Source organism: Corynebacterium sp. ES2775-CONJ (assembly GCF_024814515.1).
Classification (GTDB): domain Bacteria; phylum Actinomycetota; class Actinomycetes; order Mycobacteriales; family Mycobacteriaceae; genus Corynebacterium.
In genome coordinates this window covers 1-230,686 of record NZ_JANUXT010000005.1, presented here as the reverse complement: position 1 = coordinate 230,686, position 230,686 = coordinate 1, and the positions used below count along the sequence as shown (strand labels likewise).

183 protein-coding genes, 12 tRNA genes, 1 other RNA gene and 4 pseudogenes (1 of these 200 cut by a window edge) are annotated in these 230,686 nt (G+C 52.7%); 111 read left to right on the top strand and 89 right to left on the bottom strand.

What is annotated here, in order from left to right; all coding sequences use genetic code 11:
- A protein-coding gene (trxA, locus tag NXT01_RS07880; protein ID WP_259079622.1) for a thioredoxin crosses the window boundary here: on the bottom strand, nucleotides 1-263 show its 5' portion. Its footprint begins 106 nt before the window's first position; the window shows 263 of its 369 coding nt (coding positions 1-263); the start codon lies at nucleotides 261-263; its stop codon lies beyond the left edge, outside the window.
- A 157-nt stretch (nucleotides 264-420) separates the two neighbouring features.
- On the opposite strand from trxA (NXT01_RS07880), the gene NXT01_RS07875 reads away from it, so the two are divergent.
- Together NXT01_RS07875 and NXT01_RS07870 are read left to right on the top strand one after the other, a co-directional pair.
- Complete coding sequence (locus NXT01_RS07875) at nucleotides 421-624, top strand: heavy-metal-associated domain-containing protein (protein ID WP_259079616.1); 204 nt, start codon at nucleotides 421-423, stop codon at nucleotides 622-624.
- A gap of 157 nt (nucleotides 625-781) precedes the next feature.
- Nucleotides 782-2,995 (top strand): cation-translocating P-type ATPase, encoded by a 2,214-nt coding sequence (locus NXT01_RS07870; RefSeq protein ID WP_259079666.1) that lies wholly within the window; start codon nucleotides 782-784, stop codon nucleotides 2,993-2,995.
- Here the strand turns inward: NXT01_RS07870 and dnaB are convergent, their stop codons facing one another.
- From dnaB to NXT01_RS07830, 8 genes are all read right to left on the bottom strand, one after another.
- Entirely contained in the window at nucleotides 2,996-4,459 is a 1,464-nt protein-coding gene (gene dnaB / locus NXT01_RS07865; protein ID WP_259079614.1) for a replicative DNA helicase, read from the bottom strand.
- A gap of 70 nt (nucleotides 4,460-4,529) precedes the next feature.
- Nucleotides 4,530-6,278: a glycoside hydrolase family 15 protein gene (locus NXT01_RS07860; protein WP_259079607.1), complete on the bottom strand. Its 1,749-nt coding sequence runs from the start codon at nucleotides 6,276-6,278 to the stop codon at nucleotides 4,530-4,532.
- 525 nt (nucleotides 6,279-6,803) lie between these two features.
- Entirely contained in the window at nucleotides 6,804-7,256 is a 453-nt protein-coding gene (gene rplI, locus NXT01_RS07855) for a 50S ribosomal protein L9 (RefSeq protein ID WP_259079606.1), read from the bottom strand.
- 107 nt (nucleotides 7,257-7,363) lie between these two features.
- Nucleotides 7,364-7,933 carry a single-stranded DNA-binding protein gene (locus tag NXT01_RS07850; RefSeq protein ID WP_259079601.1) on the bottom strand — a complete coding sequence of 190 codons (570 nt, stop codon included), beginning with the start codon at nucleotides 7,931-7,933 and terminating at the stop codon, nucleotides 7,364-7,366.
- 167 nt (nucleotides 7,934-8,100) lie between these two features.
- Complete coding sequence (gene rpsF, locus NXT01_RS07845) at nucleotides 8,101-8,388, bottom strand: 30S ribosomal protein S6 (RefSeq protein WP_259079599.1); 288 nt, start codon at nucleotides 8,386-8,388, stop codon at nucleotides 8,101-8,103.
- 150 nt (nucleotides 8,389-8,538) lie between these two features.
- Nucleotides 8,539-8,718, bottom strand: a complete 180-nt coding sequence (locus NXT01_RS07840) for a hypothetical protein (protein WP_259079668.1) — start codon at nucleotides 8,716-8,718, stop codon at nucleotides 8,539-8,541.
- 84 nt (nucleotides 8,719-8,802) lie between these two features.
- The gene (locus NXT01_RS07835) at nucleotides 8,803-10,950 is read right to left on the bottom strand and encodes a transglycosylase domain-containing protein (protein WP_396124765.1); all 2,148 of its coding nucleotides are present in this window, start codon (nucleotides 10,948-10,950) and stop codon (nucleotides 8,803-8,805) included.
- A gap of 89 nt (nucleotides 10,951-11,039) precedes the next feature.
- Complete coding sequence (locus NXT01_RS07830; RefSeq protein ID WP_259079592.1) at nucleotides 11,040-11,399, bottom strand: DUF5318 domain-containing protein; 360 nt, start codon at nucleotides 11,397-11,399, stop codon at nucleotides 11,040-11,042.
- 218 nt (nucleotides 11,400-11,617) lie between these two features.
- Here NXT01_RS07830 and NXT01_RS07825 point away from each other — a divergent pair, with 218 nt between their 5' ends.
- From NXT01_RS07825 to NXT01_RS07815, 3 genes are all read left to right on the top strand, one after another.
- On the top strand, nucleotides 11,618-12,082 hold the full coding sequence (locus NXT01_RS07825) for a MarR family winged helix-turn-helix transcriptional regulator (protein ID WP_259079590.1): 465 nt from the start codon (nucleotides 11,618-11,620) through the stop codon (nucleotides 12,080-12,082).
- 86 nt (nucleotides 12,083-12,168) lie between these two features.
- Nucleotides 12,169-12,837, top strand: a complete 669-nt coding sequence (locus NXT01_RS07820; protein ID WP_259079583.1) for an SDR family oxidoreductase — start codon at nucleotides 12,169-12,171, stop codon at nucleotides 12,835-12,837.
- Nucleotides 12,838-12,840: 3 nt separating this feature from the next.
- A complete protein-coding gene (locus NXT01_RS07815) occupies nucleotides 12,841-13,302 on the top strand; it encodes a hypothetical protein (RefSeq protein WP_259079581.1) in 462 nt (153 codons plus the stop codon).
- Nucleotides 13,303-13,373: 71 nt separating this feature from the next.
- Here the strand turns inward: NXT01_RS07815 and NXT01_RS07810 are convergent, their stop codons facing one another.
- Nucleotides 13,374-14,306, bottom strand: a complete 933-nt coding sequence (locus NXT01_RS07810; protein ID WP_259079579.1) for a rhodanese-related sulfurtransferase — start codon at nucleotides 14,304-14,306, stop codon at nucleotides 13,374-13,376.
- 77 nt (nucleotides 14,307-14,383) lie between these two features.
- Between NXT01_RS07810 and NXT01_RS07805 the strand changes: the two genes are divergently transcribed.
- Both NXT01_RS07805 and NXT01_RS07800 read left to right on the top strand, forming a co-directional pair.
- Nucleotides 14,384-15,841, top strand: a complete 1,458-nt coding sequence (locus tag NXT01_RS07805; RefSeq protein ID WP_259079577.1) for a bifunctional ADP-dependent NAD(P)H-hydrate dehydratase/NAD(P)H-hydrate epimerase — start codon at nucleotides 14,384-14,386, stop codon at nucleotides 15,839-15,841.
- Nucleotides 15,838-16,038, top strand: coding sequence for a hypothetical protein (locus NXT01_RS07800; RefSeq protein ID WP_259079576.1), 201 nt, complete (start codon nucleotides 15,838-15,840; stop codon nucleotides 16,036-16,038). Before NXT01_RS07805 ends, NXT01_RS07800 begins: the two co-directional genes overlap by 4 nt.
- Nucleotide 16,039: 1 nt before the next feature.
- Here the strand turns inward: NXT01_RS07800 and NXT01_RS07795 are convergent, their stop codons facing one another.
- The 3 genes from NXT01_RS07795 to NXT01_RS07785 form a co-directional block, all read right to left on the bottom strand.
- Nucleotides 16,040-16,435: a DUF2752 domain-containing protein gene (locus NXT01_RS07795; RefSeq protein WP_259079574.1), complete on the bottom strand. Its 396-nt coding sequence runs from the start codon at nucleotides 16,433-16,435 to the stop codon at nucleotides 16,040-16,042.
- 3 nt (nucleotides 16,436-16,438) lie between these two features.
- Entirely contained in the window at nucleotides 16,439-19,291 is a 2,853-nt protein-coding gene (gene leuS, locus NXT01_RS07790; RefSeq protein WP_259079569.1) for a leucine--tRNA ligase, read from the bottom strand.
- 606 nt (nucleotides 19,292-19,897) lie between these two features.
- Complete coding sequence (locus NXT01_RS07785; RefSeq protein WP_259079561.1) at nucleotides 19,898-20,917, bottom strand: HtaA protein; 1,020 nt, start codon at nucleotides 20,915-20,917, stop codon at nucleotides 19,898-19,900.
- 447 nt (nucleotides 20,918-21,364) lie between these two features.
- Between NXT01_RS07785 and NXT01_RS07780 the strand changes: the two genes are divergently transcribed.
- The 6 genes from NXT01_RS07780 to trpA are packed head-to-tail and all read left to right on the top strand — an operon-like array spanning nucleotide 21,365 to nucleotide 28,080.
- Nucleotides 21,365-22,930 (top strand): anthranilate synthase component 1, encoded by a 1,566-nt coding sequence (locus NXT01_RS07780; RefSeq protein ID WP_259079560.1) that lies wholly within the window; start codon nucleotides 21,365-21,367, stop codon nucleotides 22,928-22,930.
- On the top strand, nucleotides 22,927-23,553 hold the full coding sequence (locus NXT01_RS07775; RefSeq protein ID WP_259079555.1) for a glutamine amidotransferase-related protein: 627 nt from the start codon (nucleotides 22,927-22,929) through the stop codon (nucleotides 23,551-23,553). The genes NXT01_RS07780 and NXT01_RS07775 overlap by 4 nt, the downstream gene beginning before the upstream one ends.
- A gap of 16 nt (nucleotides 23,554-23,569) precedes the next feature.
- A complete protein-coding gene (gene trpD, locus NXT01_RS07770) occupies nucleotides 23,570-24,592 on the top strand; it encodes an anthranilate phosphoribosyltransferase (RefSeq protein ID WP_259079549.1) in 1,023 nt (340 codons plus the stop codon).
- Complete coding sequence (trpCF, locus tag NXT01_RS07765) at nucleotides 24,582-26,009, top strand: bifunctional indole-3-glycerol-phosphate synthase TrpC/phosphoribosylanthranilate isomerase TrpF (RefSeq protein WP_259079542.1); 1,428 nt, start codon at nucleotides 24,582-24,584, stop codon at nucleotides 26,007-26,009. Before trpD ends, trpCF begins: the two co-directional genes overlap by 11 nt.
- Nucleotides 26,010-26,038: 29 nt before the next feature.
- Nucleotides 26,039-27,277, top strand: a complete 1,239-nt coding sequence (gene trpB / locus NXT01_RS07760) for a tryptophan synthase subunit beta (RefSeq protein WP_259079533.1) — start codon at nucleotides 26,039-26,041, stop codon at nucleotides 27,275-27,277.
- Nucleotides 27,274-28,080, top strand: a complete 807-nt coding sequence (trpA, locus tag NXT01_RS07755; RefSeq protein WP_259079527.1) for a tryptophan synthase subunit alpha — start codon at nucleotides 27,274-27,276, stop codon at nucleotides 28,078-28,080. Before trpB ends, trpA begins: the two co-directional genes overlap by 4 nt.
- A 65-nt stretch (nucleotides 28,081-28,145) precedes the next feature.
- Here the strand turns inward: trpA and NXT01_RS07750 are convergent, their stop codons facing one another.
- Both NXT01_RS07750 and NXT01_RS07745 read right to left on the bottom strand, forming a co-directional pair.
- A complete protein-coding gene (locus NXT01_RS07750; protein WP_259079518.1) occupies nucleotides 28,146-29,639 on the bottom strand; it encodes a DUF1846 domain-containing protein in 1,494 nt (497 codons plus the stop codon).
- 143 nt (nucleotides 29,640-29,782) lie between these two features.
- On the bottom strand, nucleotides 29,783-31,030 hold the full coding sequence (locus tag NXT01_RS07745) for a dicarboxylate/amino acid:cation symporter (protein WP_259079517.1): 1,248 nt from the start codon (nucleotides 31,028-31,030) through the stop codon (nucleotides 29,783-29,785).
- A 284-nt stretch (nucleotides 31,031-31,314) separates the two neighbouring features.
- Here NXT01_RS07745 and NXT01_RS07740 point away from each other — a divergent pair, with 284 nt between their 5' ends.
- The 4 genes from NXT01_RS07740 to NXT01_RS07725 all read left to right on the top strand — a co-directional run bounded on the left by NXT01_RS07740 (nucleotide 31,315) and on the right by NXT01_RS07725 (nucleotide 33,737).
- The gene (locus NXT01_RS07740; protein ID WP_259079508.1) at nucleotides 31,315-31,752 is read left to right on the top strand and encodes an SdpI family protein; all 438 of its coding nucleotides are present in this window, start codon (nucleotides 31,315-31,317) and stop codon (nucleotides 31,750-31,752) included.
- A 304-nt stretch (nucleotides 31,753-32,056) separates the two neighbouring features.
- Nucleotides 32,057-32,401 carry a Rieske (2Fe-2S) protein gene (locus NXT01_RS07735; protein ID WP_396124771.1) on the top strand — a complete coding sequence of 115 codons (345 nt, stop codon included), beginning with the start codon at nucleotides 32,057-32,059 and terminating at the stop codon, nucleotides 32,399-32,401.
- Nucleotides 32,402-32,406: 5 nt separating this feature from the next.
- Nucleotides 32,407-33,369, top strand: coding sequence for a bile acid:sodium symporter family protein (locus NXT01_RS07730; RefSeq protein WP_259079505.1), 963 nt, complete (start codon nucleotides 32,407-32,409; stop codon nucleotides 33,367-33,369).
- Between the two features lie 47 nt (nucleotides 33,370-33,416).
- Nucleotides 33,417-33,737 carry a hypothetical protein gene (locus NXT01_RS07725; RefSeq protein WP_259079504.1) on the top strand — a complete coding sequence of 107 codons (321 nt, stop codon included), beginning with the start codon at nucleotides 33,417-33,419 and terminating at the stop codon, nucleotides 33,735-33,737.
- Between the two features lie 51 nt (nucleotides 33,738-33,788).
- On the opposite strand, the gene NXT01_RS07720 is transcribed toward NXT01_RS07725, so the two are convergent.
- Together NXT01_RS07720 and NXT01_RS07715 are read right to left on the bottom strand one after the other, a co-directional pair.
- Nucleotides 33,789-34,385 (bottom strand): YqgE/AlgH family protein, encoded by a 597-nt coding sequence (locus tag NXT01_RS07720; RefSeq protein ID WP_259079662.1) that lies wholly within the window; start codon nucleotides 34,383-34,385, stop codon nucleotides 33,789-33,791.
- 79 nt (nucleotides 34,386-34,464) lie between these two features.
- Nucleotides 34,465-35,877, bottom strand: a complete 1,413-nt coding sequence (locus NXT01_RS07715) for a CCA tRNA nucleotidyltransferase (protein ID WP_259079660.1) — start codon at nucleotides 35,875-35,877, stop codon at nucleotides 34,465-34,467.
- A gap of 234 nt (nucleotides 35,878-36,111) precedes the next feature.
- On the opposite strand from NXT01_RS07715, the gene NXT01_RS07710 reads away from it, so the two are divergent.
- The 7 genes from NXT01_RS07710 to NXT01_RS07680 all read left to right on the top strand — a co-directional run bounded on the left by NXT01_RS07710 (nucleotide 36,112) and on the right by NXT01_RS07680 (nucleotide 46,527).
- Nucleotides 36,112-36,903, top strand: coding sequence for an NUDIX hydrolase (locus NXT01_RS07710; protein WP_259079502.1), 792 nt, complete (start codon nucleotides 36,112-36,114; stop codon nucleotides 36,901-36,903).
- Entirely contained in the window at nucleotides 36,900-39,386 is a 2,487-nt protein-coding gene (locus NXT01_RS07705; RefSeq protein ID WP_259079500.1) for a DUF6049 family protein, read from the top strand. Before NXT01_RS07710 ends, NXT01_RS07705 begins: the two co-directional genes overlap by 4 nt.
- A gap of 259 nt (nucleotides 39,387-39,645) precedes the next feature.
- Nucleotides 39,646-42,816 (top strand): murein biosynthesis integral membrane protein MurJ, encoded by a 3,171-nt coding sequence (locus tag NXT01_RS07700; RefSeq protein WP_396124770.1) that lies wholly within the window; start codon nucleotides 39,646-39,648, stop codon nucleotides 42,814-42,816.
- Between the two features lie 414 nt (nucleotides 42,817-43,230).
- Nucleotides 43,231-43,857, top strand: a complete 627-nt coding sequence (locus NXT01_RS07695) for a sigma-70 family RNA polymerase sigma factor (protein ID WP_259079499.1) — start codon at nucleotides 43,231-43,233, stop codon at nucleotides 43,855-43,857.
- Between the two features lie 118 nt (nucleotides 43,858-43,975).
- Nucleotides 43,976-44,905, top strand: a complete 930-nt coding sequence (gene trxB, locus NXT01_RS07690) for a thioredoxin-disulfide reductase (RefSeq protein WP_259079493.1) — start codon at nucleotides 43,976-43,978, stop codon at nucleotides 44,903-44,905.
- 36 nt (nucleotides 44,906-44,941) lie between these two features.
- Complete coding sequence (trxA, locus tag NXT01_RS07685; RefSeq protein ID WP_259079491.1) at nucleotides 44,942-45,265, top strand: thioredoxin; 324 nt, start codon at nucleotides 44,942-44,944, stop codon at nucleotides 45,263-45,265.
- Nucleotides 45,266-45,345: 80 nt separating this feature from the next.
- Nucleotides 45,346-46,527: an N-acetylmuramoyl-L-alanine amidase gene (locus tag NXT01_RS07680; protein WP_259079485.1), complete on the top strand. Its 1,182-nt coding sequence runs from the start codon at nucleotides 45,346-45,348 to the stop codon at nucleotides 46,525-46,527.
- Here NXT01_RS07680 and NXT01_RS07675 read toward each other — a convergent pair.
- The 8 genes from NXT01_RS07675 to rpmH form a co-directional block, all read right to left on the bottom strand.
- The gene (locus tag NXT01_RS07675) at nucleotides 46,524-47,168 is read right to left on the bottom strand and encodes a hypothetical protein (RefSeq protein WP_259079484.1); all 645 of its coding nucleotides are present in this window, start codon (nucleotides 47,166-47,168) and stop codon (nucleotides 46,524-46,526) included. The genes NXT01_RS07680 and NXT01_RS07675 overlap by 4 nt on opposite strands.
- A 3-nt stretch (nucleotides 47,169-47,171) precedes the next feature.
- Entirely contained in the window at nucleotides 47,172-48,200 is a 1,029-nt protein-coding gene (locus NXT01_RS07670; protein WP_259079482.1) for a ParB/RepB/Spo0J family partition protein, read from the bottom strand.
- 61 nt (nucleotides 48,201-48,261) lie between these two features.
- Nucleotides 48,262-49,185: a ParA family protein gene (locus NXT01_RS07665; protein WP_259079475.1), complete on the bottom strand. Its 924-nt coding sequence runs from the start codon at nucleotides 49,183-49,185 to the stop codon at nucleotides 48,262-48,264.
- A gap of 121 nt (nucleotides 49,186-49,306) precedes the next feature.
- Complete coding sequence (gene rsmG, locus NXT01_RS07660; protein ID WP_259079651.1) at nucleotides 49,307-49,897, bottom strand: 16S rRNA (guanine(527)-N(7))-methyltransferase RsmG; 591 nt, start codon at nucleotides 49,895-49,897, stop codon at nucleotides 49,307-49,309.
- 202 nt (nucleotides 49,898-50,099) lie between these two features.
- Complete coding sequence (yidC, locus tag NXT01_RS07655) at nucleotides 50,100-51,059, bottom strand: membrane protein insertase YidC (protein WP_259079473.1); 960 nt, start codon at nucleotides 51,057-51,059, stop codon at nucleotides 50,100-50,102.
- Between the two features lie 309 nt (nucleotides 51,060-51,368).
- Nucleotides 51,369-51,593 (bottom strand): membrane protein insertion efficiency factor YidD, encoded by a 225-nt coding sequence (gene yidD, locus NXT01_RS07650; protein ID WP_259079462.1) that lies wholly within the window; start codon nucleotides 51,591-51,593, stop codon nucleotides 51,369-51,371.
- A 5-nt stretch (nucleotides 51,594-51,598) separates the two neighbouring features.
- Entirely contained in the window at nucleotides 51,599-52,009 is a 411-nt protein-coding gene (gene rnpA / locus NXT01_RS07645) for a ribonuclease P protein component (protein WP_259079454.1), read from the bottom strand.
- 34 nt (nucleotides 52,010-52,043) lie between these two features.
- Entirely contained in the window at nucleotides 52,044-52,187 is a 144-nt protein-coding gene (gene rpmH, locus NXT01_RS07640) for a 50S ribosomal protein L34 (protein ID WP_083987655.1), read from the bottom strand.
- Between the two features lie 1,096 nt (nucleotides 52,188-53,283).
- Here rpmH and dnaA point away from each other — a divergent pair.
- The 5 genes from dnaA to gyrB all read left to right on the top strand — a co-directional run bounded on the left by dnaA (nucleotide 53,284) and on the right by gyrB (nucleotide 60,782).
- Nucleotides 53,284-54,921, top strand: a complete 1,638-nt coding sequence (dnaA, locus tag NXT01_RS07635) for a chromosomal replication initiator protein DnaA (protein ID WP_259079446.1) — start codon at nucleotides 53,284-53,286, stop codon at nucleotides 54,919-54,921.
- A gap of 688 nt (nucleotides 54,922-55,609) precedes the next feature.
- The gene (gene dnaN, locus NXT01_RS07630) at nucleotides 55,610-56,797 is read left to right on the top strand and encodes a DNA polymerase III subunit beta (RefSeq protein ID WP_259079437.1); all 1,188 of its coding nucleotides are present in this window, start codon (nucleotides 55,610-55,612) and stop codon (nucleotides 56,795-56,797) included.
- A gap of 35 nt (nucleotides 56,798-56,832) precedes the next feature.
- Nucleotides 56,833-58,047, top strand: a complete 1,215-nt coding sequence (recF, locus tag NXT01_RS07625; RefSeq protein WP_259079430.1) for a DNA replication/repair protein RecF — start codon at nucleotides 56,833-56,835, stop codon at nucleotides 58,045-58,047.
- On the top strand, nucleotides 58,047-58,616 hold the full coding sequence (locus NXT01_RS07620; RefSeq protein ID WP_259079422.1) for a DciA family protein: 570 nt from the start codon (nucleotides 58,047-58,049) through the stop codon (nucleotides 58,614-58,616). The genes recF and NXT01_RS07620 overlap by 1 nt, the downstream gene beginning before the upstream one ends.
- Nucleotides 58,617-58,745: 129 nt before the next feature.
- Nucleotides 58,746-60,782 (top strand): DNA topoisomerase (ATP-hydrolyzing) subunit B, encoded by a 2,037-nt coding sequence (gene gyrB, locus NXT01_RS07615; protein ID WP_259079415.1) that lies wholly within the window; start codon nucleotides 58,746-58,748, stop codon nucleotides 60,780-60,782.
- Nucleotides 60,783-61,244: 462 nt separating this feature from the next.
- Here gyrB and NXT01_RS07610 read toward each other — a convergent pair whose 3' ends face one another.
- The 6 genes from NXT01_RS07610 to NXT01_RS07585 form a co-directional block, all read right to left on the bottom strand.
- Nucleotides 61,245-62,261 carry a hypothetical protein gene (locus NXT01_RS07610; protein ID WP_259079408.1) on the bottom strand — a complete coding sequence of 339 codons (1,017 nt, stop codon included), beginning with the start codon at nucleotides 62,259-62,261 and terminating at the stop codon, nucleotides 61,245-61,247.
- A 154-nt stretch (nucleotides 62,262-62,415) separates the two neighbouring features.
- Nucleotides 62,416-62,856 carry a DUF6918 family protein gene (locus tag NXT01_RS07605; RefSeq protein WP_259079406.1) on the bottom strand — a complete coding sequence of 147 codons (441 nt, stop codon included), beginning with the start codon at nucleotides 62,854-62,856 and terminating at the stop codon, nucleotides 62,416-62,418.
- Between the two features lie 901 nt (nucleotides 62,857-63,757).
- Nucleotides 63,758-65,383, bottom strand: coding sequence for a hypothetical protein (locus NXT01_RS07600; RefSeq protein ID WP_259079404.1), 1,626 nt, complete (start codon nucleotides 65,381-65,383; stop codon nucleotides 63,758-63,760).
- Entirely contained in the window at nucleotides 65,332-66,186 is an 855-nt protein-coding gene (locus tag NXT01_RS07595; protein WP_259079403.1) for an ABC transporter ATP-binding protein, read from the bottom strand. The genes NXT01_RS07600 and NXT01_RS07595 overlap by 52 nt, the downstream gene beginning before the upstream one ends.
- A 254-nt stretch (nucleotides 66,187-66,440) precedes the next feature.
- Complete coding sequence (locus NXT01_RS07590; RefSeq protein ID WP_259079401.1) at nucleotides 66,441-66,767, bottom strand: TetR family transcriptional regulator; 327 nt, start codon at nucleotides 66,765-66,767, stop codon at nucleotides 66,441-66,443.
- Nucleotides 66,754-66,972, bottom strand: coding sequence for a CopG family transcriptional regulator (locus NXT01_RS07585; protein ID WP_259079399.1), 219 nt, complete (start codon nucleotides 66,970-66,972; stop codon nucleotides 66,754-66,756). The genes NXT01_RS07590 and NXT01_RS07585 overlap by 14 nt, the downstream gene beginning before the upstream one ends.
- 132 nt (nucleotides 66,973-67,104) lie before the next feature.
- Between NXT01_RS07585 and gyrA the strand changes: the two genes are divergently transcribed.
- The 13 genes from gyrA to NXT01_RS07520 all read left to right on the top strand — a co-directional run bounded on the left by gyrA (nucleotide 67,105) and on the right by NXT01_RS07520 (nucleotide 83,588).
- Complete coding sequence (gene gyrA / locus NXT01_RS07580) at nucleotides 67,105-69,672, top strand: DNA gyrase subunit A (protein ID WP_259079397.1); 2,568 nt, start codon at nucleotides 67,105-67,107, stop codon at nucleotides 69,670-69,672.
- A complete protein-coding gene (locus tag NXT01_RS07575; RefSeq protein WP_259079390.1) occupies nucleotides 69,672-70,013 on the top strand; it encodes a DUF3566 domain-containing protein in 342 nt (113 codons plus the stop codon). Before gyrA ends, NXT01_RS07575 begins: the two co-directional genes overlap by 1 nt.
- A gap of 216 nt (nucleotides 70,014-70,229) precedes the next feature.
- Nucleotides 70,230-70,306 (top strand) — tRNA-Ile (locus tag NXT01_RS07570).
- An 8-nt stretch (nucleotides 70,307-70,314) separates the two neighbouring features.
- A tRNA-Ala gene (locus NXT01_RS07565) sits at nucleotides 70,315-70,387 on the top strand.
- 398 nt (nucleotides 70,388-70,785) lie between these two features.
- Nucleotides 70,786-71,229: a hypothetical protein gene (locus NXT01_RS07560; protein WP_259079389.1), complete on the top strand. Its 444-nt coding sequence runs from the start codon at nucleotides 70,786-70,788 to the stop codon at nucleotides 71,227-71,229.
- Nucleotides 71,230-71,644: 415 nt separating this feature from the next.
- Complete coding sequence (locus NXT01_RS07555) at nucleotides 71,645-73,189, top strand: type I restriction-modification system subunit M (protein ID WP_259079388.1); 1,545 nt, start codon at nucleotides 71,645-71,647, stop codon at nucleotides 73,187-73,189.
- Nucleotides 73,189-74,349 carry a restriction endonuclease subunit S gene (locus tag NXT01_RS07550; RefSeq protein ID WP_259079379.1) on the top strand — a complete coding sequence of 387 codons (1,161 nt, stop codon included), beginning with the start codon at nucleotides 73,189-73,191 and terminating at the stop codon, nucleotides 74,347-74,349. Before NXT01_RS07555 ends, NXT01_RS07550 begins: the two co-directional genes overlap by 1 nt.
- Nucleotides 74,349-77,525, top strand: a complete 3,177-nt coding sequence (locus NXT01_RS07545) for a type I restriction endonuclease subunit R (protein WP_259079373.1) — start codon at nucleotides 74,349-74,351, stop codon at nucleotides 77,523-77,525. The genes NXT01_RS07550 and NXT01_RS07545 overlap by 1 nt, the downstream gene beginning before the upstream one ends.
- Before the next feature lie 863 nt (nucleotides 77,526-78,388).
- Nucleotides 78,389-79,603: a dicarboxylate/amino acid:cation symporter gene (locus NXT01_RS07540; protein ID WP_259079371.1), complete on the top strand. Its 1,215-nt coding sequence runs from the start codon at nucleotides 78,389-78,391 to the stop codon at nucleotides 79,601-79,603.
- A gap of 383 nt (nucleotides 79,604-79,986) precedes the next feature.
- Nucleotides 79,987-81,660, top strand: coding sequence for an ABC transporter ATP-binding protein/permease (locus tag NXT01_RS07535; protein ID WP_259079369.1), 1,674 nt, complete (start codon nucleotides 79,987-79,989; stop codon nucleotides 81,658-81,660).
- Nucleotides 81,657-83,348, top strand: a complete 1,692-nt coding sequence (locus NXT01_RS07530; RefSeq protein ID WP_259079363.1) for an amino acid ABC transporter ATP-binding/permease protein — start codon at nucleotides 81,657-81,659, stop codon at nucleotides 83,346-83,348. The genes NXT01_RS07535 and NXT01_RS07530 overlap by 4 nt, the downstream gene beginning before the upstream one ends.
- A gap of 82 nt (nucleotides 83,349-83,430) precedes the next feature.
- Nucleotides 83,431-83,507 (top strand) — tRNA-Ile (locus tag NXT01_RS07525).
- Nucleotides 83,508-83,515: 8 nt separating this feature from the next.
- A tRNA-Ala gene (locus tag NXT01_RS07520) sits at nucleotides 83,516-83,588 on the top strand.
- A gap of 345 nt (nucleotides 83,589-83,933) precedes the next feature.
- Here NXT01_RS07520 and NXT01_RS07515 read toward each other — a convergent pair.
- Nucleotides 83,934-84,146, bottom strand: coding sequence for a hypothetical protein (locus tag NXT01_RS07515; protein ID WP_259079359.1), 213 nt, complete (start codon nucleotides 84,144-84,146; stop codon nucleotides 83,934-83,936).
- Nucleotides 84,147-85,643: 1,497 nt separating this feature from the next.
- Here NXT01_RS07515 and NXT01_RS07510 point away from each other — a divergent pair.
- Genes NXT01_RS07510 through NXT01_RS07500 form a run of 3 tightly spaced genes read left to right on the top strand, consistent with a single transcriptional unit; the run spans nucleotide 85,644 to nucleotide 88,422 of the window.
- Nucleotides 85,644-86,645 carry a substrate-binding domain-containing protein gene (locus NXT01_RS07510; RefSeq protein ID WP_259079642.1) on the top strand — a complete coding sequence of 334 codons (1,002 nt, stop codon included), beginning with the start codon at nucleotides 85,644-85,646 and terminating at the stop codon, nucleotides 86,643-86,645.
- A gap of 11 nt (nucleotides 86,646-86,656) precedes the next feature.
- On the top strand, nucleotides 86,657-87,658 hold the full coding sequence (locus NXT01_RS07505; RefSeq protein WP_259079357.1) for an ABC transporter permease: 1,002 nt from the start codon (nucleotides 86,657-86,659) through the stop codon (nucleotides 87,656-87,658).
- An 8-nt stretch (nucleotides 87,659-87,666) separates the two neighbouring features.
- Nucleotides 87,667-88,422 carry an ATP-binding cassette domain-containing protein gene (locus NXT01_RS07500; RefSeq protein ID WP_259079355.1) on the top strand — a complete coding sequence of 252 codons (756 nt, stop codon included), beginning with the start codon at nucleotides 87,667-87,669 and terminating at the stop codon, nucleotides 88,420-88,422.
- Nucleotides 88,423-88,470: 48 nt separating this feature from the next.
- Here the strand turns inward: NXT01_RS07500 and NXT01_RS07495 are convergent, their stop codons facing one another.
- Nucleotides 88,471-89,664, bottom strand: a complete 1,194-nt coding sequence (locus NXT01_RS07495; RefSeq protein ID WP_259079347.1) for a hypothetical protein — start codon at nucleotides 89,662-89,664, stop codon at nucleotides 88,471-88,473.
- An 88-nt stretch (nucleotides 89,665-89,752) separates the two neighbouring features.
- Between NXT01_RS07495 and NXT01_RS07490 the strand changes: the two genes are divergently transcribed.
- From NXT01_RS07490 to NXT01_RS07480, 3 genes are all read left to right on the top strand, one after another.
- The gene (locus tag NXT01_RS07490; protein WP_259079344.1) at nucleotides 89,753-90,277 is read left to right on the top strand and encodes a peptidylprolyl isomerase; all 525 of its coding nucleotides are present in this window, start codon (nucleotides 89,753-89,755) and stop codon (nucleotides 90,275-90,277) included.
- Nucleotides 90,278-90,377: 100 nt separating this feature from the next.
- Nucleotides 90,378-90,983, top strand: a complete 606-nt coding sequence (locus NXT01_RS07485; protein ID WP_259079342.1) for a rhomboid family intramembrane serine protease — start codon at nucleotides 90,378-90,380, stop codon at nucleotides 90,981-90,983.
- Nucleotides 90,984-91,291: 308 nt separating this feature from the next.
- The gene (locus NXT01_RS07480) at nucleotides 91,292-92,704 is read left to right on the top strand and encodes an NAD-dependent succinate-semialdehyde dehydrogenase (protein ID WP_259079340.1); all 1,413 of its coding nucleotides are present in this window, start codon (nucleotides 91,292-91,294) and stop codon (nucleotides 92,702-92,704) included.
- Between the two features lie 52 nt (nucleotides 92,705-92,756).
- Here NXT01_RS07480 and crgA read toward each other — a convergent pair whose 3' ends face one another.
- The 8 genes from crgA to NXT01_RS07440 are packed head-to-tail and all read right to left on the bottom strand — an operon-like array spanning nucleotide 92,757 to nucleotide 101,767.
- Nucleotides 92,757-93,026: a cell division protein CrgA gene (crgA, locus tag NXT01_RS07475; RefSeq protein ID WP_259079338.1), complete on the bottom strand. Its 270-nt coding sequence runs from the start codon at nucleotides 93,024-93,026 to the stop codon at nucleotides 92,757-92,759.
- Between the two features lie 39 nt (nucleotides 93,027-93,065).
- A complete protein-coding gene (pknB, locus tag NXT01_RS07470) occupies nucleotides 93,066-94,991 on the bottom strand; it encodes a Stk1 family PASTA domain-containing Ser/Thr kinase (RefSeq protein ID WP_396124769.1) in 1,926 nt (641 codons plus the stop codon).
- A gap of 5 nt (nucleotides 94,992-94,996) precedes the next feature.
- Entirely contained in the window at nucleotides 94,997-96,337 is a 1,341-nt protein-coding gene (locus NXT01_RS09440; protein WP_259079330.1) for a protein kinase domain-containing protein, read from the bottom strand.
- Nucleotides 96,337-97,776, bottom strand: coding sequence for a penicillin-binding transpeptidase domain-containing protein (locus NXT01_RS07460; protein WP_259079322.1), 1,440 nt, complete (start codon nucleotides 97,774-97,776; stop codon nucleotides 96,337-96,339). The genes NXT01_RS09440 and NXT01_RS07460 overlap by 1 nt, the downstream gene beginning before the upstream one ends.
- The gene (locus NXT01_RS07455) at nucleotides 97,773-99,086 is read right to left on the bottom strand and encodes an FtsW/RodA/SpoVE family cell cycle protein (protein WP_259079320.1); all 1,314 of its coding nucleotides are present in this window, start codon (nucleotides 99,084-99,086) and stop codon (nucleotides 97,773-97,775) included. The genes NXT01_RS07460 and NXT01_RS07455 overlap by 4 nt, the downstream gene beginning before the upstream one ends.
- The gene (locus tag NXT01_RS07450; protein ID WP_259079319.1) at nucleotides 99,083-100,588 is read right to left on the bottom strand and encodes a PP2C family serine/threonine-protein phosphatase; all 1,506 of its coding nucleotides are present in this window, start codon (nucleotides 100,586-100,588) and stop codon (nucleotides 99,083-99,085) included. Before NXT01_RS07450 ends, NXT01_RS07455 begins: the two co-directional genes overlap by 4 nt.
- Nucleotides 100,589-101,023: an FHA domain-containing protein gene (locus NXT01_RS07445; RefSeq protein ID WP_259079313.1), complete on the bottom strand. Its 435-nt coding sequence runs from the start codon at nucleotides 101,021-101,023 to the stop codon at nucleotides 100,589-100,591. It lies immediately after the preceding gene.
- Nucleotides 101,024-101,038: 15 nt separating this feature from the next.
- Nucleotides 101,039-101,767: a DUF3662 and FHA domain-containing protein gene (locus NXT01_RS07440; RefSeq protein WP_259079306.1), complete on the bottom strand. Its 729-nt coding sequence runs from the start codon at nucleotides 101,765-101,767 to the stop codon at nucleotides 101,039-101,041.
- Between the two features lie 203 nt (nucleotides 101,768-101,970).
- Between NXT01_RS07440 and NXT01_RS07435 the strand changes: the two genes are divergently transcribed.
- From NXT01_RS07435 to NXT01_RS07425, 3 genes are all read left to right on the top strand, one after another.
- A tRNA-Leu gene (locus NXT01_RS07435) sits at nucleotides 101,971-102,053 on the top strand.
- Nucleotides 102,054-102,329: 276 nt separating this feature from the next.
- On the top strand, nucleotides 102,330-103,322 hold the full coding sequence (gene bioB / locus NXT01_RS07430) for a biotin synthase BioB (protein ID WP_259079299.1): 993 nt from the start codon (nucleotides 102,330-102,332) through the stop codon (nucleotides 103,320-103,322).
- Entirely contained in the window at nucleotides 103,322-103,579 is a 258-nt protein-coding gene (locus NXT01_RS07425) for a hypothetical protein (protein ID WP_259079293.1), read from the top strand. Before bioB ends, NXT01_RS07425 begins: the two co-directional genes overlap by 1 nt.
- A gap of 176 nt (nucleotides 103,580-103,755) precedes the next feature.
- On the opposite strand, the gene NXT01_RS07420 is transcribed toward NXT01_RS07425, so the two are convergent.
- Together NXT01_RS07420 and NXT01_RS07415 are read right to left on the bottom strand one after the other, a co-directional pair.
- Nucleotides 103,756-104,214 (bottom strand): hypothetical protein, encoded by a 459-nt coding sequence (locus NXT01_RS07420; protein ID WP_259079291.1) that lies wholly within the window; start codon nucleotides 104,212-104,214, stop codon nucleotides 103,756-103,758.
- Nucleotides 104,211-104,888, bottom strand: a complete 678-nt coding sequence (locus tag NXT01_RS07415) for a hypothetical protein (protein ID WP_259079289.1) — start codon at nucleotides 104,886-104,888, stop codon at nucleotides 104,211-104,213. The genes NXT01_RS07420 and NXT01_RS07415 overlap by 4 nt, the downstream gene beginning before the upstream one ends.
- Nucleotides 104,889-105,059: 171 nt before the next feature.
- Between NXT01_RS07415 and NXT01_RS07410 the strand changes: the two genes are divergently transcribed.
- On the top strand, nucleotides 105,060-105,434 hold the full coding sequence (locus NXT01_RS07410) for a hypothetical protein (RefSeq protein ID WP_259079288.1): 375 nt from the start codon (nucleotides 105,060-105,062) through the stop codon (nucleotides 105,432-105,434).
- Between the two features lie 469 nt (nucleotides 105,435-105,903).
- Nucleotides 105,904-107,304 carry an AMP nucleosidase gene (gene amn, locus NXT01_RS07405; RefSeq protein WP_259079286.1) on the top strand — a complete coding sequence of 467 codons (1,401 nt, stop codon included), beginning with the start codon at nucleotides 105,904-105,906 and terminating at the stop codon, nucleotides 107,302-107,304.
- Nucleotides 107,305-108,075: 771 nt separating this feature from the next.
- On the opposite strand, the gene NXT01_RS07400 is transcribed toward amn, so the two are convergent.
- From NXT01_RS07400 to NXT01_RS07390, 3 genes are read right to left on the bottom strand one after another with little or no spacing between them, the layout of a single operon-like run.
- Nucleotides 108,076-109,419 carry a Y4yA family PLP-dependent enzyme gene (locus NXT01_RS07400; RefSeq protein WP_259079280.1) on the bottom strand — a complete coding sequence of 448 codons (1,344 nt, stop codon included), beginning with the start codon at nucleotides 109,417-109,419 and terminating at the stop codon, nucleotides 108,076-108,078.
- Nucleotides 109,416-110,708, bottom strand: coding sequence for an FAD/NAD(P)-binding protein (locus NXT01_RS07395; protein ID WP_259079278.1), 1,293 nt, complete (start codon nucleotides 110,706-110,708; stop codon nucleotides 109,416-109,418). The genes NXT01_RS07400 and NXT01_RS07395 overlap by 4 nt, the downstream gene beginning before the upstream one ends.
- Before the next feature lie 3 nt (nucleotides 110,709-110,711).
- Nucleotides 110,712-111,719, bottom strand: coding sequence for a pyridoxal-phosphate dependent enzyme (locus tag NXT01_RS07390; RefSeq protein ID WP_259079276.1), 1,008 nt, complete (start codon nucleotides 111,717-111,719; stop codon nucleotides 110,712-110,714).
- A 368-nt stretch (nucleotides 111,720-112,087) separates the two neighbouring features.
- Between NXT01_RS07390 and NXT01_RS07385 the strand changes: the two genes are divergently transcribed.
- Nucleotides 112,088-112,267, top strand: coding sequence for a hypothetical protein (locus NXT01_RS07385; RefSeq protein WP_259079273.1), 180 nt, complete (start codon nucleotides 112,088-112,090; stop codon nucleotides 112,265-112,267).
- Between the two features lie 356 nt (nucleotides 112,268-112,623).
- Here NXT01_RS07385 and NXT01_RS07380 read toward each other — a convergent pair whose 3' ends face one another.
- The gene (locus tag NXT01_RS07380) at nucleotides 112,624-113,982 is read right to left on the bottom strand and encodes a dicarboxylate/amino acid:cation symporter (RefSeq protein WP_259079271.1); all 1,359 of its coding nucleotides are present in this window, start codon (nucleotides 113,980-113,982) and stop codon (nucleotides 112,624-112,626) included.
- A gap of 192 nt (nucleotides 113,983-114,174) precedes the next feature.
- Nucleotides 114,175-115,041 (bottom strand): triacylglycerol lipase, encoded by an 867-nt coding sequence (locus NXT01_RS07375; protein WP_259079270.1) that lies wholly within the window; start codon nucleotides 115,039-115,041, stop codon nucleotides 114,175-114,177.
- A gap of 95 nt (nucleotides 115,042-115,136) precedes the next feature.
- Here NXT01_RS07375 and NXT01_RS07370 point away from each other — a divergent pair, with 95 nt between their 5' ends.
- The 4 genes from NXT01_RS07370 to NXT01_RS07355 all read left to right on the top strand — a co-directional run bounded on the left by NXT01_RS07370 (nucleotide 115,137) and on the right by NXT01_RS07355 (nucleotide 118,662).
- On the top strand, nucleotides 115,137-115,721 hold the full coding sequence (locus NXT01_RS07370) for a nitroreductase family protein (RefSeq protein WP_259079268.1): 585 nt from the start codon (nucleotides 115,137-115,139) through the stop codon (nucleotides 115,719-115,721).
- A gap of 88 nt (nucleotides 115,722-115,809) precedes the next feature.
- Entirely contained in the window at nucleotides 115,810-116,409 is a 600-nt protein-coding gene (locus tag NXT01_RS07365) for a nitroreductase family protein (protein WP_259079259.1), read from the top strand.
- 227 nt (nucleotides 116,410-116,636) lie between these two features.
- Nucleotides 116,637-118,043: a hexose-6-phosphate:phosphate antiporter gene (uhpT, locus tag NXT01_RS07360; protein ID WP_259079258.1), complete on the top strand. Its 1,407-nt coding sequence runs from the start codon at nucleotides 116,637-116,639 to the stop codon at nucleotides 118,041-118,043.
- Between the two features lie 61 nt (nucleotides 118,044-118,104).
- Nucleotides 118,105-118,662, top strand: a complete 558-nt coding sequence (locus NXT01_RS07355) for a gamma carbonic anhydrase family protein (protein ID WP_259079252.1) — start codon at nucleotides 118,105-118,107, stop codon at nucleotides 118,660-118,662.
- On the opposite strand, the gene NXT01_RS07350 is transcribed toward NXT01_RS07355, so the two are convergent.
- Complete coding sequence (locus tag NXT01_RS07350; RefSeq protein ID WP_259079249.1) at nucleotides 118,659-119,669, bottom strand: ROK family protein; 1,011 nt, start codon at nucleotides 119,667-119,669, stop codon at nucleotides 118,659-118,661. The two genes, NXT01_RS07355 and NXT01_RS07350, sit on opposite strands and share 4 nt — an antisense overlap.
- Nucleotides 119,670-119,822: 153 nt before the next feature.
- The gene (locus NXT01_RS07345; RefSeq protein WP_259079248.1) at nucleotides 119,823-119,966 is read right to left on the bottom strand and encodes a hypothetical protein; all 144 of its coding nucleotides are present in this window, start codon (nucleotides 119,964-119,966) and stop codon (nucleotides 119,823-119,825) included.
- Here NXT01_RS07345 and NXT01_RS07340 point away from each other — a divergent pair.
- Nucleotides 119,965-121,062, top strand: a complete 1,098-nt coding sequence (locus tag NXT01_RS07340; protein WP_259079247.1) for a TIGR00730 family Rossman fold protein — start codon at nucleotides 119,965-119,967, stop codon at nucleotides 121,060-121,062. The two genes, NXT01_RS07345 and NXT01_RS07340, sit on opposite strands and share 2 nt — an antisense overlap.
- 33 nt (nucleotides 121,063-121,095) lie before the next feature.
- Nucleotides 121,096-121,512, top strand: a complete 417-nt coding sequence (locus NXT01_RS07335; RefSeq protein ID WP_259079241.1) for a MarR family winged helix-turn-helix transcriptional regulator — start codon at nucleotides 121,096-121,098, stop codon at nucleotides 121,510-121,512.
- A gap of 45 nt (nucleotides 121,513-121,557) precedes the next feature.
- Here the strand turns inward: NXT01_RS07335 and hrpB are convergent, their stop codons facing one another.
- The gene (gene hrpB, locus NXT01_RS07330; protein ID WP_259079239.1) at nucleotides 121,558-123,924 is read right to left on the bottom strand and encodes an ATP-dependent helicase HrpB; all 2,367 of its coding nucleotides are present in this window, start codon (nucleotides 123,922-123,924) and stop codon (nucleotides 121,558-121,560) included.
- Nucleotides 123,925-124,013: 89 nt separating this feature from the next.
- Here hrpB and NXT01_RS07325 point away from each other — a divergent pair, with 89 nt between their 5' ends.
- The 5 genes from NXT01_RS07325 (at nucleotide 124,014) to NXT01_RS07305 (ending at nucleotide 128,228) form a co-directional block, all read left to right on the top strand.
- Nucleotides 124,014-124,595, top strand: a complete 582-nt coding sequence (locus NXT01_RS07325; RefSeq protein ID WP_259079641.1) for a DNA-3-methyladenine glycosylase I — start codon at nucleotides 124,014-124,016, stop codon at nucleotides 124,593-124,595.
- Nucleotides 124,596-124,609: 14 nt separating this feature from the next.
- Nucleotides 124,610-125,323: an SDR family oxidoreductase gene (locus NXT01_RS07320; RefSeq protein ID WP_259079237.1), complete on the top strand. Its 714-nt coding sequence runs from the start codon at nucleotides 124,610-124,612 to the stop codon at nucleotides 125,321-125,323.
- A 31-nt stretch (nucleotides 125,324-125,354) separates the two neighbouring features.
- Nucleotides 125,355-125,657, top strand: coding sequence for an RNA-binding S4 domain-containing protein (locus tag NXT01_RS07315; protein ID WP_259079235.1), 303 nt, complete (start codon nucleotides 125,355-125,357; stop codon nucleotides 125,655-125,657).
- 59 nt (nucleotides 125,658-125,716) lie between these two features.
- On the top strand, nucleotides 125,717-126,526 hold the full coding sequence (locus tag NXT01_RS07310) for a VOC family protein (RefSeq protein WP_259079233.1): 810 nt from the start codon (nucleotides 125,717-125,719) through the stop codon (nucleotides 126,524-126,526).
- A 799-nt stretch (nucleotides 126,527-127,325) separates the two neighbouring features.
- Nucleotides 127,326-128,228, top strand: a complete 903-nt coding sequence (locus NXT01_RS07305; RefSeq protein ID WP_259079231.1) for a CAP domain-containing protein — start codon at nucleotides 127,326-127,328, stop codon at nucleotides 128,226-128,228.
- A gap of 771 nt (nucleotides 128,229-128,999) precedes the next feature.
- Here NXT01_RS07305 and NXT01_RS09435 read toward each other — a convergent pair.
- The 4 genes from NXT01_RS09435 to NXT01_RS07290 form a co-directional block, all read right to left on the bottom strand.
- Nucleotides 129,000-129,527, bottom strand: a complete 528-nt coding sequence (locus tag NXT01_RS09435) for a hypothetical protein (RefSeq protein ID WP_396124768.1) — start codon at nucleotides 129,525-129,527, stop codon at nucleotides 129,000-129,002.
- Nucleotides 129,528-130,631: 1,104 nt separating this feature from the next.
- Complete coding sequence (locus NXT01_RS07300; RefSeq protein WP_259079229.1) at nucleotides 130,632-131,504, bottom strand: GIY-YIG nuclease family protein; 873 nt, start codon at nucleotides 131,502-131,504, stop codon at nucleotides 130,632-130,634.
- A 569-nt stretch (nucleotides 131,505-132,073) separates the two neighbouring features.
- Nucleotides 132,074-132,973, bottom strand: a complete 900-nt coding sequence (locus NXT01_RS07295) for an alpha/beta hydrolase (RefSeq protein WP_259079223.1) — start codon at nucleotides 132,971-132,973, stop codon at nucleotides 132,074-132,076.
- Between the two features lie 385 nt (nucleotides 132,974-133,358).
- Nucleotides 133,359-135,299: a M13 family metallopeptidase gene (locus tag NXT01_RS07290; protein ID WP_259079221.1), complete on the bottom strand. Its 1,941-nt coding sequence runs from the start codon at nucleotides 135,297-135,299 to the stop codon at nucleotides 133,359-133,361.
- Nucleotides 135,300-135,389: 90 nt separating this feature from the next.
- Here NXT01_RS07290 and NXT01_RS07285 point away from each other — a divergent pair, with 90 nt between their 5' ends.
- Both NXT01_RS07285 and NXT01_RS07280 read left to right on the top strand, forming a co-directional pair.
- Complete coding sequence (locus NXT01_RS07285) at nucleotides 135,390-135,947, top strand: hypothetical protein (RefSeq protein WP_259079219.1); 558 nt, start codon at nucleotides 135,390-135,392, stop codon at nucleotides 135,945-135,947.
- Nucleotides 135,944-136,906 (top strand): PrsW family intramembrane metalloprotease, encoded by a 963-nt coding sequence (locus tag NXT01_RS07280; RefSeq protein WP_259079216.1) that lies wholly within the window; start codon nucleotides 135,944-135,946, stop codon nucleotides 136,904-136,906. The genes NXT01_RS07285 and NXT01_RS07280 overlap by 4 nt, the downstream gene beginning before the upstream one ends.
- A gap of 64 nt (nucleotides 136,907-136,970) precedes the next feature.
- On the opposite strand, the gene NXT01_RS07275 is transcribed toward NXT01_RS07280, so the two are convergent.
- From NXT01_RS07275 to NXT01_RS07255, 5 genes are all read right to left on the bottom strand, one after another.
- Nucleotides 136,971-140,258, bottom strand: a complete 3,288-nt coding sequence (locus NXT01_RS07275; RefSeq protein ID WP_310472105.1) for an arabinosyltransferase domain-containing protein — start codon at nucleotides 140,256-140,258, stop codon at nucleotides 136,971-136,973.
- Between the two features lie 113 nt (nucleotides 140,259-140,371).
- Nucleotides 140,372-142,411, bottom strand: a complete 2,040-nt coding sequence (locus NXT01_RS07270) for a galactan 5-O-arabinofuranosyltransferase (RefSeq protein WP_259079205.1) — start codon at nucleotides 142,409-142,411, stop codon at nucleotides 140,372-140,374.
- A 150-nt stretch (nucleotides 142,412-142,561) separates the two neighbouring features.
- Complete coding sequence (locus NXT01_RS07265) at nucleotides 142,562-143,323, bottom strand: decaprenylphospho-beta-D-erythro-pentofuranosid-2-ulose 2-reductase (RefSeq protein ID WP_259079203.1); 762 nt, start codon at nucleotides 143,321-143,323, stop codon at nucleotides 142,562-142,564.
- Nucleotides 143,324-143,368: 45 nt separating this feature from the next.
- A complete protein-coding gene (locus NXT01_RS07260) occupies nucleotides 143,369-144,796 on the bottom strand; it encodes an FAD-binding oxidoreductase (RefSeq protein WP_259079196.1) in 1,428 nt (475 codons plus the stop codon).
- 170 nt (nucleotides 144,797-144,966) lie between these two features.
- Nucleotides 144,967-145,194, bottom strand: coding sequence for a hypothetical protein (locus tag NXT01_RS07255; RefSeq protein ID WP_259079640.1), 228 nt, complete (start codon nucleotides 145,192-145,194; stop codon nucleotides 144,967-144,969).
- A 135-nt stretch (nucleotides 145,195-145,329) separates the two neighbouring features.
- Here NXT01_RS07255 and NXT01_RS07250 point away from each other — a divergent pair, with 135 nt between their 5' ends.
- Together NXT01_RS07250 and NXT01_RS07245 are read left to right on the top strand one after the other, a co-directional pair.
- Nucleotides 145,330-146,223 carry a hypothetical protein gene (locus tag NXT01_RS07250; RefSeq protein ID WP_259079194.1) on the top strand — a complete coding sequence of 298 codons (894 nt, stop codon included), beginning with the start codon at nucleotides 145,330-145,332 and terminating at the stop codon, nucleotides 146,221-146,223.
- Between the two features lie 47 nt (nucleotides 146,224-146,270).
- Entirely contained in the window at nucleotides 146,271-146,696 is a 426-nt protein-coding gene (locus NXT01_RS07245; protein ID WP_259079192.1) for a GtrA family protein, read from the top strand.
- Here the strand turns inward: NXT01_RS07245 and NXT01_RS07240 are convergent.
- Nucleotides 146,677-147,609 carry a glycosyltransferase gene (locus tag NXT01_RS07240; protein WP_259079191.1) on the bottom strand — a complete coding sequence of 311 codons (933 nt, stop codon included), beginning with the start codon at nucleotides 147,607-147,609 and terminating at the stop codon, nucleotides 146,677-146,679. The two genes, NXT01_RS07245 and NXT01_RS07240, sit on opposite strands and share 20 nt — an antisense overlap.
- 148 nt (nucleotides 147,610-147,757) lie before the next feature.
- Here NXT01_RS07240 and NXT01_RS07235 point away from each other — a divergent pair, with 148 nt between their 5' ends.
- Entirely contained in the window at nucleotides 147,758-147,997 is a 240-nt protein-coding gene (locus tag NXT01_RS07235; protein WP_259079189.1) for a hypothetical protein, read from the top strand.
- On the opposite strand, the gene NXT01_RS07230 is transcribed toward NXT01_RS07235, so the two are convergent.
- From NXT01_RS07230 to NXT01_RS07220, 3 genes are read right to left on the bottom strand one after another with little or no spacing between them, the layout of a single operon-like run.
- Complete coding sequence (locus tag NXT01_RS07230; RefSeq protein WP_259079187.1) at nucleotides 147,994-148,731, bottom strand: cyclase family protein; 738 nt, start codon at nucleotides 148,729-148,731, stop codon at nucleotides 147,994-147,996. The genes NXT01_RS07235 and NXT01_RS07230 overlap by 4 nt on opposite strands.
- Before the next feature lies 1 nt (nucleotide 148,732).
- Complete coding sequence (locus NXT01_RS07225; RefSeq protein ID WP_259079185.1) at nucleotides 148,733-149,515, bottom strand: ABC transporter ATP-binding protein; 783 nt, start codon at nucleotides 149,513-149,515, stop codon at nucleotides 148,733-148,735.
- Nucleotides 149,516-149,572: 57 nt separating this feature from the next.
- On the bottom strand, nucleotides 149,573-150,445 hold the full coding sequence (locus NXT01_RS07220) for an ABC transporter permease (protein WP_396124767.1): 873 nt from the start codon (nucleotides 150,443-150,445) through the stop codon (nucleotides 149,573-149,575).
- 169 nt (nucleotides 150,446-150,614) lie between these two features.
- Here NXT01_RS07220 and NXT01_RS07215 point away from each other — a divergent pair, with 169 nt between their 5' ends.
- Both NXT01_RS07215 and NXT01_RS07210 read left to right on the top strand, forming a co-directional pair.
- On the top strand, nucleotides 150,615-151,814 hold the full coding sequence (locus tag NXT01_RS07215; protein ID WP_259079178.1) for an aminotransferase class V-fold PLP-dependent enzyme: 1,200 nt from the start codon (nucleotides 150,615-150,617) through the stop codon (nucleotides 151,812-151,814).
- Nucleotides 151,815-151,956: 142 nt separating this feature from the next.
- A complete protein-coding gene (locus NXT01_RS07210) occupies nucleotides 151,957-152,319 on the top strand; it encodes a hypothetical protein (RefSeq protein WP_259079176.1) in 363 nt (120 codons plus the stop codon).
- Between the two features lie 100 nt (nucleotides 152,320-152,419).
- Here the strand turns inward: NXT01_RS07210 and NXT01_RS07205 are convergent, their stop codons facing one another.
- A complete protein-coding gene (locus tag NXT01_RS07205; RefSeq protein WP_259079174.1) occupies nucleotides 152,420-153,370 on the bottom strand; it encodes an NAD(P)H-quinone oxidoreductase in 951 nt (316 codons plus the stop codon).
- Nucleotides 153,371-153,444: 74 nt separating this feature from the next.
- Here NXT01_RS07205 and NXT01_RS07200 point away from each other — a divergent pair.
- Nucleotides 153,445-153,529 (top strand) — tRNA-Ser (locus NXT01_RS07200).
- A gap of 862 nt (nucleotides 153,530-154,391) precedes the next feature.
- Nucleotides 154,392-154,889, top strand: a complete 498-nt coding sequence (locus NXT01_RS07195; RefSeq protein ID WP_259079172.1) for a DUF2127 domain-containing protein — start codon at nucleotides 154,392-154,394, stop codon at nucleotides 154,887-154,889.
- Here NXT01_RS07195 and hisC read toward each other — a convergent pair.
- Nucleotides 154,886-155,914: a histidinol-phosphate transaminase gene (hisC, locus tag NXT01_RS07190; protein WP_259079171.1), complete on the bottom strand. Its 1,029-nt coding sequence runs from the start codon at nucleotides 155,912-155,914 to the stop codon at nucleotides 154,886-154,888. The genes NXT01_RS07195 and hisC overlap by 4 nt on opposite strands.
- A 140-nt stretch (nucleotides 155,915-156,054) precedes the next feature.
- On the opposite strand from hisC, the gene NXT01_RS07185 reads away from it, so the two are divergent.
- The 4 genes from NXT01_RS07185 to NXT01_RS07170 all read left to right on the top strand — a co-directional run bounded on the left by NXT01_RS07185 (nucleotide 156,055) and on the right by NXT01_RS07170 (nucleotide 158,421).
- A tRNA-Ser gene (locus tag NXT01_RS07185) sits at nucleotides 156,055-156,146 on the top strand.
- 1 nt (nucleotide 156,147) lies between these two features.
- Nucleotides 156,148-156,223 (top strand) — tRNA-Arg (locus NXT01_RS07180).
- A 453-nt stretch (nucleotides 156,224-156,676) separates the two neighbouring features.
- The gene (locus tag NXT01_RS07175; RefSeq protein WP_259079164.1) at nucleotides 156,677-158,254 is read left to right on the top strand and encodes a DASS family sodium-coupled anion symporter; all 1,578 of its coding nucleotides are present in this window, start codon (nucleotides 156,677-156,679) and stop codon (nucleotides 158,252-158,254) included.
- 91 nt (nucleotides 158,255-158,345) lie between these two features.
- Nucleotides 158,346-158,421: transfer RNA gene (locus NXT01_RS07170), tRNA-Arg, on the top strand.
- A 111-nt stretch (nucleotides 158,422-158,532) separates the two neighbouring features.
- Here the strand turns inward: NXT01_RS07170 and NXT01_RS07165 are convergent.
- Nucleotides 158,533-159,552, bottom strand: coding sequence for a prephenate dehydrogenase (locus NXT01_RS07165; RefSeq protein WP_259079156.1), 1,020 nt, complete (start codon nucleotides 159,550-159,552; stop codon nucleotides 158,533-158,535).
- A gap of 38 nt (nucleotides 159,553-159,590) precedes the next feature.
- Here NXT01_RS07165 and NXT01_RS07160 point away from each other — a divergent pair, with 38 nt between their 5' ends.
- The 6 genes from NXT01_RS07160 (at nucleotide 159,591) to tgt (ending at nucleotide 165,070) form a co-directional block, all read left to right on the top strand.
- Complete coding sequence (locus tag NXT01_RS07160; protein WP_259079147.1) at nucleotides 159,591-160,079, top strand: tRNA adenosine deaminase-associated protein; 489 nt, start codon at nucleotides 159,591-159,593, stop codon at nucleotides 160,077-160,079.
- A 104-nt stretch (nucleotides 160,080-160,183) separates the two neighbouring features.
- Nucleotides 160,184-160,615, top strand: a complete 432-nt coding sequence (locus NXT01_RS07155; protein WP_259079638.1) for a nucleoside deaminase — start codon at nucleotides 160,184-160,186, stop codon at nucleotides 160,613-160,615.
- Nucleotides 160,616-160,794: 179 nt separating this feature from the next.
- Nucleotides 160,795-161,004, top strand: coding sequence for a CsbD family protein (locus NXT01_RS07150; RefSeq protein ID WP_259079146.1), 210 nt, complete (start codon nucleotides 160,795-160,797; stop codon nucleotides 161,002-161,004).
- Between the two features lie 97 nt (nucleotides 161,005-161,101).
- Nucleotides 161,102-161,192 (top strand) — tRNA-Ser (locus NXT01_RS07145).
- 195 nt (nucleotides 161,193-161,387) lie between these two features.
- The gene (locus NXT01_RS07140) at nucleotides 161,388-163,781 is read left to right on the top strand and encodes an MMPL family transporter (RefSeq protein ID WP_259079144.1); all 2,394 of its coding nucleotides are present in this window, start codon (nucleotides 161,388-161,390) and stop codon (nucleotides 163,779-163,781) included.
- Between the two features lie 26 nt (nucleotides 163,782-163,807).
- Complete coding sequence (tgt, locus tag NXT01_RS07135) at nucleotides 163,808-165,070, top strand: tRNA guanosine(34) transglycosylase Tgt (protein ID WP_259079142.1); 1,263 nt, start codon at nucleotides 163,808-163,810, stop codon at nucleotides 165,068-165,070.
- Here the strand turns inward: tgt and NXT01_RS07130 are convergent.
- Nucleotides 165,042-166,025 (bottom strand): hypothetical protein, encoded by a 984-nt coding sequence (locus tag NXT01_RS07130; protein WP_259079139.1) that lies wholly within the window; start codon nucleotides 166,023-166,025, stop codon nucleotides 165,042-165,044. The genes tgt and NXT01_RS07130 overlap by 29 nt on opposite strands.
- A gap of 230 nt (nucleotides 166,026-166,255) precedes the next feature.
- Here NXT01_RS07130 and NXT01_RS07125 point away from each other — a divergent pair, with 230 nt between their 5' ends.
- The 3 genes from NXT01_RS07125 to NXT01_RS07115 all read left to right on the top strand — a co-directional run bounded on the left by NXT01_RS07125 (nucleotide 166,256) and on the right by NXT01_RS07115 (nucleotide 169,792).
- Nucleotides 166,256-167,542 carry a threonine/serine exporter ThrE family protein gene (locus NXT01_RS07125; RefSeq protein WP_259079138.1) on the top strand — a complete coding sequence of 429 codons (1,287 nt, stop codon included), beginning with the start codon at nucleotides 166,256-166,258 and terminating at the stop codon, nucleotides 167,540-167,542.
- A gap of 138 nt (nucleotides 167,543-167,680) precedes the next feature.
- The gene (gene deoD / locus NXT01_RS07120; protein WP_259079136.1) at nucleotides 167,681-168,397 is read left to right on the top strand and encodes a purine-nucleoside phosphorylase; all 717 of its coding nucleotides are present in this window, start codon (nucleotides 167,681-167,683) and stop codon (nucleotides 168,395-168,397) included.
- Between the two features lie 42 nt (nucleotides 168,398-168,439).
- A complete protein-coding gene (locus NXT01_RS07115) occupies nucleotides 168,440-169,792 on the top strand; it encodes an MFS transporter (RefSeq protein WP_259079135.1) in 1,353 nt (450 codons plus the stop codon).
- A gap of 32 nt (nucleotides 169,793-169,824) precedes the next feature.
- Here the strand turns inward: NXT01_RS07115 and NXT01_RS07110 are convergent, their stop codons facing one another.
- Nucleotides 169,825-170,475: a queuosine precursor transporter gene (locus tag NXT01_RS07110; RefSeq protein WP_259079133.1), complete on the bottom strand. Its 651-nt coding sequence runs from the start codon at nucleotides 170,473-170,475 to the stop codon at nucleotides 169,825-169,827.
- 23 nt (nucleotides 170,476-170,498) lie between these two features.
- Here NXT01_RS07110 and gluQRS point away from each other — a divergent pair, with 23 nt between their 5' ends.
- Together gluQRS and NXT01_RS07100 are read left to right on the top strand one after the other, a co-directional pair.
- Entirely contained in the window at nucleotides 170,499-171,383 is an 885-nt protein-coding gene (gene gluQRS / locus NXT01_RS07105) for a tRNA glutamyl-Q(34) synthetase GluQRS (RefSeq protein ID WP_259079127.1), read from the top strand.
- A gap of 115 nt (nucleotides 171,384-171,498) precedes the next feature.
- Nucleotides 171,499-172,044: a hypothetical protein gene (locus NXT01_RS07100; RefSeq protein WP_259079118.1), complete on the top strand. Its 546-nt coding sequence runs from the start codon at nucleotides 171,499-171,501 to the stop codon at nucleotides 172,042-172,044.
- Nucleotides 172,045-172,334: 290 nt separating this feature from the next.
- On the opposite strand, the gene NXT01_RS07095 is transcribed toward NXT01_RS07100, so the two are convergent.
- A tRNA-Ser gene (locus NXT01_RS07095) sits at nucleotides 172,335-172,423 on the bottom strand.
- Between the two features lie 145 nt (nucleotides 172,424-172,568).
- Here NXT01_RS07095 and ffs point away from each other — a divergent pair.
- The 6 genes from ffs to recR all read left to right on the top strand — a co-directional run bounded on the left by ffs (nucleotide 172,569) and on the right by recR (nucleotide 177,743).
- Nucleotides 172,569-172,665: signal recognition particle sRNA small type (ffs, locus tag NXT01_RS07090), an RNA gene on the top strand.
- 66 nt (nucleotides 172,666-172,731) lie between these two features.
- Nucleotides 172,732-174,015, top strand: a complete 1,284-nt coding sequence (locus NXT01_RS07085) for an aminotransferase (protein ID WP_259079116.1) — start codon at nucleotides 172,732-172,734, stop codon at nucleotides 174,013-174,015.
- Nucleotides 174,008-174,544: a suppressor of fused domain protein gene (locus NXT01_RS07080; protein ID WP_259079114.1), complete on the top strand. Its 537-nt coding sequence runs from the start codon at nucleotides 174,008-174,010 to the stop codon at nucleotides 174,542-174,544. The genes NXT01_RS07085 and NXT01_RS07080 overlap by 8 nt, the downstream gene beginning before the upstream one ends.
- An 18-nt stretch (nucleotides 174,545-174,562) precedes the next feature.
- Nucleotides 174,563-176,680 carry a DNA polymerase III subunit gamma and tau gene (locus tag NXT01_RS07075; RefSeq protein ID WP_259079112.1) on the top strand — a complete coding sequence of 706 codons (2,118 nt, stop codon included), beginning with the start codon at nucleotides 174,563-174,565 and terminating at the stop codon, nucleotides 176,678-176,680.
- A 48-nt stretch (nucleotides 176,681-176,728) separates the two neighbouring features.
- Nucleotides 176,729-177,049, top strand: a complete 321-nt coding sequence (locus NXT01_RS07070) for a YbaB/EbfC family nucleoid-associated protein (protein ID WP_259079102.1) — start codon at nucleotides 176,729-176,731, stop codon at nucleotides 177,047-177,049.
- Between the two features lie 61 nt (nucleotides 177,050-177,110).
- A complete protein-coding gene (gene recR, locus NXT01_RS07065; RefSeq protein ID WP_259079095.1) occupies nucleotides 177,111-177,743 on the top strand; it encodes a recombination mediator RecR in 633 nt (210 codons plus the stop codon).
- Nucleotides 177,744-177,746: 3 nt separating this feature from the next.
- Here the strand turns inward: recR and NXT01_RS07060 are convergent, their stop codons facing one another.
- Genes NXT01_RS07060 through NXT01_RS07050 form a run of 3 tightly spaced genes read right to left on the bottom strand, consistent with a single transcriptional unit; the run spans nucleotide 177,747 to nucleotide 180,683 of the window.
- Nucleotides 177,747-178,439 (bottom strand): type 1 glutamine amidotransferase, encoded by a 693-nt coding sequence (locus NXT01_RS07060; protein ID WP_259079087.1) that lies wholly within the window; start codon nucleotides 178,437-178,439, stop codon nucleotides 177,747-177,749.
- On the bottom strand, nucleotides 178,432-179,691 hold the full coding sequence (locus NXT01_RS07055; protein WP_259079085.1) for a MurT ligase domain-containing protein: 1,260 nt from the start codon (nucleotides 179,689-179,691) through the stop codon (nucleotides 178,432-178,434). Before NXT01_RS07055 ends, NXT01_RS07060 begins: the two co-directional genes overlap by 8 nt.
- An 11-nt stretch (nucleotides 179,692-179,702) precedes the next feature.
- Nucleotides 179,703-180,683 carry an exonuclease domain-containing protein gene (locus NXT01_RS07050; protein ID WP_396124766.1) on the bottom strand — a complete coding sequence of 327 codons (981 nt, stop codon included), beginning with the start codon at nucleotides 180,681-180,683 and terminating at the stop codon, nucleotides 179,703-179,705.
- Between the two features lie 413 nt (nucleotides 180,684-181,096).
- Between NXT01_RS07050 and NXT01_RS07045 the strand changes: the two genes are divergently transcribed.
- Nucleotides 181,097-182,311, top strand: coding sequence for a hypothetical protein (locus NXT01_RS07045; RefSeq protein ID WP_259079075.1), 1,215 nt, complete (start codon nucleotides 181,097-181,099; stop codon nucleotides 182,309-182,311).
- Between the two features lie 51 nt (nucleotides 182,312-182,362).
- Here the strand turns inward: NXT01_RS07045 and NXT01_RS07040 are convergent, their stop codons facing one another.
- Complete coding sequence (locus NXT01_RS07040) at nucleotides 182,363-183,214, bottom strand: DMT family transporter (protein WP_259079074.1); 852 nt, start codon at nucleotides 183,212-183,214, stop codon at nucleotides 182,363-182,365.
- Between the two features lie 249 nt (nucleotides 183,215-183,463).
- Between NXT01_RS07040 and NXT01_RS07035 the strand changes: the two genes are divergently transcribed.
- The 3 genes from NXT01_RS07035 to NXT01_RS07025 all read left to right on the top strand — a co-directional run bounded on the left by NXT01_RS07035 (nucleotide 183,464) and on the right by NXT01_RS07025 (nucleotide 187,604).
- Entirely contained in the window at nucleotides 183,464-184,729 is a 1,266-nt protein-coding gene (locus tag NXT01_RS07035; protein WP_259079072.1) for an aspartate kinase, read from the top strand.
- 97 nt (nucleotides 184,730-184,826) lie between these two features.
- The gene (locus tag NXT01_RS07030) at nucleotides 184,827-185,861 is read left to right on the top strand and encodes an aspartate-semialdehyde dehydrogenase (protein WP_259079636.1); all 1,035 of its coding nucleotides are present in this window, start codon (nucleotides 184,827-184,829) and stop codon (nucleotides 185,859-185,861) included.
- Between the two features lie 210 nt (nucleotides 185,862-186,071).
- Nucleotides 186,072-187,604: a catalase gene (locus NXT01_RS07025; RefSeq protein ID WP_259079062.1), complete on the top strand. Its 1,533-nt coding sequence runs from the start codon at nucleotides 186,072-186,074 to the stop codon at nucleotides 187,602-187,604.
- 75 nt (nucleotides 187,605-187,679) lie between these two features.
- Here NXT01_RS07025 and NXT01_RS07020 read toward each other — a convergent pair whose 3' ends face one another.
- The 7 genes from NXT01_RS07020 to NXT01_RS06990 form a co-directional block, all read right to left on the bottom strand.
- A complete protein-coding gene (locus NXT01_RS07020) occupies nucleotides 187,680-188,237 on the bottom strand; it encodes an RNA polymerase sigma factor (RefSeq protein WP_259079057.1) in 558 nt (185 codons plus the stop codon).
- An 896-nt stretch (nucleotides 188,238-189,133) separates the two neighbouring features.
- Nucleotides 189,134-189,442 (bottom strand): Na+/H+ antiporter subunit G, encoded by a 309-nt coding sequence (locus tag NXT01_RS07015; RefSeq protein ID WP_259079055.1) that lies wholly within the window; start codon nucleotides 189,440-189,442, stop codon nucleotides 189,134-189,136.
- Between the two features lie 3 nt (nucleotides 189,443-189,445).
- Nucleotides 189,446-189,712 carry a cation:proton antiporter gene (locus NXT01_RS07010; RefSeq protein ID WP_259079053.1) on the bottom strand — a complete coding sequence of 89 codons (267 nt, stop codon included), beginning with the start codon at nucleotides 189,710-189,712 and terminating at the stop codon, nucleotides 189,446-189,448.
- Between the two features lie 7 nt (nucleotides 189,713-189,719).
- Complete coding sequence (locus NXT01_RS07005; protein WP_259079050.1) at nucleotides 189,720-190,118, bottom strand: monovalent cation/H+ antiporter subunit E; 399 nt, start codon at nucleotides 190,116-190,118, stop codon at nucleotides 189,720-189,722.
- Between the two features lie 4 nt (nucleotides 190,119-190,122).
- Entirely contained in the window at nucleotides 190,123-191,667 is a 1,545-nt protein-coding gene (locus NXT01_RS07000; protein ID WP_259079048.1) for a monovalent cation/H+ antiporter subunit D family protein, read from the bottom strand.
- A complete protein-coding gene (locus tag NXT01_RS06995; RefSeq protein ID WP_259079046.1) occupies nucleotides 191,667-192,113 on the bottom strand; it encodes a cation:proton antiporter subunit C in 447 nt (148 codons plus the stop codon). The genes NXT01_RS07000 and NXT01_RS06995 overlap by 1 nt, the downstream gene beginning before the upstream one ends.
- Nucleotides 192,113-195,121, bottom strand: a complete 3,009-nt coding sequence (locus NXT01_RS06990) for a DUF4040 family protein (protein ID WP_259079044.1) — start codon at nucleotides 195,119-195,121, stop codon at nucleotides 192,113-192,115. The genes NXT01_RS06995 and NXT01_RS06990 overlap by 1 nt, the downstream gene beginning before the upstream one ends.
- A 453-nt stretch (nucleotides 195,122-195,574) precedes the next feature.
- On the opposite strand from NXT01_RS06990, the gene NXT01_RS06985 reads away from it, so the two are divergent.
- Nucleotides 195,575-196,981 carry a hypothetical protein gene (locus tag NXT01_RS06985; RefSeq protein WP_259079042.1) on the top strand — a complete coding sequence of 469 codons (1,407 nt, stop codon included), beginning with the start codon at nucleotides 195,575-195,577 and terminating at the stop codon, nucleotides 196,979-196,981.
- 51 nt (nucleotides 196,982-197,032) lie between these two features.
- Here NXT01_RS06985 and NXT01_RS06980 read toward each other — a convergent pair whose 3' ends face one another.
- Entirely contained in the window at nucleotides 197,033-199,003 is a 1,971-nt protein-coding gene (locus NXT01_RS06980; RefSeq protein WP_259079040.1) for an OPT family oligopeptide transporter, read from the bottom strand.
- A 415-nt stretch (nucleotides 199,004-199,418) separates the two neighbouring features.
- The gene (locus NXT01_RS06975) at nucleotides 199,419-200,942 is read right to left on the bottom strand and encodes an adenylate/guanylate cyclase domain-containing protein (RefSeq protein WP_259079038.1); all 1,524 of its coding nucleotides are present in this window, start codon (nucleotides 200,940-200,942) and stop codon (nucleotides 199,419-199,421) included.
- 71 nt (nucleotides 200,943-201,013) lie between these two features.
- Here NXT01_RS06975 and NXT01_RS06970 point away from each other — a divergent pair, with 71 nt between their 5' ends.
- The 8 genes and pseudogenes from NXT01_RS06970 (at nucleotide 201,014) to NXT01_RS06930 (ending at nucleotide 208,205) form a co-directional block, all read left to right on the top strand.
- Nucleotides 201,014-202,210, top strand: a complete 1,197-nt coding sequence (locus NXT01_RS06970; RefSeq protein ID WP_259079036.1) for a DNA polymerase III subunit delta' — start codon at nucleotides 201,014-201,016, stop codon at nucleotides 202,208-202,210.
- Nucleotides 202,211-202,299: 89 nt separating this feature from the next.
- A tRNA-Thr gene (locus NXT01_RS06965) sits at nucleotides 202,300-202,375 on the top strand.
- 397 nt (nucleotides 202,376-202,772) lie between these two features.
- Nucleotides 202,773-203,835, top strand: a pseudogene (locus tag NXT01_RS09430) (terminase TerL endonuclease subunit); the annotation flags it as partial.
- A 225-nt stretch (nucleotides 203,836-204,060) separates the two neighbouring features.
- Nucleotides 204,061-204,561: a hypothetical protein gene (locus tag NXT01_RS06955; RefSeq protein ID WP_259079030.1), complete on the top strand. Its 501-nt coding sequence runs from the start codon at nucleotides 204,061-204,063 to the stop codon at nucleotides 204,559-204,561.
- Nucleotides 204,562-204,995: 434 nt separating this feature from the next.
- A pseudogene (locus NXT01_RS06950) lies at nucleotides 204,996-206,272 on the top strand (phage portal protein).
- Nucleotides 206,226-207,019, top strand: a pseudogene (locus tag NXT01_RS06940) (head maturation protease, ClpP-related). Before NXT01_RS06950 ends, NXT01_RS06940 begins: the two co-directional pseudogenes overlap by 47 nt.
- 57 nt (nucleotides 207,020-207,076) lie before the next feature.
- Nucleotides 207,077-207,250 carry a hypothetical protein gene (locus tag NXT01_RS06935; protein ID WP_259079025.1) on the top strand — a complete coding sequence of 58 codons (174 nt, stop codon included), beginning with the start codon at nucleotides 207,077-207,079 and terminating at the stop codon, nucleotides 207,248-207,250.
- Nucleotides 207,204-208,205 carry a phage major capsid protein gene (locus NXT01_RS06930; protein WP_259079023.1) on the top strand — a complete coding sequence of 334 codons (1,002 nt, stop codon included), beginning with the start codon at nucleotides 207,204-207,206 and terminating at the stop codon, nucleotides 208,203-208,205. Before NXT01_RS06935 ends, NXT01_RS06930 begins: the two co-directional genes overlap by 47 nt.
- Before the next feature lie 388 nt (nucleotides 208,206-208,593).
- Here NXT01_RS06930 and NXT01_RS06925 read toward each other — a convergent pair whose 3' ends face one another.
- Together NXT01_RS06925 and NXT01_RS06920 are read right to left on the bottom strand one after the other, a co-directional pair.
- Nucleotides 208,594-210,834, bottom strand: coding sequence for a 3'-5' exonuclease (locus tag NXT01_RS06925; RefSeq protein WP_259079017.1), 2,241 nt, complete (start codon nucleotides 210,832-210,834; stop codon nucleotides 208,594-208,596).
- Between the two features lie 2 nt (nucleotides 210,835-210,836).
- Nucleotides 210,837-217,040 (bottom strand): DEAD/DEAH box helicase, encoded by a 6,204-nt coding sequence (locus NXT01_RS06920; protein ID WP_259079012.1) that lies wholly within the window; start codon nucleotides 217,038-217,040, stop codon nucleotides 210,837-210,839.
- A 163-nt stretch (nucleotides 217,041-217,203) separates the two neighbouring features.
- Between NXT01_RS06920 and NXT01_RS06915 the strand changes: the two genes are divergently transcribed.
- Complete coding sequence (locus NXT01_RS06915) at nucleotides 217,204-217,905, top strand: hypothetical protein (protein WP_259079011.1); 702 nt, start codon at nucleotides 217,204-217,206, stop codon at nucleotides 217,903-217,905.
- A 782-nt stretch (nucleotides 217,906-218,687) separates the two neighbouring features.
- Here NXT01_RS06915 and NXT01_RS06910 read toward each other — a convergent pair.
- Together NXT01_RS06910 and NXT01_RS06905 are read right to left on the bottom strand one after the other, a co-directional pair.
- Entirely contained in the window at nucleotides 218,688-223,175 is a 4,488-nt protein-coding gene (locus NXT01_RS06910; RefSeq protein WP_259079010.1) for a class I SAM-dependent DNA methyltransferase, read from the bottom strand.
- 36 nt (nucleotides 223,176-223,211) lie between these two features.
- A complete protein-coding gene (locus tag NXT01_RS06905; protein ID WP_259079009.1) occupies nucleotides 223,212-226,064 on the bottom strand; it encodes a DEAD/DEAH box helicase in 2,853 nt (950 codons plus the stop codon).
- 339 nt (nucleotides 226,065-226,403) lie between these two features.
- Between NXT01_RS06905 and NXT01_RS06900 the strand changes: the two genes are divergently transcribed.
- Entirely contained in the window at nucleotides 226,404-227,234 is an 831-nt protein-coding gene (locus tag NXT01_RS06900) for a PTS sugar transporter subunit IIA (protein ID WP_259079008.1), read from the top strand.
- Between the two features lie 9 nt (nucleotides 227,235-227,243).
- Nucleotides 227,244-228,779 carry a PTS ascorbate transporter subunit IIC gene (locus NXT01_RS06895; RefSeq protein WP_259079007.1) on the top strand — a complete coding sequence of 512 codons (1,536 nt, stop codon included), beginning with the start codon at nucleotides 227,244-227,246 and terminating at the stop codon, nucleotides 228,777-228,779.
- A 241-nt stretch (nucleotides 228,780-229,020) separates the two neighbouring features.
- Here NXT01_RS06895 and NXT01_RS06890 read toward each other — a convergent pair whose 3' ends face one another.
- Entirely contained in the window at nucleotides 229,021-229,275 is a 255-nt protein-coding gene (locus NXT01_RS06890; protein ID WP_259079006.1) for a hypothetical protein, read from the bottom strand.
- Between the two features lie 504 nt (nucleotides 229,276-229,779).
- A pseudogene (locus NXT01_RS06885) lies at nucleotides 229,780-230,686 on the bottom strand (hypothetical protein); the annotation flags it as partial.

Sequence of the window (230,686 nt, the reverse complement as noted above, 5' to 3'; positions counted from 1 at the left end):
GCTTCACGGTAGACCATGATGCCATCCCGGAAAGCCATCAACGTAGGGATGGACATGATTTGCAAAGCAGCAGCCAATCCCTGATTTTCCTCAGTATTGAGCTTAGCGAAAGTAATATCCTCGTGCTTATCGGCAGCCTTGGTATAAACCGGCAGGAACTGTCGACACGGTCCGCACCACTCGGCCCAGCAGTCAACGAGAACAATACCGTCTGCGGTGACCGTTGATTCAAAAGTGTCTTCAGTTACATTAACGAGTGCCATTGTCTATTTATCTCCTACTATTGAGAATGATTGTTTCTTAATTGAGGGCGGAGTACTCCCACCGCCCCAGTGTATTCATGGTCAAACAATCGTGCACGAAACGCTTTCAGCAGGCGTATTCAAGAGAAGAAAATACCTAGTGAAAGGGATATTTACCGTGGTGAAAAACTACTATGTTTCCGGCATGACGTGTTCGCATTGCGTCGCCTCAGTCACCGAGGAAATCGATGAGATTCCCGGCACCGAGGGTGTCGAGGTAGATCTCGAGACCGGACGCGTCTGCGTTACTGGCCAAGGATTTAGCGACGAGGAAGTCGCCGCTGCTATTACCGAGGCTGGCTACACCCTCAAAGAGTCATAGCAACCCCATCACCTGATGGGGTGAGTTCTCATTAAACTAGGGCTCGTACCAGCATCCTACGACGGTGGTATGAGCCTTTAATATTTTCAACCCAAGGAGAAGTGTGAGTAGCGCCCCCGCTTTATCATCTAGCCATATCGAGCTCGGGATTACCGGCATGACCTGCACATCATGTTCGACTCGGGTGCAACGCAAACTAAATAAGGTCGATGGGGTTCAGGCCGCTGTTAATTACGCCACTGAAACCGCCTCTGTGGACTACGATCCCACGAGTACGAATCCAGAACATTTAGCCGAGGTTATCAGGGCTGCCGGTTACGACTCATTCATTCTCAATGATCCACCAAAGAGCCCGCAGGAACCGGGTTCAGAGGAAGAAACTGAGATCTCACCAATCGATAGAGCCCGCGACATGCATGCTCAGCAACTGCGCAACCGGTTGGCAATTTCAAGTATTTTGGCGCTACCCGTCTTTGTGCTCTCCATGTTTAGCGCCACCCAATTCGATAACTGGCAGTGGCTCTGTTTCGCTCTCACTGGTCCAGTATATTTTTATGGGGGCTGGCCTTTCCATCAGGCTACGGTTCGCAATCTTCGTCACGGTTCCTTCACTATGGACACCTTGATTTCTTTGGGCACCACCGCCGCCTTCGCGTGGAGTATCTATGCGCTCTTCCTCGGAGATGCCGGAGAGAACACAATGCGCATGGCCATGAGCTTCTCATCGCATAGTGACCACAGCGGAGATCATATTTACCTTGAATCCGTCGCGGTAGTGATCGTCTTTATTCTTCTCGGCCGATGGTTCGAAACCCGGGCAAAAGGGAGGAGTTCCCAAGCCCTGCAAGAAATTCTCAACCTCGGGGTAAAAACGGCAACCATTCTAGAAAACGGTTCGGAACATCGCCGCCGCACCGAATTAGTCGATGTGGGCTCGATCCTCGTCGTGCGGCCGGGGGAGAAGATTCCCACCGATGGGATCATCACCGCGGGGCACTCAGGGGTCGATGAATCCATGCTGACTGGCGAATCAGTACCCGTTGACAAAGCCGTGGGCGATAAGGTCTTCGGTGGAACTCTCAACACCTCCGGACGGCTTTTGGTCGAGGCCACCAAGGTAGGTAAAGATACCGCTTTAGCGCAACTTGCGGAATTGATGACCCAAGCCCAAGCAAAAAAAGCACCCGTGCAAAAGCTAGCGGACGCAATTTCCCAGGTATTCGTACCCATTGTGGTCGTCATTGCGGTTCTTACCGTCTTGGTGCACTTCTTCCTTTTGAATGCTAGCTCGTCAGACGCCTTTGCTACCGGAGTCGCCGTCCTTATCATCGCCTGTCCGTGCGCTCTCGGACTCGCTACTCCCACTGCGCTACTCGTGGGCGCGGGTCGTGGTGCACAACTCGGTCTTGTCATTAAAGGCCCAGAGATTTTGGAAAATACTCGTCGGATTACGGCGGTCGTGCTCGATAAGACAGGCACTATCACCAAGGGTGAAATGACAGTGGACACGGTATCATTGCTTCCGGAGAGCGAGCTAAACCGCGACGAAGCCCTCAGATATGCTGCTGCCGTGGAACAGGGCTCAGAGCACCCCCTTGCTCGCGCCTTGCTGCACACACAGGCTCATCCTCTGCCAGAGATTACGGATTTTTATTCGACCCCAGGCCGCGGAGTCGCAGCAACGGTAGCAGGGAAAAAAGTCGTTGTAGAAAAGCCGCACACGTCTGTTGATGCCAAGGTGGCGTCAGACATTCGGGACCTTGAAGCCAGTGGTGCCACAGTGCTATTACTCGGCATCGATGGTGTTTATCACGCCCTCATTGCGGTGCGCGATCAACTCAAAGACGGGGCTCCTGCGGCAGTTGATGAACTACGTTCTTTAGGGCTTGTACCCTATATGCTCACCGGCGATAATCGAGGCGCTGCCCAGTTCATGGCGCGTCAAGTAGGCATTGATGATAGTCATATCTTTGCCTCCGTCATGCCGGAACAAAAGGTAGAACGCGTGCAGGAATTGCAGCGTCGTGGTGAAACGGTGGCGATGGTCGGCGATGGCATTAATGATGCAGCCGCCCTTGCTCAGGCCGATCTCGGCTTGGCAATGGGCGCGGGCACCGATATTGCAATCGAAGCAAGCGATATCACGATCATGAATAACGATCCACAACATATACCGCTAGCCATTAAGCTGTCGCGGGCAACGCTTAGAACGATCAAATTAAATCTGTTCTGGGCTTTCGCCTATAACGTCATCTTGATCCCGGTAGCAGCCGTCGGCCTGTTAAATCCCATGTTTGCGGGTGCCGCAATGGCCTTAAGTTCAGTATTTGTAGTGAGCAATTCACTGCGCTTGAAGGCTTTCGGACGCTAATTAATGCGGCATATTGGCAAAGCGAGAAAAGTGTAGCTGGTGGGCCACGCGTACCGTGTCAATAGGCCCACCGCGGTGCTTTGCCAAAATAATATCGGCCTCGCCCGCGCGGCTATCTTCTTTGTCCTGTGAATCGGGGCGGTAGAGCAACATCACCATATCGGCGTCCTGCTCCAGAGATCCAGATTCACGCAGATCAGCCAATTGCGGGCGCTTATCCGTGCGCGATTCAGGGCCACGGTTGAGCTGGGAGATGGCCACCACCGGCACTTCCAGCTCCTTTGCCAAAAGCTTTAAGGAACGGGAAAATTCGGAAACTTCCTGCTGGCGTGATTCGGTTTTCTTGCCACTGCTCATGAGCTGTAAATAGTCGACGACGATTAGTTGCAGATCGTGCTTCTGCTTTAATTTACGTGCTTTTGAGCGGATTTCCATCATAGTGAGGTTCGCGGAATCATCGATAAAGATGGGGGCATCCTTAAGCTCGTCGGTGCGGCTGACGATTACCCGCCAGTCCTGGTCCGTCATGGTACCGCTGCGCATATCGGTTAACTTGATTTCTGTTTCCGCCGAGAGCAAGCGCATGACGATCTCGGATTTGCTCATCTCGAGAGAGAAGATTGCGGCTGCTTTATTGTTTTTAATGGCACATGAGCGGACAAAGTCGAGCGCTATCGTTGACTTTCCAACGCCCGGACGCGCCGCCACAATGATCATCTGACCTGCGTGTAAACCATTGGTGAGCCGGTCAAGATCCACAAAACCAGTAGGGACCCCTTGAGCTAGGCCGCCGCCGTCGGAAATGCTATCGAGTTCAGCGAGGGTTTCTTCCAAAATATCGCCTATCACCATATAGTCCTCGGTGGCGTTAGTGCGGGTAATGGAAAAGACTTCCTGTTGAGCTCGGTCAATAACGGCATCAACCTCGGCACCCTCGGTGCCCTCGTAACCTAATTGCACTACCCGAGTTCCAGCCTCGACGAGGCGCCTCAGAAGCGCCTTCTCCGCCACGATTTCAGCGTAATACTTAGCGTTAGCGGAGGTAGGAACCGAAGAGATAAGTTGCACGAGATAGGGGGCGCCGCCGATACGCTCTAAATCATTCGAGCGATCGAGGCGTCCACCCACGATCACCGGATCGATTTCGCGCGACTCAGAGAACAGTTCGATCATCGCGTTAAAAATAAGTTGATGGGCAACGCGATAAAAATCCTCTGCTCTGAGGATATCGATCATATCGATCACGGCGGAGCCGCTCAGCAGCATCGCTCCCAACACGCCTTGCTCGGCCGCTAGGTCAAAGGGAGGTTGCCGGTAATCGTCCACCGATGGGGCGGTCTCGCGTTGCTGATAGGAGCGAAACTGTCGGGGTTCAGCTACTGGGATATCCTCTTTCGGCACTGCCTGCGAGTAAATTGGGGCCTGCGCGTCGTCATCGAAATTGGTATCTGGAAAATTTGTCATATCGAGCGCTTTTCTCCATCTAGTTATATCCAGCGGCTCTCTGCCACCGTGGTCTGTCTACCATTATCGCCTACGCATGAGCGACGCTAAAAACGGTGCGCTTCTTAGATATCGGATCTAACAGTGCACCGGCTGCACCGATCACTCCCACATGCGAGAATCCCTGCGGGAAATTCCCCCATAGTCTGTGGTTGTGCGCATCGTATTCCTCCGCTAGCAACCCCACATCATTGGCTGCCTGAAGAAGCGATGAGAACAATTTGTGTGCTTGCGACATCTCACCGGTACGCGCATAGTATTCCACCAGCCAAAAATTACAGATGAGAAAGGGAAATTCCCCTCCCTCCACGCCGTCGATCCCGGATTCGGTAGCGTAGCGGTAGATCAAGCCAGAGGGGCTGGCTAGCGTCTCCGTGATGCGCTCAACGGTGCGCGCCAATAACGGATCGGCCCAGGAGATTAATCCCGAGTAGGGGAGTTGCAGAAGGGCTGCGTCAACATGTGGGGAATCATAGGTTTGGCAAAAATATTGACCCTCAGGCTCGATTCCGTTCTGAAAAATCTCTTGTCGAATATCCATCGCGGTGTGGTGCCAGAGTGAGCGCGTCTGGGTATCTACTTTATGGCTGTGTGCTTGGTGGAGCATCGCTCGCAGGCCTCCGTAGATCATGGCCCTCGAATGCGTGAAATGGTGAAGATCTCCGCGCATTTCCCAAATTCCGCGATCCTTGTCCGCTATCCGCTCAATCATGGCATCCGTAATGATCAGCTGTGCCTGCCATGATTCGTAAGTATCGGGGTAGCCTCGATCCCGCAATTCCTGGCAAGCGATAAGCACTTCACCGGCCACGTCGGCCTGGAATTGCTCGCTAGCACCGTTGCCGATGCGCACCGGCAGAGAGGATCGATACCCCGGTAGATGGGGCAATTCCTGTTCCAGCAGATCAGTGCTACCATCAGCGCGGTACATGATTTTATAATCGCGTACAACTAATGCAACCCATTGTCTCCACCGATCAATATATGAGATCGGATTGGGGCTGACACCCAAACTATATGCTCGCGCTAGAGCTTGGATGCTAAAGGCGCTATCGCGCAACCAAGCATAGCGATAATCCCAGTTTCTGCTCCCGCCTGGCCTCTCAGGTAAAGAGGTTGTGGGTGCAGCAATAACGGCTCCTGATGGATGGCACAATTGTCGTAGTACTTGAGCACTGCGCGAGGCCGCTCGCAGTATTTCATTCGATTCTTCTAGCGAATGCGTTTGTAGGGCATAGGCTGGGTGGGGGAGGACGTAGGGCCACGTCAAACGCACCCGAAAGATATCACCCTGCCTAATAGTTGGTGGAATGTCCGGACTATCGATACTGAGATCAACTCCATGGCACTGGTGAGTACTGATGCTTGGAGAATTATATTCAACCGCTGAGCGTCCATATTCGACTCCGATAATTAGCTCGTGATTGATATCGGCTTGACCGCGTATCCCTCGAATTTCACGATCAAAGATAACAGTTCCGTGTTCAATATTAAGGGTATCTGTGCGGCTAAACTCCGCTACAGCGGTACTGTAGACGCTCGTGAGTTGTCTTCCGTCGTAATGATATTCGCGGTGACAGTGCCAATCCTTGGGATTGTGTGGCCCCAAAAACCACCGACCATGGCGCTCATCGCCAAGTACGGCGGCGAAAATTGATGGAGAATCAACCTGAGGTAAGCATAACCAGTCCACACTGCCATGGCGTGATATGAGAGCGAGTTGACCGTTAGCGCCGAGCAGAGCGTACTCAGAGATGGCGGGCGGGAGGTAATGAGGCATGAGACCCCTTCGGCATTCCGTGATTGTGTGATTCTGTGATTCCGTGAATCCAGGCTCGGAGGTAGTTGGTATATCCCTTAAAACAGTAGCTAAAAGGGGGTGGCAGGGAGATGGATTTAGCCAGCGAATATAGCGGACCTGCATACCGGAGATCAATAGTTATCCACAGGGGGTGTTGATAAGTTGACCGGAGTTGTGGATAGCGCCTCGAAGACGCAGGTGCGAGTGTGGATAAGCGTGTGCGGATGCCCGTTTTGCCTTCTCCATACAAGCAAAAGTCCAGTTCGGAGGCATTTTGTGGGTACCACTAGGCGCCCTACCCCTTTCAAGGGGAAGCATTTGACATCACGAACTTCTTGACAGCACCACAAGGCTTATGGGTTTGAGCTGGACGAAGTTATCCACACCTTGTACACAGGATAAAAATCATTCGAGGCATCCCCCGCTAAAGGGATGCCTCGAATGTGCTGTTGTCATTGGGAGAGCTTTTAAAAATTCAAGCCCACCGTCGCGGTTGCCTATTCTCTAGGCAGCTGCGACCTGAAAGTTCACGGTAGCTACAATCGTGGAGTGTAGCTTCACGTCTACCTGGTACGAACCAGTGGTCTTAACAAGACCTTTTGGCAGTACAATTGCACGCTTGTCCAGGTTAGGTCCGCCGGCTGCCTTCACAGCTGCGGCAATATCTTCAGCGCTAACAGAGCCGAAGATTTTACCCTTCTCAGAAGTGCGCACAGAAACGGTGACGCCTTCAAGCGCCTCCAGCTCTGCCTTCACTTCGCGAGCATGGTCGAAGTCGCGAATCTCGCGAGCTTGTTGGGCACGTTTGATGCCCTCAATCTGCTTCTCTGCGCCGCGGGTGGCAACAATGGCCAGGCCGCGGGGAAGCAGCAAATTACGTCCGTAGCCGTCTTTAACCTCGACGATGTCGCCTGCGACACCGAGGTTCTCGACAGCGGCGGTGAGGATCAGTCTCATGATCCCTGCCTTTCGTGGTTTTCATATCTTCCCAGTTGAAGGGGAAGAAAAGGGTGATATCTGTGATGTGCTTACGGGTTCTGCGTTCTCTGCTGATCCGGCTAGGATCAGAAGGGAGGCTCTTCGTCGCCACCAAATCCGCCAGCTGCGGGGGCCGAACCCCAGGGGTCATTGCTCGGGGCCTCAGAACGGCCGCCGAAACTGCCTGATCCGCTATCGCTATAGCCACCGGATCGTCCTTGCGGAGCCGATCCCGTCTGGGGGCGGGAACCGTAGTTACCGCCGCCACCATAATTGCCGCCACCTTCACGAGGGTTGCGGACAATATCGGCAGTAGCATAGCGCAAAGATGGGCCTACTTCATCTACTTCGAGCTCCATAACGGTGCGTTTCTCACCCTCGCGGGTTTCGTAGGAACGCTGCCTGAGCCGACCGGTTACGATAACCCGCATACCCTTCTTGAGGGATTCTGCGACGTTTTCAGCGGCTTGGCGCCAGATATTGCAAGACAAAAACAGTGCCTCGCCGTCTACCCACTGGCCCGATTGGGAATCGTACCGGCGCGGGGTGGAGGCAACCCTAAAGGTTGCTACCGCTGCGCCCTGCTGGGTAAAACGGAGTTCGGGGTCGGCGACAATATTGCCGACAATCGTCATAGTGACGTCACCTTGTGCCATGATCGTGCCTCTCTTATCTGCGTAATGTAGATCGAATAGATGCTGCTAGGGATAAATGAGTAGATGGGAGCGAGAAGAATCGCTGTCCTAGTATTCCACCATTGCGGGGCGTTGAGCGCGAGGGCTCGTATAAGGATTGCCCGAATACTGTGGATTTTAGTAGGGACTTATTTATCTCCGCGCAGGACCTTGGTACGCAGAATGCTATCGCTCAGATTCAGCCTACGGTCAAGCTCTTGGACGGTAGCAGATTCGCAGTGAAGATTGACGACGGCATAAATGCCTTCCTCATTCTTCTCAATTGGGTAGGCCAAGCGGCGCTTACCCCAGATGTCAACCTTTTCCACGGTGCCGTTTTCCTTGCGGACAACCTCAAGGAATTTGTCTAGGGACGGGGCAACGGTGCGTTCATCCTGGGATGGTTCCAGAATGATCATAATTTCGTAGTGACGCACGGACCTCATCACCTCCTATGGTCTTAATAGTATTTTGAGTCGGCCGCACCCTGGGTGGGTGTGGCAGGAGGGTCTTGTTGCGTCAGCAACCTTTCTAAAATATCGCATTCCGTGCCGAAAGTCGATTCTTTTTCTAGTTGGGCCTGCCGGTTAGAGCGAGACCGCCACTCCTATGATGACAGGAATTACTGTGATAAATACCAGTGCGATGCTAAAGAGACTCCAGGTGAGCTGAGGTTTTTTGTCATAGTAGTGAGAGAGAAAAGAGCCGGTGAAAAGTGCAAAGCCCACCATCACGCTTATAATCGCCACCAAAGTATGTGCTGCCACCGCGGTCCTTTCTGTTCGTGTCCCTAATGTACCTTGCAACATAAAGAAAATCACCACCGCTCGTATAGGCGGTGGTGATGGTTGCTACTGGCCAAATAATTCGGCCGGGAGGTTGATACCCGGGAAAACCTCAACATACTCAGGTTCCGCTGGAGCAGGAGCGGGAGCAGGAGGGGCTACGGGTGGTGCTTCCTCCACAGCCTCAGGGGTTTGAGCGGCAGGCGCCTGCGGACTCTGATAGTAGAACTGTCCACTACTATTGGTCCCCATATCTCCGACAAAGTCGGTACGTCTTATTTGCCCGAGCGGCTCAGCAGCGGGGAATTCTTCAACGGCGCGCCCGGCTAGTGCACCATCAAGAACTCCCTTCCAGATAGTCGTGGGCAGGTTGGCGCCATAGATGGAGCCGCCTCCGGCATTGAGGATAGCCGAGGAATCATCCGTGCCCACCCATACGGCAGTGGCCAGCTGTGGGGTGGCACCGACCATCCACGCGTCCTTATTGAGCCCGGTATCACCGAGCTGCTGGGTGCCAGTCTTGGCAGCAGACTGGCGGCCATCGTTGAGGACATTGTAGTTCGACCAAGCTGCGATCGGGAGCATAGCATCGATGGTATTGGAGGCTACGTTGCGTGCTACTCGGCGCTCTCCTTCACCTACTTCGTGCTGGTAGAGAACTTCACCGTCGCCCGTCTCCACTCGCTCGACGAAGTACACCTCGTGCCAAATGCCCATATTGGCCAAGGTTGCTACGGCGTGCGCCATATCGAGAGGTCGGGAGCTATATTGTCCCAAAATTACGCCCTCATAGGGCTGTCCACCATTTTCAGTTAGTGTTTCCTCTGTTCCGGTAAACGATCGCGCAACTCCAAGAGCGTGCGCCATATCCGCCACATCTTGGGTGTTATTATCGAGCGATTTTTGCACCCGAAGGAAGGGAGTGTTCAAAGACTGCTTCAACGCCTCTTTCATGGTGCAGGCGCCACCACACCCTCCGCCTTGAACTTGGGCGTTATTGCCCAGGGTGAAGGGGGCGGTGGAGTAGAGGCGGTTCGGGGAGACACCCTGTTGGAGGGCCGCGGCATAGCCGAAGATCTTAAAGGTCGAGCCGGTCTGATAGCCGGCATTGGCATAGTCCCAACCATTGGGATCCTCGCCGCCATAATAGGCTCGCACTGCACCGGTAGCTGGTTCCACCGATACGGCAGCGGTTCTTAAATTCTCTGGCTGGCCCTCCAGGTTAGAGCGCACAGTGTTCACGGTAGCCTGCTGAGCCTGGGTATCAATGGTGGTGATGATGCGCAGACCTCGGGTTTCCACATCCTCCTGGCTGATACCGTGGGCAGCTAATTCTGCCATGGCCTGGTTTTTGATGTGGCCGTTCGTGCCTTCCGCCTCGGTATAGGCCTGATTGAAGGCCGGATCGATGGTCTCTGGATAGACCGCCGCTGCACGCTCATCGGGGTTGAGCCATCCCTCGTCCACCATGCCATCGAGCACATAATTCCAGCGGGTTTCCGCCTCTGCGCGGTTCTTCCATGGGTCTAATTCGGATGGGCGCTGGATAGACGCGGCAAGAACCGCGGCCTGTTCCGCACTCAGATCCCCAGCAGTGGTACCAAAATAGGCATGGGCGGCCGCTTCGATTCCATAGGCATTACGGCCGAAATAAATGGTGTTGAGATACGCTTCGAGCACTTGATTCTTGTCCCACTCATTGGCCATCTTGACCGAGTACACCAATTCCCGCGCTTTGCGCTTATAGGAGTAGTCATTGCCTACCACCATATTTTTTACATATTGCTGGGTAATGGTGGAGCCGCCGCCGGCGGAGCTGTTTCCGGTGAGCTGGCCTATAGCGGCGCGCGCAAAACCAGTAAAGGAAAAACCGTTATTTTCGTAGAAATCACGATCCTCCGCCGCCAGGACGGCATCTCGCACTTGCGGAGGAATACGATCGAGACTTATCTCCTCGCGATTTCCTTCCGCTGGAACAATGCGGGCTAGTTCCGTCTTGCTATCGGCGGCATAAATGCGAGAGACCTGTTTGGTTACTAGTTCCCCAGGTTGCGGTACCTCGATGGAGATATAGGCCACCATAAAGATTAGAAAGGGCACCGCAATAAGCGTGGTGAGCGCAACCGCGAGGCCGGAGAAGATCCACTTCGATTTCTTTCCTGCATTTTTCTTCGGTTTCGCCGCGTCAGCGCGACCTTTTTTCTTATCAACCACGTGAAAAGCTCTCTCTCAAGTTTTTCCGTCCCAGATCTTTTCTTTTATCTTGGTCTATCTATGTCTGGGATGCCCAATCGGATGAGTTCTTAGGGCCCAATATGTGCCGCTGCGAGTAGATGATTCCACTGGCAGTTGGGACATACCTCTACTTTATGAATAGTAAACTCTCGTCCTTGCTGTGTAAATTGCTCAATCTCCGCTAACGATCTGGCACTTCCAGAGGCTCGGCCTAATTGTTCGCCGTAGACCCACAGCACTTCGCGGAGGTCATCCTCCGAACAGATTGGACACGGATAAGGAGCGGGGGTCCCGTGATAGCGGGCAGCTGCCACAAGAAGAAAATCAGCCTCACAGACCATCGCCCGACTTACCTGCCCGGCGCGCCACTTATTGAGGAGGCGGCGACGAGCCAACCGGTGCGTGACTTGTCCTACAAATTCCACCATGCTCCCAGTTTAGCTATTTATGTTCGCTCTTAGGATTTTCTTAAGACAGCGACTTCTAACGATTTACCTGCCCACAGAAAGGCTGGAACTAGACTTATTGAGTAATCCGTCTTCCAGCGCGAAAGGTCTTTTTACAGATATAAATGTGATCAATTAATCAACGTTCATGCAGCTTAAACTCGAACTCAGGATGGGAAAATAGCTACAATTAGAAGATTATGAATGCTGAAACCGCCAGAGAACTAGCAATCCGCGTGCGCCCTGCACTGACGAAACTTTATGTGCTCTATTTCCGTAAGGCGCAGTCCTCCGACCTCACTGGTCCGCAGCTGACTATCTTGGCGCGACTAGCCGAAGAAGGTGCCTGCCGTATTAGCCATATTGCGAAGGCCGAGGGTATTCGGATGCCGACCGCCTCTAATGCCCTGCACCAATTGGAGGACCGGGGAATGGTTGAGCGGCTCCGCGAGGAAGCAGACAGGCGCGGGGTCAGGGTTCAGCTCACCGATTTCGGCCGCCGTGAGCTGACGAGGGTGGGGGAGGAGCGTATCGGTCACCTCACGGATATGTTCACCTCTCTTCCGGAGGAAGATTATGACGACGCCGTGCGCCTCGCCTCTTTAATACAAGACCTCGCTGATTCCTACGGCGATATTGTAGAGAATGCCCGCGAGGTTGAGTGACCCTGTTCTGATACCCCCTATACCATCGACCACGTTGCCGGGTACGCTGGGATCTATATTCTGTCGATCCCAAGGAGCCTTGGTCTATGTCTCAGCAGTCCTTAGCAACCGCGCTTATAACGGGGGCGAGCCGCTCCGTAGGAAAGCGGCTTACTGAGCTATTGCTAGAGTCGGGCTACTATGTCTACGCCCAGCACCATCGCAGTATGATCCCCTTCGAGCATGAAAACCTCGAATGGTTCCAGTTAGATCTAGCCCACGGGGATATGGCAAAACTACCTGTCGTCGATCGACTTGACGCCCTTGTCCACTGCGCCGGCATCGCCACTCTCGGGCCCACAGCCACCCAGCCGCGCAGCGAATGGGAAGCCCATATGGACGTCAATCTTCTAGGCCCCTATGAATTAACTCAGCACTATCTACCGGCACTTGAACGCAGCAGTGGCCAGATGATCTATGTGAATTCTGGTGCGGGACTTAATACTCATGCACACTGGGGCGCTTATTCGGCTAGCAAATTCGCCGCCCGTGCATGGTGTGAGGCACTTAGACAAGAGCATAAGTCGATACGCATCAGTAGTGTTTACCCGGGCCGCATCGCCACCGATATGCAACGAGCTATCCGAGAGCAGGAGGGTGGACCGTATACTGAGAGTGAGTACTTATCGGTGGACACCGTTGCAGACACCCTGCTGAATATCCTCACCCTGCCTGCCGACGCCCACATTCCTGATCTCTCAATCCGTCCGAGGTAGGCCATGGACCATCCCGAAAATGACTTAAGTTCCGATGCCGATTACGCCAACCGCTTTAGACCCGGCGCGCACTCATTCGATGAATTAGCCGATGCCACTGATCCTTTAGCGGAAGCTCTACGTAACCGCACCTCAACGAGGCAGGCGATCTACTTTGCCCTACTCACTCCGCTTCTGACCGCACTCGTGGCATATATTTTGGCTTGGGTTGCGCGGTGGAGGGGCGGGCCGCTCTGTGATGGCGGCGAGGTTGTATGGATTTGTTCAAGGAACGCGGAGTTATGGTGGCCTGCACTGACGAGTGTCATACCAATAGTGGCGACTTTAGGGTGCGCGGTCATAATGTATCGGAAATATTTAGGGTATACCCGATGGCGCCCCTGGATGGGCACCTTCTGGTTTTTGGTACCGTTCTCAATGATCTGGATGGTCACCGTATTCCAGATGTCCATCGTGGGCCATTAGCTCCTTGACATCCATATACAGAAATCTCCAGCCCCCGCGCAGGTGAATGCTCGGGGGCTGGAGTGGTTTTTTTAGTGGGTACTCAGACTAGCGTGCCGAGCCACTTCAGCGCATTCGGGGCGCCCGCAGTGACGGGTTTCGAGGTTCTCGTAACAGTCTGGGCACATGAGAACGAGATCTCGACAATTGTCTTCGTTGATGCAGTGCTCAAATTTATTCGTGGGTGCACCGCACTTGCAGTGGCCAAGTTGGACAAAGCCGGGGTCTTTTACTCCGGCGCCAAATTCTAGGTGCATGCGCTGGTCAAAGACATAGAGAGAGCCTTCCCACAGTCCAGAGTTACCGAACTGCTCTCCATAGCGCACGATACCGCCGTCAATTTGATAGACCTCCTTAAATCCTCGGTTCTTCATGAGCGAGGAGAGGATTTCGCAACGGATTCCGCCAGTGCAATACGACACTACAGGTTTATCTTTCATCCAGTCGTATTTGCCAGATTCAAGCTCGCGGATGAAATCATGAGAGGTACGCACATCGGGGACAACGGCGTTTTTAAATTTGCCAATCTCGGCTTCCATGGCATTGCGGCCATCAAAGAAGACGACCTCCTCACCGCGCTCTTCCACCAGCTTATTGACATCCTCGGGTTTCAAGTGAATTCCACCGCCGACGACACCACGCTCATCGACTTTAAGTTCACCCGGTGCACCGAAGGCGACGATCTCATCGCGAACTTTAACGCTTAGCTTAGGGAAGTCATCGGCCCCTCCGTCGGACCATTTAAATTCAGTGCCCTTAAAGCCTGGGTACTCACGGAATTTTCGGACGTACCGTTTGCAAGCGGCCATATCGCCGCCGACAGTACCGTTGATGCCGTGTTCGGAGATGAGAATTCGACCTTTAAGGCCGAGCAATTCACACAGTTCACGCTGCCATAACATAACCGCCTTAGAGTCTTTAATGGGAGTGAACTTGTAGTACAGGAGAATTTTGCCAACGCTCATAATATAGTCAAGCCTAGTCGGCGATCTTGGTTCACACCTAACCCAATGAGGGTGATATATCCCGTACGCTTGAGGGTATGTTCACCGCTTATATGGCCACAACGATTCGCGAGGCTGAGAAGCCCCTTATTCATCCCGACGATCGGCTTATGCGTACTGCCGCTCACGCTGTGGCCGATCACATTGCTGCATGTGTTCGCGCCGATGCCACTATACTGATCTTGGCTGGCATAGGAGGCAACGGTGGTGATGGTCTCTATGCAGGGGTGGATCTCATTAAGCGTGGCTATGACAGAATTTGTGCATATATGCCAGATGAGGCCTACCTTCCGGCACTCACAGCCTTCACCGAGGCTGGGGGATCTATAATCGGCGATCTTGATAAGATCACTCCTGATCTTATTGTCGATGCCCTCGTGGGCCTCGGCTGCCATAGCGGAATTGATCCAAAGATAGACAATTTTATTGCGCACAATCAAAATGCGGTCATCGTGAGTGTGGATATTCCCAGTGGAATTGATGCCGATACGGGTGTCGCCTTCAGCCCACATATACGCGCAGATCACACGATCAGTTTTGGAGCGGCTCGGGGTGCCCATCTCATCAGTCCTCATTGTGGCACTATTTCCATTGCACCCATTGGAATTGAAGATCATCTCCACACTCCCTTGGGGTACCTGAGCCATAGCATCACCGCTGATGGGAAAATCGGAGTTCGAGGGGCAGACTTCGACGCCCACCGCGTCATCCCTGGACCACTCGATCACAAATACAGTGGGGGAGTAGTGGGGATTATTGCTGGTAGCCCCACCTATCCAGGTGCAGCGGTGCTGGCGACTACCGCCGGTGTGCAAGCCACCAGCTCCATGGTGCGCTATCTCGGACCATGCGCGAACGAAGTCATTGCTCTTAATCCTGAGGTAGTATGCCAAGACGGAGCGGTCGATGCCTGGGTGATCGGTCCAGGCGGAGCAGGAGCGGCCGATATCGAGAATATTCTTGGCTCTCCTTGCCCCGTCATCCTTGACGCTGGAGCATTGACCACGCTAGCGCAATCGGAGCTTTTGCGTAGTCAGCTGATCGCGCGCACAGATCCCACTGTTCTTACGCCACACCACGGAGAATTTGAGACTCTGGCGCGAAATTTCTGCACGGAATCACTAGCCACGGGCGGCTTAGGGGCCATTCAAGAGCTTGCGGATCATATGGGCCATACTCTTGTGGTGAAGGGGAGAAAAACAGTGATATGCACAGGCAGTAGGGACGCAGTGATAGCAATAGATTCGGGTCACTCGTGGCTAGCAACCCCGGGAACCGGTGACCTCTTGGCAGGGATGATGGGAGCGTGGGTAGCCCACCACCAGGCCCGTCAGCTCAATATCAATCTCGCTATACCACTCAGTGTCCATATCTTAAATATCGCAGGGTTCCTAGCGGCACAAACGACCTATGGGGCGGCACCAACGTCAGCGAGTGCGGTAGCACGAAAAATTCCTGAGGCTACAGCCGCGATCCTCTACACTAAAAAACTATGAGATTTGGAATGCGAAAACCCTCCCTCAAGAAATCCATCAAAGCGCGCACCACCGGCCGCGCTAAACGCGCTGTCAAGCGCACTCTTATCCCAGGTTATGGCCAACGCGGTATGGGCTTGGTCAAAGACCCCAAAAGGGCTGTGAAAAACGCTATCTATAAGCGCACCACATTCAGCCTCTGGGACCTTTTCCGCTGATTTATACCTGCAACTCAGGCACTACTAGGCGCAGTATAAACCACACCACAAAGCCACCGGCTAAAAGCCACCATACCCAGCGCTGTGAGGTCCATGTCGGTATTCTGAGCGCGAAGGTCTTCGCTAGCCAATAAAGCCAGGCCCACGCCGCGAGAACAAGCACCACAAGCCCATAAGCATTCATTGCTAGGGCCTTGGCGATATCGAGGTGGAGTACATAGTAGAGCATCCGGGTGCTACCGCAGATTGGACAATTAAATCCAAATAACGCCTTCGACGGGCACAGGGGGGCACGCGGTGCGGTGGGATCGATGACTACGAGCGCGATACATCCCATCACGCCTGCCCCCAGAACGAGGAGCGGACCTAGGGGGCGCTCCTCGAGGGGTAGAGACATGAGTTATTTCACCACAAGATTGACCATGCGACCGGGCACGACGATTTCCTTGATAATGTCCTTTCCAGCTATATGCTGGGCGATCGTCTCGTGGTTACGTGCGGCTGTAATGACAGCGTCCTGATCGGCGTCAGCCGCGACCATGATGCGGGCGCGTACCTTGCCGTTAATTTGCACCGGCAGTTCCACCTCGTCATCGCTGAGCCATTTCTCGTCATAGGATGGGAATGGTTCGAAGGCGATCGTAGAGTCGTGGCCGAGTCGCTGCCACAATTCTTCAGCGATATGCGGGGCTAATGGGGCAATCATAATAATCAAGGGTTCCACGGCCTGGCGGGGCACCGCTCCCTTATAATTCTTGGTGAGGAAGTTGACGTACTCGATCGACTTCGCCACCACCGTATTCAGGTGCAGGGCCTGATAGTCCTCAGTAATACCTGCGATCGTACGATGCAGAGTTTTGGTGGCTTCATCGGAAAGCGCCTCGGCGGTCACCGCGAGCTCGCCGGTATCCTCATGAACAACCAGGCGCCACAGGCGCTGCAAGAACCGCTGCGACCCCACAACATCCTTTGTTGCCCACGGACGGGAGGTATCCAGGGGGCCCATCGCCATCTCATACACACGGAGAGTATCCGCGCCAAAATCATCGCAGATTTCATCAGGAGATACCGCATTCTTCAGCGATTTGCCCATTTTTCCGTATTCCTGATGAACCTTTTCTCCCTGGTAGAAGAATTCACCATCGCGCTCGATGACATCGGCAGCAGGCACGTAGACGCCGCGCGAATCGGTATAAGCAAATGCCTGAATATACCCTTGGTTGAAGAGACGACGATAGGGCTCAAAGGAACTGACATACCCTAAGTCAAAGAGAACTTTGTGCCAAAAGCGAGCATAAAGCAAATGGAGGACCGCGTGCTCCACGCCGCCTACATAAAGGTCAACGCCGCCACAATCGCCCTCCCACTGCGGGCCGGTCCAGTATTTCTCATTCTCAGGATCGCAGAATGCCTGATCATTCTTAGGATCGATATAGCGCAATTGGTACCACGAGGAACCTGCCCATTGCGGCATCACATTGGTATCACGGCGATAAGTTTGAAGGCCATCGCCTAGATCGAGCTCCACATTCACCCAGTCCTCTGCCTTCGCGAGCGGTGGCTGAGGGGCAGAATCGGCATCGCTCGGGTCAAAGGTCGCGGGCTTATAATCCTGAACCTCGGGCAAGACTACCGGTAGCTGGGATTCTTCTAAGCCGTGGGGGATACCGTCAGAGTCATAGACAATGGGAAAAGGCTCGCCCCAGTAGCGCTGCCTGGCAAAGAGCCAATCTCGCAGCTTATACTGCACCTTAACCTCGCCGATGCCCTCAGCCATCAACCAATCAGTGGCTTTTTTAATAGCCGCATCCTTGCCCAGGCCATTGAGATCCAAGCCGCGTTGATTAGCCGAATTGATATGTGGGGCATCGGAGGTAAAAGCCTCGGTGGAAATATCGCCGTCGAGCACAGGCACGATATCAAGACCGAAAGCGCGGGCGAATTCATAATCCCTTATATCGTGCGCAGGAACTGCCATAATCGCACCCGTACCGTAGCCGGTGAGTACATAGTCAGCGATGAAGACGGGGATATCGGCGCCGTTGACCGGGTTAGTGGCATAGACACCGAGGAAAACGCCCGTTTTCTCCTTATTTTCTTGGCGCTCTACATCCGATTTTGCGGCAATATCAGCGCGATACGCAGCGACGGCTGCAGCGGGATCATCAGTTCCATAGGTCCAGCGCTCATCAACGCCTTCATAGCTTGGGTTCCCAGTTGCGAGCAACGTGTCAACGAGCTCGTGCTCGGGAGCAAGAACCATATAGGTAGCACCAAAAAGGGTGTCGGGGCGGGTGGTGAATACGCGAATCTTATGATTATGGCTTGTAAAATCGAGCTCTGCCCCGCGAGAACGTCCGATCCAATTGCGCTGCATGCTCTTGACCTTCTCAGGCCAATCAAGCAGCTCTAAATCATCGATAAGGCGATCAGAATAGGCGGTGATACGCATCATCCACTGCACCAATTTCTTGCGGAAAACTGGGAAGTTACCGCGTTCGGATTTGCCCTCCGCGGTGACTTCCTCATTTGCCAAAACAGTGCCCAGCCCGGGGCACCAGTTGACCATCGAATGTGACTGATAAACGAGGCGGTATTCGTCGATGACGTCGGCCTGTTGGATTCGGTCGAGTGCTGTGTAATCGTGGGTGTGAAATTCCTCAGCCAAATGCGCTGGAATCTCTCGTTGGCCGGATTCTAGTAGGGGGATCAGTTCCGCTATGCGGCGAGCTTTATTTTCGTGGGGATCAAACCACGCATTGTAGATTTGGAGGAAGATCCACTGGGTCCACCGGTAGAAATCTTCATCGGTGGTGGCAATCGAGCGGCGCTTATCGTGACCTAATCCCAATCGATCAAGCTGACGTTGCATATTTGCAATCGACTCTTGGGTTTTTACTGCTGGGTGAGTTCCCGTTTGGATTGCATACTGTTCTGCCGGTAGACCGAAGGCATCATAACCGAGAGTATGGAGAACATTTTTGCCTTGCATCCGGTTAAAGCGGGCATAGACATCTGTTGCGATATATCCGAGAGGGTGGCCGACATGTAGGCCCACACCTGAAGGGAAGGGGAACATATCTTGAACGAAAAGCTTATCGGCTTTAAGTTCGCCCTCACCAGCCAAGGCACCCACGGGGTTCGCTGCGTTGAAGGTTCCATTCTCGCGCCAGTATTCTTGCCACTTCTTTTCAATGAGGCCAGCTAGTGCGGGGGAGTAGCGGTGTGCGGGAATCTCACTCGGATTAGTCATGTGTCATAGTCTAATACGGCAAGAGAATTCGGTGTTAGTACGTGTTAGTACTAATTCTCAGGCTTTTTCACCCGAATGGCAGTGGAGAAAGGTAGCGACTACTTCCCCGCATCGCGGGGATATCAGCAAATTTGGAACCTCACCGAGAGCTCACGCCTGTAGAGAGTGATAACTCCGTTTTACGGCGATCGACGCTGTGCATCTCACTCATCCACTCTGGCGGCCGAGGCCTCGACCACCTCATTTCTCCATCTCATGCCCGAAATTTATGCGCATATCATGATCAATCTGGGGCCTTTAGTTCAAGACCCCAGATTCGACCGGCAGAAGGGTGAGGTAGTCATAATATCTCTGGTACGAGTGCAATAACGCGTCCTTTGTCTACCATAAAGTTGAGATTTGAATTGAGTACAATCTAAATGGAGCTGATGCCTCAAAGCAAACCATGTTCATTTTAGCTAGATTTATCCTCACTGAATGCCACTGATATAACAGATGAGACAGCGCGAGGTCCCATATCCGCGGGCTAATGCTACCTCCTGCACTGACTCTCCACCGCACACGTGAAAAAACCGCTCAGTATCACTGTAGTAGAGCCCAAGCTCGCTAGGAAGCAAAAGTGAGGGTAGCTAAATCAATGATGCCGTGATGCAGTGTTTGCGTTCCGCTAGCTGCGTCGACATGTCCGATAACCGTCCGCTGCATGCTATCAGTGCCCAGATTGAGACCACGCGAAATCTCAGCACTCACGCTATATCCACCCTCGCGACGAGGATGAAGCCACGGATTGGCCACGGCTACTTCTAAAGTTGAGAATTTAGCCTTCAAGAGCACCACGCCCTTATAGCGAATAACCCCATCGGGCTGATCGGCCTCCTTTGTGTAGCTAACCTCATCGTCGGTGCGATCAGCGCCCTCGCGCGTACCGATTCCACCCCGAAGTGCGGAGGTGACTGCTTCCATGCCAGAGGCATCAACGAGCAAATCACGGGTCGGAATAGACGTGCGCGGCCCAGGGCTTGGATCGAATGGGATGGGGATAAAAAGTTCTTCGTCTGGATTTATACTTGCAGCAGCAGCATAGGTATAGACTCCGTACTGATCGCCGGCGGTAGTCGCTGGTGGGTCGACGACAATACGGGCAACAAAGCTGCCGTCATCGTGCATAGGCTGTGCCACTCGAGCAAGTACCCTGCGCATATCTACAGGGAAGTCCGGCACGGCCGCGAGACTAGATTCGGTGAGCATCCACGCCATACGATCATGGGGGTGCTGGCGCGCCGAACTTGGGGCTTTCTCGGACGGTTTCCAGTCGTTGGCCAATCCCGAATAAAGAACATAGACACCGTTAGGAACCCCAGGAGGAATGGGGAAAATAAAACCGCCGCGGTTGGCACCAGGGTCAAACCCGCTCCCATGAACATAAAGGATATCGCCGCGATGTACTGGCTTAGTGATGGGATTACCGTTCTCATCGGTCACTGAGATCGAAGGATGGGCCTGAATATCTGAGTGCGGAAAGACGTTGAGATCATCTGGAACCACAGGAAGAGCTGTGGCCGGTGCAGCTGTGTTGAGTGCTACCGAGAGGACACCCACGAGGGCATAAGTTATTAAACGTCGCATGAGCTCGAGGATAATCTATTGAGCTGTTAAATCCTAGAGATTTCAGTCACCGCGTGAGATGTCACTAGCTGTCACGGATCAAGCTCGTTACGTCAGTGTGACGAAAAAGGTTAAGGGTAAACTATAGGTCGTGGCATTATTCGAGTGGCTTCTCGCCAAACTTTTCAACCAATAAAACTACCCCTATTAAGGAAAAAGAATTGCCAAGAGCCCGGGGAGACATGTAGATTACGTGTTAATGAATACGATGAAGAATTTCTGGTGGCGCCCGTAGTCCGCGGGCTCTTCGTTGATTCTTTATTAAAAATATCGGCCCTCGGAACCAGCCATAGTGTTGTTGGTGGGGGTCTTTTTTGTACTCACTGCTAGCAGCATTACAGCGATTCCTATGAGTTCAAGAAAGTACCCCATGCACACTTATCTCAATCCCAAAAGCAAGTGCTCTGTATGATCAGCACCCACGTAGAGAAAGTCGAATACCGAGACGATGCCGCTGGACTCTTTCAGTTTCTGGGAGCCACCGTACGCGATGATTCCGTCCTCCTTGAAGGCGCAGATATCGCCTCGAAGAAGAAAACGACGTGTCTGGCCATCGTCAGAGGAGCTGCTCGCGTCACATGTTCTGGCCCTCGGGTGAGTATCGAGGCGTTATCCGATATAGGGTGCCATATTATTGACGATCTCGCTGTGCAATTATCAGACTATCGCTGTGAGCACTCATCGGATCTGCTAGTAGTAGAATTCCCCCCAAGCAATGAGATTGATGAGCGAGCTCGTCTTCTCGCCATCAATAATACCCACGTACTCAGACTGTTGGCCCTTCACGCCTCCTACTCGGGTCAGATCCTTCCATTTTTGGCTGGGGGATTTGCCTTCGATCTTTTAGAAACTTTTGAAGAGCTGCCACCGGTTGCTATGGGTCACAATAGCTACCCCGATTATCAATTCCTCGTAGCTGAAGAGATATTACGAATTAATCATCGCGAGCGCACCGCTGATATTGAGGTCCTTGGCTTAAGTGCGGAAGCCGCCACACAGCGTGCTTTGCAGCTGAAGGAACAGATTAGCCACGCACCGCAGCATTTTCCCTCGGATGTTCCCCCCGTCGGCGAAGAAGAACCGTTGCAAGCACGAGCTGATCTTAGTGACAGTGTCTTTTGTGCTCATATCGCACGGTTAAAGGAGGCAATTTATTCTGGGGATATTTATCAGGTTGTCCCGGCCCGCACATTTACTCTCGAATGCCCGGATGCTTTTGCAGCCTATAAAGTACTGCGGGAAACGAATCCGTCACCCTATATGTTTTATGTGCGCGGAAAAGAAAGTGCCGCGGGGGAGAGCTTTGAACTCTTTGGAGCGTCACCGGAATCTAATCTCACTTTCGATCACAGGAGCCGAGAGGTTCAGCTTTATCCCATCGCGGGCACGAGACCCCGAGGTCTCAATAGCGATGGCAGCATTAACGAGGAGCTAGATATACGCCAAGAATTAGTCATGCGCACCGACGCAAAAGAAATAGCTGAGCATATAATGCTCGTGGATCTCGCCCGCAATGACCTCGCCCGTGTGTCCATCCCCGCCACCCGCAGGGTAGACGAACTCTTGCACGTCGATCGGTATTCGCGAGTAATGCATTTGGTATCGCGAGTGACTGCAACGCTTCATCCTGAGGTCGATGCTTTAGATGCCTACCGAGCATGTATGAATATGGGAACACTCACAGGAGCGCCGAAACTGCGTGCGGTGTCCCTCTTGCGCGAAGTTGAGCAGCAGCGCCGTGGCTCCTATGGAGGTGCATTAGGGTATGTGCGCGGTGACGGCAGCTTGGATAGTTGTATTATTATTCGATCGGCTTTTGTCAAAGATGGCCAGGCGGCGGTACAGGCGGGTGCTGGGGTGGTTCGAGATTCCTCGCCTCAAGCCGAGGCTGACGAGACGGTGCACAAAGCATATGCGGTGCTGGATGCTATCGCACAAGCCGCAGGACGAAAGCTAGAGGTGGAACGTTCATGACCATCCGGATTGTTCTCATCGATAATCACGATTCTTTTGTCTATAACTTGGTCGACGCTCTCAGTGATTATGAATGCGTCGTCTTTCGCAATACGGTGCCGATTGAACAGGTCCTGCAAGCCCAACCCGATCTCATCTGTCTATCTCCAGGGCCTGGTTACCCAGCGCAGGCAGGCAAAATGATGGAGCTCATTGACAACTGTATCGGTCGCATTCCGATTCTTGGTATCTGCTTAGGATTCCAAGCGCTCGTGGAGCACTGTGGTGGCCGAATAGAACCCTGCGGTCCCGTCCATGGCACCACAGATCTGATGGAATTAAGCCCAGCAGGTGAAAAGAGCCCCCTCTTTCACGGTCTGGGCCTCGAGAGGATACCGGGAGTTCGCGGCGACAAAGTCACGGTTCCGGTAGCGCGCTATCACTCTCTCGGAGCGGTAACCGTACCCACAGGAATGGTATCTCTTGCTACTGCACCCTCGGATATTGGCCCTGTGGTCATGGCCGCTATCACTGAGGATCAGCGAGCTATCGGGGTGCAATTCCATCCCGAATCTATTCTCACTCCGCAAGGGCCTGAGATCATTGATCGCATGATCTCGCTCTTATGCCGATCATCGTCTTAACGAAGGATCTCAACTCATGACAACTATGCACGAAAGATTTGTCGCTTTTTTAGATAACCCAACCCCCTCTGTCCAGGAAGTGGCCGAGGTATTCGCCCCGTTAACGGTCGGGGAGTACGACGATATCCATATCGCAGCACTTCTTGCTACTATTCGGACGCGGGGTGAAACCTATGCGGATATCGCTGGAGTAGCTCGGGCCTTTTTAAAGGCAGCTCGCCCGATTCCTATTTCTGGCGAGGGTGTGCTGGATACCGCTGGTACTGGAGGCGACGGTCTCCATACCATCAATATCTCAACTGGAGCCTCATTGATCGCCGCCGCGGGTGGTGCGAAAGTGATTAAATGTGGGAATCGCTCCGTCAGCTCACAATCTGGATCGGCGGATGTCCTCGAAGCATTAGGTATCCCCCTCGATCTCGATCCTGAACGGGCCATACGTCAATTCGAATCCTCGGGCTTCACCTTCCTTTTTGCTCCCGCCTATCATCCAGCGGTGGCCCACGTTGTACCTGTACGCACCTCATTAAAAATTCCCACTATTTTCAATACCATTGGTCCGATTCTTTCTCCGGTACAACCCGAGTTCCAGCTCATGGGGATCGCTAATCCGGCTCTAGGGGATATGATCGCCCGAGTATTTCGAGATCTAGGTCGCAAGAAAGCTATGGTTGTCCACGGTGGGGGAATGGACGAAATTGCCCTACACGCGCCGACTACAATATGGGAGTTACTACCCGATGGCACAATCGACCATTATGAACTCTCACCAGAAGACCTGGGATTAACTCGCCGCCCCATTTCTGCGTTACGTGGGGGCGATGCCACTGCGAATGCTGCCTTCCTGCGCCAGGTATTCGCCGGACGCGGTAGCGCAGCACACCGAGATGCCCTGTGTGCATCAGCTGGTGCCATATTCTATCTCCACGGTCAGGCCCAAACTTTTAAGGAAGGCGTTCAGCGGGCTCAGGCGCTTCTCGATGATCAGGTCGTCGATCGCTGGTTGGACCTTCATGAGAGGGCAGATTATGGACGCTAAAATGCCCACTATCCTGGAAAATATTGTGCGTTCACGGCGCCATCAACTGGCTGATATTGCCTCCCGCATCCCAGGCATAGAAAATTCTTCACTGCCGCGTTCGCAGCGGAGTCTAGAGCTGAGTCTGAGCCAACCCGGCGCGCAGTTCATACTAGAGTGCAAGTCTTCTTCCCCTTCCTTGGGTCTTATTCGTTCTGAATATCGTCCGGGGGAGATCGCACGGGTTTACTCCCGGTATGCGGCTGCGATCTCGGTCTTATGCGAGCCGAGCTTCTTTGGCGGAGATTATGATCATCTCGCAACTGTCAGCGCGAGCACCCATCTTCCGGTCCTGTGTAAAGATTTTATTATCGACGAAATCCAGATAACAGCTGCGCGTTATTTCGGTGCGGATGCCGTCCTCTTAATGCTGAGCGTTCTAAGCGATGCCGAGTACCGTTTACTTGCTCGCCGAGCCACTGAGTTAGGAATGGATATTCTCACGGAGGTCGTCAACGCCGATGAGGCTAGGCGAGCCCTTCACCTAGGGGCTCGGATCATAGGGGTGAATCACCGCAACCTCCACGATCTTAGTATCGATCTCACCCGCTCTGCCCGCCTACGTGAAATCATTGGCGATCGCGCGGTGGTGGTTGCTGAGTCCGGAATTCGCGATCATCGAACAGTTCGCACCCTCGCCGCCCATTCCGACGCTTTCCTCGTGGGCTCTCAGCTGACCTCCCAAGAAGATATTGACCGAGCCTGCCGCTCCTTGATCTACGGCGACCATAAGGTATGCGGTCTGCGTTCACCTCAGGTAGCTGGGGTCGCCCGCGCCGCCGGGGCGAGGTACGGAGGTCTCATTGTTGCCCCCTCGAGTCCACGCAATGTTTCACGTGAAACATCGCAAAAAGTCATAACAAATGAACCTGGCCTTGACTATATCGCGGTCACGACCGATACCGAGAACTGGCCAGCCTTTGATAATGAGGGGTTTTACGCAATCCAACTTCACGCTCCTTATCAGGGTTCGCTGGAAAAAGAGGAGTCACTTGTTCAACGGGCCCGAGATCGCTATGGGGACGGGCTCTTTGTTTGGCGCGCCGTCTCTATGACCTCACCACAGGGACCACAACTAGCTCGCAATTTAGCGCCGCTCGTCGATCTTCTGGTCCTCGATGCGCATCACGGTGGCAGTGGCCTTAGCTTCGACTGGGCGCGAGTCCCCATCGATATAGCGCATCACTGTCTCCTGGCAGGCGGTATCTCTGCTGACCACCTCGATGATGCCCTCGCTGTGGGAACACGAGGTTTAGATTTCAATTCCGGACTCGAATACCCGCGCGGGAGCGCGTACCAGCACCATAAGAACGCTGCACTCATCAAGGATATCTTCACCTCTATCCGCCGCTATGCCAATCCCCTCAACCCTTTTTAAAAACCCAAAACCTACCCGAATGGACATCCATGACTATCCAAGCCTCACAGCTCCCAGCCTATTTCGGCGAATTTGGAGGACAGTTTGTCGCAGAATCCCTCATACCTGCCCTTGATCAGTTGGAGCAGGCTTTTATCCACGCCCAATCGGACCCCGATTTTCTCGCTGAATTTCAGCGCTATCTCAAAGACTATCTCGGTCGCCCCACTCCGTTGACCGAGTGCTCGAATCTTCCATTGACGGGGAAACAGTATGTCAGGATCTTCCTCAAAAGAGAGGATCTTCTCCATGGGGGAGCTCATAAAACAAATCAGGTAATCGGCCAGGCTCTCCTCGCAAAGCGCATGGGGAAAACGAGGATTATCGCCGAGACGGGTGCTGGCCAACACGGGACCGCAACGGCGCTCGCGTGTTCTCTGCTAGGTCTGGACTGCGTGATCTATATGGGTGCCCATGATATCGCCAGACAACAACCGAATGTTTACCGAATGGAGCTGATGGGGGCTCAAGTTATTCCGGTTCATTCTGGCTCTGGCACCCTCAAGGATGCCGTCAATGAAGCACTGCGAGATTGGACCGCTCACTTTTCCACTTCTCACTATCTTCTCGGTACAGCGGCCGGTCCACATCCTTTCCCGACTATTGTCAAGGAGTTCCACCGAGTGATTTCGCGCGAGGCCAAGGCTCAGATTATCGAGCGCATAGGAACGCTGCCAGATATGGTTGTTGCCTGCGTGGGTGGGGGATCGAATGCCATAGGCATCTTTGCTGATTTTATCGATGAGCCCTCCGTGGCTCTAGTCGGCGCCGAACCAGGGGGTAAAGGAATCGAGTCAGGACTTCATGGAGCCACCATCACCCACGGCTCTGAGGGAATTTTGCATGGAACGCATAGTTATTTGATGCGCGATGCTCATGGGCAGGTTTTAGAATCGTATTCCATCTCCGCTGGGCTTGATTACCCTGGTGTCGGTCCCGAACACGCCCATCTGGCCAAAACGGGGCGGGCCCAGTATATCCCTGTCACCGATGCTGAAGCTTTAGAAGCTTTCCAGTTACTCAGTCGCTATGAGGGGATCCTCCCGGCCTTGGAATCCAGCCATGCCATGGCTTATGCCCTGAAGGCTGCCGTGGAAGCGGAGAAGGAAAGGAAGTCGCTAACGATCGTGGTATGCCTATCTGGTCGCGGCGATAAAGATATTGATCATGTGCGCCGTATCCTCTCCGAGCATCCCGAATTATCGATCACAAAGGAGAAAATGTCATGAATCGCTACGAGGCCCTCTTTGAGCGATTGGGTTCCGAAGGTGCCTTCGTCCCTTTCTTTATGCTAGGCGACCCTGACCTTGAAACCTCACTCGATATTATCCGCACCGCTATTCGCCACGGTGCCGACGCTCTCGAACTCGGGGTACCTTTCTCTGATCCTGTCGCCGATGGTCCTACCATCGCCGCCGCACATCTGAGAGGCCTGAACGCCGGCGGCACCATTGAGGTATGTCTGAGCTTAATTCGCCGTATTCGCGAGGAGTTCCCCGATATCCCTATAGGAATGCTCGTCTATAGCAATGTGGCATTTAGCCGTGGTATTGACGCGTTCTATCAAGAATTTTCAGATGCTGGCGCTGATAGTATCCTTATGCCAGACCTTCCTGTTAGAGAATCTTTGCCCTTTGTGCGCGCAGCCCACGCAGCACATATCGCCCCCATCTTCATTGCTCCCGCTCAGGCCTCAGCGGCAACCCTTGCCGAGGTCGCTCAACTATCTCAAGGCTATATCTATGCCATCTCCCGTGATGGAGTCACGGGTACCGAGCGTACCGCCCAGATGACGGGCCTGAAGGAAGTTGTGGAAAATATCGCCCGTTTCAATGGCCCACCCGTACTCCTAGGATTTGGCATTTCAAAGCCGGAGCATGTGACGAATGCTCTGGCAGCTGGAGCTAGGGGAGCGATAACTGGTTCTGCCTTAAGTTCCATTATTGCTACCTATCAGGGTGATCAATCACGTGAGGATCTCCTTGCACAGTTAGGTAGCTATATCGCGAAGATGAAAGCTGCGACGATCTGACACTAAATGTTTCACGTGAAACATTGAAAACCCCATGGCCCTTCGGTGCGGGCCATGGGGTCCCATTAACGCTTTTGATATAAACTCTTGCGTTGAAATTGCGGATCGGAGGTTACCAAGATCCCTAAATTGCGGAAGATGCTCTCGTCAACGGAACCGAGAATCGTAGTGGTATGGACATCACATCCCTCTAAATGCTTGAGTTGATCGAGAGCGGCTTTCGCTTGCGTATCACTGCCAGCAGAAACAGATAGCGCGATCAGCACCTCATCTGTATGCAATCGAGGGTTGAGCGATCCTAAATGATCCGTTTTAAGAGACTGAATAGGCTCAATGGACTGCGGCGACAAAAGGTGCACCTCATCGTCGATCCCCGCCAAATACTTCAAGGCATTGAGAAGCATGGCAGCAGAGCAGCCCAACAGGGGAGACGTGGCCCCTGTAATAATGGTGCCATCGGCTAATTCGATCGCAGAACCTGGCTGACCGGTTGCGGCTGCTTTATCGCGCGCTGGTTGAACTACACGTCGATCCTCGACGCTGATACCCGCTTTAGCCATCACCACGGCGGCACGATCCGATTGGGTAGAATCCAGACCACCTCGGGCTTCGTCGACAAGCGTTTTGAAATAACGGCGGATAATCTCCTGATGAGAAGCCTCACGACACACCTCGTCGTCGGTAATACACAGACCGGCCATATTCACACCCATATCAGTTGGCGACTGATAAGGTTCGGCTCCTGTGAGACGTTTCAGGAGGGTTTTCAGCAATGGAAAAGCCTCGACATCGCGATTATAGTTCACGGTGTATTCCCCGTGGGCGGAAAGGTGGAAGTGATCGATGACATTCGCGTCATTGAGGTCTACCGTTGCAGCTTCATAGGCAAGGTTGACGGGGTGCTCGAGAGGGAGATTCCAGATAGGGAAGGTTTCAAATTTTGCGTAGCCGGCATTAATACCCAGGCGATGCTCGTGGTAAATCTGGGACAGGCAGGTAGCGAGCTTCCCGGAACCCGGTCCTGGCGCCGTCACAACAACGAGGTTTCTTGTCGTGGCGGCATATTCATTGCGGCCGAGCCCCTTCTCGGAGACGATAAGATCCATATCGGTGGGGTAGCCTGGAATGACACGGTGCTTGGCTACCTTGAGTCCCAAGCGCTCGAGGCGCTCTAAGAAAGAATGTGCAAGACGATTATCGTCTTCGAGTTGAGTCAGCACCACGTGCTCGACGAGGAAACCTCGATCCCGAAAGACATCCACGAGGCGGAGCACGTCGTCTTCATAAGTAATGCCAAGGTCGGCGCGAATCTTATGGCGCTCTAGATCCTTGGCATTGATACAAATAAGTATTTCGACGTCATCGCGAATCTCTTCAAGCATTGCGATCTTGTTATCGGGAGTGAATCCAGGGAGGACGCGTGAGGCGTGCATATCGTCGAAGAGCTTCCCGCCCATTTCGAGATAGAGTTTTCCGCCGATTTCTTCGCGACGAGCCTGAATATGTCGCGACTGCATTTCAATATATGCGCCACGGTCAAAACCAGTGTTTTTTGCCATGGACCTTTATTTAATCAGATTTACCCCATTTCTGTAAAGCAATAGAAAAATTGTTGAGGCCGCCTAACCCCACCTGAGAGTTGATGGCCAACAAAAAACACCCCAAGAGATCAGGGTGATCTCTTGGGGTGGGATGGTATCAGCTAGGACTTTATATGCTCTTCGCCCGAAATAGCGAGCGCAAGGCCGAGATCGTCGCCCTCATCAAGCTCGCTGCGAACGATGGTGCCCTTGGCAAATTTATCAATCACCATGGCGATGGCACCGTCGCCGGTCACATTGCAGGCCGTACCGAAGGAGTCAATGGCAATATAGGCGGCAATCATTAGCGCCACCTGCTCATCGGTGAAGCCTAAATTGGACGATAGGAGCCCCACTGCCGCCATAATAGCTCCACCAGGAACACCCGGTGCGGCTACCATGGTCACACCCAGCATGAGGATGAAACCGAGGGCGAGCGGCAAAGGCAATGCCATACCATCGAGGAACATGATAGCGAAGGCGAAGAGCGAGATCTTCATCATGGAACCAGAGAGGTGAATGGTGGCGCAGAGCGGAACTACGAAGCCCGCAACAGAGCGGGAAACACCATTTTTCAGGGCTGATTCATAGGTAACCGGGATGGTAGCGGCGGAGGAGGAGGTGCCAAGCGCGGTGAAATAAGCCGGCATCATATTCTTCAGAGCGGTCAAAGGGTTGCGGCCGGTAATCGCACCCGCAAGCAGATACTGGATTGCCAGCAGTACAAAAGAGAAAACGATGGCCAAGAGCAGCACCTTGGTAAACGCCGAGAGAATATCTATTAAGTTGCCATTCATACCGAGGGAGAGGAAGAGGCCGAAAATATAGATAGGCAGTAGCGGGATAATAAAGCTAGCGATAACCTTCATCACAACACGCCGCAGATCAGCGACGGCCCCGTAAAGAGTATCCGACTTTACAGTGGTCATAGACACGCCGAGAACGAAAGCAAGGATGAGAGCAGTCATCACAGGCATAGGGGCGGGCATTTCGATCGAGATATACGCCGTGAGAGCGCCCTCATCGATATCAGAGACGCGAACTTCATCCTGATTGGCGAGCAGCCATGGGTAGATCAGCGTTGCGATACCCCAAGACATCAGACCCGAAATGACAGCCGAACCATAGGCTATACCGGTGGTGATTCCTAACCATTTACCGGCGCCGCGTCCCAGACCTGCGATAGAAGGGGTGATAAGGGCGAAGATAAGCACGGGAACAAAGAATCCGAGGAAACTACCGAAGAGCCCGTTGAAGGTGACGAAGACACGGGCTAGAGTCTCCGGGAAGAAGAGACTACAGATAATGCCCAATATGATGGCGACAATGATCTTGAAGAGCAGCGAGGATGAAATCCTGCGTAAGTCCATTGATATATTCCTATCTTTTATATACAAATGATTGTGGTACTGGAGGAGGATGGTGTTTTTCCATCCCGGAACCTGATCTAACTCAGCTTGGTGCCCGAGCGCACAAGTCCACCCTTAGGTTTTCAATCTAGCGCTCAATAGGTATTTTTCCTAGTCACGCTGGCTGCACACGTCAGCATAGGCTCCTCGCTTGCCCTAACTACCCCCAACGTACCCCCTTAATGCCTAGGTTGTGATCCGCCCCTCGCCGATTCTCCGACAGGTCTGAGTGATATAATTCCTCTATGTTTTTTCTCGGTCTTCTTGCGAGCGCCTGTGCTCTTATCGTGATCATGAGTGGCGTTCTGGCATGGACGAAAAATCTCCCCGGTAACCGATTTATTGGAATCAAGGTGCCAGAGGTACGTGCATCCAAAGACATCTGGGATCACGCTCACTCTCTGGCAGGTCCACTGTGGGTAGCTGCAGGAGTACTTATCGCAATTGGCTCCGCGCCGATCTATGGCGGACTGAGCTGGTTGCTCACCATCACCGCAGTTAGCTTTATTGGTGCTCTATATATGATTGGTTTGGGTAATTCTCTAGCAGCTCGTGCCGCTGGGATCCTCAGAAGCAATAAGGAGTCATCGTCTGGATGTTCGGGTGATTGTTGTGGGGGAGGAGCAAGTACCGCCATCGATCTCGAGGCTGTCCGCCAGGCGGCCAAAAGGTCTGATCAGTAACTGAAAAATATGTGAACCCACCGCGGGGTGGGTCTTTTTTTCTGTTCACAATTCAGCGACCTGGGGGTAGCGCACTGTGGCCTTATTTAGTCACTGTGACTAAATATAAAGGAGTCATAACCGCTGACCTTAGACCATCTTGATAATTGTGCGTCCAGATAACTGTCGCTTGACCATAGACGCGGCAGGGAAGGGAGTGGAGTATCGTGAGGACGCCCAAAAAAAGCATATAGGCGAAAAAAGTGAGATACTAGCAGTCATGACTACACCGAAATCTTCACCTGAATCAACCTGTTCGCGGCGCATCTTTCTCCTCGCCACCGCATCGACTTTTTCCGGTTTGGTCTTAACTGCCTGCGCTGGGAAGGCGCAAGAGATGGATATCAGCGACGTCCCTGTCGGCAGTGCGATCATACGAGATGGCATCATCCTCGCCCAACCTGAACCTGGGGTATACAAAGCCTATTCCGCCGACTGCCCACACCAGCACTCTCAGATCACCGAAGTAGACGGCGATCTTGTGCGGTGTCCAACTCACCATTCAGAATTCTCTATCGTCGATGGGGCAGTACTAACAGGGCCTGCTCGCGACCCCTTGAAGGATTTCGAGATCAGCACTGTGGGTACCACGGCCACTATTAGCGGTTAAAAGCTATGCCCAAAATTGATCCCCTTATCGTCTTAATTCTCCTAGCGGTGCTCGGCGCAGTGGTTTTCCCCATAAGCGGTACCGCCGCCGAGTACTTTTCCGCGGCCACTGCTCTGGCCATTGCACTTCTTTTCTTCCTCTACGGAGCTAGACTGTCCACTGCTGAAGCCCTCGAGGGGATCAAGCACTGGAGATTGCATCTGGTTATCGTTGTGTTTACCTTTGTCTTCTTTCCACTGATTGGCTTAGCTCTCAAACCCGTGGAAGCCATTATTGGAAGCCAGTTATATATCGGCCTCCTTTACCTCACGCTCGTTCCCTCCACGGTGCAGTCCTCGGTGGCATTTACCTCCATCGCGAAAGGTAATGTCGCTGGCGCCATCGTCAGCGCCTCTTTGAGCAATCTCTTGGGAGTGGTTCTAACTCCCGTCTTGGTGATGCTCACCATGACAACAACCACTACTCTGCGTATCGACGCCAGCGTTTTCTTCAATATCGCACTACAGCTACTCCTGCCCTTTATCCTAGGCCAGCTATCAAGGCCACTTGTAGCAGAGGTGGCAAAGAATAAGGCCACGAAGGTGGTTGACCGTCTTTCTATCGCGATGGTGGTTTACTCTGCCTTCTCAGCCGGCATGGTAACGGGATTGTGGGCGAGTATTAGTTATCGCGATATCATCCTTCTGATTGTCATCTCCATTGCAATAGTGAGTCTTACGCTTGCTCTCACGTACAAGGTGGGGCAAAGCTTAGGTTTTACCATGAGTGATACCCGCGCTATCCAATTTTGCGGTTCTAAGAAATCGCTCGCTACCGGCCTACCCATGGCGGCTATCATCTTCGGCGCCGCCAATATCGGAGTGCTCATCACCCCCCTGATGATCTTCCACCAGATTCAGCTCATGATGTGCTCGTGGTTGGCAGCACGATATGGCGCGCAGCTCGAACCCGATCACCACGTAAACTAGGGGTGTGGAACTTACCGCCATAAAGTCACAGAAGAAAAGGACCGTAGATGGATCAGCACTTGCTTTATATCCGACTGGACCTCACTATTGAGGGAGCTGGATCGGTTAGTCATATCGCCGAGTTAAAACCCTTAGACCCCACACAGTGTGAGCTGCAGCGGATCATCGAACTCGACCCCCAGGGTGTCATCCAGGGCGCTGGTTCTCCCGACTACGCTGCAGGGCTTGCTAGCACACCTAATAAACGTGTGCCTCATCCCGATACGTTTGACACATTTCCTGATATTGAGGCTTTTGACGTAACGGCCGACGAATTCTTAAGGTTATGGGAGGATGCCGTAACCAAATTCCCGGAACTCGAGAACTAACACACGTTTAAAGCCGCAATGTTTCACGTGAAACATTGCGGCTTTGTCATGTTAGTTCTCGTCTACGTCTAAACCTGGGTGCGTTGCAAGAAGGGGGAGCGGCATGGGTTGACGCCGCATAATATCACCCCACAAATCTACTGCACCTGGCGCGATGACATCGCTCGGCAAGCAGGGAGCAACATACCATTCTCCTTCAGCTATCTCAGCTTCGAGTTCACCCGGGGCGAAAAAATACGTACCTACAAAGATGCGCACCGCCTCGATATACTCAGCAATGCTTTCGGGCGCTAGGCCTAGATCCGCCAAGGCTATACGGTTAGTGATGCGCATCAGGCTAGAGATCTGAGAATTATCCACCTCGGGCTTTGTTACCGCCACTGCGATAGCCATCTCGGGATTCGTCGAACCCCCGTGGTACAGCGTCTGAGGCTTCGCTACCCACGGCTGCCAATCAGGACGCACCTCAGCAACGGCCATATCAGTGCGATGGTTCAGCAATACCCCGAGGGTCCCTTCAATATCATGGCTAATAATTAGGATGACACCTCGATTCGCCTCATCGGAATCGGTATCGGGCGCTGCTACTAATACCTGCCCCGGATAAACCTCATTACGTTCAAGATTTGCAAAAATACGCTCTCGCATTGCTTCCGCCACAATCACACACCCTTAGTTATCAGTTGAGCCCCATGTATGAGTCTCTTTTTCTTACCATTCTATGAGACTAGGAGGCAGACTGCCGTTCCTCCCACCACGCAAGCAAATACTTGCTAGCCAACTCTGGCTCCAGAGGGCCCAATTCCAACCGTAATTCCTTCAGATAGGCCCATGCTCGACCAACGTCGGGGCCCGGCTGTAAATCAAGCAAGTCCATAATGGCGTTGCCGTCAAGATCGGGGCGAACTCGGGCAAGATCTTCTTTTTCGGCAATCTCAGCGATACGCTCTTCTAGATGATCATAAATGCGTTGTAAACGCTGCGCCTTTTTCTTATTGCGCGTTGTGCAATCCGCTCGAACCAGTTTGTGCAGCCGGGGCAGGAGATCGCCAGCGTCATTGACATACCGACGCACTGCTGAATCAGTCCACTTACCTTCATTAAAGCCGTGGAAGCGCATATGCAGGAAGACCAATTGGCTGACCTGTTTGATCATCGCCTTCGAGTATTTCAGTGCCCGCATCCGGCGACGCACCAAGCGCGCACCCGCAACCTCATGTTGGTGAAAACTAACTCTCCCATTTTGGTCATAGGCCCTAGTCTCGGGTTTACCAATATCATGAACTAAAGCAGCCCAACGTAATACCAAGTCGGGGACTTCTTCTTGATCAATAGCTTGTCGTAACACCTGAAGCGAGTGCGCATAAACATCTTTATGCTGCTGGTGCTCATCTTGAGTCATGCGTAATTCTAATAACTCGGGATAGCAGTACTGGGCGAGACCAGTATCCACCATGACATCGACGCCTTCCCAAGGTATGCGACCGAGCATTAATTTATCTAGCTCCACCTGGATCCGCTCCGCGGTTATCCGCTCCAATTGGGAGGCCATCTGGGTTAAGGCATGACGCACTCGGGGAGCGAGTTCGAATTCCAACTGCGAGACAAAGCGAGCCGCACGCAACATCCGTAAGGGATCATCATGGAAGCTCTCCTCTGGGCTGGCTGGAGTATCGATCCTCCTTTGACTAAGGTCCTTAAGCCCACCCATGGGGTCATGAAAAATTAGAGAACCTTCCGCAGTAATTTCAACCGCCATCGCATTGCACCGAAAATCGCGGCGGATCAGATCCCCTTCCAGAGTCGATCCGAAGTGCACCACTGGATTTCGCGAGTGCCCATCGTAGAGATCAGCGCGAAAGGTGGTAATTTCAATTTGCTGTCCAGCCTTTTCGGCCGAGACGGTTCCGAAGTCAATACCGGTATCCCAAACCACATCAGCGTAGTCCTGTAAAATCTCAGAAACGATCTCGGGATGGGCATCAGTAGTGAAGTCCAAATCATTGCCCAACCGATTCATGAGCGCATCGCGCACCGATCCGCCCACGAGGTATAAGGTATATCCCCTTTGGTGAAATTTTTCGGCTAAGGGCACTATATCTGCAAAGAGCGGCTGCAGGGCTTTATTAAGTTGGCTAATTGCCGCCTCTGTGGTGAAGGGTAGTTCGAGGGTTTTCTGCTGATTAGGGGGGATAGTCACGCTGGGTAAGTCTACCGTGTTCGTGGTCTATGCTAAAGACAGATAAAATAATGCTCGACATTAAAAATACCAACGATGATATCTACAACCCTTGCACCGAAGGGCTGGAGGATCTGACATAAACCACATTGTCATTAATAGTGACCGCACCGTCAAGGAATGGAGTCTGAAGAGATGTCTTCTCTATCATCACCTCAGGGTTCTCCTTCACAGAGTGGACAATCCCAAATTCATGCGCGCACTGCGGATACTATCCTCCCAAGACTGAGTAGTGAAGAAATACTCACCCCCAACTCTCTAGCACACCGGGCGCGGTTGACTAAGAAGGATAAGCCCAAGGAGAAGCCAAAACCTAAGCGCACCCAAAAAGCGACAATACGGAAGCGAGGGGAGGGGCGCCGCCGCCAGGGTGGGCGCAGTACCAACCGTCGTGGGCCAAAGCGACCACCCGAAGCTCACCGGATGATGAAACGAATGGAGACCTCCGCTGGGGGGCTCGTCATCTCCGGGCTTGCAGAGGCTGTCGATCACCGTGGGCGAGTAGATCTGTCAAAGATCTATGTGGCTCTCATCGGGCGCAAGGATCGGCGCGGGCGCCTTTTATGGTCCATGCCTAAAGGCCATGTGGAAGAGCACGAAGATATCGAAGCAACAGCGGCACGGGAAGTGTGGGAAGAAACCGGCATTCTCGGCGAGGTCTTTGCCACTCTCGGACAAATTAGCTACTGGTTCGTTTCGGATAATACGCGTATTCATAAGACTGTTTACCACTACCTGCTGCGTTATCAAGATGGAGTTCTTAACGACGAAGATCCTGAGGTTACCGAGGTCGCGTGGATACCAGCCTCAGCACTCCTTGAGTATTTTGCGTATGCCGATGAGCGTAAGCTGGCCAAGATCGCGCTTCGGATGCTCCCCGATTTAGCCCGCACGGAGGCGCAGGAAGGACGGATGACGCCCCGATGAAACCATCCTCTCCTCACTCGTGTCGCCTGGCTCTCGGTATTGCGCTGACCCTTAGTATGCTCGCCCCCACAAGTGCGCTGGCCAACCCGCTGCCTCATTCTCCAAACAACCCGGCGGCACTAGGAACCTGGGTGGGCCAAAGCCCGCGGGTTGATAAGCGAGAGCCAGATCTAGCAATAAGTCTCGATCGAGCACCAGCTCAGATCTCCTTTGGGCAAGTCCTCCAGGTCTCTCTATCGGTGCGCAATAATACGGATAGCGAGATGGACAATATCATTATTGTTCCAAAACGGGCAGCGGAACCCAGAAGCGTTAACCAGGCTCTTGAACTTCCAGCTCTGAGCCAAGAAGCTTATCCATTCTTTGCTAATACTATTGATATTGACGGTCCGATTGTGCCGGGAGAGACGCGCCATATCGATATTGAAATCCCCACCGCAGCGCAGGCGATTGGTGGATTCGATATTATTCGCCCAGGTATCTATCCTTTATTATTTGGAGTACAAAATACTACCTCAGGGCAACGATATTCATCCCAGCGCTTTCTCCTCAACGTCGCGGCAGATCCGAGTACTCCTCGTACTCCTCAGGATGCAAAGGAAGAGGAAACTGACAATCCCGAGCGAGCACCCGGACTTACCCTGATCTATCCCATTACTGCCGTAGTTGATATTCTCGGCGGGGAAACTGGGGAAGCTGGGAAAGAACGCGCGCCGCTTATTATGCGCAGCGAAAATCTCGCTCGTCAGCTTGCCCCCGATGGGCGGCTGAGCACAATAGTCAAAGACTTCCGCACGGTCACAGACAGAGAGCCAGCTTTGAAAGAAGCTAGTTGTATCGCCCTTGATCCACAGCTTATAGATACCGTATCGAGGATGACTCAGGGCTATCGCATTGCCACAGAACGCCCGAGTTCAGTCTCACAGAATCTACGCCTGCGCGATTCATGGTTTTTTGCCGACCAAGATATCGATTCCATCCCTGGTAGCGCCTCAGACGACGCCGCACGCTGGCTTGCAGAACTCAAAGCACTTCTAAGTACCACCTCTTGTGTGGTGGCACTACCGTGGGCTAATACCGATATCAACGGACTAGCAAAGCTAGGGGATAGCTGGCTCATGCGCGAAGCGCTGGATCAGGGTGCTCTGATCCTCAGGCGCGAACTGGGCGTAAATCCGGCACCAGATATTGTTATTCCCGCAAGCGGTTATCTTGAACCCACAACCATTAGTTCCCTCGGCTGGGCTGATTATTCCACCCCTACCAATAACAATCAGATGCCTACTGATCTCGCAACGGCGTGGAATGCACGGGAACCGAAGGATACTGATACTACTACTGCACCCCTTCCACAGCGTCCCATCACAGTACTGCTAGCCGATAACTCTTTCCCGCAAACTAGTGGACGATTTGCCCCCTTAGCACCAGGAATTCGAGCCGCCGGATTCGATAGTTTAGTAGCCTCAAGTTTTGCACATAGCGCACCAGATCCACTCACCATGAGTTATACCCCTGATTCGCACCGCTATGATTTCCGCCAGGATTCACTAGTAGCTCGCAGTAATACAGCATCAAATATACTTCGTTTAAGTATCTCCCAGCGCACAGAAGAAGATTCCCAACCATTGGTGGTGCCGTTGCCGAGCAATATAGATAGTGGGCAACCGTGGTTGGATACTGCTGCTGAATTACTCAGAGATCGAGCTGCCCAACCGCGCAACTTACTGAACGTGATCACCCCGCTCCCTCAAGAGCAAGAAGCTTTGGATCAAGCGGAAGAGTTCGTAGCTGTTTCCTCTCCTTTTCCCGATCCCGCTCAAATAGCTGACACCGAGCTATTAGCGGCTAAAGGTTTAGTATCGTCTATAGATAACCTCACGCGCTTGATGATTAGCGATTCCGCTATCTCCTTGAGCCCTTATGAGTTTACTGAGCCCTTACGCCGAGATGTGATCCGCTCTTTTACCCTAGAGGGGCGCCAATCTATAGCGCGTTTCGATGAGCATAGTGAGGATATTAGGAACCTCATTGCCGCCACCCGGGAGACTCTGGCACAACTGAGGAATTCGGTGAGCCTTATTCCACCAGGAAATGTTTTCACAAGAACCTCGGATTCATCACCGCTTCTTGTTGTGGCTCAAAATGGTTTACCGCTACCTGTCGATGCCAGGCTTGCCTATAGTGGGCCCAACGAGGCGAAGATTGGAATTCCGCGGGAGATTCTTATCCCCGCAAAGGGCTCGATTACGATCTCGATGAATGCAAATCTGGAGGCTGTGGAGTCTCGACGAGCAGATCTTCGTATGTGGTTGACCACAAATACCAATGACGCCATATCTGAGTCCGTGACCATGGGTGTACAAACCCGATCGGGATTATCTGGTACTTCAGGCTTCGCCGGTTATGTGCTACTAGCTCTCGTTATCGTTCTTATCGGGCGAATTTTCCCCAGCCTTCTGGCGGAATTTAGACGTGACAAATGATCTAGTTCAAGGTTCTTCGGATTAGCTAGTGGGGGCAACGGTTAACCCCGCTACGATTTCCATTTTTCTAGAACTACGGAGGAAGATGGTCTCTTTGAGACTTTTCCCTAGTTTCTCCACGGTGAGGGGCGACGGGATCTTTCCACCTTCTTCAGCTAAGGAGAATGGCGTGAGCAATCACCTCAATAAGCTTGATGGGCACCAGGACGATCGGCCGCTAAGAAGCTTAACTGCCGCGAACGAGCCCGGCACCCCTCTAATGCCACCACGTGGAGGTGAGGAGAAGGCTCCTCATCACACACAGGAGCCGCGCTCAACCTCACTGCTCGAGGCCGAAAGAAAAGCTGAATATAAAGCCGATGACGCCGAGGTGGTACGCTCCTCAGGGTCGATGGCTATAGCCACGCTCTTTAGCCGGATTACTGGCTTTTTGCGCAATGTGATCATCACCGCCACCTTAGGTGGGGCGATCGCTTCGGCTTTTAATACCGCCAATACATTGCCCAATTTGATCACTGAGATCGTTCTGGGCGCGGTGCTGACCTCCCTTGTGGTCCCCGTATTGGTGCGCGCCGAAAAAGAAGATCCCGATCGGGGAGAGGCTTTTATCAGGCGCCTGTTTACTCTTGCGGTAACGTTATTAGGGTCGATTACCCTGCTTGCCGTTATTGCCGCCCCCTATCTTGTGCAAATGGCATTGCGTAGCGACGGTAAGGTCAATATCGTCCAATCCACCGGCTTTGCCTACTGGCTCTTGCCACAGATTTTCTTCTACGGCATTTTTGCACTCTTAATGGCTATTCTCAATACCAAGGGGATCTTCAAGCCAGGCGCCTGGGCGCCGGTGATGAATAATCTCATTGTGCTTGCCGTCATGGGCGCCTATTGGTTTGTTCCTGGGGAATTAACTCCCGAGCAACCAGCCGGAGCTTTTGACATACATGTGATGCTCTTGGGTATTGGCACCACAGTCGGTGTGGTTGTGCAGGCTCTCATACTATTTCCGTATATTCGCCGCACTAATATTTCCCTCAAACCGCTGTGGGGCATTGACGCTCGCTTGAAGCAATTCGGGGGCATGGCCGCGGCGATTATTTTCTATGTCGCCATCAGTCAGTTGGGCTATATCGTCACTACCCGTATCGCCTCTGTGGCGGATGCGGCGGCGCCAAATATTTACCAGCAGGCGTGGCTATTATTGCAAGTTCCCTATGGCATTATTGGTGTTACCCTGCTCACTGCCATTATGCCGCGGCTTTCGCGCAATGCTGCTGATGGAGACGATAAGGCGGTCACCCAAGATCTCATCATAGGTTCCAAGCTCACCTATATTGCGCTGATTCCGATCATTGTTTTCTTTACTATCTTTGGAACCTGGATTGCCCGTGGCCTTTTCGCCTATGGGCAATTCGCCGGCCCTGAGGCGACCATCTTGGGCTGGACTTTGAGCTTCTCGGCCTTCACTCTTTTACCCTATGCCACTGTTCTTCTGCACCTGCGGGTCTTTTATGCGCGCGAGGAAGCGTGGACCCCAACCTTTATTATCGCTGGTATAACGGGGACGAAAATTGCGCTTTCGCTGCTGGCTCCCATTGTTGCCACGTCACCGTCGCGGGTAGTGATCCTCCTCGGTGCTGCCAATGGTTTTGGCTTTGTTGCTGGCGCTGTGATTGGAGCCTTTTTACTCAGGCGGAAATTGGGCCATCTAGGCACCAGAGATATTATTCGCACCTGTGCGTGGGCGCTCGCAGCTAGTTCCTTAGGTGGGTTGATCGCTTTTGCCCTCAGCCAAGCTATCGATCTGGCGGCTGGTCAGCTCTTTGACGCCTTGGGGTCGGTTGGTTATCTTGTCCAATTAACCATTGCGGGGATTGTTTTCCTCGCAATGACGGGCTTAGTTCTCTCGCGTTCCCAGTTGCCCGAAGTAAAGAAATTGGCTCAGCTACTGGCCCGAATTCCGGGAGTGAACCGAATTATCCAGCCGAGCGAGCCGGCTAAGATTTCCCATCTGAGTGCCCAGGAGTTGAAAGTGGAACAACCGAATTATATTGACGATACTTTCAACGCCACCCCTGTACCGCCGCCAATGTCTGCGGGTATCGTTCGGGGTCCGCGACTGGTTCCAGGCGCTGAAGTCAGCGATGGCAGTTTCCGGCTCCTGGTCGATCACGGATCCGCCCCGGGAGTTCGCTTCTGGCGGGCTATGGAGAAGCGGACGGGACGCGAGGTATCCCTGACCTTCGTTGATACCTCTGGGCTCACCCCAATGGCGCCGCTGAGTCCTGCAGCGGCCGCTGATGCTGCCGATCGAGTCAAAGTGAGAACCCTCGCACTTGCCGGCTTAAAGAGCGACAGTATCGCAAAAAATATTGAGGTTCGCTCTTACCGTAATGGGTGTTTGATCATCGCCGATTGGGTGCACGGAACTCCGCTCGCTAAGCTCGCTAGCGATCCCGATCAGCAGGATCCCCAGGCGGTGGTATTCGCACTGGCGCCGTTGGTGGCTGCTGCTGGCAAGAAGACCTTGGGCCTGGATAATAGGGCTCGAATTCGGGTGAATACCGATGGGGTAGCGGTGCTCGCTTTCCCAGCCGTTCTGGCCGACGCTACCCACGAGCAAGATTTGAAATCTCTGCGCACCGCCTTAGGCATCTTGATCAACGACGAGGCCCCATCAGATATTAGAGAGCTCTTAGAGGGCGACCTCGAGGAGATGCCCGGAGCCTATGAGAAGTACCTAAAGAAGCTCTCTGAGCCAACTGAGCCAGGTGATACCCAAACCCTCCAGGTGACCGCTCAAAAGGCCCCCCGAGAGATTAAGTCTCCTGTGGGTGGATTCGGCCGTAAAGGGTATGGGCGCGGTGCTACCACAGCCGTCCTTGTCGGTGCTACCTCAATGGTGGTGCTGGCCGCGATCATTACCGCGTATATTACCTCCGTACTCAATAGTGGCAACGAGCAGGCCCCCATTAAGGCTGAGGAGCTTGCACCTATAAGCTCTGAGATAGCCAAACCTTCGCTGATCTTGGCCGTGGAGTCGGCCTATCCGTGGAGAGATAGCAATGCCACTGCATCCTTTGCTGCCGATGGTAATCCAGAGACTATATGGAAGGCCCAGGCAGATGAGGCGGTTATTATTAATCTGGCAGCAGCCAGTGAGATCAACCGACTCGTGGTCAATAGCCCTACTCCGGGCTTTAGGCTGCAGGTCTTTGGGGTGCGCGACAATAATCCCATCGGGGCTCAAACTAACCTCAACGATCTCTTGGCAAGAAATATCTTAGCTGAGCTCAGTGTGGATAAAACGCGGGCGAGTGTCGATATTGATTCCTCTACACACATCAAACAGCTACTCGTCCTGGTCAGCTCTATTAAAGGCGAAGCCGAGGGTGTAGAGATCAAAGAGCTCCAAGTAGTGGGAATGCCCTAAGAAGAAAAATATCAAAAAGAACCTCCATATTTTTACGGAGGTTCTTTTTGATTTTTTTGACCTACCCCGCCGATATCATCGTGGAGCTCCCATCTTGTTGTACTCATTGTTCTCTTGTGATGTACTCACCAGATTCTTCGCTGTATTCCCATTTATGGAGTTTGGTTGTGAGAAAAATTAGTGCCAATCCACCTGTATCCGATCTACAGACATCAGTAAATTTCTCAGTTGTTTTTAATAAATAGCTGAATATAAAGCATATGCGTGCACTGATACCCCCGTTGCTATACCTTTCATGAAGCGCTAGCAAAAAAGTGCACTGATACTTCCCAACATATAAGAAAACGGTGATGCTTTTACCATCCTCTCTCTGGTGCCGATGAGGGATGCCCGCCGTGAACCGAAAGTCCAGCTATGGCTCGTTCCCACCAGCATGATGAGGCAACTACCCGCAATTCTGTCGAGCGTGCCAGCGCTGCCTTGGAAGCTCAAGCCGATGAAGTCTTGGTTGCCGACTATCTTGCTGGATCTGATGCTGCTTTCGCCGAGATTGTAGGCAAACATGAACGTCATTTGCGCTATGTGGCTCGCAAATATGCTCGTACGGAAGCCGATGCCGAGGATATCTTGCAAGATGCACTCTTACGGGCCGCACGGAATCTTTCGGGTTTTCGGGGGGATTCCAAGTTATCCACATGGTTGCATCGCTTAGTTGCCAATGCCAGCTATGACCACAATCGGAAGCATACTCATAGCGTTATCAGCGCCGATCGCGCGGAATTTAATGCCGAGGTGGAAGCAGCGATGAGCTTCGACCCTTTCGCCGAACTGATCGATAGGATGAATCTAAGCGAGGAAATGCAACGCGCTCTTGACCTCCTTCCCCCGGAGCACCGTGCTGCCTTAGTGCTCATAGATTTCGCGGAGCATTCTGTTAGTGAGGCCGCCGAGATCCTGCAGGTGGCCCCTGGGACCATAAAATCCCGACGGGCTCGAGGTCGAAGGATGTTAAAGGAAATTCTACAATACCGGGTTCTCTAAGCTTGACAGCAGCTCACTTATGATTGGTATTGCCTATATAAAATCTTTCATCTATAGTCTGGGTTATAAACGCTAGAATAAGGTTGATTACTCACCACTTCGACGAAAGAACAGCACTATGGCAGATATCCACAACGTGATCATCATTGGCTCCGGTCCCGCAGGCTATACCGCAGCACTCTATGCAGCCCGCGCCGAACTTCATCCGCTCGTATTCGAAGGATATGAATACGGTGGTTCCCTGATGACCACAACCGAAGTCGAAAACTTCCCTGGCTTCCCCGCCGGAATCATGGGCCCAGAGCTCATGGAAAATATGCGCAGTCAAGCCGAGCGCTTCGGAGCTCAGCTCATCAGCGAAGAAGTAACCAAGGTCGAGCTAGACGGTGAGATCAAAAAGGTTTGGGTCGATGACACCCTGTACCAAGCCAAGAGCGTCATTCTCGCCACCGGCTCCGCCCCTCGCTATATCGGAGTGGAAGGGGAGAAAGAACTCCTAGGCCGCGGCGTCTCAGCGTGTGCTACCTGCGATGGCTTCTTCTTCCGCGACCACAATATCGCTGTGGTTGGTGGCGGTGATTCCGCAATGGAGGAGGCCCTTTTCCTCACTAAATTTGGTAAGAGTGTGACCATTATTCACCGCCGTGAAGAATTCCGCGCCTCCGCCATTATGCTCGAACGTGCCCGCAATAATGACAAGATCACCTTCTTAACCAATAAGGTTGTCAGCAAGGTCAACGGAGATCAGCAAGTCAGCAATGTGGAACTCACCGATACCATTACGGGCGAGGTATCACATCTCGATGTCACCGCCCTTTTCGTAGCCATCGGTTATGATCCCCGCTCCGCCCTCTTCAAAGATACCGTCACCTGCGACGAGTCAGGTTATGTAATCGTCGACGAGCCTTCGACCCGCACTAATATCCCTGGTGTTTTTGCGGTCGGCGATCTTGTTGATCGTCACTATCAGCAGGCCATAACTGCAGCGGGAACCGGCTGCCGCGCGGCTATTGATGCCGAACACTTCCTGGGTACACTCACCCAATAAAACCTATAAAACCTAGTTAGATAAGAAAGGTCTTTTATGTCCCAACCTATTGATGTCACCCAATCCACCTTCCGCTCCGTTGTCACCGAGTCTGACAAACTCGTCCTTGTCGACTTCTGGGCAGAATGGTGCGGCCCCTGTAAAAAGCTTAGCCCTGTGCTTAATGAGATTGCTGCCGAGATGGGTGACCACGTCACCGTAGCCAAGGTCAACGTGGATGCTGAGCGTAACTTAGGCGCAATGTTCCAGATTATGTCGATTCCTACGGTATTGATCTTCAAAAATGGCGAGAAGGTCGACGAATTCGTTGGAGGTCGCAAGAAGTCAGACATCGTGGCAATGCTTCAAAAGCATCTCTAAATGCTATCCTATGATGAGCCGTCGATACGCTAGATCTAGGGTATCGCTCACACGTAGATAGCACGATGGGAAGGATGAGAGTGTCCACAGTCATAAGGGTCGGGGATAAAAACCCGAAAGTGGCAGAGGTGCGAGCAGCACTAGCCCGACTCGGACACCTCACGTCCTTCCGTGATGATCTCAGCACTGACCATATCTTCGAAGAGTCCGATACATATTTCGATTCCGACCTTCAAGAGGCGCTGCGTGGCTTCCAGCAATCCCGTGGCTTAATCGCCTCGGGCGAAATTACCGAAACTACTCTGCGCGTGCTGCGAGAAGCCTCCTACCAGCTAGGAGTTCGCGTTCTCGCGTATCAAGAGCACAATCATATGATCGGCGATGATGTCTACCAACTTCAGCAACAGCTCCAGGAACTAGGCTTCTACACCGATCGCCTCGACGGTCATTTCGGTCCGATGACCCATGATGCGCTTGCAAATTATCAACTCAACTACGGGCTCAATATCGATGGAATTTGCGGCCCAGAAACCATCGACTCTCTTGGACTTCTTGGTCGCCGGATTACTGGGGGTTCCCCGAACCAGCTGCGCGAGCGCGAGCGTGTCCGCGATGCGGGGCCCCAACTTGCAGGCAAACGCGTCGTTATTGACCCCGGCCTCGGTGGGCCTAATAAAGGTGTGACTGTACGCGGTATTTACGGTGAGATCACCGAAGAAGAGCTCATTTGGGACCTTGCCACTCGCATTGAGGGACGCATGATCGAAGCCGGAATGGACGTTATCATTTCCCGACCGCGCAATAGCGATCTCACCCATGCTGAACGCGTGGCTATAGCCAATTCCTTCCAAGCCGATCTGATGATCTGTTTACAGGCAGATCACTATCCCAATGAGCAAGCTTCCGGCTGTGCCACCTTCTATTTTGGTTCCGAATCTGGAAATTACTCCATGATTGGCGAGAAGCTCTCTGGCTATATCCAGCGTGAAATTGCAGCTAGAACCAAGCTTGTCAATTGTGGTAATCACGCGCGCACATGGGATCTTTTACGCATGACACAGATGACGTGTGTGGAAATCTTTCCAGGGTATCTCAGTAATCCTGGTGATGTGCGCATTTTAAGTAATCCTAAAAAGCGTGATGATATCGCCGAGGCTATCGTTGTTTCCGTCAAAAGGCTCTATCTCATGGATCAAGACGACCAGCCAACGGGAACCTTCAAATTCTCTGAATTGCTCAAGCAAGAACTGCTCGAAGGCTAAACCCTAACAACAAGCTGCGAGACGCCGGAGAGTTCCCATTCTCTTTGCGGGGCGGGTAGTTTAAGGCGCAAACGCGGAAATATTGGATGCGGTTGATGGATTTTAAAACCGCAGCTTTGTGCGATATTGACCTCAACAAGCCCAAAATCTTCAATACGCGCCGTCACCTCCTTGTCTCCCCTATCTTCCTTATCCTTTGCTGCTAAGGCTCTTGGATGGTACCCATATATTTCGACCGCGGGAATCTTTTCCTGGCTAAGATAACTACACGCTGCTGCGATGAGAGTCGCTTCCAAGCCGGTATCTTTCAGCAACGGGTGTATATGAACTGAGCTAATCAGCCACGCCTCTGGGGAAACCGGAGCGGTAGGGAAAACCACCTGACCTGGAACCCGATCACCGGGAGTGAATAATAGTGTGGCCTGGGCTGAATATTCCAAGGTGTGCTCAAGCCGATAATTTAATCCGCACCGACCCAGTTGCAGAAGGGACTGCATCAGCCACGCTTCTTTTTCCAAAACTGGATCACCGCGAAATTCTCTGAGTGCATGCGGACTAAGCTCCCAGAACAAACCGGAAGCGGTGCGAGGATGGAGATGGGCAATTTCCTCCATATCAATGGCTCTGAGAATTTTAGCCATCGATCAGTGCCGCTCGTTGCCTCCGGCAATCAGGGCCATAATGCGATCAAAATCCTCGCGGCCGCCAAATTCCACCACGATCTTGCCCTTCCGCTTGCCTACCGTCACCGATACTTTGGTGTCGAGGTTATCGGCCAGGTGCTCGGCTGCTTGGTTGAAAAATTCCGGAGTCTGAGCCTTCTCTCTGGTCTTTTTCGACTGCGGTTGTTCCCCTCGATTGAGCAAGACGACTGCTTCTTCAGTCGCTCGTACACTCATCCCTTCCGCCACAATGCGTTCAGCGAGGCGTTCTTGTTCCTGCCGCTTATCTTTTAGACCCAAAAGAGCTCGGGCATGGCCAGCAGATAAAACCCCGGCCGCAACTTTGGTTTGCACGGCGACTGGGAGCTTGAGTAGACGCAGCATATTGGTAATCATCGGGCGGGAGCGACCGAGGCGATCAGCCAGTTCATTCTGAGTCACCGAAAATTCCACCAGTAGTTGCTCATAGGCGGCTGCTTCTTCGAGAGGATTTAGCTGTACGCGGTGAATATTTTCCAAGAGCGCGTCGCGGAGCATATTTTGGTCGTCGGTATCGCGAATAATCGCGGGGATTTTCTTCAACCCCGCCTTACTAGCGGCACGCCAACGCCGCTCGCCCATAATAATTTCAAAGCGTCCCTGATGAGCGCGCACAATAATAGGTTGGAGCAGACCAAATTCTTTAATGGAATGAACTAGCTCCCCAAGATCTTCTTCATCGAAAGCCTGGCGCGGGTTTTTTGCGTTAGGGATCACTAAACCAATAGGAATCTCACGGTACTGCGCGCCGAAATCTACTTCCTCCTCCGCCACGGGCGATGCATCCTGAGCGGCAGCTTCGGCCAGAATCGGGTTAACCTTCGCGCCACTGGCGTCACGCTCGGCTGGTGCGGCGGATCGACCAAGAAGAATATCGGTGGCATCTGCCCCCAATCGGGAATCTGGGGTAGATGTAATTAAAGCGGCCAAACCGCGGCCAAGTCCGCCCTTACGTGATTCTTGCTGCGCCATCTCTATCTATTCCTTTCACAAACCCTAAAACAGTCTTCGTGGGTGGGGGAAGAGTCTCCATTTAAGCGGAGGGTTTCACTCCCACAGCACCGGAATCAGCGGAGGGAAGGTAATCGCCTCGCTCAGCTAATTCTTGGGCGGCATCAAGATAGGCGAGAGCACCCCGAGAGCCTGGATCATAGTGCAATACCGTCTGCGAATAACCAGGGGCCTCCGAGACCTTCACCGAACGCGGGATTTTCGTCCGCATAACCACCTCACCGAAGTGCGAACGTACTTCCTCTGTGACCTGTTCGGCGAGCTTGGTACGAGCATCATACATAGTTAATAAGATCGCTGAAATATGCAGGCGTGGGTTGAGGTGCTGCCTAATCATGGAAATATTATTGAGCAACTGACCTACACCCTCGAGCGCGTAGTACTCACATTGAATAGGAATTAGGACTTCGTTGACCGAGGTCATGGCATTAATAGTGAGCAAACCCAAGGAGGGTGGGCAGTCGATGAAAATATAATCAAAACCGCTATCTCGAATAAAGGGGGAATTGAGGGCATCGCTCAATCGATATTCCCGCCTGACCATAGAGACTAATTCGATTTCAGCACCAGCCAGATCAATAGTAGCTGGGATACACCACAGGTTTTCACTCGCTGTGGATTGCACCATCGCTTGCTCGGCGGTGCACTCACCGATGAGAAGTTCGTAGCTGGAATTGGTGCCCGCGCGGTGTTCGACCCCCAGTGCTGTCGACGCATTTCCCTGCGGATCGAGGTCAACAACGAGGACTTTAAGGCCGTTAAGAGCTAGCCCCGCGGCGAGGTTAACTGATGAGGTGGTTTTACCCACTCCGCCTTTTTGGTTGGCCACGGTGATATAACGGGGAGAAGCCGGTTTGGGGAGGGACAGCGAATGTGGGGTCAAGACTTGCGCTGCTCGTCTAGCGGCAGCGGCGACGGGGGTATCTTCCCATTTCATTTCATCCATGGTATCCGACTTTTTCCAGACCTTTCTGCCACAATTATGCTGATCTTAACCTTAGTGTCTCTCCCTCGGCTTAGCCAGATGATTCAGATAATCAATGCCACGTCCAAGCACCGCATCGTTACTAGCGAGACCGATTTTTCCTAATAGACACCACCGTTGTTGGTTCTGGGAGTATCTCTCCTACGGTAAAAACTTTGATATCAGCGCCCCCAGCTTTGGTAATCACCCGCTTATCTCGCTCTATTTCCTCGTGGACTGAGCTACCCTTAAGAGCCAACATCCGGCCGCCTTTGTCAACGAGCGGCAACGACCACCCAGCGAGCTTACCGAGAGGAGCTACCGCGCGCGACGTTACTATATCAACACCACCGACTTCTCTGCGGACCTCTTTTTCCTCTGCTCGACCGCGAAGTACCCAAATATTATTGAGATCGAGCTCCACGGCAACATATTTGAGAAATTCAGAGCGCTTAAGAAGCGGTTCTATCAGCACGATATCAAGATCGGGACGAGCTATTGCCAGAGGGATCCCTGGGAGACCGGCACCGGAACCGATATCAGCCACCCTCATATTTGGCTTAATGGCCTCTCCGATCACCGCGCAGTTAAGGATATGTCGATCCCACAGCCGAGGTAATTCACGCGGCCCCAAAAACCCGCGCTCCAATCCCATCGTGGCTAGGAGCTGGTGATAGCGCTGTGCCTTTTCCATGTGGTGGACGAAGACCTCACCGGCAATTGATGGGGGAGTGGGGTCGAAGTCTAATTGGTTATCCACGACGTAGGTCTCTCCTTGAGCTGGGGGATCGTAGCATTTTTTCACCTTACACGTTTACGAGCTAAACAATCTTCTTGCGAAAGTACAAGACCGCTGTGAACGGTATGTGTTCACAGCGGCCTCCAATGAAAAGCGATTATTTCTTGCCCTTACGCTTCTTCTGATTCGTCGGCTTCTGGCCTGGGCGAGGAGCGGTGGCGCGCTTGGCTTCTTGCTTTGCGGCAATCTCTGCATCCTCTTCGGCGTCTATCTTGGCAAAAACATAGCGCTGCTGGAAGAAGGTCCAAATATTATTCGACACCATGTAGAACAAGAGACCTATATGCCACACCACACCGGTAGCTAAGATAGTCAGGGGGAAGACCCACAACATCATGCGGTTCATCATATCCATCTGAGCTTGCATTTGGTTATTGCCTGAAGGCTTTTGCCGCCCCGAAGCAAGACGGGCTTTTTGTCGATCAATGCTCATACGCGCATTCATATGAATTGCGAAAGCAATAATCACAATCAACGGTGCCGCTACCAAAATAATATTGGTCCTGGTGAAGTCGACCGGCTGGAAGGCCTTATACATCTCCTGGGGCATGGAGATATACGCAGATAACGGAACCCCAAAAAGCCTCGCGTCGAGGAAAGACTGAACATCGCTGGCAGAGAAGATATAGTTCGGCGTTTGGCGGTTGGCCTCGAAGGACAAACCTACTTGTCCCACCCCTGAACCAGTGCGGTTAAAGGAGCGCAGGACGTGGAAGAGGCCAATAAATACCGGCATCTGTACCAAAATAGGCAAGCAACCCGCGATGGGATTAACACCCATCTCCTTCTGCATCTTGCGGGTTTCTTCCATCATTTTCTGCTGGTCGTTTTTATATTTAGTTCTAATTTCCTGCATGCGCGGTTGCATCTCTTGCATCTTGCGCATGGATCGCATTTGTTTCAGCGTCGGACGCACCAGAAGCATACGAATGGTGAAGGTGAGCAGCACGATCGCCAGCACCCACGACAGGCCGGAATCGGGGTTTAGCACAAAGCTGAGGGCCTTATGCCAAAACCAGAGGATGGCCGAAATTGGCCAATAGATGAAGTTGAGCACGGTGAGTCAAGACTCCTCAAGGTGTTGGTCATATAAGAACATGGTGAGGACCAGCCCCGCTTTAGAGAAAAAGCAGGACCTGCCCGTGGTCTCCGCGTTGCCACACGCGTGAGTTTTTTGGTTATCCCTCGGGATTCTACCGCGAAACAAGCCCAATGCCGAACGAGGAGATAAATAAATCTCTTCCCGAGCACAGAATTAAGCAGGACATTTCCTTAAGCATTGTGCCTGCAGGGTTAGGCTTATCGTGTGGTTCTTGCAGGGTTAGGCTTATAGCGTTGGGCTGCACACTGCAATACTCCGGCCTCATTAGGGCACAGGGTCGTATCCACCAGGATGCCAGGGACCACATTTCGCTAGTCTAATCAAGCTCATCACAAGCGCCCTGGCGGGAGGGTAGTGCTGAAAACTCCCGAGCGCATAAGCGCTGCAGCTAGGCTCAAATCGGCAGCTCGATCCACCCTTCAGCGGCGAAAGATAGCGCTGGTAGAAGCGAATAGCACCAAGAGCACCGGCGCGAAGAAACGAAACCATATGCCCTAGTTTAGCTGTGCGCCAGTAGAGGGATATATCTGTCCTAATTTTGACAATGCCTTGATAATATCGCGCTCGAGGCTGTGATAATCAGCGGTCGCAGAGGCTGGGAGGGCTCGGATAACGACTGCAGATCCGCGGGGGAGCGTAGGCATGATGGGTCGGAGAATATGGCGTAGTTTGCGGCTGACGGCATGTCGAGTCACTGCATTGCCCACGGCTTTAGAGACGATGAGCCCGGCAACGGGACAGGCTAAGGATAACAAAGAAGTCGCTCGGGTATCAGCGTCATCTATATCTGAAATACTGGGTTGGTGATAATACACCAAAACGGTGCGCCCACCTGCACGTTTACCTTTCCGAATAGTGTGACGAAACTGCTCAGAAGAGGTTATTTTATGCTGCTGTGGAAGCACCGTTCGAATGTTACGCTATGCGCTTATATAAAAATTAAGCGGTCAGCTTTGCGCGTCCCTTGCGACGACGTGCGGCCACAATTGCGCGGCCGGCACGAGTACGCATACGGATACGGAAGCCGTGCTTCTTAGCGCGACGACGGTTGTTCGGCTGGAACGTCCGCTTGCCCTTGGTCACGGTGATACTCCTCAATACGTTAACGCAGGAAAAACTTTTCATAAGGGGGCAGGATTTTATAAGCCTATACGGACATCGCTATGAGCCCAGACTGCAGTGACACAGCCCCTCTTTTTGAAAAGTTCATCCCAAAAAGTTGGATGATGGTTATTTAAGAAGCAGTCATTCCCCAAAGATATTCGCGGACGAATATTCGGAGAATTATGAGCATTCTGCTGACAACCAGCAGGTGTTCGCTTCTTAAGCACAAGGCCATCTAGACAAGGTTCTGGCTAGAAAGCGTTGTGTTAGACCAACTAAGGGTACGTGAATCGCGGGGATGAAACCAAATCGACACGCGGGTACCCCCTTAATACCCTCGGAATATCAAAGTTGTAATTAACCTTGGACTTTTATGCCACCAAAGGGTTTATCCACAGGTTGATTCATTATCTTCCATCCGCCATGGCGCCACGGTACCCAATAAATTAAGACGCAGCTGAGGAAATATATTGGATAGTGAAAGTACGAGTTAGACACCTCGGCTTGGAAGCGGTAACAATAGTATCCAGCGAATGCAATCCCACACCCTGTTATCCCCAGGACTGTGGATAACTTTAAACTTAAGGTTTATAGTTTCCACAAATTCCGAGGTTTATCGAGGTCACGGCGATTTCTTTCACCAAGAAAGTTATCAACACCCACGCATCTAGGTTGTGGATAACTTTTCGGGGAGATGACCCCGAGGTTTATCCACAGCTGTGGATAAACCTGTGGAAGACGTGGTCATGGGCTAGATAAATCTCAACGGTGATTGTGGATGGGGCTGTAGATGACAACCGTGTCATTGGGGAAATCTTCTCTGACGCGTCTGAAGTTTCCAGCCCTTTGTTGCAAGGGATAATTGTGACAACAACTCAATAGCCGGGTACTCGTGCCCGACTAGTGAGCAGGCGGCAACTGGTACCGGGAGAAAATCTCGTGTCCCTTTAATAGCGCCACACCCATAGCCAAGGGGGCATCACCTTTGCTTGTGCCTGACTGAAATTCGTGATTTTAGTCTTGACGTCAAGGGCGAAGAACTGCTGCCTATCGAACACTGTAAGGACCTATAACCGTGACTGCCCATGCAGCGAATACAGAGGATAATGAGGAAACTTGGCATGCCATCATTGATGAGCTCACCAGTGGTGACTCTGACAGTGCACTCCATGTGGGACGGCGCGAGCGCGCTTATCTTGAATTATCGCGCATAGTTCTCATTCATAACGGTTTTACTCTCATTGCCACCTCCTCAGAGGGTGCTAAGACCTATATTGAGAAATATCTCGTATCCCCGATTCGCGAGATTATCGAACGCCGTACCGGCTTTTTGACCACTATAGGAGTGGTCGTCGACGAGGGCACCGCAACCCCCCAGCGCATATCCGAGGCTCCCCAAGCAGTGGTTGACCAAACTTCTCCTCGAGCTCAACCTGCTTATCAGCTTAGCTCCGAAGAAAAACCAGAGCACTCAACCCCCACTGCTGTAAGCGCCGCAGTTCAAGCCCCCCGCAAAGCAGAACGCGATGCGATTATCGGGCAGCAAACCATGCTCATGGGAGGTGACAACCTCGCTCCACTCGACGCGACCTCTGCTCGCCCCCGCTCGGAATCATCAGCCACGGATCACAACGCTGGCCTGCTCAATCGAGATTCTTCCACCCCGCGTATTGATGAGGCCTCAAATCTTAATGAGCGCTATACCTTTGACAATTATGTGGTCTCCGATTCCAATAAATTGCCAACCTCTGCAGCTATCGCCGTCGCCGAGAAGCCAGCACGAGCATATAATCCACTGTTTGTGTGGGGAGATTCCGGACTCGGGAAAACCCATCTCATGCACGCTATTGGAAATTATGCCAGGCAGCTCCATCCCGCGTTGAAGGTACGCTATGTCTCTAGCGAAGAATTCACCAATGATTATATTAACTCGGTGCGTGATGATCGCCAGGAATCTTTTAAAAGACGCTACCGCAGCTACGACATCTTAATGGTCGATGATATCCAGTTTTTGCAGGGTAAAGAAGGTACCCAGGAGGAGTTCTTCCACACCTTCAATGCGCTCCAGCAAAGTGGCAAGCAAATCGTTCTGAGCTCTGACCGGCCACCGAAGCAGCTCACTACCTTGGAAGATCGCTTGCGCACCCGATTCCAGGCCGGGCTTATTGCCGATATTTATCCACCCGATCTAGAAACGCGTATTGCGATTTTAGAAAAGAAGGCACAAGCTGAGGGTGTTCAGGCAAGTCGTGACGTACTCGAGCTTATTGCTTCGCGCTTTACCTCCTCTATTCGCGAATTGGAGGGAGCCTTTATTCGTGTTGCTGCTTTTGCCTCTCTAACGAGCAGCGGCATTGATATCCATAATGCTGAGGCGGCCTTGTGCAACCTGCTACCCGACGAGCAAAACGTACAGATTACCGCGCAGCATATCCAGGCGGCGGCTGCCGAATACTTTAACTTCGAGATCAGTGAACTACTCTCGGCTAAGAAATCCCGGCCTCTCGCGCATGCGCGGCAGCTAGCGATGTATCTGTGCCGCGAATTTACTGAGCTTTCCTTGCCACAAATTGGCCAGCAGTTCGGCGGTCGCGATCACAGCACCGTGGTCTATGCGGAGAAGAAGATCCGACAGGAGATCACCCAGAAGCGCCAAACCTATGATGAGATCGAAAAATTAACAGCGCTGATTAAAAAGAAGGCGCAGGGTTAAATATTCCAGATATCAAGCCCTCCGGGTCCACAGCAACAGTGTGGACCTGGAGGGCCTTTTTATCTCCGACTAAGGATCAATGCGATTTCAGTACGTTATCCACAGAGTCCACAGAGTTATCCACACCCGTGTAATTACATTGCTGTAATTAGGTGAACCTCATCACTATTCACCAAGAAAAGCCCAGGACAACAATCTGGGGATAACTCCTGCAATTCTGGGGACTACCACGGCGTTATATGTGAGTAGATTTGTGGACAACCGTCAGGCCTAAAGTTATCAACATTGAAGGTGACTTATCAACAGGTTATTAACACCCCTGCGCACAGGTAAGAATTACTCACTGAGCTGGCTAAAGGACCCCTTATCCACAGTTTCGCCAGGACTTACTGTAGTTACCACTTTTATTACTAGTAATTTATTAAGAGAAAGAAGAGCTGGGGATAACAAGAATGTACTGAGTTCAGCGACCGCCAACCGAATAACAAAAATTCTTTGTACGAACCTCAAGGGCAGGTAGGTTTGTTAGAGTGAAACCATCAACCATCGGCGTGAGTAATCACAGTGATGTGGTTTAGGATGTGGTTTAACATTATGCTCAGCCAAGCTCGACACGTGCTGACGAGCTGCAGCAAATGACAAACGGCCGACTAAATACTTTTCCAACCAAGGGAGCATCAGGGAGCACATGGACGACAATGTAGTGTCATTCGAAGTTGAAAAAAATGACTTGTCCAGCGCGGTCTCATGGGTAGCGCGTAATCTACCTTCACGCCCCACCCAACCAGTGCTTCGAGCCATGCTAATTACTGCCGACGACGAAGGCCTTGAAGTTGCCGGTTTCGACTACGAGGTATCTACTAAAGTTCGCATTCCAGCCCAGGTTGTGGATAAGGGGCGCATTGCTGTCGCAGGAAAACTCTTAGCGGATATCATCTCCACGTTGCCCACCAAGCCGGTGAACATTTATGTTAAAGGCTCAACGGTGCAATTAGAGTGCGGTTCTTCACGCTTTGAATTACCACTTATTCCCCTCGATGATTATCCCACCTTGCCTACCCTGCCACAGGCTACGGGGGCTATTGATCCCAGATTATTTGTTGATGCTGTAACCCAAGTAGCCGTAGCTGCAGGTCGCGATGACACCCTTCCCATGCTCACTGGAGTTGATATGGAGATCAGCGGTGAAGAAGTGACGCTCACCGCAACAGACCGATTTAGACTCGCCCTGCGTCGCTTTCAGTGGGCTCCGCAGAGTCCAGAAGCAACGGCTAAATTGCTGATTCCTGCGAAAAACTTGCAAGAAAATGCTCGCACCTTGGACTCTAACTCCTCCGAGCCGGTGGAAATCGCAGTTGGTACTGGTGATGCCATTGGAGCCGAAGGTCTTTTTGGTATTCACGTCGATAACCGCCAAACCACCACACGCCTCCTCGATGCAGTTTTTCCCAATGTGGGACCACTTCTGCCTAAGGAACACCGCTCGATGGCCAGTGTGAATATCTCAGACTTACAGGATGCTATCCGCCGTGTCTCTTTGGTTGCCGAACGTAGCGCCCAGATCCGGATGCAATTTAGCCGCGGTGAACTGATTCTTTCCGCCGGTGGAACGGATTCCGGACATGCGGAAGAATCATTGCCCTGCTCCTATAGCTCGGACGAAGAGCTCATTATTGCCTTTAATCCTGCATATCTGCGCGATGGCCTCAGTGTTATCCGCTCCGCACGGGTAGTCTTTGGATTCACCGAATCTTCACGTCCGGCGATCTTGATTCCAGAGCCGGAGAATATGCCTGAGGCCAACGAAGAGGGAATGTTCCCCACCCCTGAAACTGATTTCACCTATCTCTTGATGCCCGTACGGTTACCAGGCTAGATCTGGCACAGTCTGCCTAAGAGATCGAGGTTAATGTGTATATTCGGGAACTTTCTCTGCGTGATTATCGCTCATGGCCTGAGTTGTCGATCAGTCTTCATCCTGGAATTACACTATTTACCGGCCACAATGGCTTCGGCAAAACAAATATTGTGGAAGCCATTGGATATGCAGCTAGGTTGAGTTCCCATCGTGTCCCTAAGGATGCTCCGCTGGTGCGCCACGGGGCTCACAATGCCAGGATTTCGGCTACTGCGGTCAACGATGGCCGGGAATTAACTGTGCATTTACTCATCAACTCCAGCGGCAGCAACCGAGCACATCTCAACCGAACCCAGCTCAAAGCCCCACGGGAGGTATTGGGAGTTGTTCGCACCGTCCTTTTTTGTCCAGAGGATCTCGCTCTCGTTCGGGGAGAACCCCAAGAACGCCGGAATTATTTGGACAATATACTCAAAGCGCTGCGGCCCCGGCTATACGCCGTCAAAATGGACTACGAGAAGGTACTCAAACAACGTAATACCTTATTAAAAACCGCTGGCGCTCACCTTCGTCGCGGCTACGGGCACGATCAAGGCACCCTAGATACCCTCGATATTTGGGATAACCAGTTAGCACGTTTAGGAGCTGAATTAATAGCTGCTCGCCTGGATTTAGTTTCAGAGCTCAACCCACTAGTTGAACAATCATATGCCACCATTGCCCCCCAATCTCGACCTGCGCATATTCACTATCGCTCCAGCGTGCCAGGAATAGCTGAAACTGAGACCGATCCGGAACTAATTGAAGCTGCAATGCTCGTAGAACTCGCGGCAAAGCGCCACAAAGAAATCGATCGGGGTCTTAGTCTCGTCGGACCCCACCGCGACGATTTGGACCTTCTCCTTGGTGACGCCCCTACCAAGGGTTTTGCCAGTCACGGGGAAACGTGGTCAATGGTATTGTCCCTGCGTCTGGCAGAATTCCAATTACTTCGGGCCTCTGGTACCGACCCCATTTTGATTTTGGATGATGTGTTTTCCGAATTAGATCTGGCACGCCGCACCAGGTTGGTGGCCCTGACCGAATCGGTTGAGCAAGTCTTTATTACTGCAGCAGCCTTTGAAGATCTCCCTGAGAATCTTCTTGAAGCGATCACGCAGCGCTTTGAAGTCGGAGTCAAAGACACCGAATCTGGTCGTGTCTCCCAGCTAAAATATGCAGCGGAATCTGAGGCGGATGCCCAGGTCATCTCAGCGGAGTCACCGTAATGGCTGCTGAGCGCGACGACGATAAACCTACTGATGATTGTGTGCAGATGGCCTTTCTCAAAATGCGGGAAATGGCTCAGAAACGCTCAGCACACCTTCCCGATTTGCACGCCGCCCCGCAGCGTCCCCAACCTCGATCCCAGAATACTGCGGTGAATATGCGGCGCCGTGGACGCCCGACAGGTCGCGATGGGAGGGCGATCTCCTATGGCTCGTATAGCTTGGAGAGCCTCGGCACTATTCTTAACAAGGAAATTAGCAAGCGTGGCTGGCAGCCTGGTATGGCCAAGGGCTGGATTATGGGCAACTGGGATTTGCTCGTCGGCGATCAAGTGGCTCACCATACCCGGGTAGAAATGCTTAAGGACACCACATTGTTTATTAGTTGTGATTCCACAGCATGGACGACTAATTTGCGCCTGATGCAAAAAGAGATTCTGAAAGCTATCGCCCACAAAGTTGGTCCAGATATTGTGACCGAGTTGAAAATATTTGGACCTAAGACCCCTAGTTGGCGCCATGGCCCGCTGCATGTCAAAGGTCGTGGTCCTCGCGACACCTACGGATAATTTTTTATGGGGCGTGAAAATCGGCTCATATAGGTGGCATAGACCTAAGCGTAGTAGTACCACGTAGGGCTCTAGGCAGTGTAGAATAAAGCAGTCTAACTGTACATAATTGAAGGAGTGCTAGTTCACGTGGCAACCGCTGAACATGGGTACGACGCCTCATCCATCACCATCCTTGAGGGTCTTGAGGCAGTGCGCAAGCGACCGGGAATGTATATCGGCTCGACCAATGAGCGCGGTCTGCATCACTTGGTATGGGAAGTCGTTGATAACTCAGTCGATGAGGCAATGGCTGGCTATGCCGACAAGGTCGATGTGACAATTCTTGCCGACGGTGGAATCGAGGTCGTTGATAACGGTCGCGGTATCCCCGTGGAGATGCACCCCTCTGGAGCCCCCACCGTCCAGGTGGTCATGACCCAGCTGCACGCTGGCGGCAAATTCGATTCGGAATCCTACGCGGTCTCCGGTGGCCTCCATGGTGTGGGTATCTCCGTGGTCAATGCCCTCTCGACTCGCGTTGAAGCCGATATTAAGCGCGATGGGAAGCATTGGTATCAGAACTTCAACCAGGCTATTCCAGAAGATCTCATCGAGGGCACTAATGCTCGTGGGACGGGGACGAAAGTTCGCTTTTGGCCAGATCCTGAGATATTTGAAACAACGCAGTTCGACTTTGAGGTCATTTCTCGTCGGTTGCAGGAGATGGCTTTCCTCAATAAAGGCCTGACCATCACACTTACCGATAAGCGGGCGAGTGTTGAGGAGATCGAGCTCGACGAAATTGCCGAGGCAGAAGGCAATCTCTCCCTTGATGAGATCGATCAGGCAGCGGATGAAACCACCCCTGAAACCACTGCTGTGAAGAAAAAGGAAAAGCGTAAGGTCTTTCACTATCCGAATGGTTTGGAAGACTACGTGGCCCACCTTAATCGGTCGAAAACAGCTGTGCATCCATCCATTGTGGGCTTCGAAGCCAAGGGCGATGATCACGAGATTGAAATCGCTATGCAGTGGAACTCGGGCTATTCCCAATCGGTGCACACTTTTGCCAATACCATTAACACCATCGAAGGCGGCACCCACGAGGAAGGCTTCCGTGCGGCGCTCACATCTTTGATGAATAAGTACGCCCGCGAACATAAGCTCCTAAAAGAAAAGGAAGCTAATCTTACCGGCGATGATTGCCGCGAAGGCTTAGCAGCAGTGATCTCCGTTCGGGTGGGCGACCCCCAGTTTGAGGGTCAGACAAAGACCAAATTGGGCAACTCCGAGGTACGCTCATTTGTCCAGAAGGCAGTATACGAGCATGTATCCGACTGGCTAGATGCTAATCCGGCAGAAGCCAAGGTTATCATCAACAAGGCTGTCTCCTCGGCTCATGCTCGACTTGCTGCCCGTAAAGCACGTGAAATGGTGCGCCGGAAGTCTGCCACTGATCTAGGTGGCTTGCCCGGTAAGCTCGCCGATTGCCGCTCCAAAGACCCGAGTAAGACCGAGCTCTATATTGTCGAGGGCGACTCTGCTGGTGGTTCTACTAAGGGCGGACGTGACTCGATGTATCAGGCGATCTTGCCGCTGCGTGGCAAGATCCTCAATGTGGAAAAAGCACGCTTAGATAAGGTGCTCAAAAACAACGAGGTACAGGCTATTATTACTGCACTTGGGACTGGTATCCACGACGAATTCGATATCTCGAAATTGCGTTATCACAAGATCGTGCTCATGGCGGATGCTGATGTGGACGGTCAGCATATTGCGACCTTGCTGCTAACCTTGCTCTTCCGCTTTATGCCGCAGTTGATTTCCGAGGGACACGTCTACTTGGCTCAGCCACCTTTGTATAAGTTGAAGTGGGGCAAGGGCGAACCTGGATTTGCGTATTCGGATGCCGAGCGCGATAAATTGCTCGCTGAAGGTTTAGCTGCTGGGCGCAAGATTAATAAGGATGACGGCATCCAGCGCTATAAGGGTCTTGGTGAGATGAACCCGAGCGAGTTGTGGGAGACGACCCTTGACCCTTCGGTGCGCATTCTGCGCCGCGTGGATATGGAAGATGCACAGCGCGCAGATGAGCTCTTCTCCATTTTGATGGGTGATGATGTTGCGGCGCGCCGTTCCTTTATTACAAGAAATGCTAAGGACGTTCGCTTCCTCGACGTCTAGTCTAAATCCCCGTTGCCACGGTTATAGCTGGGACAACGGGGATTTTTATTGGCTATGATGGGCACGCATTCTCTAAAGTATAAAAAGAGAAGAGCAAGACGTCTGAGGCTGACACATTGTGGGCTTGAGGTTTATTTAAGGAGACTGATTAAGAAGATCGGGCCACCACAGCGTCGGTTGTAACAGCCAGAAAAATATCGCGCTCTCGTAGGTGCAGGGTGTTTTGTTGCTTCGAACAGAAATAAAAAGATTGTAGCCGTAGAGCCCATGATCCCAGCATGATTGTATGCTTATTAGTTGTTTGAGTAGCGAATATTTTGCACTCGATGGTCCCTAAGACTTTATACCTTAAAAAGATAAAAGGAGCGGTGCAGTCACAACGTCACTGCACCGCTCCTTTAATGCCGGAATAGCTCTTGGTGAGGATTCCAGTCGGCGCTACTTGCTCCGATGAGGGAGTGGTTATAGGCGGAAGTCCATGGCAAATTTCGCCAGGGCGCCGATCAAACCAATGACGGCTACGATGACGCCAACAATGATTCCAACAGTATTATTCTCGCCGCCAAAATCAGCCGCGCTTCCAGAATTCGGATCATTATCTGGTTTTTTATCTGGTTGGGTATTGTTATTTCCTGGAACTTCAGGTTTCTTGCTTGGCCGAGGAGGATTCTGTGGCTTCGGTGCTGGGGTTTCCTTTGGCGTAGACCCACCTATAATACCGGTGGCTGATTCTCCCTTTTCTTTGGTGCGATAGATCCATTCGGTGCGTTCACCAGCGGGAATACGATCGGGCTTGGTTGCGGGAGAGCTGGAGATCGCTGCATAGCTAGGAGAAATCTTATTCTTAAGTCCGTGTACATGGACGCGGGCGAAACCGTAGGTAGAGTGCTCGGGGTTGAGCATATGCATGAGATGCCCGCTGTCTCCGGAAAATGTGCCACCTGTTTTCTTGAGTGCATCGAGCTCTTTCTCGCCCCATGCTTTCAGAATGGTTTCACGCAGGGTTGGTTGACCCAGAGCCAAACTCTCAAGTTGAGGCTTATGACCGTCTCGGGTGGCGGTTCGGTATGAGGAGCCGTCGATACGTGTGTGAGCAAATTTATATCCAGCTTCTCCAGCTCGTTGAACAGCTATCCAGGTGAGATTTTCATCTGATTTTACATTGGTGTACTGCGCCTTGGAGGTGATTCCATATTGACGAGCAACATCCTGGAGGCGAGTCCCCTCCGGGAATTTGTCGAGGTAGTAGTGGCGGTAGATGGGGTTGAGATCCCACATCTTACTGCGCAGTTCTTTCAGAGCAGCAATGCCTTCGGTACGCCCAAGCGAGGGGTCAAAGGTGGCCGACATAGCAACGAATTCGCTGGTTTCGGCATTCATCTCCACATTAGTTGTGGGAGCAACTGCGGCCTGTGCGATGTGAGCTGGGAGTAGCATGCTCGCACTTAGAGTGAGCGCGATAAGGGTTTTATTTTTCACAGAGAAGGCTCCTAAAAAATCCAAGAATAAGAAGATGCTTAATCAAGCAAGTATGAATATCTTAACGGATTTAATTAATGACAGAACCTTGTTGAGAAAAACTAAAAAGGATGCCAGCTGATTTACTGCAATAAGCAGGTTGTTTCTTAGAAAATCATGGTCGCATATACTTTTCTATGATATCCCCCAGAAGAGGGAGACGGGGGCTAATCATATGTGCCAGATGCGATCGATAGTGACGGTAATATCTGTTTAATGGTGATTTCCCGAACCGCTGTACCCATGTGTCAGTAGTGCTGAGAATATCGCTAATAACATTCTCAGCTTCAGCATTGAGGTACGTTCCGAAATCGGCCGTCGTAGATTCTTGGTAGAGATCCCAATATGGCTGTAAGGCAGAGAGAATAAAGGGAGCTAATAAATTCACAGTGCGTGACACGATAGACTCGTTGATCTTTTTCCCCGCTTTAACAGCAGCTTTGAGAGCTAGTGAACTCAGTCCGGAACTCTGTTGAATGGAATCCTCGATCAGAGTGCTGAGATCTGCTACGAAAGATTCGCGGTGAGTTTTCAGCATGTTTTTTAGGGTGCTCATAATGTGAATCAGCCTTTCCCGAGCGGGTGTAGAGAAGAACTTTATACCAATAGGCGATAAAAAAGCGTTCGCAATGTGTGATATGACCAGCTTCAGGGATATACCAACTATTGCGAACGCTTATAAACCACAGTTGCAATTCTTCCGCCACAGATTCTACGAGGGTGTCTGCCTTTTATTTCACATCCCGATACAAGATATAGAAGACCCAGCAGTAAGGAGCGATCAGGACACCTCAATAGTTAACTGCAATCACAACAGTCACAATTATTACAGATTTGTGGGTACTCCCGCAAAGAAAATACCTAGAAAATCTCGCACGGGCATGAATTCCCCTCCCAAGCCTCAATCTCGTTGCCGAGCTGACCATCACGAAAACAAAAAGCACCGTCAACACACCGCATAGGAACCTGCGCAGCGTATGAGGAAACTTTCGACGGTTTATTTAAAATGCACGATGCGAAAAAGCTCTTTTCCGAGGTCGGGGAGTTTTCTTGAAGGTCGCTGTTTGCATCTATACCCCGGAGTTGAGCCTAGAGAGAAGCCGCATCGGTACGGAGTCTTTGGGAAAAACAGTGTATTTGCCCCGGTATTGAAAAAAATATCGGCAAAAAGTAGCAGTGGCTCGGTACTATGCTGATAACGGATCTAACCCTATTCGGGGGAGAGGTAGTCTGAGGTCACACCTGATCTTTGGACGCGCTCCCTCCGGTGCATGGGTTTAGATGATGTACGGAGTAAGGATGGACTCCTAGTTATTCCTGCAAACTCGAGGGTGTCGCGTGCTTCCCCTAAGGGATAAGTGGTGCCATAGATAGCCGATTCTTTAGATATCTCTATATGTTCTCTCAAGGCCCTCTTATAGAGGGGGAGAGGCTATTTTTATTTAGACAAGTTTCATTTAGGCAAGAAGATCTCTCCGGATATAGCACCTGATCCCAATGATTGAGCAGACAAGCCCACCAAGGATGAGGACACCTACCCCCAGAGCGTGATCAACCATATGTGGTGCCCAGGAGTAGAGAGAGAATTTAATGATCGTCTTAGAGTGGGGAAAAAACTCTGCAAAGAAGCTGAGAAGCGCAGATAAAGCAACGGGGAGATAGGCCAGACCAACAAATCGGGGCGCTAGGCCCATGAGCAGAAAAGAAAACCCGAAAGCGAAAAATGTAGCGGGATAGAGATCAATTACTTTAAAGAAGAGAGGATAAAACTGATCAGCCTGTACCTCTGGACTCATAATCGCAGCTAAAGCAGCGAGGAGACCACTGATCATCGCGATACCCGCGGTCATAAGAGCAACGAGGAGCCAAGTTCTTAGAAGAATCTCCCATCTTGTTCGTCCGGTACTAAGAAGGAGGCTTAAAGTTCCTGATATCTCGGCCCTGTACAGGCTCTGGCTTAGCACAATAGCCATAATGGAGAGCACGACGGCATGAAGTAGGGCCAATGACTGGGCAGCGCCTGCGATGACGGAGCTACCAAACCCCAATTGTTCAAAGATCATCGCCGCTTCTGGGGTAGTTGAGAAAATCTTGGACATCTCTCCCACAAGGGCAAAGAATGCGATGCTGAATATAATGATTCCACCGCTGAAGAAGGAAAGAGCGACGCGGTTATGAGAAATCCACAATCTACTAAGCCCATATCCAGAGCGGCTCTTAAGTGCATGTGAAATTACACGAACCTGGGAGCCAAGATCGCGTTTGATGAAGAAAGTGGCACCTATCACGGCTACGCAGCTCAGAGCCATATATAAGGCAGGGAAAAATTCTTCACCGTCGAAAGGCTTAAGTAAATCCCGCCAACCCAAAGGACTTAGCGCTCGAAGCCAGTTGATAGTGTAAAGATCCGCGAATACCCGCACCATGAAGCTAAATCCTATAAGGGTGAGGGACAGAGCCTTCGTCAGCCTTTCAGATCCAGTGACCTGCCCGATAAGAATGGCCATAAGGCCAAAAATAGAGGTGCTAAAAAAGAGCGCCAGCCCATAAGATAGGGAACCTATTAGTGAAGCCCCTGTGGGTACAAGGCTCAGGCCTGAACCGAAAGCGAAGATTCCAGTGATAATAACGAGACTAAGAATCGAAGAGCCAAGAAGGGTACCTCTTGTCATTCCTTGACTCAGTAGAATTTCGGCCCGGCCATTCTCTTCGTGACCAATGGAAGTATAGGTAGCTAAAAGAACGGCCATAATGGCGCCTAAGACCATAACAGTCATTCCGGTTTTCCATGCGGTGAGGGAATAGATATCGAGAATAGTGGGCAGGGGGCCATAAAAGGCAATCACTCCAGCTGAGGAAGCTGAGGCAGCACCGATAGAAGCCAGATCATCAGGATTAGGGATGGAATTCTCGGTGGCTATGGGTGAGATATATGTCAGGAGAATAAGGGGAATGAGCCATGAGGCAAGAAAGATCTTCTTGGAGCGCAGATCCTGTCCTAATAGGTGAATAAGAGAACTAAACATCATGATCACCGCTCGTAAAATTTCAAGAAGAGATCTTCTAAGTGGGCTGGTTCGCACCGTATAGAGTGTGCTCCTTGGTTAATGAGCCGAGTAAGAGTGGTGTTAACCAACTTTGGTGCGACAAATTCTTCGATGTGTTGCCCGCGGGAATCAACTGCTCGTATATGCATGCCACCAAGGTGGGTAAGGGTGTCCTTGGGGCCTGATTCCACAATATATCCGTGGCGGATAATGCTAATCTCATCGGCTAATTCTTGGATTTCACTAAAGATATGGCTAGACATAAGAATAGCGGCACCTTCATTGCGGCGTTTTATGAGCCAATCTTTAAAGACGTGTTGGATGAGAGGATCCAGCCCACTGGTGGGTTCGTCCAGAATAATGGCAGCAGTGGGAGCAGCTAGTGCCGAGATGAGGAGCACCTTTTGTTTATTGCCACGAGAATAGGTGCGCATCTTTTTACTGGGATCTACATCGAAATCATCAATGAGTTCGCTGATGCGCGCCCTCTCGGCTCGAAGTGGCTTGCTATTATGGCCGTGACGGATGCGAGCGAGGGTATCGATAATCTGCCCTCCCGTTAGATGTGGCCAGAGGTGACTATCGCTAGGCACAAAGCTGGTGTTTTTCCGCGCTAACGAGGGGTTGATAGTGGGATCGTGACCGCTGAGGCTTAGAGTGCCGGAATCGGGGCGAATAAATCCTAAAAGGCAGCAGATTGTGGTTGATTTTCCGGCACCATTGGGTCCGAGGAAGCCGTGGATGCTGCCGGGCGGGATCATAAGAGAGATATCTTTGAGAACCTGGGTGGTGCGGAAGCTCTTGACGAGGTTATTGATAGAAATAATAGGCTTGTTCATACTCTGTAGTGTCCCAGAGATCTTTTGCTTTTGCTAGGAAAAGTACAGAGGAATGCTGCAGAAATATCACCAAAGGCTAGAAAATAGCAAAGACTTTAAATACACGCCACAGATAGAACGATCGCGAGTGCCTATACCGTGACGACGCTGCCGTGTTTAGCCGTAGCATCCTTAAGCCTCAGCCTTGTGAGATTGTGGCATCACGCTGGCAGTAGGGCGGTTAAAGCTCTAGCTATTTACCTCATAAGCTATCGCTACGGGGTAGAAATATGCTCGGCAAAGGATAGATAAACTGTGGCCGCGAATCGGGCAAAGCTCTCATTGTGTGCGTTCAGTGGATGAGTGAGGTTAATTATTCGGGCGAGGGAGCGGGCACTTTCTTGAACGTCTCGATCGACCCTAACCCCCTCGAACCGGGCATTAGTACTGGTGGCGCAAGCATAGAGTGCAGCATAATCGGTGATGCAAGTGGCATAGATGGCGCTAAAAATATCGGCGATGATGAGAAGCTGTTCGGGGCTGAGATTAACCCACGGTCTCGGGGAGGTAGGCGTGCGGGGCGAGGAATTAGTGGTGCTCACGCCGCGCTCGATTCAGTCGATCCTCCATGTAGTGGTTCTCGATGAGATCGGTGGCGAGGGATTCAATAAGAGAATCATTCACGCTGCGCCGGGCTTGGGCCATAATGGCGCGCAAAACGGCTTCGTGTTTACTCACCCCCTGAGCCTGTGCGAGGAGTTCAACAGCGCGGTTATATTCGGGTGTTAATCGAAGCGTCATTGCCATATTTCAATCCTACGCCACAAAGTGGTATCACTGTGGTATCACTTAAGGGAGGATCAGGCGCTGAGATGCGCTCAAAAGGCCGTTAAGGGGCTAGACTAGAAGAGATTTATTCTCATAATGAAAGGTCCCTATATGAGTGACGATCTCTTCTCGGGAGAAACATACGATCGCATTTTCCCGATCGACCTCAATGAGGAAATGCAGTCGTCGTATATCGACTACGCCATGTCGGTTATTGTCGGCCGCGCACTCCCAGAAGTCCGCGATGGCTTAAAGCCCGTGCACCGCCGCATTCTCTACGCCATGTTCGATTCCGGGTACCGCCCAGATCGCAGCTATGTAAAATCAGCACGCCCGGTCTCTGACACCATGGGACAATTCCACCCACACGGTGACTCAGCCATTTATGACACCCTCGTGCGTCTAGCGCAGAGCTGGAATATGCGCTACCCGCTTGTCGACGGCCAAGGAAACTTTGGTTCCCGCGGCAATGATGGCCCAGCCGCCATGCGTTATACCGAGTGCCGCCTCACCCCGCTAGCCATGGAGATGGTGCGCGATATCCGAGAAAATACCGTCAATTTCTCCCCGAACTACGATGGTAAAACTCAAGAGCCCGATATTCTGCCATCTAGGGTCCCCAACCTTTTAATGAACGGCTCCAACGGCATCGCCGTGGGTATGGCTACCAATATTCCACCCCATAACCTGCGCGAATTGGCCGACGCCATCTACTGGTTATTAGAGAATCCCGAGGCTGATGAAACCTCGACGCTCGATGCCTGCATGAGCTTTGTCAAGGGTCCCGATTTCCCCACGGCGGGCCTAATCGTTGGAACCCAAGGTATTAGGGATGCTTATACCACTGGCCGCGGCTCCATTCGGATGCGGGGTGTGACCTCCATTGAAGAAGAGGGTAGCCGCCAGACCATTGTGATCACGGAGCTTCCGTACCAGGTCAACCCCGATAATTTGATTTCAAATATCGCAGAACAGGTACGAGACGGCAAGCTGGCTGGAATCTCTAAGATCGAAGATGAATCCTCCGATCGTGTGGGTATGCGCATCGTGGTTACCCTAAAGCGAGATGCGGTACCGCGCGTCGTGCTCAATAACCTCTATAAGCACTCGCAGTTGCAGACGAACTTCGGCGCCAATATGCTCTCGATCGTTGACGGGGTGCCGCGTACCTTACGTCTCGATCAGATGCTGCGCAATTATGTCGCTCACCAGATCGAAGTGATCGTGCGCCGCACCCAGTACCGTCTCGATGAAGCGGAAAAACGTGCGCATATCTTGCGCGGTTTGGTCAAAGCCCTCGATATGTTGGATGAGGTCATTGCCCTCATCCGTCAGTCGGCCACGGTGGATGTAGCCCGCTCTGGACTGATGGATCTTCTTGAGATCGACGAGATTCAGGCCGACGCCATCCTGGCTATGCAATTGCGTCGCCTCGCTGCCCTGGAACGCCAGAAGATTATTGATGAATTGGCAACCATCGAAGCCGAAATCGCCGATTTGATGGATATCCTCTCCTCCCCAGAACGTCAGCGCTCCATTGTGCGCGCTGAGCTCAAAGAGATCGTCGATAAGCACGGCGATGATCGTCGTTCGCAGATTATCGCCGCTACGGGCGATGTTACCGAAGAGGATCTCATTGCCCGCGAGAATGTCGTGGTCACCATCACCTCAACGGGGTACGCAAAACGCACCAAGGTCGATGCCTATAAGTCGCAGCGCCGTGGTGGCAAGGGAGTTCGCGGGGCCGAACTCAAACAAGAAGATGTGGTCCGCCACTTCTTCGTATGTTCCACCCACGACTGGATTCTGTTCTTTACCAATTTCGGTCGCGTCTATCGCCTCAAGGCCTATGAGCTGCCGGAAACATCCCGCACCGCTCGTGGGCAACACGTAGCCAATCTGCTGGAATTCCAGCCAGAAGAGCGCATCACCCAGGTGATCCAGATCCAAAGCTACGAAGACGCACCTTATCTCGTTCTCGCCACCGCGCAAGGTCGAGTAAAGAAGTCACGCTTGAGCGATTATGAATCAAATCGTTCAGGAGGGCTCATCGCTATCAACCTCAATGAGGGCGACAAACTCATTGGAGCAGCCCTATGCTCTGGCGACGATGACTTGCTGCTGGTGTCCGAAGAAGGCCAGGCCATCCGCTTCCACGCCGATGATGAGCAATTACGACCCATGGGTCGATCCACCGCAGGTGTGAAGGGCATGCGCTTTAGAGGCGAGGATCAACTCCTGGCCATGACCGTAGTCCGCGAGGGCTCCTCCCTCTTGGTGGCCACCTCAGGGGGCTATGGCAAGCGAACCATCATGGAAGAATATGCCACCCGTGGCCGCGGCGGCATTGGTGTGATGACCTTTAAGTACAGCCCGAAGCGCGGCAAACTCATCGGTGCGATTGTAGTAGATGAAGACGATGAGATCTTCGCTATCACCTCAGCCGGTGGCGTGATTCGCACCGAGGTTAACCAGATCCGACCAAGCTCTCGTGCCACCATGGGCGTTCGCCTGGTGAACCTCCAAGACGGTGTTGACCTTTTAGCCATTGACCGAAATGTTGAAGGCGAAGGCGAAGAAGAAGCCGAAAAGGTAGCAACAGGGGAGAAGGAATTGCCGCACGGGCACCAAACTCCGCTCAGCGTGAGCCCCAATGACGCGGAACAAGGGGATAAATAATGGCTACTCGTATTAGCGCCATTACCCATATCGCGCCGCTCTCGGTCTTTCGGGTTACCTTCATTCTCTCCACGGTGCTCGCAGCGGCCGGACTCTTAAGTGTCACCCTGCTGTACTTTGGCATGGATGCCATGGGAGTGTGGGATCAGGTGAACCAGATTATTGGTGGTGTAGGTGGAACCCAGCTCATCACCTTTCCACTGGTGATGATGTTAGCCGGGCTGCTGGCTATCATCTTTGTGATCCTCACCAGTGTGCTGCTGCCGCTGATCGCGGTGTGCTACAACGCCACCACTGATTTCACCTCGGGGCTACGCATTCAAATTACCCACGATTTCTAAGCCCTAGCAACAGATTCCACCTCCCTCACCCGCGCAAGCTGCATAGAAGGGAGGTGGAATTTGTTTTTCCTTTATACCCAGCCCTAAAATGAAAGGCGCAGCGTTGTAGTGATAACTACTGAGCACAAGGTTATCGTGTGACCATAAACATCATGGTCACGAGTCGATTTGTGAAATATTAACTTCTTAGATAACATTTCGACTGTTCCTTCTTAAGGGCCTATAGCTCAGTCGGTTAGAGCGCATCGCTGATAACGATGAGGTCGCAAGTTCGATTCTTGCTAGGCCCACCAAGGAATTTGGGGCATTAGCTCAATTGGTAGAGCATCTGCTTTGCAAGCAGAAGGTCAGGAGTTCGATTCTCCTATGCTCCACAACTAGTAAAGAACCGGTACCTACCTAAAAGGTGCCGGTTCTTTTTGTCTCCTCGCAGCGAGTCGCTGAGGTACTTTGATATTTCCCCAGCTTGGGTGGGAGGTAACGAGCATATTTTGGCGCAGCTCAACGGAGGTTTCAGCAAAAATGGATACGATCAGCGGATGGACTATTTCTTAAACTTTGCGAGCTGGTGGACAACCGAGCGAACCAGCACGTTGATTAATGCGTTCATCGCTCTTATCGCGCTTATTTCTCTCTTGGTTGCGTGTCGTTCCCTTCGCTTGAATAGGCAGATAAATATCAATGCCAATCGACCGATGATGATGGCTCACGTGCTAATGCCCGATTACCCCGAGAGCCTCTACGTTTTATTATCTCTAATAAAGGTAAATCAGTGGCAAAGAATGTGATGGTGAACTTCGAGCCGGGACTGCCCGACTCAGCAATACAGGCCGCGACCCCTAACGGAGAGACCGATTATTCGCTTGTAGAAGGTGTCAAACTGATCTTTGATCGCAAAACTTTCTCGACCTGGGTTCCAGGTTTTCAAATAGATGTCGCCTACTGGATGCAACCTAAAGGTAAGTACGTTGATGGCGAAGCAATTTCCGCTTCCAGAGAGGGCGTACCTGCGCTTCAATTTGTTCTCTTGGAATATGATGATGAGCTCGGCAATCACTACTCAGAGAGATTCGAACTTAATGTTCGCAGCGTTCTAGGTACACATTTTCACGCCAATAGTAATACAACGAATGGTCGACTTAATTTTGAAAAACAGATATCGAAAGATGTACAAGATCTTAACCGAGTACTTGGGAGGATCTCGCGACAACTATAAAAGAATTAACGTCTCTTATTTGGTGGGGCCTCTTAGCCCACCTTGGTCAAAAGTTTGGAAGATAAAGCTGAACACGTTTTATATAACGAGGTATATGGCGGAGATCGAATTTGTCACTACTTACTTCACTCAATCTGCTAGGAATGATGGGCGCGGGGAGTAGGGCATAGTTACGGTTGGCCGGATCTTCGCGTGAGCAATATTCGGCCGAATCTGAGGATCCTATGAGTCCTTTTAGCCTGGATAGGAGAACTTCTTTCGAACAAGCGTTCTCTGATTAGCGCGCTTTGTCTATTCCTAGTCTTATAGTCGTGGCGTTGGCACTTTTAACAAGATTATTCTTGCTAGAGTCCTACGTAGATTTATTCCCAACAGCCCTTGTTTTGAGGGCGGTGAAAGACCATAAGGATTACCGATGACTAAAGAGTCTCAGCGTGCTGAATTACACAAAACCATCTGGAAAATAGCCAACGAGCTACGTGGCAGCGTAGACGGCTGGGACTTCAAAAGCTACGTCCTCGGTATGCTGTTCTATCGCTTCATTTCCGAAAACATCACCAACCACCTCAAAAGCAACGAGGATGATGACTTTAACTACGCGGATCTCACCGATACCGAAGCCGAAATAGTCAGGGAAGAAACAGTTAAAGAAAAAGGCTATTTCATTCTCCCCTCACATCTATTTTCTAACGTACGTACGCGCGCGAAAAATGATGAGAACCTCAATGAGACTTTAGATCATATCTTCCGCAGCATCGAAGGCTCAGCAGTCGGTACTGCGAGTGAAGACGATATCAAAGGTCTCTTCGACGATCTCAACGTTAACTCACCTAAGCTTGGTAATACCGTTCAAGAACGCAATGAGAAACTCGTTAAACTTCTCAATGCTATTGGGGACCTACCCCTCGGAAACTTTGATGACAACACTATTGATGTCTTCGGTGATGCTTATGAGTATCTCATGACGATGTATGCCTCCTCGGCTGGGAAATCAGGTGGGGAATTCTTCACCCCACAGGAAGTATCAGAACTACTCGCACGTATCTCTATCGGGGATAAAACGCACCTGAGCCGGGTATATGATCCCGCCGTGGGTTCGGGCTCTTTGCTGTTGAAATTCGAGAAAATCCTAGGAAAAGGTAAAGTCGGGGGTTTCTATGGTCAAGAAATAAACCTCACTACCTATAACCTCGCGCGGATTAATATGTTCCTCCACGGAATCAACTACGAGCGCTTCAACTTAAGTCTTGGTGATACGTTGATTAATCCGCAGCACTGGGATGATCAACCTTTCGAAGCAATCGTCTCCAACCCGCCCTACTCAATTAAGTGGGACGGCAAAGACAACCCATTGTTGATCAACGATGAGCGTTTTTCCCCGGCAGGTGTCCTGCCGCCGAACTCAAAAGCTGATTTAGCGTTCACAATGCATATCTTGAGCTGGTTGGCGGAAAATGGCACTGCGGCCATCGTGTCATTCCCCGGGGTGCTCTACCGCGGCGGAGCGGAGCAAAAAATCCGCAAATATCTTCTTGACAATAACTATGTCGAGGCCATCATTCAGTTGCCTGCCAATCTCTTTTTCACGACAACCATTGCAACATGCATTATGGTGCTGAAGAAGTCCAAGAAAGACACCGATGTGTTGTTTATTGATGCCTCTAAGGAGTTTAAGAAGGTAGGAAAGAAGAATAAGCTCCTGGATGAGAATATCGCCCATATCCTCGAGTTATTTAACGATCGTAAGGACGTGGAGTATCTTGCGAAGCTGGCCTCGCACGAGGAGATTGCGGGTAATGACTATAACCTTGCGGTGTCGAGTTATGTTGAGCCAGAGGATACCAGGGAGGTTGTTGATATTGCTGAGCTTAACCAGCGTATAGCTGAGATTGTTGAGCGCCAGCAGGTTCTGCGCACCAAGATTGATGCGATTGTTGCGGATCTCGAGGGTGGTAAATAATGAATAGGATTGAGCGACTGATCCAGCAGCACTGCCCTAATGGGGTGCCTGTAGTTCCTATTAACCAAGTTGTGAAATATGAGCAGCCAACTCGGTATCTAGTGAACTCCAAAGAGTATCGCGATTTTTACGAAACTCCGGTTTTGACAGCTGGAAAAGCTTTCATTCTGGGTAAGACCAATGAGAAACACGGTATTAAAATGTCAAGCCCAGAAGATCCGGTGATCATATTTGATGACTTCACTACTAGCTCTAAGTGGGTAGATTTTCCCTTTAAGGTTAAATCATCTGCCTTGAAGATTCTTTCAGTTGACTCGGAAATCTTGGACATTCGATATTTGTTCCATACTATGCAGACTATTGGTTATCCTGTCACAGATCACTCGCGCCAGTGGATTTCCAAGTACTCTCAGTTGAACATTCCTATCCCTCCTTTGGAGATTCAGCGTGAGATTGTTGATATTTTGGACTCCTTCACCGAGCTGGAGGCTGAGCTGGAGGCTGAGCTGGAAGCTCGAACGATTCAGTTTCAATATGTTCTAAACTCAGTATTTAATTTTGATGAGAATGTTGAAGTCTATCGTCTAGGGGATGTGTGTACAAAAGTTAGTTCAGGGGGAACCCCGAGGACGACTAGAGCCGAATACTACGATGGCGATATTCCCTGGATCAGGACTCAAGACATCGACTTCAACTACATCCACGAAACCTCTAGAACTATTACCGATCTTGGACTGGACAATAGCTCGGCTCATTGGGTTCCCCCCAAGACCATTGTTGTTGCTATGTACGGAGCGACTGCAGCCAAAGTGGCCATCACAAGCATTGCTGCTACCACCAATCAGGCTTGTTGCAATCTTGAGATAAACCCCCATAAAGCCGAATACAAATATGTCTTCTACTATCTCCTTTGCCGTTATGAAAAACTAAAATCTCTCGGAGTCGGATCTCAATCGAATTTGAATGCCAGCAAGGTAAAAAATTTCCCTCTACCTCTACCCTCGTTGGAGGAGCAAAAAGAGATTATCAAGACCTTGGAAGCATTGAACTCATACACCAACGATTTGAAGAGTGGAATTCCTGCAGAGCTTAGCGCTCGTCGCCAACAGTACGAGTACTACCGGGACCAATTACTGACCTTCAAAGAACTAAAGGTGTGATGGGTGTGGGTGCTGTGAAGGCATTTGAACCTCTGGTGGTATCAGCTGATTCGACCGTTGTCGCGGAATATGAGGCCCCAGAATCTTCGGTGGTGGAGTATCAGTCCGAAGCGCAGTTGGAAAACGAGTTCATTCGGATTCTACAGTCACAAGCCTATGAGTATTTCCAGCCACGGTCCGAGGAAGAACTGGTAGCTAATCTGCGCAGGCAGCTGGAAAAGCTCAACAAGACTGAATTTAGTGATTCTGAGTGGAAACGCTTCTTCGATGGAGTCATCGCTAGTAAAAACGACGGCATTAAGGAAAAGACCAAGCGTATCCAGCAAGATAACGTGCAATTAATGGAATTAGACGATGGGCGAGTGAAGAATATTCGCCTGATCGATAAAGCTAATATCCACAACAATAGCCTTCAGGTGATCAACCAGTATGAAACCGTGGGGAGCTCTCGTAGTAACCAGGGGGAGCCTTTAGGGGAGAAGCGCCTGAATCGATATGATGTCACGGTCTTAGTCAATGGTTTTCCGATGGTGCATATAGAGCTTAAGCGTCGAGGGGTTGATATTCGGGAGGCGTTCAACCAGATTCAGCGTTATCAGCGAGAAAGCTTTTGGTCGGGATCTGGGCTCTTTGAGTATGTGCAGCTTTTTGTTATTTCCAACGGAACGTTAACAAAATACTATTCAAATACCACTCGTGTGCACCATATTGAGACTACCGCTAAAAAGTCGTCGAGGAAGACGTCCAACAGCTATGAATTCACCTCGTGGTGGGCTGATGGAAATAACAAGCCTATCCAAGAGTTAACAGATTTTGCCCGAACATTTTTTGCCAAGCACACTCTGCTCAATATTCTTACGCGCTATTGCGTGCTTACCGTTGATGATCTTTTGCTGGTTATGCGCCCGTACCAGATTGTGGCTACGGAACGGATCCTGAGCAAGATCCAGATCTCTACTAACTACAAAACTCTGGGGACTCTTGATGCTGGTGGATATATATGGCACACCACGGGATCAGGGAAGACCTTGACCTCATTCAAGGCGTCTATCCTAGCCTCGCAAATGGAGAGCGTGGATAAGGTTCTTTTCGTGGTTGATCGCAAAGATCTGGATTACCAGACTATGCGGGAATATGAGCGCTTCCAAAAAGGGGCGGCTGATTCTAATACGTCTACTGCGGTGTTAAAGCGCCAGCTCGAAGACAGTGATTCGCGGATTATCATTACCACGATCCAAAAACTGTCTACGTTTGTTAAAGCCAATAAGAAGCATCCGGTTTTTGCTAAGCATGTGGTGATGATTTTCGACGAGTGTCACCGTTCCCAATTCGGTGAGATGCATACCGAAATCACGAAATCCTTTAAGAAGTACAATCTTTTTGGGTTCACCGGCACCCCTATCTTTGCGGTGAATTCCTCTTCAGGTAGTAATCCGCATCTCAAGACTACGCAGCAGGCTTTTGGCGATAAACTGCATACCTACACCATCGTTGACGCAATCACGGATAGGAATGTTCTCCCCTTCCGCATTGACTATATCGACACTATCAAGGTGGGCGACGTTCGCGATAAGGACGTCAGCGCTGTAGATACGGAACGAGCACTCTTGGCCCCCCAGCGAATTTCTGAAATTGTTGCTTATACCTTGGAGCACTTTCCGCAAAAAACTAAGCGGTGGCAAAGCTATGAGCACACCGTGGTATCAAATGTGGTGGAGTCAACCCGCACCAGGCGGGCGCATATTGCCAAGAACGATAGACGGCATGTGAGAGGCTTCAATGCGCTCTTTGCTACCGCCTCTATCGATGCGGCTAAGCGCTATTACAATGAATTCCAGGCCCAACAAGAAGGCCTTACACCCGATGAGCGGCTAAAAATCGGAATGATCTTTAGCTATGGTGCCAATGAGGCCACCGCCGATGGGATTATTGAAGATGAGTCCTTTGAGCCAGAAAACCTGGACAACTCTTCGCGGGATTTCCTTGAGGATGTGATCAATGACTATAACGATACGTTTAATACGTCCTATGACACCTCGGCGGATAAATTCCAGAACTACTACAAGGATCTATCCCAACGGTTAAAAAACCGGGAACTAGATCTAGTCATTGTGGTCAATATGTTCCTCACCGGTTTTGATGCCACCACCCTCAACACCTTATTTGTGGATAAGAACCTCAAGGCACACGGCCTGATCCAGGCCTATTCTCGGACCAACCGGATTCTTAACTCGGTAAAAACCTACGGCAATATTGTGTGCTTCCGCGATTTGGAGGAAGAGACCAATAAGGCACTGGAGCTATTTGGTAACAAAGACGCCCACGGAGTAGTGATCTTGAAGCCATTTAGGGATTACTACGCTGAGTACGCCAATAAAACTTCAGAACTCCTACAGGCCTTTCCTGAGGGTGAGCGAATAATCGGGGAATCTCGGCAAAAGGAATTTATTGCCTTATTTGGGGCCATTTTGAGGTTGCAGAATATTCTCTCCTCTTTTGATGAGTTCACTGGTCAAGAGATTCTCACGCCGCGCCAAGAGCAAAATTATCGCAGTATTTACCTGGATATCTACGCTCATGTTCGTGGGGAGCAGGACGCAGACAAGGAAGTGATCAATGATGACCTCGTCTTCGAAATTGAATTGATCAAGCAGGTAGAAATTAATGTTGACTATATCTTGCTGCTGGTAGAGAAATACCGCGAGCAGCACGGTGATGGCCAAGATAAGGATATTCGAGCTGAAATTTCCCGCTCCCTGAGCGCCAGCCCAACGCTGCGAAGCAAGCGTGACCTCATCGAAGCTTTCGTTGATTCGATTTCTCCTAACTCAGACGTGGAAGAGGAGTGGGTTGAGTTTATCCGTTACCACCGGGGAGCGGAATTACAAGGCATCGTGGAAGAAGAGAAACTGCAGCCTATATCCACGAGAGAATTCATTATCAGATGCTTTGCCGATGGTTCATTTAAAGACACGGGAACGGATATTGCTGAGTTATTACCGAGGGTATCGAGGTTCAAACCCGACCCTGAGGGGCTTACATATGCCGAGCGGAAGAGGAGAGCTACAGAAAAGCTATCCGAGTATTACGATCGCTTCGAGGGTTTAGGGTACGAGGCAGACGCTGTCCTCAATGGTGCGGAATCCATCAGTGTGGGTGATATTCGTGATATTTAAAATCGTGGTGCTTGGTCAACACCCCAGACTCCAACAGGCTCCAGGGGTGCAGCCTTGGACCTTGAGAATACGGGATGGGATATCTCATGACACCAACCCGGCATAGATCCGTTGCTGAATCAGGGACGTGTGGGATATAAGCAGCAAGAATAATCTGTGGACCCTGGAATTACGCACTCACCATCACTACACCTGAGGTCAGCAGTGCTGTGCGTAGTACACGGTCGCTTTCGGTGGACGTTGCTTCGGCTTTATTGAAGGTATACATGAAGGAGCCCCGAGTGCTCCGTGCCTGTAAGCGATAGGCAGTGGTAAAAACACCCAGACACTAAAACCACAGGGTGGTGCCATTCCACAGTGAGATGCTCGTTGCTTTAGCAACATCGAGCGCTGCAATACGGGCTCTCGCGCCATAATTTTTTTAGAAGGCATTAGGGCCCTGCATCCTAATGGGCGAATCCGTCCTCAAAGGACTATCTACATTCCGGTGAAAGCCACCCCAACACACGGATCTGCGAGGTCTGAGGGCGCGGTTTTAAAGGAGTGAAGAATTACTGAACGAAATCATGAGCTCGTGCCCCCTCGGGGGTAAAAATAGCGGCGACGCGGCAAGTTATATTCAACTCCTAGGATAAAAAACCCCATAAGCAGCACTTTCTCATCAGGATCCCTTAAACCGAAAGAGGTTGCGGTGTAGTGCGCGGAATTTCATGCGGGGGAGCAAATGAAAAATAAAAATGGTTATGTCATCTCTCGAACTGACCTCACTAAAAGAAAATGCTTATAGGTGGCAAGAAAAGACTGTGGTAGCTTATGAGGCGCCATGAATGATGGCACAGAAGCCATAGGCACAGAATAAAAAATTGAAGAAAGCTGAAAATATGACCATTATGCGCAGTTTCCCTATGAAACTTTTGATCGGTTTAATTCTCGGCCTGATTGTGGGTTCGCTAGCTAATGAGCCAGTCATTGCTGTCATAGACGCCCTGCGGTCAGTTCTTGGAGATCTGATCCTTTATGCAGTACCTTTTATTATCTTAGGATTTATTACACCAGCAATTATCCGCCTTAAAGCACATGCGGGCAAGATCCTCGGGATTACACTGACAATCTGCTACCTCTCCTCGGTAGGTGCGTCGATGTTCTCCATTGCGGCCGGGCACGTGCTCATCCCTTATCTCGATATTGGCAGCAAAGCGCCGGAATCCACCGCATTACCAGAGAAGCTGTTTGCACTCAGCATCGCACCCGTCATGCCAGTGATGACAGCGCTGGTGACCGCCGTTTTGATGGGCTTGGCCATCTTGTGGACCCAATCGAAGCGTTTTGGTGAGCTTTTTGAGGAGTTCAATAAAATTGTATTGGCCATTGTGAACCAAGTGGTCATTCGCTTCTTGCCTTTCTATATCGGTGCCACCTTTGCCACCTTGGCCTACGAAGGGGCGATTATCCACGAGCTTCCGGTATTCATTAAGGTGCTCGCTATCGTTATTGTTGGCCACTATCTCTGGTTGGCTCTGCTTTATGCTTTGGGCGGATTATTCTCCGGCACCAACCCGTGGGAAGTGTTGCGTCATTATGGTCCGGCGTATATGACGGCCGTGGGCACAATGAGTTCAGCAGCAACGCTCTCTGTGGCCTTGAAATCGGCCTCTAAGTCTAAGACTCTTGACCCAGAGGTACGGAATTTCTGCATCCCGCTGTGCGCTAATACCCATCTGTGCGGTTCGGTGCTCACTGAGACCTTCTTCGTGATGGTGGTATCGCAGATTCTCTACGGATCTCTTCCCTCAGTATCTAACCTCGTCCTCTTCGGTTTCCTCCTGGGCATCTTCGCTATCGCCGCCCCAGGTGTGCCAGGCGGAACCGTGGTGGCTTCCATCGGTTTGATCACTGCGATCCTTGGTTTCGATGAGACCGGTGTGGCACTTATGTTGTCTATCTTCGCTTTGCAGGATTCCTTCGGTACCGCCTGCAACGTCACCGGTGATGGGGCAATCAGTCTCATGGTTACAGGTATTAAGAAGAGGCTGGGACTAAAGGAGCCACAGAAGGTTATGGCTGAGACGACTGCTTAAGACAGTTCATTTCTCACCTTATCTTTAGAAGCGGGGTATATCACGGGCCCATGGCGCCGTGATATACCCCGTTTTTGTATTCACAGTGCACCAGTCGATCGCAATTGTTAAAAAGCTTAGTCAAAGAATCGGACGCCGAAGGTTCGCCCTCAACAGCTGATGGTTGAGGTTGAATTAGGGGTTAAGGGGCGACCAAAGATGTGGCGTCGATAAGCGGGAGATTGCTCACACTAGCGTGTGCTTGTTACCCCTATGACCGATACGGCAGGGGCGCATTTCCAGCGTGAACTGGGATAAGAGTGATATTCGTCGGGGTTAATCTAAGGATGAATATCACGGTTGAGAGTTGGGCGGACAATCTCACTCTTCGCTACCATGAGCCTATGAAGCTAAGGCAAAGCAAAGCTAAGAAACCGCCAGCCCCGTATAAGCTTAGCCCTCAGGCGAAGACCTCCATTGGCCTCGGCGTGATCAGCTACTGGATCGCGGTCATCGGCATGTGCCTGACAATAGTGAGTGCCGGCGCTCTTATCGACGGCTATCCGCCCTCACCCACGCTCTTCCTCGGCCCAGCTATCGTGGTGCTGAGCCTCTGGCTCCGCGGTCTACTTATCGCGCGCGGTCAGATCCACGAAGAGGCCCTCATTCGCCACCGCCTTCTCGATGCCGTTTTTGATGCCGGCCCAGCTCGCTCGGCATCAACCAGTACGGGTGCAGTTGTATCCTTGGCCACCGAGTCGAGCGAGAAAATGATGGCCTTCCGCATCGGCTTTATTTCCCAGATTATTGCATCCCTCACCGCACCCGTGATCGTCATAGCCACCATAGGTGTGTCTGTATCGCTGAAAGCAGCGATGATCTTAGTGCTGATGTTGCCGATGGTGCCACTACTTTTAGGGGCTTTCCGCAAGATAGTGTCACGAGTATCCTCTGGCACTCAAGATTCCCGGAAACAATTGGCCGCGGCCTATATGGAATCCCTGCAATCCTTAAGTACCCTACAATTACTCGGTGCAGCTCAACGCAAGGCTGATGAACTCGATGCAGCAGGGGAGAAGAATCGCCGTGCAGTCATGCGCCTGCTTAAGAGTAATCAGCTCATCCTCTTTGCCATGGACGCCTCCTTTAGCCTGCTGTTGGTGGCGACAGCCGCGTGGTTTGCTCTCCACGGCACCCTCACAGGTCAGCTCAGCGCTGGTCAGGGCATCACATTATTGGCGCTGAGCATCCTCCTACTAGAGCCCATGGATCAAGTTGGCGCCTTCTTCTATATCGGTATGAGTGGCCTTGGCAGCCAACGCGGCATCTTCGGTTTCCTGCGTGCCCGCCCCGCACAACCCTCACGGCCTGCAGGAGCCCAGCCGAATAATACTCCCACCGTCGCTGCCGCCGATTCGGCCATTACCGCCGCGGTATGTGTGCGCGATCTGCACTTCCACTTCGATCAACCACTATTTGAAGGTATCAATCTTGAAATCGCGCCTGGTGAACGTGTAGCTATTATGGGCCGATCAGGCGAAGGAAAATCAACTCTGCTCTCTCTCCTCAAAGGCGATCTCATCCCAGATTCTGGAGATATCACGATTAACGGGCTCAGCGGGGATACACTTCGCAATGCCTCCGCGAGTGTCAATCAAACCACGTGGCTTTTTAGCGGCACCATTGCTGATAACCTCCGTTTCGCACGCCCCGATGCCACTGATGAACAATTATGGGCCGCTCTTCAAAGCGCACATATTGATACCGAGATCAAGGCCATGCCTCACGGTATCGATACCGAACTCGGCGAGCAGGGACTCGGACTCTCTGGCGGCCAGGCCCAGCGCATCGCCCTAGCGAGGGCTATTATTTCCGGGCGTAGCGTCATGCTTTTCGACGAACCGACCTCCCATGTGGATCTGCGCTCCGAACGCGAGATCCTCGAAGCCATTAATGAACTAGGACCAGATATCACCCTCATTATGGTCACGCACCGCCTAAGCTCCCTGGAACATATGGATCGAATTATTCATATCGATAACGGCCAACTCCACGAAGACGTGAAGGAACAAGCATGAACGAGCCCACCTATAAACAACTAGTATCGTGGCTAATTTCCATCACTCGGCCAGTCCTGGCCCCACTGGGGTGGTCAACCATCTGCCGCATACTCAATCAGATCCTCGGGATCGTCATCTTTGTAGTCCCGGCCTATGCGATCGTAGGCGGCACGATGACAATCAAAACTGTCATGAGCATCCTGATCATAAGTGCTCTAGCCAAAGCCTTCTTGAGGTACCTCGAGCACTACTTTGGTCACCTTGTGGCCTTTAAGGCCCTCGAGCTCATTCGCATCCGGGTATTCCGTGATATCTATCCTCAAGCCCCCGCTATTACCGCGCGTACGGGCAAGGAAGCAGTAGGGACCGGGGATATGCTCAACCGGTTGACGAGGGATATCGGCCAAATTGAAGTCTTTTTCGCCCACACCACAGCTCCAATTATTTCCGCTCTCACTGTGCCTACTGTGGTGCTGATTGCCATCACCTACATATCCCCGTGGCATGGACTAGCCACCGCCGCAATTTTCCTTTGTGTGGGGCTGATCGCCGCTGATACTCGAGCCTATCGTCATGCGGTGAAGGTAACCGCGGAGCGTGGAATCATCGCTCAGCATATAGCCGATTCTGTAGGCGGTGTCGCCGAAGTAGTAGGCTACGGTGCGAGGAAGCGTCGCCATGAAAGTCTTACTGAGTTGGAGAAACCCCTTGCGGAAAAGATCGATCGGCGCGGCGCCGTCGTGGGTGCTCATGCAGGGCTTGTAGCTGCTGCGCGTATGGTCGTTTTTCTTCTGCTACTGATCCCAACCGATAATATGGCGCTGAGCGTGGTCATAGTTTTTGCGGTTCTGCGCTGTTGGGATATGGTCAACGAGGTTTCTGATTTGGGTAATTACCTCTCGCAATCACTCGCGGCGGCGCGCCGGGTCTATAGCCTCTCCCACGCCGGATTAGCCCACGACAACGGCCCACGCCACCTTGCTGCCAAGGGTCCAGGGATCGGCGTGGAATGGCGCGATATATCCTTTAGCTACGCTGGCAGCAGAGTAGGGGCCGTGCGGTCAATTAACCTTGCCATCGCACCGGGGAGCTGGTCGATGGTGGTCGGAAGCACCGGGTCGGGGAAATCTACCATCGCAAAACTTCTGCTGCGCTACTGGGACCCGTCCCACGGTAGGGTTTTGGTAGATGGCCACGATCTGCGCGACTATCACGTCGATGACATTCGGGCTGCTATTAACTTTGTCACCCAAGACATCAAAGTACTTTCTGGAACAGTTGCCGATAATTTACGGCTTGCCCACCCGCAAGCTTTAGATACGGAGCTTAAGGAAGTAATGTCTATCGCCTGCTTGAGTGGGGAGATTTCCCTCGACCAAGAGGTTGGCCAAGGTGGGCTCGCGCTCTCAGGTGGCCAAAGGCAGCGCCTTTCTCTAGCTCAAGCATTGCTGCGGGGCGGTCGGGTGCTGGTTCTCGATGAATTCACCGCGCACCTTAATCCCAGTTTAGTGCAGCAAGTACGCGAAAATTTACGGCGGTATCGCCCCGATGCAACCATCATTGAGATCGCTCATGATCTTGATTCCGTTGATTCGGTAGACCTCGTTGCTGTGATGGACCAGGGGGAAATTATCGAACAAGGCGATCCACAGTCTCTGCAGGTGGCCGGTGGTGCTCTGAGTCACCTGATGAGTCGTAATGCTTAAGAGCGCTTAAGATACCTGTAATGAGCACTGGTTTTGTCCGTTAATAGAATCTGCTGTAAAGTTGGGTTTCGTTCCTTTTTAAGGGCCTATAGCTCAGTCGGTTAGAGCGCATCGCTGATAACGATGAGGTCGCAAGTTCGATTCTTGCTAGGCCCACCAAGGAATTTGGGGCATTAGCTCAATTGGTAGAGCATCTGCTTTGCAAGCAGAAGGTCAGGAGTTCGATTCTCCTATGCTCCACAAACTGGATGCTGGTTTGGATTTAATCCAAGCCAGCATCTTTTTTCATTCCTAGGGGAGCGTTTTCCTTTGTGTCTATAGGCTTTCGCTGTTTGCTCGCTCTGCGAAATGGAGGAGGAGACTGGTTTCGTGCCCACTATCTCGGTTTAAAGCGGCGACGCTTGCGATTTCTTAATACTTTGGACAGGTCAGCGTACTAGGTTAGCCTTTGCGGGAAACGGCGAATCACGCACGGCAAGTTATGCGCTTGCTTGATTCGCCGCTTTTTCCCATGCTGTCGGTGTCAGCTTCGATCTTGGCAACCAATTCTAGGTGCTTAATATTCTTTCGGTGGGCAATAATCCGCTACTTCTCCTGATTGCGACGGCCTCTATAGACAGCGGCTGCGAGGCTGCCGAGAAGCACCAAAAGTCCGAAAACATAAGACACGACAAATTCCTTCGAACCTGCTTGACTTCCGCTGCTCATCCACTCGAAGCCACCCAGATACAGTGCGAAAGGTAACGGTATAGCGAGAATGACCAAAATCGTAAAAACGAGAGCAAGTGGTTTAGGCAATACCTATTTTTCTTAGTCATCTACATTCACTAACTTTTCTTTAAATCCTATTCCTCGACCTGCCATGAAACTGGACCGCGCAATCCTTTTTTAAAAGATCTCAGCAGTGATTAGCGAATGGGTTGCTGACTCCATCGTCGTCATATCATTCCCTTTCAACCGTTGTTACGGTCTCATATTTCACCCCTAATTTCACCTAAGTTCCTCGTTCAAGAGTCGGAAGATGTGGGCAGTCAACGGTGTTAGCTTCCTTATCATCACTGGGTAAGTGAGGCACCATGACAACAAATGGTATCGGCCGAGCCGGACGCCGAGTTTAGGCTGGAGCGAAACTCGATCCGGTGATAGAACAATAGACGCAAGGATCGCCGAGATTTATCAGTCCGATACTCATTACTCCTCTCGCTCCAGGCTGAGCAACAAGGCGTGAATCCTTATGATCCGATCGCAACCCAACTCCCCATTCCCGTCATGGCTGAAGTACTGGCACTATAGGTGGGCTCCTAGTGCTCTCGGTTTGTACTCTCGGGTGCTCTCGGTTCGAGGCGCCTGAATGACAGCACAGTCGGGTTTACACACAGAGCTGGTATAGAAACCGACTCGCACCATCAACAATCTGCTTTCCAAGGAGACACCAGCACTTTTGCGTGGAAAAATATGACCGTTCATACGAAGGGATAGCAAGTTTCCCACCAGATCATGAAGAAGAAGCTAGGGACGCCACAGTTAAAATTGAGGATGTCTAGGAGTGTATTGCCCAATCCCTGGGAGGTGGAGAACCAAGCAACATGGTGTGTCAGGGGTTTACTCGATGATGCCTGAGTGATTGTGGTCGAGTACATCATTTTTTACGATGACGGGACCGTTCTGATCACTCATCGAGGATGAGTGCTTGGTTTAGTGAATGTCTGACTACAGACTGTTCAGGTGAGCTGGTGAAGACAGAACCTCTTTTGGGTGGCACCTTTAGAGAAGATTATTGTGCTGATGCTTAAGTGATTATTAATTCAGCCTCGTTAAGATGTGCCAGAGAGTCTGCTCGGGCTAAGCTGTGCCAGATCCATGCGTCACAACAGGCCCAATCCTTCAAGCGTGAGCTGTGCGAGCATCGCCGCGCGAATATAAAGGTTACTTACGACAATACTCGACTCGTCTTCTTTCAACGTCATAGATTTACCAGTACCTAGCTATCAAAGCGAGGTGCTTTTCTATTGCCTTGATCGTTGTGCCAGCAAAGATCACAGAGTGAGCACTGCGAGATTCATAGAGCAGCGCCCCACACGCTAGTTGGCAGAACCATGAGCATCTTCGTGCGTATCACTAAAATACTGGAATTTGTAGGCCGATCTATGCAAAGAAATGACACAAGATCCTATAGCTTGGTTGAATCTCGCCGACCTCGTAAGAGATCTTTCTTTCTTAACACCCAGCTTAACACTACTTAATCGGTAAAGTTGCAGGTCAGCCTAATTGACCGTACTCACATCTTCAGGCACCATGGCAGAGGTGTACTTAACAAGGAAAATAAGCCTCGTTGCTAGTTTCGTGGCAACGATCACCCTCTTAACCGGGTGCTCAGCCACGGGAGGCTTGCAAGAAAAGCAACGCCTAGACGCAGCGAACGGTCACGCTGATACCCCTCGCCTTGTGGTAGCGATGGTGACCCACGGCGCCCCCGGAGATACCTTCTGGGACCTCGTGCGCAAGGGGGCTGAAGATGCAGCTCGCAAGGGCAATATCGAGCTCCGTTATTCCAGCGATCCTCAAGCTCCAAACCAAGCCAATCTGATTCAGGCAGCCATCGATTCTGACGTCGACGGACTCGCTCTCACCATGCCCAATGCCGATGCACTTGGCCCGGTAGCAGCTCGTGCAAGCGCCGCAGGAATTCCCACAGTTGCTCTCAATGCCGGGATGAATCGCTATCAAGAATTCAATATCAGTAGCTTTTTCGGCCAAGAGGAAAAACTTGCCGGACTCAAGGCAGGTGAGCGCCTTGCTGCCACGGGTGCCGAGCATGTTCTCTGCATTATTCACGAACAAGGTAATTCTTCCCAGGAATCTCGCTGTCAGGGTGTGGCAGAAGGGTTGGGTAAGGAGGTGGACTTGCTTTACGTTAATGGCCAAGACCTCACGAATGTGCAGGCGACCTTGGGAACGAAGCTAGCTCAGGATAAGAATATCGAGTGGATTATGAGCCTGCAGGCGCCCGTGGCTCTGCGCGCCGTGGAGGCGGTGAAGGAAACCCAATCCGCGGCCAAAATCGCTACCTTCGATACCAATGCCCAGCTGATGACGGCGATCAACAATGATCAGATCGCCTTCGCAGTCGATCAACAACCCTATCTCCAGGGCTATCTCGCTATCGATTCCCTATGGCTTGCCCACCGTAACGGGTCCGTTATGGGTGGCGAGCGCCCAGTATTAACAGGGCCCAGCTTTATCACACCTGACAATATTGACCAGATCTCCGATGCCGCCTCAGGTGGCTTTAGATAATAGTGAACCTCGTGAATAAGATCCCTTTACTGTCCTCTTTAAGCCGCCGACCCGAAGTGGCAAGCCTCATTGGTGTGGCCCTGGTGGCCATCCTCTTTCTCATTCTCGCCCCACCTTTCCGTAGCTTCGATGCGCTGGCCACGGTACTCTATGCCAGTTCCACCCTGGGTATTGTGGCCCTAGCCGTCGGTTTGCTCATGATCGGGGATGAATTTGATCTCTCCTCTGGCGTTGCCGTTACCACAGCGGCCTTGGCTGCAGCGATGCTCAGTTATAATCTCAATCTCAATGTGTGGGTAGGAGCCGGCCTATCTCTAGTGATTGCGCTAGCCATCGGTGCACTCAATGGATATTTGGTGACCCGCACTGGTATCGCAAGTTTCTTGATTACTTTGGCTGCTTTTTTGATCTTGCAGGGATTGAACCTAGCGCTGACTAAACTCATCACCGGTCAGGTAGCCACTCCATCTATTGCAGATATGGAAGGTTTTCCCCTCGCCCACGCGGTATTCGCAGGCAGCATCGATCTCTTCGGGATCAGCTTTAAGGTCACTATATTCTGGTGGTTATTCTTCGTCGCTATTGCCAGCTTCGTTCTCTTTCGAACAACCTTTGGTAACTGGATTTTTGCGGTGGGCGGTAATCAGGATGCTGCGCGCGCCGTGGGTGTTCCAGTACGCCGCGTGAAAATTCTACTCTTTATGATGGTGGCCTTTGCCGCGTGGTTTGTGGGTATGCACACTCTATTTGCCTTCGATTCCATCCAAGCAGGACAAGGCATCGGCAATGAGTTTCTTTATATCATTGCAGCTGTCATTGGAGGCTGTGCGCTTACAGGCGGCCGCGGTACCGCGATCGGTACAGCTTTCGGTGCCCTGATCTTTGGCATGACTAATCAAGGCATTGTTTATGCTGGCTGGAACCCAGATTGGTTCAAATTCTTCCTCGGTGCCACCCTCCTTTTTGCAGTGATGGCCAATAGTTCTTTCGCTACCATGCAAGAAAGACGATAGGTGCGCACGTGATTGAACTGAATGCTATTTCAAAAAACTACGGCTCTTTTGCAGCCCTCTATAATATCTCTTTCACCATTAAGGAGGGTGAGGTCACCTGCGTCCTTGGGGATAATGGGGCGGGAAAATCAACCCTCATCAAGATTCTCGCGGGGATACACCAGCCAGATACCGGCACCATGGTGGTCGATGGTGTCGAGACCACCTTCACCAATCCGCGCGCTGCCTTGGATCATGGCATTGCAACGGTGTACCAAGATTTGGCGGTCGTCGGACAGATGAGTGTTTGGCGCAATTTCTTCCTTGGCCAAGAACTGAGCAATCGCTGGGGAATTCTCAAACGCGCCGAGATGGCACATATTGCACATCAACAATTAAATGAGATGGGCGTCGATTTGCCCTCTGTGGACACGCCCATTAGTTCCCTGTCTGGCGGGCAGCGCCAAGTGGTCGCCATCGCGCGCGCCATTTATTTCGGTGCTCGCGTCCTTATTCTCGACGAACCCACTGCTGCGCTGGGAGTTAAGCAATCTGGAATGGTACTGAAGTTCATTGCCGCTGCCCGTTCCCGTGGGATCGGGGTGGTCTTTGTTACCCATAATCCGCACCACGCGTATTTAGTGGGGGATCATTTCACCATTTTAAATCTGGGCCGGCAGATCTTAGATTCAGCTCGATCTGATACCAGCGTCGCGGAATTAACACGGTATATGTCAGGTGGTAGTGAACTCGAAGCACTCAGCCACGAATTAGAAGGCAGATAAAAAACTGGCCAGAGGATATTCTCTGGCCAGTTCGTATTTACTTAAAAGTTATTTCTTCTTACCGCGCTTGCGTACCTGAGTCTCAGCGACATCGGGGTCTTGAGGCATTGAGTTGAGTTGATCCTCAAGCGCCTCGAGTACGGCCTCGTCTGTTACATCGGTAGTCTTCTCAGCTTTATCCTCAACGTCTTTTTTGACGTCTTCGGCTTTATCTTGCGCTTCATCCTTAAGGTCTTCGGCATCGTCCTTGGCTTCTTCGACCTTATCTCCGGCTTCGTCTTTGAGATCTTCAGCCTTGTCCTTAGCCTCGTCAACCTTGCTCTCGGCCTCATCTTTGACGTCTTCAGCCTTATCCTTCGCTTCGTCCTTGAGGGCTTCAGCGTCGTCTTTGGCTTCCCCAGCCTTGTCCTTAGCCTCATCCTTGAGGTCCTCAGCTTTGTCTTCGGCTTCGCCCACAACGGTCTTGGCCTTATCAACTACTTCTTCGGCCTTGTCTTTGACCAAATCAGCTACCTCTTGGGCCTTCTCGCGAGCCTCATCGGCCTTGGAGCTAAGATCGGATGTGAGATCGTCGAAACGCTCAGCAGCGGTTTCCTTTGCGAGTTCAGCTTCGAATTCAACCTTCTCGCGAGCCTCAGCAACGATTTCGGAAGCTTTAGCGAATTGCTCCTTGCTCGTCTCTACGGCACCATCTGCACGGGAGGAGAGATCCCCGATAAGAGCTTTGCCCTTTTCCACGGCTGTCTCTGCGAGGTTCTGTGCTTTGCGCGTATAGGCCTGTGCGGTGGTTTCACCCTCATAGTCATCGGTGCGAGGCGGGCGCTTAGAAGTATCTTCCTTCAGGAAGTAATAATAAGCAGCGACGAGTGCGCCAGTGATAATGGTGAACCAAGAGAAAGCGCGGAATTTCTTGCACTTCTTCTTCGGTTGTTTTTCCACACCTTTGATCTCTTCGGCCTTGGCACGTGCGTGGCGCTTGGCCTGCTCTGCACGCTTGTGGGCGGCGCGCTTGAACTCGTCGCCATCGTATTCGTCGCGCAGTTCCTCAAAACGACTGCGAGCCTTTTCGCTCAACGTGGAAAAACGCTGCTCAGCTTGGTCTTTTTTGGCTTCTGCATCGTGTTTGACGTTATTGGCCACATCGACAAGATTGTCGTATGCATCCTCGGCCTTCTTTTCCGCGTAATTCGAATAAGCCTTATACGCACGTTTTAACACCGTATAGCCACCTTTCAGTGCCATGAGATTCATGTTCGCTCCTAGAGAACTGGTAGTACTATTACCTTTCAAGCCTAGCGATAAGTATCGTTTCGTGCTTAATATAGGCTGTATGAGTTTAAAGACTGCAACGGCAATTCTGCATACCAACCGTGGTGATATCGAGGTAGAACTCTTCGGTAACCACGCACCTAAGACCGTCGAGAATTTCACCACCCTCGCTAACGGTACCGCCGCCTATACCACGAATAATGCTGCTGGTACTGCTGAGGGCCCATTTTATGACGGCTCGGTATTCCACCGCGTCATCGATGGATTCATGATCCAAGGTGGTGACCCTACCGGCACCGGACGAGGTGGCCCAGGCTATACCTTTGCTGATGAATTCCACCCAGAACTCCGTTTCGATCGCCCATTCCTCTTGGCTATGGCCAATGCAGGCCCCGGCACCAATGGTTCGCAGTTCTTCATTACGGTCGCTCCGACCCCGCATTTGAATAACCACCACACCATCTTTGGTGAGGTTACCGACCCAGCTTCCCAAGAAGTGGTCAAGGCAATTGCCACCACCCCAACCGATCGTTCTGATCGCCCAACCGATGCCGTGGTTATCGAGTCTGTGGAAATCAAGGCTTAACTAAGAAGGGCTTGAATATTTCTGGCAGGGGCACTATCGCCCCTGCCTTTTTCTTATGAATATGGTGAATATAGTAAAAAATTATTACCGTCAGGCGCCCGTGAGCGCTGCTCTGGTGGCTCTGATGATTGTGTTGTGGGTTCTCACGGCCGTAGAGTCACTGTCCGTTACCAATAATCTAAAATTTTCATCCCTCGCAGATCACCTCGTTTTCTACGGGCCGAAACCTAATCTTTTCAGCGGGATTACTGCCTCGCTGATGCATACCAGCATCTCGCACTTAGCCCTCAATCTGGTGCTAGTGGTTCTGATGGGCCGCGAAATTGAGCGCGCTGTGGGACCGAGGAAATACCTAGGCGTCTTTATCGCGGCGGCGTTGAGCTCCGCAGCGTGCGTGGCCCTCTTCGACCCTTACTCGGCCGTGGCGGGGGCTTCCGGTTTCGTTTATGCGCTGATGGTACTCCTCGTAGGCCTGAACGCTTCCCGACGCCTTGATCTGCGTGCCCCTTTGACGTTATTACTGGTCAATTTTGGTTTCAGCTTCCTCATCCCCGGCATCAGCCTGATGGGGCATATGGGCGGGGCACTAGCCGGCGTGGCCCTTTTGCCCTTAGTGCTCAAGCCAAAGAGGACGACTGACTGGATTGTTATTGGGGCAACGGGTCTGATTGCTGGAGCGGTTATTATCTACGCCTCGGGTATCTAGAAAAAGTTGTCCACATCTTATGCACCATGTGAGTTATCCACAGAAGTTATCAACACTGTTGATAATCACATGAATGTGATTATTTGGCCCAGAAGCTAATTATTGATCGAAAATCCCAGCTAGAGGATGCTGCATTCGAAACTATGTGCCTGTTTGGGAAAGTGCAGAAAGTTATCAACAGCCTGTGAATAACATCTTGTCTGTGGTTGTACACACCTTTATCCACAGCCTGTGGATAACTATGTGGGCAATCTCTGTGGAAAACCCTAGACTGGGCACTACCCGCCTATGCGAAAGGATTTATTACTGTGTCTCAGAATATTTTCATCGGCCACACTCAGCATGATTCCACTGATACGTTCACTGTTATCAACCCGGCGACCGAAGAACCCATAGCCGAGGTTGCCAACGCCACCTCCAAGCACTGGATGATGGCCTTAGATAAGGCCACCGAGATAGCACACAGCTGGGGCAGCAGTGCCCCGCGCGACCGTAGTGAGATCCTGGAAAAAATTCATCAGGCAGTAAGCGATCAAGCCGAGGAGCTCGCTCAGCTCATCACAATGGAGATGGGCAAAACCCTCACAGAGGCCAAGGCTGAAATCGCCTACGGACTCGACTATTTTCGGTGGTTTCACGCGGCTGCGGAGCGCATGAGTGGCTATACCCTCCAAGCCCCGCGGGGCAACGGCGATATTTTCGTGACTAAGGAGCCTGTGGGCCCCGTGCTGGCGATCACGCCGTGGAATTTCCCCTTCGCGATGGCCGCTCGTAAGCTTGCCCCCGCACTCGCCGCAGGGTGTCCTGTGATCTTAAAACCTGCTGATCTCACACCCCTTACGATGCTCAAGCTCGCTGAGATTATCAGTCCTATCCTCCCCGATGGAGTCCTCTCCGTCATCCCGACCACCAGGGCCAAGGAACTATCCCTCGAATTGATGGCCGATCCCCGGCTGAAGAAATTGAGTTTTACCGGTTCCACCGCTGTAGGAACCCTCCTCGCGAAGCAGGCGGCACCGCAGCTCATCCGGCTCTCCCTGGAATTAGGAGGCAATGCGCCGTTTATCGTCGCAGCAGATGCAGATATGGATAAAGCTATAGATGGCGCCATTGCAGCGAAAATGCGCAATGGTGGCCAGGCGTGTATCTGTGCCAACAGGTTCTTTATCCACAGCTCACGAATCGAAGAATTTACCACCCGCCTCACCGAGCGAATGAACGCCTACCATATGGGTCCAGGGACAGATCCCCAGACCACCTTAGGGCCTATGGTGTCTGCCCCACAGCGCGATCGGATCCACGCACTCGTGCAGGACGCCTTAGAATGCGGGGCTGAGATTATTAGCGGTGGTTATATCCCCGATAGCCCGGGTTATTTCTACCCACCCACGGTTATCAGCGGGGTGGATAACGATATGAAGATTGCGCGCGAGGAAATCTTTGGACCAGTGGCCGGCATTCAATCCTTCGACACCAACGAGGAGGTCGTGGTAGCTGCCAATAACACCCATTACGGTCTAGCTGCCTATGCCTATACTGAGTCGCTAGAGGGTGCCCGATATTTTTCCACGCACCTCAACACGGGGATGGTGGGAATCAATCGCGGTGCTATTTCTGATGTAGCAGCGCCCTTTGGAGGAGTGAAACTCTCTGGCCTAGGGCGTGAAGGCGGACTCGATGGTATCGAGGAATTCCTCAACACCAAATATATTGCGCTGTAGAAACGCTGAAGAAAAAGCTCCCCTTTGTTAACAAAGGGGAGCTTTTTCTGTTCTATCGCCAGCCCATGGTGAGCAGCAGGCCCACGATGAAGAAGCCGAAGCCGATGCCGTAATTCCACGGCCCTAATTGAACCATGAGATCAATATGGGTGCCGGCGAGATAATTAACAATCAACCATGCGAGCCCAATGAGCATGCAGCCAAACATAATGATCTTGTACCACATGGGCGTACCGGAGGAATTAATCTTCACAGGGGTGCGGTTAGCGCCCGCACCGGAGGATAGCGGAATGCTACTGTGGGAAATCTTTGCCTTAGGCATAAGTCAAACCTCTGTTCTTATCAAGTAATGGTCACTATGTTATGGGGCGATAGCGGCGATGTCGAACTCCCACAGGGCAAGCGTAATAACGGAATCCTTGCGGATCTTAGTTCCCGCAGCTTGCTGCTGGTTTGCCACGCGTCCGCCGTCGATAAGCGATGTCGTCTTGACGGGGGGAGCGATCACGAGCTGGTCATCACCACCGCGCCATCCTGCGGCCTCCAAGGCGCGTTTCGCACTAGCAACCGATCCACCAGTCACATCGGGCATGGTAAATAGTTGCCCATTGGAAATCCGAATTTCGATACGCGAATTTGAATCCACCTTGGATCCTTCACCAGCCACAAAGACCACGGTTCCATCAGGTTCCACGCCATCAACAACTTGTACTATCGGTTCAAAGCCCAAAGAGGTGAGGTTGCCTTCAGCCTGCTCCCACTTCATGCCCGTAACCACGGGGACACGTTGTTGCTCAATACCCGTAGAAATTGTGATAGTAACCTTCGACCCCTTAGAAACTCGTGATCCAGCGGAAGGTGATTGTTCAATGATCTCGCCTTCGGGCACGGTCTCGGAGGTATCTTCACGCACCACGGAATCGAGCTCTAAGCCCGCTTTTTGCAAGATCCGATTTGCCTCAGCGGTCTTCTTGTTCTTGAGATCAGGAACCTCAGTGACTTCCTTACCAGAGGAGACGATCAAGGTCACTGTCGTGCCTTTTTGAATAGCAGAACCGGCAGCGGGATTGCTACGAATGACGAGGCCCTGTTTTACCGTGGGGCTGGCTTCTTCAGAAAGGGTGACCTCAAAGCCTTGGGCGATCAAGCTTTCCATAGCTTGGTCGCTAGGGACCAGGGCATAATCTTGGAGTTCGCTTAAACTGCTGCGCCCCCCAATGGGGCTCGTAGACCCACTGAGATAGGTATAAGTAAATGTTCCAACAATTCCCAGCGAAAGGATCAGCAGCAGACCAATGAGGATTTTCCACACGAGGTTACCGCCACGTGGAGGGGGTGTAGCCGCGATGACCTCACTGGGGTGACGGTGCTTACCTACCGATGCAACTGGCTGTACCGTGGTGTGCTCAGCGGACGCTGGTTCCACATAGTTGCGCGCCGCCATGGTCACCGCATTGCTTTCGAGGCGCTTGAGATCAGCAGCCATTTCCGCAGCAGTTTGATACCGATCCCCAGGGTGTTTCGCCATCGCGGTGAGAACCACCGCATTCACATTCAGAGCCTCCGTGGGGGTGAGATCCGGAATGAAATCGCTAGGCGGTTGCGGTTCGTCTTGGACGTGTTGGACGGCCACCTCAAGCGCATTCTCGCCAGCAAAGGGCGGACGATCAGTGAGAATATTATAAAGAACGCAACCCAACGCATAAATATCCGCACGCCCATCAACCGCTTTACCGCGCGCCTGCTCGGGGGATAAATACTGGGCCGTACCGATCACAGCAGAGGTCTGCGTCATATCCGCGTTGACATCATCAAGCGCACGAGCGATACCGAAATCCATGATCTTCACCACGCCGGTATTCGTGATCATCACATTCGCAGGCTTGATATCTCGGTGGATAATTCCTGCGTCGTGGCTAGCTTGAAGGGCCTCACACACCGGAATCAACGTGGTGGCGGCTTCCTCTGGGCTCAGCGGACCCGTTTCTTTGATGATATCTCTGAGGTTTCGGCCGTTTACGAGCTCCATGACGATATAGGGCGTGGAAATATCATGACGCATAATCTCGCCCGTATCGTAGACGGCTACGATTGCAGGGTGATTCAGGCGGCCAGCATTTTGGGCCTCCTTGCGGAAACGTTCACGGGAGTTTTCATTGCGGGCTAAATCAGCGCGCAAAATCTTAATGGCCACCTCGCGGCCCAGAAGAGTATCCATGGCCTGGTACACCTCGGACATCCCGCCGGTGCCAATCACAGGGCCCAGTTCGTAGCGATGAGCGATCATACGGGTCACTGGGCTTCTCCTTGGGTCGATTGGTCAACGGGCGGGGCGGGTATCTCCACCGTGGGGGTATCCGCAGGAATCGGCTGAGCTGGTTCAGGCAGCACCATCGTTGGTGGAGTATCTGGAATAACAGGCGCCTCGGTGATGTCCTCGCGCTCAGGTTCCACCTCGGTGGGCGGAGCCGGAGTATCAATATCCTCAGGCGCCGGAACTGTTACAACCTCCTCGGGAACGACAGTCACAATACTCGGTTGAACTGGAGGAGAGGGCTGCATCAGCTCATCGATTATCCCAGATCTATAAAGGAAGAATCCTAGTGCCACCACACCGCCGAAGACAACTACCAGTATCACACCTGTTATCCATCCACTGCGCTCAGGCGCTGGGGGAACTTCATAGGAAGTCCGAGCCATCTGGGTTGGCGGCATGATTGACGTCGATGCGGGCTGAGGCGGCGATATGATCCGAGTGGTTGGAGGCGCGCTCACAGGTGCCGGGCGCCGACCCAGCCGCGCCGCAGAAATAGCCTGTGCATATTCTCGCCCATCCCGGTAGCGATGCGAAGGCTCTTTGCGCAGCGCGGTAGCAATTACCTCGCGCGCCGGGGCGCTGATAGTGGTGGGGAGAGCAGGCGGTGCCTGATTGATATGCGCCAGCGCCACCGACACGGTGGAATCGCCCTCGAAGGGTCGACGGCCAGCCAGCATTTCATAGCCCACCACCCCGAGGGAATAAATATCGGAGGCAGTATCAACTACAAGACCTTGCGCCTGCTCGGGAGAGACGTACTGAGCGGTTCCTACCACCATGCCCGTGCGGGTTAATGGGGCAGAGGCGGCGGCCTTGGCGATACCAAAATCAGCAATCTTAACCCGCTTATTTTGGGTAATCAGCAAATTCCCAGGCTTAATATCGCGGTGCACGAGGCCCAGACCGTGGATCGTGGCAAGGCCCTGCGCTGCTTGCTCCAGAATATCGAGGGCTTCTCCCTCCTCGAGAGGGCCAGAGCGCCGCTGGAGGAGATCGCTTAAGGTTTCCCCACGCACATATTCCATAATGAGCACGCTGAGAATCTGCTGCGAGTGAGGTTCGCGTAGCTCCAGATAATCGTAGGTGCGCACCACATGATCGGAATTAATACGAGTGCTAGCCGCCGCTTCATTGCGAAAGCGGGAAAGAAATTCAGGGTTGGAGGCAAATTCGGGGCGGAGTACCTTAATGGCCACCTCGCGCTGGTGACGGAGATCGTCGGCTAAATAGACGGTGGACATTCCGCCGGTGCCGATCACCCACTGCAGCTGATAATGACCCGCGAGGAGTTCCTGGAGACGCTCCTGTTCATTCATTACTGTCCTCCCTTGGGTGCTTGAGCGATAATGGCTCGCCCAATTGGGGCGGCAACTGATCCACCTGTTGCTGCCTGGCCGAGATCGCCACCATTTTTGACAACTACGGCCACCGCAATATCTTCGCCCGGGGCAAAGGCGATATACCACGCGTGGGGGTTTGAATTTCGGGAGTCTTCGCCATGCTCCGCGGTGCCCGTTTTGGAGGCAATATTTTGACCTGCGTATCCTGCGGTGAAGCGCTCCGAGGCCTGCATCAGATTAGTCAGCGTTGTTGCCTGATCTTCTGTGATACCTGAGGAGAGAACGCGCGGGCTAGTCTTAGAAATCTCGGTAAGATCATCTGCCACTACGCGGTGGATCAGATGTGGCTCCATGCGCACGCCCTTATTGGCCACGGTCGCGGCAATAACAGCATTCTGTAGCACGGTTAATGCCACATCACGCTGCCCAATCGCAGATTGCCCCAGTGCTGGATCATCGGGTAAATCACCGACGGTGCCGGGTACCACGGGAAGACCCAAGTCATATCTCTCGCCGATACCGAAATCTCTCGCTGCTTGGCGTAGCGCATCCGCGCCAGCCTGGATTCCCATCTCCACAAAAGCAGTATTGCAGGAGTACTGGAAAGCGGTCAGAAGATTAACCTCGGTAGCACCACCGCACAGTTGGCCCCCATAATTCTCCAGTGTTGCCTCAGTGCCAGGCAGCGTTATCTGCGGTTGCCCAGTCAGTGTGGAATCGGGAGTGAAGCCCTTGTTTAAGGCAGCTAATGTGGTCACCACCTTGAAGGTTGAGCCCGGTGGCAGCGTTTCCTGTGTAGCTTTATTGAGCAAGGGATCGCCTGGGTTGGCATTGAGTTCCTGCCAGGCTAATTCGGCCTGGTTTGCATCACTAATGGCGGCTGGGTCGAAGGATGGAGTCGAGGCTAAAGCCAGTACTTCTCCTGTCGATGGTCGGATAGCTACTGCCGCTCCTTCATAGCCGCGTGAGGCGAGTTCGTTGAAGGCGGTCTCTTGGGTAGCAGGATCGAGGGTTAGTTCCACGTTTCCTACTTGTTTATCCTGGCTAATAAGGCTTTTCCACCATAGTGTGGGTGATTGAGCGGTGCCGTTGAGCACATCATTGTAGCTGGACTCAATGCCACTGGCACCGTAAATATCGGAAATATAGCCCTCTACCGCGCCAAAGGCTTGGGGGTTATGTGGATAATTGCGGTAGTAGAAGCCGTCCTCACCTTTTAGTGATTCAGCCAGAATGATGCCACCTGTGGCAATATAGCCGCGGGGCTGAGATTTCAGCTCAATCAGACCGCGTCGGTTGGCGGGGTTTTGAGCGTATTCCTCCTCTTTGAAAACATGAATATAGCTGGCGTTGACTAAGAGGATAGCCATCATGACGAGGGTGAAATAAAAAGATTTCGCAATGGTTCGATTCATGAGTGCACCCCCTGCTGGGCGGATTGGCTAGCGGAGTGGGAGATCCGCAAGATGATACCGAGCAGAATATAATTAGCCATCAAAGATGATCCGCCTTGAGACATAAAGGGTGTTGTCAGACCCGTCATAGGCATCAGTGCTGAGATTCCGGCGGTGACCACGAAGACTTGGATGGCTAGGGTGAGGGAGAGCCCGGCGGCTACCAATTTGCCGTAGGAATCCTTAGTCATCACAGCGGCGCGCATTCCACGGGCGATCAAGATGGTAAACAAAATCAAAATGGCGGCAAGCCCATACAGCCCCAATTCCTCAGCTAGTGAAGACAAGATAAAGTCGCTCCACGCCACAGGCACTAAATACGGGTGCCCGAGGCCAAGTCCCGTCCCCGTGAGGCCGCCCGTGGACATACCGAACAGAGCCTGCGAAAGCTGGCGGCCCGTATCATAAGGATCAGCTAATGGGTCTAAGAAAATGGAGAAGCGGGTTTGGATCTTATCGGAGATTTGATAGATGGCGGTGCCACCTATGCCAACGAGAATGACTCCAATAAATAGCCATGAGACACGCCCCGTCGCCAGATACAGCATGCCCAAAACTGTGCTGAAGAGAAGCAGAGCGGGGCCGAAATCGTTTTCGCCAGCCATAATAAAGATAGCAATTGCCCACACCACAAGAATGGGTCCGAGATCGCGGAGGCGGGGGAATTCCATACCCATAAGTCGGTAGCCCGCAACATTAAAGAGGGCCCGCTTGGTCACCAGAAGTTGGGCGAAAAAGAGCAACAGAAAAATCTTGGAAAATTCTCCTGGTTGGACCGAAAAGGAGCCGATACTAATCCAGATACGGGCATCAGCGACAACCCCGGGGCGTGTGGGCCAAATGAGCGGGAGGGCCAAGAGGATTAATCCTACGAGACCTAAAATATAGGAAAAGCGTCGCAGCACGCGGTGGTCGGTGAGGAAGATGAGGACGGTGATCATAAGTCCCACTCCAACGAGCGTCCAGATCACCTGCCGCGAGGCCATTGTGGTTTCTTGTGCCACATCGATGCGATACACCATGGCAAGCCCTAAACCATTGAGGAGGGCCGCTACGGGGAGCATGATCTGGTCAGCCTGTGGGGCCAGAAAACTTAAGGCAATATGGGCGATGAGGAAAACTCCGATAAAGCCCCCGATGACCCAGGCGAGTTCGGCGTTGATATCTAACCCCAGCGCCATATTGAGGCTGAGCAAGGTTATGGCCATGATGATGGTGGCCGCTATGAGAAGGCTTAATTCCGTGGTGCGCCAGCGGGCGGTTGAAATCATGGGTTCTTCACCTCCCGGCAATTAACTCCAGGGGTTGAAAGATCTCCTGGGCGGCTTGGGGCAGCAGATGATTGCGATTGCGGTGTGGTGCGCACGGAGCTCGTAGTCGTGCGGGTTTGCGACCGTGGAGCGCTGGTCGAGGTCGGTGGCGTCGTGGTGCTGGAAGGAGTACGTGTAGCACGAGGAGTGCTGGTTGTGCGAGGGCTGGTGGTCTCCTCAACCTTTTGCCTGGTCACACACACCGGTAATGCTTCTTCAGAGAGGCGCTGCATCTGCTGGATTACTTCGTCATAACGCCCGCCAGAGAAATTACCGACGAGGGCGCGCGCCGGCTCGTTGAGATCGTTGAGGGAGAAAATAGCACAATCAGGCCGCTCGCTATTATCAACGAAAGTAAGATTCCCAGCGGCGTTAATGCACGCCGCTTGATAGGCCTTTACTCCCAAGGCGCTGAGGCCTGGGGTCTTAAGCCCCTGGGAAATAATGAATTCCTGCTGGTCATTAAGGCTAATGAAGTAGCGGTCGGCGGCGTAGCTCTGAGCTGCGAGGAAACCTCCGCCGCTCACTAAGAGGGCGAGCATAAACGCAATGACAGGGATGAAACGGCGTGAGCTCTGGGGCGCTTCTTTAGCCTGCTGCGGATGTGGAGGTATCACCTCCGGTTGCCGCGCTGTGGCTGTGGCAAGGGCTGCAGCAGCCCTGCCAGCAGCGGTATTAATCTGCGGGGGTTCCTCCTCGTTATTGAGTGCTCCCGCGGTCAAAGGTGTAGCGGGCAGTGTGGCTGGATCGATGTCATCAGCGACGATATCGGCCACCACCACGGTGACGTTATCGGGACCACCGGAGCGCAGCGCTAAATCGATGAGGCGTCGCACAGCTTCTTCTGGGGTGCCATATGCTAATTCATCGGCGATGGTATCAGTAGTTACTGGATCAGACAGCCCGTCGGAGCAGAGCATGAGCCGATCACCAATACGCGCATCGAGGTGCTCTAAGGTCGGTTCGACCGGCCTACCCGTATAGGCCTTTAAGATCATGGAGCGCTGCGGGTGAGTGGAGATATCCGCAGGGTCTAGCTGGCCTTTATCTACCAGCGATTGCACATAGGTATCGTCGACCGTAATCCGCTCGAGGGTTCCAGCGCGCATGCGAAAACCGCGAGAATCACCCACATGGCATAGTCCCAGTTCGTCCCCGTTGAACATCAGCGCTGTGAGCGTGGTCCCCATGCCCTCAATTTCTGGTTTTTCACGCACTCCGCGCGCAAGCGCCCGATTGGCGTCATCGGCCACGGAGCCGAGCAGCGCTAACATATCATTCTCACCCGGGTCGGCGTCGATCTCCGCGAGAAAATTAATCATCATCTGGGAAGCCACCTCGCCGGCAGCGTGTCCGCCCATTCCATCAGCGAGGGCGAGCAGATATGGGCCCGCATAGGCGGAGTCCTCATTATTGCTGCGTACTAATCCCCGGTGAGATCCGAGAGCATAATGTAATTTCATCTAGCCCACAAGCCTTAGAGTGGTCCGTCCAATTTTCAGGTCTTGCCCGGCGACAACTCGCTCAGGGGCGTCAATACGTGCACCCTGGACGAAGGTTCCATTGCGAGAATCTAGATCTTCGATAAACCACTCATTGCCGCGACTAAATAGCCGCGCGTGATGTCCTGAGGTGAAATCGTCGTCGAGATTGAGACCGCAATCGTGCGAGCGTCCGATAGAGATATCTGACAGGCCTGATAGATCGACGCGGTAGCCGGTCAACGGACCGTCGAGAATAGCTAATTGCTGCGGGCGTCCTCCTAGAGGAGCCTGAGCAACGGCGGGGCTGGTATGGGATTTCATGGTACGTCGCATTGCAATGAACGCGAAAAAAATAAAAAGCCATAAAAGGGCGAGGAGCCCAATGCGCAGCCCAAATAAAAACGCCGAATCCATGCTTCTCCTTGCCAGTTATTTAATGCGGACGACGATCTGTGAATGCCCAATTGTGATCACATCACCATCGGCGAGTAACCAATTGTCAATCGGGGTGCCATTGACCGTAGTGCCATTGGTGGACTGTAGATCCACAATATAGGCCTCGTGGCCATCCCACACGATCTCCGCATGGTGCCGGGAAACCCCAGTATCGTGCAGCCTATAGTCCACATCCGTACCGCGACCAATCATCGTCGACCCAGTCTTAAGTTGATAGCTGGGGGTGCCGTCGACAGTCAGGCTGATCATCTTCCCAGTGGGTGCGGAAGGAAGCGGAGCGGGGGGATTCATAGGAGCACTCTCTTTCTTAGGTGGGCTCACTTCCAGATCAAAATCGCTTGTGGCATGCAATTGCCCCGTGCGCAAGGATTGATCGGCGCTAATTCTGATGACGATCGGAGCAGGAGAAATCCAGGAGTTATTGCGGAAGTACCGCGATAAGCGATCGGTGAAATCATCTGCCAGAGTTGGGTGCTCAGCGGATATGAGATCAAAATCCTTTTCGCTAACAGAGACCTCATATATATTCGGAACTTCAACGGTGCCTTCATAGGTGTGCACCAAGTTATCCTCCGCCTCCTGCTTGAGAAGTTCTTCGATCTCTGCAGGTACCACGCGGCCGCCAAATATATAAGCGAAGCCGTTATCGAGCCCGCGCTGCATGGCGCTGTCGAGTTTGGCAATCTTGCCGATAATTGACACGCTGCTTCGCCTCCTAGGATGCTCTATCGATCAACGCTTTCCTAACTAGTATAAAGTCAAAGCTGCAATACTCCTAGAGTCACTCCTTGAGCAGTGCCGTAAAAACCAAATGTGTACTGCGGATTTGTTGCTCTATTGTGCGATCGTGTTAAGTTAATGGCAACGCTTTTTCTGTGTCATTGAAGTAGGAAGTGTTAGTTTGAGCCCAGGTGGCGGAATGGCAGACGCGCTGGCTTCAGGTGCCAGTGTCCGCAAGGGCGTGGGGGTTCAAGTCCCCCCCTGGGCACTATCCCATCACTCATCGTAGTGGTGGGATTTTTGCTGTTTTCTAGTCATAAGAGGTGGCAACAAGGTAATAGTCACCCGAAAAGGAAAAAATTAGTGGGACCTAAGAGGTGCAGGCTATAGCGCGATTGGTGTTATAACCGAAAAAAACTTGAACGTTGTTTAAGTGTTTGAGGTGCGCATTGATTAGACTGAGATGACATCACGCAAGCGATCTTCTCACTCGCTCTACCGCAATACGCTACTCGATCGCTCATACAACCGTAGGAGATAAGCCATGGATATCCTCGCGCTGGCACAGGACAAAGTACTTGGGCAAGGCATCGGTCTCAATAAAGACGAAGTTCTTGAGATCCTCAATCTGGAAGAAGACCGCATTCCCGAGCTTCTCGACCTCGCCCACCAAGTCCGTCTGAAATGGTGCGGCGAAGAGGTTGAAGTCGAAGGAATTATCTCGCTCAAAACAGGCGGCTGCCCCGAAGACTGCCATTTCTGCTCCCAATCGGGTCTCTTTGAATCTCCCGTACGCTCCGCCTGGCTTGATATCCCAGGCCTTGTAGAAGCGGCTAAGCAAACTCAAAAATCTGGAGCTACCGAGTTCTGCATCGTTGCAGCCGTAAAGGGGCCCGATGAGCGGCTCATATCGCAGCTCGAACAGGCTGTCGCCGCTATCAAGGCCGAAGTTGATATCGAGGTTGCCGCATCCATCGGCATTCTGACTCAAGAGCAGGTCGATCGCTTGAAGGCAGCCGGGATCCACCGCTATAACCATAACCTGGAAACCGCGCGGTCCTATTTCCCCGAAGTAGTCACTACTCATAGTTGGGAATCGCGCCGGGCCACTCTTGAAATGGTCGCGGAAGCGGGCATGGAAGTGTGCTCTGGCGGCATCTTAGGTATGGGGGAGAGCCTCGAGCAGCGCGCCGAATTCGCTACCGAATTGGCCGATCTTAACCCCACCGAAGTGCCCATGAACTTCCTCGATCCCCGCCCAGGCACCCCTTTTGCCGATCGTGAGGTTATGGAGACGGCCGACGCCTTGCGCGCCATCGGGGCCTTCCGGTTGGCGCTGCCTAAGACTATCCTGCGCTTTGCTGGCGGCCGTGAACTTACTCTCGGAGACCTTGGTACCGAGCAGGGCCTTTTAGGTGGAATTAATGCCGTAATTGTAGGAAATTACCTCACAACATTGGGCCGGCCTATGGAGGATGACGTGGATCTGCTCGGCAAATTGCGGCTGCCTATCAAGGCTTTGAATACGACGATCTAATGAGAAAACCAGCATCAACGGAGCTGCTTGAGGCCGTCTTAGCCGGGGATGAACCCCATTTTCATCCCAATACTGGCCAGGAAGTTACCCCAGATCTCACGCTTGCTCTAAGTCCCTCGGCTCGTGCCGGCCTGGAGGCGCCGCGGTTTTGTCAACTCTGCGGCCGGCGCATGGTCGTCCAGGTGCGCCCTGATGGGTGGGAAGCTATATGTTCGCGCCACGGGGCTCTCGATTCTGTTTATTTAGGCAGGCGTTAACTTCGAATCCATTTGCACTACCTACAGATACGCTTTGGAGCAGAACTGCGGGCGCTAGGTATTGTAGCTCTGGGTCTGACGAGTGGCGTGGGGTCTTTCGGCGGGTAGCACCCTAACCAGCTTTAGCCAGGCTCAGTCAGCCCTCACCAGCCCTAACTAGCCCTAGCCAGGCTCAGCTAGCCCTCATATATCCAATCTGCCAAAGCCTGGGCGATAGTTTGGACGAGATGCACCACCATACCGAGTTTGATATCCCTACCGAAAACCCCCAGAACCAGATGCCCCACTGGGGGATGTTCAATACGGGCGAGCCCTAAAAGTTCAGAGCCAGGCAGCTGAACAGCAACAACCGTATCCTGAATCTCATCTTTTAATGGGTCCATGACCTGAGCTTGAGCAGTGGACACACCCAGCATCGAGGAGTTCAGGGCTGCCATGCGCGAAGCATTATCTTCGGAATCGAATCCTATGGAACACACATGAATACCATCGCCAGTTCCAATGATCATCGCATGGACATTCGGATTCTTGCTTCTGAGGTGAGAGAGAATAGGCAAAGCTGCATGAGCGATATCATTGGTGCCAAAATCGCGATCTCTAACCTTTCGGTGCTTAGCAATTAACTCATCGCTCATAGCTGATTCCTGAGGGCCAATTCTGCAACGTTGATGACATCTTCTTTTATACGGGGGTCTGCTATAACCACAGGGATGAAGGCAGTGTCTGCGCTAGGTGTCGTCTCATTAGATAGGAGGTCTCGGAGAAGACGATTGGCGATTATCTCGGCGCGTTGGACGATCGCTTTGTCGTCTCCGTGCACGAAGTTAAGCGCTATACACAGGCGTCCCGCAATAGCCGAGTCTTTGACTACTGGGAACCATGACTGTAATTGCTCTTCAACCAAGTCCTCTTCACCATAGAGCCATAGGACAATTCCAGCCTCAGGATTTTTGAGGGCGGAACGGCTGGCTGAAAAGCGCTCCTGCCCGGGAATTCCAAAGAGACCCACTTCGCGGTTGTCCGCGCGCTTCCATATCCCGTAATCAATACTGACTGTGGTCGAAGACTTGCCGGGGGCAACGAATTCTTGAGCGGCTGCTTTCGCTTCGGTGGTGATAGTGAGAATGGAGGAAAGAGTCTCTATACTGGTGGTTTTTCCGATCCCGACCGGTCCGGCAAAGACGAGCTCGAGAGTGGTTGGGGATCCGACGATTGAATCTCGGGGTGCAGTGAAGGAGGGGTCGAGATCGACGACGTCGAGTTCGTCCACTTTGCCGTGACGCCTACGCCTAAAAGACTGTGCAATCATTTTTCCGATAGTTTCAATTTAAATAGAAGGTTTGTGTAGTTACCTGTTGTAAAGGAGTAGAAAATTTTCTATTCTTATCATAGCAGATTGGATACTTTGCTATTCTTGCACGATATCACCATTGTTCATCGTTAGCAGGCAGTTAAATCAAAAAGAAAGCAGAACCAAAATATGTCCGAACAACAGAAACTCATAGACTTCGTCGAGAGTCTCAGCAATAATCTCAATGGCTTCTTAGGGGCGTCGGTGGTCGATCTTGGAACCGGGATGTCTTTGGCTTCAACCTCTAAATTGTCCACTTTCGATCTGGATGTTGCCTCCGCTTATAACAGTGAAATGGTCAAGGCCAAATTCAAGGCGATTGAGGCGCTCGGGATCGACTCGCAGCTGAAAGATATGCTTCTTACCCTCTCCGACCAGCTCCATCTGATCCGCATGCTGGACGGGAATATGTTTGTCTATGTGGCAGTGTATTCCGCACAATCTAACCTCGCTATCCTCAGGACAATCGTTGATCGTAATATCGAAGCGTTTGGGTTAGCCTGAATTCAACATTCTCACTCAGTCAAGCCGGATCAGAGCGATCGGACGCCCACAAGCGCCCCAGATATTGGCGCGGATAAGGCAGACGATCTCACAGCCACAGGACTGCCGCTGAGACACGAGCAGCCCTTAGATCAGTCGCCGGCTGGCCCATCTACGTTATCTGAAGCTGAGGATGCGGGTGTCTACGATAATCTATCTAGGCATCGTGCCCACAGTGATGTGGTTATAGGGCGGGAGATGCCTGGCATTTCCTCCCTCGGCAGGTCTCCGGCACGACCAAGGAGAATCCTCTCCTGGTTGCGGAGGATCCTCCGGCGCTAGGCGAGAGTCATAGCGAGAGCCATATATCGCCCCCGTTGCATGCAAAATTGTGCGTTATAAACGAGTCAATTATCTAAGGCCATCGGGTAAGATCTTGGTGCTAAGAGACTCAAAATAGCGCTCAATTGGTCTGCGAGAGGCGTATGGTATGAATGCTGTGGAAGCTGTTGAAAAGCTCATCAATCACTACGACCGATCATGCGCTTTGGCTACACAGTGTTGTGAATCTGGGAATTTCGACAATTGGAAGAATATTACGTACCCCAAACTCATGGTGCGGGTGCTACGGTGGCATCCAATTGATCGAACCGAACCGTTCGGATACGTAGACGAGGCCGGTGTGTATTCGGCGGTAATCAGCCGCCCGCGGTTGCTGCGCTCCTATCTGATAGCCCAACTCGAAAGGCTGACGTCCAACTACCCGTGTGAACTACAGGTAGTGGACTCAGAAATCGCGATTGCCCCCGAATACCTACCGGATTTTAATGCCGAGGTTTTTCTACAAACGGAGCGCCCCGCTGGGGTGCCGCGACCATCATTAGATATGGTGGACGACGCCATTGTTGATGGTGAATGGGAGGTATTCCATCGATCCGAGAAACCGCTTTTTCACTTTAGTCCGCAGCGCTTCGATATGGCCTGCGCGCGTATTGAGCACTATACGGGCATAGGCGTACAGAGTGTTCAAAAATACTTACTCTTTACCAATTACGGCATGCATATGTCTGAATTTTTGCGCTTCGCCTTATCTGAACTTCATCGCCCTGGATCTCGCTACCACGAACTGGTGACTGCTAGCGGTGCGGTCCTGCACTCAACCACCGCCGAATACCCCAGCGAAGAAATATTCGAACAGGCACTAAGATCTCTACACCAAATGCCTCGCCTAGATTTGGTGGCTGCGGACAATAGCGGGGTAACAATGGTGAATATTGGGGTTGGTCCCTCAAATGCCAAAACTATCACTGACTGCTTAGCCGTTTTAAGGCCTGAAGCCTGGATAATGATAGGGCATTGCGCCGGTCTTGATGGGCGCATGCGGATTGGCGATCTCATCTTGGGAAATGCCTACCAGCGGAGCGATAACCTGCTCAATGGGCATATTCCGCTCGATCTTCCGATCCCCGCCATCCCGGAGGTCCAACGTGCACTTGAGGCAAGTGTCAAAGAGATCTACGGCGAGGATCTTTCCCTGATGCGCACCGGTACTGTGATTTCTACTGATGATCGCAACTGGGAATGGCATACCCCGAGGGCTTTATGGGAGTGGCTACGCGGCTCCACAGCGGCTGCGTGCGATATGGAATCAGCTACCTTAGCGGCTAATGGATACCGCTACCGAGTACCCTATGGCACCTTATTGAGTGTGTCAGATCTGCCCCTGAATGCGGTGCCGAAACTACCCGCTGGTGCCCAAGCCTTTTATTCCAGCTCAAAGGAAGCGCACGTGATGTGCGCGGTGCGGGCAGTGGAGAAACTTGCGGCGCAACCGGAAAAGCTACACACCAGGAAATTACGGCGCACGGTGGCGGAACTGCCGCTGCGTTAAAAAGTGCCACGGTTATATAGTTATATTAAGGCGCGGTAGCAGAATGTCCATGGATACCTCCCAGACGCTAATCGCGCAGCACTACTAAAAACTATTAAAAAATCGCGAATATTCTTCAGATAATGCCACGTCTGCTTGCTTAAAAACAAGGAGTAGAAAGCACAGGATAGTCACGCTAGAGAAATGGATCATCACTAGGAGTATGGCCTTACCATGAGCGCCTTATCTACTCATAGGTAAATGGCCAAATTACTAGCGCTGGTCGTTCTCGCAGATATCTCTCCACTGCGTGTGGTGCGCACGAGGGTTTTCCATCAATGTCGCGCCGATCGCATAAGCCCTGCTCAAGTTACGGCCTTTTGCGTACTCCACCATAGTCTTTACCATAGTCTCTGTCGGTGAAACCCCTCACCTCTCACCGTTTAAGAAAATAGCCAGCATGGCTGTGTCGAACGTGTGGCAGAGATGGCCCGAGCGCCCAGATCCAGCACTAGGTCTTAGGCCATGCGATCGGTGACGATCTAGATTCACGAGACAATTCCGCGTTGACAGTTGTCTTACTTTCGAAATAAGGAGAGGTCATTTCCACCGCTATTAGAGGCACTCACTTAATCTAAGCACTTAGTCTAAGCAGGTCCCAGCAATTAGTACCGCGACTAACCTGCGCTCCCGCACATACAGGATTCACCAGCATCCTCCCGCTCAGAGCTACTTTCTTGATCCCCGGAGCCCCAGCAGCGTCTTCTAAGAGTCAAGAAAGTAGCACCAGCGTTAGGAGTGAGAATCAATGGCGTCCAACACCCACGTGTTATTAGCGTGACGCACGATATTCTTGGCCAGAGGAATTTGGTGCGAGGCTGATTCCAAGATGTGCATAAAATACCCTGCGGTATTGACAATGGCCACGGTATCGCCAGGTGCTACAGTAAGCTGCATCTCGCGGCGGATAATGACCTCATCCTCGATGCAATATGCGCCCACCAAATACCCCGTCATATCCCTACGGGGGCCATCACCTGTGGGAATGAGGATGGGGTCAAGCAGAATATCGTCCGCGGCGGTACGACATTGTGTGCGATTCATAGCCAAGCCCACCAGATCGAGTCCGTCGGAACGCTGCTTGGTAAATTCCACGCGGCTTAAAATCATGCCACATCCATCCAACAGGCTCCGCCCGGGTTCCAGGTGCAGCCTTAAGCCCCGCGCTCGTAGCGCCGCAGCGGCCGTGCCGAAGCCGTGGACCTCGCCGCTAAGCAGCTGGGTAAGCCACTCGCCGCGAACTGGGCGCTGCCAAAAGGGGTAAGTATTTATGAGCGGATCGCCCTTCCACGTAAAGGGTTCGCGCTTGCCAGCTCGTTGCAGAGCCAGTTGCTCGTTGAAATATTCCCATTGCTTAACATCCTTGAGATAGCTCATGGGTATACCACCGCCGATATCAATAAAAGAAACCGGGTGGTTATTTTCTTTGTAGTGATCCACAAGTACTAGCGCTTCTGCTAATGCTTGTCGACGATCTTTCTCACTGTACCCGTGGAGATGGATATGCGTTCCCACCACGTCAATGCCCGAGGGGACCTCAGTGCCAAGCCAGGTGGACAGCAATTCCCCAAAACGAGTTGGTGCTAAGAGAGCAGGATCAGGGGCTAAGCGCGGAGCGATATGGGCGGTGGTCTGACGTGCTTGAGCACTGCGCGAGATCCGGGTGAGTTCGGTGACATTATCGCAAGAAATGACTACCCCAGCCTGAACTGCGTAGTCGATCAGGGCGGCATCCTTAATAGCAGCACTTAAGATCACGCGCTGCGGATTAACTCCGCGTTCTAAAACTTGCTGCAGTTCACGCAGGCTCGCGACATCCACGCCCAAACCGGCATCGCGGGCGGCGTCGACAAAAGCGAGGGCTTTATTGGCTTTGCGAGCAAAGAATATTCCTACCTCAACTCCTGCCGCCTTACCTGCGGAAATGAGCTCGTTTGCATTATCGCGCAAGGGTGCTGGATTAAGGAGATTAACTGGTGATCCGTATTCGTCAATAAGGGTGCGAACCAGCTGAGGATCATTGATAACCTGATCCATCCAGGGCAGCGTCCTGGCCTCTAAAGGTACGGTGCTCATGATATATCCTCCGAACTAATGCGTGCAGCCCACCTGGGGATCTCATCCAAGAGGGTGCGATTTAGAGAGTCATGGCCTGGGACTATGTGCTCATTCATACGGCCAATAATGGTGATTCCAGGTATATCAGCAAAAACCGACGCCTGTCCTTGGGGTGGGAGCACAGCGTCGATGAGGACATCAACGGGCTGTGAACCTACCATCCATTCCGCGACAATGTCCGGGTGTCCGAGATACTGAGTATCTACCACCTGGGAATCGATAAGGTCGAGCAATACCTGCGCCGTATACGGTGGCGGGCCGAATGCAACGCGTTCCAGAGGACGCGATAAGTCCACATAGCCGGGGATCGGACCAGCATGCTGATGCCGTTTGATAATGGCGGGGTAGAGCTCTCGCAGTGCCGCCCCCACCGCGCCGGCTGGGCTCAGGGGCAGATCGCCACGGGCTACCGCCAGCGATTGCCGCAGCTCGGCGACGGCATCACCAGTAAAATCTTCACCCTTGATCACATCCTGCACCTGGTCTAGCGTACAGTCAGCGAGTGTGACCGCCGCTTCGGCTAAAATCTCGGCCAATTCCGTGGCGTTAGCGCAGCTTAGTACGCGCTGAGAGAATTTAGGATCGAGCTCGGGCACCACAACCGTGGGATCGAGTTTGACCTCCATAAAGCGCCCGGAACGATTAACCGGATAAATTTTTGTAGCCACCTGGCCGTACAACATACAGACGTCAATAAAGGTCAACGCCGCCCCGCGCACCCCAATCGTCGCGGGGTTATCGGGGAGGTTGGCATTCCAATACAGCGGCGTAACAGGCACCGCACTGTCGCTATTCCGCAGAGCTCCCGGGTGGTCATGTTCGTGGCCAGTGACAACGAGGACCTCATCGAAAACGTCGCCTGCAATTTCGTAGCCGGAATTTTCATCAGGGATAATTTCGGTGATGGTGTGCGCCTCATAGCGGATCTGAATATGTTCTGGGGCTCTCTCCAGGGCGGCTTGCCACGAGGCTGCTAGAAACTTACCAACGAGGGCGCGCGGTGGAAAAGGATCGGGGTCATAGCCCTGGTCCACGCGCCACTGGTCGAGGGAATTGAATGCAGTTTTAACCGCGGAGGAGCGCAAATTAAGACGAAAATTTGCGGGTTGATCCTCGCGGTACACTGCTCCTGCGCCGGGTGGGAAGGGATCAAAAACCACAATATCAAGGGCTTTCCGTGAGCGCGCGATGAGCTCCTCAATGGCCCAGAGGCCGCGTGGTCCGGCGCCTACAATAGCAATTTTCATTCTTTACTCCTTAAAGTAGGTCGTTGGATCATCGAGGACGTGCTGATCGATCGTAAAATTCTCATGAACCCACGTGTCGTTATAGACAGTGTCCACGTAGGCGTGGCCTCCGTCGTGAAGCACGAGCGCAACGGTGGAGGATGGGGGTAGCTGAGGAATAAGCCGTATCAAAGCAGCAATGACAGCACCGCCAGAGGCACCGGGGAGGATACCTTCGCTTAAGGCTAATAAGCGGGCGCCCATGATGGCGTCAAGATCTTTTATATATTCGACGCGGTCGGGGTGGAAGGCGCGGGAGAGCTCGGTGACCACTCCGGCGCCGTAGCCTGGCAAGAGCCGAGTGCCACGCTGCCCACCGTAGAGGACGGAACCGAGCGCATCAACCCCAATTTTCACGGTAGGCGCCGAGATTTCGCGCAGTTTTTTCGCGCAGCCCCCGAGGGTGCCAGTGGTGCTCATGGCGACTAAGAGATGCGAAGGTGGCTGACCTAGCTGCGCAATGATCTCCGTCATTGTCCCCTCAGCATGGGCGGTAAAGGCCGCTTGGTTGGCGTACTGATTGAGATTAAAAGAATCAGGTATTTCTGCTAGAAGTTCTTCTACGCGCTGGCGCCGAGCGGTCAACCAATCTCCAGTGGCCGGATCAGGACGCTCTAACATCTCCACGTGGGCGCCGAAAGCCTTCATGGTCAATACCGTGGACTTATTCACTCGCGGATCGACCACGCAGTGGAATCGCATGCCGGCACTTCTGGCGAGGCGGGCGAGGGAGATGCCAAGATTTCCTGAAGAGGATTCGATGAGTGTCGAGCCTTCGCTGATTTTTCCGCTGGCGATGGCATCGTTGATCAGAGCGTGCGCCGTTCGATCCTTCGCGGATCCACCTAAGTTGAATTGCTCCAACTTCGCATAAACGCCGATATCACTTCGGTTGTGAATACGGTCGAGGGAAACTAAAGGGGTATGGCCCACCATCTGCGTGGCGGAGGTAGGCGAAGAATCTTGGCACATAAAACCCACGCTAGTCGGATTAGGCCTTATATGACGTGTGATCTTGCTTGTATGGTGTTGAGCTGGGAAAAGAAGGCTACCCAAAGGCTTATGCGGGCTGAGAAACGAGAAAATACACAGGTCGATCTGTCCTCGGAGTTTCCGCGGTAGGACTATCTTCCTTCACAGCGTCTGTAGTAGATATGAAGGTTTTTACCGCTCGCAACCCTCCATTCGATCAAAAAGGTCCTGTGCCCTCGTAGAGATCTGTCGCACCCTGGCAAGCTTTAGACCTCAAGATTTAAGGCATCAACTGCATAGAGGTGGGCGTGTGCTTGTTATGGATTACCGCATTTGAGGGCGATATCGCTGAATATAAAACCCCATCGATGAGCAGGACTTATCAGCTACAAGCGCCCTATATGGCACAGGCGGGTTTATGGCTGGGACAGTTACTGGACTTCATCCCGATGAGCCTCTTCGCTGCTCGCGGGAATCGGGGTTATGTGGAGGATTGTGCTGATAGTGACCTCATGGAGCTGGTGCGGTTCCAGGGATTTTACCAATAAGGCTCAAAGGATTACGGGCACTGCAGCAGTGTGCACGTGTGCACACCCAGATTGCTGCGCACCTGTTGATGAAGGCCTGGGTCACTATGGTGTCAGCTAGTAATTCGGTGGCGGGATTAACTGAGACCAACCGAAACCAAGACGATGAGCCCCACGTGGCCACGCCGTTGTTGTTCTGCCATTTATGGCGTTTGGGGTGCAGCTTAGGTAGTATCTTGAGGTCGCAAAAGTGGCTGGCAACCACTGCCCTTGGGTGCAATGACCGAGACGGGGGAGGGAGGATCCACCTAGCACTGAAGAGTATTGAGGTATGAGAAAACCCCTTGGGCTTGCCAAGGGGTTAGACAAAGTGATCTCTAGGAGACCGCAACATTCTGGCGGGAGTGCGACTCGGCGCTAAGGTCCTCGTAGCTGGTGTCATCATCGAAGATATCGTCGTTCAAGATACCTTCACGTTTAGCCACCACGACGGTGGAAAGATTTTGGCCTGTTACGTTGACCGCGGTGCGGCCCATATCGATGATGGGTTCCACGGCGAGGAGAAGACCCACGCCTGCAAGAGGCAGTCCCAGGGTTGATAAGGTGAGGGTGAGCATCACGGTAGCGCCCGTGGTACCGGCTGTGGCTGCGGAGCCGATGACGGACACGAAGATGATGAGCAAGTAGTGAGTGAGACTGAGGTCAATGCCGTAGAACTGGGCAACGAAGATTGCGGCGATCGCTGGGTAGACCGCAGCGCAGCCATCCATCTTGGTGGTAGCACCGAGGGGGATCGCGAAGGAGGCATATTCTCGCGGAACACCCATGGATTTTACGGCCACCTGCTGGTTGACCGGCATGACTCCCATGGAGGAACGGGTAACAAATCCAAGGGAGGTAATAGGCCAAACTTTGCTGAAGAAGCGCAGGACGGGGATGCGGTTAGCCATCAATACCACCGGGTAGATCACAAACATCACGATGGCGAGACCAACATAAAGGGCAAGAACAAATTTTCCTAAGGAACCAATAGCATCCCAACCATAGGTGGCAACCGCATTACCGATTAGGGCGGCGGTGCCGATGGGGGCCAAGCGGATAATCCACCACAAGATCACTTGAATGATCTGGAGCAGAGATTCATTGAATTGGAGGAAGGGCTCTGCGGCCTTTCCAGCTTTGATCGCAGCGATACCGAGCGCGATCGAGATAAGGATGAGTTGGAGGGCACTAAATCCTAGGCCGATATTTTCGCCACTATTCCACGCCTGGAGGCCGAGGAAGTTGGTGGGAATAACAGAGTTAATAAAGCCCAGCCACGAGCCAGTGGAATTAGGCTCAGCAGCCGCTGCAGGATCGATGCTGGAGTTCACGCCTGGCTTGAGTACCGTGGCCACGATAATGGCTGCGATCACTGAGAAGAAGGCCGTGATTGCGAACCAGATGATTGTCTGTCCGGCGAGGCGGGCAGCATTTTTTACCTGTCGTAGATTGGCAATTGAGGTAATAACGGCGGTAATGATGAGCGGTGCGATCATGACCTTGAGGAGCTTGACATAGGTCGAGCCGATCCAGCTCAGGGTGGCGCTTAACCATGAGGTTTCCTCAGCCCCAAGGGAATTGTCGAAATTTTTTGCTACTAATCCTAAAATGACGCCAATGATGAGGCCGATGGTGACCTGGGCGCCGAAGCTGCTGAGCCACGAAGGTGCCTTCGAGCGGGTGGTGGTTGTCATGGGAATCCTTGAAAATTATAAGTTTTGTACTGATCGGTCTATTTGTGGATGGGGAGAGAATCTCTCCTAAAAACACTTTTTCATGGTGTCCGAACTGGTTTTATCGTTGATATTGGGTGATTGCGCACTCAGTTTAGTGGGGCACCTAGGAGAAAGCAAGACGGATTAGTTGATTTTTTCGTACCGCTCGGTCTACTCTTGGCCGCGAAGTATTCGCACGGCTTCACCGAGGCGCTCGGTGAAGGGTGGACGATGAGGTGGGGTTTCTCGCTCTAACTCCGCAAAGGTAGGAGCATTGCGCAGGAGCGCTTCTAGAACGAGTTCACGAACATATTTATTAGTCGACATTTCTTCGTGGCGCACTATTGCCCATTTGTGACTATCCTGCACACAAATATTTTCCGCATCGGGACCTTTGAGGTAGCCCGCTTCTAAAGGCGTAACAATGGCATCTTGACGGGTCACAATGGAGGTATAGCGAACTCCGGGCAGGGTATCTCCTGCGGCATTGAGTGCTGTAATGAGGGGGGAACCACTTAATAATTCCAACCCGACTGGGCCAAACCAGCTTGCGATGATTTTATCTAAGCTGCGCTCCAGCGTTTCAGTGCGCGCCGCCGCGGGCAAGAAGGCGATGGGAGTGGTTCCCTGGTTTGGTACGGAAAGGCTGATGAGGTGGTGGGTTTTGTGCTCGCCGCCTAAATGATGCATCCAGTATCGCGCCAAGATCCCACCCTGGGAATGTCCAATGAGAATGACCTTGGGAGCCTTCGTCACTTCCAAAACTGCCTCTATATAGGCGCCTACTTGGCTGGCGGATTCCTTTACCGGCGCGGTAGAGCGATGGCCGAAGTCGGGGGCGAAGACAGCGAAGCCTGCAGCGCGCAGATCTTGGCCCAATTCTTGCCAATTACCCTTGGTTTGCCCAGTGCCATGAACGAGGACGACTGGAAAGGGGTGCGCGGAGGTGGGGCGGGCGCGCCAATCATCTTCGAAGATATTGGCGGTGGGAATACGCGCAAGCAGGGGGGTGCGGGTTTCTGCGGGTAGCTCTGCCATATTAACTAAGCTTAGACCCCTGGGGTCAGAAAGTCCTTGACCGGGTTTTTCTGCCTATGTTATCGTTGACACTTCAACAAAATTAAGGGGACATAATGTCTTTAAAAGATATGAGTGTTCGCGAGGCCATTGAGAGTCGTCGCGCAACTCGCCACTATACCGACCAGCCCGTGACCGACGAGGTTCTCGATCATATTGTCACTCTCGCCCTCGAGGCACCAAGTGCCTTTAACGGCCAGCGCCGTGACCTCGTGGTGGTCCGCGACCAGCAGATCAAGGATGGTATTTATAAAGCCTCGCAGCAGACCCAGCTGCGCGACGCACCGGTGGTATTAGTAGCTATCGCACGAACCGGCGAACCGGACGACCTAGCAGAGATCGTTGGCGAGGAACGCGCCGAAGGCATTAAAAAGTGGCTCATGGCTGAGCCGGGTAGGCTGCGTGAAAGTGCTATCAAGGACGCGATGATCATGGGATCTTTTGCAATGATCGCCGCTCAGAGTCAAGGGCTTGTAACCTCGCCCACGACTGGCTGGGATGAGCGCGGCATCTTAGAAGCAGTGGGGCTTGGCGATTCGGCCGATCACGGCGTGGGTATTGTGCTCGCGATGGGGTATCCAGCGGAATCCCCCGAGCACCCGGGGCGCAGAGACGACCGTCGCGTCGACAATCACTACTAAAATTATTTTATTGAGCGCGCCTTTTCCCAAAGGTGCGCTCAATTTAGATTAGGGTGGGTACAAAACTAGGCTTAGAATTGGGGCCTCGATGACCACCCAAAGCGTGACCAACCAAACCGTGACTGACGCTATCATGCAGCGCCGATCGGTGCGCTCTTTTACTGATGAGCCCGTAGCCAATGAGCTTATCGATCATATTATTGCTCTCGGATTAGAAGCACCCAGTGCTTTTAATGCGCAGCGACGTGATCTGGTGGTGGTGCGAGACAGGGCTGCAAAAGAGGCGATCTTTGCAGATTCTCAACAGGAATTTTTAAGTCAAGCTCCCATCCTGGTGGTGGGGGTCGCTCGGCTCTTCGAACCGGATGACCTCAGCGATTATATCGATCAGGACTTCGCCATTCAGGCTTTAGAGTGGTATCGCGAGGAACCTGGCCGACTACGCGAAAGTGCCATCATTGATGCGACCATTGCCAGCTCATTCCTCTTGCTTGCCGCGCAGAGTCGAGGATTGGCCACCTTAGCAACAACCGGATGGCACGAAGATCGTGTTCTCGAGGCTATAGGTCTTGCGGGACGAGGGGATTATGGGGTGGCTATAGTCACGGCTATGGGGTATTCGACTGAATGCCCGCCCCACCCTGGGCGCAAAGCCAATCGGCGCGTTGACGGACGTTATTTCCTGTGACTAAGTAGATACAAAGATCACTATTTAATATATACCACATAGAAGCCCTTTTTCTGGCTATTGAGCCTGCTCAGGCGCCCGTAGTGTTACTCAACGCTAGTAAGATATCTCACATAAAAATACTATGAATTCACTTTATGAAGTGATTTTAATCATGGTTTTACCGGGATTTATTGGCTGATAATTTTGTAGTTATAATGAGCGCGTTTTATGGAAATTATCGGTCCTTGAGCAGAAAGAAGCTAAGCGTGCTCGCATTCTTAGAGGAAAAGAGGAAGCCGACTCTCGACCTGCCCGTCGAAGAACGTCGGAAGATGTGGTTCAAGCCTTTTATGCAGTCCTATATGGTCGTTTTCGTGGGCTATATGGCAATGTATTTAATTCGCAAGAACTTTAACGTGGCCCAGAATGATTTGATCGAAACCTACGGATTGACCAAAACCCAGCTGGGTATGATCGGCCTGGGGTTTTCGGTGGCCTATGGCATCGGTAAAACCGTGGTGTCGTATTACGCCGACGGTAAGAATACGAAGCAATTCCTCCCGTTTATGCTTATTCTCTCCGGCCTGTGCATGTTAGGTTTCAGTGCCAGCCTGGGCGGCGGCAGTGTTAGCATCTTCTTAATGGTTGCCTTTTATGGTCTGTCTGGCTTCTTCCAGAGTGCCGGCGGTCCTGCAAGCTACTCCACGATTACCAAATGGACACCGAGGAAGCGCCGCGGCACCTACCTTGGTTTGTGGAATATATCGCATAATATCGGTGGCGCCGGTGCAGCAGCGGTGGCAGTATTCGGCGCTAATGTCTTCTTCGGCGGTCACGTCGTAGGTATGTTTGTCTTCCCCTCGGTAATCGCGCTCATCATTGGTTTCTTTGGTTTGCGATATGGTTCAGATTCTCCAGAGGCCTACGGTTTAGGCAAGGTAGAGGAACTCTTCGAGGAACCAGTCAGTGACGAGGACCTCGCAGCGGAGAGGGAGAACCTATCCAAGTGGCAGATCTTCTTGCGCTATGTATTAAAGAATAAGATCATCTGGATTTTATGCTTCGCCAATATTTTCCTGTATGTAGTTCGTATCGGTATTGATCAATGGTCGCCTGTCTATGCCTATGAGGTTCTAGGATTCTCCAAGGAAGCTGCTATCTCCGGCTTCGCCCTCTTCGAGGTGGGTGCGCTCACCGGTACTCTTCTGTGGGGCTACCTGTCCGATTTCTTCAATGGACGCCGAGCGCTGGTGGCCTGCGTCGCCTTAGCCCTTATCGTGGCCACCTTGGAGTTCTACCAGTTCGCCACCAATGAATTTATGTACCTGAGCGTACTCTTCGTGCTTGGCTTCCTTGTTTTCGGCCCGCAGCTTCTCATCGGTGTGGCAGCGGTGGGCTTTGTGCCCAAGCGCGCGATTAGTGTGGCCGACGGCATCAAAGGCACCTTCGCCTACTTAGTCGGCGATAGCTTCGCCAAGCTGGGTCTGGGCATGATCGCCGACGGGCGTCCTATCTTCGGACTCACTGGCTGGGCTGGTACCTTTGCTGCCTTAAATTTCGCCGCCATAGCCTGCATCGTGCTGCTCTCCTTCGTAGCTATTGCTGAAGAGAAGAAGATTCGTAAGGCAAAGAAGCAGCAGGCCACTGCCTAAGCCTCTGTGATCAGACGCCCACCCGAAAAAAAATCAGCGGGTGGGCGTTTTTTGCACCATAATGGGCACTATGCCTCTTATTCTTCCCTGCGGCGGCAAAACCCCGCGTATCCATTCCTCTGCCTATATCGCCCCCAACGCCACCATTATCGGTGATGTGGAAATTGGGCCCGATTCCTCCATCTTCTATGGCTGCGTCCTGCGGGCAGATAGCAATTCCATCCGTATCGGAGCGCGAAGCAATATCCAAGATAACTCCGTCCTCCACGTCGATGCGGATGCTCCCGTGGTAATCGGGGATGATGTCACTGTTGGCCATATGGCTCTTGTCCACGGCTCTACCGTGGCAGACGGCGTTCTCGTGGGAATGAAATCCGCTTTGCTATCGCGCTCCACTATTGGTCGCGGTTCCCTGATCGCGGCGGGCGCAGTTGTGCTCGAAGGGATGGATATTCCGCCGCTGAGTTTAGCGGCGGGCGTACCTGCGAAAATACGCCGCACTCTCAGCGAGGAGGAGGCTCGGGGATTTATCGAGCACGCCGGGCGCTATATTATCACCGCCCACACACAGCCCCTGATCACCGAGGCTGTGGACATAGCCGATGTCCGCTATGACTAGATGGAATAATAATCGCGCCGGGTTTTAATCGCCTGCGTAAATCCCAGCGGGTCTGCGAGCAAGGGCGCGAGCGCTATTGCCCGAGCTGCAGCTCGAGCATTATCAAGGTGGGTAGGAATAACCCGAATTTCCACCTGTGCGTGCTTCGAGCCGCGAATCGACCGCGCCAGGCCATGCGCCTCCTCGCGACTTTCGAAGGCGGACCCTGCGAGCACAATGGTATGCGGATTGATCTGTTCCGTGAGCTGTAGAACAGTCTCGTGAAGTGGCAGTGCTGGGTCGACGGCGAGGCGCTGGACAGAAGTAAAGGTATGCACGGCGGCGCCAATAGAATCGTCGGCATAGCAGATGAGCCCGCGGTGGTCTTCGCGATGGTTGACACGACTATGAGAAATGCGTTGAGCTTGTTGCTCCGCGCCCGCGATTGCCTCGATAACATTGACGGCCCGAACCTGGGTGTCAAAAGCCTCCTCGAGGGGCGAGAGCAGATTAATATGATCCCAGCCGAGGTTGTCGGCGCTGATACGGCGGCGGGAATTGACTGCTCCCGGGGTGGAAATGCCGATATTAGCCAGCGGAATATCATAATCCGACAGCATTGTTCTCAATGTCGGGATGAGCGCTTCGATAAAGCTCGTAGGAGAATGACGGTGGTGATCGAAAGAGAGAAATTGCTCGCGAATCAGTTGCCCCCCGGAACCGAAGAGTCCTATATAGGTAGAAGAGGTGCCTATAGCGATACCTATATGCAGCCATGGGCTGGGGGCGATCTCGAGTGGGATTTTGGGTCGACCTGGACCTTGAGGCTTGATTTTATCGGGGCGTTCACGCACGAGATCGAGCTGCATCAAAGCTAAGGTGGCGCGTGTGATCGTGGGCTGCGAATGCGGCGAATGGTCGACTAAGAAGGTGCGCGTGACCGGTTGGGTGAGCCTAATCAGCTGCAGACATAGGGCCGCTGGCGTTTGGGGTCCTATAAATTCTGCGGAGGCTGGGTATGAGCTCACAAGGTGCATAGGACTATGATAAACAAAACAGACAACCTAGTCTAATTAAATAGACAGATCGTTCAGCTCGGGTGTACCCTCAACGATGCAATTAAGGCTGAGGCAAAAGGAAAGACTCAGACGTTGTTATCCCGCGTACTTTTGAAACTATTATCAACCTAGCTCCATGATATAAACGGATTCACTAGATAATCTGCCGTAATCAACCGCAATACAGCTGGCCACAGGATAGACCTCATCGCTCACATCCCCATTTGCTTCGAAAGTATCGGGGAGTGGATTAGAATGACTAACCATGACTTTCGCTGTAGCTGCTTCGCCCCTTGATGACCTCACCGTTCGCATCATGACAAACGGTGTCGACCGAGATCGCGAAGACCGCACCACAGCGGTAATCAACAATCTCAACCGCCTCAGCCCAGGTGATAGTCGCCCGGATATATCCGACCCGACTATCACCCGCTACCTAGACTTTGATAGTCAGCGCGGCGATATCGGTGTAGTCCTCGAAACTCAAACCGGCGAACTGGCCGGCGTTATGTGGGCTTCCTTTATTAAGGCATGGGGTTTTGTTGCCGATAATGTTCCAGAAATGGTGCTCTTCGTAGACCCGAAGTGGCAAGGCCATGGCATCGGCGGCTGGTTTATTGATCAAGCTATTACCCATGGCCGTACCCACGGATGGCAAGGAATAAGCGTACGCGTCAATCCACATTCGCCAGCTCGGCGCCTCTACGCGCGCAAGGAGTTTATTGCCCAGGATATGCAGGGCATTATGTTGCGCACCCTTTCCCCACTCATTAAATCCGTAGCCGTCTATTGCGGCTCGGTCCCAGGTAACCGCAGTGAATATGCCGACGCGGCCCGCGATCTAGGGCGGGAACTCGCCGAGCGTGGCATCACTATGGTGTACGGGGGCGCCACGGTAGGACTCATGGGCGAATGCGCCAATGCCTGCCTCGATGCGGGAGGTGAGGTAATCGGAGTGATCCCTAAAGGCTTGAAAGATCTCGAATTCGCCCACCCAGGATTAACGCGCTTGGAAATTACCGACGATATGGTGGACCGCAAATCGCGGATGGAGGAGTTAGCGGATGCATTCATTGCCCTCCCGGGTGGCATGGGAACCCTCGAAGAGCTCAGCGAAGTTCTCGTACGTCAGCAACTAGGTCCTTATACCGGCCCTGTAGCCCTCTTTGATGTCGAAGATTACTGGCAGCCGCTTATCGACGCTCTTAGGATGATGGGCGAGGAGGGTTTTATTTGGCCCCGCTATTTAGACGCTATCGTGGTGGCAGATAATGTCAAGGAGCTTTTTGAGGGCTTCAATACCTGGGCCAATCCGGGCTTGAAGTGGCAAAGGGGTGCAGCGGGAGAGAGCGTGCAACACTAGCAGCTTTTCATTGCATGCAATAGAATTGGACATATGTCCGCCCAGGAAAAACTCCAGTCAGATATCTGCTTTCAGTTCTATACCGGCGCTCGCCTTCTCCAGCGCAGCTACCGACCCTACCTAGAAACGTGGGGAATCACCTATGTGCAGTACCTCGTCTTGCAGTGCCTGTGGGAAAAAGACGGGCAAACTATTGCCGCCATCGGTGCTCTCGTCGACCTCGACTCCGGCACCCTATCGCCGCTACTCAAACGCCTGGAAAAAGCTGGATGGGTACAGCGGGCAGTCGATGAAACCGACTACCGCCGCGTGATCTTCTCCCTCACACCGAAAGCCCAGAAGCTTGAGGGAGAGGCTGAAGATATGCGCAGCCAAGTGGAATCCATGATTGGACTTAACAACGAGGATATGGCGGCGATTCACAAGATCATGGACAAAATCCGTCCTTAACTACTCTTGGCGATACTTAGCAACACCTGGCGACTCTAGCGACACCTAGCGACCCAGTGCCCTTTTAGTCTTCGCCGTGGCATCGCTTCGTGATGGATGCTCGGGCCACGGATGCTTAGGATAGCGGCCTCGCATCTCGGAACGGATATGGACATAAGCACCAGACCAAAACCGACTGAAATCGTCGGTACGCGCCAGCACCCGCCCAGCGGGGGAGAGCAGCTCGAAAAGTACTGGCTGGCCCAGGATAGTGGGAGTGTCATCGAGACCGAAGCACTCCTGTAGTTTCACCGCGACCGTAGGGCGCTGACGATAATCCACCCTGATCAAGCGACCTGAGGGTACCTGCAGAGATTCAGGAGCGAGCTGATCCAGCTCGCCTGCTATCGGCCACGGAAGAATACGCCGTAAGGCGGGGTAGAGATCAATATCTTTTCTACCTGCTCCCTCAGCTAAAGCATCAAGCTCTGGGCCTAACCAGGTCAGGGGATCAAGGGCTGCGATATCCGGCCATGGCTCGCCTAGGCGCTCATATAAGAAGTGCAGCCGATCTAAAAGATGACGGGCCCGATCAGAGAGCTCGAAGAAATCTATCCCGTGGCTGCTAATAGCCTCCGCATAGGCCCGGCGCGCCATGAGACGATCGGGAGCAACCGGGCGTTCTGAGAGGGTAATAGCGCCTAGCTTCTTTCGCTTTATAGCCCGGATCTTCCCCTCGGCACTTATACAGGTACTGCATTCTTCAGTGGGAGGGTAGATGCGTAGGGCTGCTGCGTGATCGAGCGGCGCAGCCAGGCTGATCTGGGCTCCGCGCGCCTGTAAGGTCATATCAGCAATGGCAATCCACTCAGGTTTATGATCAGCCCACAAGTTTCTAAGAGTGGCTCTGGTTCCACTGGCCAGCAGATAGACCTCACCTTCATTGTGAGCAATACTTTCTGGCATAGCCAAGGCCACGATCTCTCCCACCGAATACGAACGTGCATCATCGGGGGCATAACGCTGCAAGCGTGAGACTTCCCGCCGAAAGCGTGGTGTGGGGGACAGGTCCCTGATCACTTGGTTAAGATCCCCGCGCGCATCCTCCATCATGGCCGCGATGACCTTCGCTGCTTGCTTGCCTGCTTTTAATAGTGCGTGGGCATAACGCGGCGGCGCTGGAATTTCAGCGAGTTTGCGCCCCCAGGCGTTCAACTGCCCCTTATCGTCGAGAGCAGCAAGGGTATCCAAGGTTGCCAGGGCGCTTTCCACAGCGGCCATTGGAGGGGGGTCGAGGAGTGGGAAATCACTGAGTCGACCGCCCCATCCTAGTAACAGGAGAAGAAAGTTGCTGAGATCAGCAGCAAGAATCTCGGGCTGTATATGAGGCTGAAATTTAGCGAAATCATGCTGTCCGTAGAGCCGGATCACCTCACCTGGGCCCTCACGCCCTGCTCGACCCGCACGCTGAATCGCAGAAGACTGACTACACGAGGTGGTCACTAGCCCACTAAGCGACCGACCTGCATCACGCTTCGGAGTGCGCACCAGACCTGAATCAATGACGATTCTTACCCCAGGGACCGTGAGCGACGATTCTGCAACCGGAGTGGCCACCACGATACGCTGACCAGGGGAATACAACGCCTCATCTTGGGCTTGTCTTGATAACTGTCCATAGAGGGCAAAAACTTTAACAGAACTGAGAGCCTCGATGTCGCGGCATACAGTATTGACCTCCCGCACACCAGGCATAAATACCAAAACTGAATGCGGCGACGAGGTCGCCTTTTCCACCGCAAGGCGGGCGGCTTGATGCAGAAAATCCCGGTGACACTCCGCCCGTCCAGCCAGGGGGACATAGGAGATATCCAGTGGAAAAAGGACACTGTCGGTACGGATAACTGGCGCTGACAGAAGATCGGCACAACGGGCTGTATCCACGGTCGCTGAGAGCGCTCCTACGATAAGCTCAGGGCGCAACTGTCGTAATTCCACCAGCATGCCCATGAGAAGATCGGTATCTAATTGACGCTCGTGGACCTCGTCGATAAGAACGGCGCTCACCCCAGATAGCTCAGGATCAGCAATCAGACGCCGCACCAATACCCCGGGGGTAAGAAACTCCACGAGCGCACCTGGATGGCTCTCCCCGCGCACGGTATAGCCCACACGATCACCAAGGGAACTATGGTCGAGCTGCGCAAGCCGCCGCGCAGCCTGCCGCACCGCCACCCGGCGCGGCGCGGTGACTAAAACCTTGCCATTTAAGGCGCATGTATTAGCCACCAGCGGAGGAATAAACGTGGTCTTACCCGTGCCTGGTGGGGCCTGAACCACAACAGTGCGGTGATCATCTAACGCGGTGGTGATCTCGGAAGCGATAGCGCTCACAGATAAACCACGACCGATTGATTCCAACGCAAAAACCATTATTCAAGGATAGCCTTAAAGCAGGAAACCCTCCGATCGAAAGAGAGAACTTACGTGTGATACCTGATCTCGAAGCGCGTGGTCTTATCATGGGCGCAGACGGCCGCGCGCGACCACAATGGGCGCATGGCAGTAATCTCATGCGCGCCTACTATGACACCGAATGGGGTGCGGTCATCACAGACGAGCAATCGATCTTCGAACGCCTCGTCTTAGAAAGCTTTCAAGCTGGTTTAAGTTGGGAGATCGTGCTCAAAAAGCGTGCAGCTTTTCGACGTGCCTTTAAAGACTTCGACCCCGAAAAAGTTGCACACTTTGGTGCCAAAGATATTGAGCGGATGGCGGCAGATACGGACATTATCCGCAATACCCGAAAAATATCGGCCGCCATCACCAATGCCCGTGCCACCCTAGCGCTGCGCGCACACGATGAGGGCGACTTGGCGAACCTCGTCTGGTCCTATGCGCCACAACCACGACCGCGCCCCCAAAACGCCGCCGATATACCCACCAACAGCCCGGAATCGCGCGCTCTTAGTAGTGCATTGAAAAAACACGGCTTCGTTTTTATCGGCCCCACCACCATCTATTCCCTCATGCAAGCCATTGGGATGGTAGATGATCGCATTTCAGGCGCCGCCGATCTTATCCCCACAGAAAAATCAGACTAGGAGAATAAATTTTCATGACTTCACCAACACGTACTGCCGTTATTACCGGCGCCTCATCAGGAATCGGGGAAGCCAGCGCCAGAGCACTGGCGGCCGATGGCTGGCACGTCATTCTCATCGCACGCAGAAAAGACAGGCTCGAGAGAATTGCTCAGGACATTGGCGGGCAGGCAATCGTTGCCGATATCACCGATGATGAGGCGGTACGCCAGGCCGCTTCACTCATTCCAGCATGCGATCTCCTTGTTAATAATGCCGGAGGGGCAATCGGACTTGACCCGATAAATCACGCTAACCTCGACGAATGGCTAAGCATGTATGAACTCAACGTCCTTGGAACCGTACGGATGACTCAAGCTTTGATCGAAAAACTCACGCTATCCCACGGGCATATTATTACCATGAGTTCCACCGCAGCCCTGTACCCCTATGCCGGGGGAGCAGGATATAACGCCGCAAAATTTGCGGTAAGTGCCGTTAATAAAGTGATGCGCATTGAATATGCCACAGATGATATTCGAGTCACGGAAATCAATCCGGGGCGAGTACACACCGATTTCTCCCTCCACCGTTTCCGCGGCGATAGCGCCCAAGCCGAAGCGGTCTACGCCAACCACCTCAATCTGGAAGCAGCTGATATCGCCGAAGCGGTGCGCTGGGTGGCTTCCACCCCGAAGCACGTTAATATCGATCGCCTCGTGATCACCCCGCGCGATCAAATACTGTAGCCCTCTCATCAACCGACTAGACTCGTAGCCTATGCACCCTGAAGATATTGCGATCAAAGGCCAAGAGATCAAACTTGGCCAATTCATCAAACTCGCCAATCTGGTTGATACTGGCGGCGCCGCCAAACAAGTAATTGCCGACGGGTTGGTAACCGTTGATGGCACGGTAGATACGCGCCGGGGTAAGACCTTGCGCGGTGGCGAGATCGTATGCGTGGGTCCTAGCTGTGCCCGCGTAGTTATTGGAGGCGCAAACGACGATGACTATTTCGATGAGAAAACCGCCGATGATGATTTTGATCCCGAACAGTGGCGCTCTGTAACCTTCGACTAGTACCAGTATTACCCCTTCTAATCCGCCGAGCTTACTGAATTACCCGAGGACAACTGATTATGCCTGCTTTTCAATCCGAACCAGGAATGCCTTACTGGATCGATCTGACCACCTCCCAGATGGACGTATCCACCCAGTTTTATGAAAAAATTTTTGGCTGGGAGATTGAAAAGATCAGTTCCGATTATCGCCTTGCCCGCCTTCAAGGCCTCCCAGTGGCGGGTTTCGTTGAACGCCCTGAACAGTCCCAACAACCCGATACCTGGGTCACCTATTTCCAGGCGGGCGATATCGCCCGAAGTGTGGCACACGTTGAGGAACTAAGTGGCCAAGTACTCACCAGTCCCCGCAGCGTCAAACTCGGTTCAGTAGCATTGCTAGTGGATCCAACCGGGGCACTCTTTGGGCTGGTAGAACCTGAAGGAGAGGATTCCTTTATCGCTGCCGGTGAACCAGGAACCCCCGTGTGGCACGAACTAACAGCCACCAAAGACTTCGATGCAGCCCTAGATTTTTATGCGGAGCTCTTTGGGTGGGCCCTTGCGACGAGCGAAGACCATAGCTACGCCACTGCGCTTATCGACGGTTCAGGGTTCGCTGGCATCTATAATGCCCGCGAAGAATTCCCACCCCATATTCCAAGTTTCTGGCAAACCTTCCTCGGGATCAAAGACGTAGATCTTATCCGCGAGACGGTCGTGGAATTAGGCGGTGAGATCTTGAGAGAACCCTTCGATTCTGGGTTCGGCCGCATGATGATTATTGCAGATCCGACGGGTGCGCTGGTCACCTTGTGTAATATCGACGAGCCTGTAGAAGAAGGCCGCGAATCAGATCCCCTTGAGGGTTTTGACCTGCCAGGGCTCTAAGGAAGAAGAGGGCTAGACTTATCGGACGATGAAGGTGGCACCTCAGCTACCCGAGGGTATCTTTGGTGGGATTTAGATAAGACTCAGATATCCAAGGGTGACAAGGACGCTAGTTAGCTGAGATCGATCTTGGATTGGTCCCGCCTGTAACGAAGCAATCTAAAGTCGCCTTTCTTATGGGTCTGTCTTAGCACTTGCTGTGAGCTGCAAATCTGCTTGGCTAAGATCCGACTAGGTAGCGCCCTTCTACGTTGGCCAGGGGAAGATTCCGTATCGTCGGTACTCTAAATTGTTACGTAGATATAGACATGCTAGCTGGTAGCGGTCAGTTTCACCGCGCTTCTCATATGAAATCTCTGACCTGAGATAATGCCTATCAATCTGAATTTTAAAAGATTCTTAGGAGGATGATTTAGCTAGTGTGAAAGAGGGGTGTAAATTGCCTGCTGGGAGCCCAAAAAATGGTCGGGGCCGCAATTCACCTATCGCTATGAAGCCAATTGTAACGCATCAAACCTTATGGTACTCGATGATAGTCAGGGCTCAAGCTCCCCTTGATAGGAATAACCTACATTTGACAACATGAACCCCGCAGAATCATAAACTTCTTCGCATGATAGTGCTGAAAAGCCAGAGGACTATTCTGTGATCATTGTTATATTTTTCTAAGCATTCGCTATCGATACTGGCTAACAGCTTTTGTGAAATCCGTAAGAGAAAGACGATTACACGAAACGGCTCTCCGGAAAGATAAGCTTGAATATGGGAGAACCTCCTAAAAGGAACTAAGGAAAATACTATGAAGAACATGACTAACAAGGTCAAGAGACGTATCGTTGCGGTAACGACGGCTCTAGCTGTTACCTCTGGGGTCGTAGCAGCCCCCCAGGCAATCGCAGCGCCATCCAATAACTCTGCTAATGGCCAAAACGTTTCCAAGGGGCAGGGGCCTGAGACTCAGGTTATCTCGATCATCGGGGCAATCCTGGGTGTATCGGTTCTGGCTGCCTTTCTCGCAGCCATCCTGAGCCAATCGAAGGACAACGCTGCTCTTTCATCTGAGATCATCAAGGACATCGGTGACAATATTCCTCAGGGGAATACTCCGGCACCGGCGCCGACACCGCAGCCACGACCAAACCCACGTCCAGCACCTACCCATGACCCAGCTCCAGCGCCAACTCCGACTCCTTGGGACAAACCCAATGACCCCTATATGAAGGAGTCTGAACTTAGAGAGGAGGCGTTGCGACAGTTCGACGAATGGAATAGGTACCGTCGGATGAACGGCCTTCCTGAGGTTATTTGGGACCATAGGATGGAACAGGACTGCTATCGTTGGGCCGATAAGCTCGGACGGTTCGCTACACCTGAGGGGCCTCATGGAAACAAGCTCATCAACCAGAACGTTAAGTTTGCTCACGAAAGTCCCTATATCGAGTCAGGCCTTGATCCTGAGTATGCCGAACTCGTAATGAAGGTAAGCCCTGATCGCTACTTCGCGGAGAATACACTCGCCACATTCTATGGAGACTTCCAGAAAGCCCTAGAAAAGTTCAAGGCTTCACCAGGACACAATCGGAATCTTCTGCGGGGCAAGGGAACCGGGCAACCTCGTGGAGCCGTCTCAATCGTGAGAAGTAGCTTCGATGGCATATATGGCATGAGACAGTATGTTGTGATCTACCGAATCAAAGAATAACCTATCTGTAAAATGCAGGCTCGTTTGTATCATTAACGATTCAAGTTCCCCTTAATTGGTTGTGAATGGGCTTGTCGGAGACGGCGGTGGAAACTAAGCTCTACCTCTATCGCCGTCTTTTCTATACCTTTCTTCGAGACATCCATAAAAAGTGCAACCCTGAATTCTGACGGTGGCAAGTTTCTGATACAAGCTTTTACCTGTGAGAACGACCACAGAAGGAACCGCATGTGGCCACGATACAACTGAATTGAAATAGGGATAGCCCCGCATAAACTTCAACAGTTGCAGTCCACCTATCGCTACGAAGAAATTGAAACTACGGAACCGTTCTCGCTGAATACATGAGTGAGCATCGCAACTACAGTACGCAATGTTTTAGGAGATTATACGAGACCGAATCGTGTGTGCTCAGGCACGTATTGGAATTATTCAAAATAGAACTCCACGGTGACGTCACTACCGTTCGGGTTCAGCGTGGTACTCTGCCAGCGGTTCGCAGCTAATGGGAATTAGTTCTTGAGCCTGCTGTCAGCGAGTGAGACCAGAAGGCCATATCAGGGGCAGGTGCTATTAGCAATTGTGCTCAGCTAGAAAACCAGCTATTACCTGGCGGCTAATGACAGTAGGCTTTCCATTGGCCGTTTTATTCCCGCCTAAGCTCATTTTCGCTCATATCAAAATGGGAAACAATTTCGGCTCTAGGATTGTGTCAACTGATCACTTTCGCCATGCCATAGCTATCCCATGAAAGGTCTTTCTCGCCAGCGATTATAAGGATATTGGCTCGGGTATCCTCAGCCGCGATCGAATATACGTATCCACCTCGACGGCACAGTTATAAGAACCTCTAGGAATGGAGGGCGACTCAGTTACCGAAGGGATGAGCATACTGGTAATAAAGATAAGGAAAGAGGACTTCTGAACATTTACAAAAAAGAATCTCTTCGCCCTTCCTATCCACGATGAACCGTGGTTTTTAAAATTAAGGCCGAAGAATGTGTACGCAGATGGTGCGATCAGAACTACGTTATCTATCACGTCATATTCAGTCGCGAAATGAAAAGCGTACTCCGCGCCCATCGATGTACCTAGGACGGTGATAGGTTCATCATTGCTGGTATTTTTCGGCACATAGGCGAGTAGGTCTTCGAACTGCTCCTGTGGAAATTTAATTAATATTGCAGGTTGATTAACCAAGCCGAGCGTAGAGGCCGCGAGAGTTTCGTAGCCAAGCTGCGCCAGCCGTCGGGCTTTCCTAGGATTAGGGCTGCCTTCAGAGCTGCCGTAACAGACTATGACCTCTTTGTGGGTTTTATGTCAGGGGTCAGGTGGACGTCTTGGAAGGCCCTGTCGCGAACCTCTTTGATATCCATACCGTTTACGCTCGTAGAATACGATCGCATATCTGTTGCATGAGCGAAAGAATTACTGGGAATATCGCTGTTTTTGTTATAAACCGCAGCGATACAACAAGGACGCAGAGTGCTACGGCGACAACGATAGCGGATACGGCCATCCATAACGGAATCTTCTGTGGCCTAGACACCGATGTTTCTCCTCACCGCTGATCGGTAATAAATTTAGATTCTCTAAACACGAAGAGTTGGTGCTCACCTTGACTGTACACCGCTTGCTCTTTTCTTGATCCCCTTAATCGGCCACACGAGGTGGTCAAAAATTTCCGGTCTGATAGTCCTTATCGAGGATATGGGCCCAGCAAACGGGCTGGGCAGAAGCCCGCCCCATGTGCTGTGTAAGTACGCTGATCCGATCGTTGGGTATTGAAATATTGTTTGTAGGTAATCAGATGGTGGAAGTGATCCCTAGTTTCAAGAATGGTTGTGTGCGGCATATACGCTGCTATTCTCTTGCAGAGTACAAGGGTAATCTTCTGCACTACCGCGCACCTTAATAGACTTGCTAAGAGTTGCTGATTTTGATCTAGGATTAACCTTTTGCATTGTGATTCTATGTCTCGAATTGTCTCCAGTGATTAGACCTAAAGTGGAAGAAATACCACTGGGCTGGTTGTCGAGAAGTGAGACAAATGCAGAAACAGAAAGCAAAATCACCTTGCGCGGAGGGAAACCAGTACTAAGTACCTATGACGTAGAAGGAACCCGTTGAAGTGTTCATACTAATGAACGACCTAATATGATCCCAGAGTGATGCGGCGTCTAGGAGATGTGAAGATCTTCTACAGTACTTCCTGGAGCGCTCGATGATTCAAATTTACTCACTAAGCTCGGCGATCAAATGCAAATGATAGAGCGATATCATTGATGCAAGCGTGCGGTTTTAAGGTACCGAAATTTTCAATTAGTGTTGCCGCACTTAGCAAAACAGAAACCGCTATGACCAGTCTCGGGGTGATGGGGATGTTTTGGTTACAGTTTGCGGTTATGAGGAGCTAGTAGATCCAAGTTCGGCTTGCTCTAGTGCACGCAAAGTTACGCCATCGCTGTTCTTCCAGGAAGTTTTTCCGGAAGTCGATGCCCCAATGAGAAAACTAGAGGCCGCTGAGGGTGAGGTGAATAGCGTATCTCGCAGCAGCTTGTGATCGGCGCTTACTCGATCTGCGAAGCGCTGTCTGTTTTTCTTAACAGATTCTGGTGCCGACTCTGTAAGTCCCTCTCGCAGAGTGGCCCCCGCGAGAATAACAAAGCCATCGTTAGTTTGGCGGCCAGTACCACATGCTCCAGCGGCCTTTAGATAGAGTAGAGGCTCTACTTTGGGAGACAACGCTGGTGATTCTGGCGCAATGACCTTTGCATCATCGACTGCATCGAATACTCGGTAGCCAAGCGAGCCGATAAGGATTTTGGCGTTGGCAATGAACTCATCGAGGGCGGCTTTCTTTTCTTCGGTGACATTACCGGGGGAGGGATCATTGCTATTGACCGCACGAACTCGATCGGCGACTAAGGCATGCTGGTAAAAAGCATTTTCCAGATAAGAAATCTCGGTTGGACCAAACGAGTTGTCCGAGTCGATGATCAAGATGGAATGAGTGAAATAGTCTAGTTTCTCCTCGCCAAGGTGCTCTGCCACGCGAGCGAGCACCCCGTTTCCGTTCTTGCGTTCACGGGCTTGTCCGACATAGAGAAGTTCTTCTCCGGATTCGGTGTCATTACCGAACAGCAGGTAGACGCCCGTCTGGTTGAGCTCGGAGCGGTTTTTAGAACGATGGATTTCTGTACGGGGGATGAGATAAACCTTGCCCACCCAGTTATCTAAAGAGCATTTGATCCGACCGTTGGGTGAGCCATCCATCAAGAACAATTGTACGGTCCTAGGAAATACCATGGTTCACCTTATATCTTTTCTGTCTCCCGACTATGATCATTGCTCCAGCCCACTTGCCGCAATGCTACACCTGCAATCGGTACGTATCAGTGCGCAGCGTCGCACTATCCTCGCTTCGGCTTTACTGTTTGGTAGCGATTGGCTATCTACGAATTAATTTTGGTAGAAAGCATCGTCCGAACCTATTTTAGCACCCTCATTTGGGTCTTATTCCCCATCCTCCAAGGGACGTATGACGTCTCGATAATCATACGGCTGAATGGTCCGACTGATTCCTTTGTGATTGTCTCGATAGAGACTGCCACGAAGCGAAAATTTATCCTTAACAGTTCGATTTGACGGTACCGTTAAGGATGTTTTGGTAAATGCCCATACAGCCTTGGCTGTTTGGGGCTCATTCGAGGTGGAGAACCACTGGCTATCGCTGCCGCTTCGGCCCGCGATCAGTGGTTAGCCTAATAGCAAAGTAGTTATGTTCTGGACTCGAATATAAGACTTGCGTCTCGCCGCACTTTAAAGAGGACCACAGATAATAATTAGCTCTCGTGGGCATAGTTGCTGCGGAAAAACTCAGCGATATCGCGAACCCGCTGCCTAGCCACCGTAGGCGTGGACACCCGATGCTCAGAGGTATAAACCTGAGTGCGCACCGCAGAAGCCTCTTCGAACCACGGATAATGGCCAGCAATAGAATCGTGGCTGGCAATCTGCATGAAAGTGGTGGGAAGTGTGTCAAGGGCCGGGAAATCAGTGCCACCGCGTATATCTTCGGGTAGTCCATCAAGCTCAAGATGGGGGAAGGTGAGTGCGAGGGCGTCAAAAAGCTCAGCGCAAAGAACGGCAAGCGCACCGCCAGAGGAATAACCCCAAGCGCCCACCCATGGAGCACCTTGACTACGAATCCACTCGGCTGCCTGGGTGACGGCAGCGATCACGGCGGGGAGATCGGACTCAGGTAGGAGGGGATAGTCGAGATCAACAATGGTAACCCCAGAAAGCTCCGCGAGACCCGCGACCTCAGGGCGCCAGGCATTCTCGAGCGCAACCCCAGAGCCTTTCCACCAACCACCAGGGTGGAGGGAGATGGCCCAAGCACCGCTGGGTTGAGAAGGCCTAAAGATTTTTGCATTCAGCTCAGGTAGATCCTCAACCGTGATGCCGTCGATAAAGGCCACCCCTGGCATAGCGTGATTTACGGCCGCACCCAACATCAACATGGAGGAGTGGGTGAGACGGTCCGGGAGCATGGCGTCGAAAGTATCGGCAGGGAGTGGATCGGAGGGGTTATCGGACCACGGCGGGTTCTTCTCTGGGGCCTCATAATGAGCATGAATATAGGAGGCGAGCTGCTCGAGCTGTTCTTCTTCGCTCATATCGCGGTCGATACCGCCAACTTGGAAGGCTTCACGTTCGGGGTCGGAATATGGATTAGTCATGGCATCATGGTAACCACACTCGTGTCTAAACTGCTAGGGCGTAGCCGCGAGATTGGAGAAGCAGAATCACCATGCATCGTCTATGCCACTCTGATTGGCGCCATCCTGGTGCTCATGCGGTGCATCTGCACTGCAACGTACTATCGTGTCTTTTCGACATCCACCGACCGCGCAGATAAGGCACTTTGTTAAACGGAGTAGTGCAGATGAGAGCCCTTGAAAATTAAAAGGATAGAGGGTAATTCCGGCTCAGATCCTCATGGGGACCTTAAAAAACCGCTGCCCATATAACCCTAAGTTGTAGGCCCACCAGCTTTAGCGGACCTTGGGAATAAGCAAAAACCCTCGCCGTCAACATTTTTCGGCGAGGGTTGGTTTGTCTCTGCTACCAGATAGTGACGCGATCTTCTGGGGCGATATAGACCGGCGCATCGGTGGGAATATCGAAGGCCTCATAGAATTCAGCTATATTGCCCGCAATGATATTGCAGCGGAATTCCGCTGGTGAGTGCGGATCCACAGCGAGAAGTTGTGCCTGATACTCAGGGCGTTGCTTGGTGCGCCACACATGCGCCCAGGAGAGGAAAAGGCGCTGCAGACCGTTATAGCTGTGCTCGTATAGCTCCGGCGATCCTCCCTCCACTGCAAAAGGCTTGCTAGGGGTATCGTCGATGCTCATACCGTGATCGTCTAAGTAGAGGCGGTAGGCGACCACCGCGATCCCTAATCCACCTAAGTCGCCGATATTTTCTCCGAGGGTGAATTCGCCATTGACACCAGCGGTATCAATTCCGGCGTCGATAAGCGTGTGGGGAACCTTACCGTTAAATTGCTCCACCAAATTGCCGGTGAGCTGAGCAAAGGCGGCCCGATCCTCGGCAGACCACCACGAGTTGAGGTTGCCGTTCCCATCGTACTGGGACCCCTGATCGTCGAAACCGTGGCCGATTTCGTGGCCGATTACTGCTCCAATGGCCCCGAATTTCTCCGCCGCGTCGGCGTCTTTATCAAAGAATGGAGGACGCAAGATAGCCGCGGGGAAGGTGATATCGTTAACCACCGGATTATAGAAGGCGTTGACGACTTGTGGATTAGCAAACCATTCCTCGCGGTTAGCGGGCTTGCCAATCTTATTTATTTCATAATCATGGGCAAAAGCGCTTCCCAGGCGGTAGTTAGCAACCAGATCTGCCCCCGCGGAGGAGAATTCGAGGCCCGAATAATCTCGCCAAGTATCGGGGTAGCCAATCTTAGCTTGGAATTTACCGAGCTTTTCGAGGGCCTTCTCACGAGTTTCCGGGGTCATCCATGGCAGTGAGGAAATACGTTGACGGTAGGCGCGAATAAGATAGTCAACCAGTTCCAGCATCTCCTCTTTATAGGAGGCGGGGAAATGCTTGGCTACAAAGAGTTTTCCAATGTCTTGGCCCACAAAGCTTTCGGCTACCCCAAGGGCGCGCTTCCACCGATCGCGTTGCTCAAGGGAGCCCGATAGGGTGGTGCCGTAGAAATCGAAGTTGGCCTTCGAGATCTCAGCAGTGAGCAGGCCAGCGCGATCTTTGATGATATGCCAAGTAGCCCACAACTTCCACGCCTCAAGATGAGATTCATCTAGGAGAGTGCCCAGATGGTCGAAGTAGTCAGGCATCATCACAATATAGCGACCCTCAGGGAATCCAGCCGCAGTTAGGATTGTGCGCAGATAGGCGGGGAGATCCTCGCTGTTAACAGGATTGAAGGTTTTTACTGCATCGCGGGTGCTCACCACATCCCAGTGCCCTTGAGCCAGCGTAGTTTCCAGCTCCAGAATGGTGCGTGCAGCTTCCTCCGGATCTGAGATCTGCGGGATAAAGCCCAGCATTCTGACAATATGCGCCTGATAGAGAGATCTAATTTCAGCGTGTTCGCTCTTGTGATAGTAGGCCTCATCGGGTAGCCCCAAACCTGCTTGGTACAAGTAGGCGCTAGCATTTTCGAGGGCAGAATCTTTTTCAATATAGGCACCGAAGGGAAGGGAGATACCCACCCGGCTCAACGCGCCCAAAGCGTGGAGGAACTCATCGATAGTGGAGATATCCACGAGTGCAAGGTCAGCGTCAATAGCGCTTATCCCTGCGCGTTCAACGCCATCAGTATCCATATACGAGGCATAGAGCGCGCCAGCTCGCGTATCAGGATTCTCCAGTAAAAGCGCGTGCGTATCAGCTTCTGCTTGGTCGCGTAAAGCATAGAAGGTCCCGTCAGAGGGACGATCATTGGGGATCTCGTGGGTATCGAGCCACGAGCCGTTGACGAACCGGTAAAGATCAGTGATATTTAAAGCCATTACTCCAGTGTAATGCTGAGTCTGGAATCGTGCGTCGGCAGTGTTCTCTGGTCCTGCACAAGGGCAGTGAATGCCCTAGAATTACCACTCATGAGTCGTTTTCAGTACAACCCCCCGACGAATGCGAAACAGTGGTGGGCCATTGTTGGCATCTTCGCCCTGCTGTTGCTCCTTCCTATAGGGCTCGCAGCCGTGGTACCCGAAAAAATCCGCGAATCCGAAGTTATTCTAGGCGACGAGGCCTATAACTGGACTGTTCCGGTGCGCAATGCCGAAGGCGAACCGCTCGTGTGTCGCATCGTCAGCGATACCCTTTATACCGGATCGTGGGATTGCGATGGCATCACTATTGATAGCTCGGTCGTCGAGGCGGGTAGCAACCAGCGCCGAACCGTTACCCGAGCTATGCGGGGGTATATACAGCCTCTGGGTCCTAGTAGCGAGGTGGAGTTTAGCGGTAATATCGCGCGCATGCGAACACTGGGCGACAATCCATATTTCGAGCTCGGATTCAACTTTGGCACCGGCGATAATTCCAATAATGCCCTCATGGTTGTGGTGGGTGGAAACGAATACGATCCGCGCATCGCGGAGGTTTTCACCGCACTAGATAATGCCCCGAAGAATCCCCAGGAGAGTGCAGCATGAGATATACCAAACCCCTCCGCATTACCTTATTAATTGTCACAATCCTCGCGGCCCTCGGGGTAGCAGGCGTGGTGGGACTATCTGCGGTGCTCTCACCGGCATCTATTGGCCTCGGCTTGGTGCTGGTATCGATCTACCTCATCGCTTTTTATTTTCTTATCAGTCGCTCCGGGTTCGCGCCGAACGCCGGTTTTGCGTGGGTATTTAGCTCATTCGCGTGGGGTTCGGCCGTGTGTTTTGGGCTAGCCACATTCGTTGGTACCGCGGTCTCTGAGGTCACCGGTAAATTAGGGTGGGATATTGTCGCCGCCTCCTTTGGAGGCGCTTACCCAGAAGAAATAGCTAAGACTTTGGGCGTTATTTTAGTAATGGCTGCTTTTACTCAGCTCAATCGCCCCTGGCACGGTTTCGCTACCGGAATTATTGTTGGCTTAGGTTTCGATACTATTGAGAATCTGCTGTATGGGCAGATGGGGGGACTGATCCACCCAGATAGTGATATTGAGGGCACGTTGATGATGTGGGGCCTGCGCTCGATTGCAGGTCCAGGCCTCCATATCCTTTTCACCGGAATCGCTGGCTACGGTATTGGCCTGGCCATGACGAGTATTGGCATTAGCTTCGCGCAGCGCCTGAAATATGGGGCAACCTGGTTTGCTATTGCCTTCGTACTGCACTTTGCGTGGAATCTCCAGATTCCCACTGAAGTGATCCTCATCGGTATTTATATCATTGTGGGCCTGATTGGTTATCCGCTCTTTATCTATCTGTGGCTACAGTGCCGCAAAGCCGCTCGGGCAGATCGTGATCAGCCTCAAACTCCCATCAGTTCGCTTAGTGAACTCAATGAATTAGTTCCCCTCGATCACAGTCGCGAGCAACCGCGATTATTTGGAGAAAAGCCTTTTGTTACTCCCATCGCTTATGTGGGACTGACCGCCGAAGAACCTCGCGATTAAGCCTCTATAAGAGTCAAGCCCGCACCGTGGATAGGGTGCGGGCTTATTATTTTTCTAAGTCTCTTTAGCTATCTCCTCGGCTACCATTTTCGATAGCTTGGTGCCCTGGATTCCACAACCCGGAGCGGGTAATAATTTCTTGATCGATGATAGCCGGGGTGGGTATTTCACCTACGGAATTTGCCCGCGGCTGATAGATCTCAACACTGCCCCAGTCGCGCTTCCAGTCATCCTTGGCGTAGCTGGGCAGCTCATAGGATTCATTGACCGCCTCCGCAGGTCCGAGTGCACCGCCGCCATAGTAGTCCATGAAATTCGAGCCCTGCATCTTGCCATCGGCATCTGCACTAATGCGATAGCCTGGAATTTCTGCCACACCCGCATAGTGGTTAAAGGGGCGCTGGCAAGGGAACTGGAAGCCAACGGCCCAATCGATCATGCCTGGTTGATCGTGGCCAATCACCTGATCGAGAGGAGCCAGGGTGGGAATACGCGGTGGGGTGAAAGCTATCCATTGCCGGTAATCGGGGGAATCATCGATAGCATGCAGGCGCACGACGGTCGCTTCAGTTGGGAGCGCATCGAGAGGTAAGCGCAGATTCCGCCACCGGTTCGTGGGCACCATAATTGCGTCATTGAGGTAGAGTTCACCGAGCTTTTCCAGTTCTCCCTGTTCATTCTCGGCGCCATATTCTACAAGCAGGCGGCGACCGTCTTTGCGCACCCCATCCTGATCAAAATAGGCGATCTTACCTGCAGCACTGACCACTAATAGTGGGGCATCCTCACGTTGGGGAGGCAATTGGTACCAGCTGGTAATAGCTTCGGCATAGGGTTGCTCAAAATTGGAATACGATCCCAACACTGGAACTGTGCGGTAGTCGAGGTTGAAGGGGAGACGAATGATTGAATCGTTGACGCCCTCTTCATTTTCTGGGCGTAACCCTTGGTTGGTATTGAGAGTCTCCGCATCTGAGACGAACCCTGTGGAGCGGCTACCTAGATAGGGTATGCGGTTGGGTTCGAATCCTTGGAATTTTGGCCCGGATTCTAGTGATTGCCCTAAGGTCGTCCCGATGGGCTTGAGGAAGGACTCGTTCGTGTCTGTCTCAACCAAGGTATCGCTTGCCAGAGCACAGCGATCGCCGGCGAGGGTACGAAGATTGCCTAAGCCAATTGAGTAGGCAGGGTATTGCGAGACGAAGCCTTTAGCCAGCGAGGCCATGCTAAAGAGCACCGTGAGTGCGCACAGAGCAGCGATCGGTGCGGTGAAGATATGGGTGAATAGGCGCTTTTTCTGCGGTGCGACGTCATCGCCGTGTTCCCCATCGAGACCTGCCTGATGGCGTACTGCCTGGATGGCTCCAATCAGCAAAATAACCAGGGCGATAGCCAGCATCACCGAAGAGGCTTCAATAGCCTTGATCTGGATTGATTTATCCCACCATGGCACTCCATAGGAGGCCACATACCAGTAACCGTTTGTGGTCGAGAGCGAGAATGCATAGACGAAGAGGAGACCACCAACAAAGAGGGTGCGCGCAGATTTCGACCGGGTGGAAAAATCACTGAGAGCTACGGCAGCAAGCGCGCCAAGAGCCGGGGCGATGCCGGCCCATACACCGAAGTGGTGTGACCACTTGGTGGGGGTGAAGCTCATGAAGAAAAGAGTGCCAATAAAAACCAGTACGAGCCGTAGCGAGGGACCTTGAGCCGAGCCGGGTACCTTGCCGTGGCGTAAAATAGAGGCAAAAACGAGGCCTACCGCAATAAATGCGAACAGCACCGCAAATCGACGAGCGAAAGAGCCATCGACAGTCTGCTGGAAGAGCACCTCATAGCGTTGCCATTCCTGGAACCACTTCAAAGAAGGGCCGATCTCGCCACGCACATGGATGGATTCCAGCACTGTCGCGAGAGTTTGATCGCCGAAAACCGCCACGAGAACGGCCGTGCCAGCGGCAAAGAAGGGACCGAGGAAAACGATCCAGCTCAAGCCATGACGACGCTGTGTCCCTAAGGAGCTCAGTCGTATGCTCATGGTGCGTAATAATTGCGGAAGGCTGACTAGCAGCACCGATACCGCCATCAACCCCGTGGGGCCGCAGGCAAGCGTGAAGGCAGCAACTATGGTACCTACGGCAGCGGGGAAGAGACGCTGATGGGCAATTGAACGCTCGAAGAGTACCCACGTGACTAAGGTACCCAGGGCAATAATGGGCTCCGGGCGTAGACCGTTATTATAGGGAAGCCAGAAGCTTAGGAACATCAACGCGGCAGTCCACTGTGCGGCCCGGCGAGTTTTGAGAGCTGGCCCTAAGCGCGGCAAAATTTCGCGCGAGAGAATCAGCCAGATACTTATTCCCGCTATCAGAGAAGGCAGCCGCATCCACATCGAGGCCGTCGATACCTGCGAGAGCAGGGTGAGGAAATCATAGTAAGGGGCACCGAAAGGAGATTCTGGAACCCCGAACCACCGGTAATAGTTGGCCATATACCCGGCCCCGTCCTTAGCCCGGGCCATGGTGAGAATAAAGCCATCATCGGATGTATTGGCACCAAAAACATACCAGTACCCTAAGACCGCTCCTACCAGTCCATCGAGGATGCGTGGCTTGAGAAAATTCTTAGGCCAGTAGCGATGGCGGCCTAAACGATCCAGGCGATCGAGACGATACAGACTAAAGAGAGCTATACCGAGGAAGATAGCGCCCAGGATCATCGTGGAGTACTTCAGCACAGTCGGTGAAGAGGTATAGCGGGAATTAATCTCAACTCGAGCCATAAGACCGGCATCAATGAGTGCGTCAGCATCACCGGTGAGCTCGGTATAGATACCAGAAACTTGCGGGCGCAGATCCTTCTCGTCCTCGCTCTGCCCAGATAAATCTGTGCCGGGAATCTCGGCTGTGCTCAGTTCCTCGGTGGTGGAAATCTGCAGAGTCGCATCCTTAGGCAGCTCGGCCACCTCCGCGGCAGGAACCTGTAGGAGGATGGTACCCAAGGAGGACACCTCAATATTGCCTTCTATGCTCCGAACAAAAAGTCCGCGAGTGGCGGATTGCTCACTCGAGGGTGGGAGCGTGGAGAAGACGAGGGTTTCATCGTCACGCAATTGCTCTAATGCTTGCAGCGGGATGGTGGCATCTAGCCGCTGCGGGGCATAGGAAACCAGCGGGGCGCTGATCTGGTTGAGGGAGCGATTCTGGGGCCACTCGAAGGAGGACTGCACCTGATTCACCGGCATGAACGGGGTCAGAATGAAGAAGAAAAAACCCAAGACTCCAGAAAGGGCAGCGAGTTTCTTCAGCCATCCAGGAGCCTGGCCCAAGGTTAGGGATCCAGGTGCCATATCTTCGTGGATCGGGGGTCGAGTATCCGTAGCAAGAGAAGAGGAATTCATAAGACCGTTGGATGTGATGCTTTCAGAATGATCGGGGGATAAGGGGCGGGGGTGCGGATGAGTCACTGCCTAGTCACCACCACAAATGATCCTACTGGGGTGATCTCCCAAGGAGAATTATCGCCGAGAAAAACAGCAGGGTTAAAGCTACTGCCCTTAAAACGCACATTGGGATTGTTGGGGTAGATATCCTCGGCTATATCGAAGATCCACCCGTCGGGTTTGTCTCCTGTGGCCAGCTGCTTCTGCAGAGCTTTGAGATCCCCGCGCAACACAATGGCATCAGGGATGCGCCACGGACTGTGTTCCATGAGAGTGATCAGGTCTTGGCCCGTCATCTGCTCTTTCCAGGAGGCTTCGGCCCAGGATTCGATGGCCGCATTGCGAGCCTCAAATTCACCTAGGGGATTGGCATAATGGCTGGTGAAGGCTTGGTAGCCGCGGAAGGGGTGGAAGGCTAAAAGATTGCGCTGATCAGTAAGGACGATGATCTCACGGGCGGGTTTTGCTATCTTCGCCATAATCGTGTCAGCGATCTCAGGGTAGTATTTCTCGGCATTGGGGGGATAAAGATCTGCCCGGTGGCCGCGGCCATCGGTATCGGTATAGGCCAAATCTATGGAGTGGGCTAAACGATTCGGAATATTTTGTACATAGGACACACCACCGATCGATAAGATAACCACCATAAAAGTGGTGAGTGCTTGGGAAAAGCCGGGGCTGAGGCCTCCAGGTTGGGCGGTGGTTACGAGCCGGTGGACGCCCAATAGACGCAACTCAGCCAAACCTAGTACCCCGGCGGTAGCCATGATGAGTGCCACCACGGCATCCAGGCGGAAACCTAAAAGCGTGGTACCGGTGAGGGTTACAGCCATCGATAGCGTAATCCACCCGTAGAAAACCATGAGCGAGATCCCCATGGTGGCAATATCTGGGTGGGACCACCGTATTAGCAGATAAATTAGGCCGATCAGGCAGATGACTCCCAAAGCATCAGGGATCAGCATAGGAAGTGGGAACTGCGAACCAGCGAGCGGCAAATATTTTTGGGCGGCGGAACCGCTGGTGGGAGCTCCGGAGAAAACTTGATACAGATAGGGTGCCCACCAGATAGCGGCTAAGAGCATGGAACCAATACCCATGATGCCCAGCCGTAGTACAGGTGCGAAGGATTTAAGGACCAGGGCCGCAAAGCAAGCTGCCACAACTATGCAGCTCAAGGCCACCACCGCGGTATAGAGCGTATAAGAGGAGGCTGAGATCCCAAGGTACAAGGTCATGCCCACAAGCGCTAGATTTCCGCCAACTAAGGCGCGGTGCACCATGATGGTTGCCGCCGGAACCCCGAGGGCAATGATAGCCGCATAGGGCTCTTCCGCACTCGTTACAATCGCAATACATACGCTTACCAACGCGATGGCTGTAGCTACGGGGAGGCTTCCAGTTAGACGCTGCCACACCGGGACGAGCACGCTTCCAGCCAGGGCAATCGATACCATTGCCCACGGTTGGAAGACTTCCCATCCAGGGAGATTAAGTAGATCGCCCAATCGGCCGCCAAACCAGAACCACATGCCGGGATAGTAAGAGGGCATATCGATATAGTTCATATCTGAGAGTTGCCATGAGTCCGTGAGCCTCGTCAGAAACTGGGTGCGGAAACCCTGATCAACTGTCACTCCTGATAGATATAGCGAGGTGGCAGAGAGGGGGATAGCTAGGGTGGTTACTACTAGTGCAGCTGGGGATAAATAGCAGATAAAGTAGCTGAAAATCTGTCGCCACCGAGGGGTGCGACGTGCGTGTGCTGCATCGCTCATAAGGAAGTAGACCACTAGTCCAGTTACCAACACAACCAGCATGGACCCGAGGGAGGAGAGAGCTCGGGTCACATTGGAGGGGCCAAACGCGGGCAGATTTGTGGTGTGAATAATAAGCCACGAAGCGAGGGTGAAAAGCCCACCGCCGAGACCCGCTAGGATTATTGCGAGCACAGTGACGGGGGTGGCCAAAACATCAGGGGCATAAGCCGACGGGTGCTGGAGGTGCTGTGTTTGGCAGCGCGAACCCGAAAGACTTGGTGATTGGTCCTGAACAGTCATTATTTTAGTTTCCCATACATAGAGCCAATTATGCGCATACGCCACTGTAACCACAGGGGTCTATGTGACAAAAAGCAGGTCTTGATCATCATGATCAAGACCTGCTCGGTGCCTAAAAGAGCCTGTAAAAAACCTCTAAAAACAGAAGAATTAGAAGGGGAGTTTACGGAAGATTGCCTGCGGAATCACCTTGAATACGAGCGAAACGTACTGGAAGAGAGGATGGACGAAGATCGCATCTTTCTTGGCCACCACAGCGTTGAAGGTTGCCTTTGCGACATCTTCGCGATTTACGGTCAGCGGTGCTTCACCAGCCTCTGCGCTCATCTTGGTACGAACCTGGCCAGGGCGAACGACGAGTACGCGCACACCAAATTCGCGCAGCGCAACGCCTAAATTGACGTAGAATCCGTCAAAGCCAGCCTTGGCAGCGCCGTAGACAAAATTAGAGCGTCGGACACGCTGCCCAGCTACGGAACTGAGAGCGATGAGGTTTCCGTGACCCTGTTTCTTCAGGTATTCACCCAGGAGTACGCCCACAGAGACGGCTGCGGTGAAGTTGGTCTGAGCGGAATCGACAGCCAACTTCTGGTCTTGCCAGAGGGCTTCTTGATCCCCGAGAGTACCAAAGGCCACAATGGCAACGTCGATATCGCCGCCAGCAAAAGCCTGGTCGATAACGGCTGGATGGGAGTCGAAGTCGGTGGCGTCAAAATTAATGACCTCCACCTCCTGGGCACCCCAGGCTTTGACGTCATTGACGGCGATGTCGAGGCGTGGGGATTTATCGCGGGCAGCCAGAATGACCTTGGCTGGACCCTTATCTAAGAATTCTTGGACAATGGCGAGTCCGATTTCGGAGGTGCCCCCGAGGAGCAAAATAGATTGGGCTTGGCCCACAGCATTAAGCATTGATTGATGCCTTCCTTTAAGAAAATGTGAGGAGAGGGAAATGAATTAGTGAAGCTCGAGGCGACGCGACATATCTGAGGCGAAAACACCGTGCGGGTCGATCGCATTGCGGGTTGTGAGCCAGTTTTCCATCTCTGGGTACATCTTGTGGAAATTCTCTGCCGAGGTCCGTGATTCCTTAGCCAAGTAGAGACGGCCACCGAATTCCATAACTCGGCGATCCAATTCATCAAGGAAGGTTCCGAGGCCGCGCTTGATGGGGAAGTCAACGCAGACATTCCAGCCCGGCATTGGGTAGCTGAGCGGGGCGCGGTTACCCGGTCCGAAGAGCTTAAATACATTCAGAGCCGAGTAGTGGCCAGAGCGCTGTATATCCCGGATGATCTCCTTGAAAGGCTCCACGGCATCCATGGGGACCACGAACTGGTACTGCAAGAAGCCACGCGAACCATAACCGCGGTTCCACTCTCCGATCAGGTCCAAGGGCTGATAGAACTGAGTGAGGTTTTGCACCTGATTGCGGTAAGTGCCGGACTTGAGCCACCACAATTCACCAATGGCCATCATGGATAGCTTGTTCATGGTGAATGAGGGGAAGATATCAGGAACGGTCACTAATTGGGGCGCATTGAATTTCAGCGGATCCTTAGCCAGCTTAGGATTCAATTCCTCGAGCTGAGCCAAGGTAGCCAGCGAGCCTCGCGAAATAGCGGAGCGGCCGAGTTTGGGTTCTGGGGAAATAGCATCGAACCATGCGGAGGAGTAGGTATAGTTCTTCTCCGAACCATCGGAGTGGAATTCGATGGTCTCGTCCAAGTTGGCAGTGAGATCGCCATCTGCGATGAAATAGGCGGTCTCGGTTCTGGTCATCTTGATGCGGGCGCGCACAATAATGCCGGTCAAACCCATGCCACCGACGGTGGCCCAGAAGAGGGAGCCATCGGGATCGTCCGCAGAGCCTTCTGGCTCAATATGGAGGATCCGGCCATCGGCAACAAGCAGTTCCATCGATAATACGTGATCGCCGAAAGAGCCGGCGGAGTGGTGGTTCTTGCCGTGAATATCGGGGCCGATGGCACCACCGATCGTGACCTGGCGGGTACCAGGTAGAACCGGAACCCAGAGCCCATATGGCAGAGCGGCTTTCATGAGTTGGTCTAGAGTGACACCACCATCTACATCAACAACTGCGGTTTCTGGATCGATGGAATGGATCTTATTGAGATCCTGCATATCGATGACCAAGCCGCCAGCGTTTTGAGTAGGGTCGCCGTAGGAACGCCCCATGCCACGGGCAATAACACCGCGCTTGAGATAGTCCGGCTTCGCGGCATTATCCTCGGCCACCAGGCGGACGGCTCGCACCATTTCCTCGAGATCGGGGGTGCGCAGCACCTGGGCGGTGGTGGGGGCGGTGCGTCCCCAACCGGTGAGTTCCTGAGCTTTGGTAGCAAGCAGAGAATGATCAGTCATGAAGGGTCTAGCCCACTTTCTTAGGTAAAAAGGACTGTTTTCTTGATACAGATAACGATTCCACCCTACCCATGTGCCGTGGCACTATCCCAATACCTTCGGTGTGAGATTGTACCGAGCACGGGATCGGGTGAGAGAAAGACGACGGGAGTATAACGCGATACTCCCGCTTAAAGATCGAGAAGGCGCCGAATCTCTTCAGGCAACTCCTCCTGGGAGGTGATTGTCGGTCCTTCGTAGGATTCCAAGATGGAATAGATCCGCCCGCGCGAATCTGAATCGAGGAGGGGAAGCTCTTCAGCAACCAGCCGCGTCATATGATCGCTCATGGGCAGATTCGTGCGCTCTGCCGCGACATGGGGCTTTGGTTGCTGCTTCTTTTTAAAAAGACCAAACATATCATCCATGGTACTTCCTCAAGTAGCACCAAGAGGGGAGCAAAACTGAGAATATACTGGCAATATTTCCAATATTTATCAGTGCCGCAGAGACCACACCACCCTGATTAAGAATCTGTGTCTAGGCTGGAGTCTATGCCCACCTCACCGCCTGCCACCCACGTGACCTCATTGACTGCGGTGCGGGCTGCAAAAATGAATAAGGCGGCAAGCGAATGGGGTACCCGAACGAGCATTGTGAGGATTCAAGCGGTATCAGCCACTGAGGAAATCGTACGCTTTATTGGGGTCAATCAGGCTCTCAGTATTGCCGAACTTAATGCGCTTTTACCTACCGTCTTCGGTATCGACGGCCATAAATCTGACTGCTGTACCACGGCTGCGAAACTCTACCCCGCCCTGGATCCTGCGCGTTTAGTGGGGGAGTATCTAGCCGAGCCAGGCGAGCATCTGCATCAAGAATGGGGACTGTGGTCCTTCGATACCGAAGTCCTCGATATTATCCCCCGCGATATAGCCACCCCCGATATTATCTGCATCGCAGGGGTTGGAAATTTCGGCCCAGGGGAGTGCGATCCGCAGGCGATTAATGCCACACTCACCGGCTCGAAGGTCATTCACGAGGTTTTAGCCCTAGCCCACGAAGAAGTGGTCGATATCATCCGCACCTCAGGTATTTATGATTTTGTGCCTCTACTAAAAGCCATAGATTTTTCGCGAACCCCAACAATAGATGCGACCATTAGCCAGGTACTCTCGCAATTACCGATCGAAAAAGAACCTCATAGGAGGCAGGCCTTCTGGATCTGCGTATTGGCCTTTAGTTGTATGAGCAGCAAAGAGCGCACCGATTATATAATCTCTTCCCTGATTGACGGACTTGATCTAGAAGGAGAAATCGATCCAGCGAGCGCTCGGCTGATGTGCCAACAATCCTTGGCGGCGCTTGCTTCCTTGGGAGCGGGGGGTCGAGAGACCATGAATCTTGCAGAGCGGATGGATATTTATCGCGAATTGCTTAGGCGCTAACGACCCCTGATTTTAGCCGACTGTGCGGTGCGGTATGCTCTATGCTCATGAGTGCCCAACCACCATCTTCCTCTTTAAAAACCCAGTTGAGTCGCTTTATTGCGGTGGGTATTGTGGCGGCCATTGTAGATTATGGCAGCACCTTAATACTGAATTACCTCTTCGGCTTCCCGCGCTCCGGTGCTAAGGCCCTCGGGTGGTGTGCTGGCACTGTGACTGCGTATGTGATGAATTCTAAATGGACATTTAATGCCACGACGTCGAAGAAGTCAGGGCTTGCTGTTGCTGCTCTCTATCTGTCCACCTTCGCGGTACAGAATTTTGTTTACTATATCCTCAACGCTCCGCTGAGCTCCCTAGGCCTCGAGCAAGCAGCGGTAGATACCGTCTCCTTCGTCATAGCCCAAGGCCTGGCCACTATTACCAATTTCGTGGTGCAGCGTATGGTGATCTTTAAAGAACCTCGGGGCTAGGTCGGATAAATCGTTCCTTGCGCCCTAGACGGTGAAGTTTCAGCCACTTTTTAAAGCCCGTAAGATCGCGGCGTTGCACAAGGAAAAACCAGCCGAAGCGAGCATATTCCTGCGGCAAAAGCCGCCGCATCCCAGGCTGATTCATTAGATAGCCACGATTGCGGTAGGTGAAAAAGCGTTTATGTTCATTATCGGGATACTGCGTGTGCATCCGTCCGCCCAAAATGGGCTTAAATTCTGCCGCCCCGTCGGGGTGTAGATAGGCGGTTGTTAGGCAAGTACCAAAGCGTAGCCCAGAGCGCGCTAATCGACGGTGGTATTCTACCTCGTCGCCCCGAATGAACAGCCGCAAATCTGGAACCCCGATAATCTCCATGGCCTCGGCGGAAATAAGAGCGCCATTAAAGAGAGAGGCAATCCCGGCAAGCATATCTGCCTCCGGATGATCGGGATCGACCAATTCGTGGCGATGACGGCGCCAACTGAGCCCGCGCCTTAAAGGAAAAGCCAGCTGATCGGGATGATCTTTGGTGCATACCACGGGGGAGACCTCAGCGAGTTGATGCCGCTCGGCACAGTGAAGCAAGGTGGTGAGCACGTGTTCATCGGCGGGATGCCCGTCATCGTCGGCGCACCAAATAGCATCTGCGCCTAGCGACAAGGCGTATAAGAAGCCGTAGGCGAAGCCTCCGGCCCCTCCTAAGTTGCGTTGAGAGGGAAGGTAGATTCCGCGTTCGCCAGCGATATCCGTAAGCAGATCGGCTACCTCATCTTCGGCACCATTGTCTACCACGATAATCCAGTCCACTGGGGTGGTTTGATTCGCCACAATCTCTAAGGATTGGCGTAATAAATCAGCACGGTGGTGGGTGACAATAACGGCGGCAATTTTATCCTGCAAGCTCAATACCATAAGGGATATTGTTACATACCCATCCCCTATGTCTATTGATTGACGGTTCGTTTATAGCAATGACTGCACCCTTGAGTGGGGAGCATGGCTCGGTTGATAGACTAAGCAGACACAGCCCAAAAGAACGATCGGCAGAAAGCGAGACCACATGCGCGTACTCACAGGAGCAACCCTGATCAGCTGGATTTTAGTGGCCGTCGGGATGTATATCCGCTATAACTTTATGGAACCCGTCGGGGCCGGTGGAATGAGCCCTGCCATGACCGTGCTATTTTTTAGCATCCTAGGGATTAGTCTGGTATCCCTGGTTCTCACCGCCACTCTCATTGTCAGCCTATGGACTCTTTGGCGTCACCCCGAACGCTTTAAAGAAGGAAATAATTACTAAGAGATCAGCGCGATAGCTCGCGCTGGAAAACCGGTACCACCCAGAGGCTTAGGCCACGAGGCCCATAAAAGTCCACCGCGCGCCGGGAGCTTATCAAGGTTGGTGAGCAATTCTATCTGCCACCGATCATGCGCCAAGATCGCATACTGGGCCGGCATCTCACCGCGGTCGACGAGGAATCCTGGATCAGTGTCAAAGGTTTCATGTCCGATGGCTCTAATACCGCGATGTTGGACTAGGAAATTAATGGCATCGACAGTCCACCCTGGACTATGGCGATGACCGTGGTTATCGAGACCTAGTAGTGCGTGCTGATCCGGCCAGCGCTTCGACCAGTCAGAGCGGAAAGCCACAAAACTATTCTCGGGAATCGGCCCATAGGTGGCCTCCCAGGAGACGAGCGCCTTTTTATCGAGCTGAAAATCCGGGTTCGTTTGTACGTCACGGTGACAATCTAGTACCACCAGCGGGCTGATCATATCATCGGTATCAATACGATCAACCGTGCGTCCAGATTGCAGAAAGTGTGCTGGAGCATCAATATGGGTTCCCCATTGTCCGACGAGACGGTACTGGGTAACTGCGTAGCCACTATCTGCAATATTTGTGATCTCAGTGCGTTCTTCTACAGGATCGCCAGGGAAATGTGGCTGGGTGGGATAAAAGGTGTGGGTGAGATCCACCAAGTGGGCACAGCGCAGTTGGGCGTAGAGCTCCCACAGATCTTGGTTCACCTTAATCGCTTTGGCTCATGATGCGTCGCACATGATCGGCGGCTTCCTTGCCTTCATAGGCCTGGACAATCTCCGGGATGGGGCCTGCTTGGCGTAGTTGTCCGTGATCCACCCAGATGGCAGTATCACATAGCTGCGCTAGGAAATCATTGGAGTGAGAAGCGAAGACGAGGATTCCTGAGCGCTCTACTAGCTCTTGTAAGCGAGTGCGCGCTTTGGCCATAAAGGCGGCATCAACGGCACCGATGCCCTCGTCGAGAAGCAAAATTTCAGGCTCGATAGAGGTAACGACGCCTAAAGCCAGACGGATACGCATACCTGTGGAGTAGGTGCGTAGTGGCATAGCGAGATAATCGCCGAGTTCGGAAAACTCCGCAATATCGTCCATCTTCTTACGCATTTGTTTGCGTGTTTGGCCAAGGAAAAGCCCACGGATCACGATATTTTCATAGCCTGAGATTTCTGGATCCATGCCCACCCCGAGATCAAAAACCGGGGCTACTCGGCCACGTATATGCGCGGAACCGCGGGTAGGTTCGTAGATGCCCGAAAGGAGACGGAGCAAAGTAGATTTGCCGGCGCCGTTATGGCCCACCAGACCCACGCGGTCGCCTTCTCTTAGGTGAAGATTGATATCGCGCAGGGCCTCAACCACCACCGTATTATTTTTATTGCGCCCAATCGCGCCACCAGCGGCACCGAGGAAGGCCTTCTTCATGGAGCGAGATTTGGCGTCGAAAATAGGGAAATCAACGCACGCATTGTAAGTATCGATGGAGACCATGATCGTTGTCCTTATTGTTGTTATCTGGGGCAGCGCGGAGGTTCTAGTTAAGGGAGCCTAGACCCAGTAATTCACCCTAAAACGCCAGTATTTCATGGCCAGCAGCGCCACGATAAGGCCTGTGGCGGTGCACGCGATGACAACCCACCAATGGTAGGCGGGTAGATCCGCACCAATTAAGGGGGCGCGCACCACTTCCATATAGTGATATAGCGGATTAAGCTGCGCTAATTTTGCGCGCTCTGAGATGGTGCCACCTTGATCCTTCAAGGTCTGAGTCATCCACACAATCGGGGTGATATAGAAGAGTAATTGCACTCCAGACTCCAAAAGGGGCGCTACATCGCGGTAGCGGGTTGCCACTATTCCGAAGAACATCGACACCCACACCCCATTAATAATGAGGAGCGCCATCGCAGGTAAGGCGAGCAGGAGGTCCCACCCCAAGGGGCGGGGAAATACCAGCATAAGGACGAGCCAGATCACCAGATTGTGGGCGAGAAAAAGCGTCTGCTTCCACACAAGTCGGTATACGTGGACGGAGAGAGCAGAAGGGAGCTGCTTGATAAGGCCCTCATTGGTGATAAAAACCTCGGCTCCATCCTTGATACAGCCCGAAATAAAAGTCCACATAATAAGGCCCACTGTCACGTGCGGGAGAAAAGTCGCTACCGGGATTTTAAAGAGCACAGAGTAGAGAAAACCGAGGGCAAGGGCCATCACACCGGTAGCAATCGTGATCCATAAGGGGCCTAAAACGGAGCGTCGATAGCGCTGTTTAATATCTTGCCAGCCTAATTGCAGCCACAGCTCGTGCTGCTTAAAACCGCGCACCAGATCGTGCCAGGCTGCACCGAATGTGCGCGAGTGCGACGGCTCTGGGTCGATGCCGTCCGCTGCAGTTATTCGCTCAATCTTCGCAGCGATCAGAGGATCGGGGGTTGGTTGAGGGTGACTTGGGTTCGTGAAATTCTTGTCTTCGTGCTCCACGAAGTATAAGCCTAGCTGGGCTGGTGCATAAGTTGAAAGTGACAGGCATACTATAGAGAAGGGTTTTGGCTTCGGTATACCGGTAGACGGTGGGAGATACGGTACTGTGATGTTCGATAGCGCACGCATGAGGGGTTTATACCCATCTTTAGCGGATGGCTGGATCTATATGAATGCCGCCCAGCGCCCCCAAATTCCCGAATCAGTCGCTAGCGCTACTGCCCGTGGTTTCCGCATGTCCGCGGTGATGGACTACGAAGAAAGCGCCTCCGGTTCTCATGGTCGCGCCGGCACTAGCGTTCGCTTCGGCGCCGATGGTTTGGAAAACAGTGCGCGCATCGCGGTGGCTGACCTCACCGGCACGACAGCTGACGCCATCATCTTTGGACCTAGCCTGCCTGTTCTATACGAACGTCTATCGCGTGCGGTGGAACCGCTCTTTCGCCGAGGCGGGGAGGTAGTTACCTCGAGATTTAATACTCACGCTATCACCGGTAGACCCACTATTATTGCCGAGTCCGATTTAGGCACGGGAGAGGTACCTCCATGGCAATTTGCCACCCTCATTACCGGCTCCACCCGCCTGGTCTCGCTCATGAGTGCTCATCCGCTAACTGGCTCTATGCATGACCTGGTGCGCATGAGCGAGATTATTCGCGCTACCTCCCGCAGTTGGTTGCTTGTCGACGCTACACCTACCTTGGGTTTTAGCCCCGTCACTTTCGAAGCTCTCGGCGCAAATATCATTGCGCTCGATTTGAGTGTTCTCGGGGGTCCTGCCCTATCCTGTCTAGCTTTTCAGCGTGCGAGCATGGTGCCGCGCCTTGCGGGGGATGTATTCATTAATGATGTCTCTTCAGCTTTGATGGCGGGAGTTATTGCGGCTATCGAGCACCTAGCCGATATGGAGGAGCAGGATCGCGGCTCCAGGCGGCGCCGTCTAGAGAGAAGTGTGTATTCTGCGGGGGAATACCTCACCGAATTAGGTCACTACCTCGATGATTCCTTACAACATATAAGTAGCGTATACACCTTTGGGCTCAGTGGGGAATTAGCTATGGGTTCATTGGTGCCACGGCTTCCTCGTGCCACTTTTTGCATTCCAGGTTTAAGCGCGGAAACAATCCATCAGTACCTGGTTGATAATCGCGTTGTGAGCACTCTGACCACGCTTGACCCGCTGCTTGTAGCGATGGGCCTCAATCAGGAAGAAGGTGCTATTACGTGCAGTTTGGCTCCCTATAACACCAGGCACGATATTGATAGATTGGTCCAGAGTCTAGCTGCCCTCGTTGAGGGTGAGCAGTAAAGGAAACTACCCCTTAAAAGGGTTGATTTCTACTATTGGGTATTTTAATAAATAACTATCTCATTATGCTACTGATAGCTCGCAGGCATCGATCACAAATACCTGCGCACCTTCAGACTCAACCTCAAGCTTAGGAGTTTTTATGAAGCGATTCTCTGCCGCTCTCATGGCTGCCGTTACCGCCTTGTCATTGTCCACTGCGGTGGCTCAAGCTAATGATGTGACCTCGTCTACTATTACCGACGAGCAATACACCTACTGGTGGCTAAAAAAATTCTTCGATCCCAACGGAAATGGCATACATCCCGGATACGGATCCGCCCTTTCTTCCTCTGAGGATAAGCCAGCGGATAACGCAGCCATCCAAAGCTCTTTAAAGAACGATGCCGCTAATGACTACCGCATCGGCACTACATATACCATTCTGTGGGCCACTGGCCTCACCCTAACGCTCGTTTCCATCTTGGTGGAGACTGCTCGAGCTAACGGTCTACTGCCTAAATAAAAAACAACAAGCCTCCGCTGCTTTGATCCCGGATCAACTTTCTCAAGAGAAATCCAATCAAAGTTAACGGAGGCTTTTTACTGCCAGTATGGTGCGAGTTTTATGAAACTTCCAAAACAAGTTTGCCAGAAACTTCACCAGACTTAAGTAGGTCGTGTGCCCGTTGAGCCTCCTCGAGTGGGAATACTCGGTGAATATGATGAGTAATCACTTCTGACTCCAAAAGAGGCCAGATATGACGTGTGGTATCGGCGACAACCCGAGCCTTATCGGCGCGGTCGCGGGCCCGCAAAGCGGTCGCTGAGATACTGCCCCGCTTGGTTAAGAGCTTGCCAATATTGAGCTCACCTTTAACCCCACCCTGGAGCCCAATAATGACCATATGGCCATCAGGAGCAAGGGCGTCGAGATTAGCGTCAAGGTATTTTGCGCCCATGATATCGAGGATACGGTCGCAGGAATTCTTCAATTCTTGGGCGAAATCTTGCTCTTTATAATTGATCGTGATATCGGCTCCTAAAGAGCGACACAGTTGCAATTTCTCATCACTGCCAGCGGTCACTGCAATTCGAGCCCCAATATGTTTTGCCAGTTGGATAGCAAAGGTGCCGATTCCCCCTGCGCCACCATGAATCAGAATGGTCTGTCCTTTTTCTAAGCCGGTTAACATGCCGATATTCGACCACACAGTGGTTGCCACCTCTACTACAGCAGCCGCCTCAGCGAAACTGTAACCCGCCGGAATTGGGAAGAGTTGACCTTCAGGTACCGCCACATATTCGGCGTAACCACCACCAGCAAGCAAACACGCAACCTTTTCGCCCTTTTTCCTATGAGTGGTCCCAGGATCGACGATTTCTCCTGCGCACTCCAATCCGAGGATCTCGGATTCCCCTGCAGGGGGTGGATAGTGGCCGGCAGCTTGCAAGATATCAGCGCGATTAACGCCTACCGCGCGCACCTTAACAAGTACTTCTCCATCAGCGATACGGGGAGTTGGTGTCTCGAGGAGTTCGAGTTTTTTGGATTCTGTAATTGCGATAGCTTTCATAACAGTCAAGGCTACCGTAGATTATGCGTGTCCTTCAGAAAAGATGTATGATCTGGGAAGCGAAAAATCGCACTGGAGATGTGGCAGAGCGGCCGAATGCACTGGTCTTGAAAACCAGCGTTGGGAAACCAACCGGGGGTTCAAATCCCTCCATCTCCGCAAGGAAAAAGCCCAGCTACCTCGTGTAGCTGGGCTTTTAGCTGTCTAGCAGGGGTTATTGTCTCCTGTGAGGTATCTGCTGTTGTTCTCGTTTGTCTCCTGTGAGGTATCTGCTGTTGTTCTCGTTTGTCTCGAGAATGGCCCTAAGGTGGCCCCAAAATGACCCTAGTGGCCCCAAAATGGCCCCAAAATGGCCCCAAAATTAAACTGTCAAGAATCCAGCAGGAGCCCACACTCCGATGGCGAAAATCGACGCCACCCCTATACAAAAAACTCATAGCCCGAAAACAGTGGGGTTGGTGGGAGTCTCCCTGCTACAGATTGTCTACTGCTTTCTGTTTTTCTTCTGATGTAGACCCCTCACCCAATCCACCCTCGCCTGCTGTGTCCTGAGAGTTTATGTGCCCGCAAAGATATGCTGTTTTTTTCGATGGAACCTGCCGTCTACGAATAATCACGGTCGAAAAGATTAACTAGCTAGTGGGAGACGTACGAGCGAGGCGACGAGTGATTGCTATGTCCTCCGTGGTGGAAGTGGTATCCCCTTGAGGTGACCAATAACTCCTCTCCCTTTTAATATCTGGCAGTATTTCTCATAAAATCAGGCCAACTCTTAAAAGGCGGCGAGCAATTACGAGTGGGCTAACGCATAAGATCCCGAACCTAGATGTGGATTATAAATGCCTGGAAATCATCGCTCTGAAAGCCGCGAAATCAACGTAGTCATTTAGAATCTGAAGAAGCAGCCGCTGTCTGGTGTTTTTCCGTGGCAGGGTTACAATAGTCGCCAGTAGTTTACTTCGCGAAAGGGGTGTAACCCCGGCGGGGTGAAGAACTTCTGTGCCGCTGGAAAGGACAGTGTGTGAGTCTGAAAAATGCAGACCTAAGTACGCAAGATAAAGTCTTGATTCGCACATTCAAAGCGACGCTGTGGTTCAAGCTAATCTTGGGATTCTTCGAGCTTATCCTTGCCGCCCTGATCAAGGTCATTCCTGTGGAACGCTGGCGCGATATGGCTGAATGGCTCACCCGCGATCAGCTCCTCGCCGACCCCTCCGCTCCATTCGCGCGCGCGGTTATCAATAGCGTCGACAGTATTGACATCAGCACTCAGAACTATATCGTCTTCTATCTAGTAGTTCATGCGGTGGTGAAAACCATCCTGATTGTGGCAGTTTTGCGCGGCAAATTATGGGCCTATCCTCTGATGATCGCCGTTTTAGTGGGCTTTGTAGTCTATCAAAGCTATGAGATGTATTTTGAGGTCACTATTGGGCTGCTCACCCTGACTATTATCGATATCATCCTCATTTGGTTGACTATCCATGAATGGCGAATTAAGAAGCGTTTGAAGTTCTAGGCCAGTCCACAAGCCTCCCACGCTCCCATCAGCGCATCGCACTCTGTAGATGTGGTCACGGTTATGCGCAGGCCTTCTGGGAAAGCGCGTGTGATCACCCCTTGTTCGCGTAAGTTCGCAGCTATTATCGACGCCTGATCAGTGGGGTACCAGAGGAAATTTGCTTCAGAATTGCCGCACTCTAGAAAATCGGCGAGCCGTGCGCGTTGTGCCACGACTTCTTCGGTGCGTTCTAAAATTTCGTCATGAGCGTGCAGGCTGGCTATAGCTGCTGCTTGAGCGAGCGAATTTACCCCGAACGGGATCGCGACCTTATCCAGGGCCGTCATAATCGCGGGATTGCCGAAAGCGTAGCCGATACGCAAACCTGCAAGGCCATACGCTTTCGAGAAGGTTCTTAAGCCCACCAGATTGGGATAGCGCTGAAGGTAGCGGAGGGCAATGGGTGCACGCGGATCGCGGAGGTATTCAATATAGGCTTCGTCGAGCGCAACAATAACAGTAGACGGCACTTGATCCATAAATTCTTCAAATTCTGGTGCGCGCAGGGCTGTGCCAGTGGGGTTATTGGGATTGCATAAGAAAATCAAACGCGTCTGCTCTGTAATGGCAGCCAGCATCGCTTCTAAATCGTGCTCAAAGTTTGAGGTGAGAGCCACGGGAACGGGACGGGCGCCGGCGACGCGCGCAAAAATGGGGTAGCCCTCAAAACTGCGCCACGGAAAGATGACCTCCTCGCCCGCCAGGCAGCTAATCTGCACAAGTTGTTGGCACAGCGCAGAGGATCCGCAACCTACAGTGACGCAGGCTTCATCTAATTCCAAGTGGTCAGCGAGCTCAGCTTTCAAGGCGCGGGCGGACATATCCGGATACCTATTCACCCCAGCTACCGCAGAATGCATGGCTTCCTGAACGCTTGGAAGTGGCGGGTGGCTGAGTTCGTTGCTGGAGAGCTTAAGGGCGTGAGGCAGGTTTTCACCTGGAATATAGGGAGGAATGTCGTTTAAGTCGCCGCGTATGTGCATGGGTTTATTCTAGACTGCAGGGTGCTGAATCATCGCGTTGAGCGTCGAGAATACAAGGTTTTACTTGGCAGTTTTGCGCCGCGGCTGGGGTTGTGCGTATTATTTAGCGAGATTCAATTATTTGGATCGCCTTGTGGTTTGGAGACGTGCCAGAGCGGCCGAATGGGGCTCACTGCTAATGAGTTGTCCTTTTAACGAAGGACCGGAGGTTCAAATCCTCTCGTCTCCGCCAGGCGCCCGTAGCTCAACGGATAGAGCATCTGACTACGGATCAGAAGGTTGGGGGTTCGAATCCCTCCGGGCGCACCAAATAAATCCCAGCCAGATTACCAACTGGCTGGGATTTCTCATGTGACACTAGAGTTCTTTAGACGTGGTAATCGCGGTGCCCGCGTGAATCTTCGCGATTTCAGGTGATAATGCATGTGCACATCGTAAAGCTAACGATACCGCCTGAAGAGGAACTTAAGAACACATTTCCACCCCTATCTAGGGGCTTATGCATCAGTTTTTGCGGAGAAATATACGGATTTGGAAAATGGTATATCCTGCAAGTTTGACCCTTTTAGGGTGTCTGTGGCCGGAAAAATAACGTTTTTCTTAGGTGCAACCAAAGTCATTAAGGGTAATCTAATGAGCTACTACTGGTTTCGTAACCGCTGACTGATATCATGCGACGTTCGGCCGAGGATTGGAGGCTGCGAGACTCACTTAGTCGGTCTTGGCAATCCAAAGACCGCTGACGAAGGAGGTTGATATTCCATGAGTATTCCTATTATTCACGAGTCATCAGCGCACGCCCTCGCTGAAGATTCACAAGCTCTTGACCCCAAAGAGTGGCGCCGCGAAGCGATCGGCCTCATTGGTGGTCTCGTCGCCGCGATCATTATTTATCTAATCTTCCCGCAATCCTCAGTGCAGCTAGTGCGCGAGCTCAAACCCGATCAGGAATTTGATTATAATACGCTCCGTATCACCGCCGCGGTGGCGGTACTCATGGGAGCGTGGTGGATGACAGAGGCGATCCCCTTGGCCGCTACAGCGCTCGTTCCACTTGTCGCTTTCCCGATGGCTCAGGTTATCGGGTTTGGAGATATTTCCGCCCCCTATGCCTCTCCCACAATCTTCCTCTTTATGGGTGGCTTCATCCTTGCTCTCGGGATGCAGCGGTGGAATTTACACCGTCGACTTGCCTTAAATGTTGTGCTCCTAGTGGGTACCAAACCCAAGCAGCTCATCGCTGGCTTTATGTTAGCCACCGGATTCTTGTCTATGTGGGTTTCTAATACCGCTACTGCTGTGGTCATGCTACCCATTGGCATATCGGTATTACAGCTCACTGCAGATACCGTCGGGGGAATGGCTCATCAAAAGAAATTTGCCACCGGTTTAATGCTCGCCATTGCTTATGCTGCTTCCATCGGTTCCTTGGGCACCATCATTGGTACCCCACCAAACGCGCTGCTCGTGGCCTACATGGCGGATAACCACAACGTTAAAATCGGATTCGGGCAGTGGATGCTGGTTGGCATTCCATTAGCGTTGGTATTTATGGTGATCGCCTGGGCGGTTTTAATCACGGTATTTAAACCTGAAGTCGATCATATTCCGGGGGGACGGGAGATGATCCGCCGGGAACTTGCTCTCATGGGACCCATCCGCTTCGGTGAAGGTGCCACCGCAGTGATCTTTATTGGAGCGGCCCTCGCGTGGGTTTTTCTCCCCTTGGCAATTTCTTGGACCGGATCCGATATTAAGGTAGCCGATGCTGCTATCGGGCTCAGTGCCGCGATGCTGATGTTTATTATCCCTGCTAATCCCAAGACCGGCGTTCGTTTGATGGATTGGAAAACAGCTAATGAGCTCCCCTGGGATGTGCTTCTTCTTTTCGGTGGTGGCCTAGCGTTGTCGAAAATGTTCGCCACGTCGGGGCTTTCTTTGTGGATTGGTGAATTAGCTAAAGGCTTCGGAGTGCTTCCCGTTATTCTGCTGATCTTCGCCATTGCTGCAGTGGTCTTATTGCTCACAGAATTCACGTCAAATACTGCCACCGCGGCTACCTTCCTGCCAATCATGGCCGGGGTAGCCATAGGTATTGGGCTTACGGCTTCGGGAGATCAGAATATTCTGCTGCTCACGATTCCAGTTGCGCTCTCCGCAACCTGCGCATTCATGCTGCCAGTGGCTACCCCACCTAATGCTATCGCCTATGGTTCTGGATACGTCAAAATTGGCGATATGATCAAGGGTGGTATCTGGTTGAATGTAATCGGAGTTGTACTCGTTACCCTTGTAACTTATTTCCTTGCAGTTCCTGCCTTTGGCCTCATTGTGCTGTAGGGATCTCATGAAATGGCCGTCTATAAGGCCATTTGCGAAAGTCTTTAGCTGCGGTGTAGTGTTTTACTTCGTTGCACCGCAGCGCAATTTTGCGCCCGTAGCTCAACGGATAGAGCATCTGACTACGGATCAGAAGGTTGGGGGTTCGAATCCCTCCGGGCGCACCATAAAAAGAAAACCCACTTCACACCAAGTCTGAAGTGGGTTTTCTTTTTGTTCTCGGGCCTCGCGGTAGAAGCTAGCTGGAGATGCCTTTATATGCTCCTGTCTGCCTGTTATTAGAGCACTTCGATGCGGGCACCAAGATTTTCGGCCTGAATAAGCTGATTGGCCCAATCGGTGCCGTCGTGGTGCAACCGGAAAACGGGGCGATTGGAGATCTTGGCGGGGCTGACAGACTGAGAGGCATTAAGACCTGAGCGCGCTTCAAAGCGCACGCGAGAGCGGTAACCACTATCGACTAAATCTTGAATTTCAGCCTGTGGTGGGCTCAGATGGGCACGAGCATCACGGAGAATGCTTAAACATTCATCGAGTGCCTCACCGAGGGCAAGATGGTTGGTCTCGCACATCGAACGAACCAAGGATGGTGATGTGCCGGCAACACGGGTGGCATCGCGAAAGGAACCAGCCGCAAGAGAGAGGGCGAGTGCCCCACCATTATCTCCCACGATCGCGAGGGCCTCAGCGAGAATATGAGGTAGATGGCTCACCCGTGCAACGGCCAGGTCATGGGCATGGACCCGAGCGGGTACCACCTCCGCCCCCACGAGAGTGGCCATATGCACCACATCAATCCAGAGACGTTTCCAGGTACGGCTAACCTCTGTTGAATCGACGAGGTGATCAAAGGTAACTACCCACACGGCGCGGCGAAAGAGCTCTGGGAAGGAAGCGTCCCACCCTGATTCGGCCGTGCCTGCCATGGGGTGCCCTCCCACGTAGCGGTCTTGCATATTCCGGCTTTTCACGAGGGCATATACTTCGCCTTTGACGCTGACGACATCGGTGAATCCGCAGTGCGGAGCATATTCATTCAAAGCGTCGAGTAGCGAGGCGACAGCGGGCATCGGAGTAGCGAGGACGATAAGAGCATTACTCTCCGCCGCGCGACTTAGAGCCTCGGTGAGATCCGTGGTCACATCAAAGCCTTCCGCGCGGGCCTTGCGGGTTGCAGACGGTGAACGGTTGTGGCCGAAGACGTCGACCCCGTGCTCGTGGAGGGCGCGCATGAGTGAGCCTCCGATCAGACCGAGGCCAAGAATGCAGACGGGACGGGAAATTTGGTTAATACTCACATGCTAAGTGTGGCACACAAGGACTAAGGTTGTTCGGTATGGAGCGTAATTTTGCCGTAACTGTCACCCGATCCGAATCGAACTGGCAGGTTCGACGGTTTTCTGAGGACTCTACCAATATCGAAACCGCCATTAAGGCTGTGCGCGGCTTGCGCGCGGAGTCTGCGGCCTTTGCCCTCTTATGTGTCGATGATGAGTACTTTGTCATCGTCCGTCCAACGCCGAGCCGCGTCCGACTCTTTCTTTCCGACGCCTCCATGGCAGCTGTCGATGACTTCGCCGCTTCGCTCCTCGAAGAGATGGATATTGATATACCCGATATTCCCGAGGAGGACTTTGCCGACACCGAAGGCTGGCCTGACGGCGATTTCGATATTCTAGCCGATCTTGGCATCAGCGAGCAGGTACTTTCTATCCTGTGCGATGAATCCGAGTGGTGGGCCTCTGAACAGCTGCAGAGCTTGTGTGAAGAATTAGGCTGCGAGGAGGAATTCAGTCGCGCCGTCGGTATGGATATCAGCGAATAGAGCGCCTGATGGATCCGCGCCCTCAGACCTCTCGCCCTGCAACGAGCAGTGTTGATCCACCAGTATTACCGCGCCCCGAGCACCAGCAGGGTGCAGAGACCTATATGCGCCGTGCTCTTGCTGAGGCCACGAGGTGCCCAGGTGTAGAGATCCCCGTGGGGGCGGTGGTGATCAATGCGGCCGGGGATGTTATTGGTATGGGGCATAATCGTCGGGAAACTGATCAGGACCCCTTCGGTCATGCCGAAATGATGGCATTAGCTCAAGCAGCGCAGCACCACGATGACGGGTGGCGCTTAACGGGATGTACCCTAGTAGTCACGCTTGAGCCTTGTGCCATGTGCGCGGGCGCGGCGGTTTCTGCTCGGATCGATCATATAATTTTTGGGGCCTTTGAGCCCAAGACCGGAGCGTGTGGCTCGTGGATTGATATCCCTCGGGCACCGCTAGCTGTCCACAGCCCGCAGGTTTCGGGTGGGGTGCTTGGCGATGAGTGCGCATCTCTCCTGCGCCAGTTTTTTCGTTCATTACGTTGATTCTGCAGGCTAGCGGTAGCTCATCCTGTGGATCTTCTTATAAAAGACGTAGCTCTTTTAGGAATTTAGGATTATAATGGGGCGTGCAGCTGTACCCAGCTGCTCTAGGATAAAAATCAGTATCGGCTCCCCTCGGCAATGACCGGTGTGGTAGCGGTACTGGAACTAAAGGAGCAATAATGTCTGATTTCGACAATACCGTTGACGACCTTAAAGGCAAGGCTAAGGAAGCCGCTGGTGACCTTACTGATAACGAGAGCCTCAAGGATGAGGGCAAGGCCGACCAGGTCGTTGCTGATGTTAAGGATGCCGTGCACAATGCCGGCGACAAGGTTAAAGAAGTAGCCGATAAGGTAATTGGTTCCTTCAAGAAGGACGACGAGAAGTAAATTCTCGCAAAGCTTATTTTGCCCTCCCACAGATTATGTGGGAGGGCGTTTTTATATAATTTGCCCCCGCGTTCCCCATCCCCTAAACTTTGCAAACGGTGGCGTGTCCGAGTGGCCGAAGGTGCTCGCCTCGAAAGCGAGTGTTGGGTAACCCCCAACCGCGGGTTCAAATCCCGCCGCCACCGCCAATAATGAGAGGGTCAGCTGTTTAATCGACAGCTGATCCTTTTCGTTTTAGAACCCCTAACCCGCAGGTCTGGTACCCATACTTACTCTAAACGCAGACCAGAAGCAGAAGAGAAGCAAAAGAGAAGCTCTGCCATCCAGGGTGAAGTAGTAGCATATGGGAGAAGGAATATACGCAGGGGAGAAAGGGAGCATTCGTGGCACGATTGCTGTACAGAATAGGCGTCTGGTCGTTTCGAGCGCGCTGGTTCGTTATTGTTGCGTGGTTGCTGATCCTAGGAGCACTCGGTGGATCAGCCTTTGCCTTCGAGAAGGGTTATAATGACGTCTTCGCCATCGAAGGAACCCAGGCTGAAAAAGCAACCGACCTGCTCGCGCGCAATTTCCCAGATCAAAAATCTCCCCTCGATTCCACCGGCGTCACCATTGCGTTCAAGGCTCCACCGGGGGAAAAGTTAACTGATCCTCAAAATTCCGCTGCCGTTGATGAGGTCGTGGAATATATCGAGAAGAACCTTGAAGGCCTCACGGATACGCAGCGCTTTGGTAATCCCGTCACCTTAAGCTCTCAACTGCAGAAATACGTGATCGAGGCGGCCACGGAACAGGGCTTTCCCGAGGAGAATGCGCGCCTAGACGCCCAGAATCTTGCACTGCTCAGTGCCGATGACACCATTGGTTATACGACATTTTCCTTTGATGTTCCCCTGCCCGCCGATGTCAGCGACGATCAGCGGGAAACGGTGGCGGTGGCTATGGATTTGGGTCGCGCCGCGGGCCTAGAAGTCGAGGCGGGTGGCCCGGGCTACGGCGACCCGATCGTGATCGAGGAAACCTCGGAGATCATCGGACTAGCCGTAGCGGCCATCATTCTCATCTTCACCTTCGGTTCCCTTGTCGCAGCCGGTATGCCCCTGTTGATCGCGGTGATGTCGGTCGCGTTGGGCTCACTCGCGGTCACCCTCGCAACGGCGTGGGTGCCCCTGAATAACATCACTCCCGTTCTTGCCGTCATGTTAGGTCTCGCTGTGGGTGTCGACTACGCCCTGTTTATCCTCTTTCGCTATCGAGAGGAACTCAAGCGCTATCCTCCCGAAGAAGCAGTCGGGATGGCGGTGGGCACCGCTGGGTCCGCGGTAGTCTTTGCAGGCCTGACTGTGATTGTTGCCCTTGTTGCACTGGCAGTGGCGAATATTCTCTTCCTCACCTATATGGGTCTAGCCGCAGCTTTAACTGTTCTTATTGCAGTGACGGTATCACTAACCATACTGCCTGCAGTGCTCGGTGTGCTTGGCGATCGAGCCTTTAAGGGCCGGATTCCGTGGATTGAGAACCGCCGCAAACCAGCGGTCACCATGGGGCAACGCTGGGTTACTCTCGTGCATCGCTTCCCCGGAGTGGTCATCGCCGTGGTGATCTTCTTACTCGGCGCGCTCACTGCTCCAGGGCTCAATTTGCACCTCTCCCTGCCCTCTGATGGCCAATCGCCGTATGAGACGACGCAACGCAAACAAGCCGAATTACTCTACGAAGGTTTTGGTCCGGGTGCTGATGCTCAATTCCTCGTGGTCGCTGATGCCCATCAGGTCGATCCCGAAGCCGCTGTTCTCGCGCCCGTGGTGGCAGCCCAAGAAGCTGACCACAATCCCAGCACGGGTCCTTTTGACCGCAGCGCTGCGGCAGCCTTTGCCTCCTACCTCCATGTCATCCAAAAATTCTCGGTTAATCAAGATGTCAAGCATATCCAGATCGTCGAAGTATCCGATGATGGTAAAGCGGCTCAGATGCTACTCACCTCAGCGCGATCGAATATTGACCCCGCAACTAACGAGCTCATCAATGCGCTACGTGACCAAGAATCTGAGATAACAAAGAGCACAGGTATCACTACAGGAATCACCGGACTTGTGCCCGTGCAGCAGGATGTGGTTAACCGCCTAGCTGATGCGATGCCGTTATATCTCTTGATCGTAGTGGGTCTTGCCATCGTACTTTTACTCATAATCTTCCGCTCGGTGGTGGTGCCACTGATCGCTGGTCTTGGATTCTTGCTATCAGTAGGTGCCGCCTTCGGTGTCACTGTTCTCTTCTGGCAAGAGGGCCTATGGGGTCTGGTTGGGACGCCTGCACCCATTATCGCTTTTATGCCCATCTTCCTCATTGGCGTCTGTTTTGGGCTGGCGATGGATTATCAAGTATTCATTGTCTCGGCGATGCGGGAACATTATTCCCACAGTGCAGAGGGCGAAGATTCGCCCTATAACCGCAATGATGCCTCGGTCATTTTTGGCTTCACCCACAGTGCACGCGTGGTCACGGCCGCAGCGCTGATTATGATCGCCGTCTTTGCCGCGTTTATCGGACAACCGCTGCCCTTTATCAAGATCTTCGGTTTCGGACTCGGTGCCGGCGTACTTTTCGACGCTTTCTTAATTCGCATGGCATTTGTTCCCGCCGCTATGTTCATCTGCGGACGTGCAACCTGGTGGATGCCGGCATGGTTGGATAAGATCCTTCCGCATCTTGATGTTGAAGGCACGTCTCTAGAATCAGGACAGGACACCAAGAAGGCGGCGCGCGTCGATCTTTAAGGGTGCCATGCAGTAAACTGTCGACCATGGATTTGAGCTTTACTGTTGGCACTGAACTAGAACCTGCCCCGGGACGTCATGGTCGTACCGGGGTCATTCATACCCCGCATGGCGATATTGCTACCCCTGCTTTTATCCCAGTGGGAACAAAGGCCACGGTGAAGACTCTCACCCCAGAACAAGTGCGCGAAACTGGTGCCCAAGCGGTTTTGTCGAATGCTTATCACCTTTACCTCCAACCAGGTCCTGATATTGTCGACGAGGCTGGGGGAGTAGCTGCCTTCGAGAATTGGAACGGGCCAACCTATACAGATTCTGGTGGATTCCAAGTGATGAGCTTGGGAGTTGGTTTCAAGAAGGTTCTCGCCATGGATACTGCCCAGCTCACTGAGGGAGATATCCGGGCCAAGAAGAAAGACCGCTATGCGAATGTGGACGAAGATGGGGTAGATTTCCGCAGTGTTATCGATGGGTCGAGGCACCGCTTCACCCCAGAGAAATCAATGCAGATCCAACACCAGCTCGGTGCCGATATTATGTTCGCTTTCGATGAGCTGACTACTCTTGTTGACACCCGTCTTTACCAGGAGCAATCTGTAGAGCGTACCCACCGCTGGGCGCAACGTTGCTTAAGTGAACATGACCGACTGACGCGCGAGCGGGCGCACAAACCGAAGCAGTCCCTTTGGGGTGTGGTGCAGGGTGCGCAGTACGAAGACCTGCGGCGCAAGGCAACACGAGGTCTCATTGAATTATCTGATGCGCACGAGGCGGAAGGAAAGCGCGGCTTTGGAGGGTTCGGTATTGGTGGCGCATTGGAAAAGGAGAATTTAGGGACCATTGTCGGCTGGGTCTGCGATGAATTACCGCGCGAAAAACCGCGCCATTTGCTGGGCATTTCCGAACCAGACGATCTTTTTACTGCCATCGAGGCCGGAGCCGATACCTTCGACTGTGTAGCCCCCACGAGGTTGGGGCGACGCGGAGGTGTGTACACCCTTGATGGGCGCGTTAATCTCACAGCCGCACCGTATAAACGCGATTTTAGGCCGGTCGATGAGGAATTCGGCGGATACCTTTCGGAAAATTATACGCGCGCCTATATCCATCACCTGTTCAAGGCCAAGGAATTCCTCGGAGGAACATTATGCACCATGCACAATGTGACTTTTATGGTGCGACTCGTTGACAATATTCGAGCCTCCATCGACGGTGGATATTACAACGAGTTCAAGGAAGAATTCCTCGGCCGCTATTATGCTAAGAAGTCCACGGCTTCAGGTTCTTAGGATACCGCGACGTATCAACTGTGCTGGATACCTCGGGGGTGAGGTCTGCGATGCCATCACCAAGGGTGACCAGATTATCGTGGGAGACAATACGTACCGTTTCGCCCCTGGTGTCAACGCTGATATCCCCGAGGGTGATCAGCGCATTATGGGGAAGATTCTCTTCGGCCTTGCCTAGGCGCGGGGCGAACCAGTCCACATCGAGTTCTGGCGGGAATTTTAGAGAGCCCTTAATATAATTCCCCCTCCCAGCTCCGGTGGTGGTTGGCCATGGGTCGAAGCCGCTATGATCCTCACAGATGAAGTTCTCCGCGTTCTCAAAATCACAGTAGATTTCGTGTTCGCCCATGGGTATGCCAAGGACCTTAGCCATATCCGCCTGGGCGCTGATCACTTTATGGTGTGCATTACCGCGCAAGGATGCAGGAGTGATATCTGCTGGTGGGGCCGTAGTGAAATCGAGGTGGAGGGGAGTGGATTGTAGGTCGCCTTCGAGATCAACGCCGTTGTTTAAAAGTCGGTACCTGATGGTGCTGCCGTCAACGGTTGCGCTGATGAGCCCAGTTTCGCTGTGAATATCGGAAAGGTTCTGCGCCAGGAAATAGGGTGCATCGGTAATAAGTTTATCGTGGCTAAAGAGCAGCATACTCTCGCGGCGTGACCCCGGTTGGCTCAGGTTCTCATTGTTGAGGTTGCCCTCGAGTACTACCCAACTGAGTGGTTGGCACGGGTCGAAGTGATTATCACGCACCCGAAATTCAAAAACCTGATTGTCTGTATCCGAGGTGCGGATGATCTTGTGGGGCAGCCAGACGCCGAGTGCGGTTTCGGCGAGATCGAGAGTGGAATAGGGGCAGCCTGGGGTGCTCTCGGCACTGTTCATTCCTTGATCGGGGGAGGAGCAAGCGGTGAGTATGAGGGCGAATCCGGTGATGACGAATGTCTTCGCGCGCATGAGGGTTCTTCTTTCTTTGTTTTCCTAAAAGCGTGCCAGAGATTATGCTAGCGCTAATGGAAATGCATATATTCGGATATATGGATATCACCTGCGCACATTCGCCCAATGGTGGCGAAGAGCATAGTGTGATAATGACAATAGAAAAAAGCGGTTGTGGCTTGTAGAATGCGTTAGTGAAAAACTCAGCCCTTCCCGCGCTATTTGATTATCGTTTACAATAAGCAACCGTGGATTATCTCAAGCGACAACTGGAAATGGGTGTCGAGGCGGATCAAATAATGCGCCTTGGCACCATGCTCCTCTGCTCTGGCACCGGCGGTTATCGCGTGGTGCGCGCCATGAAACGCGCCGCTCGCTCGATCGGCTTCGATGATCTCGCCGTCGTCGTCAATATTGACTCGCTTGTGTGCACCTTCTACAAAGGCAGCGAATTTCGCACCCTGGTATCCTCGAACGCCGTGCTCGCGATTAATTCCTCGCGCATCGAAGCGATTGAGGATTTTACCCATAACCGACTGCACCACCCAATTACGCTCGGGGAATTGCAGGCCACCCTCGATTGGATCGAACAGGTTACCGGGCCTCGGTGGAGCTGGTGGGAGAAAGCTCTCGCGGCAGGGCTAGCCTGTGCTGGCTTCGCTTTGCTGAACCACTTTCTCCTGCTTACCTCGGCGATCGTGGCGGTGGCCGCGGGCATTGGTCAGATAGTGCGTGGGCTGCTAGCGCACCGGCATTTTAATCACCTTGGAACCACAGCCATTGCGGGCGTGATATCGAGCTTGGTGTTCTTTGGCTTAGGGTTACTCGCTTTTCACCAGGGAATTATCGGCCGCGATCAGCTTTCAGCTGGATATGTAGCGAGTGTGCTCTACCTGATTCCCGGGTTCCCACTCTTCGCAGCCCTGCTTGACTTGGCGCGCTTTGATATCACTGCTGGCTTCTCCCGATTGATTTATGCCATCCAGATCAGCCTCGCTGCCACCTTCGCCGTGACCATGACGGGTCTCGCTATCAGCCTCAATCCCTCACACCCTATCTATTATGAGACGGGATTAAAGTGGTTCGGGATCGCTACCGTTGCTAGCTTCTTTGGTATCGCCGGTTTCGCGGTGCTCTTTAATTCATCACGGCGGATGATTGTGCTGGCAGCAAGCCTAGGTACGGTGGTGAACTTAGTGCGCTTGGCACTCGTAGAACTAGGGTATCCACTTTTCCTCTGTGCCTTTATTGGAGGGCTCCTTATTGGGTTGATGGGGCCGGCATTAGTGGGGCGCTTTGATATACCGCGTATTACTATGACGGTGCCTGCCTCTGTCATTATGATCCCAGGTCCTATGATGTACCGTGCGGTGTATGGATTAGTGAGTCACGATATCTCCAGCGCCATTGCAAATGCCGTGGATGCGGGATTGGTTATCTTCTTTATCGCGGGCGGCTTGTCGGTAGCTCGAATGGCCACCGATAAGGATTGGGCCTTTGGGCATCCGATCGATTTTCGCAAAAAATTGGTTTAGGGCTATGCCCTTGCTCACAAAAGATAGCATCTGTGCTTTGGGGCATTGACATATGTTCGATCCGTGGCTTAACTGGTTGCTAAAGGGTCAATCAACCCAGACAACCCTCATATAACCCCACACAGCCAAGGAGGAACCATGGCCGAGAAGAGCACCCCACATATCAACCCTAAAGGCGTCGATATCGCCGAGACCATTCTTTTGCCCGGCGACCCACTACGCGCCAAATTCATTGCCGATACCTACCTCGACGATGTCGTGCAATTCAATGAAGTCCGCAATATGCTCGGCTTCACTGGCACCTACCAAGGAACCCCAGTCTCGGTCATGGGATCCGGCATGGGAATGCCATCAATTGGCATCTATGCCTACGAACTCATCAATTTCTTTGGCACGAAAAAAGTCATCCGGGTAGGCTCCATCGGCGCGATGCAGGAAAATATCAATCTCTACGATGTCATCGTTGGCGCATCTGCGTCTACCGACTCCAATTTCATGTCGCAGTACAATATCCCAGGTACCTACGCCCCTACCGCGTCCTGGAAGCTCCTCAAGGCAGTGACCGATCAGGCAGCAGAGCAGAATGTACCTGTACATGTGGGCAATATTCTTTCTTCCGATATCTTCTATAACGACGACGAAACTGTCAACGCCCGCTGGGCTCGAATGGGCGTGCTGGGTGTCGAAATGGAATCTGCAGCCCTCTATGCCATCGCTGCGCGCGCCGGGGTCGATGCCCTTGGTATTTTCACCACCTCCGACAACCTCATTACCGGTGCCCGCGCCACTGCTGACGAGCGTCAAAATGCCTTCACTCAAATGATGGAATTAGCTTTGCCGTTGGCTAAGCTCTAAGCGTTCAACCCGTCCTATTGGCTCGTTATCAAAGGGTAGTTTATGAAAACCTCTACCGGCAGCGCTCCTGCCTCACCAGCGCTTAACCCCAAAGCCGCGGTACCCGTATTGCTCTTCTCCTTCGTTTTCTGCCTGGTGGTCGACAACGGATTCAAAACCATGACCGGCCCAATGGCTGAAGGCTTAGGCATCGCTCCCAATGTTGCCAGCCTACAAGCCTCCCTCGCGGGTGTGATTATTGGTATCGGCGCCGTTGTCTACGCTGCGCTCGCTGATTCTATCTCCATTCGCAAGCTCATGATCGTCGGCGTTATTCTTACTACCGTCGGCTCGCTCATGGCTTTCTTCTTCTCCACTATCTGGCCCATGGTGCTACTCGGCCGCATTGTACAAACCGCTGGTCTCGCCTCCGCAGAGACCTTATACGTGATCTACGTAACCAAGCACTTAGAAGAGAAAGATCAGAAGACCTACCTCGGCTTCTCCACTGCGGCCTTCCAATCAGGCTTACTCATTGGCGCCTTGACCTCAGGCTTCATCTCCACCTATATCTCATGGACCGCGATGTTCTTGGTACCACTGGTACTCATCCTCACCGTTCCCTTCCTGATAAAGAATGTTCCTGAGGAAGTCTCTACAGATGGTTCACTCGATCTCTACGGATTAATCCTCATCGCGGTCTTCGCTGCCTCGTTAACGATGTTCCTCCAAGCCTATAACCCGATCTGGCTTGTTATGGCCATTGCTGGTATTGCGCTTTTCGCCTTCCACGTGGTCAAAGGCAAGGCCCCGCTAGTAACGGTGGAATTTTTCAAAAACCAACGCTACGTCTGGGCAATCGCACTGGTCTTTATTATCTACTCCACCCAATTAGGCTATATCTTCCTCTTGCCCTTCGCCGGCAGTGATCTCTACGGATTAAGCCAGGATAGAAGCGCCATGCTGATGATTCCAGGCTATGTCTGCGCCATTATCGTCGGCGTGTTATCGGGAAAGATCGGACGGGTGCTCAATTCCCGGATCACCATTTTGATTGCGCTCGCCTCAATTATCGCGGCCTTGCTGTTGGGAGTCCTAGCTATTGAGGTCTCTATTTGGGTGATGGTATTCTCCATCGTGCTCTTTGCCTCCGGTTTTGCCCTGCTCTACGCCCCCTTGGTGAAGACCGCCTTGAGCAATATCCCCGCCGCTAAGTCGGGTATTGCGATCGGTTTCTACAACCTCACTATTAATATTGGCATCCCGCTTGGCATCGCCTATACTGCGCGCCTCCAGGCAACGGATCTAAGCTATAACTCGATTCTTTTAGTGCTGGCACTCATTGCCGCCTTCGGCACCGCAATGTATTTTATGGCGGATTATTTCATGAGCGTGAAGGAAAAACGCGCTGCATAGAAAAATTCCCTCTCAATACGAGAGGGAATTTTTTATTCGGTGATCAGCTCGCGCTGCTTGACCAGGGCGATCACTCGATAAGTAACTGGCATAACAAGAATCTCCACTCCGGTTTTCCATAGGAAGCCCACGAGAACATAATTAGCCGTATCCCCCACGGTGCTAATGCCAATAACAGGTGCTGCAATCAAGCAAAAAATTAAAGTATCACCGAATTCTCCCAGGACCGTTGACCCTAATAACCGCTTCCATAGTCCGTGCTCGCCAAGACGATCTTTCATCCAGGTCAACAACCAAGCATTCAATAATTGCCCCACCGCATATCCGGCGAGCGAAGCTACGACGATCTGAGGCACCAATCCTAAGGTAGTAGCGAAGGCCTCCTGGCCAACGTAGAAATCCGCGGCGGGCAATGCAATGGCGATATAAAAACTCACCACCGTCAGTAGCATCGCCGCAAAACCTGTCCAGATCGCTCGTCTCGCCGCTCTAAACCCATAACACTCGCTCAAGACATCGCCGATAATATACGCCGCGGGAAAGAGGAAAAAGGCCCCGTCCGTCACCAGTGGACCCATCATCACGCCTTTGGTCGACGTGATATTCGAAATGATGAAAATAGTGACAAAGAGTGCCAAGAGCACAGGATAAGCACTTGATGGGGTGGAGATATAACGTGACATGGAAAAGATTCTACGATAAGACTATGAGCACCCCCACTTCTGCAGCCGGCCGCTATGCCCCTAGCCCCAGTGGCGACCTCCACTTCGGTAATCTGCGCACTGCCACTCTTGCATGGTTGTTCGCCCGGCAATCGGGGCGGCGGTTTCTGCTTCGTGTTGAAGATATTGATACCCAACGATCATCCATGGATTCAGCTTTGCGCCAGATTGAGGACCTTAGTGCCCTCGGCCTCGATTTCGATGGAAGCGTCCTGTACCAGCACGATCGCTTCTCCGCCTATTCTCAGGCTTTGGAGAAATTGCCCTATTATGAGTGCTATTGTTCGCGCAAGGATATCGCTGAGGCTTCTTCTGCTCCCCACATTATCCCCGGCCACTACCCTGGTACCTGCCGCGATCTTAGCGCCGAGGTGCGTGAAAAGAAGCGGGCCGAATTAGCCACCTCAAATCGCGTTCCCGCACTGCGCCTGCGTGCGCAGGTGAGCCAGTGGGATATAACAGATTACTATGCGGGCACTGTTCGCGGACCGGTGGATGATATGATTCTGCGCCGCGGCGGTCAGAGTCCTGATTGGGCCTATAATTTGGCGGTCGTAGTTGATGATGCCTATCAAGGTGTTGATCAAATTGTGCGCGGCGATGACCTCTTAAGTTCCGCTCCCCGCCAAGCCTATCTCGCGCACCTTTTAGGGTTTGAGGTACCGGAATTCGTCCACGTCCCGCTGGTCCTTAATAGCAAAAGACAGCGTCTTGCAAAGAGAGACGGGGCAGTGACCTTCCGGGAGATGGAGGATGTTTTTCCCCGCATCGCACGTTCGATCGGAGTCGATGCCCGTACCCCTGAGGAATTGCTTAATGCCTTTGATCCTCAGACCTTATCGCGCGAGCCCTATATCTTTTTCGGTTAAGGAATATATGCAGGGTAGCTATGATAACGGTACTTTTCCCTGTTCTTGGCACTGCTTAGATTGTTCCCAGGACGCACCGTGTCACGAATTTTTCTCTCTTATGAAGGAAATCCCTATGGTTGCTATTATCCAGGCCCTTGCCGGCATTATTCTTGCCATAATCATTGGACTTGCCGGTTTCTCCAGCTCAGGTGAGCTAAAAAGTTCGGAGAGATTTACCCCCAACGATGCTGTTGCGCCGAACTGGGAGGTGAATCTTCCTCATACGGCTCACCCAGTGACGCCTGAGCAATTAGATCAGGTGCGCCGCGGCACGTGGTACTTAGATATCACAGGAGATACATCAGAGTATTATTTACAATTCGGCGAATATTTTAAGGATCTTTCAGAGGATGCTAAGCCCTTCCCGACAGCTGATCTGCCAGGGGATACTCAGTTCATAGATTATCCCTACGATTGCAATGCCTCGACCCGCTGGGCTCATTTTCAGGAAGATCGTCTGATTGCCCTAGGGGCTTTTTCTACCCGCGTGGGTTGCCCTGCCTTTACATACGGTCAGCTTATTGCCCGGTATATGGAGCAGGGGCCGCGCGCGTACCTTGATGCGGAGGGGCGGCTGTATCTTGCGGTTGATGGCAAAGCCCTCGCGTATCGACGCTAAACCAGCACAAGGGATTCTCTTCGCTTGCTATGGCTGGGCACTCACAGTAGGTGTATACAACTGGTAGCAGGCGATAGTCACGATGACACCATAAGAGGCACCATTAGAGGCTGAGTGTGGATATGCCCCTAGTTCTTTTTGGCCCCTTGGGCAGCGTACTAGATCATTACGGTTAGAGCGCGAAGCTTCGGGCACGACTCATGCTTCGATGCTTAGTAGTGGTGGATTAACCATGAGGGTAGCGGTCTTTGGCTAAGCGAAAACCCCCTGATATTCCTATCAGGGGGTAATGGCGGAGGATGTGGGATTTGAACCCACGAGGGGCGTTAGCCCCGCACGCGTTCCAGGCGTGTGACATAGGCCGCTAGTCGAATCCTCCAGAACACTGAAAAACGTTGGAAAACGAAAACCAATGTACCGTGCAATACTCTACACAATGCCCAAGCGAGGGAACAAACTCAATGCTAGACGCCGTGATCTCGCCATGCAGTTGGTCAATTGGCAAGGGGTCGGTTAGAGTTAGTTCTAGGACTTCGTATGGCGTTTATCCCATGAACTCCCCCAGGGCAGGAATGCAGCAAGGGTCAGTGGGCTCTGGCGGGTGTACGGAGTCCCCTTTATTTTCCTCTTCAGAGGCATTACTGTTCGTAATTGGAAGTAAATGCCAATCTGTGGAAGGTGCTGCACATGCCCTTGATCAATGACAATGCTGATCGTCTCGTCTCTTCCTTGAAAGAATTCCAAGCGGAGTACGACAAACTCAAAGGGCGTCACCTGGCCCTCGACCTCACCCGCGGAAAACCATCTCAAGAACAATTAGATTTTTCCAACGAGCTGCTTTCACTTCCCGGTGCTAACTACCACGCCAATGATGGCACTGATTGCCGAAATTATGGTGGCTTATATGGCATCGATGATATCCGCGCACTCTGGGCCGAGGTCCTCGGGGTGGATCCACGCAATATTATCGCCGGCGACGCCTCGAGTCTCAATATCGAATTTGACCTCATCTCATGGGCCTATGCCTTCGGTACTCAGGATTCTCCCCGCCCGTGGTGTGAGGAAGATACTATCAAGTGGCTGTGCCCGGTACCTGGCTATGATCGTCACTTCACCATCACGGAGAAATTTGGCTTCGATATGATTCCAGTTCCCATGACGGAGCACGGCCCAGATATGGATATTGTCAAGGAACTCGTCAAAGATCCCGCCGTCAAGGGCATGTGGACAGTTCCGATTTTCGGTAATCCCACCGGCATTAGCTTTAGCAAAGAGGTCTGTGCCGAGTTAGCGGCAATGGATACCGCTGCTAAGGACTTTAGAATCATGTGGGATAACGCTTATGCGGTCCACACTCTCACTGATCAATTCCCAGAGAATCCAGATGTCCTGACCTTGGCAGCGCAGGCAGGAAACCCAAACCGCTTCTGGTATGTAAGCTCAACCTCGAAGATCACCCACGCGGGTTCTGGTGTCTCCTTCTTTGCCTCGTCTGAAGATAATCTGAAATGGTACGGCGAGATCGCCAATGTGCGCGGAATCGGCCCCAATAAAATCAACCAGCTGGCCCATACCTATTTCTTCCACGATGCCCATGGAGTGCGCGAGCATATGCACAAGCATGCAGCATCGCTCAGCCCGAAATTTGAGAAAGTTCTCGAAATTCTCTCCTCGCGTCTGGGTGATTACCACGTGGCTTCCTGGACGACCCCTCAAGGCGGCTACTTTATTTCCCTCGACGTCATTGACGGCACCGCAGCGCGCGTGGTGGAGCTCGCCAAAGAAGCCGGCATAGCGCTCACCGCGGCAGGTTCTTCCTTCCCCCTCAAGCACGACCCGGATGACCGCAATATACGTCTCGCCCCCTCACTGCCACCCGTAGCCGAACTCGAGGTAGCCATGGACGGCGTGGCTACCTGTGTATTGCTCGCCGCCGCGGAAAAGGCTCAAGCAGCGCTCGATCGTGTTTAATCTTGATGAATCGATAGCGTGGATCAGTCAGCTCTTTCCCACTCCGCTCAGTTATGTAACTTCCGATGTTACACACCTGAGTCTCGCGAGTGGATCCATGGGGGAGCAGCATATAGTGAGCACGCTCGACCTCCACGAGCATGATCAGTTTTTGCAGGCTGACGGCCGAGATATCCGCTGCGAGATTTTCAGTATAAGTGTGCATCAGCCCACCGATATGTTGCCTGTGGTCGATGCGGCAGCGAAATTACTTCTTGATTCTCGCGGCGCGATTCCCGCTCACCCAGGTACCATCGTGCCCGGTATTCTCAATCGCCCGGAGTTTAGTGTGCAGCACGGTCTTCTCATCTCCCCCTCGGTATGGGGTGAGAAGGTTCCCATGCTGCACACCGGAGAGGTTACAACCCTGATGCTGCAACTAATCCTGATCAACTCTGCGGAGTTAAAGATAGCCAAAGAAGAGGGTATTGCGGCCTTGCAGCAGCGCATGCTTCATGCTGGGGTGAATCTTCTTAGCTGGTCGAGGTAGTGCGGTAGGCTTAAAGCTGTGGCTTTATATCGTAAATACCGTCCGGGTTCTTTCGGTGAATTACTGGGCCAGGATCAAGTAACCATCCCGTTATCACGGGCGCTTGATAATGGTCGCATTAACCACGCCTATCTCTTCTCGGGGCCAAGGGGCTGCGGTAAGACGTCCTCGGCGCGCATTATGGCGCGCAGTCTTAACTGTGTAAAGGGTCCAACGTCTCATCCCTGCGGAGTATGCCCCTCATGTGTAGCACTGGCCCCCAATGGGTCCGGGACTCTCGATGTGACCGAGCTGGATGCCGCTAGTAATAACAGCGTCGACGATATGCGTGAGCTCAGAGATCGCGCCATGTATGCTCCTGCGGAGTCACGGTACCGTATTTTTATTATCGACGAAGCGCATATGGTTACCAGGCAGGGATCGAATGCCCTGCTTAAGATCGTGGAGGAACCACCCGAGCACCTCATTTTTATCTTCGCCACCACCGAACCGGAGAAGGTCATTTCCACAATCCGTTCGCGTACCCACCACTATCCATTCCGCCTCTTAAGCCCCCAGGCGATGCGCACTCTCTTAGAGCGCACCGTAGCGGCCGAGGGGATGACGGTGGAAGACTCCGTCTACCCGTTGGTGATACGACAGGGTGGCGGTTCGCCGCGCGATACTCTTTCGGTTCTCGATCAACTTTTCGCAGGCGCCGGCCCCGAGGGGCTGACCTATGAACAGGCACGCTTGGTGCTCGGCGCTACCGATGAAGCCTTAATCGATAGCTCCATCGAAGCCTTAGCCAATCATGATAGTGCCCAACTATTTCGCACCGTCGATACCATCATCGAAGCTGGTCTCTCACCGCGCCGCTTTGCCGAAGACTTACTTGATCGCCTGCGAGATCTGATCGTTATCCAGGCTGTGCCTCAAGCCGTGGAATCAGGGCTGGTCGATGCCCCTACCGATCGCGGTCAGACCCTTCTTGATCAAGCTGAAGCCTTTGATAAGCGCATACTGCCGCAGATAGCGGGTATCTTCAACGACGGTCTGAGTTCCATCAAAGGTGCCACCAGTCCGCGATTATTGCTGGAAATCCTGTGCGCCAAGATGTTAGTCAATATGCAGCCACCTGCGGAGATTAACGATGATATCCCGCGGTATCGACGCCGTGCTGGTGCTCCAGCAGCGCCCGTTGCGAAAAAAGATCCGGCCCCTATAGCGGCCAAGAATCCGGCGCTAAAACCAGAAGACTCTACGCCAGCGGCGACCCGCGAGGGCGCACATACTCCGCACGAATCCGCCCCAGCCGCACCGCCAGAAGTCATACCCGAACCCGCACAGCCAGCGCCATCGCCCGATTATGAGGCGCAGTATGAAAAAATCTCTGCGCAGTGGCAGACAATTCGCTCCCTCGCCGCAGCAGATAGCCAGGTGCTCGGAATCTTGCTCACGGAGGCCTATCCTATGGGGGTCCGAGATGGTCAGCTCATCCTCGGACACACCACCGGAGCATTAGCTAATCGCCTCAATGCTGGTGTTCACGCCACTGCTCTCAAGCAGGCTGTCAAAAAACAGACTGGACTGGAGCTCACAATCAAGTGCGAGGTGGCGATTGACCCAAAAGAACTAGGGTTTAGCCACCCAACTCGCAAGGCTGCGCCGGTGTGGACACCTACAGAAGAGTCCGCTGAAGAGGTTAAACCACCGGCTAAAGACACTCCGCTGCCGAACGAGGACACTCAACCACCAGCAAAAGATACCCGTCCATCGAGTGAGGATATCCACCCACCAGCGGAGGATGATATCCCCCTTCCCCCGGAACCAGAAGAAGATCCGTGGGGGGAACCAGCCGCACTCGGTGGCGAACCGGAGGACTATCTGGGTGAGAATGTAGATCCACTACAGCCTGAGAGCGTATCCCCAGACTCGCACACTCACGCGCACGCGGACACAGACACAAACACAGATACAGACACGGGCACGGACGTGCTCGCAGACGCTCCCGAGGACATCGATGCCGAATCCGGTGACGAGGAATCGGCACTTATGGATGAAGCGGCGAGTGAACCAGGTAGCCATGACCATCGCAGCGCTTTAGCGTATGCCATGGATCTTCTCGCCCAGGAACTCGGCGCTAAACCGGTATAACGGGTAGGATAAAATTTCTATAAGAGAACGTACGAAAGGTTAGTTATCATGGGTCAACCCGATATGTCACAACTGCTCGCCCACGCTCAGGCTATGCAATCCAAATTGCAGGCTGCGCAGGAGGAAATCCTCGCCTCGGTCGTTGAGGGTGATGCTGGCAATGGCCTGGTTAAGGCCACCATCGACGGCACCGGCAAGCTCAAGGCTTTGGAGATCAATCCCGAGGTCGTCGATGCCGACGATATTGATACACTGCAAGATCTGATCATCGGTGCTTTTAATAACGCGCATACCAAGCTCGCCACCATTGCTGAGGAGAAGATGGGCCCACTTAACCAGGGCCTTGATGGCATGGGTGGCCTCTTCTAAGACACCAGATCAACGCACCCGTTCCTTGCTCAAGGGGCGGGTGCGTTAGACTGACGTAGTTATGTTTGAAGGACCGGTTCAAGACCTCATCGACGAGCTCTCGCGGCTGCCTGGTATTGGCCCGAAGAGTGCCCAACGGATTGCCTTTTATCTTCTCCACGTCGAACCCGCTGATATCACGAGGCTCCAAAATGCCCTTGGTGCGGTACGCGACGGGGTGAGTTTTTGTCGTATTTGCTGCAATATCTCCGCTGATGAAGTCTGTCGAATCTGCGCAAGTGAGCGCCGCGACACCGGTCTGATTTGTGTGGTTGAGGAACCAAAAGATATTCAGGTGCTCGAGCGCACCGGTGAATTCAATGGCCGCTACCATGTCCTAGGGGGCTCGCTGGATCCCATCAATAGTATTGGGCCTAAGGACCTGACCGTCACCGAGCTCCTACAGCGCATCGGTGGGGTTTTGCCCGACAAAGATGAATCAGCGCAACCCCCAACAATTCACGAAGTTATCCTAGCCACCGACCCCAATACTGAAGGGGAAGCAACCGCAGCGTATCTGCTCAGACTGCTGAAGGATTTTCCCGATCTTATTATCTCCCGACTGGCCTCAGGTATGCCGCTGGGGGGAGATCTTGAATTTGTTGACGAGCTCACCCTCTCGAGGGCACTGACGGGCCGACTACGGTTGGGCTAGAGCTTAAACGCTGAGTCGTTCTTTACGGAGACGCTCAACCACAGGAATATCTAAAGGCTCGAGGTCAAATCCCACAGCTTTGCTCAGTAAGAGATCCGCGAGGCGTGGGTTTCGAGCGAGCACAGGTCCGTGCATATAGGTAGCGATCACAGAGCCTTGGATAGCTCCCTCAACCGTGCCATCATTTCCTACACCGCGCTTTATAGTAGCGAGCGGGCGGGCGTCGGGGCCGAGGACAGTCTTACCCATATGGTTTTCGAATCCAGTCAGTGGCTCATCAACGCCAGGAATAGTGGCCGTGGAGCGTATCTCGCCGATGGCGCGCTGGGGCAAGGCGGTGGTGCTGGCGTCGATTAGCGCAGCTCCGATTATTTCTTTATCGGCGGCTCGAAATTTTTCACCTAAAACTTGGAAGCCGGCACACACGGCGAGTACCTGGGCGCCAGAATCCACTGCGCGGTGGAGGCCGCGATCGTTATTGATATGCTCGGCGGCAAGAATCTGGGCGGTGTCTTCACCTCCTCCGAGGCAGTAAATATCGAGGCTTTCGGGGATTTTCTCCCCCAAGTGAATGCTGACGATTTCGGCGTCGATCCCGCGCATCCGGGCGCGTTGTTGCACAATCAGGGCATTACCGTTATCGCCGTAGGTGCCCAGGACGTCAGGCAAAATGAGACCGATGCTGAGTTTAGACATGGAGTAACGCTTTCTTCAGATCGCGGAAGGCAGTGTAATTAGCTAGGACCTCAACCCGGCCTGGGGGACATGATTGCACAGCGTGCAGCATATCGTGGATGAGCTCGTGATCAATCTCGGCATAGGTTAGCCGGACCGCGAGATCGGTGCCACGTTCACCAGAGGCCTTCACAACCACGTCTCCAAAGTCCTCGAAGCGCACATCCCAGAGCCAGGAAAGATCTTCTCCATCGGCGACCTGACCATTGACCGCTATCACCAACCCAGCGGCGCTGCGATCAACCATATTCATCGCCTCCTGCCATCCAGCAGGATTCTTAGCGAGAAGAAGATGGACTTTGTGGCTTCCAATATCAATGGTGGAGTAGCGCCCAGCAACATCGTCGACTGTCTCCACCGCAGCGATGGCCTCGTTGAGGGGTATATCAAAAATAGTGGTAGCGGCGGCGATGGCCTGGGCTGCATTTCCGCGGTTAGCCATGCCAGGCAGGCTGAGGTGCAAAGATTTATGGCCATCGGGGCAGATGAGTGCGTGCGGGTCTACCGACCACTCCGGTTCGTGGCGGCTAAAAGTGGAGCCGTCAGGAAGGGGTTTGGCAGCGTGCCAGTGTGTACCTTCGTGGACGATATGACCACCAGTGCGGGGGCAGGAGAGAGAATCGCCCTGCCAGCTACTACCCGCCGACACCCACACCACGCGCTGGGCTGCTAGGCCGATCGAAGAAACCAGAACATCATCGCAATTGGCTATCACCGTCATCTCAGGGTGGGCTGCCACGCTTTCGCGTAAGGCTCGCTCGACCTTATTGATCTCACCAACACGGTCAAGCTGATCTCGCGATAAATTAAGCACGATCAAACATTCGGGCTGGAGCCTGTCAACAACTTTTGGCACATGGAGTTCATCCACCTCGAGGACTATATGGCTCGCAGCTGTGCCGGCGAGCAGCGCTGAGATAATACCAGCGTCCATATTATCGCCACCGTCATTAGTTGCCACCTGGTACCGGGTGCGCAAGGCGGTAGCCAACATCCTCGTGGTGGTGGATTTGCCGTTGGTGCCGGTGATAATAGCCACAGGTCGCTCGCCGGAGAGGTGGCGCATAATATCTGGGTCGATTTTCTCTGCAACAAGGCCACCAATCATGCCCCCGGAGCCGCGCCCTGTGGCCCGCGATAAATAGGTAGCCAGTCCTGCTATTTTCGTAGCCACCAGAGTCTGCGCCTGCACACACGCTTGAGGTAGTTTCATGGTGCTTTATCCTAGTCTCCGTTTTGCGCTCGGTGCACGTCGTGCGCCAGGTGCATAAATTCTTCATCACCAAGGAGCGGGATAGCTTTGCGGGTGGCGTGCATCGATTTTCCATTGAAGCCTTCACGAAGATTACACACGAGGAACGAGGCGGTGCGGGTAATCTTCTCGGAATATTTCATGCCTAGACCCAAACCAGTCTCGATAATGAGATCGGGATCGATCGTGGTCTCTGGGGCAACAGAGAACTCCATTCCAGCTTGGAGCCCACGATGGGGGGTATAAACACCCGGGTTCTCTATCTCAGCTGGTTGCTCAGCGGCGTCTACGCGAATGGTGGAGCGCTGCAATCCAAATTCGTCCGCACACAAGTGGGCAGGGTCGCGGAGAATAAAATAGCCGGCGTGGTAAAGCTTGACGACTAAGTGCGTTAATTCACGGCTCGTGGTCATCTCATTGAGATGGGCGCGTTCGGTGCTAGCAGCTGCGGGTGAACTCGCGATACCTGCAATATGAGCTACTGCGCGGAGCCGCGGATCAGGAATAACGAGTGCTTTCCGACGTGCCCCAGCAAGGGTATCGGCGATAGCGATGGGGCGGGGGATATGTCCCACGCGCTGCCGGCGCTTCCCGCGCTTCGATGTGCGGCTACGGTTGCGCCGAGCGGCATGAGCCATAGCGCGCCGAGCCTCTTCGTAGAGGAACCCCCAGACATAGGGAGCATTGTGCACAATTAAGGTGCGGCCATCGATGAGCTTATCGAGTGTCTTCAGAACCCCGGAAAAGGGCCTATTCCCTGCAATATCCGCTGCGGTTAGACCATGTAAATGGCGAGGACCTGGATCGCCACCGGGATTGACTACTGCATGGAATTCTTCGGCTATATGGCCAGAGGAATCTAGAACTAAGGCATCGATAGAGACGATATGAGCTGTTTTAGGGTGTATCCCTGTTGTCTGAATGCTCACCGCTATATAGGGTGTGCGAGCTATGAGTTCATTGCGCTCGCGTTCACGCTCTGCTTTTTTGCGCTCGCGTTCTGCTAACTCGGCCTCAGTGGGCTGCGGACGCGGCTGGGATTTCTTCTGAGAATACTGACGATGACGTCGCCTTTTCGGGCGCTCCACCTCGACGATCACCTCAGATTTATTCACAACTGCTCATTCTAGCGGCTACCGCTTGACCACCGCTATACCAGCACGTCATTTCTTCCAGTGGTGGCCACATCAACCACAGACTATGTGGCCACGGTAGTGGCGGTGCCATGGTGGAGGAATCGGACGGCAGTCATTGGGCAACCATGAGGGGGCTGAGGGTAATTCTCAGCTTGGTTAGTGAGATGGTTGAGGTCAGGCGCAACCGATGGCGTGGTGATATCAGATGGATAGGCTACAGTTCTTTACTGATGAGCCTTCCGAGCCTCTCGCTTATAGCCCGACCCCAAGGAAAGAATATGGTGCGCATCCCACCGCGGATAAAAACTTTGTGGCTTCCCGCCACTGTCCTGAGTGCGATGGCACTTGTCATACATCTCAGTAGCATGTGGATCTTTTCGTGGGCTCACAGCCTCAAACAGGGGTACTCGGCACTTTTCGCATTCCTGAAAGCCTTCGACTCCACTGCGATGCATCGCATTGATTGGGATGCTCGGCACTATATGGATATCGCTCGGTATGGCTATTTCGCCGCCACTCACATGGGGGAGGCTGACCCTCAGATCTATGAGACTCGTCTTGCTTTCTTCCCCGGCCTGCCCTTATTGATGCGCTGGGGAAGCGAGATAACGGGATTAGGCGTAGTGACCATTGGGTTGAGTATTACATTTATTGCCACCGTGATTCTCAGCGCTGGGCTCATCACACTTGCCACGGCTATGGGAGCAACATCGCGCAGCGCCAGGTGGGTGGCCATTTTCTTTCTTGGTGCCCCCATGTCCGTGACTTTCCATATGGTTTATACCGAAGCTCCTTTTCTCGCGGCGATTATCTGGGCCCTCATTTTTCTCAACCGCAGAGATTATCTTGCAGGTGGGCTTCTTATTGCCGTTGCGGGCTGCTTTAGGCTCACGAGCATTGATGCTGTGGCCGCTTTGATCATCGTAGTGCTTATCCAGGCTCGTAGCTCTGTGCGTGCCTGGATAGCGGTAGGTATATCGGCGCTGCCATTGGTGGGGTATATCAGCTGGGCCTCGTCGTATACCCACGATATAGGTGGCTATTTCGGCTTGCAGAAGAAGGGGTGGAATTCAGCCTTCGACTTCGGCCACGCCACGCTTACATGGGTAGGGAAGGTGATCATCAGTGACCATAATTTAGGCTATATTCTGTCCGTCATCAGTATTGTCGGTGCCCTGATTGCGGTGATCTATGGGTTCAGACGAGCCCCGTGGCCGGTGTGGCTTTTCTCCACCGCGTTGGTCTTTAATGTGGTTCTCTCAGATGGCATCATGCATTCTCGTCCCCGTTTGCTCCTACCCGCGCTGCTGCTTTTTATTCCGCTAGTTATTCGTGCAGAGCAGAAGCTTTCACCAGCGGTATCGCTCAGTCTACTGAGCCTATGGGTCCTCGCGGGTGTAGCTTTTTCTAGTTATATGCTGGAGGTTTTCCCCTGGGCCATTTGATGCAAGCCATGCGTATCTAAGCCGTGTAGGTCTGGGCTGTGTGAGGGGTATTTAGGTATTGCCCCGCGCCGAGAGTGCGAAGGTGGAGGTGACCATCGCGATGAGGGCGAGCGCCATGATAATCCAATTGAATCCGTGGACGTGGAACTGCTCCCCCAGAATGACATAGCTTAAGATAAAGGCGATGATTGGTTCCACTGTGGTCATGGCGGGGAGCGAGAGTTTCAAAGCACCGGTATTGAAGGCATATTGCTGGACTATTGTGCCAATAATGCTGCCGAGAATTAAGAACCAGAAAACCCAGTGGGTTAGCAGTCCGCTCGATCCCTCGTGCTGGTAGACATCGACAGTAGCTTTGGAGAGAACGGCAATAAATCCGTAGATAATGCCTACAATCACTCCCAGAAAGAGCCCGCGAATATTGCGGGGGGCGTACCGCGTGGCGCGGTCAATGGTGAGGGAAACAATGATGCCGAGGCTGAGCGCTAGCGCCCACACCCACGCTACGGGTCTGGGATCACCTGGTTCGGGGTTGCCCAAAATGACGAGTACAGCTACCGCAATAGTAAGGACAGCTGCCCATCCAATTTCGTCGGCGTATAAGGGGCGTTTGTGATAGTAGGCAGTCATGGGCATGGTGAACATGAGTGAGAGTGCCAGGATGGGTTGGACGATGAGCAAGGAGCCGTAACTGAGTGCGACAACTTGGAAGGAATATCCTGCGAAAGCGGTGCCACAGGCGAACCACCAGAGGGGGCGTTTAATAGCAGTTATCACCGGCGAGCCTTGCAGGGTACCGTCGGCCGGGGCGCGCTCGGCGATATTGTGCCGAACCACGGTGCCCCACGCAATGATGAGGGCTGCGAGTGCCGCGAAGAAGACCGCGAGGATATTATTATTCATCACCATTTAGATTAGCGCTGCGTTAAAAGAAAATAGCTATCGCAACGGCGGACACGCTAGTATGCTTAGAAACCGATAATCCGAAAGAAATGAGTCGAGGAAGCCCGCGAATTTTCTCTTCTTGGATATGATGACACCATCTCTCTTGAGAGGTTGTGGTAGTGGGAGACCCTCACGGCGCAGCTGACAAAGGAGATATCTACAAGAGGAGAGTATCTCTTCCACGGGCTTCAGGAAGGGCTTCAGCCCGTGGCGTTAATCGTACAAAAATATGGGGGATCGTCGCTGGAAACGGCGGAGCGGATCCGGCGAGTGGCCGAAAGGATCGTGGCCACGAAGAAACAGGGTCACGATGTGGTTGTTGTTTGCTCAGCGATGGGCGATACCACCGATGAATTACTCGATCTAGCCGCTCAAATTAACCCTGTCCCGCCGGCTCGCGAAATGGATATGTTACTCACGGCCGGGGAACGTATTTCCAATTCCCTTGTGGCTATGGCTATCGCTTCCTTTGGGGCCCAGGCACAATCTTTTACTGGCTCTCAAGCGGGAGTATTAACCACCGAACGCCACGGCAATGCCCGCATTGTTGACGTCACTCCAGGCCGAGTGCGCGATGCTTTGGATGCGGGACAGATCTGCCTCGTGGCGGGCTTCCAGGGGGTTAACCGCGAGACGCGCGATGTGACCACGCTTGGTCGCGGCGGTTCGGATACCACAGCGGTTGCGCTCGCGGCGGCGCTCAATGCTGATGTCTGCGAAATTTACTCCGATGTTGATGGGGTATATACCGCAGACCCCCGTATTGTTCCCGATGCGCAGAAGTTGGAAACTTTAAGTTTCGAAGAAATGCTGGAGCTGGCCGCCTCTGGTTCGAAGATCTTGGTCTTGCGTAGCGTGGAGTATGCGCGCGCTTTTAATGTTCCGATTCGTGTTCGTTCGTCGTATAGCAATGATCCTGGCACTTTAGTGACGGGCTCTATGGAGGATATTCCTGTGGAAGAAGCAGTGCTGGTGGGCGTTGCCACCGATAGTTCCGAAGCCAAGATCTCAGTTCTCGGCATCCCCGATAACCCTGGTGAGGCTGCCAAGATCTTCCGCGTGCTTGCCGACGCTGAAATTAATATCGATATGGTGATTCAGAATATCTCCTCCCTCGAGGATAATCGCACCGATATCACCTTCACCTGCCCGCGTGCCGATGGGCCTCGAGCCATGGAATTACTCTTTAAACTCCAAGGCAGTGGAACCTGCCAAAATGTGCTCTACGATGACCAAATTGGCAAAGTATCCCTGGTGGGTGCGGGAATGAAGTCCCACCCTGGGGTTACGGCCACATATTGCGAGGCGCTGCGCGATGCGGGCATTAACATCGAGCTGATCTCTACCTCCGAAATTCGTATTTCGGTATTGTTGCGTGAGCAGGATGTGCCTGCTGCAGTAAAGGCACTGCACGCAGCCTTCGAATTGGGCGGTGGAGAAGTTGCCACCGTTTATGCTGGTACCGGCCGTTAACCCCCACGACCAAACCGACCATGTCGAATACGATAATCCTCGTGAATAGACCACAAGCTGCAACGCTCAGGTAGATCGAGGGAGGAGAAAGATAATGATGACCACCATTGCAGTAGTTGGAGCGACCGGCCAAGTTGGGCGCGTTATGCGCGCTCTCTTAGAAGAGCGGAATTTCCCCGCCGAGAAGGTGCGGTTCTTCGCTTCAGAGCGATCCGCGGGAACGACCTTAAAATTTCGCGGAGAGGATATTGTGGTGGAGAACCTCGCTGAGGTCACTCCCGAGAAATTGAGCGATATCGATATCGCCCTCTTCTCGGCTGGTGGATCGACGTCGCTGAAATTTGCCCCTATGTTCGCCTCTGCAGGCGTCAAGGTAGTAGATAACTCCTCAGCATGGCGCAAAGATCCTGAGGTTCCCCTTATTGTGAGCGAGGCCAACCCGCAGGAAACGCAGAATCTGCCCAAGGGAATTATCGCCAATCCCAATTGCACCACTATGGCGATCATTCCCGTGCTCAAGGCACTCAGCGATGCTGCTCAGTTGCAGAAAATGCACGTTTCTTCCTATCAAGCGGTCTCTGGCTCTGGTCTGGCCGGGGTGGAAACTCTAGTACAGCAGGTGGAAAAAGTGGGGGAAAAGGCCCGCGATTTGGTTCATGATGGATCCGCCACCGATCTCGAGGAACTGGGCCCTTATATGGCCCCGATTGCTTATAATGTGGTTCCCCTTGCTGGCAATCTTGTCGACGATGGCTCTTTCGAAACTGATGAGGAACAGAAATTACGCAATGAGTCGCGCAAGATCTTAGGACTACCCGATCTCTTGGTGTCTGGTACCTGCGTGCGGGTTCCGGTATTCACCGGTCACACCATGACCGTTCATGCGGAATTTGAAAAGCCCATCACCCCGGGCGAGGCTAAGGCTCTCCTGGAGGACGCCCCTGGCGTGGCTGTGGTGGATGTGCCGACTCCTCTGGCGGCTGCTGGAAAGGATGCTTCCTTAGTAGGCCGCATCCGCCAAGATCAGACGGTAGCGGATAATAGGGGTCTGATCTTTGTGGTCTCTGGTGATAATTTGCGTAAGGGTGCGGCTCTGAACACCGTCCAAATTGCAGAGCTGCTGGTTGGTTAGGATCCGCTAGAAACTGCCGAATAAGCCCCATTTCCTCGATGGAGGGAGTGGGGTTTTCGCTATTCTGGGCGTGAAGAAAGCCTAAGCTAACTGCGAAAATAGCGATTCTCTATTAAAAGAGATTTCCTTGCAAGGATTTTCTTTTTAATGTATCTTGGGGCTGAAGATTACACTTAGAAAAGGCTCACAGTTTCTTATAAAGGAGTTCATGTGACTACCGACGATATCCTCGGCAAGGGCAAGCGCCCAGAACCAACCGGACCTACTACCCAACTGGGTGGACGCCCCGTTGCTTCCGAAAACGCTTCCATTACCCAAGGCCCACAAGGGGCCAGCGTGCTCAACGACTATCACCTTATTGAAAAGCTCGCCCACTTCAACCGTGAGCGCGTTCCAGAGCGCAACCCCCACGCCAAAGGTCACGGAGCTTTCGGTGAACTCCATATCACCCACGACGTGTCTCAGTACACGAAAGCCAAGCTCTTCCAGCCTGGAACCGTCACTCCCATGGTGGGTCGTTTCTCCACCGTCGCCGGTGAACAAGGTTCTCCCGATACCTGGCGTGATGTCCACGGCTTCGCCTTGCGCTTCTATACCGAAGACGGCAACTACGATATCGTAGGCAATAACACCCCCGTTTTCTTTATCCGTGACGGCATTAAATTCCCTGATTTTATTCACTCCCAGAAGCGCATGACCGCAGATGGTCTGCGTTCCCCAGATGCACAGTGGGATTTCTGGACTCGCACCCCAGAATCGGCTCACCAAGTCACCTATCTTATGGGTGATCGCGGTACTCCAACCTCCACCCGCCACCAGGACGGTTTTGGTTCTCATACCTTCCAGTGGATCAACGATGAGGGCACCCCAGTGTGGGTGAAATACCACTTCAAAACTCGTCAAGGCTGGCAGACCTTCACCGATGCTGAGGCCACCGAGAAGGCGGGAACCGATCCCGATCTCCACCGCGAGGATCTCTTCCAAGCGATCGATCGCGGCGACTACCCAATCTGGGATGTCAAGGTGCAGATTATGCCCTTCGAAGATGCGGAGACCTACCGTTTCAACCCCTTCGATCTCACTAAGGTGTGGTCGCATAAGGATTATCCGCTGATCGATGTCGGCTATTTCGTGCTGAATAAGAATCCCCAGAACTACTTTGCCCAGATTGAGCAACTTGCTCTCGATCCAGGCAACCTCGTTCCAGGTATTGGCTTAAGCCCTGATCGGATGCTGATGGCCCGTGCTTTTGCTTATGCTGATGCCCAGCGCTATCGCATTGGACCAAATTACCGTCAACTTCCGGTGAACCAGCCCCTTAAGCCTGTTAATACCTACACCCACCAGGGTCCGATGGAATATCAGTTCAACCCTGCTGGAGCCCCAGTGTATAGTCCCAACCGTTTTGATAAGGGCGCAGGCTATCTCGATGATGGAAAAACCTCGGCAAGTGGTGAGAGCTTAGGCCAGGCAGAGGATCTCTTTATCAACCCTGATCCTCATGGCACAGATCTGGTTCGTGCCGCCTACGTGGCCCATAAAGACGACGATGATTTTATCCAGGCGCGCACGTTATACCGCGATGTCATGGACGATAACGCTAAGGAGCGGTTAGCAGATAATATCACCAATGCCATGGTGGGAGTCTCTGCTGAGACTGAAAAGCGCTGCTACTGGTACTGGGAGCAAGTAGATCCGCAATTAGGTAAGCGAGTACGCGAGCTCTTCGCTACCAAGAAATAATCGCTGAAGTAACCAGTGAAATAATCGCTCAAGATCACAACCGGTGCGTAGCTTGTGGTGCGCACCGGTTTTCGTCTATGTTCCCCACTCCTTTACGCACCCCCGACCAGCTGCTTGAATCATATCCGCGCGTGCTCGAGCCACCCGAGAACGGATGGTGCCAATGCGTACGCCGGTAATATGAGCTGCCTCTTCATAGGAATAGCCCAAGACTTGGGTAAGTATGAGCGCCTCCCTGCGCTCAGCTGGCAGTTGTTCTATAAGAAGACGGGTATCAACCCACTCTGACCAATCACTAGGAGGTCTAGGGTGGACATGCTCAGGGCTGGTATCTGCAGATATGGGCCGTGAAGTCTCATGCCGAATACTATCGATCCACACCCGCCTAGCCAGGGAAAGTAACCACGTCCGAGCTGAGGACCTAGCTGCAAAGCGGGGTAGCGCCCCCATTACTCGAAGATAGGTCTCTTGGGTGAGATCATCGGCGTTTTCTCGGCCTCCCAGATGCGCGAGGAGTTCCCAAATATCGCCTTGGGTGGCTTTGATAAAGGAATTTAGCGCTTCCCGATCTCCCCGGCCTGCTTGCAGAGCGAGATCGGTAATCTCCTCATCGGTGGGAGCTGGGGTGGTCATAATATTAATTCTAACACTGTGGCAGGTGGGCTATTAGATGCCGAGAGAGAGGACTCTTAATAACAGTAGAAGCTGCTATTCTCACGAGATCGTAGAAAAGTAGAGGAGTCGTAGAACGCAGCTTGGCACGAAAAGCTCTGCACCCCTGGTATTCCACAAGTCTGATGAGGATACGTAAAGAATGAGTCTGCGTCGTGCTATACGGGAGGAGGGTAGACCTATTATTTAATTCTAGTAGGCGAAGAATATTTGAGGATTTCAGCCTGTTACATAGAGAGAATTAGTGTCCTTCACTTTTACATGAAACAAGCAGAAGTGAAAGGCCGAAAGAGGGCGGACCCGTAATGGACGTGCTTGGTGAGCATCACTGAAAAGAAGGTTGTATGCAATACAAATAAAGGATAAGCGCCGCAGCCATAAAAGAACCCTGCTTTCAGATTCGTGAGTATTCTTGGATAGTCCCAGACATTGAGGGTGTAGATGCGCTAGGCCGTGAGGGCACCGTGATGCTGGAGATAAAAGGAGCCGGTATATCAGACGCGCTGGATCGTCGGCCCTAAGCTCCACCATAAGGGAGAGGGTGTCAAAAGCATCGAGAGGTTTTCTTCCGTCGCTTAAGCGGATAGGAACGGCAGCGACTCCCTAAGGTAACGGGGGGAGGATCAGGGCCTCATGCGGAGATCGGTAGGCCAAATTGCAACGCAAGCTGCGTATAAACCTAGTGGTAATAACAGAAAAATGCCCGCATAATCAGAAGGTAGTCGCCAGGATGAGAGTCTCTCCATAGTTGCTTCCCCTTGCGATCCTGTGTGGCGGATTGTCAGCTCCCGTATGACTAAGGGATGACAAGAAAAAACCCGCCCCATATAGCTGAGGCGGGTCATGGTGGACGATTACTATGAATCTTCGGTGGCAGTTTGATACAAGCTACGGCCCATAATGAAGGAGCCCACCGCCACCACAACTAGGATGGCAATAATAGCTAGGATCCCACGGACAAGATCGCCGAAAACAAAACCTTCACGGTAGAAATTCACCATCAGTTTCGCAATGATCAAGAGCGGGAGACCAATATTAATTCCAGTGGAAAAAAGGTTGGCAGCAGTCATGGGGTCGTAGCGCTTGCGCCAGAGAGCAACGGCAGTGATAAACATTAAGAGCCCTGAGATGAGCACCAAGATGCCGGCAATAGTTTCAATAATCATGGTTTAACGACGCCCCTTTGCGATAATACGAGCCACAGACATCGTGGGGAGAACACCGCCAGCAAGGGCGGCCAGCATTACTACTTCATAGGCGATCTGGGTGTCATGGAACATCGTCCACACCAAGTAAAGCCCGATCATTCCATAGAAGACCACATCGGAGATCACCGCGCGAGAGAACTCGTTGGCGGTGCTCAACATAGCCACCAGCGCAACCATGATGGAAAGAATCATAAGGACGGAGGAAGCAACAGCGAGATAGAAAAACATCGGTGAGTTACACCTGCTTTACGGGGACGGGGGCGGGATATTCCACCTCGGCGGATTCAAGATCGAGGGGAAGATTCTTCACCTTCGGCGACAGCTTCTCCTCCATATGAGCGAGATCGCGCAAAACGGCGCGAGGATCCGAGCCATAAACGGCGTGCACCATGAGGTGACGGGGGCCGGTTACTTGGTCGGGATCTTCGTCGATTAGCGTGATACTCATCGTTGCGGGAGTGATCGTGATGGAGCAGGCAAAGGCCGTAATCTCCCAGTCCTTCGTGACCCGCAACGGATAATAGACCACGCAGGGATCTACCTTTTTACTTCCAGTCAGGGTATCCCAAATCACCACCGAAGTGGCCAGCACCAGCTGCCATAATAGCCACGGAATATAAATAAAAGCATTCATATCTTTACCGTCCTGCCTGCACAAAGGAATCGGAGGCGACCGCAACCGGGGCACCCTTATCGCTGATCAGTACCGCCTGGGCATAAGCCTCAGTATCGAGAAGTTGCGCGGCCGCATCGTGGATCGCGCCCACGAGAGGGCCGGCGAAAATGAACATGGCCAAGGAGATCACCATCATCGACATCGCAGGAGCAATACGCCTAAAAGGTACGCGCAACGTTGAAGGAATACGGGATTTATTCATAACCCCACCCCAAAAGACCTTGCGCCACACGCGCAGCATGGCCAGGAAAGCAGCGAAGGAGGCGATCACCATCACCGCGAGAACGATCCATGCGGCAACCGAACCAGCTTGAGCCACAGCGATCATGATATAGAGTTTGCCCCACACACCGGAGAAAGGAGGGAAGCCAACAACCGAAAACGCGCCTGCTGCGAAGACCGCGGCCACCAGTGGATCGCGGTGCATAATGCCAGAGAGCTTGCGCAAGGAGTTATTGCCATACGTTTCCTCAATAGCTCCTGCAGTCAAAATCAGCGAGCCCAAAGTGATCATATGGTGCACCATATACAGAATGCCCGCAGCAAGGGCTATGCGTGCTTGGCCAGCGCTAAAGGCGAGAGTGACCAAGATAAAAGGCATTCCATTAACCATCTGATAGGACAGCACTCGGCGCATGGTATTCTCCGCCAAACCAGAGAATGAACCCACCACCATGCTGGCAACAGCGACCACAATGATGAGAGTGGCCCAACGCTGATCGAGATCGAAGATCACGGTATATATCCGGAAGAGGGCATAGACAGCCACCTTGGTATGCAGACCGGAGAAGAGCGCCATCACGCCCGCAGAGGTAGCGGGATAGGTACGCGGCAACCATGTGTGAACAGGGAAGATACCAGCCTTGACCACCAAAGCGATGACAACGATACCCATGGCTACGGTGGCAGGACCATGACCGGCTGCCACACCACGGAGGGCGGCTATATTGACTGTGCCCACAACGCCATAAACCACTGCCACGCCGGCGAGCAGGATGGTAGAGGTTGCTAAGTTCACTAGGACGAATGTGCGCCCCGCTGACAGGCGTGCCCAGGTGCCAGTCATGGCGAGCAGACCATAGGAGGGCAGCAGCATGACTTCGATGAACACGAAGAAGTTGAAGAGATCTGCGGTCAAAAGGGCACCCATCACTCCTGTGAGCAGCATGAGAGACAGTGCATTAAAGAATCGAGCCCGAGTTTCACCAACCACAATCGAGAACCAGTTGGCTACAAACGCCACAATGGAGGTGGTGACAATCATCAGGGCAGAGAATTGATCACCCACAAATGGGATGGCTACGCCGCCAATATAAAGGCCCACAGAATGCGCGATCACGCCGTGGCTAGCGGTCAGCGCATAAAGCCACAATCCGGCTAGGCCGGTGCCCACAGGCACGATGAGCATAAGAGCATCGCGGACTAAGCGCCACGGGATAACCGCGGCCAGACCGACGAATAATAGGGGGATACCCACAAAGAGTGGGAGAGTATACGCGTATTCCATTAAAAATCTTCTCCCTTCGCGCTCTTGGGGCTGCGATAAGGGGCGCGGCGGCGAGTTGCCTGATGCGCCTCGTGGGCGGCCACCTCAGCGGTGGTCGTGGAACGACCGAGAGTTTGCAGCGGCGAATCCTCGTCGCTAATCATCTCGGCCTCGGTATCATCCGTGCGGCCCACGCCAGCAAGAGTGAGCATGAAGGTGGTGGTGGCCATGGCGATCACGATAGCCGTGAGCACAAAAGCCTGGGGGAGAGGGTCAGCGGCGGCGCTGAGATCGGTGATCGACGGGAATGGTTCCCCGCGCCACGCAGTCACGCCAGCCGAGACGATGAGCAGGTTAGTGGCATGGCTAAAAAGCGTCATGCCCAAGATGATGCGCAACATGCCGCGCTGCAGGACCAGGTAGACACCACCTGCGGCAAGGATGGCGATGGTAGCTGAGAGAATCACTACTGCTTCCCTTCTTCCGAGTTGATGGCGTCTTGGTTAATGGCATCCTGGTGCATATCCGTATCAGCTTGCAAGGCAGCCGCCTCCCGGCGCGCTGCTTCTTCGATACGGTGCTGTTCCGGAGCCTCTTCAGCGTGGCGATCTTCAGGATCGAAATCACGGAAGGAATCTGGAACCTTCATGGGCTGCCAGAGAGGGGATTTCTCACGCGTGAAATTCAATTCTTGGTATTCCATGCCCGGGCGCAAATAGCCTCCCAGGGCATTAATAGCCATAGACAGCATGCCGATCACCGCAAGGTACACTCCGACGTCGAAAATGAGCGCCGTGGTGAGGTGCTGATCGCCGATATGGCCGTGAATGGCGTAGAGGAAAGAACCATGGCTAAGGCCAATAAAGCCTGCCACAACCGCGGTAATCACACCCGATGCGGTGAGATACACAGGCATAGCTACAGGGAAAATACGGTGATCGTGGGCATAGCTGATATAGATGAGCATCATGGCACAGCCAGCCACTAAGGCAGCAATAAAGCCACCACCAGGTTGGTTGTGTCCGCGCCAGAAAATGAGCACACTCACGATCAAGAGCACCGGAACCAAAACCTTCAGCAGGGTGCGCAGTGGAATGGAGTTCACGGTTGCCTGGCGGAAAGGCGCAGGGTGGGTACCGGGGTAGAAGGGGTAGCGCGGCATCGACGTCACAACTGCGGCGATTACAACCGCAGCCATGCCTAATACCGATAGTTCTCCTAAGGTATCGAGAGCACGGAACTCCACCAAGATGGTATTGACAACATTATCGCCGCCGGTGATCCCGGGAGCTTCGTTGAGATACCAGAGGCCGATTTCGCTGCGCTCGTGCCGGCCCAAAAGCATATAGGAACCCAAGAAGGTCATGATGCCCATGGCGATAGCAATGGGGGCTCCGAATACTTGCCGACGCTTCTTCGTTGGATGGAATTTATCCGGCTGCTGCCGGATAACCAACATCATGATCACAATGGTCAGTGCCTCAACTAGGAACTGGGTAAGAGCCACATCTGGGGCACCAAGCATGAGCATCTGGAAGGTCACACCAATACCGGCGGTACCCACGAGGAGGACCGCAGTAAGACGCAGGCGGGTCCGCACCAATCCCAGTAAGCTGAGGGCAATAATGAACAAAGGTATGAGATCAATCAGCGAATCGGTGCCCTCAATACGAGGACGAAGAGCCACCGAATCGATACCGCCATTGATGAGTCCCTGAATCGTTACTGCCGAGCCCAAGAGAATGATGAGGCCAAAGACATAGGCCAAATGCCGCGCCGGGGAGAGACGATCAGCCATGGTGCCAAAGATTTTGCCCACGGTGCTGGCCCCTTGATTAAATCGTTGCAGCAGATCATTGCCGCTAAATGGCAGGCTTTCGCGGTGCGTCATAAGCGCCCAGATTGCGTGACGGTAGTACACGCCGATGAAGCTCGCCACTAGAACCACGATGGAGATGATCAGCGGGATATTAATCCCGTGCCACAGGCTTAAATGCAGGTCAGGGGCGGTGCTAATAGTACCTACCGCGGCGGCGATCGGACGATCGAGAGCTGCTACGACTACTACGAGAGGTAGAGAGAGCAGGCCGGGGAGAGCCGCTGGTAGCCATAGGGAAAGCTTTGCTTCTTTGACCGCGCTCATATCTCGCTCGCCATCGATGAAGCCATCGAAGACAATGCGTGCGGAATAAGTAAAGGTGAAGAATGCGCCGATGGCGGCAGCGATGAGAAGCAGTACGACTCCCCAGTTTGCAAAGGGTGCTTCTTCAAAGGCTGCCAACATGCCTTCTTTTGAGATAAAGCCGAAGGTCGGAGGAAGAGCAGCCATGGAGCTCGCAGCAATCACCACTGAGGTGAATGTAAAGGGCAGATTGCGCCAACAGGAGCCGAGACGCTGGGAATCGCGGGTTCCCGTCTGGTGGTCTACCACGCCAATGAGCATAAAAAGGGAAGACTTGAACAGCGCGTGCGCCAAGGTGTGCACCAAAGCCGCAGCCAAAGCAAAGGGTGTACCTACACCGATTGTGGCTACAATCCAGCCGAGGTGGGAGACCGTGGAATAGGCCGTAAGCTTCTTCAGGTCCGTCTTTTGAATAGCAAAGAACGAGGACACAACGGCCGTGGTCATACCGACGATAATGAGCAGATAATTCCACATAAGAACCTCATGGAATACCGCAGAAAAACGCATCAGAACGTAAATGCCGGCCTTAACCACAGCTGCCGCGTGAAGAAATGCCGAAACAGGAGTAGCTGCGGCCATAGCTTCCGGAAGCCAGAAGTGGAAGGGGAGCTGAGCGGATTTTGTAAAAGCAGAAATCGCAATAAGCACCGCCAATACCATGGTCATCGTCGGCTTTTCCGCCCAGAAGGGAGAAGCCAAAATACCTGAGATCGATGTGGTTCCGGCTTGAGTTGCGGCGATGGCCATGGCTACTAGCAGGGTGAGCCCACCGATAAAGGTAAGAATCAGGGTGCGCTGGGAGCCCTTCTCGCCACCGGCGCCGCCGGAGCGGGCGATCAGCATGAAGGAGGCTAGGGACACTAATTCCCAAGCGATAAATAACACAAACGCATCATTGGCGAATACCAGCAGCAAGATCGAGGTCATAAACGCTGTCATGATGGTGTAGAAGCTGGTGTTGCCTTCACCATTAGAAAGGTATCCAGATGAATAAATGAAGACGACTGCACCGATGCACAGCGCAAGCAGTGCGAAGAAAACGCTAAGGGAATCAGCTCGCAACGCTAGGTTAATATCAATGCCGGAACCCAAAAGATTGGGAATCCAAGTATAACTATATTCGAGGGCGTTACCGGAGAAGATGGCATCGAGGTGCGGTACCAAAAGCGCTGCTGCCGCAATAAAAAGGGCAGCGAGCGGCCAGCCGGCACGGCGGTCGAGTATCCTCACCAACACAGGTGCCGCGGCAACGCCTAACGCCGACAGTAGTGGAATAACAATTAAAGACACGAGGCTTAAATCTCACCCCCAAGGTACACCAAGGTACCAAGGAGTTGACACCCCCTTCTAAGATCTCGCGGCCGAAGCGCACTGTCGCCGCAATTATTCATCCACCTAGAGAAACGATTGCGGTATAGCACATCATCTATCGGCCGTGCGGTGCTCTTATATCAGGGTGCCTGCTTTCATTAACTTGAAGGGACTATTTACCAACCGTGTAAACCTTACCAGAGTGCCCTAAAGGTCGTGCTAGTGCGCTATTTTTGTGAATCAAACTACTAGTGACCCACACGCCTTAATACTCTAAAGTGTAATGAACGTAACAGAGCTTGATAGATGGATCTTGCGGGAGTTACTCGGGGGTTCTCAGTTGATCGTAAATAATTCTTGAGTAGATCTTTCAGTAGGATGGACGGTGTGCCTTAGCCACCACCTGCGCTGCCCCCGATACCGTAGAGAACTATGAGCCAGCGTCGTATCTCACAAACCCTCCAGCGTATTATCGCTATCCTCCTCTTAAGCCTCCCCCTCGTGGTCGGAGCGATCTTTACCGTCCTCCAGGGCATTGACCCTGCTGATTCGTGGTCGCGGGGTGAGGAAAAATCAGGAGCCCCGCAAGCCGTCGACGATTCGGCTCTTATCCAAGCCCGACGAGCGGCAGGCGAAGCAAACTCCCAGGCCGGCTTCCTGATAGGCGGCACGAAAGAACTCGTCGATGCCACCGCAGCGATTGACGGCGCCACCGCGGATATAGAGGATCCAATTCGCCGCGCACGGGAAGGCTCCCAACAGCTGAGCCAAGGTTTGGTGGAATTGCAAAATGCCACCGGTAGCCTTGGCGCTGGGGCCACCGACGTTGCTAATGGTGTGGAACAGGCCGTGAACCAGGTGGTCGGCTTTGAAGTAGTGCGCGGGCAAATCATTAGCGCCCTCGATAACTATCTAGCCCAAATCGAGGACTCGAAGGATCCTGAAGTAATAGCTTTAAAAGGCAACCTCAAAGACCTTCGAGAGCGCGCCATGACTTTCCAGATTGACCCAGCTCTCAAAGGTCAGTTGGAAAAATTGCGCGACGGATCGCGAGAGGTAGCTAATCAGCTAGCTGCCCCAGGATTTGCCTATCATGACGGCGTCTATACCGCCACCAAGGGCTCCAAGGAATTAGCCGATGGGCTCGTCCAGTTAGAAAATGGGGCAGGTGAAGCCCTCCAAGCAGTCGAGCAGCTAAAGGGCGGGGCCGCTCGGATTAATGATATGGCCAATCTAACCAAAGATCGCATAGGAGCCGTACAACGCGCTATGCCTATTGCCCCAGTAGGAACTGAGCAGGCAGAGGAGCAGGGTATTACCAAAGCCCTAGCCCCCATGTATGGTTTTCTAATCGCAGCGCTCATCCTGCTCGGCTCCGCGCTTGCCAGCCGCAATCATAGGGTGATAATGGCCTTAACTACAGTTCTGATTTCTCTTGTCGGAGCCATTTCGTTCCATATTCTCACGACCGGAGCCTCCGTGGGAGATAGTGCGATGGTCGCGCTCATCCTCGGCCTCGTTTCCCTGGCATCAATGATGGCTGGGATGGTGCTATCCCGTCACTTTAGCGACGTTGTGGCCCAGATTCTGAGCCTGGTTATAGCAGTCGGGCAGATCGCTGTGGTGGGCTGGGCCTGGCATCTCGCCGCTATCAACGAAACTCACAGTACCTGGATGGCACTGAGTGCGCTATTCCCAGTACACTATCCCACGGCTGCGCTGGTAGCACTTGGAAACTCTGGATCGCAGGCTGCTGTTATTCTCGCGATTGGTGTCTTGATCGGGTTTAACCTTGCTGCGCTGGGCAGCCTATGGATGACAAAGAAGACGCAGGCATAAAAAATCCCCCTCAAGGTACCCGCAGTGTTCTTGAGGGGGATTTTTATCGCTTTAAACTTTCGAACTGAGCATCTTTACATGGCGGTACAAGCCCGCTACAAGGCCAGCGAAGACGATAATACCGATGAGCTTGGTGGCCTCGCCGAAGTCGAAGAGGGCCAGAGGCTCCTCGGAGCCAGTGGCGCCAATGATGCCCGCATTAAGGACACCAAAGAGGGATTCGCCCACAATAAGTCCCGTGGCCAGAAGAGTACCCATGCGTTTGGAGAACTCAGGATTATTTTGTTTATCGGCCCAGTGGTTATAAGCACGACCCAAGAAGGCGCCAATTGGAATAATCAGCGTCAAGGCGATTGGGAGGTACATGCCCATACCCACAGCTAGTGGGGGGAGGGTATAGCGGGCCTGAGTAGTTTTCCGCAAAGTCTCGTCGATAATAATGACAACGACACCGATTAGGGCACCCAGACCGATCCGTGACCAGTCAAGGGAGCTACCTAAGATTCCGTTGGCAACCGACGATAAGAGGGAAGCTTGGGGTGCGGCGAGGGCATTCTCCCCCGCACCTTCCATACCCACAAAGCCGAAGCCAGAGAGCATAAGCTCGAGCACAAGGGGGATTACCAAAGAGCCGAACAGCACACCGATTACTAGGGCTACCTGCTGCTTCCAGGGGGTAGCGCCGACGAGTTGGCCGGTCTTGAGGTCTTGCAAATTGTCGTTGGCAATCGTAGCCATGCCAAAGACCACAGCGGATGTAAAGAGCGTATAGGCCACCAGCGCGAGCGCATTACTATCAGCCTCATCGCCGGTTACGGCCTTAATGAGCAGCGCAGCAGCCAAAACCACGATGATACCGACGCCCGAGATAGGGGAGTTGGAGGCACCGATCAGACCCGCCATATACCCGCAGACCGAAGCCACCAGCAATCCGATGAGCAGGACGAAGAGAATACTCAGCAGCACCAGGGTGGTGGTGTGATGGGCGATCTCGGTGACATTAACGAAGAGATATAAAAGAGCACCGATGGGCAGCATCGAAGCTAAAATAACGCCAACAACGATCTTAAAAGGAATATCGCGCTCAGTAATAGGCACCTCCTGGCCACTATGCCGCAGCTGAGAGGAGGAGATGGATTCCTTGATGCCTTTAATGATGGGGCCGATGATTTTAGCGAGTGTCCACACCGCGGCTACTGCCATGGTGCCAGCACCAATAAAGCGCACTTCGGTACCAAAGGTGGTGCTCACAGCGGTGGCAAGCTCTGTGCCGGAGGTTATACTTGCGGCCGAGAAATATGGCAAAAGGACGCCATAAGAAATCAGGAGCCCCGCAATCATGGCCACACCTACACCAACACCCACTAGGTGGCCCACGCCGATAAGGGCTAGCGAAAAGGAACCGCCGATCATGGTGCCGCCAGCAAAAACCCTAAAAGGATAGGAAACCCCACCAACAACTGCTTTCATGGCTGCTAAGAGAGCAAATCCTGCCGAGGCCAAACCGCCGGCGATGATTACTTTCAATCCCTGCTGGTTTTCAGCTGCAGCCGATCCATCGGCGCTGCTATCGCCAACCTTGAGCACCTCAGCGGCCGCCACTCCTTCGGGATACGGCAGGTCTGAGCCGGTAACGAGAGCGCGGCGCAAAGGAATGGAGTACATCACGCCTAACGTGCCGCCGAGGGCGCATACAGCGGCGGTGGTGAAATAAGGGAATCCAGACCAGAAACCGATCATGACTAAACCAGGGAGGACGAAGATAATGGCCGAGAGCGTGCCTGCTGCGGAAGCGATAGTCTGGACAATATTATTTTCTACCACCGAGTGATCGGCGAATCGGCGCAGCACAGCCATGGAGATGACGGCAGCTGGGATAGAGGTAGCGAAAGTAATACCAACCTTGAGGCCTAAATAAACATTGGCCGCAGTAAAAATGAGAGTTATAAGACCACCGAGAATGATGGAGCGAATTGTTAATTCGCGGACATCACGAGAGGTCTGTGTATGAGTAAGAGACACGCGTCCGCCTTTCTGCTACCTGAAGTGAGGGTGTGGAAACTGTTGAGAAAACAATCTCCAATTTCGTAGCTGCAAAGGAAAGTGCTGACACCAAGACGCGAGCAAAAACGGTGCTAGTAAATCTCGGAGCGACCTCCATCTTCTTGCGAAAATAAGCCCCAAAATCGGCGATTGATATCGAAAATCCTAAGCTATACCTATCAGATTGTCTATTTGTGTATACATTCACAGATATAAGGACAACGGGTTAATCGGCAGCGACGAGATTGAGCCTTCGGCAGTGCTTGGAGGGTGTTTAGAAATATATCCGCGGCGAGAACACTGTAAACTCTTTGCTGAAAAATGTGACAAACCCTACTATCTCATGATTGTAAGAAGTAGGTATTGCGAGTCGGTATAACGAGGTCACCCGCAACTAGGATCGGTCAGCCAATGTCGGCCTAATTGGGCGTGCTAATTGCGTCATGGCATTGCGCCCGCGCAACTCCACCGATTTCATTAAGGTCCACCGCGCCTGCTCAGCTTCATTGGCTAATCTTAAAGTTGCCGCGTTGGTAATAACCGCTCCAGGGGTATCCTTGGCAATCTCCGTTAGGCGTGCCGCCGCGTTAACAGCATCGCCGATAACGGTGTATTCAAAACGGTTCTGACCTCCAATATGGCCGGCCACTACGGTTCCAGCCGTCACCCCAATACCAGCCTCGAGTCGCATCCCTTTTAAACCTTGACGCAGTTCTCGAGCCGCTTGCAAAGCGTGACCAGCATAATCCGATAAGGCCAAGGGCGCTCCAAAGACCGCGAGTGCAGCGTCGCCCTGAAATTTATTGATAAACCCCTTATTGCGGTGCACCACCTCAACCACATGTTCGAAGAATCGATTTAATTCCTCAACGACCTCTTGGGGATCATTATCTACCGCAAAGGTTGTCGAACCGATAACGTCGACAAAAAGCACCGCCACTTCGCGATTCTCTCCACCTAATTCCGGCCGCTCCTCCAAAGCGCGTCTGGCTACCTCAATACCAACATAGCGGCCAAAAATATCGCGGACTCGTTGACGTTCTTTGAGCCCCCGCATCATTTCGTTAAAGCCCGCCTGTAAGGAACCGATTTCGGAGCCATCATAAATATCTACTTGAACATCCGTATCTCCGTGGCGCACCTTATTAATAGCGGCTTTGAGTTCCACAATTGGATCCACCACGCTCATGATAACCAACGTGGTTCCCAAAAATCCGGCTGTTAATGCCGCAATAGCCAAAGCTGCAATCGCTGGAATAAGAGCATCCAAGCGCCCCAGGAAATACCCATAACGGTGGCCTACTAAAAGCAATAGAATTCCCAATATAGGGATCGCAGAAGTAAGTGCCCACGTCAATCGTAAACGGAATTTAATCGGCGGTTCCAGTGTGGAATCTTCAAAACGACGTGCCATGGCTGCTGCCGCAATCGGGCGCACGATCCGTTCCGATTCCAGGTAGGTAAACATCGCCGCCATGAGCGTGGTAAACAGCATGGAAACTACTAAGACGACAGCTAATTTGGGGGAGGTGCGGGCGGAGAAAAAGCCCATGATCGCCGTTCCTAGCGCCCAAAAAAGCACACAAATAGCAGTTTGATAAAAGGGTATGCGCATGACTAGATTGCGTACCATATTTGGATCGTGGCGATCCGGATCACGCTGCCAGTCAAAGATGGGGCGGAAGAGGATAAAGGTCGCGATCGTTCCTGTGGTGACCGCCGTGATTAGCAGCAAAGACCCAATGGGTTCCATGTGTGGAGCCTGGGCTAAAATATCGAAACTATCCACCGGCAGCAGCACATTAACAAAAGCCATAATGCCTATAGCGGCTAACAGGTTCGAACTAATGATCGTGGCCGTATATAGGGGCCACGAAGTCTTGGCCAGCCAGGACACGAATCCCCACATTTTTTCCATGGCCCTAACTTTAACCGCCTTGAACCCGTGGCACCCAACGAAAAGTTGATAATGCTAATACGCTGGGAAGCGTGACCGACTCTTCAGTACCCGATATCTTTAATCAACTCGGCATTAATGCACGCGTTGCTGAGGAACTACGCCGTGCTGCAGCAGCCGCACGTGCAGGTTCCGCCTCTAGTGCCATGACCCATGCGTGGCTATTTACCGGCCCACCGGGCTCGGGGCGTTCGGTTGCAGCCCTCGCTTTTGCCGCCGCTCTCGAATGCACCGGTCCCGTACCAGGTTGTGGCCGCTGCGAAGCGTGTACAAAAGTGGGGCGCGACGCCCACACCGATGTTGTCCATATTATCCCGCGTGAACTCTCCATTGGTGTGGAGATGATGCGCCGCGAGGTCATCGAACCAGCAGCAGGGCTTCCCACCGTGGGGCGGTGGCGTATTGTGATTCTTGACGACGCCGACCGGCTGACCGAACAATCCGCCAACGCGCTGCTCAAAACTGTCGAAGAACCACCCGCTCGTACCGTCATCATTTTATGCGCACCGTCGCCTGACGATATTATTCCCACCCTCTTCTCCCGCTCGCGGCATATCTACGTCCCCCAGCCCACCCGCGATGAAGTGGCTGCGATTCTCATACGAGACGGCATCCCTACCGAGGTCGCGCACCTCGCCGCGGCAGCCAGTGGCCACCATATTGGTCGCGCCAGACACTTAGCCCGGGACGAAAAAACCAGAGAACGCAGATACGCGATCCTCAACCTCGCCGAACTCATAGGCCACGGGGATCAAGCTTTCCAAGCAGTGACTGATATCGTAAAAAGCGCGAAAAAATTTGCCATAGATAACCTCGCGCCCGAAAACGAGCGCGAGATTGATAAACTGCGGCTCGCCCTTGGTATGGGAGCCAAAGGAAAAGGGGCGCACAAAGCACTCGGGGGCGCAGCCTCCCACATCAAGGAACTTGAAGCAAAACAAAAGAAGCGTGAAACGCGCGCCATTCGCGATGTGCTGGATATGCAACTAGTAGATCTCATGGGTCTTTACCGCGACGCTTTAATGATCGCCTCTCAGTCCCCCATCGATCCCATCCACCCCGATATGGAAGGGCTTGCTAGAGAGCTTTCCGCCATTGGAGTTGAAGGGCTGATCGCTTCGCTCGATGGAATCCAGAAATGCCGTGAGGCTTTTAGCTTCAATGTGCGCCCCGAGGCTGCGCTGGATGCGATGGTGGGGCGACTGAGGATCGCTGCCAAGGTGAGCTAATAAGCGATTTGGAAAATCTGCACAGTTATCATGTAGAATCACCGCGTGGACTAAGAGCTACTTCCCGTTGTGGAAGAGAGCTCGTTTGCGCCGCCTTAGCTCAGTCGGTAGAGCGTTTCACTCGTAATGAAAAGGTCGTGGGTTCGATTCCCACAGGCGGCTCCATTATCCAGTCCAAACGGATACATGCTGTTGTTGGGCTGGCGCTGGCCGGGTGGCCTGTTTTCCCTTGATATTGCGTGAAAGTGAGTGTCCGGCTTTTCGTACCCGGCACGTAGTGCGTGTGACAGGGCGCTTTTGCGGCTGAGGGTGGTCTGAGGGCGGTGAGTTCATCTAGTTTTGGGGTGGCTGAGGCACTAGTCGTTTTGCAGTATGCCTAAACGTTTCACAGTACGCCTAACCGCTTAGCAGTATGGTGGTGACCCCATCAATAGAATGGGCGAACTCGAAGTTGGGAACAAGGTCTCCCATCCTGAGTGGGACCGGTCACCCTCAGCGGCTGAGAAACTTAAGGGCTCAAGAACGAAGAACATAAAACATCTTCCATACTTGGTGCCGCAAGCCCGACCGCCGCCTATTCAACGTAATGACCAAAGGCAGTGGGGATGCACGCACCCAGCCTCTCTACTTTTCTCATCACCACAGCCGGGTCCGACACCACCAGCATGTACTACGAGACACACTAATAAGCTAGGGACATCCTTGAGGGCCGCAAGATTGACCCGACCTTCTATCCGGTCATATACGGGGCAGCCCAGGATGACGACTGGACCGATGAGGACGTACGGGCACGAGCCAATCCGAGCTTGGCATCACGGTCGGCATCGACAAAGTACGAGCAGCCTGTCAAAACGCCAGGCAGAATCCGGCTGAGGAAAACTCTTTCCGTCAGCTACGTTTGAACCAGTGGGTCAAACAATCCGAGCGATGGATGCCCATGGCAGCCTGGGACGCGTGCTAACGCCCCTTCACTGTAGAGCAGCTCAAAGGTAGGGTCTGCTACGGTGGCCTAGACCTTTCATCCACGACCGATATTACGGCATTCGTTTAAGTCTCCCCACCCACCGAGACTGATGAGCCTTATTTCGTAGTCCCACACTTTTGGATACCCGAAGACTATATTGATAAACATGACCTCAAAGACCGCGTGCCCTACGACCTGTGGGAATGCCAAGGCCACTTAAACCTCACCGAAGGCAACGTGGTTTACTACGATGCAATCGAACAACATATCGAGCAGCTTAGTGAGGAGTATGACCTGCGGGAAGTAGCTTTCGACAGGTGCGGCGCAGTCCAAATGACCCAAAACTTCGACCACATGGGCTTAACCGTCGTCTCTTTTGGGCAAGGCTTTAAGGACATGAGCCCACCAACCAAAGAACTGACGAAGCTCGTGTTGGAGGGCAAAATGGCCCATGATGGTCGCCCGGTGCTGCGCTGGATGATGGACAACATTTTCATCCGACACGACCCAGCTGGGAACATCAAAACCGACAAAGAAATAGAGCACCGAGAAGATTGACGGCGTGGTGGCCACCATCATGGGACTCGACCGCGCTATCAGATGCGGCGCAGGCCCAGCCAGTGAGTCGGTCTATGACAGTCGTGGGCTACTTATGCTCTAGGAAATTTGTATCAGTCAAATCCGGATAGCATGACGTTCCATACAACTTTATGGTTGAGAGTGATTCATTATTGCTCGCTCCACGTAGTAAGAACAGAAAGAAGCGCCTTACGCAAAACAGTGGTTCTCGTCGCTGAGGCACTTGTTTTGTCGGCTTAGGAGTTGCCGGACATGAATCTCCCCAGGAATCACCAGAATTCTGGAACGAAACGCAAGGAGAAATGTTATGAAATTCACGAGGAGTACCTTCTACTCGATCACCGCAGTGGCTAACGCTTGTGCACTGTCTATCACGACCGCAGGTTTCGCCGTTGCTGCAGAAGCGCCCACGACGGGAAATCAAATTACGCAGGTCTCTAGCCTCGAATATGCCGGCGAGCTAAATGAGACTGAACTTGAAATGGCTTTTAGCCTCATCGAGTCGATTCTCGACAGCGCGCTGAAGGACGAGGAGTCTTTTGAGCAGTGGAAGAGCGGGAAGCTTCAATTTGTTGGACAACCTCGAGCGAGTGTAGGTGCGTGCGCATGGGGCATCATCAAGGCCCTCGTCGCAAACGTGTTCGTGTTTTCGAAAGTTGCCAAGTTGAAGACCGTCATTAATGCGGCTGGCGGCGCACGCGCGGCAGCTAAAACAGCGATCAATGCTTACAAGGTTGTTCGCAATGAGAAAAAAATTGAGCCGTTCGAAGGCCATCGCAGAAGCCAGTTAAGCTGTTGCTATCAATAGCGGAGAACAGGCAGCCAGTCTTGTTCTCGAATTTTCTCCTTTGATGGCGTTGTCGACGGTTGCTTTAGCGACTGATCTGAGCTGGTGATAAGAATGTCAAAAGACCTCAACGAAAACCTGTTCTGGGTCGGCATTTCCTGCCTACTTCTATCATCTATTTCCGCAGGTATCTCCTGGCCGGGAAGATGGTGGGTGGCCATACCTTTGATGATCTGCTCCGCTGTTTGCGGTCTGACTTATATGGCGCAGACGCTTAAGTGGCGGCGTTCTAAAAATAATTAGCAGTCGCATAAGAGTTGCTTACAGCTAGGTCTCGTAAGCCTAAATAACTCGCCTGCGTACCGCGACTGCAAACACCAACCAATCCATGTGGGGTGTGAAACCTAACCTAGGTTCTCACACCCTACATTTGTTTTTCACGAATGGAGTATCTGATGGGCTTCCTATCCTGGCTCGGCCTCAAACCACCAGACCCACCCACAGCGTCCAACTCGTGGTCTTTGATGAACACTGAGTTTTTCGCTTCTCTTACGTCTTCGGTTAAAACAGTGACGGAGCGCTAGGCGATGCAGATGACCGCTGTCTACGCCTGCGTCTGCATCCTCGCCGAAGCCGTCGCATCCTTGCCGTTGCACCTGTATCAGCAGCGCGAAGGCACAACTGGCGGCAACGAGCGGGCAGTGGGGCACCCCTTGTACCGGGTGCTGCATGATGAGCCCAATGCGGAAATGACCTCCTTCGTATTCCGCGAAACCCTCATGACCCACCTGCTGCCGTGAGGTAACGCCTATGCCCAAGTCATCCGCAATGGCCGAGGTGAGGCCATCGGCCTTTACCCGTTGCTGCCTTCGCAGATGGTGGTGAACCGAGACCCAGACACCGGTCTACTCAGGTACACCTACCGCCCGCAGACCACCGGTAAACCGCCGGTGGTTGTTTTATCCCCAGCCGACGTCCTCCACATTCCTGGCCTCGAGTCTGATGGGCTGCTTGGTTACAGCCCGATTCAGATGGCCGGGAACGCGATCGGCATGGGACTAGCTTGTGAGGAATACGGGGCACGGTTCTTCGCCAACGGCGCCGCCCCTAGTGGGGTACTCGAGCATCCGGGCACGATTCGTGACCCAGCGAGGGTGCGGGAGTCATGGCAGTCCACCTTCGGCGGGTCTGAGAACGCCGGCAAGATCGCCGTACTCGAAGAGGGCATGAAATACACGCCGATCGGCATCAGCCCGGAGCAAGCGCAGTTCTTAGAGACCCGCAAGTTCCGGATCAACGAAATCGCCCGCATCTTCCGCATTCCACCTTCGACCCCTGGGTCATCAGGTGGGAACAAGCCCTCACCAAAACACCGCTCACCGGCCCAGATCGCGACCACTACTCAATCGCCTTCAACCTTTAGGGCCTGCTGCGCGGGGATTACGCGAGCCGGATGCAGGGGTATGTGGTCGCTAGGCAGAACAGGTGGATGAGTGCCAACGACATCCGCCAGCTCGAAAACTTGGATTTGATTCCAACCGAGGATGGCGGGAACTTGTATCTGGTCAACGGCAACACGCTCCCGCTATCCCAAGCCGGTAGCTACTACACCTATCTCCAAATGCGGGACAGTCAACTAGAAACACAACCTAATGAACCCGACAGTGACCCTAAGGAGGATGCAGATGACGGCGACAACGCGAGCCGACCCCACACCGAAAACCCTGAATAATGCCAGGCGCTTTTGGGATTACACCACCGCCTCGGATGGCAAGCGCGTACTTGAACTGCGTGGTCCGATTGCGCCTGAGTCCTGGTTCGCAGGCGAGGCCACACCGGCTGAGTTCTGCGACGAACTCACGAGCGGTAACGGTGACATTATCGTGTGGATTAACAGCCCTGGTGGGTATGTGATCGCAGCTGCCGAGATTTATTCGATGCTCATGGATTACCCAGGCCACGTCACCGTCAAAATCGACGGCCTCGCCGCCAGCGCCGCCTTCGTGACTGCGATGGCGGGTAGTGAGGTGTTGATGTCGCCGGTGGTGATGTTGATGATTCACAACCCTACGACCGCCGCGATCGGCGATAGCGAGGGAATGCTCCGCGCAATCAACATGCTCGCCGAAGTCAAGGGAAGCATTCTCAATGCTTATGAGCTCAAGACGGACATGAACCGTGCGGAGTTGTCGGAGTTGATGGATGCGGAAACCTGGATGGACGCTCGCAAAGCCATTGAGCAGGGCTTCGCAGACGCCTCATCAGCCCCGGTAGCTCGTTTCCAGCCGCACAGCCGGATGCGGGCATGTCAGCGATGGTGTTCTCGAGGCGTGCAGTCACCAACAGCCTGCTGGATGCCATCAACGCCGGCCAGCCCGTGGAGCAAGAGGTATCGCCTTCAGTAAGTGAGCCTGACCCGCCGCCTGCTGGTCGCACGGGCGCTGACCTATTATCCGCCCTCGATTACTTGAAGCCCTAGCGCCCGATGCGCCAGGGCTTTTCTTATACCCACCTTCGTGTTTTTAAAGGACACACCATGACTACAACGATGATTAACGACCTGCGAACCCGGCGTGCCGAGACCTGGGAGAAGATCAAAGCCTTCCTTGAAGAACGCCAGAGCGCCAACAACGGCATTCTGACCGCCGAAGACGATGAAACCTATGGAAGCCGAAATCGAAGCACTCGGCCGCGAGATTGCGCGCGCTGAACGCGCCACTGAACTCGACGCCCGGCTCTCCAAGCCGGTTGCCGCACCCTTGGCTATGACCCCGGGCACTGTCACTCCTGAGCCTCACAAGGTGGTGCCTTACTGTACTACGGATGAGTATCGGGAGAACTTTCGGAACGACATGCGCATGGCAATCAACCCCTTCGAAGTACGCAACGTCTTAAAGAAAGGCACTGACGCTGAAGGTGGCTATTTGGTGCCGGACGAGTTCGAACGCACCCTCGTAGAAGTGCTCAACGAGGAGAACATTATTCGCTCCCTGGCTAAGCGGATTACCACCACATCGGGTGATCGTAAGGTTCCGGTGGTTGCCACCAATGGTAAGGCCGACTGGCTCGATGAGGGCGCAGCAGTCCAAGAGTCTGATGAAGCGTTCAAGCAGGTCACCTCGGGTGCTTATAAGCTCGCCACTTTCATCAAGGTCTCCGAAGAGCTTCTGGACGACTCTGCGTTCAATATCGAGGCGCATTTGGCCAGCGAGTTTGGGCGTCGTATCGGCGCTGCGGAGGAAGAAGCGTCCCTGGTTGGGGATGGGTCTAATAAGCCCACCGGTATTTTCGCCAAGACCGGCGGAGCCGAAGAAGGCCTCAATGCTGCCGGCCAAACCGCGATTACCGCAGACGAGCTCATTGACTTGTTCTATGCGTTGCGTGCCCCGTACCGCAAGAACGCCGTGGGGCTGACCATCGACAGCACGGTGAAGGCGATTCGTAAGCTCAAGGACAACCAGGGCCAGTACCTGTGGCAACCCGCTCTCACGGCAGGTGCGCCGGACATGATCCTAGGCCGGCCCATCCACACTAGTTCCTTTGTTCCCGAACTCAAGGCGGGCGCTAAGACGGTGGCCTTTGGTGACCTGTCCTACTACTGGACTGCTGACCGTGCTGGGCACTCTATAATCGAGCGTGTAGAGCCGGCGAAAGTTCGACCTTAAAGAGATAGTTGATACGGGCCGGGGACTCTATTGGGGTGCGGAACGCATTAGCTTATGCGATACACTGCTCTCGTATGATCCAAATTGCTGGGGCCAGCATCGCACCTGAGAAGAGACCCAGACACCTATGCCCAAGCCACCGCTGATTGCAGATCGGTATAGTCGAGTAATTTCAACGATGTAGGCGACTGGATCGATCTTCGGCACTCAATATAGCGTGGACACTTGTCCTTCTCGTCTCCCTGAGCTTGGTCCCAGGTCATTCCCGAGGTAACCGTAGGTTGCATGCAAGGTGCTTATCAACTACGAGCCAAGGTGGGGTACCACCATTTGACAGGGTATTTTAATCCCCTCGCAGCCTCACGTAGACAGTAATGCCACCCAGGTCCTAAGTCTCCGGCAACAGTTCACTGGGCTCGCCCGACATGGTAATCATCATCGCGTCGCGAGCGCGGGAGGCTGCCACATATAGCAGAGCCCGCTCCTGGAGTAGGCGGCTGTGCCTATCTTGATCGCTGAGTCCTTCGAGCCGGAAGTGCTGCGGAACGGCGTCGCGCGAAACACCCATGAGAATTACGTGGGTGAATTCAAGACCCTTGGCATTGTGCATCGTGATCACAGTAACGGTATTGGTATCAGAGCTATTGCGAGCAGTGAGTTGACTTTGGGAAGCGATACCATGACCTTCTAAGCCGGTGGATACCTGAGAAACCTTAAAATTCGAGCGCAGTAACACACCGATGTGGGCGTCCGGAGCTTCTTCCCACCATTTTTTGATCTGCGCGGCCACGATATCAATCTCTTCACTGTCGGTTTTAGCGTGACGCACGAGAGGCAGCGGACCAGAGCGCAGCGAGTGGTAGCCCGACAGTGAATCCACATCGTCGGTGGAGTCAATCCAATTTTCGGAGTCTACTCCTTCGAGAACTTGCACTGCGTAGTGCAAGTTCTCCTTGGTGGTGCGATAGTTCAACGAAAGCTTCTTGGTAGCGCGGCCGCGGGTTTCAATTCCGAACTGGCGTAGGGACAACCGCTGGCCGTAGATGCGTTGGTGCGAATCTTCGGCCAGGAAAATGTCATTTGGCCCTGGAGCTGTTACGGCGCGCAAGAAACGCCAGTGCCCAGCGTGGAAATCTTGAGCCTCGTCAATGAGAGCGTGATCGAAAAGAGTCTCCCCGCGCTGTTCGACTACCGCTGCTGCTAATGCCGCTAGAAGCGTAAATGGTACGCGACCAGCAGTCATGCACTTTTTAGTGAAGGAAGCCATGATATTCCATACAGCTTTGCGTTGCGAGCGGTTGAGCGCGACTCCGCGGCCCTGCCTCGGAGCACGGAGATAGGCCGACATCTCAGTGATATTTTGACCCAGGATAATAGCTTCGTATTCCGCGGAGAGGAAGCTAGGAATACCAGCGCCATGAGGAAGATCAACGGAATTAAGAAGCAGCGCATCCTCCCACAGAGAGACTTCCTTTTTGCTGTCTAAGGGCCTAGGCCGGGTGTACTCTTCGAGCCCGGTGACCGCTTTGATGGCGGTGTAAACTTCGTTGTTAGAGGCGGTCTTCATCACCCAGGAGATGAGGGCGTCAATTCCGCTAATCCAGAGCCCAGCCTCACCAGGTTCGCTAGCTTCGAGGAAGCGCGGGTCGAGGATATTCATATTAAGCTTTAAGGATTCAGCCAAGCTCTTGGTATAGGTGGTCATAAGTACACGCGCCTCGGGAGCATTTTTCATCAGATGCTTGGCGCGGTGAATCAATACAACTGTTTTACCCGTTCCCGCTCCACCGGTTACCCGGGCTGCACCTTTGTGGTTGGCCGTAATAATCGTGCGCTGTTGCGGGTGAACAAAAATCCGCCAAGCATTAAAGTCCGCGGATTCTAGTATGGCCTGGAGCGCTTCAGCATCGGGATCATGAATAAACTCCATCTGTGCGGCTGGGTGAGCGAGTCCAGCTACGAGCTTTTCATCCGCGGTTTGATCCGCGGTGATGGGCCGTTGATCAAGGGCGTATTCTTCCTTGATGCGATCGACGGTCATACCGGCCAGTAAGGCTTGGGCGGCATCTGCCTCCCAAGCCGGCAAGGTGGTAGCAGCTTGAACAAAGCTCTCAATGCTGGCAAGTGATTCTAAGAGATGGATTGCGGTATAGGAGAATCCAAGCTCATTGATCAACCGACTCGTCAAAGCATCTGTACTGGACATGGAGGATTCTCGTACCAAGCGTTTGATAAGAGTCTCGGTACCGGCATCAGCTGGCGGAGCGGATTTATCTGCCGGTTCTACCTCCCCGGACTGTGGGGATTGATGTTCTACTAGCGAAGTAATTCCGTTAACCGGGTTGACTTGCATTTCCAGGCGTGCGGCCTTGGTTATTGCTTGCTCAGATGGGTAGACACCTATCAGGAGAAGTTGTCGAGTTGACTCACCAGCTATATCAAAGAGCACAAGGAGCGAATTATTTGCAACGGGTATCAACCGGGCACGCGGGTCTACCGCGGCTGTGGGCGTAATCACTCCTAATGCGGCATCATCGGGATTGATCTTTAATTGGTCGATCAAGGCCCTTGTGGGATCGCTCAGTTCGCGGGCTACTTCGAAAATCTTGGGGATGGTGATATTTACCATGCTTATGACCTAGCCATTCCGTTATTAAACACCTCTGCCAGGGTGTCTTTAGGCTTCGCGAGTACCGCGTACCATCCCCGGCCTGTGATGTCTTCGATCAGCTCTGCATCTTCTGGGTAGAGCAACGCCACTTTCTCTTCCTGCCATAGCGCCACGGTGGGAATGCCGTCTAGCTCTTCACCGTAACTTGTAGGGAGCGGCGCCCCGTGGTGTTCAAGTAGTTTTAAGGATTTGATCAATTCATCTTCTCCGGCAAATTCGTTGAACACATCGGCCCATATTCCAGATTCTGGCTCCGCGATAGGAATAGCGTCGATTTTTTCTTCCAAGAGGGCTTCAACTTCAGATTCTCTTCTAACAGAGACGTAGCAATCTTTAGTACTCGCGAAGAAAAAATTAGACAGGTGAAGGAAGTTTCGCCATGCTTCTTTATCAATTTCATCGAGGGCTATGAGTTCCAGCCGGTGGTTTCCGGACTGGTCCCACCATACCGTTACCTCACCTAGATTTGTGGACCGTAGGAGTTCATCGTCTTTCTCGCAGCCATGTGATATTGACATGGCTGCTGCAATGGTGGCTAGTGTGGTCCATAGTTTCTCGTCTGGGTTTTGCAGATAATTTAACAGCTGAGTCGCAGGGTCTTTTGCCAACAAGTTGATTTTGAGGCTGTCCACCGTAAACTTCTTGCCGAGTACACCCACCTTTCCCCGGTTGAACCAGCGTGGATCATCGCGGTTTTCGCCTTTGGCCTCTTTTTGAAACTCCTCGACGTCCTTCCAGGTAATGGACCAACTAATGATATCTTCTTGGTTCTTGAGGCTGCGACGCTTGCGTATATCGTCTTCTACTCGGTAGTGTTGCGGCCCTATGTGGTACATGGCCCCGTCTAGGTAGACGGCGAGGTCTCGCTGGCTGGGGTCATCGGTATCGAGATAGAAGTCCGGAATGGTGCCCTTTTTGGAGTATTGCCCTCGCATTCGCCACACATGAGGATTTCCCTTGAACCTGAATTCCCATACCCGCTTGCGACCTTCCACCTTTTCTCGAAGAAATTCAGTTTTAGATTCCAGCTGCTCCAGAAACTCTTTCAAGAAATATGCTTCTAGCTTGGATTCTTCCTGCACCATGGGTTTTTCAGTATGAGGTTTCCACTCAACTGTATGAGGATCGGCATCATCGCTGGGGTGCATATCGTTGAGCAGGAGCTTATACAGCGCTGATTCCGCCGCCGCCCGAGAGACTGAGTCAGCATTGAAGGCAGCAAAGGGTAACAGGCAGTTTTCGCAGGCTTTGCGGTCTGTATCTATGCATGAACAAGTACTCAATCGTTTCCAGGCTAGCATGAGGAGCTTTCGTACTTGCTCGGGCTGGGAGAACTGGGTGAGGTAACCAGTTCCGCCTGGCACCGCATCATTGAGCAGCAGTCCGCTGTTATTGCTGTCCAGTTTCACTTCGTGGATGTGTAAGTGATGCGGATTGCCACGCAGCAGCAGTTTGAATCCCATCAGGAGGGCGGCGGTCACGCTGGGAATGGTTATTTTGTCAGCAACGGAGAGCAGGGAAGGGAGGGAAATGAGAACACCTTGGGTTTTAAGCGTCCGCGCGAGCGCAAAGCTGACGGTTTCCTCTTCGCGGGCTTTCTGGTGTTGACACCACCGCCTATGATCGCGCCAGCTATTGGAACCAGCGCGAGAATCGAGGTGGCCACAGTATCGGCACACCCTAAATAATGGTGTTTCAACCTCGTTGCCGGCAATAACGCGTGTATCACCATGCCCCTTACCTAGGTTGAACATATGGAGCTCTAGTCTGCGAATATGTTTAACTCCGAAGCCGCAGCTGAGGTACCACGATTTACCAACGTCCTCCGGCTGGTAGATGAACGAGCTCAGGCGCGCAAAGTTCGCTATACGGCGGTCTTCGGTGTTATCTGTAATCGCCGAGCGCGTGCGCTCGACCTCTGCGGACACTTTTCGCATTTGCACCACGTTGAGCACTTGGTTCATATCCGCGAAACGTGCCTCTCCACAAGCCGGACACGCCGTGGACTTTCTCTCCTCTGATGCTTCTAATTCCGAATAGGAGCAGCTAGGGCAGAACCGGCGCTGCTCAATGGCCTCACCGGCTTTGCCAATTTCCACGCTATCAATGGAGGCAGCAATTCCTTGAATATAGAACGTAGCGCCCGGTGCCAGCTCGAATAAAGCAGCGGAGACGGCACGACTGTATTCGCTGCTATGGGTGTCAAATTCGTGGGTATTAGGATTTTGGGAGCTCACCTGAACATTCAAGTCCACGGAGTCATCGAGCAGAGTGAAGTTAGGAAGAAGTCCGTGGCGCTCCATGGCGGAAATCCAAAATTCCTCAACCATGCTGGCGATCTGCCTTTTCAGATGTCTCAAGCTAGCCTTGGCGCTGCGATCTTGGGATCTGGTTTCAGCATCTGCCGCAGCGGAATTAGCGGCCTTATCAGTCTCGCGCACAATCTTCTCGATCGCTTCTTTACGCTCGCGCAGCAACTCGAGATCCCTGTTCCAGTCTTTTCTTGCCTGTTCCAGGAGTAGGTGCAACCCACCGTCCTGTGCCCAACTACTGAGTTCGTCGACCACGTCGGTGGTAACACAATCAGCAATAGTGCCCAAAAAGGCATCTAAGGAGGAAGCAATGATCTCCGGGGTAAGCTCCTTCTCCATGACTGCAATAAGTGTGTCAGCTTCTCGGTTATGCGACAACGAAAACACCGAAGAGCCCCACCGGAGATCCGGAACCAGCCTGGGAAGCCCGTTGCTTTCAATGAGGTAGGCAATAAACTGACGTTTAAGAATCTCCTCAGCCCCTAAGAACGCCGCCGGTGGTTCGACGGTACCGCCGATCATATTCAACGGTGTACTCAATAGCGGAAGGGTGGCGGTGCGCCCCCGGACCATTGAAATAACGAGAGAATTTCCTGTCAAGCGGCCAGCGCGACCCACACGCTGAATATAGCTAGCTACGGACTTTGGTAGGGAAGCTAGCATGACGGAGGAAAGGTCTCCGATATCAATACCCATCTCAAGCGTGGGTGTTGCTACTAAAACATTGGGGGCTTGGGGTACCTCACCCACCTTCTTCTTGAAGTTGTTTTCCACCTCGAGGCGCTCGTGTGTTGGCAGCAAGCTGGTGTGCTCTCTGGCAACCACCGTGCGAGGCTCGGTAGAGGAGTACAGCGAGCGGTAGTAGTTATCCTCAATGGTTTTAATCTCATAGGAGCCCATGCAACCAGAGTTATGGCAGGGACATCCTTCTAAAACGCGCCGGGCCGGGCCACCTACACCGACGCGAGCATGGCATACCGAGCACTCTAGGAACTGAGGCTCCTCTTCGGCATACAATACGACAGTTTGTGGCTCGAGTGCATACACCTCTCCATTGGTATCAGTGCGAACGGAGCTGACAACATCGCGCTCCGCAAGAGCCTGGAAGAGTGCAACCATGAGGTGGCTGGAGTCCTGACTTCCTATCCCTAGTATTTTAGTGGTCCAGCGAGGATAGAAGCCCTGCGGGGATCCAAGTGGCATATCGCCGTAGTCCTTGAGGGATATACTCATTCCCTTGCGGGGGAACTTTGGCGAACCTCCCCTGGCAAAAGCCGTCATCCCCTTGGATAGTGACTCTCTTTTGTTGAGCTGATATGGATTACAGTCCTCTTTGAGATACGAACTGAACCACGGATGGTTGATGCCCCCTTTTAACCGCATCATTTCCACTACTCCGCGCACCCAGGAAACGAGTGTAGTGTCGTGGAATCCTTCGAGTGGTAACTGCAGGTTTGTTTTATTGAGCGCTTGTTGGGCCACGCTGAGCAGCGTGTCATCATCGACATCGACCATGACGGTGAGGGCACCAGTAGTAGTTAGGGAGCGCGCTAAGTCCGCGCGTTGTCCAAATTCTAGGGCGATATCGAAGGCTAAGCGCTGCTCAACAGCGTTTTTGGCGTTGCGGAGCTGGGTACCTTTCGATCGGCTCGGATCCCAGTAAGCCCTAAATGCGTCATAGTCAACCATTTCGGAGGGGATGAGCTCATAGCGCTTACGAGGTGAGTCCTTCGCAGACTCCATTAACAGTGCTGGCAGTTCATTCAAGGTAACTTCGCTATCTGCAACCAATTTGCGCATCAAGGTACGCAATGCGAAGGCGCGCGCCCGCGACTGCACAAATCCCGCTCGGTGAGCTGCATCTTGGACGGAGTCGGTGAAGATGAGCGTTTTCTTTTCTTCATCGTCTAGGTCCTTCTGCCCGAAGTAGTTCGATAATGCTACTGAGAGTAGCGTGGCTACGGATGAACCTAAATAGCGGATAGCATCTGGTTCGCCGCAGGACGGGCAGGTCTGTTCCGTTGCAAGATCACCATCGCTGCCATCCCGAGTGGCGTAACTCAGCACCGGAACAATGCCTTCGGTTTCGATATCCTCGTCTGTCGGTCTCGTGCGACTCAGCGAAGGTAGGGAAAGATTAAGCCAGTGTACGCTCGCTATATCTCCTGTATCACGTCCCACATCCTCTAGTGCCTCCGCTTCAGCATCTATGAGTGGGCGCTGAAGTTGCGGTTTTTCCACACTAATGGAACGAATCTTCTGACTCTGCGTGATAAGTTGATCATCGCCGGCTTCCTTAGCTATCATCCATCCACTGCGGCCGCAATTGCGGCAGTAGCAGGCTGGCAGCCAATGAGGGTCGTCGCTGGGGCCATCGTCATACCACCGGAATATAGGACCGTCAGTGATTCCAACGGCACGCTCAACGCGAGAAACTTCACGTACCCACAAGTGGGTCTCTACACCGGGCAGTTGCTTGGCCTCGAATTTATGGTCGAAACCGTACTCCGCACGCAGGAAGGAGATCTCGCTGAGCAGATGCGTGATGAAGATGTGGGCTTCTTCGCCCAAAATCCTCAGCAGAGTAGGCTCTAGAACTGAAGATACCAGTGAGATTTCAGCGCTATTCTCCCGCGCCACCAAAGGCACCGGGCTATCGCTGGCATGGGTGAGGACTTCGACCACCAAGGGGTGCTGGCTATAGGCGGATAGAGCGGCTGAAATATCCTCCGAGCATCCAAAAAGCTTATCGCACAAAACTGCGTGGACATCATGATCGTAGGCGGTTTCTCCGCCTGCTTGGCGCGCTACGATCTCAGCATTAATCGACCTGATTAATTGTGCGGTGACCACTGGGTAGCTGGTGGTAGGCGCCCCGAATTTCTGCGCTATCTGCTTCTGCCATTGTTGGAGTGTTAGAGAGGTTTCCGAGACAACCGCATCTTGAGGAAAAGTGACACCGAATACGGTGTGGGCAAAATCAACCATGGCATCTGGATCAGCATCTGCACCCATGGTTGCGGAGGTGGCTACTGGGGTGGGTTGAATATCCACATCCTGCGGGCGAAATTTCTGGAGCATTAATTCCAACCTGCGCAGCAGTAGTGCCACATCAGTACCTTGGGCACCATCGTAGGTGTGGAATTCATCGAGAACCAAGTACTGCAACGTTGCGGCTGAGCGCTCCCAGATCGGTTGGTCAGCTGAACGAAGCAGTAGCTGATCTAACATTTTGTAGTTAGTGAGCAGGATATCCGGTGGGTTCATTTGCAGCTGGGTACGGTCAGCGATGAGCCGATTCTTGGACATTTTTTTTGGTCTGCCATCACTATCACCAACATAAATACCCGCTGTAACATTCCTCAATGCTGGGTTACCATCAAGCAGTTCTGCTATGCGCGCTTCCTGATCATTGGCCAGCGCGTTCATTGGGTATAAGATCAGCGCCTTAACACCGCGAGCAGTGGAATGCTGGCAGTGGTTAAGAATGGGGTAAAGAAAGGACTCCGTCTTACCAGAGCCAGTACCTGTGACAATGAGCGTGGGTTCTGGCTTGCGGTACGCACCATTTTCATCGATAGAACTGAGCCGCCTAAAGCTCTCTGCTTGGTGACGGTAGGGCTTAAACCACGCAGGTAAAATCGCAGATAGCAGAGTCTCTTCTTCTGCTGGTGCATAGGGTAAGCGGGTGCGTACATAAGGGCCCCTGAACATGCCTGTTACTGGGTTGGTGAGGAATTCAGCCAACCGTGCAGCGGTGTTTTTGTCTGCTAAAGAGAAGCTGGTAGTCAGGTACTCTGTTATACCTTCGCGCACCGTATGCGCAGCGTGAACCGGAATGAGAGTAGACATGAGGACCCCATGAAGTAGAGAGCGATTTAGTTTATCTCAGGATACCTCACCACGTGAACCGACCTGGGAGATATTAAGCAAGGGCACCGTACTACTGTCTGATAATGAATATTCTGTCACTGGTTCCTATGGTAGCTGGGTCATTGATGGGCAGCCTGTACTCATGGACTCCGTCTACCGTGTTGCGATCCGTGCGATGGCAGCTACAACTGGTTATAGAACCCTGTATCCCGCTATCATTCCGCCGGGCGCGAAGCACGTCCATGGAGTTCTGTCGTTCACGCACCCCAATCTCGAGATGCTTGCGGTTGCCGGCGCCGTGATGAGTAGTTTTCCTTGTGATTTTGTTCTCAGAGCTATTGGGACAGCCAATATTTTCGGCTCGACCGTGGAAAGTCTTCCTACAGTGACCGATCCCCAAATCTCCTGGATGTTGGTGGAACGGTACTTGCGTCTATGCGCCTTAACAGAGGCGTACGCCGAATTGTGGGAAGCGTGCATAGGAAAACATTGGTCGCCAGATACGCCAGTAAGAGTCGCTCAAAAGCGATTACAGCTGCAAACGGAAATAGACGCTCTAGTAGGCATAGCCATGGGTCTTGACGTGGAAGATTTGGTAGTCATTTACCGTTCCCAATTCCCAGTTATGCGGCGATATGATCGCGAAAATTTATACGATCGCAATGGTCGCGCTGTACCTAAGGATATAGCGAAGGCCTGCCAAGAGCACCCATCAGCTGCAAATCTAACCTGGACGCACCCACAGTCAGGAGAGACATTCGCCTTACAGCCGCCCTTTGGGACTTTTGATCGTGAAGGCGCGCTCACAGATTTCTATGAGTCGACCAGGAAACTGATGGGATAATAATGAATATTATGTCAACAAATATGGAACCTGGACCATCGACGATCAAGAAATCCCCATCGCCCGCACCTATCGAGTAGCCTGGCGAGAGATGGCAGCTATCACAGGTTATCGAACACTGTATCCAGCGATAATCCCACCCGGAGCCTGTCATGTACATGCCGTGAACAGCTGTGCGATTCCCTTCAACTGGGAAACGCTTTGCCTAGTGGGAGGCACTCTTTCTTCTCTCATCCTAGATTTCTTCATTCGAGCACTAGGAGGAACACACTTGTCACCAGAAACAGTCCAGAGCTTGCCGCGCGTAAACCGGAAAGATCCTCTAGCGTCTGAAATTGTCCTACGGTACTTAAAACTTAATTGCATAACCGATGCCTATTCGGATATTTGGAGAGATGTCACCGGAACTGAATGGGACCCGAGTGTTGCACTCCGTAGAGCTCAAGAGAGGGAAGAAACACAGGCCGAAATCGATGCGCTAGTAGCAATCTCCCTCGGAGTTTCCCTGGAGGAGCTACTTGTTATTTATCGAAGTCAGTTTCCAGTCATGCGTAGATATGATAGAGAACGCCTCTTTGATAGTCACGGTAGATTGGTCACGAAGAAACTACCAGAAGCCTCCAATGGAAGAGCTTTTATCTTCACTCATTCTCGGTCGAGAGATGAGCACTCTTTGGAAATCCCGTTGCGGCATATTAATCGCGAGGCTATCTATACGCAGGTCTATGACCAATTTGAAAACTCTGAATCCGAGTCACAATCAATTAGAGGGTAGAGATAAATCAGGATCTGCCCTTGCTCTCGTATATACTCTCCCACACCGCAACACGGTCGAAGGGCTGTCCAATAATTTCCTTATGGGTTATCAAATCACCTGCGTCGTCATATTGCCGCTGCTGGTCGTATTTCTTCATAACCGGGAACTGGCTTCTATAGATGGTAACAAGGTCCTCCAAAGTCACACCGAGTGCGATTGCTACTAGTGCATCGATTTCTGCCTGTGTTTCTTCTCTCTTCCGCGCGTTACGAATGGCAACACTCAGGTCCCATTCAGTTCCGGTGACATCTCTCCAAATATCCGAATAGGCATCGGTTATGCAGTTAAGTTTTAAGTACCGCGAAACGATCTTTTGGGAAAGAGCATCCTCCCTCCGCACTCGCGGGAGTGGTGCGACTACTGAAGGTAGCAAGTGGGTGGCTCCTGTACTTCTCACGTAGAAATCGAGGATAAGAGAAGATAAGCATCCTCCAATGAGGCATATGCTAAAAAAACTATTCGGGTCAAAACAACTGGTAATCGTGAACACGTGGCATGATCCAGGTGGAATGATTGCTGGATAGAGAGTTCTGTAGCCAGTTGTTGCAGCCATCGTTCGCCAGGCTACTCGATAGGTGCGGGCGATGGGGATTTCTTGATCGTCGATGGTCCAGGTTCCATATTTGTTGACATAATATTCATTATCGGCTTTTCGCTGGTACCCAGTAGCGGGTATAAAATCAGGTTCCATTGACTCAAGATCCACCGGTGACCAGTCCGCATTACTTTTTAGCGTGGGATTGGGCTGTTTAATCATGGGCGTAGACACTCCCAAGTGGGGACCCTGGAGAATGACATCGTCCCATATTGTCGGTTTAGCCCATCCGGTATCGAAAAGACCGCTCTTTTTAGCGGCGGTTTCATGCCATCCTTGAGAGAATTTTAGATCTAGCTCTTTCATCCGGGGAGCGTGTGCGAGTTTTCCCAAGATTATAGCGATTTTGCTATTAACATTGAACACCATACGAGTATCCAGCAGCGGAGTTAATTCGTCCTCCAAGATTGAGTGCCACGTCTTAAGTTCGTCGAGGTCCACCCTGATGATTCTGTCCGCGTGGGGTCGGCGGTCCCAGTTATTATCTTCATCTTTTAGGCCTGGTAGCTCTCCAGTTCCATCGTGATATAAAGAGTCGACGACTGTTTGGGGATGATAGAGATTGGATGCAGAAAGAAAGAACGGTTCCGCTCGAGAAGCGGAGTAGACGTTTATGCTATAGATAAGTTGGTGGGCGTTATGTTCGAATAGCTGCAACTCATTGTGTATTTGCCAGTGGCGACGCAAACGCCGATAGGCCTCACGTCTTAAGGGGGCAGCTTTTTTTTCAGTGAAAAGAGATTCCGGATGTATGAGAGAAATAACGCCTTCCGAATGCGTATTGGCCCACGTTTGGGAGATGAAAGCCCGGTAGAGGTCGGGTTGTTGATTTTTTAAATAAGGGTACTGAGTGATATCTCCAATGAAAGCGGATAGTGCTACCGTTTCAGCAACTCCCTGAATGAGGGTATTTTTTGGAGCATTGTGCATAAGCAAATCTCCCCGCTTGGCCTTCTTTGTAGCTTGGGATGGTTTATGAGCCAAGGTGAACCAGGGATCATGTTCGGCCAGGAGCCCATCAACATTGTTTGTAGGGCGTACCCATGGAGGATTTCCTACCTGGAAATCAAATCCGCCGCGCGCCATCACCACTGCAAAATCGAGATCCCAATGGAAGAATGCTTGTTTCGAGGCAATGTTAATGAGGGTATTCAGCCAGGGGAATTCGATCAGGAGCTGATCTCGAGCTTTAGCTCCCGCAACAAAGAGGTCAAATTCTTCGGCTTCGTTGAGTTCTGCCCACGTGGGGTTCTCACCAATGTGGTACTGGTCGAGTGATCCGTTTTTAACTTCGAGGGTAATGCCTAAAGTGGCGTGTAGGAAGTCGATCCACTCATCGATGGTGGGAAGGTTTGTTGCGTTTTCCTCAACTGATTGCAACGGCCAGAACCAGAGAGCATTCCACGCATCCATAACCAGACGCAGGCGTTGATAGGCGCCATCAAGGTTGCCAAAAAGTTCCTTTTCAATTTGGGCGCGGGTGACAGAGTGAGCGGCTGGTGGGAAATCTCGTCCCCATACCTTAATATTGCGGCGGATTTGAGCTTCAGAAATTTGCAGGCGGGTGAGAGCAAATTTCCACAAAACCTCCGTACGTAGTGCGAGGTCTTTGAGGCTTTTTATGTGTTTTTTGGTGAGTTTCAGTTTGTTGTGTCTCCGCCAGGTTTTGAGCCACCTGATTTCGTCAGGTACCAAATCCTTGACGTCTTTGGCTTCGGCAGTTGCACCCCAGCCCGCTGATGGAAGGAGGAAGTGGTGGATGCGGCCTGAAGTGGAGTTAGGAATCGAGTTATCTGCTAAATCTTTCAGCTTATGGAGCTGGGGCGCGGAGTTTAAATATGCTTTGAGCTCTACTTCCTTGAATGAGTAGGTGGCGCGACGGGAGCCCACTAGTGAATTGCCGTGTCGTAGATGCAGACCAAACCATGGGGCTTTTAAGTCTGCGGTCATGGTGTCGAGCCACAGGGTGATCTCTGATAGTTCAACGCCGGTAGCATTAAGATCCACACCGTAGACGCAGTGCAGCGCAATATACGCTTTGACCCGTTGGAGCTCAGCAATCCGGTTCTCGGGCTCGATTTCCTGGCCTAATTCTTCCTGCTTCATGCGTAGGTAGAGTTCAGCCAGTTGGCGCACTGCCTCGGCTACGAACGCGCCGGAGCCAATAGCGGGCTCGCAAATGGTCAGCGCAAGGAGATCATCTGCTTTAGAAATTCTGCCCGAGACTTTAAGTTCCTCAATAGCTTGCCCAACAGTAAAAGAGGTGAGAACCTCTGGTGTATAGAACGATGCTGTGCGTTCGCGATCGCGTGCCGATTGCCGGTAAACAAAGGAACCTTTGGGGTAGCGCTTATGAATCCAGTTGGTCCCTCCTTCTCCCATTTCCTGCTCAATCTTGACAAAGCAATCGAGCGGTAAATCATCGGTAAGCCGCTCTGGGACCACCCACGATCCCTTTGTGGGATCTCCTTTGGGAGCAACCTCTACGGAATCTTCTTGAGCGATAGAACCAGTAAAGGACATTAGACCTTCATAGACCTGACCCAATTCCGTGACGCCCAGAGTTGCATATGAGATAAAGCCTCTATCGCGTCCCTTGCGCTCTGGAGAGAGTAGAAGATACTCGAGCACCTGGTGCAGGGTTGCGTTTGATAATTGGCAGCGATCGATAAGGGAGGTTGCGCTTGGCTGAAAGAGGTCTGCGGACAGATTGCGGAAAACTAAACCGTGATCCGCGCCGTCAGCGGCAGGAGAGTCTGCGAAAGCCAAAGGGTTGTGCCCTTTATCCACCAGATCAAAGAGTAGCTGCAGAGATTGGTAGAGGTGCGTGCCGTTTTGGGCGCGCTCAGAAACTGGCGGAGTAAGAATCCGATCCCGCAGGCGACTGAGTCCGTATCCTTCGTCGTACTCCGTTGTCCCAGTGGGCAAGATTTCCAGTTCCGGTGAGGCCTCCGCGAATAGTAGGAACAAAATGCGGTAGAGGTAATGCAAAGACTGCTTCGCTAGCTCATTACCGTTTATGTCATTTGGGTCCTCGATCATTCCCTGGGCCGCAGAACGCTTAAGTACATCGTTGCCGATTAGCTCAATGGACTGTTTAATGGACTCACGCAGACCATCGGAAACCTTGACCGCATGATCGCGTGATTCTGCGATGGTCTCGGACCACCACGTTATTCCATCCGCTGCGCGCTCAATATTCTCCCGCGACATAATAACGGCAATACGCTGCATTTCTCCCTTAGCTCTAGCGTCATTTCGCTCAATAGCAAGAGCTAAGTCGATGCCAACGAAACGTCCCAAAGCCCAGGTATCGCGTTCCGCAAGGAATACAAAGCCCCCAGCGAGAATGACAATAAACTCTGGTGCACTATCAGAAAGGAACACCTGCCCCACCAACTTATGGGTGCTAACCTTTACATCCTTGTCCGAGACGGTCACCGCTCCGGCGGGGGAGGCTTCGGCAAGACCGTAGATATCGTGGACCGGTTCCGATGCGATGACCGCATAGCCACCCTCGTGGGCAACACAACCAGGGAAACGAGTTGTCTCACCTGCGTGTTCAACCTCCACCTCAGCTAAGTGTGGGTAACCCAAAGCCCTGGCGATCGAGCTATTGAGGTCTCGGACTTTGTCATGATTGCCTCGCTCCACTGTTGCTAGTGCTAGTTGGAGCTCTTCGCGAGCTGAGTGAAAACGAGTCCACGGGCTAGAGTGCTGAGCGCTTATATCAGCCTCCCGTTTCCACTCTTTGTGTCTATCAGCTACCCGCTTACCGAAGGATTGTTTCTCATCAGAGACGAAATAATGATCGCTGATCCATTCTTCAACGTTGATGATCGAGTCAAAAGCAGCCATGTGATATTTCCTAAAAGATATGTGAACGCGGGAGGTCTATGGGGCAGTAGTGGACGGGATAATAATCAGTAGCGGGCGAATCAGCGATCGATCGGGCTCTAAATCCGGAATGAGCTTTCGCTCAGCCTCGATCATGGGAGCGCCCTGCTTCACAGCACGAGAGTTCGGGGATGCGCCTGCACGCTGGTTTTCCCAACGTGTCGCGCGCGCATTCCACTGAGAAATGCGCGCCTCAGCAGAGGCCTGAGCTGCTTGTTTGGTCATCTCAACCTGACTCCGAGCGGCTTCCACGGCGGCGAGGATAAGATCCTGAATATCCTCTGGAACTTGGGTGGAATTGGGGTTGATAGCATCCATTCCCAAGCCGGCCGATTTCAACCATGCAACTGGATCGGAGAGCACCTCAGAGGAAACAATTCCCCAGCTGCTTTGGCTCGCTGCTAGGTAGGTGCACGAGACGATTTGGCCACGACTATTGGTCAATGTACCGATAAGGAAGACCGTGGGGCTTTCAACATTTCCAGTAATGGCTGGAATTTCGCGCCGGGACATCGAGGACAACGCGCGGTCTGCCGCCCAGCTCGTGGCTGGATTGAGAGGTCCCAAGAACACCGCGGTTGGCCAAGATTTTTCAGAATTACCTTGACGTGCGGCCTGCAACAACTGGTTACCACGCTCGGCGGAGGTGGCTAGCGAAAGCTTCTCATATACTCGCCGGTAATCCACGTAATCTTGCGGCAGGAAGTCGAGCCGGCGCTGTAGGTCCGTGGGTGGAGAAAATTCAACGATGTCATTTTTGTGCTCGACCAGGTCAATACCGCCACCGCGTCTGCTGGCTCGGGGGTCTGTAAAAGCTTCCGCGATGGCGTCGAGAAGATAACTGGCTTCGGAGGTATAGAGACTTCCAATTTCCGAGTATTCAACAGCTTCTTCCTCGTCGGAGTTGAGAAGGGCGAGGAACTCGTCGATGGAATCGGAGGTTCCTTCGCGGACGGCGTCGGGGGAGCGCACTACCTCGTCAAATTCCCGCACGCCTTGGAGGACTTTGCGAATTTCATCTTCCTCACCGCTAATGGAGTGTTTGCCCATGAGACTGGCGGCGTCGCCAAGAATCTGGTGCGCGGTATGTTCACGTTCGATGAGTTTAGCCAGCACCCGAAGATCTCCAAGGCCCTCCGCTTGTGCGCCCGTGTCGAGAAGGAGTGAAATAATTTCCGGTGAGTGTTCTTGGCCGTAGCGATCGATCCTGCCGTTGCGCTGCTGAATGCGGATAAGTGACCAAGGGATGTCGAAATGTACTAAGTGATGGCACTGTGTATGCAGATTCACACCCTCAGAGGCTACGTCACCAGTGACCAAAACCCGGATGGGAGAATCTTCACGCTTGAAACTATCAATGATCTCCATCTGCTCAACATCACTAAGTCCGCCGTGCATGATAGCTACTGCACCCTTGCTGAGTCTGAGGTGCTTGGTCAGATTCTCCTGCAGCCACTTTAAGGTGGCAACGCGCTCGGAGAAGACCACTACGCGAGTAGGCGAATTCTTCTTAATGCCAATCTCTTGCAGATAATTAACCAGCGCATTGTACTTCTCACTTGTCTCTGGGGTGAGCTCAGCGGCGAGAGCCTCCAGTTTTTCCAAGGCTGTGCGCTCCTGCGTGTTTTTGACGCGCTCTCTTCGCGAGTCGACGGTTTCTTGCAGCGCCGCTGGAGAGGACAAGAAAGCTTTGAGTAGAGTCCAGGGAAAGAGTCGATCTTGGCACGGCGTGCCGTGTTGAGGGTTGATCCACGCGATCTCCAGCTCCCGCGCAACGGCAAGCTCCTGCTCCGAAGGGTCGATGATGATATTCCTAGGTTCCTCACGGGTGGCCCAGCGTTGGCCTACGATTTCTGATACTTCTTCCGAATGACGATGTCGGCGGATAATCAGACGCTGAGCAGCGGTTACGTCAATGGAGCCATCTGGCAACACCGATGTGGGATCCAGGAGCCGTAGAATCTCCTTGAACGATTCTGGGTCCCCGTTGTGCGGGGTGGCTGAAGCTAAGATGAGTGACTCCGTGGTGGGGGCTAGGGTGCGGGCCAGTTGATTATTCTGCGTTCCGGCGTTCGTCGCGTTGTGAATCTCATCGATGACCACCGCATCCCAAGTAACTTTTGCTAACTGCGAGCGATACTTCGGCGATTTTAGGGTGTCAATAGAAACAATCACCCTAGGAAAGAAAGTAAAAGGGTTTCGCGAAGCTGGTAGCTTCTGGCGAACCTTTTGGATGCCCTGAGAATCCAAGCGTACTAAAGGTATGGAAAACCGTGTCCACATTTCCTGCTGAAACTGCTCCAGCACACTTTTAGGGGTAACAACTAGGATTCTATCCCCGCGACCGCGACGGATGAGCTCTGCCAGAATCATACCGATCTCTAGGGTCTTTCCTAGCCCCACCGCGTCCGCTAACAGGACGCGGGGGCGAATATTCTTCTCCGACAAGGCCTTCTTTACTGCTGATAGTTGGTAGGGCAGGAGATCAACCAGCATCTTGGGGGCCACGGATAATTCTTCCTGATAGAGCGGCACCGGAGTATTGCGTAGCGTGGTTTCTAGCCAGAGGCGGGAATGGCGATACTGCGGGGAACTATCTGAGACGACCTCCACCTGCGTGGGATCGAAGACCTGAATATTATCAATTGCAGAATAGAAGGTGGCTACACTATCGCGCACGTACTCAGTCAAACCGCGCGCCTTAATCTTCCAGCCATCAACCGCGCGGGTCACGCCGGTGACTAACCACTCTTCATCGCGGACCTCAACGATTAAGCCTGGTGCTAACTGGGCTGCATCCTGTAAAGACGTTGCTGGTTGTTGAACAGTAGGTGCGCGGTCAGGAGTCATGAGTTTAGAGTATCGGAATTTGCTGCCATCAGGTTGCAGGCAGGGCTTGATATAAAAACTTCACCATTCTCTTTCCTCGATGGCGGAGGTGAGTTGCATATGGCAATAATTCTTATTTGCCTAGAGGATGATAGTCCGGAGGTTGACGACAGCTGAGAAAAGAATTCGCTGAGAGGTTGGCACGCTGGCACCTTAGAGTGCGTACACAATAACGTGACCAATTTTCCCTTCGGCCTAGCAAAATTCCTCAACTCCTCGCCTTGAAAGGCATTCAATGTGAGGTGAGAATCACCTGGAAAGTCTCATTCGAACAGGTTGCTAATCGATAACGTAATAAGCATGAGTACATTATCGGAATTACTTCCACCCAGTAGGGTAACTCTTGATATAGAGGTGGATACTTGGGAAAATGCGATTATCGAAGCTGGAAAACTGCTCGAAAGAGACGGAATGAGTACCAGCGTTTATACCCGAGACATGGTGCGAACCGTTCAGGAACAAGGTCCCTATATTGTGCTAGCGCCAGGCTTTGCGTTGGCGCATGCTAGGCCTAGTCAGGAGGTCAAGGCAACAGCGTTTTCAGCAGTTAGGCTGGCCCACCCTGTTAGATTTGGTCACGAGAGCAACGACCCTGTGACGTTGGTTTTTGCAATGGCAGCAGTTGACAGCGTGCAACATATGCAGGCTATGAAAGAAATAGCGCGGATCATCTCTGAACCAGAAAAGAAGAGACGGCTCCTGGCCGCGGGCAGTGCAGAAGAGTTTGTGTCTGTATGTCACGTAGCAGATTCAGTACCCAAGCCCCAGAAACTTACTAAGCCCGCTGAATCTGACATCCACAGTAAAGAGGATAAATCACTAGCTGAGGACGCTGTTCCTTCTACTGGCAAGGTTCTCACCGTATGTGGCAATGGCTTGGGAACTTCGCTTTTTCTTAAGAGTTCTTTAGATGAATTACTTAGTATTTGGGGCTGGTCTCGGTATCTCACAGTAGAGGCAACAGATACAATTTCTGCAAAGGGCAAAGCTAAAGATGCAGACGCGATTCTAACCTCTGGTGCAATTGCTCAAACTCTAGGTGATCTGGGTATACCTATTCGAATTATCAATAACTTCACGTCTTTGCCTGAAATCGATGCCGCCCTTCGTAGCATTTACGCCGTAGATTAGGAGCTTCTCATGGAAATTATTACGAGTATTCCCTCGTTTCTGGTTAACGAAATTCTTTCAGCTCCCGCCTTCCTAATTGGTATCATCACTGCAATTGGCTTGTCTGCCATGAAGCGTCCAGTAGGACAGGTTATTGGTGGCGCAATTAAGGCTACTTTGGGATTCTTCCTCATTGGTGGTGGCGCGGGATTGGTAGTCGATTCTTTGGAGCCACTGGGAACTATGATTGCCGGGGCAACTGGCGCTCAAGGCGTCGTTCCTACAAACGAAGCCATCGCCGGTATTGCGCAGGCAAAGTACGGTGCGCAAGTCGCATGGATCATGATCCTCGGTTTCGCTATCTCGCTCCTACTAGCAAGGCTAACGAGACTTCGCTACGTATTTCTCACTGGGCACCACGTACTGTTCATGGCCACGATGGTGACTATCATCTTTGCTACAGCGGGGTGGTCTACGTGGCTGGTTGTGTCGGTGGGCTCTCTAGGCCTAGCAATCCTTATGGTTACGTTGCCGGCATTCGCACATCCCTTTACCAGGAAGATTACTGGCGACGACTCTATTGCTATTGGTCATTTTGGTACTGCAGGCTATATTGCCGCTGGTGCAATTGGCAAAGCCGTAGGAAAAAATAGTCGCTCAACCGAGGACATGAAATTACCAGAGGGCCTGCGTTTCCTTCGAGACTCGATGGTATCCACGGCTCTCTCAATGGCGCTCATGTATATTATCCTAGCGCTCCTGTTCATTGCCCGTGCAGGCACTGAAGAGGCATTTACCGCCTTCCCTAATGGTGCAACTTCAGTGGGGAATTATATTGTTCAATCCTTTACTCAGGGTCTTCAATTCGGTGTGGCAGTAGCAGTCATCCTATTCGGCGTTCGCACCGTTTTAGGTGAACTTGTTCCAGCATTCCAGGGTATCGCAGCGAAGGTCGTGCCTGGCGCTATCCCAGCTCTAGACTGCCCGATCGTTTTCCCTTATGCACAAAATGCTGTTCTCCTAGGCTTCATCTTCTCTTTCCTAGGCGGACTCATTGGCTTAGGAATATTATCCATCTGGCTGCATCCCGCATTCGGTCTCGTTCTCATTCTGCCGGGCCTCGTTCCCCATTTTTTCACGGGTGGTGCCGCAGGCGTTTACGGTAACGCTACTGGAGGTCGCCGGGGAGCAATGCTTGGTGCCTTCGCCAATGGCTTAATTATCACCTTCCTGCCATCACTGCTGTTGGGCGTCTTGGGAGAGTTCGGTGGTGAAAATACCACTTTTGGAGATGCTGACTTCGGTTGGTTTGGCCTATTTATTGGCTCGGCTGCAAGATTGTCATTAGTCCCAGCTGTACTCGTTGTTCTTATTGTTTATGCTTCAATTTTTGTGGCTGCACTCGTAGTACAAAAGCGCTTTGTCGAAAACGTTTCGCTAGTCAAGCAAGAAAGCGACGCTAAGGCAGTGCAATCTGGACGCCCAATATCAGTAAAGAACTACCCCAAGGTACTGCCACCGGAAGGAGCCCCACGCCCACCGCAGGCAGCAGATATCGTGTCATAGGTTAGCGCAACTGGTCAATAGCAGAATCCGTAGGAGACGGCGAAATTTAGCTCACACAGTTGGTTGAACTCTCGTTAACTGTAACTCTTTGCTTCTGGCCGCGAACCTTTGTTAAAAGTCGAGGCGCTGAGGACTTGAATACCTCGGTTCTCGAGACTGGGCTCGATTGCCTGCTGAGACTGCCGAGTCCTAAAGTGAGATAGTTCTGCGAATATTGGGTAAACGCCATGCCCAGTGACGTCTATTTTGTTGAGCGACTCACCACAAGCGTAGAAATAGCAGTGAGGGTAATAAATAACGAAACTGTGGCCTCTGAGTTCTGTGACACTGGGCTCAAAAATGGAATATTAAAGGCTAGGAGTGCGTAAGCCAGGAGGAGGGGGAGATCACTATCTTTATCTCCTCCATCGGTGAGACTGGTGCAGATTCGGGCAAATTGCACTCCCGCAAAAATTGCCCCTACAAGATTTGCGGTGAGGCTGATGAAGAAATACATTCTCTTTAGTATATGAGCGTGGGGAAGGTTTCGGTTACTTTACTTTCTACGCTGGAAAGATGAATCACCCGCAAGTGGAAGGTTCCCTTCCTCGTTCGGTGCTGATCAAACTAATGAGTTCTCTCATGATGGGACGATGAAGGCTGGCTGTAGGTGCGCACCTGTAGGCACCAGAATAATCGGCAGTATCTACCATTCGTAAAAAGGGATTCTTCTGATCCATTTGATAACAGCCAAGGGATGGACAGGTTCCATCCAGTCATATGAGTTTTTGAAAAACTCGCTAGAGAGCTGGTTATGGCGAAACCTCATAGCCGAGCGAGAATCGTCGGTGACGAAGAGTTTTGTTGGTACTAGAACGCCTGGCCTCAAGGAGGTGTAAATTACGCGGTTTCACAACTCGTCGGCGCTAGTCGACTGAGCCCGTGTGTATGTTGCTGATACCAATTGGGGTGCGCGAATTTGGGTGATACTTAGGGATCGGAAAATATTGTCTGGTTGGTGTTAGTTGGTGTCCTCGTCTCTGATCCACCCACCGATTACCTTAGGGATCACAACCGGGGGATCACCAAGAAGATCCCGAAGGTTCCCCTCACGCTCAACCGGATTACTAATCCGACGCTTCTGCTTCCGCCCTTGATCCTCACCAGGCTGGGCCTGATTCATCATCGGAACAAACCCACGCCCTTGAGAACCCGACTGAGACGAACCCGCCCCACTCGAACCCGCCCCACCGGAGGAATTCAATCCGCGGGAAGTCCCCGACGACCCATCCGGACCGTTCGACCCCACACCACCAGTACCCCCTAGCCCGTGCACACCAGGAGAAGAACCCCGAGGAGTGCCCCGCTGGTTGAGACCATTGTCGGCAAACGCACCACCACGACGAGCCACGTCACCTGAGGTAGTGCTGTTGCGGCCACCAGTTGTGCGGTGACCGATATAACCAGTCCCATTTTTAGAACCTAATAAACGCGAGCGGGAGTTGAGGGAGGAATGATCTTGGGCGTTTGCACCTAAAACCCCACGGTCACCGATGCCCCCTCCGGTTCCAAGACCACTATAAGGAGTACTGGTAGTGGTGGGATTTTTACCTGTTAGTGTTGCATACGCATGTGGTGGGAGACCACCACCGGTGGCAAAACTAGTGTGTGTGGTGGTTGTTGCTGCGGTGGTGGTCATTGGCGAGGCCCCTGCCCCAGCAAGGCCTGCCCCGTGAGGGGAAGTGAGGGTGGTACTTGCTTGGTGGGTGTTAATGGTGGTGGGGTTATGTGGGTTACTTAGCCCGAGTGTGTGGTGATCGGTGGCATGCGGGTTATCACCACCAGCAGTTGCCATGGATGCGTTGCTTATGGTTTCTGATCCAGTTGGTGTATCGAAACGTGCACTGGTGGTTGGGGAATTAGTGAGG

Bases quoted from the DNA above. Each gene is read 5' to 3' on its own strand.
- NXT01_RS06895 (WP_259079007.1), top strand. From the start codon at position 227,244: ATGGAAATTATTACGAGTATTCCCTCGTTTCTGGTTAACGAAATTCTT.
- NXT01_RS06935 (WP_259079025.1), top strand. From the start codon at position 207,077: ATGACTACAACGATGATTAACGACCTGCGAACCCGGCGTGCCGAGACC.
- NXT01_RS07445 (WP_259079313.1), bottom strand. From the start codon at position 101,023: ATGGATTCGGCGTTTTTATTTGGGCTGCGCATTGGGCTCCTCGCCCTT.
- NXT01_RS07040 (WP_259079074.1), bottom strand. From the start codon at position 183,214: ATGAATAATAATATCCTCGCGGTCTTCTTCGCGGCACTCGCAGCCCTC.
- NXT01_RS07285 (WP_259079219.1), top strand. From the start codon at position 135,390: ATGAGTCGTTTTCAGTACAACCCCCCGACGAATGCGAAACAGTGGTGG.
- NXT01_RS07110 (WP_259079133.1), bottom strand. From the start codon at position 170,475: ATGTCACGTTATATCTCCACCCCATCAAGTGCTTATCCTGTGCTCTTG.
- NXT01_RS07115 (WP_259079135.1), top strand. From the start codon at position 168,440: ATGAAAACCTCTACCGGCAGCGCTCCTGCCTCACCAGCGCTTAACCCC.
- NXT01_RS07555 (WP_259079388.1), top strand. From the start codon at position 71,645: ATGACTAAAGAGTCTCAGCGTGCTGAATTACACAAAACCATCTGGAAA.
- NXT01_RS07800 (WP_259079576.1), top strand. From the start codon at position 15,838: ATGAGATTTGGAATGCGAAAACCCTCCCTCAAGAAATCCATCAAAGCG.
- NXT01_RS07270 (WP_259079205.1), bottom strand. From the start codon at position 142,411: ATGACTGTTCAGGACCAATCACCAAGTCTTTCGGGTTCGCGCTGCCAA.
- NXT01_RS07700 (WP_396124770.1), top strand. From the start codon at position 39,646: ATGCCACCACGTGGAGGTGAGGAGAAGGCTCCTCATCACACACAGGAG.
- NXT01_RS07215 (WP_259079178.1), top strand. From the start codon at position 150,615: ATGTTCGATAGCGCACGCATGAGGGGTTTATACCCATCTTTAGCGGAT.
- NXT01_RS09440 (WP_259079330.1), bottom strand. From the start codon at position 96,337: ATGAATGAACAGGAGCGTCTCCAGGAACTCCTCGCGGGTCATTATCAG.
- NXT01_RS07490 (WP_259079344.1), top strand. From the start codon at position 89,753: ATGAGTTTAAAGACTGCAACGGCAATTCTGCATACCAACCGTGGTGAT.
- NXT01_RS07720 (WP_259079662.1), bottom strand. From the start codon at position 34,385: ATGCGAGAGCGTATTTTTGCAAATCTTGAACGTAATGAGGTTTATCCG.
- NXT01_RS06905 (WP_259079009.1), bottom strand. From the start codon at position 226,064: ATGACTCCTGACCGCGCACCTACTGTTCAACAACCAGCAACGTCTTTA.
- dnaB (WP_259079614.1), bottom strand. From the start codon at position 4,459: ATGACAAATTTTCCAGATACCAATTTCGATGACGACGCGCAGGCCCCA.
- NXT01_RS07395 (WP_259079278.1), bottom strand. From the start codon at position 110,708: ATGAAAATTGCTATTGTAGGCGCCGGACCACGCGGCCTCTGGGCCATT.
- NXT01_RS07205 (WP_259079174.1), bottom strand. From the start codon at position 153,370: ATGAAAGCTATCGCAATTACAGAATCCAAAAAACTCGAACTCCTCGAG.
- NXT01_RS07545 (WP_259079373.1), top strand. From the start codon at position 74,349: ATGGGTGTGGGTGCTGTGAAGGCATTTGAACCTCTGGTGGTATCAGCT.
- trxA (WP_259079491.1), top strand. From the start codon at position 44,942: ATGTCCCAACCTATTGATGTCACCCAATCCACCTTCCGCTCCGTTGTC.
- NXT01_RS07355 (WP_259079252.1), top strand. From the start codon at position 118,105: ATGGGCACTATGCCTCTTATTCTTCCCTGCGGCGGCAAAACCCCGCGT.
- amn (WP_259079286.1), top strand. From the start codon at position 105,904: ATGAATGCTGTGGAAGCTGTTGAAAAGCTCATCAATCACTACGACCGA.
- NXT01_RS07315 (WP_259079235.1), top strand. From the start codon at position 125,355: ATGCACCCTGAAGATATTGCGATCAAAGGCCAAGAGATCAAACTTGGC.
- NXT01_RS07160 (WP_259079147.1), top strand. From the start codon at position 159,591: ATGGAGCGTAATTTTGCCGTAACTGTCACCCGATCCGAATCGAACTGG.
- NXT01_RS07495 (WP_259079347.1), bottom strand. From the start codon at position 89,664: ATGGCACTGAAAGGTGGCTATACGGTGTTAAAACGTGCGTATAAGGCT.
- NXT01_RS07740 (WP_259079508.1), top strand. From the start codon at position 31,315: ATGTTTTTTCTCGGTCTTCTTGCGAGCGCCTGTGCTCTTATCGTGATC.
- NXT01_RS07365 (WP_259079259.1), top strand. From the start codon at position 115,810: ATGACCACCCAAAGCGTGACCAACCAAACCGTGACTGACGCTATCATG.
- NXT01_RS07300 (WP_259079229.1), bottom strand. From the start codon at position 131,504: ATGGATGGCTCACCCAACGGTCGGATCAAATGCTCTTTAGATAACTGG.
- NXT01_RS07750 (WP_259079518.1), bottom strand. From the start codon at position 29,639: ATGGCAAAAAACACTGGTTTTGACCGTGGCGCATATATTGAAATGCAG.
- NXT01_RS07150 (WP_259079146.1), top strand. From the start codon at position 160,795: ATGTCTGATTTCGACAATACCGTTGACGACCTTAAAGGCAAGGCTAAG.
- NXT01_RS07575 (WP_259079390.1), top strand. From the start codon at position 69,672: ATGGCTACTCGTATTAGCGCCATTACCCATATCGCGCCGCTCTCGGTC.
- NXT01_RS07665 (WP_259079475.1), bottom strand. From the start codon at position 49,185: ATGGATGAAATGAAATGGGAAGATACCCCCGTCGCCGCTGCCGCTAGA.
- NXT01_RS07510 (WP_259079642.1), top strand. From the start codon at position 85,644: ATGGCAGAGGTGTACTTAACAAGGAAAATAAGCCTCGTTGCTAGTTTC.
- NXT01_RS07670 (WP_259079482.1), bottom strand. From the start codon at position 48,200: ATGGCGCAGCAAGAATCACGTAAGGGCGGACTTGGCCGCGGTTTGGCC.
- NXT01_RS07620 (WP_259079422.1), top strand. From the start codon at position 58,047: ATGGCTGCTGAGCGCGACGACGATAAACCTACTGATGATTGTGTGCAG.
- NXT01_RS07450 (WP_259079319.1), bottom strand. From the start codon at position 100,588: ATGAAATTACATTATGCTCTCGGATCTCACCGGGGATTAGTACGCAGC.
- NXT01_RS07055 (WP_259079085.1), bottom strand. From the start codon at position 179,691: ATGAAACTACCTCAAGCGTGTGTGCAGGCGCAGACTCTGGTGGCTACG.
- NXT01_RS07275 (WP_310472105.1), bottom strand. From the start codon at position 140,258: ATGGCACCTGGATCCCTAACCTTGGGCCAGGCTCCTGGATGGCTGAAG.
- NXT01_RS07005 (WP_259079050.1), bottom strand. From the start codon at position 190,118: ATGAATGCTTTTATTTATATTCCGTGGCTATTATGGCAGCTGGTGCTG.
- NXT01_RS07825 (WP_259079590.1), top strand. From the start codon at position 11,618: ATGAATGCTGAAACCGCCAGAGAACTAGCAATCCGCGTGCGCCCTGCA.
- NXT01_RS07805 (WP_259079577.1), top strand. From the start codon at position 14,384: ATGTTCACCGCTTATATGGCCACAACGATTCGCGAGGCTGAGAAGCCC.
- NXT01_RS07425 (WP_259079293.1), top strand. From the start codon at position 103,322: ATGAGAAAACCAGCATCAACGGAGCTGCTTGAGGCCGTCTTAGCCGGG.
- NXT01_RS07705 (WP_259079500.1), top strand. From the start codon at position 36,900: ATGAAACCATCCTCTCCTCACTCGTGTCGCCTGGCTCTCGGTATTGCG.
- NXT01_RS07000 (WP_259079048.1), bottom strand. From the start codon at position 191,667: ATGGAATACGCGTATACTCTCCCACTCTTTGTGGGTATCCCCCTATTA.
- NXT01_RS07385 (WP_259079273.1), top strand. From the start codon at position 112,088: ATGAGCAGGACTTATCAGCTACAAGCGCCCTATATGGCACAGGCGGGT.
- NXT01_RS07375 (WP_259079270.1), bottom strand. From the start codon at position 115,041: ATGGCAGAGCTACCCGCAGAAACCCGCACCCCCCTGCTTGCGCGTATT.
- NXT01_RS07585 (WP_259079399.1), bottom strand. From the start codon at position 66,972: ATGGCAATGACGCTTCGATTAACACCCGAATATAACCGCGCTGTTGAA.
- NXT01_RS07870 (WP_259079666.1), top strand. From the start codon at position 782: ATGACCTGCACATCATGTTCGACTCGGGTGCAACGCAAACTAAATAAG.
- NXT01_RS07400 (WP_259079280.1), bottom strand. From the start codon at position 109,419: ATGAGCACCGTACCTTTAGAGGCCAGGACGCTGCCCTGGATGGATCAG.
- trpA (WP_259079527.1), top strand. From the start codon at position 27,274: ATGAATCGCTACGAGGCCCTCTTTGAGCGATTGGGTTCCGAAGGTGCC.
- NXT01_RS07535 (WP_259079369.1), top strand. From the start codon at position 79,987: ATGAAGCTAAGGCAAAGCAAAGCTAAGAAACCGCCAGCCCCGTATAAG.
- NXT01_RS06930 (WP_259079023.1), top strand. From the start codon at position 207,204: ATGGAAGCCGAAATCGAAGCACTCGGCCGCGAGATTGCGCGCGCTGAA.
- NXT01_RS07030 (WP_259079636.1), top strand. From the start codon at position 184,827: ATGACCACCATTGCAGTAGTTGGAGCGACCGGCCAAGTTGGGCGCGTT.
- gyrA (WP_259079397.1), top strand. From the start codon at position 67,105: ATGAGTGACGATCTCTTCTCGGGAGAAACATACGATCGCATTTTCCCG.
- NXT01_RS06900 (WP_259079008.1), top strand. From the start codon at position 226,404: ATGAGTACATTATCGGAATTACTTCCACCCAGTAGGGTAACTCTTGAT.
- NXT01_RS07100 (WP_259079118.1), top strand. From the start codon at position 171,499: ATGGTTGCTATTATCCAGGCCCTTGCCGGCATTATTCTTGCCATAATC.
- NXT01_RS07410 (WP_259079288.1), top strand. From the start codon at position 105,060: ATGTCCGAACAACAGAAACTCATAGACTTCGTCGAGAGTCTCAGCAAT.
- NXT01_RS07340 (WP_259079247.1), top strand. From the start codon at position 119,965: ATGACTTTCGCTGTAGCTGCTTCGCCCCTTGATGACCTCACCGTTCGC.
- NXT01_RS07290 (WP_259079221.1), bottom strand. From the start codon at position 135,299: ATGGCTTTAAATATCACTGATCTTTACCGGTTCGTCAACGGCTCGTGG.
- NXT01_RS07240 (WP_259079191.1), bottom strand. From the start codon at position 147,609: ATGGTATTGAGCTTGCAGGATAAAATTGCCGCCGTTATTGTCACCCAC.
- NXT01_RS07550 (WP_259079379.1), top strand. From the start codon at position 73,189: ATGAATAGGATTGAGCGACTGATCCAGCAGCACTGCCCTAATGGGGTG.
- NXT01_RS07010 (WP_259079053.1), bottom strand. From the start codon at position 189,712: ATGTTTTTCTATCTCGCTGTTGCTTCCTCCGTCCTTATGATTCTTTCC.
- NXT01_RS07320 (WP_259079237.1), top strand. From the start codon at position 124,610: ATGACTTCACCAACACGTACTGCCGTTATTACCGGCGCCTCATCAGGA.
- dnaN (WP_259079437.1), top strand. From the start codon at position 55,610: ATGGACGACAATGTAGTGTCATTCGAAGTTGAAAAAAATGACTTGTCC.
- NXT01_RS07265 (WP_259079203.1), bottom strand. From the start codon at position 143,323: ATGCTTAATGCTGTGGGCCAAGCCCAATCTATTTTGCTCCTCGGGGGC.
- NXT01_RS07415 (WP_259079289.1), bottom strand. From the start codon at position 104,888: ATGATTGCACAGTCTTTTAGGCGTAGGCGTCACGGCAAAGTGGACGAA.
- pknB (WP_396124769.1), bottom strand. From the start codon at position 94,991: ATGATCGCTCATCGCTACGAACTGGGCCCTGTGATTGGCACCGGCGGG.
- NXT01_RS07860 (WP_259079607.1), bottom strand. From the start codon at position 6,278: ATGCCTCATTACCTCCCGCCCGCCATCTCTGAGTACGCTCTGCTCGGC.
- NXT01_RS07675 (WP_259079484.1), bottom strand. From the start codon at position 47,168: ATGGCTAAAATTCTCAGAGCCATTGATATGGAGGAAATTGCCCATCTC.
- trpB (WP_259079533.1), top strand. From the start codon at position 26,039: ATGACTATCCAAGCCTCACAGCTCCCAGCCTATTTCGGCGAATTTGGA.
- NXT01_RS07695 (WP_259079499.1), top strand. From the start codon at position 43,231: ATGGCTCGTTCCCACCAGCATGATGAGGCAACTACCCGCAATTCTGTC.
- NXT01_RS07380 (WP_259079271.1), bottom strand. From the start codon at position 113,982: ATGACAACCACCACCCGCTCGAAGGCACCTTCGTGGCTCAGCAGCTTC.
- hisC (WP_259079171.1), bottom strand. From the start codon at position 155,914: ATGCACATACGCGGCGACTTAAACGACATTCCTCCCTATATTCCAGGT.
- NXT01_RS07020 (WP_259079057.1), bottom strand. From the start codon at position 188,237: ATGACCACCCCAGCTCCCACCGATGAGGAGATTACCGATCTCGCTCTG.
- NXT01_RS07015 (WP_259079055.1), bottom strand. From the start codon at position 189,442: ATGATTATTGAAACTATTGCCGGCATCTTGGTGCTCATCTCAGGGCTC.
- NXT01_RS06920 (WP_259079012.1), bottom strand. From the start codon at position 217,040: ATGTCTACTCTCATTCCGGTTCACGCTGCGCATACGGTGCGCGAAGGT.
- NXT01_RS07305 (WP_259079231.1), top strand. From the start codon at position 127,326: ATGAAGAACATGACTAACAAGGTCAAGAGACGTATCGTTGCGGTAACG.
- crgA (WP_259079338.1), bottom strand. From the start codon at position 93,026: ATGCCTAAGGCAAAGATTTCCCACAGTAGCATTCCGCTATCCTCCGGT.
- NXT01_RS06915 (WP_259079011.1), top strand. From the start codon at position 217,204: ATGGACTCCGTCTACCGTGTTGCGATCCGTGCGATGGCAGCTACAACT.
- NXT01_RS07745 (WP_259079517.1), bottom strand. From the start codon at position 31,030: ATGGACTTACGCAGGATTTCATCCTCGCTGCTCTTCAAGATCATTGTC.
- recR (WP_259079095.1), top strand. From the start codon at position 177,111: ATGTTTGAAGGACCGGTTCAAGACCTCATCGACGAGCTCTCGCGGCTG.
- NXT01_RS07325 (WP_259079641.1), top strand. From the start codon at position 124,014: ATGGGCGCAGACGGCCGCGCGCGACCACAATGGGCGCATGGCAGTAAT.
- yidD (WP_259079462.1), bottom strand. From the start codon at position 51,593: ATGGTTTCGTTTCTTCGCGCCGGTGCTCTTGGTGCTATTCGCTTCTAC.
- NXT01_RS07595 (WP_259079403.1), bottom strand. From the start codon at position 66,186: ATGAACAAGCCTATTATTTCTATCAATAACCTCGTCAAGAGCTTCCGC.
- NXT01_RS07255 (WP_259079640.1), bottom strand. From the start codon at position 145,194: ATGTTTGGTCTTTTTAAAAAGAAGCAGCAACCAAAGCCCCATGTCGCG.
- NXT01_RS07830 (WP_259079592.1), bottom strand. From the start codon at position 11,399: ATGGTGGAATTTGTAGGACAAGTCACGCACCGGTTGGCTCGTCGCCGC.
- NXT01_RS07390 (WP_259079276.1), bottom strand. From the start codon at position 111,719: ATGTGCCAAGATTCTTCGCCTACCTCCGCCACGCAGATGGTGGGCCAT.
- NXT01_RS07785 (WP_259079561.1), bottom strand. From the start codon at position 20,917: ATGCGACGTTTAATAACTTATGCCCTCGTGGGTGTCCTCTCGGTAGCA.
- NXT01_RS07245 (WP_259079192.1), top strand. From the start codon at position 146,271: ATGAGTGCCCAACCACCATCTTCCTCTTTAAAAACCCAGTTGAGTCGC.
- NXT01_RS07530 (WP_259079363.1), top strand. From the start codon at position 81,657: ATGAACGAGCCCACCTATAAACAACTAGTATCGTGGCTAATTTCCATC.
- NXT01_RS07730 (WP_259079505.1), top strand. From the start codon at position 32,407: ATGCCCAAAATTGATCCCCTTATCGTCTTAATTCTCCTAGCGGTGCTC.
- deoD (WP_259079136.1), top strand. From the start codon at position 167,681: ATGGCCGAGAAGAGCACCCCACATATCAACCCTAAAGGCGTCGATATC.
- trpD (WP_259079549.1), top strand. From the start codon at position 23,570: ATGACAACTATGCACGAAAGATTTGTCGCTTTTTTAGATAACCCAACC.
- rsmG (WP_259079651.1), bottom strand. From the start codon at position 49,897: ATGGAAAAGGCACAGCGCTATCACCAGCTCCTAGCCACGATGGGATTG.
- NXT01_RS07820 (WP_259079583.1), top strand. From the start codon at position 12,169: ATGTCTCAGCAGTCCTTAGCAACCGCGCTTATAACGGGGGCGAGCCGC.
- hrpB (WP_259079239.1), bottom strand. From the start codon at position 123,924: ATGGTTTTTGCGTTGGAATCAATCGGTCGTGGTTTATCTGTGAGCGCT.
- NXT01_RS07130 (WP_259079139.1), bottom strand. From the start codon at position 166,025: ATGCGCGCGAAGACATTCGTCATCACCGGATTCGCCCTCATACTCACC.
- NXT01_RS07780 (WP_259079560.1), top strand. From the start codon at position 21,365: ATGATCAGCACCCACGTAGAGAAAGTCGAATACCGAGACGATGCCGCT.
- NXT01_RS07345 (WP_259079248.1), bottom strand. From the start codon at position 119,966: ATGGTTAGTCATTCTAATCCACTCCCCGATACTTTCGAAGCAAATGGG.
- NXT01_RS07460 (WP_259079322.1), bottom strand. From the start codon at position 97,776: ATGAATCGAACCATTGCGAAATCTTTTTATTTCACCCTCGTCATGATG.
- NXT01_RS07045 (WP_259079075.1), top strand. From the start codon at position 181,097: ATGAGCCTTCCGAGCCTCTCGCTTATAGCCCGACCCCAAGGAAAGAAT.
- NXT01_RS07060 (WP_259079087.1), bottom strand. From the start codon at position 178,439: ATGTCTAAACTCAGCATCGGTCTCATTTTGCCTGACGTCCTGGGCACC.
- trxB (WP_259079493.1), top strand. From the start codon at position 43,976: ATGGCAGATATCCACAACGTGATCATCATTGGCTCCGGTCCCGCAGGC.
- NXT01_RS07175 (WP_259079164.1), top strand. From the start codon at position 156,677: ATGAGTATTCCTATTATTCACGAGTCATCAGCGCACGCCCTCGCTGAA.
- NXT01_RS07250 (WP_259079194.1), top strand. From the start codon at position 145,330: ATGCCCACCTCACCGCCTGCCACCCACGTGACCTCATTGACTGCGGTG.
- NXT01_RS07335 (WP_259079241.1), top strand. From the start codon at position 121,096: ATGTCCGCCCAGGAAAAACTCCAGTCAGATATCTGCTTTCAGTTCTAT.
- NXT01_RS07210 (WP_259079176.1), top strand. From the start codon at position 151,957: ATGAAGCGATTCTCTGCCGCTCTCATGGCTGCCGTTACCGCCTTGTCA.
- NXT01_RS07850 (WP_259079601.1), bottom strand. From the start codon at position 7,933: ATGGCACAAGGTGACGTCACTATGACGATTGTCGGCAATATTGTCGCC.
- NXT01_RS07295 (WP_259079223.1), bottom strand. From the start codon at position 132,973: ATGACTAATCCATATTCCGACCCCGAACGTGAAGCCTTCCAAGTTGGC.
- NXT01_RS07725 (WP_259079504.1), top strand. From the start codon at position 33,417: ATGGATCAGCACTTGCTTTATATCCGACTGGACCTCACTATTGAGGGA.
- NXT01_RS06910 (WP_259079010.1), bottom strand. From the start codon at position 223,175: ATGGCTGCTTTTGACTCGATCATCAACGTTGAAGAATGGATCAGCGAT.
- trpCF (WP_259079542.1), top strand. From the start codon at position 24,582: ATGGACGCTAAAATGCCCACTATCCTGGAAAATATTGTGCGTTCACGG.
- NXT01_RS07070 (WP_259079102.1), top strand. From the start codon at position 176,729: ATGGGTCAACCCGATATGTCACAACTGCTCGCCCACGCTCAGGCTATG.
- NXT01_RS07155 (WP_259079638.1), top strand. From the start codon at position 160,184: ATGCGCCGTGCTCTTGCTGAGGCCACGAGGTGCCCAGGTGTAGAGATC.
- NXT01_RS07225 (WP_259079185.1), bottom strand. From the start codon at position 149,515: ATGGTCTCCATCGATACTTACAATGCGTGCGTTGATTTCCCTATTTTC.
- NXT01_RS07775 (WP_259079555.1), top strand. From the start codon at position 22,927: ATGACCATCCGGATTGTTCTCATCGATAATCACGATTCTTTTGTCTAT.
- NXT01_RS07795 (WP_259079574.1), bottom strand. From the start codon at position 16,435: ATGTCTCTACCCCTCGAGGAGCGCCCCCTAGGTCCGCTCCTCGTTCTG.
- NXT01_RS07710 (WP_259079502.1), top strand. From the start codon at position 36,112: ATGTCTTCTCTATCATCACCTCAGGGTTCTCCTTCACAGAGTGGACAA.
- NXT01_RS07235 (WP_259079189.1), top strand. From the start codon at position 147,758: ATGCGCGTACTCACAGGAGCAACCCTGATCAGCTGGATTTTAGTGGCC.
- gluQRS (WP_259079127.1), top strand. From the start codon at position 170,499: ATGAGCACCCCCACTTCTGCAGCCGGCCGCTATGCCCCTAGCCCCAGT.
- NXT01_RS06925 (WP_259079017.1), bottom strand. From the start codon at position 210,834: ATGGTAAATATCACCATCCCCAAGATTTTCGAAGTAGCCCGCGAACTG.
- NXT01_RS06975 (WP_259079038.1), bottom strand. From the start codon at position 200,942: ATGGAAAAAATGTGGGGATTCGTGTCCTGGCTGGCCAAGACTTCGTGG.
- NXT01_RS06890 (WP_259079006.1), bottom strand. From the start codon at position 229,275: ATGTATTTCTTCATCAGCCTCACCGCAAATCTTGTAGGGGCAATTTTT.
- leuS (WP_259079569.1), bottom strand. From the start codon at position 19,291: ATGACTAATCCGAGTGAGATTCCCGCACACCGCTACTCCCCCGCACTA.
- NXT01_RS07280 (WP_259079216.1), top strand. From the start codon at position 135,944: ATGAGATATACCAAACCCCTCCGCATTACCTTATTAATTGTCACAATC.
- NXT01_RS07260 (WP_259079196.1), bottom strand. From the start codon at position 144,796: ATGACTGATCATTCTCTGCTTGCTACCAAAGCTCAGGAACTCACCGGT.
- NXT01_RS07420 (WP_259079291.1), bottom strand. From the start codon at position 104,214: ATGAGCGATGAGTTAATTGCTAAGCACCGAAAGGTTAGAGATCGCGAT.
- NXT01_RS07810 (WP_259079579.1), bottom strand. From the start codon at position 14,306: ATGAGCGTTGGCAAAATTCTCCTGTACTACAAGTTCACTCCCATTAAA.
- tgt (WP_259079142.1), top strand. From the start codon at position 163,808: ATGGATTTGAGCTTTACTGTTGGCACTGAACTAGAACCTGCCCCGGGA.
- NXT01_RS07815 (WP_259079581.1), top strand. From the start codon at position 12,841: ATGGACCATCCCGAAAATGACTTAAGTTCCGATGCCGATTACGCCAAC.
- NXT01_RS07310 (WP_259079233.1), top strand. From the start codon at position 125,717: ATGCCTGCTTTTCAATCCGAACCAGGAATGCCTTACTGGATCGATCTG.
- NXT01_RS06955 (WP_259079030.1), top strand. From the start codon at position 204,061: ATGAAATTCACGAGGAGTACCTTCTACTCGATCACCGCAGTGGCTAAC.
- bioB (WP_259079299.1), top strand. From the start codon at position 102,330: ATGGATATCCTCGCGCTGGCACAGGACAAAGTACTTGGGCAAGGCATC.
- NXT01_RS07605 (WP_259079406.1), bottom strand. From the start codon at position 62,856: ATGAGCACCCTAAAAAACATGCTGAAAACTCACCGCGAATCTTTCGTA.
- NXT01_RS07455 (WP_259079320.1), bottom strand. From the start codon at position 99,086: ATGATTTCAACCGCCCGCTGGCGCACCACGGAATTAAGCCTTCTCATA.
- NXT01_RS07370 (WP_259079268.1), top strand. From the start codon at position 115,137: ATGTCTTTAAAAGATATGAGTGTTCGCGAGGCCATTGAGAGTCGTCGC.
- rplI (WP_259079606.1), bottom strand. From the start codon at position 7,256: ATGAGACTGATCCTCACCGCCGCTGTCGAGAACCTCGGTGTCGCAGGC.
- NXT01_RS07085 (WP_259079116.1), top strand. From the start codon at position 172,732: ATGCCCTTGATCAATGACAATGCTGATCGTCTCGTCTCTTCCTTGAAA.
- NXT01_RS06985 (WP_259079042.1), top strand. From the start codon at position 195,575: ATGAGCCAGCGTCGTATCTCACAAACCCTCCAGCGTATTATCGCTATC.